At 67.0% G+C, this 228,628-nt stretch carries 214 protein-coding genes, 3 tRNA genes and 2 pseudogenes (1 of these 219 cut by a window edge); 85 read left to right on the forward strand and 134 right to left on the reverse strand.

Translation table 11 applies throughout. The features are described 5' to 3' along the window. Both ACYU8W_RS12980 and istB read left to right on the forward strand, forming a co-directional pair. On the forward strand, nt 1–573 hold a 573-nt coding region (locus ACYU8W_RS12980; RefSeq protein WP_499469678.1), incomplete at its 5' end, for a Mu transposase domain-containing protein. Then, nucleotides 570–1,382: an IS21-like element helper ATPase IstB gene (istB, locus tag ACYU8W_RS12985; protein ID WP_499469680.1), complete on the forward strand. Its 813-nt coding sequence runs from the start codon at nt 570–572 to the stop codon at nt 1,380–1,382. The genes ACYU8W_RS12980 and istB, both read left to right, overlap by 4 nt. Nucleotides 1,383–1,781: 399 nt before the next feature. On the opposite strand, the gene ACYU8W_RS12990 is transcribed toward istB, so the two are convergent. Next, nucleotides 1,782–2,162, reverse strand: coding sequence for a hypothetical protein (locus ACYU8W_RS12990; protein WP_499469682.1), 381 nt, complete (start codon nt 2,160–2,162; stop codon nt 1,782–1,784). A gap of 64 nt (nt 2,163–2,226) precedes the next feature. Between ACYU8W_RS12990 and ACYU8W_RS12995 the strand changes: the two genes are divergently transcribed. The 5 genes from ACYU8W_RS12995 (at nt 2,227) to ACYU8W_RS13015 (ending at nt 6,530) form a co-directional block, all read left to right on the forward strand. After that, nucleotides 2,227–2,982: an SIR2 family NAD-dependent protein deacylase gene (locus ACYU8W_RS12995; protein ID WP_499469684.1), complete on the forward strand. Its 756-nt coding sequence runs from the start codon at nt 2,227–2,229 to the stop codon at nt 2,980–2,982. Nucleotides 2,983–3,059: 77 nt separating this feature from the next. Further along, nucleotides 3,060–3,989: an ABC transporter ATP-binding protein gene (locus tag ACYU8W_RS13000; RefSeq protein ID WP_499469686.1), complete on the forward strand. Its 930-nt coding sequence runs from the start codon at nt 3,060–3,062 to the stop codon at nt 3,987–3,989. After that, a complete protein-coding gene (locus ACYU8W_RS13005) occupies nt 3,986–4,903 on the forward strand; it encodes an ABC transporter permease (RefSeq protein WP_499469688.1) in 918 nt (305 codons plus the stop codon). The genes ACYU8W_RS13000 and ACYU8W_RS13005 overlap by 4 nt, the downstream gene beginning before the upstream one ends. Continuing rightward, complete coding sequence (locus ACYU8W_RS13010) at nt 4,900–5,814, forward strand: ABC transporter ATP-binding protein (protein ID WP_499469690.1); 915 nt, start codon at nt 4,900–4,902, stop codon at nt 5,812–5,814. The genes ACYU8W_RS13005 and ACYU8W_RS13010 overlap by 4 nt, the downstream gene beginning before the upstream one ends. Continuing rightward, complete coding sequence (locus ACYU8W_RS13015) at nt 5,811–6,530, forward strand: ABC transporter permease (RefSeq protein ID WP_499469692.1); 720 nt, start codon at nt 5,811–5,813, stop codon at nt 6,528–6,530. The genes ACYU8W_RS13010 and ACYU8W_RS13015 overlap by 4 nt, the downstream gene beginning before the upstream one ends. Before the next feature lie 175 nt (nt 6,531–6,705). Here the strand turns inward: ACYU8W_RS13015 and ppsA are convergent, their stop codons facing one another. The 3 genes from ppsA to ACYU8W_RS13030 all read right to left on the reverse strand — a co-directional run bounded on the left by ppsA (nt 6,706) and on the right by ACYU8W_RS13030 (nt 11,412). Continuing rightward, nucleotides 6,706–9,081: a phosphoenolpyruvate synthase gene (gene ppsA, locus ACYU8W_RS13020; RefSeq protein WP_499469694.1), complete on the reverse strand. Its 2,376-nt coding sequence runs from the start codon at nt 9,079–9,081 to the stop codon at nt 6,706–6,708. A gap of 35 nt (nt 9,082–9,116) precedes the next feature. Continuing rightward, the gene (locus tag ACYU8W_RS13025) at nt 9,117–9,950 is read right to left on the reverse strand and encodes a pyruvate, water dikinase regulatory protein (protein ID WP_499469696.1); all 834 of its coding nucleotides are present in this window, start codon (nt 9,948–9,950) and stop codon (nt 9,117–9,119) included. 190 nt (nt 9,951–10,140) lie between these two features. Continuing rightward, nucleotides 10,141–11,412, reverse strand: coding sequence for an aspartate aminotransferase type Ic (locus ACYU8W_RS13030; protein WP_499469703.1), 1,272 nt, complete (start codon nt 11,410–11,412; stop codon nt 10,141–10,143). A 202-nt stretch (nt 11,413–11,614) separates the two neighbouring features. Here ACYU8W_RS13030 and ACYU8W_RS13035 point away from each other — a divergent pair, with 202 nt between their 5' ends. After that, on the forward strand, nt 11,615–12,463 hold the full coding sequence (locus ACYU8W_RS13035; RefSeq protein ID WP_499469705.1) for a hypothetical protein: 849 nt from the start codon (nt 11,615–11,617) through the stop codon (nt 12,461–12,463). 142 nt (nt 12,464–12,605) lie between these two features. Beyond that, nucleotides 12,606–13,496 carry an endonuclease domain-containing protein gene (locus ACYU8W_RS13040; protein WP_499469707.1) on the forward strand — a complete coding sequence of 297 codons (891 nt, stop codon included), beginning with the start codon at nt 12,606–12,608 and terminating at the stop codon, nt 13,494–13,496. A 160-nt stretch (nt 13,497–13,656) separates the two neighbouring features. On the opposite strand, the gene tuf is transcribed toward ACYU8W_RS13040, so the two are convergent. The 6 genes from tuf to ACYU8W_RS13070 form a co-directional block, all read right to left on the reverse strand. Next, a complete protein-coding gene (tuf, locus tag ACYU8W_RS13045; RefSeq protein ID WP_129626042.1) occupies nt 13,657–14,853 on the reverse strand; it encodes an elongation factor Tu in 1,197 nt (398 codons plus the stop codon). A gap of 105 nt (nt 14,854–14,958) precedes the next feature. Further along, nucleotides 14,959–17,073, reverse strand: a complete 2,115-nt coding sequence (fusA, locus tag ACYU8W_RS13050) for an elongation factor G (RefSeq protein WP_499469709.1) — start codon at nt 17,071–17,073, stop codon at nt 14,959–14,961. A gap of 132 nt (nt 17,074–17,205) precedes the next feature. Continuing rightward, nucleotides 17,206–17,676: a 30S ribosomal protein S7 gene (rpsG, locus tag ACYU8W_RS13055; protein ID WP_129626038.1), complete on the reverse strand. Its 471-nt coding sequence runs from the start codon at nt 17,674–17,676 to the stop codon at nt 17,206–17,208. Then, nucleotides 17,676–18,050, reverse strand: a complete 375-nt coding sequence (gene rpsL, locus ACYU8W_RS13060; RefSeq protein WP_129626036.1) for a 30S ribosomal protein S12 — start codon at nt 18,048–18,050, stop codon at nt 17,676–17,678. Before rpsL ends, rpsG begins: the two co-directional genes overlap by 1 nt. Before the next feature lie 336 nt (nt 18,051–18,386). Then, nucleotides 18,387–19,715: a hypothetical protein gene (locus ACYU8W_RS13065; protein ID WP_499469711.1), complete on the reverse strand. Its 1,329-nt coding sequence runs from the start codon at nt 19,713–19,715 to the stop codon at nt 18,387–18,389. 32 nt (nt 19,716–19,747) lie between these two features. Beyond that, the gene (locus ACYU8W_RS13070; protein WP_499469713.1) at nt 19,748–21,139 is read right to left on the reverse strand and encodes a hypothetical protein; all 1,392 of its coding nucleotides are present in this window, start codon (nt 21,137–21,139) and stop codon (nt 19,748–19,750) included. A gap of 240 nt (nt 21,140–21,379) precedes the next feature. On the opposite strand from ACYU8W_RS13070, the gene ACYU8W_RS13075 reads away from it, so the two are divergent. Further along, nucleotides 21,380–21,856: a GtrA family protein gene (locus tag ACYU8W_RS13075; RefSeq protein WP_499469715.1), complete on the forward strand. Its 477-nt coding sequence runs from the start codon at nt 21,380–21,382 to the stop codon at nt 21,854–21,856. 34 nt (nt 21,857–21,890) lie between these two features. On the opposite strand, the gene ACYU8W_RS13080 is transcribed toward ACYU8W_RS13075, so the two are convergent. Together ACYU8W_RS13080 and ACYU8W_RS13085 are read right to left on the reverse strand one after the other, a co-directional pair. After that, nucleotides 21,891–22,640 (reverse strand): glycosyltransferase family 2 protein, encoded by a 750-nt coding sequence (locus ACYU8W_RS13080; protein WP_499469717.1) that lies wholly within the window; start codon nt 22,638–22,640, stop codon nt 21,891–21,893. Nucleotides 22,641–22,666: 26 nt separating this feature from the next. Continuing rightward, entirely contained in the window at nt 22,667–23,341 is a 675-nt protein-coding gene (locus ACYU8W_RS13085; protein WP_499469719.1) for a class I SAM-dependent methyltransferase, read from the reverse strand. A gap of 177 nt (nt 23,342–23,518) precedes the next feature. On the opposite strand from ACYU8W_RS13085, the gene ACYU8W_RS13090 reads away from it, so the two are divergent. The 8 genes from ACYU8W_RS13090 to ACYU8W_RS13125 all read left to right on the forward strand — a co-directional run bounded on the left by ACYU8W_RS13090 (nt 23,519) and on the right by ACYU8W_RS13125 (nt 34,505). Beyond that, nucleotides 23,519–25,750, forward strand: a complete 2,232-nt coding sequence (locus tag ACYU8W_RS13090; protein WP_499469721.1) for a hypothetical protein — start codon at nt 23,519–23,521, stop codon at nt 25,748–25,750. 174 nt (nt 25,751–25,924) lie between these two features. Beyond that, nucleotides 25,925–27,334, forward strand: a complete 1,410-nt coding sequence (locus ACYU8W_RS13095) for a tyrosine-protein kinase domain-containing protein (RefSeq protein ID WP_499469723.1) — start codon at nt 25,925–25,927, stop codon at nt 27,332–27,334. 1 nt (nt 27,335) lies between these two features. Continuing rightward, on the forward strand, nt 27,336–29,198 hold the full coding sequence (locus ACYU8W_RS13100) for a polysaccharide biosynthesis protein (RefSeq protein WP_499469725.1): 1,863 nt from the start codon (nt 27,336–27,338) through the stop codon (nt 29,196–29,198). A 23-nt stretch (nt 29,199–29,221) separates the two neighbouring features. After that, entirely contained in the window at nt 29,222–30,451 is a 1,230-nt protein-coding gene (locus ACYU8W_RS13105; protein WP_499469727.1) for a DegT/DnrJ/EryC1/StrS family aminotransferase, read from the forward strand. Continuing rightward, nucleotides 30,451–31,533 (forward strand): ATP-grasp domain-containing protein, encoded by a 1,083-nt coding sequence (locus tag ACYU8W_RS13110; protein WP_499469729.1) that lies wholly within the window; start codon nt 30,451–30,453, stop codon nt 31,531–31,533. Before ACYU8W_RS13105 ends, ACYU8W_RS13110 begins: the two co-directional genes overlap by 1 nt. After that, nucleotides 31,533–32,393 (forward strand): NAD-dependent epimerase/dehydratase family protein, encoded by an 861-nt coding sequence (locus ACYU8W_RS13115; protein ID WP_499469731.1) that lies wholly within the window; start codon nt 31,533–31,535, stop codon nt 32,391–32,393. Before ACYU8W_RS13110 ends, ACYU8W_RS13115 begins: the two co-directional genes overlap by 1 nt. Then, nucleotides 32,390–32,983 (forward strand): sugar transferase, encoded by a 594-nt coding sequence (locus tag ACYU8W_RS13120; RefSeq protein WP_499469733.1) that lies wholly within the window; start codon nt 32,390–32,392, stop codon nt 32,981–32,983. Before ACYU8W_RS13115 ends, ACYU8W_RS13120 begins: the two co-directional genes overlap by 4 nt. After that, the gene (locus tag ACYU8W_RS13125) at nt 32,976–34,505 is read left to right on the forward strand and encodes an O-antigen polysaccharide polymerase Wzy family protein (RefSeq protein WP_499469734.1); all 1,530 of its coding nucleotides are present in this window, start codon (nt 32,976–32,978) and stop codon (nt 34,503–34,505) included. The genes ACYU8W_RS13120 and ACYU8W_RS13125 overlap by 8 nt, the downstream gene beginning before the upstream one ends. On the opposite strand, the gene ACYU8W_RS13130 is transcribed toward ACYU8W_RS13125, so the two are convergent. After that, complete coding sequence (locus ACYU8W_RS13130; RefSeq protein ID WP_499469736.1) at nt 34,495–35,766, reverse strand: glycosyltransferase; 1,272 nt, start codon at nt 35,764–35,766, stop codon at nt 34,495–34,497. The two genes, ACYU8W_RS13125 and ACYU8W_RS13130, sit on opposite strands and share 11 nt — an antisense overlap. A gap of 168 nt (nt 35,767–35,934) precedes the next feature. Between ACYU8W_RS13130 and ACYU8W_RS13135 the strand changes: the two genes are divergently transcribed. Together ACYU8W_RS13135 and ACYU8W_RS13140 are read left to right on the forward strand one after the other, a co-directional pair. Then, nucleotides 35,935–37,005 (forward strand): glycosyltransferase, encoded by a 1,071-nt coding sequence (locus ACYU8W_RS13135; RefSeq protein ID WP_499470393.1) that lies wholly within the window; start codon nt 35,935–35,937, stop codon nt 37,003–37,005. Further along, complete coding sequence (locus ACYU8W_RS13140; RefSeq protein WP_499469738.1) at nt 37,002–38,435, forward strand: lipopolysaccharide biosynthesis protein; 1,434 nt, start codon at nt 37,002–37,004, stop codon at nt 38,433–38,435. The genes ACYU8W_RS13135 and ACYU8W_RS13140 overlap by 4 nt, the downstream gene beginning before the upstream one ends. A gap of 160 nt (nt 38,436–38,595) precedes the next feature. Here the strand turns inward: ACYU8W_RS13140 and ACYU8W_RS13145 are convergent, their stop codons facing one another. Both ACYU8W_RS13145 and ACYU8W_RS13150 read right to left on the reverse strand, forming a co-directional pair. Then, on the reverse strand, nt 38,596–39,228 hold the full coding sequence (locus ACYU8W_RS13145; protein WP_499469740.1) for a TerD family protein: 633 nt from the start codon (nt 39,226–39,228) through the stop codon (nt 38,596–38,598). Nucleotides 39,229–40,019: 791 nt separating this feature from the next. Beyond that, nucleotides 40,020–40,361, reverse strand: a complete 342-nt coding sequence (locus ACYU8W_RS13150) for an excalibur calcium-binding domain-containing protein (RefSeq protein WP_499469742.1) — start codon at nt 40,359–40,361, stop codon at nt 40,020–40,022. Nucleotides 40,362–40,371: 10 nt separating this feature from the next. Here ACYU8W_RS13150 and ACYU8W_RS13155 point away from each other — a divergent pair, with 10 nt between their 5' ends. After that, nucleotides 40,372–40,689, forward strand: coding sequence for a hypothetical protein (locus tag ACYU8W_RS13155; protein ID WP_499469744.1), 318 nt, complete (start codon nt 40,372–40,374; stop codon nt 40,687–40,689). A gap of 193 nt (nt 40,690–40,882) precedes the next feature. Here ACYU8W_RS13155 and ACYU8W_RS13160 read toward each other — a convergent pair whose 3' ends face one another. Together ACYU8W_RS13160 and ACYU8W_RS13165 are read right to left on the reverse strand one after the other, a co-directional pair. Further along, nucleotides 40,883–41,203 (reverse strand): elongation factor 1-alpha C-terminal domain-related protein, encoded by a 321-nt coding sequence (locus tag ACYU8W_RS13160; RefSeq protein WP_499469745.1) that lies wholly within the window; start codon nt 41,201–41,203, stop codon nt 40,883–40,885. Next, nucleotides 41,200–41,328, reverse strand: a pseudogene (locus ACYU8W_RS13165) (sulfate adenylyltransferase subunit CysD); the annotation flags it as partial. The pseudogene ACYU8W_RS13165 and the gene ACYU8W_RS13160, both read right to left, overlap by 4 nt. A 216-nt stretch (nt 41,329–41,544) precedes the next feature. On the opposite strand from ACYU8W_RS13165, the gene ACYU8W_RS13170 reads away from it, so the two are divergent. From ACYU8W_RS13170 to ACYU8W_RS13185, 4 genes are all read left to right on the forward strand, one after another. Beyond that, entirely contained in the window at nt 41,545–42,570 is a 1,026-nt protein-coding gene (locus ACYU8W_RS13170) for a hypothetical protein (protein WP_499469747.1), read from the forward strand. Between the two features lie 462 nt (nt 42,571–43,032). Next, a complete protein-coding gene (locus tag ACYU8W_RS13175; protein ID WP_499469749.1) occupies nt 43,033–45,513 on the forward strand; it encodes a sensor histidine kinase in 2,481 nt (826 codons plus the stop codon). A 9-nt stretch (nt 45,514–45,522) separates the two neighbouring features. Beyond that, nucleotides 45,523–46,206: a helix-turn-helix transcriptional regulator gene (locus ACYU8W_RS13180; RefSeq protein ID WP_499469750.1), complete on the forward strand. Its 684-nt coding sequence runs from the start codon at nt 45,523–45,525 to the stop codon at nt 46,204–46,206. Nucleotides 46,207–46,295: 89 nt separating this feature from the next. Beyond that, on the forward strand, nt 46,296–47,105 hold the full coding sequence (locus ACYU8W_RS13185) for a M23 family metallopeptidase (RefSeq protein ID WP_499469752.1): 810 nt from the start codon (nt 46,296–46,298) through the stop codon (nt 47,103–47,105). Nucleotides 47,106–47,192: 87 nt separating this feature from the next. On the opposite strand, the gene ACYU8W_RS13190 is transcribed toward ACYU8W_RS13185, so the two are convergent. From ACYU8W_RS13190 to cysD, 3 genes are all read right to left on the reverse strand, one after another. Next, complete coding sequence (locus ACYU8W_RS13190) at nt 47,193–48,581, reverse strand: ATP-binding protein (RefSeq protein WP_499469754.1); 1,389 nt, start codon at nt 48,579–48,581, stop codon at nt 47,193–47,195. Nucleotides 48,582–48,713: 132 nt separating this feature from the next. Continuing rightward, the gene (locus ACYU8W_RS13195; RefSeq protein ID WP_499469756.1) at nt 48,714–49,952 is read right to left on the reverse strand and encodes a sulfate adenylyltransferase subunit 1; all 1,239 of its coding nucleotides are present in this window, start codon (nt 49,950–49,952) and stop codon (nt 48,714–48,716) included. Next, nucleotides 49,952–50,890, reverse strand: coding sequence for a sulfate adenylyltransferase subunit CysD (cysD, locus tag ACYU8W_RS13200; RefSeq protein ID WP_499469758.1), 939 nt, complete (start codon nt 50,888–50,890; stop codon nt 49,952–49,954). Before cysD ends, ACYU8W_RS13195 begins: the two co-directional genes overlap by 1 nt. Nucleotides 50,891–51,000: 110 nt before the next feature. Here cysD and cysC point away from each other — a divergent pair, with 110 nt between their 5' ends. Both cysC and ACYU8W_RS13210 read left to right on the forward strand, forming a co-directional pair. After that, a complete protein-coding gene (gene cysC, locus ACYU8W_RS13205; RefSeq protein ID WP_499469760.1) occupies nt 51,001–52,197 on the forward strand; it encodes an adenylyl-sulfate kinase in 1,197 nt (398 codons plus the stop codon). Beyond that, nucleotides 52,194–53,129 (forward strand): sulfite exporter TauE/SafE family protein, encoded by a 936-nt coding sequence (locus ACYU8W_RS13210; protein WP_499469762.1) that lies wholly within the window; start codon nt 52,194–52,196, stop codon nt 53,127–53,129. The genes cysC and ACYU8W_RS13210 overlap by 4 nt, the downstream gene beginning before the upstream one ends. A gap of 211 nt (nt 53,130–53,340) precedes the next feature. Here the strand turns inward: ACYU8W_RS13210 and ACYU8W_RS13215 are convergent, their stop codons facing one another. Then, a complete protein-coding gene (locus tag ACYU8W_RS13215; protein ID WP_499469763.1) occupies nt 53,341–53,922 on the reverse strand; it encodes an arsenate-mycothiol transferase ArsC in 582 nt (193 codons plus the stop codon). Nucleotides 53,923–54,092: 170 nt separating this feature from the next. On the opposite strand from ACYU8W_RS13215, the gene ACYU8W_RS13220 reads away from it, so the two are divergent. After that, nucleotides 54,093–54,989, forward strand: a complete 897-nt coding sequence (locus ACYU8W_RS13220) for a type IV toxin-antitoxin system AbiEi family antitoxin (RefSeq protein ID WP_499469765.1) — start codon at nt 54,093–54,095, stop codon at nt 54,987–54,989. Nucleotides 54,990–55,117: 128 nt separating this feature from the next. Here the strand turns inward: ACYU8W_RS13220 and ACYU8W_RS13225 are convergent, their stop codons facing one another. Both ACYU8W_RS13225 and rpoB read right to left on the reverse strand, forming a co-directional pair. Further along, the gene (locus ACYU8W_RS13225) at nt 55,118–59,026 is read right to left on the reverse strand and encodes a DNA-directed RNA polymerase subunit beta' (RefSeq protein ID WP_499469767.1); all 3,909 of its coding nucleotides are present in this window, start codon (nt 59,024–59,026) and stop codon (nt 55,118–55,120) included. Between the two features lie 87 nt (nt 59,027–59,113). Continuing rightward, nucleotides 59,114–62,599 (reverse strand): DNA-directed RNA polymerase subunit beta, encoded by a 3,486-nt coding sequence (rpoB, locus tag ACYU8W_RS13230; protein ID WP_141927647.1) that lies wholly within the window; start codon nt 62,597–62,599, stop codon nt 59,114–59,116. A gap of 524 nt (nt 62,600–63,123) precedes the next feature. Between rpoB and ACYU8W_RS13235 the strand changes: the two genes are divergently transcribed. Next, entirely contained in the window at nt 63,124–64,224 is a 1,101-nt protein-coding gene (locus ACYU8W_RS13235) for a peptidoglycan-binding domain-containing protein (RefSeq protein WP_499469769.1), read from the forward strand. Nucleotides 64,225–64,246: 22 nt separating this feature from the next. Further along, the gene (locus ACYU8W_RS13240; RefSeq protein WP_499469771.1) at nt 64,247–65,587 is read left to right on the forward strand and encodes a hypothetical protein; all 1,341 of its coding nucleotides are present in this window, start codon (nt 64,247–64,249) and stop codon (nt 65,585–65,587) included. Between the two features lie 119 nt (nt 65,588–65,706). Here the strand turns inward: ACYU8W_RS13240 and ACYU8W_RS13245 are convergent, their stop codons facing one another. Beyond that, nucleotides 65,707–69,219 carry an ATP-binding cassette domain-containing protein gene (locus ACYU8W_RS13245; protein WP_499469773.1) on the reverse strand — a complete coding sequence of 1,171 codons (3,513 nt, stop codon included), beginning with the start codon at nt 69,217–69,219 and terminating at the stop codon, nt 65,707–65,709. A 203-nt stretch (nt 69,220–69,422) separates the two neighbouring features. Here ACYU8W_RS13245 and ACYU8W_RS13250 point away from each other — a divergent pair, with 203 nt between their 5' ends. Next, the gene (locus ACYU8W_RS13250) at nt 69,423–70,319 is read left to right on the forward strand and encodes an endonuclease domain-containing protein (RefSeq protein ID WP_499469774.1); all 897 of its coding nucleotides are present in this window, start codon (nt 69,423–69,425) and stop codon (nt 70,317–70,319) included. 178 nt (nt 70,320–70,497) lie between these two features. On the opposite strand, the gene rplL is transcribed toward ACYU8W_RS13250, so the two are convergent. The 5 genes from rplL to ACYU8W_RS13275 form a co-directional block, all read right to left on the reverse strand. Further along, the gene (rplL, locus tag ACYU8W_RS13255; RefSeq protein ID WP_129625328.1) at nt 70,498–70,887 is read right to left on the reverse strand and encodes a 50S ribosomal protein L7/L12; all 390 of its coding nucleotides are present in this window, start codon (nt 70,885–70,887) and stop codon (nt 70,498–70,500) included. A 63-nt stretch (nt 70,888–70,950) separates the two neighbouring features. Beyond that, nucleotides 70,951–71,556, reverse strand: a complete 606-nt coding sequence (rplJ, locus tag ACYU8W_RS13260; protein WP_141927643.1) for a 50S ribosomal protein L10 — start codon at nt 71,554–71,556, stop codon at nt 70,951–70,953. Between the two features lie 302 nt (nt 71,557–71,858). Further along, the gene (locus ACYU8W_RS13265) at nt 71,859–72,764 is read right to left on the reverse strand and encodes an SCO4651 family lipoprotein (protein WP_499469777.1); all 906 of its coding nucleotides are present in this window, start codon (nt 72,762–72,764) and stop codon (nt 71,859–71,861) included. A gap of 132 nt (nt 72,765–72,896) precedes the next feature. Next, entirely contained in the window at nt 72,897–73,931 is a 1,035-nt protein-coding gene (locus tag ACYU8W_RS13270; protein ID WP_499469779.1) for a hypothetical protein, read from the reverse strand. Between the two features lie 104 nt (nt 73,932–74,035). Then, complete coding sequence (locus ACYU8W_RS13275; protein WP_499469781.1) at nt 74,036–74,812, reverse strand: hypothetical protein; 777 nt, start codon at nt 74,810–74,812, stop codon at nt 74,036–74,038. On the opposite strand from ACYU8W_RS13275, the gene ACYU8W_RS13280 reads away from it, so the two are divergent. Beyond that, nucleotides 74,802–74,954, forward strand: a complete 153-nt coding sequence (locus ACYU8W_RS13280) for a hypothetical protein (RefSeq protein ID WP_239702360.1) — start codon at nt 74,802–74,804, stop codon at nt 74,952–74,954. The two genes, ACYU8W_RS13275 and ACYU8W_RS13280, sit on opposite strands and share 11 nt — an antisense overlap. Nucleotides 74,955–75,075: 121 nt before the next feature. Here the strand turns inward: ACYU8W_RS13280 and ACYU8W_RS13285 are convergent, their stop codons facing one another. The 6 genes from ACYU8W_RS13285 to metG all read right to left on the reverse strand — a co-directional run bounded on the left by ACYU8W_RS13285 (nt 75,076) and on the right by metG (nt 82,512). Next, on the reverse strand, nt 75,076–76,887 hold the full coding sequence (locus ACYU8W_RS13285; RefSeq protein ID WP_239702361.1) for an ABC-F family ATP-binding cassette domain-containing protein: 1,812 nt from the start codon (nt 76,885–76,887) through the stop codon (nt 75,076–75,078). Between the two features lie 7 nt (nt 76,888–76,894). Next, complete coding sequence (locus ACYU8W_RS13290) at nt 76,895–77,821, reverse strand: 4-(cytidine 5'-diphospho)-2-C-methyl-D-erythritol kinase (protein ID WP_499469783.1); 927 nt, start codon at nt 77,819–77,821, stop codon at nt 76,895–76,897. Nucleotides 77,822–77,830: 9 nt separating this feature from the next. After that, nucleotides 77,831–78,709 (reverse strand): 16S rRNA (adenine(1518)-N(6)/adenine(1519)-N(6))-dimethyltransferase RsmA, encoded by an 879-nt coding sequence (gene rsmA / locus ACYU8W_RS13295; RefSeq protein ID WP_499469785.1) that lies wholly within the window; start codon nt 78,707–78,709, stop codon nt 77,831–77,833. An 81-nt stretch (nt 78,710–78,790) separates the two neighbouring features. Next, nucleotides 78,791–79,663, reverse strand: a complete 873-nt coding sequence (locus tag ACYU8W_RS13300; RefSeq protein WP_499469787.1) for a resuscitation-promoting factor — start codon at nt 79,661–79,663, stop codon at nt 78,791–78,793. Nucleotides 79,664–79,870: 207 nt separating this feature from the next. After that, nucleotides 79,871–80,725 (reverse strand): TatD family hydrolase, encoded by an 855-nt coding sequence (locus ACYU8W_RS13305; protein ID WP_499469789.1) that lies wholly within the window; start codon nt 80,723–80,725, stop codon nt 79,871–79,873. Continuing rightward, nucleotides 80,722–82,512 carry a methionine--tRNA ligase gene (metG, locus tag ACYU8W_RS13310; RefSeq protein ID WP_499469791.1) on the reverse strand — a complete coding sequence of 597 codons (1,791 nt, stop codon included), beginning with the start codon at nt 82,510–82,512 and terminating at the stop codon, nt 80,722–80,724. Before metG ends, ACYU8W_RS13305 begins: the two co-directional genes overlap by 4 nt. Before the next feature lie 136 nt (nt 82,513–82,648). Here metG and ACYU8W_RS13315 point away from each other — a divergent pair, with 136 nt between their 5' ends. Beyond that, on the forward strand, nt 82,649–83,248 hold the full coding sequence (locus ACYU8W_RS13315; protein ID WP_499469793.1) for a DUF4126 domain-containing protein: 600 nt from the start codon (nt 82,649–82,651) through the stop codon (nt 83,246–83,248). A gap of 49 nt (nt 83,249–83,297) precedes the next feature. Then, nucleotides 83,298–83,594 carry a hypothetical protein gene (locus tag ACYU8W_RS13320; RefSeq protein WP_499469795.1) on the forward strand — a complete coding sequence of 99 codons (297 nt, stop codon included), beginning with the start codon at nt 83,298–83,300 and terminating at the stop codon, nt 83,592–83,594. 110 nt (nt 83,595–83,704) lie between these two features. On the opposite strand, the gene rsmI is transcribed toward ACYU8W_RS13320, so the two are convergent. Next, nucleotides 83,705–84,535 carry a 16S rRNA (cytidine(1402)-2'-O)-methyltransferase gene (rsmI, locus tag ACYU8W_RS13325; protein ID WP_499469797.1) on the reverse strand — a complete coding sequence of 277 codons (831 nt, stop codon included), beginning with the start codon at nt 84,533–84,535 and terminating at the stop codon, nt 83,705–83,707. A 44-nt stretch (nt 84,536–84,579) separates the two neighbouring features. On the opposite strand from rsmI, the gene ACYU8W_RS13330 reads away from it, so the two are divergent. Next, nucleotides 84,580–86,214 carry a dolichyl-phosphate-mannose--protein mannosyltransferase gene (locus ACYU8W_RS13330; RefSeq protein WP_499469799.1) on the forward strand — a complete coding sequence of 545 codons (1,635 nt, stop codon included), beginning with the start codon at nt 84,580–84,582 and terminating at the stop codon, nt 86,212–86,214. 20 nt (nt 86,215–86,234) lie between these two features. On the opposite strand, the gene ACYU8W_RS13335 is transcribed toward ACYU8W_RS13330, so the two are convergent. The 10 genes from ACYU8W_RS13335 to galU all read right to left on the reverse strand — a co-directional run bounded on the left by ACYU8W_RS13335 (nt 86,235) and on the right by galU (nt 94,151). Continuing rightward, nucleotides 86,235–87,842 (reverse strand): PH domain-containing protein, encoded by a 1,608-nt coding sequence (locus ACYU8W_RS13335; RefSeq protein ID WP_499469801.1) that lies wholly within the window; start codon nt 87,840–87,842, stop codon nt 86,235–86,237. A gap of 1 nt (nt 87,843) precedes the next feature. Further along, the gene (locus ACYU8W_RS13340) at nt 87,844–88,353 is read right to left on the reverse strand and encodes a PH domain-containing protein (RefSeq protein ID WP_499469803.1); all 510 of its coding nucleotides are present in this window, start codon (nt 88,351–88,353) and stop codon (nt 87,844–87,846) included. A gap of 2 nt (nt 88,354–88,355) precedes the next feature. After that, on the reverse strand, nt 88,356–88,886 hold the full coding sequence (locus ACYU8W_RS13345) for an inorganic diphosphatase (RefSeq protein WP_129625313.1): 531 nt from the start codon (nt 88,884–88,886) through the stop codon (nt 88,356–88,358). A 253-nt stretch (nt 88,887–89,139) separates the two neighbouring features. Next, nucleotides 89,140–89,215 (reverse strand) — tRNA-Ala (locus tag ACYU8W_RS13350). 186 nt (nt 89,216–89,401) lie between these two features. Further along, nucleotides 89,402–90,355: a SepX/GlpR family protein gene (locus tag ACYU8W_RS13355; RefSeq protein WP_499469805.1), complete on the reverse strand. Its 954-nt coding sequence runs from the start codon at nt 90,353–90,355 to the stop codon at nt 89,402–89,404. A gap of 40 nt (nt 90,356–90,395) precedes the next feature. Next, the gene (locus ACYU8W_RS13360) at nt 90,396–91,034 is read right to left on the reverse strand and encodes a GNAT family N-acetyltransferase (protein ID WP_141927631.1); all 639 of its coding nucleotides are present in this window, start codon (nt 91,032–91,034) and stop codon (nt 90,396–90,398) included. After that, entirely contained in the window at nt 91,027–91,509 is a 483-nt protein-coding gene (locus tag ACYU8W_RS13365) for a MogA/MoaB family molybdenum cofactor biosynthesis protein (RefSeq protein ID WP_499469807.1), read from the reverse strand. The genes ACYU8W_RS13360 and ACYU8W_RS13365 overlap by 8 nt, the downstream gene beginning before the upstream one ends. A 4-nt stretch (nt 91,510–91,513) precedes the next feature. Continuing rightward, entirely contained in the window at nt 91,514–91,996 is a 483-nt protein-coding gene (gene moaC / locus ACYU8W_RS13370; protein WP_499469808.1) for a cyclic pyranopterin monophosphate synthase MoaC, read from the reverse strand. Then, nucleotides 91,993–93,207 carry a molybdopterin molybdotransferase MoeA gene (locus ACYU8W_RS13375; protein ID WP_499469809.1) on the reverse strand — a complete coding sequence of 405 codons (1,215 nt, stop codon included), beginning with the start codon at nt 93,205–93,207 and terminating at the stop codon, nt 91,993–91,995. The genes moaC and ACYU8W_RS13375 overlap by 4 nt, the downstream gene beginning before the upstream one ends. Beyond that, nucleotides 93,207–94,151: a UTP--glucose-1-phosphate uridylyltransferase GalU gene (galU, locus tag ACYU8W_RS13380; RefSeq protein WP_499469811.1), complete on the reverse strand. Its 945-nt coding sequence runs from the start codon at nt 94,149–94,151 to the stop codon at nt 93,207–93,209. The genes ACYU8W_RS13375 and galU overlap by 1 nt, the downstream gene beginning before the upstream one ends. A 90-nt stretch (nt 94,152–94,241) precedes the next feature. Here galU and ACYU8W_RS13385 point away from each other — a divergent pair, with 90 nt between their 5' ends. The 6 genes from ACYU8W_RS13385 to ACYU8W_RS13410 all read left to right on the forward strand — a co-directional run bounded on the left by ACYU8W_RS13385 (nt 94,242) and on the right by ACYU8W_RS13410 (nt 98,839). Next, nucleotides 94,242–94,820 carry a 5-formyltetrahydrofolate cyclo-ligase gene (locus tag ACYU8W_RS13385; RefSeq protein WP_499469813.1) on the forward strand — a complete coding sequence of 193 codons (579 nt, stop codon included), beginning with the start codon at nt 94,242–94,244 and terminating at the stop codon, nt 94,818–94,820. Nucleotides 94,821–94,841: 21 nt separating this feature from the next. Continuing rightward, the gene (locus tag ACYU8W_RS13390) at nt 94,842–96,425 is read left to right on the forward strand and encodes a potassium/proton antiporter (RefSeq protein ID WP_499469814.1); all 1,584 of its coding nucleotides are present in this window, start codon (nt 94,842–94,844) and stop codon (nt 96,423–96,425) included. A 16-nt stretch (nt 96,426–96,441) separates the two neighbouring features. After that, on the forward strand, nt 96,442–96,771 hold the full coding sequence (locus ACYU8W_RS13395) for an FmdB family zinc ribbon protein (RefSeq protein WP_239702376.1): 330 nt from the start codon (nt 96,442–96,444) through the stop codon (nt 96,769–96,771). Between the two features lie 95 nt (nt 96,772–96,866). Beyond that, nucleotides 96,867–97,715 carry an S-methyl-5'-thioadenosine phosphorylase gene (locus ACYU8W_RS13400; RefSeq protein WP_141927626.1) on the forward strand — a complete coding sequence of 283 codons (849 nt, stop codon included), beginning with the start codon at nt 96,867–96,869 and terminating at the stop codon, nt 97,713–97,715. After that, a complete protein-coding gene (locus ACYU8W_RS13405; RefSeq protein ID WP_499469816.1) occupies nt 97,712–98,359 on the forward strand; it encodes an SAF domain-containing protein in 648 nt (215 codons plus the stop codon). The genes ACYU8W_RS13400 and ACYU8W_RS13405 overlap by 4 nt, the downstream gene beginning before the upstream one ends. Nucleotides 98,360–98,482: 123 nt before the next feature. After that, nucleotides 98,483–98,839, forward strand: a complete 357-nt coding sequence (locus tag ACYU8W_RS13410) for an MscL family protein (RefSeq protein ID WP_239702378.1) — start codon at nt 98,483–98,485, stop codon at nt 98,837–98,839. Nucleotides 98,840–98,906: 67 nt separating this feature from the next. Here ACYU8W_RS13410 and ACYU8W_RS13415 read toward each other — a convergent pair whose 3' ends face one another. The 3 genes from ACYU8W_RS13415 to ACYU8W_RS13425 are packed head-to-tail and all read right to left on the reverse strand — an operon-like array spanning nt 98,907 to nt 104,430. Continuing rightward, nucleotides 98,907–99,077, reverse strand: coding sequence for a hypothetical protein (locus ACYU8W_RS13415; protein WP_239702379.1), 171 nt, complete (start codon nt 99,075–99,077; stop codon nt 98,907–98,909). After that, nucleotides 99,077–102,763: a hypothetical protein gene (locus tag ACYU8W_RS13420; protein ID WP_499469818.1), complete on the reverse strand. Its 3,687-nt coding sequence runs from the start codon at nt 102,761–102,763 to the stop codon at nt 99,077–99,079. Before ACYU8W_RS13420 ends, ACYU8W_RS13415 begins: the two co-directional genes overlap by 1 nt. Nucleotides 102,764–102,765: 2 nt before the next feature. Then, nucleotides 102,766–104,430 carry a substrate-binding domain-containing protein gene (locus ACYU8W_RS13425; RefSeq protein WP_499469820.1) on the reverse strand — a complete coding sequence of 555 codons (1,665 nt, stop codon included), beginning with the start codon at nt 104,428–104,430 and terminating at the stop codon, nt 102,766–102,768. A 134-nt stretch (nt 104,431–104,564) separates the two neighbouring features. On the opposite strand from ACYU8W_RS13425, the gene ACYU8W_RS13430 reads away from it, so the two are divergent. The 5 genes from ACYU8W_RS13430 to ACYU8W_RS13450 all read left to right on the forward strand — a co-directional run bounded on the left by ACYU8W_RS13430 (nt 104,565) and on the right by ACYU8W_RS13450 (nt 107,393). Beyond that, nucleotides 104,565–105,923, forward strand: coding sequence for an AI-2E family transporter (locus ACYU8W_RS13430; protein ID WP_499469822.1), 1,359 nt, complete (start codon nt 104,565–104,567; stop codon nt 105,921–105,923). A gap of 68 nt (nt 105,924–105,991) precedes the next feature. After that, nucleotides 105,992–106,067, forward strand: a tRNA-Arg gene (locus tag ACYU8W_RS13435). A 158-nt stretch (nt 106,068–106,225) separates the two neighbouring features. Continuing rightward, nucleotides 106,226–106,408, forward strand: coding sequence for a hypothetical protein (locus tag ACYU8W_RS13440; RefSeq protein WP_499469823.1), 183 nt, complete (start codon nt 106,226–106,228; stop codon nt 106,406–106,408). A gap of 234 nt (nt 106,409–106,642) precedes the next feature. After that, nucleotides 106,643–107,032, forward strand: coding sequence for a hypothetical protein (locus tag ACYU8W_RS13445; RefSeq protein WP_499469825.1), 390 nt, complete (start codon nt 106,643–106,645; stop codon nt 107,030–107,032). 28 nt (nt 107,033–107,060) lie between these two features. Beyond that, nucleotides 107,061–107,393 (forward strand): hypothetical protein, encoded by a 333-nt coding sequence (locus ACYU8W_RS13450; RefSeq protein ID WP_499469827.1) that lies wholly within the window; start codon nt 107,061–107,063, stop codon nt 107,391–107,393. Nucleotides 107,394–108,302: 909 nt separating this feature from the next. Here ACYU8W_RS13450 and ACYU8W_RS13455 read toward each other — a convergent pair. The 17 genes from ACYU8W_RS13455 to ACYU8W_RS13535 form a co-directional block, all read right to left on the reverse strand. After that, nucleotides 108,303–108,911, reverse strand: coding sequence for a hypothetical protein (locus ACYU8W_RS13455; protein WP_499469828.1), 609 nt, complete (start codon nt 108,909–108,911; stop codon nt 108,303–108,305). A 322-nt stretch (nt 108,912–109,233) separates the two neighbouring features. Next, nucleotides 109,234–109,908 carry a hypothetical protein gene (locus ACYU8W_RS13460; protein WP_499469830.1) on the reverse strand — a complete coding sequence of 225 codons (675 nt, stop codon included), beginning with the start codon at nt 109,906–109,908 and terminating at the stop codon, nt 109,234–109,236. A gap of 243 nt (nt 109,909–110,151) precedes the next feature. Beyond that, a complete protein-coding gene (locus tag ACYU8W_RS13465) occupies nt 110,152–111,048 on the reverse strand; it encodes a hypothetical protein (RefSeq protein ID WP_499469832.1) in 897 nt (298 codons plus the stop codon). Between the two features lie 11 nt (nt 111,049–111,059). After that, nucleotides 111,060–111,404 carry a hypothetical protein gene (locus ACYU8W_RS13470; RefSeq protein WP_499469834.1) on the reverse strand — a complete coding sequence of 115 codons (345 nt, stop codon included), beginning with the start codon at nt 111,402–111,404 and terminating at the stop codon, nt 111,060–111,062. A 132-nt stretch (nt 111,405–111,536) separates the two neighbouring features. Further along, nucleotides 111,537–111,758, reverse strand: a complete 222-nt coding sequence (locus tag ACYU8W_RS13475) for a hypothetical protein (RefSeq protein ID WP_499469836.1) — start codon at nt 111,756–111,758, stop codon at nt 111,537–111,539. Then, entirely contained in the window at nt 111,755–112,018 is a 264-nt protein-coding gene (locus ACYU8W_RS13480; protein ID WP_499469838.1) for a WhiB family transcriptional regulator, read from the reverse strand. Before ACYU8W_RS13480 ends, ACYU8W_RS13475 begins: the two co-directional genes overlap by 4 nt. Continuing rightward, the gene (locus tag ACYU8W_RS13485; RefSeq protein WP_499469840.1) at nt 112,015–112,167 is read right to left on the reverse strand and encodes a hypothetical protein; all 153 of its coding nucleotides are present in this window, start codon (nt 112,165–112,167) and stop codon (nt 112,015–112,017) included. Before ACYU8W_RS13485 ends, ACYU8W_RS13480 begins: the two co-directional genes overlap by 4 nt. Continuing rightward, nucleotides 112,164–112,439, reverse strand: coding sequence for a hypothetical protein (locus ACYU8W_RS13490; RefSeq protein WP_499469842.1), 276 nt, complete (start codon nt 112,437–112,439; stop codon nt 112,164–112,166). Before ACYU8W_RS13490 ends, ACYU8W_RS13485 begins: the two co-directional genes overlap by 4 nt. Nucleotides 112,440–112,747: 308 nt before the next feature. After that, nucleotides 112,748–113,824 (reverse strand): AAA family ATPase, encoded by a 1,077-nt coding sequence (locus tag ACYU8W_RS13495; RefSeq protein ID WP_499469844.1) that lies wholly within the window; start codon nt 113,822–113,824, stop codon nt 112,748–112,750. Beyond that, the gene (locus ACYU8W_RS13500) at nt 113,821–114,033 is read right to left on the reverse strand and encodes a hypothetical protein (protein ID WP_499469846.1); all 213 of its coding nucleotides are present in this window, start codon (nt 114,031–114,033) and stop codon (nt 113,821–113,823) included. The genes ACYU8W_RS13495 and ACYU8W_RS13500 overlap by 4 nt, the downstream gene beginning before the upstream one ends. Next, nucleotides 114,030–114,341, reverse strand: coding sequence for a hypothetical protein (locus tag ACYU8W_RS13505; protein ID WP_499469848.1), 312 nt, complete (start codon nt 114,339–114,341; stop codon nt 114,030–114,032). The genes ACYU8W_RS13500 and ACYU8W_RS13505 overlap by 4 nt, the downstream gene beginning before the upstream one ends. Further along, on the reverse strand, nt 114,334–114,666 hold the full coding sequence (locus ACYU8W_RS13510) for a hypothetical protein (RefSeq protein ID WP_499469850.1): 333 nt from the start codon (nt 114,664–114,666) through the stop codon (nt 114,334–114,336). Before ACYU8W_RS13510 ends, ACYU8W_RS13505 begins: the two co-directional genes overlap by 8 nt. Further along, entirely contained in the window at nt 114,663–114,875 is a 213-nt protein-coding gene (locus ACYU8W_RS13515; RefSeq protein WP_499469852.1) for a DUF6011 domain-containing protein, read from the reverse strand. The genes ACYU8W_RS13510 and ACYU8W_RS13515 overlap by 4 nt, the downstream gene beginning before the upstream one ends. Continuing rightward, nucleotides 114,872–115,219, reverse strand: a complete 348-nt coding sequence (locus ACYU8W_RS13520) for a hypothetical protein (RefSeq protein ID WP_499469854.1) — start codon at nt 115,217–115,219, stop codon at nt 114,872–114,874. The genes ACYU8W_RS13515 and ACYU8W_RS13520 overlap by 4 nt, the downstream gene beginning before the upstream one ends. After that, a complete protein-coding gene (locus ACYU8W_RS13525; RefSeq protein WP_499469855.1) occupies nt 115,216–115,425 on the reverse strand; it encodes an excisionase family DNA-binding protein in 210 nt (69 codons plus the stop codon). Before ACYU8W_RS13525 ends, ACYU8W_RS13520 begins: the two co-directional genes overlap by 4 nt. Before the next feature lie 114 nt (nt 115,426–115,539). Continuing rightward, nucleotides 115,540–116,082, reverse strand: coding sequence for a hypothetical protein (locus tag ACYU8W_RS13530; protein ID WP_499469857.1), 543 nt, complete (start codon nt 116,080–116,082; stop codon nt 115,540–115,542). Continuing rightward, the gene (locus tag ACYU8W_RS13535; RefSeq protein WP_499469859.1) at nt 116,079–117,212 is read right to left on the reverse strand and encodes a tyrosine-type recombinase/integrase; all 1,134 of its coding nucleotides are present in this window, start codon (nt 117,210–117,212) and stop codon (nt 116,079–116,081) included. Before ACYU8W_RS13535 ends, ACYU8W_RS13530 begins: the two co-directional genes overlap by 4 nt. Nucleotides 117,213–117,328: 116 nt before the next feature. Here ACYU8W_RS13535 and ACYU8W_RS13540 point away from each other — a divergent pair. Together ACYU8W_RS13540 and ACYU8W_RS13545 are read left to right on the forward strand one after the other, a co-directional pair. After that, nucleotides 117,329–117,395: transfer RNA gene (locus ACYU8W_RS13540), tRNA-OTHER, on the forward strand. Between the two features lie 121 nt (nt 117,396–117,516). Beyond that, nucleotides 117,517–118,719, forward strand: a complete 1,203-nt coding sequence (locus ACYU8W_RS13545) for an MFS transporter (protein ID WP_499469861.1) — start codon at nt 117,517–117,519, stop codon at nt 118,717–118,719. 243 nt (nt 118,720–118,962) lie between these two features. On the opposite strand, the gene ACYU8W_RS13550 is transcribed toward ACYU8W_RS13545, so the two are convergent. Continuing rightward, nucleotides 118,963–119,985 carry a GTP pyrophosphokinase gene (locus tag ACYU8W_RS13550; protein ID WP_129625299.1) on the reverse strand — a complete coding sequence of 341 codons (1,023 nt, stop codon included), beginning with the start codon at nt 119,983–119,985 and terminating at the stop codon, nt 118,963–118,965. A gap of 144 nt (nt 119,986–120,129) precedes the next feature. Between ACYU8W_RS13550 and ACYU8W_RS13555 the strand changes: the two genes are divergently transcribed. After that, nucleotides 120,130–121,308, forward strand: a complete 1,179-nt coding sequence (locus ACYU8W_RS13555; protein WP_499469863.1) for an MFS transporter — start codon at nt 120,130–120,132, stop codon at nt 121,306–121,308. Between the two features lie 6 nt (nt 121,309–121,314). On the opposite strand, the gene ACYU8W_RS13560 is transcribed toward ACYU8W_RS13555, so the two are convergent. The 4 genes from ACYU8W_RS13560 to ACYU8W_RS13575 all read right to left on the reverse strand — a co-directional run bounded on the left by ACYU8W_RS13560 (nt 121,315) and on the right by ACYU8W_RS13575 (nt 125,506). Next, nucleotides 121,315–122,757 carry a WS/DGAT/MGAT family O-acyltransferase gene (locus tag ACYU8W_RS13560; RefSeq protein WP_499469865.1) on the reverse strand — a complete coding sequence of 481 codons (1,443 nt, stop codon included), beginning with the start codon at nt 122,755–122,757 and terminating at the stop codon, nt 121,315–121,317. Continuing rightward, entirely contained in the window at nt 122,754–123,677 is a 924-nt protein-coding gene (locus tag ACYU8W_RS13565; RefSeq protein WP_499469867.1) for an alpha/beta fold hydrolase, read from the reverse strand. Before ACYU8W_RS13565 ends, ACYU8W_RS13560 begins: the two co-directional genes overlap by 4 nt. Continuing rightward, nucleotides 123,667–124,494: an esterase/lipase family protein gene (locus ACYU8W_RS13570; RefSeq protein ID WP_499469869.1), complete on the reverse strand. Its 828-nt coding sequence runs from the start codon at nt 124,492–124,494 to the stop codon at nt 123,667–123,669. Before ACYU8W_RS13570 ends, ACYU8W_RS13565 begins: the two co-directional genes overlap by 11 nt. A gap of 169 nt (nt 124,495–124,663) precedes the next feature. Further along, nucleotides 124,664–125,506 carry a serine hydrolase gene (locus tag ACYU8W_RS13575; protein WP_168990189.1) on the reverse strand — a complete coding sequence of 281 codons (843 nt, stop codon included), beginning with the start codon at nt 125,504–125,506 and terminating at the stop codon, nt 124,664–124,666. Between the two features lie 76 nt (nt 125,507–125,582). Between ACYU8W_RS13575 and ACYU8W_RS13580 the strand changes: the two genes are divergently transcribed. Next, on the forward strand, nt 125,583–126,011 hold the full coding sequence (locus ACYU8W_RS13580) for a pyridoxamine 5'-phosphate oxidase family protein (RefSeq protein ID WP_129625294.1): 429 nt from the start codon (nt 125,583–125,585) through the stop codon (nt 126,009–126,011). Nucleotides 126,012–126,066: 55 nt separating this feature from the next. Further along, the gene (locus ACYU8W_RS13585) at nt 126,067–127,425 is read left to right on the forward strand and encodes a hypothetical protein (RefSeq protein WP_499469872.1); all 1,359 of its coding nucleotides are present in this window, start codon (nt 126,067–126,069) and stop codon (nt 127,423–127,425) included. Nucleotides 127,426–127,495: 70 nt separating this feature from the next. On the opposite strand, the gene ACYU8W_RS13590 is transcribed toward ACYU8W_RS13585, so the two are convergent. The 3 genes from ACYU8W_RS13590 to pdxH form a co-directional block, all read right to left on the reverse strand. Further along, a complete protein-coding gene (locus ACYU8W_RS13590; RefSeq protein ID WP_499469874.1) occupies nt 127,496–129,406 on the reverse strand; it encodes a potassium transporter Kup in 1,911 nt (636 codons plus the stop codon). Nucleotides 129,407–129,478: 72 nt separating this feature from the next. After that, nucleotides 129,479–130,165: an iron-dependent transcriptional repressor DtxR gene (locus tag ACYU8W_RS13595; RefSeq protein ID WP_129625291.1), complete on the reverse strand. Its 687-nt coding sequence runs from the start codon at nt 130,163–130,165 to the stop codon at nt 129,479–129,481. A 551-nt stretch (nt 130,166–130,716) separates the two neighbouring features. After that, nucleotides 130,717–131,394 carry a pyridoxamine 5'-phosphate oxidase gene (gene pdxH, locus ACYU8W_RS13600; RefSeq protein WP_499469876.1) on the reverse strand — a complete coding sequence of 226 codons (678 nt, stop codon included), beginning with the start codon at nt 131,392–131,394 and terminating at the stop codon, nt 130,717–130,719. Between the two features lie 33 nt (nt 131,395–131,427). Here pdxH and serC point away from each other — a divergent pair, with 33 nt between their 5' ends. Further along, a complete protein-coding gene (gene serC / locus ACYU8W_RS13605) occupies nt 131,428–132,537 on the forward strand; it encodes a phosphoserine transaminase (RefSeq protein WP_499469878.1) in 1,110 nt (369 codons plus the stop codon). A gap of 57 nt (nt 132,538–132,594) precedes the next feature. Continuing rightward, complete coding sequence (locus ACYU8W_RS13610; RefSeq protein ID WP_499469880.1) at nt 132,595–135,222, forward strand: M1 family aminopeptidase; 2,628 nt, start codon at nt 132,595–132,597, stop codon at nt 135,220–135,222. 85 nt (nt 135,223–135,307) lie between these two features. Here the strand turns inward: ACYU8W_RS13610 and ACYU8W_RS13615 are convergent, their stop codons facing one another. Further along, complete coding sequence (locus ACYU8W_RS13615; protein ID WP_129625287.1) at nt 135,308–136,597, reverse strand: MFS transporter; 1,290 nt, start codon at nt 136,595–136,597, stop codon at nt 135,308–135,310. After that, nucleotides 136,594–136,992, reverse strand: a complete 399-nt coding sequence (locus ACYU8W_RS13620) for a MarR family winged helix-turn-helix transcriptional regulator (protein WP_205744699.1) — start codon at nt 136,990–136,992, stop codon at nt 136,594–136,596. Before ACYU8W_RS13620 ends, ACYU8W_RS13615 begins: the two co-directional genes overlap by 4 nt. Before the next feature lie 314 nt (nt 136,993–137,306). Here ACYU8W_RS13620 and ACYU8W_RS13625 point away from each other — a divergent pair, with 314 nt between their 5' ends. Next, a complete protein-coding gene (locus ACYU8W_RS13625) occupies nt 137,307–138,710 on the forward strand; it encodes a S1C family serine protease (RefSeq protein WP_499469883.1) in 1,404 nt (467 codons plus the stop codon). A 92-nt stretch (nt 138,711–138,802) separates the two neighbouring features. Beyond that, complete coding sequence (locus ACYU8W_RS13630) at nt 138,803–139,102, forward strand: WXG100 family type VII secretion target (protein WP_499469885.1); 300 nt, start codon at nt 138,803–138,805, stop codon at nt 139,100–139,102. Nucleotides 139,103–139,303: 201 nt separating this feature from the next. Here the strand turns inward: ACYU8W_RS13630 and groL are convergent, their stop codons facing one another. Together groL and ACYU8W_RS13640 are read right to left on the reverse strand one after the other, a co-directional pair. Continuing rightward, nucleotides 139,304–140,929 (reverse strand): chaperonin GroEL, encoded by a 1,626-nt coding sequence (groL, locus tag ACYU8W_RS13635; protein ID WP_499469887.1) that lies wholly within the window; start codon nt 140,927–140,929, stop codon nt 139,304–139,306. Nucleotides 140,930–141,165: 236 nt separating this feature from the next. Beyond that, nucleotides 141,166–141,693, reverse strand: a complete 528-nt coding sequence (locus ACYU8W_RS13640; RefSeq protein WP_499469889.1) for a YbaK/EbsC family protein — start codon at nt 141,691–141,693, stop codon at nt 141,166–141,168. 76 nt (nt 141,694–141,769) lie between these two features. Between ACYU8W_RS13640 and ACYU8W_RS13645 the strand changes: the two genes are divergently transcribed. After that, nucleotides 141,770–142,516 carry an SDR family oxidoreductase gene (locus ACYU8W_RS13645; RefSeq protein WP_499469891.1) on the forward strand — a complete coding sequence of 249 codons (747 nt, stop codon included), beginning with the start codon at nt 141,770–141,772 and terminating at the stop codon, nt 142,514–142,516. A gap of 95 nt (nt 142,517–142,611) precedes the next feature. Here the strand turns inward: ACYU8W_RS13645 and ACYU8W_RS13650 are convergent, their stop codons facing one another. Both ACYU8W_RS13650 and ACYU8W_RS13655 read right to left on the reverse strand, forming a co-directional pair. After that, nucleotides 142,612–142,902: a DUF3263 domain-containing protein gene (locus ACYU8W_RS13650; RefSeq protein WP_141927606.1), complete on the reverse strand. Its 291-nt coding sequence runs from the start codon at nt 142,900–142,902 to the stop codon at nt 142,612–142,614. A 146-nt stretch (nt 142,903–143,048) separates the two neighbouring features. After that, nucleotides 143,049–144,539 (reverse strand): hypothetical protein, encoded by a 1,491-nt coding sequence (locus tag ACYU8W_RS13655; RefSeq protein ID WP_239702399.1) that lies wholly within the window; start codon nt 144,537–144,539, stop codon nt 143,049–143,051. Nucleotides 144,540–144,668: 129 nt separating this feature from the next. Here ACYU8W_RS13655 and ACYU8W_RS13660 point away from each other — a divergent pair, with 129 nt between their 5' ends. Both ACYU8W_RS13660 and ACYU8W_RS13665 read left to right on the forward strand, forming a co-directional pair. Then, nucleotides 144,669–144,821 carry a CopG family transcriptional regulator gene (locus tag ACYU8W_RS13660; protein ID WP_499469893.1) on the forward strand — a complete coding sequence of 51 codons (153 nt, stop codon included), beginning with the start codon at nt 144,669–144,671 and terminating at the stop codon, nt 144,819–144,821. Beyond that, the gene (locus ACYU8W_RS13665; RefSeq protein WP_499469895.1) at nt 144,821–145,543 is read left to right on the forward strand and encodes a VOC family protein; all 723 of its coding nucleotides are present in this window, start codon (nt 144,821–144,823) and stop codon (nt 145,541–145,543) included. The genes ACYU8W_RS13660 and ACYU8W_RS13665 overlap by 1 nt, the downstream gene beginning before the upstream one ends. A gap of 30 nt (nt 145,544–145,573) precedes the next feature. Here ACYU8W_RS13665 and ACYU8W_RS13670 read toward each other — a convergent pair whose 3' ends face one another. The 12 genes from ACYU8W_RS13670 to ACYU8W_RS13725 all read right to left on the reverse strand — a co-directional run bounded on the left by ACYU8W_RS13670 (nt 145,574) and on the right by ACYU8W_RS13725 (nt 157,357). Then, complete coding sequence (locus ACYU8W_RS13670) at nt 145,574–146,914, reverse strand: pyridoxal phosphate-dependent decarboxylase family protein (protein WP_499469897.1); 1,341 nt, start codon at nt 146,912–146,914, stop codon at nt 145,574–145,576. A gap of 63 nt (nt 146,915–146,977) precedes the next feature. Next, entirely contained in the window at nt 146,978–148,426 is a 1,449-nt protein-coding gene (locus ACYU8W_RS13675) for an NADH-quinone oxidoreductase subunit N (RefSeq protein WP_141927604.1), read from the reverse strand. Then, on the reverse strand, nt 148,423–149,919 hold the full coding sequence (locus ACYU8W_RS13680) for a complex I subunit 4 family protein (RefSeq protein ID WP_499469899.1): 1,497 nt from the start codon (nt 149,917–149,919) through the stop codon (nt 148,423–148,425). The genes ACYU8W_RS13675 and ACYU8W_RS13680 overlap by 4 nt, the downstream gene beginning before the upstream one ends. Then, complete coding sequence (locus tag ACYU8W_RS13685) at nt 149,913–151,886, reverse strand: NADH-quinone oxidoreductase subunit 5 family protein (protein WP_499469901.1); 1,974 nt, start codon at nt 151,884–151,886, stop codon at nt 149,913–149,915. The genes ACYU8W_RS13680 and ACYU8W_RS13685 overlap by 7 nt, the downstream gene beginning before the upstream one ends. Before the next feature lie 89 nt (nt 151,887–151,975). After that, complete coding sequence (gene nuoK / locus ACYU8W_RS13690; protein WP_129625277.1) at nt 151,976–152,284, reverse strand: NADH-quinone oxidoreductase subunit NuoK; 309 nt, start codon at nt 152,282–152,284, stop codon at nt 151,976–151,978. Then, entirely contained in the window at nt 152,281–152,811 is a 531-nt protein-coding gene (locus tag ACYU8W_RS13695; protein WP_141927601.1) for an NADH-quinone oxidoreductase subunit J family protein, read from the reverse strand. The genes nuoK (ACYU8W_RS13690) and ACYU8W_RS13695 overlap by 4 nt, the downstream gene beginning before the upstream one ends. Continuing rightward, nucleotides 152,808–153,323, reverse strand: a complete 516-nt coding sequence (locus tag ACYU8W_RS13700; RefSeq protein ID WP_370447352.1) for a NuoI/complex I 23 kDa subunit family protein — start codon at nt 153,321–153,323, stop codon at nt 152,808–152,810. The genes ACYU8W_RS13695 and ACYU8W_RS13700 overlap by 4 nt, the downstream gene beginning before the upstream one ends. Continuing rightward, nucleotides 153,320–154,288 carry an NADH-quinone oxidoreductase subunit NuoH gene (gene nuoH / locus ACYU8W_RS13705; RefSeq protein WP_499469904.1) on the reverse strand — a complete coding sequence of 323 codons (969 nt, stop codon included), beginning with the start codon at nt 154,286–154,288 and terminating at the stop codon, nt 153,320–153,322. The genes ACYU8W_RS13700 and nuoH (ACYU8W_RS13705) overlap by 4 nt, the downstream gene beginning before the upstream one ends. After that, nucleotides 154,288–154,821, reverse strand: coding sequence for an NADH-quinone oxidoreductase subunit C (locus ACYU8W_RS13710; RefSeq protein ID WP_499469906.1), 534 nt, complete (start codon nt 154,819–154,821; stop codon nt 154,288–154,290). Before ACYU8W_RS13710 ends, nuoH (ACYU8W_RS13705) begins: the two co-directional genes overlap by 1 nt. Continuing rightward, complete coding sequence (locus ACYU8W_RS13715; protein WP_129625273.1) at nt 154,814–155,407, reverse strand: NADH-quinone oxidoreductase subunit B; 594 nt, start codon at nt 155,405–155,407, stop codon at nt 154,814–154,816. Before ACYU8W_RS13715 ends, ACYU8W_RS13710 begins: the two co-directional genes overlap by 8 nt. Further along, a complete protein-coding gene (locus ACYU8W_RS13720) occupies nt 155,397–155,780 on the reverse strand; it encodes an NADH-quinone oxidoreductase subunit A (RefSeq protein ID WP_239702404.1) in 384 nt (127 codons plus the stop codon). Before ACYU8W_RS13720 ends, ACYU8W_RS13715 begins: the two co-directional genes overlap by 11 nt. 134 nt (nt 155,781–155,914) lie before the next feature. Further along, entirely contained in the window at nt 155,915–157,357 is a 1,443-nt protein-coding gene (locus ACYU8W_RS13725; RefSeq protein ID WP_499469909.1) for an HNH endonuclease, read from the reverse strand. A 246-nt stretch (nt 157,358–157,603) separates the two neighbouring features. Between ACYU8W_RS13725 and ACYU8W_RS13730 the strand changes: the two genes are divergently transcribed. From ACYU8W_RS13730 to ACYU8W_RS13760, 7 genes are all read left to right on the forward strand, one after another. Further along, a complete protein-coding gene (locus tag ACYU8W_RS13730; protein ID WP_499469911.1) occupies nt 157,604–158,224 on the forward strand; it encodes an urease subunit gamma in 621 nt (206 codons plus the stop codon). Beyond that, complete coding sequence (locus ACYU8W_RS13735) at nt 158,221–159,930, forward strand: urease subunit alpha (RefSeq protein ID WP_499469913.1); 1,710 nt, start codon at nt 158,221–158,223, stop codon at nt 159,928–159,930. Before ACYU8W_RS13730 ends, ACYU8W_RS13735 begins: the two co-directional genes overlap by 4 nt. Then, nucleotides 159,930–160,565 (forward strand): urease accessory protein UreF, encoded by a 636-nt coding sequence (locus ACYU8W_RS13740; RefSeq protein ID WP_499469914.1) that lies wholly within the window; start codon nt 159,930–159,932, stop codon nt 160,563–160,565. The genes ACYU8W_RS13735 and ACYU8W_RS13740 overlap by 1 nt, the downstream gene beginning before the upstream one ends. After that, the gene (gene ureG / locus ACYU8W_RS13745; RefSeq protein ID WP_499469916.1) at nt 160,558–161,289 is read left to right on the forward strand and encodes an urease accessory protein UreG; all 732 of its coding nucleotides are present in this window, start codon (nt 160,558–160,560) and stop codon (nt 161,287–161,289) included. The genes ACYU8W_RS13740 and ureG overlap by 8 nt, the downstream gene beginning before the upstream one ends. Further along, nucleotides 161,273–161,962 (forward strand): urease accessory protein UreD, encoded by a 690-nt coding sequence (locus ACYU8W_RS13750; protein ID WP_499469918.1) that lies wholly within the window; start codon nt 161,273–161,275, stop codon nt 161,960–161,962. The genes ureG and ACYU8W_RS13750 overlap by 17 nt, the downstream gene beginning before the upstream one ends. Before the next feature lie 354 nt (nt 161,963–162,316). After that, the gene (locus tag ACYU8W_RS13755) at nt 162,317–164,185 is read left to right on the forward strand and encodes a 2-oxoacid:acceptor oxidoreductase subunit alpha (RefSeq protein ID WP_129625268.1); all 1,869 of its coding nucleotides are present in this window, start codon (nt 162,317–162,319) and stop codon (nt 164,183–164,185) included. Beyond that, on the forward strand, nt 164,182–165,261 hold the full coding sequence (locus ACYU8W_RS13760) for a 2-oxoacid:ferredoxin oxidoreductase subunit beta (RefSeq protein ID WP_499469920.1): 1,080 nt from the start codon (nt 164,182–164,184) through the stop codon (nt 165,259–165,261). Before ACYU8W_RS13755 ends, ACYU8W_RS13760 begins: the two co-directional genes overlap by 4 nt. Before the next feature lie 578 nt (nt 165,262–165,839). Here the strand turns inward: ACYU8W_RS13760 and ACYU8W_RS13765 are convergent. Continuing rightward, nucleotides 165,840–166,274: an enoyl-CoA hydratase-related protein gene (locus ACYU8W_RS13765; protein WP_499469922.1), complete on the reverse strand. Its 435-nt coding sequence runs from the start codon at nt 166,272–166,274 to the stop codon at nt 165,840–165,842. Nucleotides 166,275–166,334: 60 nt separating this feature from the next. Between ACYU8W_RS13765 and rarD the strand changes: the two genes are divergently transcribed. Next, nucleotides 166,335–167,285, forward strand: a complete 951-nt coding sequence (gene rarD / locus ACYU8W_RS13770) for an EamA family transporter RarD (RefSeq protein ID WP_499469924.1) — start codon at nt 166,335–166,337, stop codon at nt 167,283–167,285. 109 nt (nt 167,286–167,394) lie between these two features. Here the strand turns inward: rarD and ACYU8W_RS13775 are convergent, their stop codons facing one another. From ACYU8W_RS13775 to ACYU8W_RS13870, 20 genes are all read right to left on the reverse strand, one after another. After that, nucleotides 167,395–168,693 carry a D-arabinono-1,4-lactone oxidase gene (locus ACYU8W_RS13775; RefSeq protein ID WP_499469926.1) on the reverse strand — a complete coding sequence of 433 codons (1,299 nt, stop codon included), beginning with the start codon at nt 168,691–168,693 and terminating at the stop codon, nt 167,395–167,397. Beyond that, a complete protein-coding gene (locus ACYU8W_RS13780) occupies nt 168,686–169,831 on the reverse strand; it encodes an alanine racemase (protein ID WP_499469928.1) in 1,146 nt (381 codons plus the stop codon). Before ACYU8W_RS13780 ends, ACYU8W_RS13775 begins: the two co-directional genes overlap by 8 nt. Continuing rightward, nucleotides 169,828–170,439, reverse strand: coding sequence for a TetR/AcrR family transcriptional regulator (locus tag ACYU8W_RS13785; protein ID WP_499469930.1), 612 nt, complete (start codon nt 170,437–170,439; stop codon nt 169,828–169,830). The genes ACYU8W_RS13780 and ACYU8W_RS13785 overlap by 4 nt, the downstream gene beginning before the upstream one ends. A 152-nt stretch (nt 170,440–170,591) precedes the next feature. Continuing rightward, nucleotides 170,592–171,602 (reverse strand): polyprenyl synthetase family protein, encoded by a 1,011-nt coding sequence (locus tag ACYU8W_RS13790; RefSeq protein WP_129625262.1) that lies wholly within the window; start codon nt 171,600–171,602, stop codon nt 170,592–170,594. A 7-nt stretch (nt 171,603–171,609) separates the two neighbouring features. Beyond that, a complete protein-coding gene (gene nuoN, locus ACYU8W_RS13795; RefSeq protein ID WP_499469932.1) occupies nt 171,610–173,151 on the reverse strand; it encodes an NADH-quinone oxidoreductase subunit NuoN in 1,542 nt (513 codons plus the stop codon). After that, nucleotides 173,151–174,698 (reverse strand): NADH-quinone oxidoreductase subunit M, encoded by a 1,548-nt coding sequence (locus ACYU8W_RS13800; protein WP_499469934.1) that lies wholly within the window; start codon nt 174,696–174,698, stop codon nt 173,151–173,153. The genes nuoN and ACYU8W_RS13800 overlap by 1 nt, the downstream gene beginning before the upstream one ends. Further along, complete coding sequence (gene nuoL, locus ACYU8W_RS13805) at nt 174,698–176,554, reverse strand: NADH-quinone oxidoreductase subunit L (RefSeq protein ID WP_499470395.1); 1,857 nt, start codon at nt 176,552–176,554, stop codon at nt 174,698–174,700. Before nuoL ends, ACYU8W_RS13800 begins: the two co-directional genes overlap by 1 nt. A gap of 116 nt (nt 176,555–176,670) precedes the next feature. Continuing rightward, nucleotides 176,671–176,970: an NADH-quinone oxidoreductase subunit NuoK gene (gene nuoK / locus ACYU8W_RS13810; protein WP_499469936.1), complete on the reverse strand. Its 300-nt coding sequence runs from the start codon at nt 176,968–176,970 to the stop codon at nt 176,671–176,673. Continuing rightward, nucleotides 176,967–177,758 carry an NADH-quinone oxidoreductase subunit J gene (locus tag ACYU8W_RS13815; RefSeq protein WP_239702415.1) on the reverse strand — a complete coding sequence of 264 codons (792 nt, stop codon included), beginning with the start codon at nt 177,756–177,758 and terminating at the stop codon, nt 176,967–176,969. The genes nuoK (ACYU8W_RS13810) and ACYU8W_RS13815 overlap by 4 nt, the downstream gene beginning before the upstream one ends. After that, on the reverse strand, nt 177,755–178,435 hold the full coding sequence (nuoI, locus tag ACYU8W_RS13820; protein ID WP_499469938.1) for an NADH-quinone oxidoreductase subunit NuoI: 681 nt from the start codon (nt 178,433–178,435) through the stop codon (nt 177,755–177,757). The genes ACYU8W_RS13815 and nuoI overlap by 4 nt, the downstream gene beginning before the upstream one ends. Next, nucleotides 178,428–179,819 (reverse strand): NADH-quinone oxidoreductase subunit NuoH, encoded by a 1,392-nt coding sequence (nuoH, locus tag ACYU8W_RS13825; protein WP_499469940.1) that lies wholly within the window; start codon nt 179,817–179,819, stop codon nt 178,428–178,430. Before nuoH (ACYU8W_RS13825) ends, nuoI begins: the two co-directional genes overlap by 8 nt. Then, nucleotides 179,820–182,303: an NADH-quinone oxidoreductase subunit G gene (locus tag ACYU8W_RS13830; protein ID WP_499469942.1), complete on the reverse strand. Its 2,484-nt coding sequence runs from the start codon at nt 182,301–182,303 to the stop codon at nt 179,820–179,822. Then, nucleotides 182,300–183,616: an NADH-quinone oxidoreductase subunit NuoF gene (gene nuoF / locus ACYU8W_RS13835; protein ID WP_499469944.1), complete on the reverse strand. Its 1,317-nt coding sequence runs from the start codon at nt 183,614–183,616 to the stop codon at nt 182,300–182,302. Before nuoF ends, ACYU8W_RS13830 begins: the two co-directional genes overlap by 4 nt. Further along, entirely contained in the window at nt 183,616–184,446 is an 831-nt protein-coding gene (nuoE, locus tag ACYU8W_RS13840) for an NADH-quinone oxidoreductase subunit NuoE (protein WP_499469946.1), read from the reverse strand. Before nuoE ends, nuoF begins: the two co-directional genes overlap by 1 nt. Continuing rightward, nucleotides 184,446–185,798 (reverse strand): NADH-quinone oxidoreductase subunit D, encoded by a 1,353-nt coding sequence (locus ACYU8W_RS13845; protein WP_499469948.1) that lies wholly within the window; start codon nt 185,796–185,798, stop codon nt 184,446–184,448. The genes nuoE and ACYU8W_RS13845 overlap by 1 nt, the downstream gene beginning before the upstream one ends. Further along, a complete protein-coding gene (locus tag ACYU8W_RS13850) occupies nt 185,798–186,601 on the reverse strand; it encodes an NADH-quinone oxidoreductase subunit C (protein ID WP_499469950.1) in 804 nt (267 codons plus the stop codon). The genes ACYU8W_RS13845 and ACYU8W_RS13850 overlap by 1 nt, the downstream gene beginning before the upstream one ends. Continuing rightward, nucleotides 186,598–187,152 (reverse strand): NuoB/complex I 20 kDa subunit family protein, encoded by a 555-nt coding sequence (locus ACYU8W_RS13855; RefSeq protein WP_499469952.1) that lies wholly within the window; start codon nt 187,150–187,152, stop codon nt 186,598–186,600. Before ACYU8W_RS13855 ends, ACYU8W_RS13850 begins: the two co-directional genes overlap by 4 nt. A 10-nt stretch (nt 187,153–187,162) precedes the next feature. Next, nucleotides 187,163–187,528: an NADH-quinone oxidoreductase subunit A gene (locus ACYU8W_RS13860; protein WP_499470397.1), complete on the reverse strand. Its 366-nt coding sequence runs from the start codon at nt 187,526–187,528 to the stop codon at nt 187,163–187,165. A gap of 64 nt (nt 187,529–187,592) precedes the next feature. After that, nucleotides 187,593–188,870, reverse strand: a complete 1,278-nt coding sequence (locus tag ACYU8W_RS13865) for a geranylgeranyl reductase family protein (protein WP_499469954.1) — start codon at nt 188,868–188,870, stop codon at nt 187,593–187,595. A 421-nt stretch (nt 188,871–189,291) separates the two neighbouring features. After that, complete coding sequence (locus ACYU8W_RS13870) at nt 189,292–189,984, reverse strand: demethylmenaquinone methyltransferase (RefSeq protein WP_499469956.1); 693 nt, start codon at nt 189,982–189,984, stop codon at nt 189,292–189,294. 61 nt (nt 189,985–190,045) lie between these two features. On the opposite strand from ACYU8W_RS13870, the gene ACYU8W_RS13875 reads away from it, so the two are divergent. From ACYU8W_RS13875 to ACYU8W_RS13885, 3 genes are all read left to right on the forward strand, one after another. Further along, the gene (locus ACYU8W_RS13875) at nt 190,046–191,326 is read left to right on the forward strand and encodes an isochorismate synthase (protein ID WP_499469958.1); all 1,281 of its coding nucleotides are present in this window, start codon (nt 190,046–190,048) and stop codon (nt 191,324–191,326) included. Between the two features lie 779 nt (nt 191,327–192,105). Next, nucleotides 192,106–192,645, forward strand: a complete 540-nt coding sequence (locus ACYU8W_RS13880) for a toxin-antitoxin system HicB family antitoxin (protein ID WP_211345128.1) — start codon at nt 192,106–192,108, stop codon at nt 192,643–192,645. Nucleotides 192,646–192,647: 2 nt separating this feature from the next. Continuing rightward, the gene (locus tag ACYU8W_RS13885) at nt 192,648–193,496 is read left to right on the forward strand and encodes a DUF4097 family beta strand repeat-containing protein (RefSeq protein ID WP_499469960.1); all 849 of its coding nucleotides are present in this window, start codon (nt 192,648–192,650) and stop codon (nt 193,494–193,496) included. 69 nt (nt 193,497–193,565) lie between these two features. Here the strand turns inward: ACYU8W_RS13885 and ACYU8W_RS13890 are convergent, their stop codons facing one another. Continuing rightward, the gene (locus ACYU8W_RS13890) at nt 193,566–194,135 is read right to left on the reverse strand and encodes a dienelactone hydrolase family protein (protein ID WP_499469962.1); all 570 of its coding nucleotides are present in this window, start codon (nt 194,133–194,135) and stop codon (nt 193,566–193,568) included. Nucleotides 194,136–194,227: 92 nt separating this feature from the next. Between ACYU8W_RS13890 and ACYU8W_RS13895 the strand changes: the two genes are divergently transcribed. After that, nucleotides 194,228–194,473: a hypothetical protein gene (locus tag ACYU8W_RS13895; protein WP_499469964.1), complete on the forward strand. Its 246-nt coding sequence runs from the start codon at nt 194,228–194,230 to the stop codon at nt 194,471–194,473. 6 nt (nt 194,474–194,479) lie between these two features. On the opposite strand, the gene menD is transcribed toward ACYU8W_RS13895, so the two are convergent. Both menD and ACYU8W_RS13905 read right to left on the reverse strand, forming a co-directional pair. Then, nucleotides 194,480–196,213: a 2-succinyl-5-enolpyruvyl-6-hydroxy-3-cyclohexene-1-carboxylic-acid synthase gene (gene menD / locus ACYU8W_RS13900; protein ID WP_499469966.1), complete on the reverse strand. Its 1,734-nt coding sequence runs from the start codon at nt 196,211–196,213 to the stop codon at nt 194,480–194,482. A gap of 4 nt (nt 196,214–196,217) precedes the next feature. Beyond that, a complete protein-coding gene (locus ACYU8W_RS13905) occupies nt 196,218–197,129 on the reverse strand; it encodes an aldose 1-epimerase family protein (RefSeq protein ID WP_499469968.1) in 912 nt (303 codons plus the stop codon). A 56-nt stretch (nt 197,130–197,185) separates the two neighbouring features. On the opposite strand from ACYU8W_RS13905, the gene ACYU8W_RS13910 reads away from it, so the two are divergent. The 6 genes from ACYU8W_RS13910 (at nt 197,186) to ACYU8W_RS13935 (ending at nt 204,848) form a co-directional block, all read left to right on the forward strand. Next, nucleotides 197,186–199,105, forward strand: coding sequence for a helicase-associated domain-containing protein (locus tag ACYU8W_RS13910; RefSeq protein WP_499469970.1), 1,920 nt, complete (start codon nt 197,186–197,188; stop codon nt 199,103–199,105). 93 nt (nt 199,106–199,198) lie between these two features. After that, nucleotides 199,199–200,320 carry a DUF418 domain-containing protein gene (locus tag ACYU8W_RS13915; RefSeq protein ID WP_499469972.1) on the forward strand — a complete coding sequence of 374 codons (1,122 nt, stop codon included), beginning with the start codon at nt 199,199–199,201 and terminating at the stop codon, nt 200,318–200,320. Between the two features lie 190 nt (nt 200,321–200,510). Beyond that, nucleotides 200,511–201,980, forward strand: coding sequence for a gamma-glutamyltransferase (locus ACYU8W_RS13920; protein ID WP_499469974.1), 1,470 nt, complete (start codon nt 200,511–200,513; stop codon nt 201,978–201,980). Nucleotides 201,981–202,028: 48 nt separating this feature from the next. Further along, nucleotides 202,029–202,391: an ArsR/SmtB family transcription factor gene (locus ACYU8W_RS13925; protein ID WP_499469976.1), complete on the forward strand. Its 363-nt coding sequence runs from the start codon at nt 202,029–202,031 to the stop codon at nt 202,389–202,391. Nucleotides 202,392–202,429: 38 nt separating this feature from the next. Continuing rightward, the gene (locus ACYU8W_RS13930) at nt 202,430–203,431 is read left to right on the forward strand and encodes a cation diffusion facilitator family transporter (protein WP_499469978.1); all 1,002 of its coding nucleotides are present in this window, start codon (nt 202,430–202,432) and stop codon (nt 203,429–203,431) included. A gap of 562 nt (nt 203,432–203,993) precedes the next feature. Next, complete coding sequence (locus ACYU8W_RS13935; protein ID WP_499469980.1) at nt 203,994–204,848, forward strand: HNH endonuclease signature motif containing protein; 855 nt, start codon at nt 203,994–203,996, stop codon at nt 204,846–204,848. A 31-nt stretch (nt 204,849–204,879) separates the two neighbouring features. Here ACYU8W_RS13935 and ACYU8W_RS13940 read toward each other — a convergent pair whose 3' ends face one another. Then, on the reverse strand, nt 204,880–205,695 hold the full coding sequence (locus tag ACYU8W_RS13940) for a helix-turn-helix domain-containing protein (RefSeq protein ID WP_499469982.1): 816 nt from the start codon (nt 205,693–205,695) through the stop codon (nt 204,880–204,882). A gap of 74 nt (nt 205,696–205,769) precedes the next feature. Between ACYU8W_RS13940 and ACYU8W_RS13945 the strand changes: the two genes are divergently transcribed. Both ACYU8W_RS13945 and ACYU8W_RS13950 read left to right on the forward strand, forming a co-directional pair. Continuing rightward, nucleotides 205,770–206,309, forward strand: a complete 540-nt coding sequence (locus ACYU8W_RS13945) for a maleylpyruvate isomerase family mycothiol-dependent enzyme (protein ID WP_499469984.1) — start codon at nt 205,770–205,772, stop codon at nt 206,307–206,309. Between the two features lie 29 nt (nt 206,310–206,338). After that, nucleotides 206,339–206,890: an AAA family ATPase gene (locus ACYU8W_RS13950; RefSeq protein WP_499469986.1), complete on the forward strand. Its 552-nt coding sequence runs from the start codon at nt 206,339–206,341 to the stop codon at nt 206,888–206,890. On the opposite strand, the gene ACYU8W_RS13955 is transcribed toward ACYU8W_RS13950, so the two are convergent. The 3 genes from ACYU8W_RS13955 to ACYU8W_RS13965 form a co-directional block, all read right to left on the reverse strand. Next, nucleotides 206,887–207,228, reverse strand: coding sequence for a DUF2200 domain-containing protein (locus ACYU8W_RS13955; RefSeq protein ID WP_499469988.1), 342 nt, complete (start codon nt 207,226–207,228; stop codon nt 206,887–206,889). The two genes, ACYU8W_RS13950 and ACYU8W_RS13955, sit on opposite strands and share 4 nt — an antisense overlap. Then, a complete protein-coding gene (locus ACYU8W_RS13960) occupies nt 207,228–209,177 on the reverse strand; it encodes a M13 family metallopeptidase (protein WP_499469990.1) in 1,950 nt (649 codons plus the stop codon). Before ACYU8W_RS13960 ends, ACYU8W_RS13955 begins: the two co-directional genes overlap by 1 nt. Before the next feature lie 92 nt (nt 209,178–209,269). Next, nucleotides 209,270–210,202 carry a hydroxymethylglutaryl-CoA lyase gene (locus ACYU8W_RS13965; protein ID WP_499469992.1) on the reverse strand — a complete coding sequence of 311 codons (933 nt, stop codon included), beginning with the start codon at nt 210,200–210,202 and terminating at the stop codon, nt 209,270–209,272. Between the two features lie 78 nt (nt 210,203–210,280). On the opposite strand from ACYU8W_RS13965, the gene ACYU8W_RS13970 reads away from it, so the two are divergent. After that, entirely contained in the window at nt 210,281–211,933 is a 1,653-nt protein-coding gene (locus tag ACYU8W_RS13970) for a DNA repair helicase XPB (protein ID WP_499469994.1), read from the forward strand. Nucleotides 211,934–211,989: 56 nt separating this feature from the next. Here ACYU8W_RS13970 and ACYU8W_RS13975 read toward each other — a convergent pair whose 3' ends face one another. After that, nucleotides 211,990–213,468, reverse strand: coding sequence for an NCS2 family permease (locus ACYU8W_RS13975; protein WP_499469996.1), 1,479 nt, complete (start codon nt 213,466–213,468; stop codon nt 211,990–211,992). 53 nt (nt 213,469–213,521) lie between these two features. Here ACYU8W_RS13975 and ACYU8W_RS13980 point away from each other — a divergent pair, with 53 nt between their 5' ends. Then, entirely contained in the window at nt 213,522–213,761 is a 240-nt protein-coding gene (locus ACYU8W_RS13980) for a DUF2530 domain-containing protein (RefSeq protein WP_239702435.1), read from the forward strand. Between the two features lie 53 nt (nt 213,762–213,814). On the opposite strand, the gene ACYU8W_RS13985 is transcribed toward ACYU8W_RS13980, so the two are convergent. Together ACYU8W_RS13985 and ACYU8W_RS13990 are read right to left on the reverse strand one after the other, a co-directional pair. Next, nucleotides 213,815–214,462 (reverse strand): response regulator, encoded by a 648-nt coding sequence (locus tag ACYU8W_RS13985; RefSeq protein ID WP_499469998.1) that lies wholly within the window; start codon nt 214,460–214,462, stop codon nt 213,815–213,817. Then, a complete protein-coding gene (locus ACYU8W_RS13990) occupies nt 214,440–215,792 on the reverse strand; it encodes a sensor histidine kinase (protein ID WP_499470000.1) in 1,353 nt (450 codons plus the stop codon). Before ACYU8W_RS13990 ends, ACYU8W_RS13985 begins: the two co-directional genes overlap by 23 nt. Nucleotides 215,793–215,944: 152 nt before the next feature. Here ACYU8W_RS13990 and zwf point away from each other — a divergent pair. Continuing rightward, nucleotides 215,945–217,380: pseudogene (gene zwf / locus ACYU8W_RS13995) on the forward strand (glucose-6-phosphate dehydrogenase). A 75-nt stretch (nt 217,381–217,455) separates the two neighbouring features. Here the strand turns inward: zwf and ACYU8W_RS14000 are convergent. From ACYU8W_RS14000 to ACYU8W_RS14035, 8 genes are all read right to left on the reverse strand, one after another. Continuing rightward, nucleotides 217,456–218,253: a DUF3027 domain-containing protein gene (locus ACYU8W_RS14000; RefSeq protein WP_499470002.1), complete on the reverse strand. Its 798-nt coding sequence runs from the start codon at nt 218,251–218,253 to the stop codon at nt 217,456–217,458. Further along, on the reverse strand, nt 218,253–218,636 hold the full coding sequence (locus tag ACYU8W_RS14005; protein WP_129625228.1) for a cold-shock protein: 384 nt from the start codon (nt 218,634–218,636) through the stop codon (nt 218,253–218,255). The genes ACYU8W_RS14000 and ACYU8W_RS14005 overlap by 1 nt, the downstream gene beginning before the upstream one ends. A gap of 133 nt (nt 218,637–218,769) precedes the next feature. Next, entirely contained in the window at nt 218,770–219,414 is a 645-nt protein-coding gene (locus ACYU8W_RS14010; RefSeq protein WP_499470004.1) for a hypothetical protein, read from the reverse strand. A 111-nt stretch (nt 219,415–219,525) separates the two neighbouring features. After that, on the reverse strand, nt 219,526–219,690 hold the full coding sequence (locus ACYU8W_RS14015) for a hypothetical protein (protein ID WP_170221677.1): 165 nt from the start codon (nt 219,688–219,690) through the stop codon (nt 219,526–219,528). A gap of 100 nt (nt 219,691–219,790) precedes the next feature. Beyond that, complete coding sequence (locus ACYU8W_RS14020) at nt 219,791–220,915, reverse strand: ABC transporter permease (RefSeq protein WP_499470006.1); 1,125 nt, start codon at nt 220,913–220,915, stop codon at nt 219,791–219,793. 97 nt (nt 220,916–221,012) lie between these two features. Beyond that, entirely contained in the window at nt 221,013–221,915 is a 903-nt protein-coding gene (locus ACYU8W_RS14025; RefSeq protein WP_499470008.1) for an ABC transporter ATP-binding protein, read from the reverse strand. Nucleotides 221,916–222,197: 282 nt separating this feature from the next. Beyond that, entirely contained in the window at nt 222,198–223,151 is a 954-nt protein-coding gene (locus ACYU8W_RS14030) for a 1,4-dihydroxy-2-naphthoyl-CoA synthase (protein ID WP_499470010.1), read from the reverse strand. A gap of 5 nt (nt 223,152–223,156) precedes the next feature. Further along, nucleotides 223,157–223,279, reverse strand: a complete 123-nt coding sequence (locus tag ACYU8W_RS14035; protein ID WP_499470012.1) for a hypothetical protein — start codon at nt 223,277–223,279, stop codon at nt 223,157–223,159. Nucleotides 223,280–223,474: 195 nt separating this feature from the next. On the opposite strand from ACYU8W_RS14035, the gene ACYU8W_RS14040 reads away from it, so the two are divergent. Both ACYU8W_RS14040 and ACYU8W_RS14045 read left to right on the forward strand, forming a co-directional pair. Continuing rightward, nucleotides 223,475–224,464 carry an o-succinylbenzoate synthase gene (locus ACYU8W_RS14040; protein ID WP_499470014.1) on the forward strand — a complete coding sequence of 330 codons (990 nt, stop codon included), beginning with the start codon at nt 223,475–223,477 and terminating at the stop codon, nt 224,462–224,464. Next, entirely contained in the window at nt 224,464–224,655 is a 192-nt protein-coding gene (locus tag ACYU8W_RS14045; protein ID WP_499470016.1) for a hypothetical protein, read from the forward strand. The genes ACYU8W_RS14040 and ACYU8W_RS14045 overlap by 1 nt, the downstream gene beginning before the upstream one ends. 38 nt (nt 224,656–224,693) lie before the next feature. On the opposite strand, the gene ACYU8W_RS14050 is transcribed toward ACYU8W_RS14045, so the two are convergent. Together ACYU8W_RS14050 and ACYU8W_RS14055 are read right to left on the reverse strand one after the other, a co-directional pair. Next, on the reverse strand, nt 224,694–225,482 hold the full coding sequence (locus ACYU8W_RS14050; RefSeq protein WP_499470018.1) for an inositol monophosphatase family protein: 789 nt from the start codon (nt 225,480–225,482) through the stop codon (nt 224,694–224,696). A gap of 25 nt (nt 225,483–225,507) precedes the next feature. Beyond that, a complete protein-coding gene (locus ACYU8W_RS14055) occupies nt 225,508–226,251 on the reverse strand; it encodes an SDR family NAD(P)-dependent oxidoreductase (protein ID WP_499470020.1) in 744 nt (247 codons plus the stop codon). Between the two features lie 49 nt (nt 226,252–226,300). Here ACYU8W_RS14055 and menE point away from each other — a divergent pair, with 49 nt between their 5' ends. Beyond that, a complete protein-coding gene (menE, locus tag ACYU8W_RS14060; RefSeq protein WP_499470021.1) occupies nt 226,301–227,431 on the forward strand; it encodes an o-succinylbenzoate--CoA ligase in 1,131 nt (376 codons plus the stop codon). 32 nt (nt 227,432–227,463) lie between these two features. After that, complete coding sequence (locus ACYU8W_RS14065; protein WP_129625218.1) at nt 227,464–228,351, forward strand: 1,4-dihydroxy-2-naphthoate polyprenyltransferase; 888 nt, start codon at nt 227,464–227,466, stop codon at nt 228,349–228,351. An 80-nt stretch (nt 228,352–228,431) separates the two neighbouring features. On the opposite strand, the gene ACYU8W_RS14070 is transcribed toward ACYU8W_RS14065, so the two are convergent. Beyond that, nucleotides 228,432–228,628, reverse strand: partial view of a DUF4229 domain-containing protein gene (locus ACYU8W_RS14070; RefSeq protein ID WP_499470023.1) — the 3' portion only. It continues 67 nt past the right edge of the window; 197 of the gene's 264 nt are visible here — the last part of the coding sequence; the start codon falls outside the window, past its right edge; its stop codon occupies nt 228,432–228,434.

Below are 228,628 nucleotides of genomic sequence, written 5' to 3' on the forward strand. Positions count from 1 at the left end.
AAGGGCGTGGTTGAGCGCCGCAACGGGTACTACGAGACCTCGTTCATGCCCGGCCGGTCGTTTGCGTCACCGGGCGACTTCAACTCCCAGTTCACTGACTGGCTCGCGATCGCGAACAGTCGGGTAGTGCGCACGATCAAGGCGAAACCGATTGAACGGCTCGACACCGATAAGGCAGCGATGCTTCCGTTGCCGCCAGTGTCGCCGGCGGTCGGGTGGTTCAACCGGGTCCGGTTAGGACGCGACTACTACGTCCGCGTGGATAGCAGCGACTACTCCGTTGATCCGGCGGTGATCGGCCGGTTCGTGGAGGTGAGCGCTGACCTTGGCCGGGTCGAGGTTCGGTACGAAGGACGCCTCGTCGCCACCCACGAGCGGGTGTGGGCACGCGGCATGACCATCACCGACCCGGCGCATGTCGCGACCGCATCGGTGTTGCGTGAGCAGTTCCAACGTCCACGTCCGGTCATTGATCCGGATGCCGGGTTGGTGCGTGACTTGGCCGACTACGACCGCGCCTTCGGACTCGTCAACGGCCCGTCCGGTGTTGTCGTTGGGGAGGTGGCGGGATGACCAGCAGCACAGGCAAGAAGAGCAACGTGAGCGAGGCGCTCAAGCAGCTGAGCTACCTGGCATCAGCACTGAAGGCGCCACGGATCATCGAGTCCGCTGCCCGTCTTGGCGACCACGCTCGGGACGCGAACTGGAGCCATGAGGAGTACCTCGCCGCGGTGCTGGACCGTGAGGTCGCCGCCAGGAACGCATCCGGTGCGCAGTTACGCATCCGGGGCGCTGGGTTCCCGGCCCGGAAGACGATCGAGGAGTTCGACTGGGACGCCCAACCCGGCGTCCGCCAGCAGATCGCCGCCTTGGCCACGGGTGGATTCTTGACTGAGGGCCGCAACGTCGTCTTGCTGGGCCCGCCCGGCACCGGTAAGACCCACCTGGCTACCGGTTTAGGGATCGCTGCAGCGAACCACGGGTATCGGGTGCTGTTTGCGACCGCGACCGAGTGGGTCACCCGGCTCACCGAAGCCCACCGCGCCGGGAAACTCCCCAACGAGCTAGCGAGGTTGCGGCGCTACGGGCTGATCATCGTCGACGAGGTCGGCTACCTGCCCTTCGAGCAAGACGCCGCGAATCTCTTCTTTCAGCTGGTCAGCAGCCGCTACGAACACGCCTCGCTGATCCTGACGTCGAACCTGCCGTTCAGTGGTTGGGGAGGAGTGTTCGGGGACCAGGTCGTCGCGGCCGCGATGATCGACCGCGTCGTGCACCACGCCGAGGTCCTGAACCTCAAGGGCGCGTCGTACCGACTACGTAACCGCGGCATCGACACCCTGCCCAGCGTCCGTGAGACCACCGACCAGCAGCCCGGTTAAGCTGCCCACACACCGTTCACTTTTCGAGCGTCGGAACCGACCAGAATTCGAGCGCCGTCGACAGCAACGATGCGCACCGTAGGTACAGATGCGCAGGCTACGTACAGGTGCCCACGCTGCATCCGGATGCGCACGTTATAACGTGCGCATCCGGACGTAACCCGGGCCTTTGTACGTAACCTGCGCAAACTTCGAACTCCCCGTCCCAGGTAGGTGACGTGGGCAAGCAGAGCCGCCGCACCCCGGTCCGTCCAAAGCCCGCTTGAAAACTCCACACCCCGGAAAGCCCGCCGCCGGAAGGCGATACGACACCGCCTGAGAACCCAGCACCACCGGGCCACACTCACGACGCCCGAGCAACCGCCTCGCGGACGAGGGTCGCAACGCGCCCAGGGATCTTCAGATCGGACCACACAACGCGGACGACGATCCAGCCGAGCGCAGGTGATCTTCGCGCTTCTTCTCCTGGAACACCGAGTCACCGAGACGGCGTGACTTCCCCGCGACCGTCCTCGACAGGTGCACCACCGACAGATCACGATCGATCGTCGGCAATTCCCAGTGGACGAGCGCCGACACGTGGCTGATGACCGCTCGGCCGGCGTACTCCCGTTTGTACGCGATCGCGCGAAGACGGTGAGCGTCCTCGTCGTCCGCAGCGGCGCGGGTGGCAAACCACCCTCGCCGCAGACGTGTCCATTCACCGGTCGCGACGAGTCGGCGCACGTCCCGGGCGCCGAGTCCACGCGACTGCACCTCTTCCCACGACACGACGTCCATCGGCACATGGTGCGCCCAATCCGCCGATCCTGCTGAGAGCCCTGTGGACAACTACCGTGAACGCATGACGAACGTGCTGGACGAAGTACTAGAGGTGGCCCGGGACGCGCGGCGGGTGGTGGTGCTCACCGGTGCGGGGATCTCGGCCGAGAGCGGGCTTGCGACGTTTCGCGACCCCGAGGACGGGCTGTGGAACCGCTACGACCCGATGCAGTTGGCGAGCATCGAGGCCTGGGACGAGGACCCGGAGATGGTGTGGGCCTGGTACCTGTGGCGGTTCGAGCGGCACCATCAGGTGGAGCCGAACGCAGGACACCGGGCGCTGGCCGACTGGGAGAAGGGGGCCGACGTCCTGGTGGTGACACAGAACGTGGACGACCTGCACGAACGCGGCGGCAGCAGCGACGTCGTCCACCTGCACGGCAACCTGTCGGCGTTCCGGTGCAGCGACTGCGAGCGTCCGTACACCGATCGCGTGGACGTGCCGCACGAGCCGGTCGAACGGCTCACTCCCCCGAGTTGTCCGGCGTGCGGCGGGCTGGTGCGTCCGGGCGTCGTGTGGTTCGGCGAGATGCTCCCGCCGGACGCGTTCGACCGGGCGGTCGAGGAAGTACAAGGTGCCGATCTGGTGCTCACCGTCGGCACCTCCGGCATCGTAGCGCCGGCGTCGCTGCTCCCGAGGTTCGCCGGGGCTCGGGGCGTGCCGGTGATCGAGATCAACCCGAATCCGACCGAGCACAGCGACGAGGTGACCCACGTCTGGCGGGCACCGGCAGCGAGCGCCCTGCCCGCGCTGGTGCAAGCGATCCGGGCGACCTGAGCGCGCCGTCCGGACGCTGTCGGTGAACGGGCATACGCTGCGGACGAATCGTTCCGGCTGATGAGGGGGTGCCGACGGTGCAACCCGCGCAGGGGTTCGTCATCGAGACGGACCGACTGACCAAGCAGTACCCCGGCGTGCGCGCCCTCGACGACCTGAGTCTGCGGATCCCCGCCGGTGTGACCGGAGTCGTCGGGGTGAACGGTGCCGGTAAATCGACCCTCATCAAGGTGCTGCTCGGGCTGCTTCCGGCGACCAGCGGATCCGCACGCGTCCTCGGACTCGACCCCGCTACGCAGGGTGCAGAGATCCGGTCGCGCGTCGGTTACATGCCCGAACACGACTGTCTGCCAGGCGATGTCAGCGCGGCCGACTTCGTGATGCACATGGCGTTGATGTCCGGGCTGCCCCGTACGGCCGCCCGTGAGCGCACGTCCGAGGTGTTGCGCCACGTGGGGCTGGACGAGGAACGCCACCGCGCGATGGGCGGCTACTCCACCGGCATGAAGCAGCGGGCCAAGCTCGCGCAGGCGATCGTGCACGACCCGAGCCTGGTCTTCCTCGACGAGCCGACCAACGGACTCGACCCGCGCGCCCGCGACGACATGCTCGACCTCATCGCACGGGTGGGCAGCGACTTCGGCATCTCGGTCGCGGTGACCAGTCACCTGCTCGGTGAGCTCGAGCGCACTGCCGACCACATCGTGGTGATCGACGCCGGCTGCCTGCTGCGCGCGTCCGCCACGTCCGAGCTCACGCACACGACCGGCACGGTGTTGGTCGAGGTGCTGGGTCCGGCGGGCAGTGACCGCCGGTTCGGGCAGGCGCTCGTCGACCACGGCCTGCAGGCCTGGCCGGCCGGCGAACAGGTGCAGGTGCGCATCGATCGTCCGGAGGCACTGGACGTCGTCCGCGATGTCGCCGTCGACCTCGGGCTCGGACTCGTGCGGGTGCAGGAGATCCACCACACCCTCGAAGAGGTCTTCCAACAAGGGGCTGACGCATGAGCACGCCGAGTCGCCAGGGCGTCATTCACGACCTGGGATATCGCGGATTCCAGGGACGCCGCCTGGGCACGGGTGCGATCCTGCGCGAACTGTTCACGGTCTCGCTCGGGCATGCGTTCGGCGTCGGTCGCTCCGGCAAGTCCAAGGTGATGCCCTGGCTGATCGCCGGCCTCATGCTCATCCCGGCGGTCGTGCTGGCGGGCATCATCGTCCAGCTCGGACGGATGTCGCTGACCGACCAGGCCGAGCTGTTCGCGCCCCTGTCCAACTACTTCGGCTTCCCGTACTGGACGCAGCTGTTGATCACGGTGTTCGTGGCGACGCAGGCGCCGGTGCTGTTCGCGCGCGACCTGCGGTATCGGACGATCGTGCTGTACTTCGCGCGTCCGGTGTCGCGGACGATGTTCGTGCTGACGCGGTTGGCCGCACTGGCCACCGCGATCTTCCTGGTCGTGGCCGTGCCGATGACCATCTGGTACGGCGTCGCGATGACCTCCGAACTCGACCGCGGGGTGCACACCCGCAACTACCTCTCCGCATTGTTCGGGGCGCTCTTGCTCGCGCTGATCCTGGCCGCGATCGCCGGGTTGGTGTGCACGCTGACGACGCGCTCCGGGCTCGCCGTCGCCGCGATGATCATCGTGCTGATGGTGACCTCGGGCATCGTCACCAGCGCGCTGAGCATCACCTACCAGAGCGAGCATCCCGCACGCGGGCAGATCCCGGCGTCATTCAATCCCTTCACCGCGGTCGCCGAACTCGTCGCCGGGCTCTTCGACCAACCGACGCCCAACCCGACCATCCCGAGGCCGACCGGAGTGGGAGTGCCTGCGGCCGCTGCGGTCTGTGTGGTGTGGGTGGTCGCACCGACCTTGCTGTTGATCCAGCGGATGCGAAAGGCGGCATCGCTGTGAGCGACCTTGTGCTGCAATCGGTTTCGCGGTGGTACGGCAACGTTGTCGCGGTCAACGACGTCTCCATGGACATCCGTCCCGGCGTCACCGGACTGCTCGGCCCGAACGGTGCCGGCAAGTCGACGTTGCTGTCGATGATGGCCGGACTCCTTGCTCCGTCGGCCGGCAGCGTGACACTCGACGGACGTCCGGTGCGCGGCGACGTCGGCATGTATCGCCACATCGGACTCGTGCCGGTGCAGGAACCGATGTACGACTTCCTCACCGGCGAGCAGTTCGTGCGGCTGAACGCCGACCTGCACCGACTCCCCCAAGCAGAGGCCGCGACCAAGCACGCGGTGGGGTTGGTCGCTCTGGCCGACGCGGCCGATCGCAAGATCTCGACCTACAGCAAGGGCATGCGCCAACGCATCAAGGTGGCCGCGGCGCTGGTCCACGATCCCGCGGTGCTGCTGCTCGACGAACCGTTCAACGGCATGGATCCGATCCAGCGGCGCTCGATGATGAGTCTGCTGAATTCGTATGCGGCACAAGGGCGCACGATCGTCTTCTCCTCGCACATCCTGGAGGAGGTCGAGCAATTGGCGCGCCAGGTGGAGGTAGTGGTCTCCGGACGGCACGCGGCGTCCGGAGACTTCGCGGCCATCCGACGGTTGATGACCGATCGTCCGAACCAGTACCGAATCCGTAGCAGCGACAACCGATTACTTGCGACCTTGCTGATGCGCGAAGACACCGTGCGCGGCGTCCGGGTCAATGGCGAGAAGTACCTCGAGGTCGAAGCCGACGACTTCGGACGCTTCGCGACGGTGGTCGCGAAACTCGCCCGTGATGCCGAGGTCCGACTCTTCGAACTGATCCCGACCGACGAATCGCTGGAAAGCGTCTTCAGTTACCTGGTGGGCCGATGAACATTCCGATCCTGCGCCTGGCCGTCCGCTCGTTGTTCGGGCGGGCCCGCGCCATCCTGCTGTTCCTCATCCCGGCGTTGTTGTTGCTGCTCGCCACACTGATCCGGGTCGCCGACGGTGACACCCTGTCTCCCGGCGATGCTCCCCTGGTGCTCGTGCGGACGTTCGGCATCGGCATCGTCGTGCCCGTCGTCGCGCTCATGGCGACCACGACGTTGATCAACTCCGAGTTCGATGACGGTTCGATCATCTACCTGCTGACCAAACCGGTGTCGCGGCTGTCGATCATCGCGACGAAGGCGTTCGTGGTGCTGCTGTGCATTCTGGTGTTCGCGGCGGTGCCGATGATGATCGCCGCGTTGATCATGGTCGGCGTGCAGGACGACCTCTGGCTCGGTGCGCTGCTCGGCGGCGTGACCGCTTCCGTCGCGTATGCCGGGATCTTCACCACGCTCGCGACCTTGCTGAACCGCAGCCTCGTCGGATGCCTGGTGTACTGGCTGGTCTGGGAAGCGAGCCTGACCTCGCTGATCTCGCCGGCGGCCTGGCTCTCGGCTCGCGCCTGGGGCACCAGTGTCCTGCACTCCGTCGCCGACGTGGGCCAGAAGGTGCACCCGCCGGTGTGGTTCGGGCTGATCGCCGCCGTGTTGTGCCTGATCGGCGGTGTGCTCATCGCCGGCCGCAAGCTGTCACACACCACGATCTCCGACGTCTGAGGTGCTCAATACGCCGGACTCAGTGTGCGGGCGTGTGGTTGGGGACGCTCCGCATTACTCGAACACCGCGACCCAGCCGCTGGTTGAGCCCGACGGATGAGCTTGCGAATCCGTATGCGCCGAAACCAACGTGAGGACCACGAGCACCCGACCACGCCGGCTCCGGCGTCGGTTATCAGGCCTTGACGTGCTTGGCCAGACGCAACCAGGTCTCGACGACGGTGTCGGGGTTCAGCGACATCGACTCGATGCCCTGGTCGAGCAGCCACTCGGCGAGGTCGGGGTGGTCGGACGGACCCTGGCCGCAGATGCCGACGTACTTGCCCTGCTCACGGCAGGCCTTGATCGCCATCGACAGCATCGCCTTGACTGCGTCGTCGCGCTCGTCGAACGAACCCGCCACCAGCGAGGAGTCACGGTCGAGGCCGAGAGTCAGCTGGGTCATGTCGTTCGAGCCGATCGAGAACCCGTCGAAGTGCTCCAGGAACTGGTCTGCGATGACCGCGTTCGAGGGCACCTCGCACATCATCACGACCTGCAGGTCGTTCTCGCCGCGCCTCAGACCATGCTGGCCCAGCAGCTCGATGACGCCCTTCGCCTCGGCGATGGTACGCACGAACGGAATCATGATCTTCACGTTCGTCAGGCCCATGTCCTCGCGGACGAACCGCAGCGCCTCGCACTCCATCGCGAAGCAGTCGGCGAAGTCCTTCGACAGGTACCGCGACGCACCGCGGTAACCGATCATCGGGTTCTCCTCGTGCGGCTCGTACGCCTCACCACCGAGCAGGTTGGCGTACTCGTTCGACTTGAAGTCGGACATCCGGACGATGACCGGCTCGGGCGCGAACGCCGCCGCCAGCATCGACACACCTTCGGCAACACGCTTGACGAAGAACTCGCGCGGGCTGTCGTACGCCGCGATCTGCTCCTCGATGGCCGCCTTCAGCTCAGGGTCCTGTTGGTCGAGTTCGAGCAGCGCCTTGGGGTGGATGCCGATCTGGCGGTTGATGATGAACTCCAACCGCGCCAGGCCGATGCCCTTGTTCGGCAGGCGGGAGAACTCGAACGCCTGGTCGGGCGTGCCGACGTTCATCATGACCTTGACCGGCAGCTCCGGCATCTCGTCCAGAGCAGTCGTGGTGACCTCGAAGTCGACCATGCCCTCGTAGACGAAACCGGTGTCACCCTCGGCGCACGACACCGTGACCTCGGCGCCGTCCGCAAGGTTGCGGGTCGCGTCGCCGGTGCCGACGACGGCCGGGATGCCGAGCTCACGCGCGATGATCGCGGCGTGGCAGGTGCGTCCACCACGGTTGGTGACGATCGCGCTCGCCTTCTTCATGATCGGCTCCCAGTCGGGGTCGGTCATGTCGGCGACCAGCACCTCGCCGGCCTGGAACTGCGCCATATCGTCGATCGACTTCAGGCTGCGGACGGCGCCGGCACCGATCTTCTGACCGATCGCGCGGCCCTCGATCAGCACGTCGCCGCGCGACTTCATCGTGAATCGCTCCAGTTGCGAACCGGATTCGCGCGACTTCACCGTCTCCGGACGGGCCTGGACGACGTAGATCAGGCCGTCGAGTCCGTCCTTGACCCACTCGATGTCCATCGGGCGGCCGTAGTGCTCCTCGATCTTCACCGCGTGACGGGCGAGCTCCTCGACGTCCGCGTCGGTGATGCTGAAGCGAGCCTGGTCGGCCGGGTCGACATCGACGGTTTCGATCGTGCGACCGACCGACTTGTCGTCGGTGTAGACCATCTTGATCGCCTTGCCGCCGACGCCGCGCTTGAGGATCGCGGGCTTGCCCGCCGCAAGCGCCGGCTTGTAGACGTAGAACTCGTCGGGGTTCACGGCGCCCTGGACGACGGCCTCGCCCAGACCGTAGGACGACGTGATGAACACGGTGTCCTTGAAGCCGGACTCGGTGTCGATCGTGAACATGACACCGGACGAACCGATGTCGGAACGCACCATCTTCTGGATGCCGGCCGACAGCGCGACGACCGAGTGCTCGAAGCTGTTGTGGACGCGGTAGGCGATCGCGCGGTCGTTGTAGAGCGAGGCGAAGACCAGCTTGATCGCGTGCAGGATGTTGTCGATGCCGTGGATGTTGAGGAAGGTTTCCTGCTGCCCGGCGAAGGACGCGTCCGGAAGGTCCTCGGCCGTCGCGCTCGAACGCACCGCCCAGCTGACCTCGTCCCCGTGCTCGCCGGCGAGCTTCTCGTAGGCCTGACGGATCTCGGCCTCGAGGTCGGTCGGGAACGGCTGCTGCTCGACCGCGCTGCGGATCTCGTTGCCGACGCGGGCGAGTTCACGAACGTCGTCGACGTCCAGCGTCTTCAGCATCCCGTCGATGCGCTCGGCCAGACCCGACTCGATCAGGAAGCGGCGGTAGGCGTCCGCCGTCGTGGCGAAACCGCTCGGGACGCGCACGCCCGCCTTGGACAGGTGCTGCACCATCTCACCGAGGGAGGCGTTCTTGCCGCCGACCAACTCGACATCGTGCATGCCGAGGTTCTCGTACCACTCGATGTTGCTGCTCATTGCAGGTCCTTCCGGAAGGGCCGTGTAAACGGTTGTCAGTGAACGCGATTGAGTTTGAGGGTCTGCATGATCACGGCCGCCATCTCCTCGATCGACATCGTCGAGGAGTTGATGAACGGGATCTTGTGCGCGCGAAACATCGCTTCCGCACGACGCAGTTCGAACAGGCACTGGGCCTGGGAGGCGTACTTGCTGCCCGGACGTCGCTCGTTGCGCACCGCGGACAGGCGGGCCGCCGTCGAGATCAGCCCGAAGCACTTGTCGGCGTACGGCGCGATCGGACGCGGCAGCTTGGCTGACTCGAGGTCTTCGTCGACCAGCGGGTAGTTCGCCACGAAGACGCTGTGCTGGAGGGCGAGGTACATCGTGGTGGGCGTCTTGCCGCACCGCGACGGTGCCAACAGGATGACCTCGGCCTTCTCGATCGCGCGGAAGCTGGCGCCGTCGTCGTGCTCGATGGCGTACTCGACCGCTTTCATGCGCGAGTCGTACCGGGCCTGGTCGCGGACGGCATGTGCCGAGCCACCCTTGTGCGCGGCCTCGGCGTGCAGCACCTTCTCGACCTCGTCCAGCTGTGAGCCGAACAGGTCGATGAACGCGCACTGGGTGCGCATGAGTTCGGAGCGGATCTGCTCGTCGGCGACAGTGGAGAACACCAGCGGAGTGACGGTGTCGGTCTTGGCCGCGTCCAGCATCTGCACGACCTCGCCGGCCGCTTCGACCGAGGTGATGAACGGGATCTTCTGCCGCACGAACGTCACGTTGGGGAACTGCTGAAGAATCATGTTTCCGAGGGTCTCGGCGGAGATTCCGGTACCACCGGCCAGGAAGAACGCCGGCGTCGGCTCCACGTGGCCCTGGTCACTCACAGGACACACTGTCCCACACCCTTTGTGGTATTGCCTACCGGGTCGGATCGTCAGAATGTCCCGACATTTCGGACGCGCTGCGTTTGTGGTGGCGTCGGTTTCGGGCGGTTTCGTATCGCCGGAGTAGGCGACCGTCACCGGGTCTCGAACGCGGCGCTCGCCCATGCTCGTGCAGCGTGTTGGGGGTAGCTCAATTCTTGGAGAGGTACTCCCCCGCCGCGAGCAGGACGCAGGTGGCCACGCCGTCGATCGCGACCTCGACCTCTTCCAACGGGGGCATGGTCGGGGCCAGGCGGATGTTCTCGTCGTCGGGGTCGGTGCCGAGCGGGAAGCTGGAGCCGGCGGGGGTCAGGGCGATGCCCGCTTCTTTGGCCAGCTGCACCACACGGGACGCGGTGCCGGGCAGCACGTCGAGGCTGACGAAGTAGCCACCGATCGGCTTGGTCCACTCGGCGATGTCGTGCTCGGCGAGGCGTTCGGTGAGGATGCGATCGACCGCCTCGAACTTCGGCGCGATGATCTCGGCGTGCTTGCGCATGTGCGCGCGAACCCCGTCGGCGTCCTTGAAGAACTCCGCGTGCCGAAGGTGGTTCACCTTGTCGGGGCCGATCGAACTCATCCCCAGGTGCTTGAGGAACCAGCCGATGTTCTCGGTGGACGCGGCCAGGAACGCGACGCCCGCGCCGGCAAAGGTGATCTTGCTGGTCGAGGCGAACAGGATCGGACGGTTCGGGTTGCCGGACGACGCGGCGAGCGACAACACGTCGACCGACTTGGTCTCGACGTCCGTGAGGTGGTGCAGCGCATAGGCGTTGTCCCAGAAGATCTTGAAGTCAGGGGCGGCGGTCGGCATCGCGAGCAGCTTCGCGGCGACCTCCTGGCTGACGGTGTCGCCGGTCGGGTTGGCGTACGTCGGCACGACCCACATGCCCTTGATGGACGCATCGTCCTTGACCAGCGCGGCGATCTTGTCGGCGTCCGGGCCGTCGGCGTTCATCGGGACGGTGACCATCTCGATGCCGAAGGAGTTCAGCAGCGAGAAGTGGCGGTCGTAGCCGGGCACCGGGCAGATGAACTTGATCTCGTCCTCGCCGCTCCACGGGCGCTCGCTGTCGACGGCGCCGTGCAACAAGCAGTCGACCAGCACCTGCTGCATCAGCGTGAGGCTGGAATTACCTTGCGCCACAAGCTGATCCACGCTCACACCGAGCAGTTCGGCGAAGATCTCGCGGAGCTCTGTGAGGCCGTGCAGTCCGCCGTAGTTACGGGTGTCGGTGCCATCGGCGGCCACGTAGCCGGTCGGCAGCTTCAGCAGTTCGTTCGACAGATCGAGCTGCTGGGCGGACGGTTTGCCACGGGTGACGTCCAGCTTCAGACCGCGCGACTTCAGTTCGTCGTACGCGGACTTCTGCGCCGTCATGAAGGCGGCGAGTTCTTCGGCGGACAGGTCGACAAGGGCCACAGCAGCTCCCGGATTGAGGTAACCAGACGGTCGCCCATTCTTCCAGCCCGCCCGACCCTGCCGTGCACGGGCTCGCGCGGTGAGATGACGATCGACGGTGCCGATGTCCCGGTCGGCGCGATCGTCTTGGAACCCGCTGCCGGGTGCCGCCGTCGCAACCACGGTTCACACCAATACAGCTGATCCTTAAGGGGGATTCGTCATGCGCACCACAAAGCGCGTCGCACTGTCCGCAATCGCACTGACCACCGCACTCGGCCTGACCGCGTGCAACAGCAAAGACGCACCGACCGCCACCAGCACGGCGTCCTCGGCGTCCTCGACGCCCTCGACCCCCGAGTCGCAGAACTCGTCCGACTCTTCGAGCACGACGTCGGAGTCGGCGTCGGAGACCTCACAGGGTGGCTCCGAGCAGGCCGGCGAGGAGAAGCCGACGTCCGAGCGTGAGGACAAGAACGACAAGTCCGCACTGGACGCCAGCGTAAGCGCCATCCCGTCCGGTCCGCTGACCAAGGCCGAGATCGTCAAGCTGGGTGGCTACCGCACCGCCGGCGGCGACCGCGGCGACTTCTACTCCGTGCTGCACGTCGACTCCTCGGGCCGCGGCCTGGTCGACATCGAGTACGTGCTGCTGGACGCGTCCGGCAACGAGGTCGGCACCGTGAAGGACAGCATCTCGGTCAACAAGGGCACCAACGTCATCAAGGTGACCCGCGCGAGCGGCGAGTTGCCGGCGTCGGCCAAGAAGGTGCGTCTGAAGATCACCAAGAACGCCGAGAACAGCTACGCGACCGTCACCGAGGTGGACCCGAACATGAAGGTCGCCCAGGACCCGGCGACCAAGACCGCCATCGTCTCGGGCCGGTACAAGACCGACGGCAAGGGCGGCAACACCTCGATGACCGCCATCTGCTCCGACGACCAGGGCGTTGTCCAGGCAGCCACCTCGCCGACCAAGCAGTTGCGCACGGACGGTTGGAACGATTATGAGGTGAAGTTCCTGATGGCCGTCGACAACTTCAAGCCGACCAAGTGCTACGTCGGTAGCTGATCGGCAATCCAAGTCGCGACGGTCGCGCTTTACGCCTGAGTACGGACACGTACTACGGCGTAACGCACGACCGTCGCGCTTTGGTGGTGGACGGTGTGGAGAACTCCGAAGCGACCGTCATGTCCGTGCCAAGGTCTGCCGCATGCACCAGGTGTTCACCCGCAAGGAAGCATTGGCCGCCGGGATCGAGGGGCGGCAACTGCGCGGCCGCCGGTACCGGGCGTTGTCGCGTGGTCTGTACTGCCGCGCCGACGCCGCACCGTCCGAGACACAGATCGTGGCCGCGTTGCTCCGCAAACTGCCGGCCGCGGAGTTCGCCTGTCGGCAGACCGCAGCCGTTCTGCTCGGCGCCGTCGTGCCGCGAAGCAGTGTTGTTCATCTCGGTTCCGTCGAACGACGAAGTTCGAAACGGGACGACGTGCAACTGCACTGGTATCGCAAGCCACCGACGCTGACCGAGCGAGGCGGGATCGACGTCACCAACGGAACACAGACATTCGCCGACCTGTCCACCGAGCTGCCGTTCGTCGACCTGCTCGTCCTGGGTGACTCGCTCGTGCACGCCGGGGCGATGACGATCGAGCAACTCGCCGAAACCAGCTTCGACCATCGCCCGCGTGCGTCGTCCGCGCGGGCGGTGGCGAGCCTCGTCCGTGCCGGGGTCGAGTCGCCGTACGAAAGCAGGACGCGGCTGCTGCTCGTGAGTGCCGGACTTCCCGAGCCGCTCGTCAACCACCCGATCCGGGACGACACTGGCCACGTCCGTCGGCGCATCGACCTGGCGTACCCGGAGTTCAAGATCGCGATCGAGTACGACGGACGCCATCACATCGAGCGTGAAGGCCAGTGGCGCAGCGACATCCGGCGGCGTGAGGAACTCGAGGCCGACGGATGGATCTTCATCGTCCTCACCAGTCGCGACATCCATCGCCAGCCGGCGGACGCCGTGCGTCGAGTGGCCGATGCGCTGAACCGGCGCGGTCACCCGACGTCCGTGGGCCACGTCGGTTGGCGCCGGCACTTCGCGAGCTGAGCCCGCACCGACGAACGATGGTCGCGCCTTACGCCCGAGTACGGACGCGTACTGCGGCGTAACGAGCGACTGTCGCGCCTTCGTGTGCGGGCATGACGAAGCCCCTCAGCCGCGAACGGCTGAGGGGCTTCGGTTCAAGCTGTGCCCTTGCGGGCGAGGATCACTTGGTGATCTTGGTGACGCGGCCTGCACCGACGGTGCGGCCACCCTCACGGATCGCGAAGCGAAGACCCTCGTCCATGGCGATCGGAGCGATGAGCTCGACCGACATTTCGGTGTTGTCGCCCGGCATCACCATTTCGGTGCCCTCCGGCAACTTCACGACACCGGTCACGTCCGTGGTACGGAAGTAGAACTGGGGACGGTAGTTGTCGTAGAACGGCGTGTGACGGCCACCCTCGTCCTTGGACAGGATGTAGACCGAAGCCTCGAAGTTGGTGTGCGGGGTGGTCGTGCCCGGCTTGGCGATGACCTGGCCGCGCTCGACGTCCTCGCGCTTGATACCGCGCAGCAGGAGGGCGGCGTTGTCGCCGGCCTGGCCGCTGTCCAGCATCTTGTTGAACATCTCGATCGAGGTGACCGTGGTCTTGACCGCAGCACCCTCACGAAGGCCGACGATCTCGACCTCCTCGTTGACGTTCAGCACACCGCGCTCGATACGACCGGTGACAACGGTTCCACGGCCAGTGATCGTGAAGACGTCCTCGACGGGCATCAGGAACGGCTTGTCGGTGTCGCGCTCCGGCTCCGGGATCGCCTCGTCGACGGCGTCCATGAGCTCCAGAACGGTCTTGCCCCACTCCTCGTCGCCCTCGAGCGCCTTCAGAGCCGAGACCTTGACGACCGGCAGGTCGTCGCCCGGGAACTCGTAGGAGGACAGCAGTTCGCGGACCTCCATCTCGACGAGCTCGAGGATTTCCTCGTCGTCCACCATGTCGGCCTTGTTCAGGGCGACAACGATGTAGGGAACGCCGACCTGGCGAGCCAGGAGGACGTGCTCCTTGGTCTGCGGCATCGGGCCGTCGGTGGCGGCGACCACGAGGATCGCGCCGTCCATCTGGGCCGCACCGGTGATCATGTTCTTGACGTAGTCAGCGTGACCGGGGCAGTCGACGTGCGCGTAGTGACGCTTTTCGGTCTGGTACTCGATGTGCGCGATGGAGATCGTGATACCGCGCTGCTTCTCTTCGGGAGCCTTGTCGATCTCGTCGAACGCGAACGCCGGGTTGACGTCCGGGTACTTGTCGTGCAGCACCTTCGAGATGGCAGCCGTCAGCGTCGTCTTACCGTGGTCGATGTGACCGATGGTGCCGATGTTGACGTGCGGCTTGGTCCGCTCGAACTTGGCCTTAGCCACTGCGGGTCCTCCTAAGGACTTGATTGCTGACGCCGGGGCGGCGTCGGTGATTACTTGATTCTGGTGGAAACTAGCGGGTCAACCGATGAAGGGACAAATCCCTTATCACTCGCCCCGGACCTTCTTGATGATCTCTTCCGCGACGTTCCGGGGAACCTCGGCGTAGGAGTCGAACTGCATCGTGTAGTTGGCGCGACCCTGGGTCTTGCTTCGCAGGTCACCCACATACCCGAACATCTCGGACAGCGGCACGACGGCGCGAACGACCTTCGCACCACTGACGTCCTCCATGGCCTGGATCTGGCCACGGCGGCTGTTGAGGTCGCCGATGACGTCGCCCATGTAGTCCTCGGGCGTACGCACTTCGACGGCCATCATCGGCTCGAGCAAGCAGGGGTCCGCCTTGCGGGCGGCTTCCTTGAATGCCATCGAACCGGCGATCTTGAACGCCATCTCCGAGGAGTCGACGTCGTGGTAGGCACCGTCGACCAGGGTGGCCTTGACACCCACGACCGGGTAGCCGGCGAGGATGCCGAGCTGCATCGCGTCCTGGATGCCGTGGTCGACCGACGGGATGTACTCGCGCGGGACGCGGCCACCGGTGACGGCGTTGTCGAACTCGTACAGCTCACCCTCGGCGGTGTCGAGCGGCGCGATCGAGATCTGCACCTTCGCGAACTGACCCGAACCACCGGTCTGCTTCTTGTGCGTGTAGTCGAACTTCTCGACCGACCGGCGGATGGTCTCGCGGTAGGCGACCTGCGGCGCACCGACGTTGGCCTCGACCTTGAACTCCCGCTTCATGCGGTCGACCAGGATGTCGAGGTGGAGCTCACCCATACCGCCGATGACGGTCTGGCCGGTCTCCTCGTCGAGGTGGACGGAGAAGGTCGGGTCCTCCTGCGCGAGGCGCTGGATGGCGGTGCCGAGCTTCTCCTGGTCACCCTTGGTCTTGGGCTCGATGGCCACGTGGATGACCGGCTCCGGGAACGTCATCGACTCCAGAACGATCTGCTCGCTCGGGTCGGACAGCGTGTCACCGGTGGTGGTGTCCTTCAGACCGATGGCGGCGTAGATGTGACCCGCCACGGCCTCGTCGACCGGGTTCTCCTTGTTGGCGTGCATCTGGAACAGCTTGCCGACGCGCTCCTTCTTGCCCTTGGTCGTGTTGACCACGGCGGAGCCGGCGGCGATGCGTCCGGAGTACACACGGATGAAGGTGAGCGAACCGAAGAACGGGTGCGCGGCGACCTTGAACGCCAGGGCCGAGAACGGAGCGTCCTTGGACGGCTCGCGGGTGATCTGGGTCTCCTCGTCGCCCGGCTTGTGGCCGATCATCGGCGGCACGTCGAGCGGCGACGGCAGGTAGTCGACGACGGCGTCCAGCATCGGCTGCACACCGCGGTTCTTGAACGCCGAGCCACACAGGATCGGGTAGACCTCGGAGTTGACGGTCAGCTTACGGATGCCGGCCTTGAGCTCGTCGATGGTGAGTTCCTCGCCACCGAGGTATTTCTCCATCAGGTCGTCGTCGGCCTCGGCGACGCGCTCGACGATGCGGTTGCGGTACTCCTCCGCCTTCGCCTGCATGTCGGCCGGGATCTCCTGGACCTCGTACTTCGCGCCCATGGTGACGTCACCCTTGGCGTCGCCCGGCCACACGAGTGCACGCATGTAGAGCAGGTCGACGACACCGATGAAGTCGGACTCCGAACCGATCGGCAGCTGGAGCACGAGCGGCTCCGCGCCGAGGCGGTCGATGACCGTCTGCACGGTGAAGTAGAAGTCGGCACCCATCTTGTCCATCTTGTTGACGAAGCAGACGCGCGGGACGTCGTACTTGTCGGCCTGGCGCCAGACGGTCTCGGACTGGGGCTCGACGCCCTCCTTGCCGTCGAACACGGCAACGGCGCCGTCCAGGACGCGCAGCGAACGCTCCACCTCGACGGTGAAGTCGACGTGACCCGGGGTGTCGATGATGTTGATCTGGGTGCCCTCCCAGAAAGAGGTCACAGCAGCGGAGGTGATCGTGATGCCACGCTCCTTCTCCTGCTCCATCCAGTCGGTGGTCGACGCACCGTCGTGGGTCTCACCGATCTTGTGGTTGACGCCGGTGTAGAACAGGATCCGCTCGGTCGTCGTGGTCTTACCGGCGTCGATGTGCGCCATGATGCCGATGTTGCGGACCTTGTTCAGGTCGGTCAGCACGTCCTGTGCCACGGTGTCTGCCTCGTTCTCTCGGTATCCCGAGTTAGGAGATGAGTTCTGGGGTGCCGGGCGGACCCGGCGGGTGGTGCATCAGGTGCACCCCTGGTGCGTGAGGCGGATAGCTGCCCCACGCACCGACGGGGATTACCAGCGGTAGTGAGCGAACGCGCGGTTCGACTCGGCCATCTTGTGCGTGTCTTCACGACGCTTGACGGCGGCACCGAGACCGTTGGACGCGTCCAGGATCTCGTTCATGAGGCGCTCGGTCATCGTCTTCTCGCGACGCTGACGGCTGTAGCCGACCAACCAACGCATGGACAGCGTGGTGGCGCGGCCCGGCTTGACCTCGACCGGAACCTGGTAGGTGGCGCCACCGACGCGGCGGGACTTCACCTCGAGGCTCGGCTTGATGTTGTCGAGCGCACGCTTCAGCGTGACGACCGGGTCGGTGCCGGTCTTCTCACGGCAGCCCTCGAGCGCGCCGTAGACGATGCGCTCGGCGATGGACTTCTTGCCGTCCAGCAGGATCTTGTTGACCAGCTGGGTGACGACCGGCGAACCGTAGACCGGGTCGACGACGAGGGGGCGCTTCGGAGCAGGGCCCTTACGAGGCATTACTTCTTCTCCTTCTTCGCGCCGTAACGGGAACGAGCCTGGTTGCGGCCCTTCACGCCCTGCGTGTCGAGGGCGCCGCGGATGATCTTGTAGCGGACACCGGGAAGGTCCTTCACACGGCCGCCGCGCACGAGCACGATCGAGTGCTCCTGCAGGTTGTGGCCCACACCCGGGATGTACGCGGTGACCTCGATGCCGGAGGTCAGCTTCACACGAGCGACCTTGCGCAGCGCCGAGTTCGGCTTCTTCGGGGTGGTGGTGTAGACGCGGGTGCAAACACCGCGTCGCTGGGGGCTGCCCTTAAGTGCCGGCGTGGTGACCTTGGTGGTCTTGTCCTGCCGACCCTTACGGACGAGCTGGTTGATAGTAGGCAACCTGTTCTCCGTACTGATTCGTAGTCTTGTCTGCTCGATCGCGCCCATGACGGACGCCGGTCGAACTCCTTGGATTGACCGCCCGCCACAACCCGAGGTCGGGAGTGTCGAAGCGGCGCTCTCCCCCGCACTTTCGCACTGCAATGATGCGAGCAGGCGACTGCCCGGCGAGAGCGTGTGGTGGGCCTGATGAACCCGGCGCGACCTGGGGCCGATACCGAAGGCAGGGCAGAGCCCACGCACGAGCGTCAAGACTACCGGGCACACCGAATGCGTCCAAATCATGCAGAAGTGGCTGCCCCGGAGCTCCGGGGCAGCCACTTCGCGGCAGAACGATCAGCGCGTCGGGCGGGCTGCCGCTCGAGCGACGACCTGCTCGGCCGCCTTCTGCTTGGCCGCGAACGCGGGCATGTCGATGGTGAGGCCGAAGTACGCGGTGCGGTCGACGATGACGTCGGTGGCCGCGGCGGCGTTGTAGATCGCGAAGCCCGGGTCGGCGTCCTCGGTCTGCATGCCGTAGGAAAGCGTCATCCCGTTGGCCCGGTTGACGCCCTTGACCAGGTTGAGGCTGGACGTCGTCGGACGGTACGGGTCACCGCCCCACGCGGTGAGCCAGGTCGTACCGAGCGGCGCGGCACCGGTGATGGTGCCCTCGAAGCCGAGCGGGAAGATCCGGTCCAGCTGCGGTGCGGCCTGACGGATGGTTCGTCCGGCGGCCACCTTCACCTTGGGTGCGCCGACGCCGTACCGGGTGTCGATGATCCGCGAGGGTCCGGTGGGGATGCGCACCGAGAAGGGCCCATCGGTCGACGTGACGTACAGACCCTCGGTGTCGACGAGTGCATGCATCGTGGTGTTCGAGGTGTTCTTGACGGTGAACCCGTATTCTCCGGCGCTGTCCTTGCTCAGCGCGACGACCGTCGAGTTGGGCGAGACCTCTCCCTTGACGACGTTGACAGTGGAGGTCGCGGGAGCCGCCCCCACGCCGCTCCAGGTCGCCAGCCAACCGGACGCCGAGGACGACAGGGCGGTGACGTTCGTACGGACGGCGCGCGGCACCATCCCGTCGGTCGTGTCCCAATCGCCCAAGGACACCCGCACCGACTGTCCCGGACGCAGTGCGACCGTCTCGCGGGTGTCGACCATCCTCATGCCGTCCATCGGGACGAAAGACGCACCGGCGGCACCGGTTCCGGACGCGCTGCCGTAATAGCCGATGATGTCGACAGCCAGGTCGAGCGATCCGGTGACGTCCAGCTTGATCCGTCCGTCGGCGCCGACGTCGACGGTGGACGTCGTCGCCCCGGTCCAGTTCGCACCGAAGTTCAGGCTCGAGGTATTCGGCTTGGCCGTGCGCGACGCGTACGCCGTCACCCAGCCGGAGGTGGAGGTCTTGATCGCGGTCAGGTTGACGACGACGGCCGACACCCCGGTGGCGGGCACGCCCGAGCGACCCAGGACGGGGATCGAGACCGATGATCCGGTCACCAGCCGCGCCTTCGGCATGCCGCCGGTGCCATATCGCGAATCAGCGATGCGCCCGGGGGTGGCGTTGTAGTAGGTACCGGCGTTCTCGGCGCCGGCAGCCTGTGCAGGCGCGGCCGCCAAGGCGGTGCCGGTGAGCACGGCCGCGGTGCAGACGGAGACGACTGTGGAGAGCTTCATGTTGATCTCTTCTCGAGGGTTGCGTTGATTGCTCAGTTGAGGGTGTGGGGTTTGCCGGCGACCGGACCGAGCGACGGCGCTGCACCGCTACGAGCCGGTGACTGGGTCTTGACCTGCGCGATGGCCTCGTCGGTCAACTCGAAGCGTCCGGTGATGTCGAGGACGAGGTCGACCGAACCGCTCTGATTGAAGACCGACAGCCCCGGCGTGCACGTCGTCGCGCCGGACGGGCTCAGACAGCCGGGGAGGGAGACGAAGGAGTTCGAGCGGTTGTGTGCCGCCTTCGTGTTGAGCATGCTGGTCGTCGGCCTGGCCTCGCCGGCGCCGAAGAGGGTGAGGAAGGTCGCCCGGGTGGGGTTCGCGGCGGTGAGGACGCCCTCGAAGGAATGCGTTCGGTCGGAGTCGACCGTGCTCGGAACCGCGGCACTGACGGTCTGCTGCGCGCCGACCTTCGCCTGCGGGAAGCGCAACCCGGTGCGGGTGTCGCCGATGCGGGTCGGCCCGACCGGCACCCGCACGGTGCCGATGTTCCCCGGGTCGGTGACGAAGCTGCCGACCGCGTCCAGGATCAGGTGCGCGCTGGAGTTCGAGGTGTTCTCGAAGTGCACCGCGTATTGGCCGTAGCCGGGCCTGGCGGGGTCGGCACCGATACGGCGGACGGGGACGGTGACCAGATTGGCCGAGGTCTCCGCCTCGACGAAGTTCACCGACGAGGTCGACGGCGGCTCGCCCGCACCGCTCCACGCGGTGAACCAGCCCCTGTCGTATCCGCCGGTGGCGGTCATGTTGAACTGCATGGCGGTCAGGCGACGGCCACCGGATTCGTTGAGCGACAACGGGATTCCGATACCCTCACCCGGCGCGAGACGGGAGCCACCGACCTCGTAGCGGCTGTCGAACCAACGCTCGGGCTCGTTGACGGTGTAGAGCGATCCCGCGGCGACGGTCGAGGACGAAGCGGCGAACCAGCCGAGCACGTCGACGGCCAACTGCACCGATGCGCCTCCGGCGGCGAGTCGAATCGTCCCGTCCGCACCGACCGGGACCGTGGCCGTCGTCGCGCCGGTCCAGCCCTTCGGGTAGGTGAGAACGGAGGTCCACGGCTTCGTCGCGCCGCCCGCGTACGCGGTCACCCAACCGCCGGACGTCGGGTCGATCGCGGTGATGTTGACGACGACTGCCTGCACCCCGGAACCCGGGACCCCGCCGCGGCCGGCCACCGCCAGCGAAGCGGACGTGTCCTGCCGCACCCCGCCCATCGGCAGCGCCCAGCCGGTGCGACTGTCGGCGATGCGCGAGGGCGTCACCGCGTGGTACTTGCCGGTGGGGTCGGACGCGGTCGCCCCGGCGTCCGGGGTGGCGGCGAGGAAGGACGTGGCAGCGACGATCGAGACGACGACGGTGGCGAGTTTCTTGGTACGCATGGGGTTCGCTTTCCCTTGAGCGGTCGTCATCCCTGACCGTGACGAACCGCTGAGCATGGCGGACGCTAGTGGCAAAGGCAGGCCGGTGTACCCCGTTTCAGCACAATCGGCAGATCACGGTTCGGGCAGCCCGTTTCATTCGAGGACCCGTCGCCGCGTCGGGGAGTCGGCACGGCGATCCGGACGAGGCCGGTTGCTAGAGTTGCCGCGCCTATCCGCCCCCGAAGGAAGCTCGTGACCGTGACCCAGACCCCCGCCCAGCGTTCGCTCGGGGCACGTCTGCTCGGTCTGGTGCCGCAGTTGATGCGGTTCGGGGTGGTCGGCCTGCTCGGCCTGATCGTCGACGTCGGCGGGTTCAACCTGTTGCGCTTCGGTGGACCGGGCGGCGAGGGCGTGATGCACGAGTACGTGCTGCTCGCCAAACTGCTGTCGTCGTTCGCGGCGACGATCGTGGCGTGGGTCGGCAACCGCTACTGGACCTTCAGACAAACCCGCCGCGAGGAGAAGCACCACGAGTTCGCATGGTTCTGCGGCGTCGCGCTGGTCGGGATGGGTATCTCGCTCGGCTGCCTGTGGGTCTCGCACTACGTGCTCGGCTTCACCTCACCGATCGCCGACAACATCGCCGCCAACGGCATCGGCCTCGTACTCGCCACAGGGTTCCGATTCTGGGCCTACCGCCAGCACGTCTTCAACAACAAATCGCTGGTCGAGTAGGTGCCCAGCCGGCGATCGACACCACACGCCGGTCTCAGTGTGAGCGTGGCGTTCGATCCACCTGGCCGGCGCGAATCTTGTTGCGCTTCAACCGCATCTTCGCCGCGAGGCCCATCATCTCGAACCCGAGGTCGAGGGTCTTCTTGAAGTCGCCGGTCACCGAGGACTCCCCCACGCGCGGCAGGTAGTTGACCGGCACCTGCACGTACTTGTGCCCACTCATCACACCGATGAGCAGCATCTCCAGGCCGAACGCCGAACCGTCCAGCGTCGCGCGCTCGAGCACGTACTCCTTGTGCTTGCGGGTCATGACGCGGAAGGTGCAACCGACGTCCGAGAGGTAGGCGGAGTTGTAGCTGACCTCGATGCCCTTGGCGACGGCCCAGTTGCCCCAGCGCAGGAACCAGCCCATGTTCGAGCCGTCCCAGATGAAGTTCTGGACGGTACGCGAACCCACCACCAGGTCGCACTCGGGAAGGAACGCGAGCAGCTTGCGCAGGTCGTCCGGGTCGAACGTGCCGTCAGGCTCGCAGACGGCGACCAGGTCGGTGTCGGCCTCGCGCAGTCCGCGCTGGATCGCCGCGCCGTAACCCTGGGTCGTCTCGATGACCTCGCGAGCACCGGTGGTGGCGACCTCATCGGAGGTGCCCTCGGCGGCGTTGTTGTTGACGACGATGACCTCGTCGACCTCGGGAATCGCCTCGAACTTGCGGATGCACTCCGCGATGCTGTCCTTCTCGTTGTAGGTCGGGAGGACGACGGAGAGCGTCTGGCCGTTGAACACGTGTGAGTCCTTGTCGAATTCGGTTGTCAGTCAGCGGGATTCGCGACGACGAGCATCTGCCCGGCGAGCGGCTTGATCGGCGAGCGGAGGTAGAACGGCACCAGGAAGGTGAGGTTCGCGCCGGACGACTTCATCGTCAGCGGCATGAACTTGGCGTGCATCTCCTCGATGGCGTAGCCGCGGGAGACCAGGTAGTCCGACAGTGACTGGTCGGTGAAGATCGCGACGTGGGTGTAGTCGTCGAAGTACCGGCCCGGGTTAAGCCGGAAGTTCGGCTGCATGAGCATCAGGCGTCCACCGGGACGCAGCACGCGGCGGGCCTCGTCCAGCAAGCGGTTGGACTGGTCACGCTCGAGGTGTTCGACCAGGTTGGAGGCGAACACGACGTCGAAGGAGTTGTCCTCGAAGCGGCTCAGGTCGGTGCAGTCGCCGACGGCGGTCTCGACGTGCGCAGCAGCAGCACGCTCGACGACGGCGTCGATGTCCATGGCGACTACGCGGCGGGCCTTGATCTTGTTGGAGAAGTCGCACCAGCCGGCTCCGAGTTCGAGCACGTCGTGGTCGGGCTGCACCCAGGTGGCGAAGTGCTTGGCGAGGTGCACCCACACCTTCTCGCGGTTGGCGTCCTGAGCCAGGCGGGTCTCGAAGTAACCCTTTTCGTAGACGCCTTCGGGCGTCGAGGCGTCCTGCGCGTTGGTCACAGCAGAGGTCCTTGTCGGTCTGTGCTTACGCGCCGGCCTGCGCGAAATGCGATGCGACTCTAACAAGCACCTGCGGGGATGTAGCGCCGACAGACCGTACGATGGCCGCGTTCTTCGCGGGCCCACACTGCTTGCCCGCTCCAGCCCGTCGCACCCCATTGCCGGAGGCACCCTCACGTGACTGCCCGAACGCAGGCCACCCGCGCCGGAGCCGGCCTCGGCTCCCTGATCACCTACGCGACCTTGTTGCTCGCGCTGCTGGGTTGGGTGACCTGGGCGGTGATGGACCAGTTGCCGATCGGCAGCCTGGTGAAGGCGGCGGCCGCGACGGGCGTGTTCCAGGTGCTGCCGGGTGCGATGGTCTGGCGTGCGATCCGCCCGCGCAACGGCTGGCTGCTCGAGGACCTCGCGATGGGCTTCGCGATGGGCTTCGCGATCGCCGTGCCTGCTCAGACCATCGCCGGGCTGGTGCACTCGCGCATCCCGGCGTACGTCGTCCCGCTGCTGTTCGTGGCGGTTTTCGCCGCTGTCCCCGTGCTGCGTCGCCGGGTGCTGGAAGCGCGCTGGTCGCCGTTGCCGTGGTGGCTGGGACCGGCACTGGGGTTGATGACGCTCGCGGCCTACCCGCAGACCGAGTCGTACTTCAAGCAGAACCTGCTGTGGTCGGACAAGCCGTGGACGCCGTACATCGACACCTACCTCCACCAGGCGTTGGCCGCGCAGATCCTGACCCGTGGTCCGGTGAGCTGGCCGACGGTGGCCGGTGAGGACCTCGGCTATCAGTGGTTCGCGCACGCCTGGATGGCGCACGTGACGGCAACGTCCGGCGTCCCCCTCGATCACGTCCTGATGCGCTTCCTGCCCGCGATCATGCCGATCGTCGCCGTGGCGAGCATCGCCGTCCTGGGCCTGCGCCTCAGCGGAAGCCCGGGCGTCGGCGCGCTGTCGGCCGCGTTCTCGATGCTGGTCGGCAACGGTCAACCGTGGGGCCTGCTCGGCCTGCAACTGCCGATCACCCCCCTGTCGCCCACCCTCGGCCTCGGCATCCCGACCCTGGTCGCGATGGTGCTGGTGCTTGCCACCAGATGGCGCGGCGAAGCACTGCGGGGTGCCTTCTGGTTGATTCCCTGGCTGACCGTGATCGCGACCGGGACGAAGGGGTCGACCTCCCCTGTGGTGATCGCCGGTCTCGGCCTCGCCGCAGCCGCAATGCTGATCTGGAACCGGCCGATGTTCTGGCCGGTGGTTCGCGACGCCGTGGTCATCGGGGTCTCGCTCATCGTGACGATGGTCGTCGTCTTCCACGGGTCGGTGGCCGGTCTGAAGCTCGGTGTCACCAACTCTGCGAAGCAGACCAGCCTGTCGTCGGTGATCGGTGGTGTGGCTTCGCGCGAGCAGGTGCTGTTCGTCTCCGCCGCCGTCATCATCGCGGCTCTGACCCGTGCGGCGCTCGCCTTCGCGTTGCCGTTCCGCCGCGAGAGCCGAATGGACCCGGTCTCCTGGGTGCTCATCGGAGCCGCCATCGCCGGAGCCGCCGCTCTCGGCCTGTTCTCCCACCCCGGACGCAGCCAGGGATACTTCACACTGACCGCAATTCCGTTGGCTGCCACCGGTTCTGCCATCGGTGCCCGTCAGCTGTGGCTGGCGCTCGGACGCCGCCGCGCACTCTTGCTCGGAGCCTTGAGCGCGGTCGCAGCGTTCGTGTTCTTCAAGGGCATCCTGATGTGGACCGGACGCATCGTGCCGCGCAAGTACGACCAGTTCTGGCAGATCACCACCATCGCCGCGGTCGTCGTCCTCGTGGCCGCTGTGATCGGCGCGTTGGTGGTGCGGCGGCAGTGGTGGCGTGGCGCGCTGACGACGGTCGCGCTAGTCGGCCTATTCGCGGGCGCCGGTTCGTGGATCGATACCTATCGCAAGTCGGTACCGGTGCCGGACGAGCGGCCCGCCACTTTGACGTCGCAGAACGCGACGACGGTCGGCATGCTGCGTGCCGCGCGATACATCCGGGAGCACTCCGAGCCGACCGACCTGGTTATGACCAACCGTCACTGCAAGACGGTGCGCGAGCCGCGCGGTGGGTGCGACAGCCGCCGGTGGCTGGTCAGCGCTTTCAGCGAGCGGCAGATGCTCGTCGAAGGATGGACCGCCACGCCACGAGCCACGCAGATTGCTCCGAACGGCCGGGACTCGATCACCGTCGACTACTGGAAGCCGGAGATCCTCGAACTCAACGACACCTTCATCGCGGCGCCCACGGCGGACGCACAGCGCAGGTTGTGGGACCTCGGCGTCCGGTGGGTCTATGTCGAGACGACGCGTCCCCACGCGAATGATCTGAGCCCCTACGCGACTCTCGGCGTCCGGACGCCGACCGCGTCCGCGTGGAGGTTGAACCCGCCGAAGTAGGCGCCGGACGGCCTACACCCCCAGGGACTTGGCGGATAGTGACACTTTCTTAATCCGTTGATTAGGCAAGCAGTTGACCTGCCCGGTAGCCTCCAAGCGTTTTGTTCGGAAGCTCGAGTTGAGATGGGCCGGGCGGCGAACGCGCAAGGGGTACGCCGGACATCGAGAGGCATCGTGGATCTTCAAAGCTATCTTCGGGTTCTTCGCAAGAGGTGGCGCACGATCGTCACCACAGCACTGATCGTCGTGGGGCTCGCAGCTCTGATGACGGCGCTGACGCCGAAGACCTATCAGTCGAAGGTTCAGTTCTTCGTCTCGACCTCGGACGCTTCGGGCAACGCCCAACTCGCCCAGGGTAGTACGTTCTCCCAGGCGCGGGTGAAGTCGTACACCCAGTTGCTGAAGTCGCCGAAGGTGCTCGACGCTGCAGCGGAGAAGGCCGGCACCGCCGAGAACGGCTCCGGACTCGCGGGCAAGGTGACCTCGACGGTGCCGCCCGACACGGTGCTCATCGACGTTGCGGTGACCGACCGCAAGCCCGAGGACGCCTTCAAGACCGCGAAGGCGATCGGCGAGGTCTTCCCCGGCACCGTCGCCGATCTGGAGCGCGTCTCGGCCGACAAGCCGAGCCCGGTCAAGGTGACGCTGGTGCAGAGCCCGACGGTCAACGACGCGGCGGTGAACCCGAAGCCGATGCGTAACCTCGCTTTGGGCATCATCCTCGGTCTGCTGCTCGGCCTCGCGATCGCCGTCCTGCGCGAGCGGTTCGACAACCGTATCCGCTCCAAGGACGACGTCGAGGAGCTCACCGACATCTCCGTGATCGGCGGAATCCCGTTCGATGCCGATGCACCGAAGCACCCGTTGATCGTGCAGGCCGACCCGCACTCCTCCCGCTCGGAGGCGTTCCGTTCGTTGCGCACGAACCTCCAGTTCGTCAACGTCGCGAAGCACCCGCGGGTCATCGTGATGACGTCCTCCCTGGCCGGCGAGGGCAAGACCACCACGACCGCCAACCTCGCGCTCACCATGGCCGAGGCCGGCGCGAAGGTGGTGCTGATCGAGGGCGACCTTCGTCGTCCGCGTCTGCTTCGTTACCTGGGCATGGAAGGCGCGGTCGGCATCACCGACGTGTTGATCGACCGCGCAGAACTCAAGGACGTCGTGCAGCGCTTCGGCGAGCACGAGCTCGGCGTGGTCGGTGCCGGCCAAATTCCGCCGAACCCGAGTGAGCTGCTCGGCAGTGACGCCATGCGGAAGGTGCTCGACGATCTCAAGGACGTGTTCGACTACATCATCATCGACGCTCCCCCGCTGCTGCCGGTGACCGACGCCGCCATCCTCGGCGCCATCACCGACGGCACGCTGGTAGTGGCGGCCAGCGGTGACGTCACCACCGACCAGTTGCAGGCCGCCCTCGACTCGCTCGACCGGGTCAACGCCACCAAGCTCGGGATTGTGCTCAACAAGATCCCGCGCAAGAAGGGTGGGCGTTACTACGACTACCGCTACCAATACGCCCCCGAAGACCTGGGCACCTCGCGGAAGGACCGCCGACTCATCGGCGGCAAGGCGGACAACTGACGTGAACGGTTTCAAGGGGAACCGCAGCCGACGCGAATGGCTGGTGCAGCTCGGTTGGGCAGGAATCGACTCTGTCGTCGTCGTCTTGGCCGCCTATCTGGCGGCGTGGATCCGCTTCGACCTCAACTTCAAGGAGGCGAACGGCGGCCACGTCGCGAAGTTCGCCGCGCTCGCCGTCGTTGTCCATCTGATCGCCGGCTTCCTGGTCGGTCCCTATCGGGTGGGCCACAAGCGCGGCTCCTTCGAGGAGACCGCCGACGTCGCTCGTGGCGGCGTGTTGAGCATGGTGGTGCTGGCGCTGGTGATCTTGCCCTTCCACTGGCTCACGATCCCGCGCAGCCTGCCCTTCACCGCGCCCTTCTTCGCGGTCGCCGGTATGTTCGCGATCCGGTTCATCATCCGTTCGTACCGCTGGGGTCAGACCGCGGCGCCCGACGAGAGCGTGCCGGTGATCGTCTACGGCGCGGGCGACGGCGGCCGTCAGCTGATCCGCGCGCTGCAGACCGAACGCAACGCTGCGAAGCCCTTCGTGCCGGTGGCGGTGCTCGACGACGACCCCCGCAAGCGGCGGTTGAAGATCGACGGTGTGCGCATCCGAGGCAATGGTTCACGCCTCCAAGAGGTGGCGCAGCAGACCGGCGCGCAGAAGCTCGTGCTGGCGATCCCGTCGGCGTCCGCCGACACCGTCTCGTCGGTGCGTGATGCGGCTCGCCGCGCCAACCTCGACCTGCTGGTGATGCCGCGACTCGACAGCCTGCTCGGCGCGCCCAGCGCCGCCGATCTGCGCCGGCTCAACCTGGAAGACCTACTCGGCCGCGGTCGGGTGGAGCTCGACGCCGACGCGATCATGAAGGCGATCACGGGCAAACGGGTGCTGGTCACCGGCGCCGGTGGGTCGATCGGCTCGGAACTGTGTCGTCAGTTGATGAAGTTCTCCCCCGCCAAGCTGGTGTTGCTCGACCGTGATGAGTCGGCCCTGCATGCCACCCAGATGAGCATGACCGGTCGTGCGCTGCTCGACGACGGCACGCTGGCCCTCTGCGACATCCGCGACCCCGAAGCACTGCGCGAGGTGTTTGAACACGAGCGCCCCGAGGTGGTCTTCCACGCCGCGGCGCTGAAGCACCTCACGTTGCTGGAGCAATACCCGCTGGAGGGCTGGAAGTCGAACGTGCTCGGCACGCTCAACGTGCTGACCGCCGCCCGTGCCATCGGTGTAGAGACATTCGTCAACATTTCCACCGATAAGGCTGCCAACCCCTCCTGTGTGCTCGGTTACAGCAAGCGTCTCGCTGAGCGGCTCACCGCCGGCTTCGCATCGCTCGACAGCGGCACTTACGTGAGCGTGCGTTTCGGCAACGTTCTCGGTTCGCGCGGCTCGGTAATCACCGCGTTCACCGCTCAGATCGAGCGTGGTGGCCCGGTGACCGTGACTCACCCCGACGTCGAGCGTTACTTCATGCTCATCCCCGAGGCCTGCCAACTCGTGCTCCAGGCCGCGGCGATCGGCAAGGACGGCGAGGTGATGGTGCTTGAGATGGGCACCCCGATGAAGATCGTCGAGATGGCCAAGACCCTCATCGACCTGTCGGGCAAGAAGAACATCGAGATTATCTATACGGGTCTGCGCCCGGGCGAGAAGATGAGCGAAGAACTCTTCACCCCTGGGGAAGACATCCAGAAGTCGGAGCACGCGTTGGTCAATCACGTCGAGGTGCCATCGATCTGGCGAGAAGCAGTCGATCAGGCACGACCTGAGACTGGGAACGAGGCTTTCCTGTGGATGCTGCGCGAGAGCAACGGCCACACCGACCCGGCACTGCATCCTGAGTTCAACACCGAACCCCCCTCACACCTAGCCTGACTCGGCCGAAACGAAACGAAACCATGGCTCTGAAACCGATTCCGTTCTCACCGCCGGACATCCGCGAAGAGGACATTGCTTCAGTCGCTGACGTTCTTCGCTCCGGCTGGATCACGACGGGTCCCCGCACGCGTCAGTTCGAAGTCGGGCTTGCCGACGTCTCGGGAACGGCAGACGCCGTTGCATTGGCGTCCGCAACTGCGGGGATGGAAGCCGCACTCAGGGGGCTGGGCATCGGACCCGGCGATGAGGTCATTGTTCCGGCCTACACCTACACGGCCACGGCCAGCGTGGTGCACCACGTCGGTGCGCGCGCGGTCATTGTCGACACTCGCGGGCAGACTCCGCACCTACGCCCCGAAGACGTCGAGTCGGCGATCACACCACGGACAAAGGCCGTGATTCCGGTCGACCTGGCCGGCATCCCAGCCGACCACGCCGCGATCACGGAACTGGTTGCCGCACGCTCCGACGAGTTTTCCCCGAGCTCGCCGATGCAGGAGGCGCTCGGTCGTGTGGCGGTGGTTGCCGATGCCGCCCACTCGGTCGGAGCCGCAGGCGATTCCAGCCCGGTCGGCACGCTGGCCGACTTCACGTGCTATTCCTTCCACGCGGTCAAGAACCTCGCAACCGGCGAGGGAGGCGCGATCACATGGGCCGACGCGCAACGCCTGGGCTCCACCGACGCCGACCTCTACAGTTCGTTGCGCCGTGGCACGTTGCACGGTCAGACCAAGGACGCCCTGCAGAAGAGCAAGGGTGGTTCGTGGGACTACGACATCGTCGAACTCGGCCAGAAAGCGAACATGACCGACATCCAGTCGGCGCTCGGCGTTTCGCAGTTGGCCCGCTTGCCAGAGATGCTGGCGCGCCGCCGTGCGGTGCTTCACCGGTACGCCGAGTTGCTCGCCGACAGTCCCATCGAACTCATCGACCACTTCGCTGCTGGACAATCGTCAGCGCACCTCGCGATCGCGTTCCTCGAAGCCGCCGACGAGTCGCACCGCAACCAGATCATCAATGAGTTGTCCGACGCCGGCATTTCGACCAACGTCCACTACAAGCCGTTGAGTCTCCTCACCGCGTATCAGCAGCTTGGGTGGAAGCCGGAAGACACCCCACACGCAGTGGAGTTCTTCCGCCGCGCAATCACACTCCCCCTTCACACGCTGTTGACCGACGACGACGTCGATCGCGTCGGTCGCAGTGTTGCCGAGGCCGCGACCGCCCACGCTGCGAAGGTCGACGTCTGATGGCCAAGGTCCTCATCCTCGGCGCCGCCGCCGTGCAGGCTGACGCCGTTGTCTCTGCCAAGTCACATGGCCATGAAGTGCACGTCTGTGCCGCCGCGGCTGGTCCTGCGACACCTCTCGCTGACGCGAACGCGGACTTCTCGTTCACGGAATTGGACCATCTCGCCGAGTACGTCCGTGCGCACGGAATCGAGCTGGTCTACTCGGTTGGATCCGACATCGCCATGCCCGTCGTCGGCTGGGTCGGCGAAAACCTCGGACTGCCTTATTTCGTGGGCGAGCAGTTTGCACGAGTATGCAACAACAAGACGATGATGCGCAGCGCACTGGCCGAGCATCACTTCGTCGGTAACCCATGGTTCGCCCGGGTGTCCACCGGCGACCCACTCCCGGACGTCACCGGCTCGGTGATGGTCAAACCCGCGGACTCGCAGGGGCAGCGCGGCATCGCGCGCGTTGACGACGGCGACATCGCTCAGGCAGTCGCGACCGCACAGGCCGCGTCCCGCACCGAGACCGCGATCGTGGAGACATGGTTGGAAGGCCCGGAGATCTCGGTCAACGGGTACTTCGTCGATGGAAAACCAGTCTTCTCCGCGGTCAGCGACCGCCACGTATGGCCACAGCACGTCGGCTTGGTCAGCGGACACACGATGCCGCCCACAACTGTCGACGGAGCGCACGCGGCGGCAGCGTCGGAGATGGCGCTCTCCGCGGCGCGGGTCCTCGGCATCACCGAGGGCCCCGTCTACGCGCAGGTGAAGGCGACAACCGACGGCCCGAAGCTCGTCGAGATCAGCCCGAGGCTCGACGGCTGCCACATCTGGCAGCTGATCCGCGACACCTATGGTGTGGATCTGCTCGACAGGCTGTGGGACCACCTGCTCAACGACACAGCACCCACCCCCCTGAGCACCACGCCTCGCGGCACGTTCGGAATCGATTTCGTCTGTGCGGTGCCGGGCACCGCGGCCGCCTACGACCGCTCCGACATCATCCGCTACTTCGAGCCCGGCGATATCGTGCGTCCAGTCAACGGCCGGTTCGACAAGATCGGCTACCGGATCGGACCTCGCGACTGATGCGAGTAGTTGTCACTGGGGGTTCGGGTGCGGTCGGACGCCGCCTCGTCGGCGAACTCCGCGCGGGTGGCGACGACGTCGTCGTGCTCGGGCGCACCGCCGCCGCGTCCGAGGGCGTTGTCGCGACCACTTACAGCACCGCCGCCTTAGCCTCTCACCTTGCCGATGCCGATGCCGTTGTCCACCTTGCTTGGCGTCGCACACCAGCCGACTCGTTGGAAGCCTTCTACCCGAGCATCTCGGCCACCGAGAACCTCATCGCCGCGGCGGCAACGGCCGGGGTGCACCGCCTTGTCTTGGCAAGTTCCATCTCCGTCTACTCCGGCACCCCTCCGTGGCTCGAGAATGGCCGCCCTGTGCCGGCGACGTCATACGGCCACAGCAAGTTGATCGGCGAAGATCTCATGGAACGAGCTGCCCGCCGCGGATTGAGCACAGCGTCGCTTCGAATCGGCCATGTGTACACGGACGACGAGGACAACGACTACGCCGTGAACCGCTTCATTCGGATGGCAGAGGCGGGTCAACCCATCACGGTTACCGGTGACTCGCGCCGCACCCGCGACATGGTGTATGTCGCCGACGTGTGTCACGCGATCCGACAGACACTTTCCGTTGCAACGACCGGGCCAGTGAACATCGGGTCGGGTGCGCCCGTCAGCATGGGGACGATCGCCCGAGCTGCCATCGAAGCGTTCGGAGGTCACAGCACACTCGACGACCAAGAGTCGCCGGCCAGCGGCGACGGCAGCACCGCGATGGATCTCGATCACGCAGCCTCCACGCTCGGGTATGCGGCCGAGTACGACATCACCCACGGAATGCTCGACATCGCGAAGCGAAGGGGAACGAAGCGATGACCTTCTACCGCAACCACGGAAAGCGGATGCTCGACATCACCCTCGCTGTCGTGGGTCTGCCCGTGCTCGGCGTCGCGTCACTTGTGGCGGCACCCGCCGTGCGACGTGACGGCGGCCCCGCCATCTATCGCTCGACCCGTGTCGGCGCCGGGCTGCGCGAATTCACGATGTACAAGTTTCGCAGCATGACCGTGAACGCCGCCGACATCCGCAATGCGGACGGCTCGACCTTCAATTCGACCGACGATCCTCGGGTGACAAAGGTCGGCGCGATCCTCCGCAAGACTTCAGTCGACGAGCTTCCGCAGATCCTGAACGTCCTCAGAGGCGACATGAGCTTCGTGGGACCGCGCCCGAGCCCGACCGGCAACCGCGACCGTTATGACGAGCTGGCTCTGCGCCGCTTCGAGGTGCGCCCGGGCATCACCGGTCTCGACCAGGCGATCAACCGCAACTCAGCGAGCCTTGCTGAACGTTTTGCAAACGACGCCCGCTATGTCGACGAGTGCACGCTCCGGATGGACCTTTGGATCCTGGCACGAACCTTCGTTCGTGTGGGCTCGCAGAAGGGTCTGCACCGGAATGGCTAAGGTGCTCCTACCGCGGGCAGGCGCGATGCAAGGCCGCCGTGCTGCAGCAGAACCGAAATCAATTGCTGGTGTCGCAATTGCCCTTTTCGGCACATTTGCCACGTTAACCACCCTCATCTACGGCGTAAATCAATCGTCGGCGGAGATTTCTACGCTCGCCACCGCTGCCATGGCGGTTGTCGCAATCACCGTCTTCTGGATCGACCGACAACGCTCGTTCGCGCTCCTTGCTTTCACCCTCTGCTATAGCCTTTTTCTGCTCGGCCGCCAAACGCTTAATCTGTTTACTGGAACACCAGACGATGAGCGCGGCGTCTTAGGAACAGGCGCCCCAGGACCAAACGACCTCGCGCACACAAATGCAATTCTCTTTCTTGGACTGGCTGGGCTCCTCACGGGGTGGCTGGTTGCAGGGCGTACAAGAGAGGTTCGCAACCCAGTCGCGCGCCCCCTTGACCCGGCCATCCGCCGCGCGGCGGCCGTCTTGCTCGTTCTCACGTTGCCTGTTGAGCTGTACAACACCTGGTCCACTGCCAGTGCCATGGGCGATGTTGGATTCTTCGAAGGCCGACTTTCAGCCGCTGGCGCACCACTTTATATCCGAGCCCTGAGCGCCCTCTTCCATCTCTCATTCTTCTCCTATCTCGCAGCACGACCTAATCGGCGCGGCGCCATCCTGGCATGTGCCATATACCTCTTCGTTGGCGCTTTTAGTCTAATCACACTCGTGCGATCAGACTTCATCTTGAACACGACCGTCGTGATGATGTATGCCTATTACCGCCAGGTCAGCCTCGGTGAAAAATGGTTCACGCGTGGCGGCATAATCGGTGTGCTGGTCGGAAGCCCATTCGTGCTAGCACTGATGAACAACCTTGGCGCCGCACGAGGGCGCGTTGTCGGCTCGTCGGAAGGCTTCCTTTCGCCGATCTTCGACTTCATACGAGCCCAAGGCGTGACGATCCAAGTCCTGGTCTACAGCCAAGAGTACTCAGCATGGATGCCCAAGGATCGTTGGTATAGCTTTGGACCTTTCATCGAGTCGGCGCAACGAATCAGTGCCCTTGTAACGGGTGGGACGCCGCCAGCGCTACAAGGGCAGACGGCGGATCGAGCACTCAATGGCCACCAACTCTCCCACACGATCAGTTATCTCATCGCACCAGTCGACTACGTACGCGGCGTCGGCTACGGGTCGACTTACGTCGCCGAGCTACTCCTTGATTTCGGCATCGCCGGTGTCATTCTCGGATCGATAGTCTATGGATTACTCTTAGTTCGCGCGAGCAGTGCCCTCAACGGCCGCTTCATCCCGACAGTAATTACGCTCATGCTTCTCAAGGGGGCGTTGTTCGTTCCGCGCGCCAGCTTCGTGCAACCGCTCGTCGACCCCTTTGCGCTACCAAGCCTCATCGCAATACCAATCCTCGCAGCCACCGTTCTTTTGGTCGCCCATACCAGACTTGGGAACCCGTTGCGCCATCCCCGCAATTCGACCGAAGACACCAACCTCAGCGCCTGAGCCGCACCAATTCGTCTGCAAACTCTGCGTAGACCTGGTCAGCAGACCAACCCGACTGCCAGGACGCCCGAGCACCCTCGCTCAACTCCTGGAACCCTGAGTCGGACAGCTGTGCCAGCTCGCTCAATGCACGTGCGACCTCGTCAGCCCCGACCTCAACGGGCAGCAATACACCGTTCTGGCCATCCTCCACGATGTCTGCAGACCCGCCCGCCGCGGTCGCAAGGACTGGAACCGCATTTGCAAATGCCTCCATGATCGAAACGGGGACCCCCTCCGACTGAGAAACATTTACGAACACGGATACAGGGTGCGACGCGTAGTGGGCCAGCACCTCGGCGTTGGACACATGACCCCGCAGCGACCAAGCTCCCGACGGAAGCTTTTCACTTACTTCACCTCGAAGCTTCTCGAGTGCGTCCCCGTCACCGCCGAAATGCGTCCAATGGAACGGAACTGCGTTGGCCGCTAAAATTGCCAACGCATCCACGATGAGCGGTACGCGCTTGACTGACTTCAGCGAAGAACACGAGACAATCTCAAAGGGATCATTTGACCTAGAGTGCAATTCTGCCGGCCCAAGAACCCCTAATCGCCGCACATTCACCTTGTGTGCAGCATCCGGCACGTCGTGCAGGATGGCCGCCCGACCCTCTCGTGACACTGGGTAAACGCGATCAAGTCCGCCAACGAGTGCCGCCCTCTGTGGAAGGAACTTCAAGGGACTCGCAGAAACCACCACATCATATCGATGGGCGCGGGACACGACGGCCGTCGCTCGGGAGCCCAACTCCTGCTCTAGCAGAATTGCTGCAAAGGCAGTCACATAAAGCCAGTAGGAGTAGATTGCGACACTATCCGTGGGCCCCACAGCAGCAAGCACCCGTCGCCTAGCCCGATACCAGAAGGCAATGGACCTAGTGGTGAAGTAGGAGTCGTACGCGAGCCTGGCAGGATGGCGCTTTCCTACCCCGCGGAGCCAACCCGACCGTATCGCGCTCGGCAGGTAGCGAGCAGCGTCGCCGATGCGCGCCAAGGTACGGCTCGGCATGTCGACAGCCACAACCGTCACGCGTGCCGGAAGTGAGCGCGTCTGCTCCATCCAGGGCTCATACATCACTGGGACGATAATGACCCTGCGGAAGCGTTCCACAAGGTGCGGCAACTCTGTCTCGATGTACTCCTCCCCTCGGTGGAACGGGAAGTAGTTAGTGAACAACACCACGCATTGGGAATCTGGTGTCACGTCGAAAGCGCCCATCTTGTGGAGTTACGGTCAACTCATCGTACCCGTTGGGGCCACCACGAAACGCTGTGGGCTCCATCCGTCGCGCCTGTCAGTATGATGGACACGTTGCTCAATTGCTAAGTGCCCCGACCTGAAAGGACTGCGATGACGGCGCAGCGCCCTCGCATTTTGTTCGTGGGCATGACTCACAACCCCGGAGGGAAGGAGTCGTACATCCTCAGTGCGTTCGAGGCCATTAGGGACCACTACGACTGCTGGTTCCTTGCCGATCGGCCGCGACTGGCACACGAAGAAGCGCTTCTGGCCAAGGGGGCGACCATCGCCCGAGTGCGCCCTCGCGGCTCATCGCCGATGGGTTACTACCGCGACATTCGACAATTGTTTGTACGTGAGCAGTTTGATGTTGTTTGGTGCCACCAGAGCGTACTCAACACCCTCGCACCACTGTCGGCAGCAAAGCGCTCCAAGACTCCCACCAGAATAATTCATAGCCACTCGACACAGAATCTGGGAACCTGGGTGGCCGGCGTTCTTCATCCGATTCTCCGACACCGATTGCCGGCTGTAGCAAACACGTTTTTTGCATGCTCAAGTGCGGCCGGAAGGTGGCTCTTCGCAGAACATCCATTTGTAGTGATGCCCAATTCATTCGACACCGGGCGCTTTTCCTTCGACCCCAACATGAGGATCGGCGTTCGATCTAATTTGAATATCTCGGGATCAGCGTTCGCAATGATTCACGTTGCCCGCTTTGGTACCGAAAAGAACCATAGCCTAGCGGTGTCAGTGCTCGCGGAGATGGCTAAGTCCAGGCCCGATGCCGTTGCAATATTCGTGGGTGACGGGCCGTTGAGACCGGCCGTCGAGGAGCAAGCTCGCTGTCTTGGCCTCACGGAGAACGTACGCTTCCTCGGCCTTCGCGACGACGTCCCGGCTCTCCTCCAAGCTGCCGACGTCGCTATTCTCCCGTCAACGTTTGAGGGACTTCCGTACTCAATTCTCGAAGCACAGGCGGCCGGACTTCCGTGCGTCGTGTCGACCGGAGTACCAACGGAGGTTGATTTGACTGGGAACGTTGACTTCCTCACGCTAAACTCCCCGATTCGAGAGTGGGCGGAGACCATCCTTCAAGCACCGACAAAGGCGCCAAGGCTGGCCGGGGCGACTCCGCTTTCCAAGACGCCGTACGACAACCGACACAACAGCGCTGCCCTGCTTGAAGCCATTAACTCGCCAGACCTGCAGGCATGACATCCAAGTCACAACTGAGTCTCGCGAAAAATGCGTTCCACACCGTCGGAGGTACGGTGCTCGGCAGCGCACTCCTCGCTGCGCTGCTGCTTCTTATGCCGAAGTTCCTGGCAAAGGACGATTTCGGGTATTACCAGCTGTACTTATTCTATGCAACCTACCTCGGGTACCTGAGCTTCGGGATCGCGGACGGCCTCTTCCTGCGTTTCAGCGGCTCAACGCTCGCCAAGATCCCCCGGCGAACCGTCGCGACCCACCTCTGGGCCCTTGCCGGCGTGGCCGGCATCGTGCTCGGGCTGGGCGCACTGCTCGCATACTTATTCATCGATAGCCCTGGAACATCGGCGGTCATCGCACTCGCTTGCCTCTCCACCTGGTTCTATCTGCTGCGCTGCCTCCTCACCTTTGTGTATCAAGCGGCAAACGATGCTTCGCTCTATGCCCGTGCAACGGTCCTCGAGCGCACCGCGCATGTCGGGCTCGCGATCGGTGTGCTAGCCGCAGGCTACCGAGGGTTTGAACTGTTCCTCTGGACGGACGTCGTAGCTCGGCTCGCCGGACTCGCCTTTACTCTCTATGCGGGGTGGGAGTTCGCCTCCGCGAGACCCTCTGCATCACGAGCAACACGATCGGATCTCGCTGAGTCGATCCGTGGCGGACTGTTCATTAATTTGTCTGCCCTTGCAACGGTGTTGGTCACAGCGGTCGCGCGCTTCGCGGCCGAACGCGGCTTCGGTATTGAGACGTTCGCCGAAATGTCGCTCGCGTTTTCCCTACAGAACATTGTTCTCACCGTGATCGCACCACTGAGCTTGGTAATTCTTCCAAGTATCCGCCGTCAGCCAGCCGATCGTATCCCGTCCATCTATCTCGCTGGGATCTCTAGAGTTACACCCCTGTTGATGGCTGCGCTCGCAATGTATGTTCCGCTGCTCGTTGTCACTCACCTCTGGCTGCCAACATATCGACAACTTCCATTGTTCATCGGCGCACTGATGCCGATGATTGTGTTCGAAAGCCGCACGCGAGTGTTTGCGATCCCATTTCTTCAAGCTATCCGCCGCGAACGCACACTTGCGTTAGTCAACGCGTGCTGCTTGGCACTGTCGATCGGCCTTTCGTGGATCGCTGTTTCTGTCGTCGACTCGGCCTATGCCCTCGTCCTCTCGCTAACTGTTGTCATCATCGTTCGAGCGCTATGGCTCGAAACTCTCACACAGCGCAGACTCGGCGTTTCGCGCGGGTTCATCGGACTTGTTGAGTTGATCATCGTCGGCCTCTTCCTGGCAGCCTCCAGCGAAGACGCAGCGGTGTGGTGGTGGATTGTTCCAACGGTTGCCTGGCTCGGCTACCTCGCACACGAGCGCGACAGGCTGCGAACGCTTCTTGGGCAGGTCCGAGCACCGTCATCCCGTTTCGGAGATGGATGATCCGCCACCCGATGAACCTGGCTTCAGATCAGCGAGCTGACGGGGCGGCAAGAAGGGCATGAGCCCTGGTAGGAGGTGGAGCGCAAGCTCTGACACACGTCCCAACATGACGAGCGCCCCGGTCAATTCGACCGGGCGCTCTCGCTGAACTGGCGTCGACCTACTTACGCCCGGCCTGCCACTGCAGTCCCCATCCGTACTTGAGGTCCAGGTCGCGCTGGCTGCCCTGCACGTACTCGACCTGGCGCGTGACCATGACGCCTTGCGGCGTGTTCTGGATCAGCGCGATCGAGCAGATGCGCGCCGAGTTGTTGGGCGAGTCGAGCTTCACTTCGACCTGCGGACCCGACGTCGGGAAGAGCGTGACCACTCCGTCGACGGCGGCCCAGTTGGGGGCACCTTCGTAGATCATCGCGAAGATGAGGATGCGCCGAAACACGTCGGGCTGGGCCAGGTTGATGTGCATGTTCTCGCCGCCGGCGACGGCACCGGAGCGGTCGTCACCGTCCAGCTGGATGAACGGTGGGGCCTGCAGCGCACCGTAGCTGTTGCCGAGCGCCTGAATCACACCCTTCTGCCCGTTCGACAACTCATACAGGCAGCCGAGGTCGAGGTCGACCGCGCTGCTCGCCTGTGCCGCGGCGGCCAGCTTGCTGAAGAGTCCCTTCTTGGCCGGTGCCGCTGAACCCTGCGACCAGTTCAGGTTCACCCGCATCGCGCCCTGGCTCTCGCCGCGCTTGGCGAGGTTCACCGTCGGTGCGCTCTTCGACAAGGTGACCTTGCTCAGGTTCACCCCGCCACCGGTCGGTCCGTTCTGTGCAGACGGGCCGTTCGCTGACGGCTGGGGTCGTGTGAAGTCGATCGCCATGGGACGCCCTCTCGTGGTGACGAAGCCCAAGGCCGCGTCGGTTTCCTCCGTGTCGCGACCACGCTAACCCCGCGCCGACCCTGAAAGTCGATCGTGCGGCTCGACCTCACCGTGTGTCACGGGTCCGACCTCGTCACCCGTAGCCGCATCCCATGCGCCACGCTCGAGCACAGGCGCCGACTGCTGTCCAGATCGCTCTGGCCGACAACCGCCGGTTGCCCCTTCAGGAGGGTGGTACACAAAGCAGAAAAAGTGTCGTCACCCTATGACGTTGCGCGCGCGAGAGCGGGTCGGTCACAGCGATACAAAGAGCCATCAAGTGGGACGTCCATCTGCCCGCCTCGGCGTCCGCGGCGGCACCGTCGCTGGGCGGCCCGGTCGTGCTGGTGCCCGGGACTTGACCCCCACCGGTCAGTTACGAACGAGGTTGTCACGCCCCTGAGCCTCTCGAGGACTCCTCACGACGGCGATGCAGCTTCGGCACTGCCGGCCGCTCGACTGGCCCATGGTTCGCCCGCCATATAACAGGACGTGAGTCGCAGGCTCGGTGAGCCGCCGTGATTGCTGTGTCATTCCCCCGGTCCGGGGCGACTGAGCAACGCCGATCGACTCTGCCGGAACCGGCAGCGCAGTGGAGTCGCTGCTCGAGACCGCAGCATGCAGTGGTGCGACAGCGCGCCGTGCCGGTGGACGACTCCAGCTACTGCGGTCGATCCTCACCGTTCGCAGGCGACCCCGTCGCCATCGCGGTCGAGTTTGCCGGAGTAGCCCGGCTGCCCACGGTAGATCGGGGCAGCGCCGGCGGCCTTTACCGCAGAACAGTTCGCGTAGTAGGTCGACGACCCGCCACCAACCACGCCGAGCGGTGCGGACGGGGTGGGCTTCGGAGCCACGTACGTGGGTTCGGGCGCAACGTAGGCGTTCGTCGTCGTGGCAGCCACCGGCTCGCACGCCACTCCGTCACCGTCACGGTCCAACTCGAGCGAGTAGCCGGGATCGCCCTCGCGCAACGGCGCGGCACCTGCATCGCGGACCTGCTCGCAGCTCGTGTACCGCACGACTGCTGTGGTGGTCGTCCTGGTGGACGTCTGCACCGGCGTGGTCGTTGACGTCGCGACCGGTTCGCTGGTGGTGGTCTCAGTAGCAGTTGCCGGCCGGACGCTCGATTCGGACGGCGCCGCGGAACTGACCGTGGATGACGGAACCGAGGAGGTACTGCTGACCAACGCCTGCACCGCGGTTGCCGGACTTGAGGTTGTGCCGGCTGCCTGCGTCGGCTTGTCCTGGCCCTGCACGGCAGCACCGACGGAGCCCAACAGAAGCAGCGCGGGAATGATGACGCGCTTTCGCTTGTACCAGGGTTTCGAGCCGGGGGCGGGTGCCTGATTCTGTTGAACATAGGCGGGGTTAGAGCCCGCCAGCGGCGGGGTCTGCTTCTTCTTCATTACGTGCTCCGGGACTGGTCGGACAGGGACACCCGGGGCCTCTCGCCGTTATGGGACCGCGGTTGCGGATCGAGTGTCCTTGATCTCGTTCTGGTTCGCAGCCCGTTGCCGGAATTGGCAGGGATTGACCGGCGTTACCGACCGTTGACCAACCCGGCGCCGACCGTGGCGCCGCTGGCTTCGTTGATCAGGATGAACGAACCGGTGGAGCGATTGTCGGCGTAACTGTCGACGACGAACTGCTGCGACAACTTCAGACTGACCTCACCGATCTCGTTGAGCCGCAATCCATCCGGAGCTCCGAACGGTTCGAGGGTGTTGACGTCCAGCTGGTGGGCGAGGCCGCGGACGATCGCCCGGCCCGACCGGGTCGTGTGCTTGATCGCCAGCTTTTGCCCGACCCGAAGTGGCTGCTGGGTCATCCAGCAGACGGTCGCGGTGACGTCCTTGCTCACCGAGGGAAGTAGCCCTCTTTCTTGCGGTCTTCCATCGCAGCCTCGGGGTAGCGGTCGTCTCGCCGGGTGGCGCCACGCTCGGTGACGCGCGCGATCGCGACCTCCTCGATCACCTCGTCCAGCGTGGACTCGGTGCTTGCGGCGTGACGCATGCCTTCAACCTCGCAACGCGGGCGAATGAGGGGCTACGACGCGAGTCGCTCCTGCGTGGCCTACGACGCGGCCTACGCCTTTCAGGTCGGTGGGACAACGATCGCCAACGCAACCACATCTTCTGCCGGTCCGAGCCGCATGACTGAGACGCGTCTGCGTCCGAAGGGCGTAGATGTTCGAATGGCCGGATGCGCGCATCGCACACCCGCCGCCCGGTGACCCACGCGTCGGCGGGCACTGACGTCGCTTGGGTGGTGGTGTCGGCGATCGTCACGATCCTGGTGACCCGCGCCTACCTCGTAGCCACCGGCTTTCCCCAGGTCGGCGGCGAGATCTTCCACATCGCCTACGCCGTATGGGGCGGATTGCTGCTCATGATCGGTCTCGCGATCGCACTGGCCTTGTCGAACCGCTGGGCCGGCGCGCTCGCGGCCGTCCTCGGCGGCGCCGGCGCCGGACTGTTCGTCGACGAGATCGGCAAGTTCATCACCCAGGACAACGACTACTTCTTCCCGCTCGCCGCCCCGATCGCCTACGCCGTCCTTGCTGTCTTCGCTTACCTCGCCTACCGCGTCGGGCAACGCCGTCGGCGCAGTGCCCGCGCCCATCTGTACGCCGCACTCGAACTCATGCAGCCGGCGCTCGACGGCCCACTGAACCAGCACCAGATCGACCTCATCGACGAACCCCTTTGTCGTGCAAGTGAATTCGACACCGACACCCAAACCGAAGCGATCATCGACGGTTTGAACCATGCTCTCGACGAAGCCAAGCAACATGTCGTTGCCGCCGACACCACCTGGGCCGGTCGCCAACTCACCCGTCTGCAGTCGCTCGAGGAACGACTGCTGCCGGCCGACCGCGTCCGCCGCCTGACCCGGTTCGCGCTTGCCGTCCTCGGGACCGTCGGCGTCATCGGCGGCCCGGGCGTGTGCGCGCTCGCCCTGTGGCACCTGTTCGGTCCGCCGTCGCTACAGGGCAACAACAGCCTGCTCGGCGACGACTTCGGCCCAGTCACGTGGACGGCCGCCGCGGTCACCGCGGTGCTCGGATTCGCCGCGGGCGTCCTAGCCTGGCGCGCTGTGCGCAGGCTGGGCCCGGACGGCGACGAACACCGATCCGGCACCCGCTCCGGTGTCGGTTCGGTCATCCTGCTGCTCGGCGGCGTCAACCTCACCAGCGCCTACTTCAACCAGTTCCTCGTGCTCGTGTAGGCCACCGCACAGGCTGCCGTGCTGGCGGCACTGGTGCGCCTCGACCACCGAACCGGGTCACCGCCACACATCTCGGACCTTGGGGCTATAGCACGAATCCACCGTCGCCAAGATCCTGGATTTCCATCAGCATCGCCATCTGTTTCTGGACCTCGGCGCCATCGTCCACGTCACTGAGCCAGAGATCCGTTGCTTTACACAAGTCCTCGCAAATATGTCGACTTGCAACTGAAGTACCTCGTCGAACTGGTTGCAGTGGATCAATCCACCAACTGGCGGCTGTACGAAGTGAAAACGGTCGCGCGCCTGACGCCCGCGCTGGTGCAGAATCCCATCGGGAGAGGGTAGGGGACCTAAGGACATTCCGAGATGCACATGGAACCTCCCCCACCGCCTCGAACTTTGCCAAGTCCATACCGACTGCTGGTTGTGCGCCAGAACGTTCGTGCGCGGCAATGGACCGTGACTCAGGGGCCGATCACTCATCCAGGTTTCGTCGCCGGTCGAGCGCAGGTGACTGTCCGGGCCGCCGACGCTGAGAATCCCGTCCGCTTCGTCCGCTCGCACCTGCAGCTCGAGCTCGGACGCCTCTGGATCTGGCCGACGCAACTGTCGTCGTATCCACGCGTATCCATCTACGAGGCCACGACGCGATCGATACTCATCGCCTGCGCTGTGATCTGTCTGTCGCTGGCCGCAGCGTCCGGGCGACCGTCGTCCGTAGCTGTTGCGTTGGGCATCGTGCTGCTCGGTTCGTTGCTCGTGATGGCGCGTCGCGCGACCCGCGTGTTCGGGGCGGCCGGACTGTTGCTCGGCCTGTGCCTGGCTCCGCTCGCGGGTTTCGCCAACGCCTCACAACTCGTCGGACTCGCGTTCGCCCTGATCGCCTCGCAACTTCGCATCGTCCCGGCCCTGGTGGTACTGCCGACCTGGTTCGGGTGCTTCGTCGCGGCGTACCTGAGCTCGCCGTACGCCGCCGACACCGCCATGCTTATCGACCACGGCGTGCTGAGCCTGGGGTGCATCATGGCAATCGCCATCTGTCACCACCTGCTGGTGCACAGGATCGTCCGGCTGGATCGGGTGCGCTCGCAGGAGTTCGAACTCGAACTGTCCCAACGGTTGCGGGACGACGAGAAGCGGGCCGGTGAATCCGCGCGTCGGGTGCTGCACGACCAGGTGCTGTTCACGCTGATCCGTATCGCCGACTCCGGAGGCGTGGAGTCCGATGTCGTCCAGCGAACGCTCGGCGCGTTCGATCTGCCCGTTCGGGCGCGTGGTGATGTCGCGATCGATCTGTTGTCGCTCGTCGACTCGTGCGTGCCGTCGGGTGTGAGCGTCACGCCGTCACCCCGTGCTCGTCGTCCGGTGCCGGCTCACGTTGCTGATGCGTTGCGGCGCGCGCTGGGTGAAGCGCTGCGCAATGCAGCCAGGCATGGCGACGGACCGGCGCAGGTGGACCTCGCGTTGCGCGGCGACGACGTCGAGATTCGAGTGCGCAATCGGACTGCGTCGCCGGGCTCGCTGCGGCCGGGATGGGGTTGGCGCAATTGCGTTGAGCGCGAGATGAATTCAATTGGTGGTAGCGCTTCGCTGCGGCGCGATGGTGCGGACGTCGTCGTGACGTTGGCGTTGACGGCACCTTGGTTTCGGCGCGGTGGGAATCGCAAGCTCATCCCACCGGCTCAACCAGCGGGATCATCGCCTCAACCAGCGGGATCACCGGCTCAACCAGCGGGATCGCCGGCTCAACCACCGGAATCATCGCCTCAACCAGCGGAATCGCCGGATCGGCCAGCGGGATCGCCGGCTCAACCACCGGAATCATCGCCTCAACCAGCGGAATCGCCGGCTCGGCCAACGGGATCGCGGGCTCGACCAGCGGCATCGCCGGCCCAACCAGAGGCGGTTTGGGCGGCGTGGCCCGCGCTGATCGCGCATACCTTCATAGCGTGGCGGCACACGCCCGGTCCGCAGTTGGCGGCGCAGTCGGTGGTCGTCGCGGCTGTCTGGCTGGTGACGTGCTGGCTGACCCGCGCCGTGGCGTCCGGGCGTCTCACTCGGGTGAATGTGGCCGCGGTCGCAGCGGTGGCCGCGGCGTCCGCGTCCGCATCGCTCGCGATCGCCGGCCCGCAGTCGCTGCACACGTACGCGTCCTGGGGCCTGGGCATGGCCGGCGTCCCGTTGTGCGTGATCGCGTTCTTCGGGTCGGCGCGGCGCGTGCTGTTCCTGACCGTGTGCGGTCTCGCCCCCGCACTGGCCGTCGTCGGCACCCACCCGGAGATCACCTGGCTGTCCGCGGCCGGCGCCTTGATGACGGGCCTGTGCCCGTGGCTCACCTACGCCATCGGCCGCGGACTGCGCCAGGTGCAGACCAAGGCCGACCGGGACGAGGTCGCCGTGCGCGACCGCCTGTCCGTCGCAACCGCAGTGTGGTCCGAGGACCGGGTGAGCGACCTGTTGTCGTTCACCAAGCGCGCGGTCCGACCGTTCCTGCACCGCATCTCGACCGACGGACTCCAGGCTGCCGACCGGATCACCGCGGGCCGGCTCGCGGCTCAGGTGCGCGACGAACTCAACCTTCCCGGCGTGCTCGACGCCGCCCTGCGCGACCGCATCGCGACCGCCCGTGAGCTCGGCGCCGAGATCACCATCCACCCGGCCGTCGACCCCTGCCCCGACCGCTGCGCCGTGCTGCTGCGAGTGCTCGACCGACTGCTGGACGATGCAGCCAGCCCCGACCGGTTGGAGCTTCGTCTCGGCGGCGCCGGTGAACCCTGCACCGTTTCGCTGTTGGCGCCCGACGCCGAGCAACGGCTGCGCGCACTCGCCGCGCTGACCGGTTCGACTCCTGCCCGCCTGACCCGGGACGCATTCGCAACCACCCTCGTCCTCGGCCCCTCCCCCGATCACGGGATGGCCGCGTCCACCACGGTCGGGTAGGAAGAACGCATGTCGGCCCTCGCGCGTCCGCTGTCCGTCGTGGTCATCGACAACGATGAGAACGTCCACCGCTCCCTGCAGGCGCTGCCACTCAGCCACCCAGCGGTAGTTCGCATCGTTACTGTCGCCGCCTCCGTCGACGAACTGGACGACGGGCCACCCCCGCAACCCGACGTCGTCGTGTTGGACTTCTGGCTCGGCCGCGACTGCCGCAGCAGCGTGGACGACATCGGCCGGCTGGTGCAGTGGAACGCGCCGATCGTGCTCTACACCTCCGAGGAGCGCCCGTACCTGATCCAGAGCGCGGTCACCGCCGGGATCACCGCGCTCTGCCTGAAACACGACGGGCTGGACGCGCTCGTGCGCACGCTGGCGAGCATCCGCGACGGCGAACTGCGCCCTTCCCGTCAGCTGGCCGCCGCGCTCGCCGACCTGCCTCCGTTGCGTGCGCGCCTCACCCCTACCGAGGCGACAGTGCTGCGCGGCCTGGCGTACGGGCTGTCCGCGTCCGAGATCGCCACACGGTTGTGCGTCAGCGTCGACACCGTGCGCTGCCACACCAAACACATCCACGAGAAGTACCGCGCGGTGCTCGGCGACGGTCCGGTGAACCGGCAGCAGACGCTGCGGGCCGCACTCGAGGACGGTTACTGGGACGCGCGCGAGTGGGGCGAACCGTGGAATATCCCCTGAACTGGGGACGCGTCCGCCGACATGCGAGCGACAACCTGATCGGGCGATCGTCGATCGCGATCCGGGTTCGAATGAAAGGTCTCACCTTCATGAAATCGTCCACTCTGCGCACCACCGCCATCGCCACCGGACTCGCCGCCACGGCCACCGGGGCGTTCGTCACGGCAGACACCGCGAGCGCCGCCCCGCGCACCGCGACCGTGATGGCCGCCAGCACCCAGGGCCAGACCGGCCCGTCGCTCAACTTCGCCCGTAATCGCTCGTTCAGCAAGGGCAAGGTGCTCACGCTCGCCTGCTACGACCGCGGCCAGGCGGTCAGCGGTTACTACTCCTCGTCCGTCGCGGGCGGCACCTCCGACATCTGGTACCAGACCAGCGGGGACGGCGGCGTGTGGGTGCCCGACATCGACATCAGCACCGGCAGCAACGCCCCCGTCGTCGGACGCTGTGCGGCCAACCTGCCCTGGACCGAGGGCCGCGGCTACGTGGTCACCCAGACCCCGGGCGGTTCGTACAGCCACGCGAATGTCTACAACCAACATTCGATGGACATCGGGCTGCCCTCGGGGACGCCGTTGCGCGCGGCCGAGACCGGAGTCGTCGCCTTCTCCGGATGGAATCCCGGGGGCGGCGGGAACGTCGTGATGGTCAAGCGCCCCGGCACCAACAACTGCATCCAGGTCGCCCACCTGTCAACCCTTAGCGTCGGTGTCGGTGCGCGCGTGATTCGCGGACAGGTGATCGGCTACTCCGGGGCCACCGGCGGCGTGACCGGCGCCCACCTGCACCTCGGTGTCGTCAACTGCACAAGTTGGTACAGCCAGTACGTGCTGCCCACCCAGGAGCGCGGGACGTCTTATCCGCAGGGGGCGTTGCTGACGTCCTGGAACGCGCGGTAGGTCGGCGCTGGTCGAACGATGGGAGGTACGCGGCCAGGTGGCTGCGTCCCTCCCATTGACCCGGGCGTTCGATGGCGGCCACGTTGGTCACGCCAGGCGCCACGTGGCCCGCGGGTCTTTTCTCGACTGGCCATCCCATGTGAGAAGGCCTTCGGTTTCAAGCGCCGACAGGGCTCTGACGGCAGTTGGGCGAGAGATATCGGCCAGTTCCGCGATCTGGCCTGTGCCGAGTGGCTTACCCAACATCCGCATCTCGTCCAAAATTCTGCGGGAAGCACGTGGCAGCCGGGCGAGCACTTCGTCTGCAACAGCATCTGCGGCTGACAGCGTGACCTTGACGCTGGAGGATGACTGGCTGTAGATCGGCTGAGTAAGACCGCGGCGCCGCATCTCCTCGAACATGCGCTTGATTCCCTCGCCCAGTTCACGGGCAATCCCAAGGTCCGCACAAACGCGCGCGATCCGAGGGTTACGTGCGTACCTTGAGATACTCAGCGGCTTGTCCGGATCGACGAGTCCCGGGAATCGCCCTGGTGAACTAATTTCCATACGGTTCGGGAAAATCTCAACCCTGACGTGATCGCCCATCATGCTGTACGAACGATGGACGACTGCATTCACGAGTCCCTCCAGCCATGCATCCCGCGGTATGCGCGCTGTCGACTCGAAACGCCCGCTTCCGCCGAGTTGTTGCCACTTCGGAACAAGCCGTTCGATTTCAGTCGATGCCTCCATGATCTGGAAAGGGATCGATCCGTCAATGCGGACGTCGGTCTCGAGGGTCATGTCCGCGCCGGTGCCGCGCTCGTTCGCCCCGTATCGCAACACGCGTACGTGTGCACCGGGAAAGTCGCGCTGCGGGCGCTGGTCGAACAGCAGGCACGCGGCAGCAGTGATGCGCCCGCCCCGATCGACGAGGTCGCGGGCGGCCAGCATGCGCTCGACAGACGATGATCCGATGGACTCGGCATAGGACAAGAGTTGTTGCTCGTCCAGATCATCGACACTCAACCGCGTTGCGCTGGCGTCGTACGGGGCTCCGCCACGGTCGAAGGTCAACTCCTGTTGCTGTGCCGCGGTCAGCCGCCGCGACTCGTCACCAACTCGTAGATAGCAAGTGCCATTGGTGAGTGTGTGCACACGGTCACCCGGCTCCACCCTGATCACGAGAAGACGGTCATCGTTCACGATGCGGTGCTCCACACGGGCTCTGACTGGCGGCGTGGTGTGATCAAGCGCAGCCTGCCTGAGGTCGTTCTCTCGTGGTGCACTCACGCCGTCGACTTGGCCGTCGTGGATTCCGACGATCACCACACCGCCATCTGCATTCGCGAACGCCACCAGCGCTATCGCGAGATCCTTGGGCGCGATCCGGCCCGACTTGCGTTCGAACCACTGATCCTCTGGGAGCGCCACGGCCTGGTGGAGCATCACTTGGTCCGGAAGCGCCAGGGCGCGATCCACAGCAGACGACATGTAGTTACTCTAACATTTTTAGAGTACGTTCCACGCGTGATATCTAGCTCGCGAAATCGGGGAACCGACGTCCGAACTACTGTCACGTCTACTCGAACATTTCTTTCGAGTAGACGTGACAGTGGGCACGCGTCAGCCGATCAGGCCGGCACCGACGGTGGCCCCGGTGGCCTCGTCGATCAGGATGAACGACCCGGTGGAGCGGTTGTCGGCGTAGCTGTCTGTGACGAACTGCTGCGACAACTTCAGGCTGACCTCTCCGATCTCGTTGAGCCTCAATCCATCCGGCGCTCCGAGCGGTTCGAGGGTGTTGACGTCCAACTGGTGTGCGAGACCGCGGACGATCGCCCGTCCGGATCGGGTCGTGTGCTTGATCGCCAGCTTCTGCCCGACCCGCAGCGGTTGCTGGGTCATCCAGCAGACGGTTGCGGTGACGTCCCTGCTCACCGAGGGTGCGTGCTCGACGTGCGCGATCACATCGCCGCGAGAGACGTCGACGTCGTCGGCCAGGCGTAGCGTGACCGACAGCCGGTCAGGCGCCTCGGCCAGCGGCTTGTCGAACAGGTCGATCGCCTCGACGGTGCTGCGCTGCCCGCTCGGCAGAACCACCACCTCGTCGCCCACCCGGAAGGTGCCGCCGGTGACCCGGCCGGCATAACCGCGGTAGTCGTGGTGCTCATCCGACTTCGGACGGATCACGTACTGCACGGGAAGCCTTCCCGCAGAACGAGATTCGTGCAGCACCTCGACGGACTCGAGGTACTCCAGCAGCGCCGGACCCTCGTACCACGGCATGCTCTCCGACCGCTCGACGACGTTGTCGCCTTGCAACGCCGACACCGGAATCACCCGGATGCCCGGCACGTCGAGCTTGGCCGCGAAGGCCGTGAACTCCTCGTCGATCCGGTCGAACGTGGCCTGGTCGAAGTCGACGAGGTCCATCTTGTTGACGGCCAGCACGACATGCGGCACCCGCAGCAACGACAGCAGCACCGCATGCCGGCGCGACTGTTCGGTCAGCCCCTGGCGGGCGTCCACCAGCACGAGCCCGAGGTCGGCCGTCGACGCACCGGTCACCATGTTGCGCGTGTACTCCACGTGCCCCGGGGTGTCGGCGATGATGAACTTGCGCTTCGGCGTCGCGAAATAGCGGTACGCCACGTCGATCGTGATGCCCTGCTCACGTTCCGACCGCAGTCCGTCGGTGAGGAGCGCCAGATCGGTGTAGTCGTATCCCTTTGTTCGAGAAGTGTGTTCGACCGCTTCGAGTTGATCCTCGAAGATTGCCTTGGAGTCGAGCAGCAGGCGCCCGATGAGCGTCGACTTACCGTCGTCCACCGAACCGGCCGTCGCGAAACGAAGCAGATCCATCAGAAGTAGCCCTCTTTCTTGCGGTCTTCCATCGCAGCCTCGGAGAAGCGGTCGTCGCCCCGGGTGGCGCCACGCTCGGTGACGCGCGCGATCGCGACCTCCTCGATCACCTCGTCCAGCGTGGACGCCGCGCTCTCGACACACCCGGTCAGCGTCAGGTCGCCGACGGTGCGGAAGCGGACGGTGCGCTCGGCCGCCGTCTCGCCGTCACGGCACGGGTTGAACTCGGACTCGCTCAGCAGCATCCCGTCGCGCTCGAACACGCGGCGCTGATGGCTGAAGTAGATCGACGGGATCTCGATCTGCTCGCGGGCGATGTAGTGCCAGATGTCGAGTTCGGTCCAGTTGGACAGCGGGAAGATGCGCATGTGCTCGCCGGCGTGGATGCGTCCGTTGTAGAGCGACCAGAGTTCCGGACGCTGGTTCTTGGGGTCCCACTGGCCGAAGTCGTCACGGTGGGAGTAGATGCGTTCCTTCGCACGGGCCTTCTCCTCGTCGCGGCGTCCGCCACCGAAGGCCGCGGTGAAGCCGTTCTCCTCGATCGCGTTGAGCAGCGTGCCGATCTGCAGGCGGTTGCGACTGGTCTTGCCGTCGTCGACCACGACGCCGTCGGCGATCGCCTGCTCGACCGAGGCGACGATCAGCCGGACGCCGAGGCGGTCGACCCAATGGTCGCGGGTGGCCAGCACCTCGGGGAAGTCGTAACCGGTGTCGACCTGCATCACCGGGAACGGGATCTTCGCCGGGTAGAAAGCCTTCTGCGCCAAACGCAGCATGACGATCGAGTCCTTGCCACCGGAGAACAACAACACCGGCTTCTCGAACTCCGCGGCGACCTCTCGGATGATGTGGATCGACTCCGCCTCGAGCAGATCGAGCTCGGTCAGCCGGTTTGGCGAACCGGTGGCGGCGCGGGCGGCCTCGGCATCGACGGTCACGTCTCACTCCTCGGTAGTCAATTTCACGTCCAAAACTTCGCGTTATGTTATCGGTAACGTCAGTGGATGCATCCGCCGTCCACATCGCAGACCGACCGCGAGAGGACCCCGTGACCACTGCGTCCGTCATTCGGTTGAGCCCGGACCAGCTCGACGAACTCATGCTCGTCCGCGACGGCTTTTGTTCGGCCGCCGATCTCGCGTTGTCGATGCCGGACGGTGCGGTCTTCGTCGACCTCGAGGGTGCTGTGGTCGCAAGCGTGGTGGACGGTGGGCTCGAGTTCGCAGCGGAGGACGGGCGGCCGTTCGCGCAGTTGTACGGGATCTCGACGAGTGGTCTCGATCGCGGCGCTCGCCCAGCGGCTCGCACCTACTCGACCACCGTGGAAACCCCCACACGGTGGTCGAGTAGGGACGGAGCGTTAGCGGAGTCCCGCGATCGAGACCACGACACACCCACACGGTGGTCGAGTAGGGACGGAGCGTCAGCGGAGTCCCGCGATCGAGACCACGCGCATCGGGCGCTCTGGGTCGACCAGCCATCCGATAACGTCGCGGAACTCGCACCTCCGAACGCAATCCTGCTCGTGCCCACCTCGCCCAGCCACCTGCTCGGCCACCGCGCCGCCAGCGCCCTGCGCTCCGCACTCAAGGCCGCCGATCAGCGCGCCGACCTGCGCGTGCTCGCCGTGCCGGTGAACGCGTCCGACGACGCGCGGCGCCTCCTCGTCGAGCAGGCGTTGAGCGCCACCGCGGAACAGGTCAGCGAACTCGAACTCAGCTCTCACGCAGGTGTTTTCGTGCTCCTCACCGGCCTCTCCGGCTCGGGCAAGTCGACCATCGCCCGCGCACTTCGCGAAGAACTCATCATCCGCGGCCGGTCGGTCACGCTGCTCGACGGCGACCAAGTCCGCCGCGAACTCTCCGCGGGACTCGGCTTCTCCCCCGAGGACCGCGACACCAACGTCCGACGCATCGGCTGGGTCGGCGCCGAGATCGCAGCACACGGCGGAGCGGTTGTCGCGTGCCCGATCGCGCCGTACGACGCCACGCGCAAGGCGGTGCGCCAGATGGTCGAAAAGGCAGGCGCACGAATGGTGCTCGTGCACGTCGCCACTGCCCTGGCCGAATGCGAGCGCCGCGATCGAAAAGGCCTGTACGCCAAGGCTCGTGCCGGCGAGCTACCGGACTTCACCGGCATCAGCGCGCCGTACGAAGCACCCGAGGACGCCGACCTGGTGATCGACACGAGTGAGGTTGCCGTGGCGGACGCCGTCGCGCGCATCGTCACCGAACTGGATCGGTGACCGGTCCGGTGCTCACAGACCTGTTGGGTGGTCAGTTCCCCGAGCTGCTCACCGTGGCCTTCCTCGTCGGCATCGTCGTCGGCCTTACCGGCATGGGCGGCGGCGCGCTGATGACGCCCGCGCTGATCTTCCTCGGCGTGCCCCCGACCACCGCCGTTGCGAACGACCTCGTCGCTGCAGCGGTGAACAAGAGCATCGGCGCCGGTGTCCACTGGCGCACCGGATCGCCAGACTTGCGCCTGGTGAAGTTCCTCGTGATCGGTTCAGTACCAACGGCATTGATGGGCGGCTGGATCGTCGGACTCCTCGGCGAGGACGAAGCACAACAGTCCGCGCTCAAGCTGATCATCGGCATCACGCTGCTCATCGCGGCGATCAGTTACGGCACCCGCATCTACCTCGACATGACCGGCCACATCGGACGCCGCCTCGGCGCCGAGACCGTCATCCGTCCACTACCCACGATCGCGGTCGGCGCGTTCGGTGGGCTACTCGTCGGCATCACCAGCGTCGGCAGCGGTTCGCTGATCATGGTCGCGCTCGTCCTGCTCTACCCGACGCTGTCGGCCCGCAAGCTGGTCGGCACCGACCTCGTCCAGGCCGTCCCGCTGGTGCTGGCCGCGGCGATCAGTCACGTCATCTCTCAGGGCATCGACTGGAGCGTGCTGATCCCGTTGATCATCGGTGGGACGCCCGGCACCTACCTCGGCGCCAAGCTCGCCCGCCGGGTCGCGCCGTCCGTGCTGCGCGGCGGCATCGTCATCGTCCTCAGCCTCACCGGACTCACCATGTTGAAGGTGCCGCCGGTCGTCGTCGGGATCCTCGGGTGCGCGGCCGTCATTCTGTGTCCGCTCGTGTGGGCGTTGCTCAAGCAACGGCACGAACGACGAGCGAGGTCGGCGCTCGAGACCGAGCACAGCTACACGATCTGAGCCGTGCGGCCTGTGGTTGGCTCTTCGTCGCCGTCACCGTGGTTTCGGCGCCTGCGGATTCGTTCCTCATCCGCAGGGCTCAACCAGCGGCGGGGTGAGCCCTGCGCAGCGTCGGGGCGAAGGCTCAACCAGCGTCGGGATGAGGCCCTGCGCAGCGTTGGGACGAGGGCTCAACCAGCGGCGGGGTGTAGGCCTCGGCCGGCGCGGACGGTCAGCTTTCGAGGGTGAGGGCGCGGATGACCGGGGGCATCACGCGGTTGATGTGAGCCGCCATCTGGGCGAACACCTCGGGGTCGCGGCGGAAGGGGTCGACGATCACCGACTCCTGCTCCGAGATCGGGTGGATGTCGGTGCGGCGCTTGCCGACGTGGTCGACCAACCGGCCGACGAACGAGTCGTCCGCGGGACCGAAGAAGCCCCGTTCCGCCGGCGGCACCTGCTCGATCCCGTCGACCATGTGGCTGAAGTCGGCCAACGCGAACGTGTACTTCAGTGCCTTCGGCTGCAACGTCACGACGTCCGCGCGGTGGTCACGCGTTGCGGTCAGGATGAGGTCGGCGTCCGCTGCGATCTGAGGAGTCAGCTGCCGCGACCGGAAGCCGCCGTCGTCGATGCCCAGCTCCTGCAGGTGAGCAAGGCTCTGCGGCTCGATCGGGTGGTCGATCAAGGCCCGGGTGCCCGCGCTCTCGACGTCGTACCCGCGTCCGGCGAGATGGGTCGCCAGCACCCGCTCGATGTACGGCGACCGGCAGATGTTGCCGGTGCAGACGACCAGGATCCGCGCGTTGCTCACGCAGGAGAGACTAACCAGTCAAGCACCGTCCGTGCCCAGGGCACTCGAAGTGCACAAGGTGACTCCGTATTCGGAGTGCCGTCGTGCATATGGAGTGCCCTGGGGAAGATCGTCCGCATTATTCACACGGCCGTCTGCACGTTCGCTCACGATGCAGCACGCTCCATCCCATGAAACCGGAACGTCTGCTGTTCACCGGCCCGCGCACCTTGCGCGCCGAGGCGCTCGACCCGGACGCGTGGACGCAAGTGCGGCACGGGGCGTTCTACCCGGCATCCGAGTGGGAAGCGCTGGACGCCGGCGCGCGACACGCCCTGCTGGTACACGCCGGCGTCCCGAAGTGGGCGGAGGATCGGCTCGTCTCACACTGGTCTGCGGCAGCGCTGCACGGCCTGCCGACCATCGGCAGGTGGCCTTCCCGCATCGACCTCACCGTCGCCGGGCGCGGCCGCACCTCTCAACACGTCCAGCGCTTTCACCGGGTCAAGGAACTTCCGATCCCTGTGCAGATCAACGGTATTCGCGTGACCGCTCCGCTGCGGACCGTCATCGATCTGGCCCGGTGCACATCGCTGCGCAGTGCGCTCGCCACCGCGGACGCAGCGCTGCGGAAGATGATGTTCGCCATCGAGGCCCTACGGCAGGCAGTGAGCGAGCTTCCGACCGGCGTCCGAGGTAGGCAGGCTGCGCTGCTCGTCGCCGAGCTCGCCGATGAAAGGGCGGAGTCTCCGCTGGAGTCGATGAGCCGCGCGGTGATGTTCCAGGCCAGGCTCCCCCGTCCCGAGCTCCAGGTCACCGTCCGCGACGTCCGCGGGTTCATCGGACGCTGTGACTTCGGCTGGGACGGTCTGCTGGGCGAGTGCGACGGGAAGATGAAGTACGGCGCGGACCTGACCGACGATCCGTCCACGGCCGTCTGGCGCGAGAAGCAGCGCGAGGACCGGATCCGCCGGGTGACAGACCTGGCGCGGTGGGGCTGGGACGACGCGTACGCGGAGGGTCCGATGCTGCGGATCCTGGCCGACAAGGGCGTACGTCCGCGTCCGGGTCAGCAGTGGATCGCGTGAGGGCACTCGAAGTGCACGAGGGCACTCCGTATACGGAGTGCCCTGATGCATTTGGAGCGACCTCGGCGTCGAGGGACGCCGAAAGGCCCCGGCTCCACGAGGAACCGGGGCCTTACGAGCACCGTGGATCAGCTGTCGGAGAAGCCCAGGGCTTCGTCGTCGAGGCGGATGGCCTCGCCACTGCCCGGGCCGAAGACCGGGTAGTCGTACGGCTGGTAGTCCGGCAGCGCGTACAGCGCAGCCTTGGCCTCTTCGGTGGGCTCGACCGACAGGTTGCGGTAACGGGGCAGGCCCGTTCCGGCCGGGATGAGCTTACCGAGGATGACGTTCTCCTTCAGACCCAGCAGCGGGTCGCGACGACCGTGCATGGCGGCCTCGGTGAGCACGCGGGTGGTCTCCTGGAAGGACGCCGCCGACAGCCACGACTCGGTGGCCAGCGATGCCTTGGTGATACCCATGAGCTCGGGACGACCCGACGCCGGACGTCCGCCTTCGGCGACCGCCTTGCGCGAGGAGTCCTCGAAGCGACCACGCTCGGCCAACTCGCCCGGGAGCAGGTTGGTGTCGCCGGCCTCGATGATCGTCACGCGACGCAGCATCTGGCGCACGATGACCTCGATGTGCTTGTCGTGGATCGACACACCCTGCTGGCGGTACACACCCTGGACCTCGTCGACGAGGTGCTTCTGCACCTCGCGCGCGCCCTGGATACGCAGCACCTGCTTGGGGTCGATCGCACCCTTGACCAGCAGCGCGCCGACCTCGACGTGCTGACCGTCCTCGATGAGCAACTGGGCGCGCTTGCTGACCGGGTAGGTCTGCTCCTCGCCACCGTCGTCCGGGGTGAGCACGATCGTGCGGGACTTGTCGTCGTCCTTGATCTCGACGCGTCCGGCGGCCTCGGCGATCGGGGCGACACCCTTGGGGGTGCGCGCCTCGAACAGCTCGACCACACGGGGCAGACCCTGCGTGATGTCGTCCGCCGCAGCCGCACCACCGGTGTGGAAGGTACGCATCGTCAGCTGCGTACCCGGCTCACCGATGGACTGGGCGGCGATGATGCCGACAGCCTCACCGATGTCGACCAGCTTGCCGGTCGCCAGCGAACGTCCGTAGCACATGGCGCAGGTGCCGACACGGGACTCACAGGTGAGCACCGAGCGGACCTTGACCTCTTCGATGCCGGCCGCGATCAACTTGTCGAGGTTGACGTCTCCGAGGTCGGAGCCGGCCTTCGCCAGGACATCTCCGCCCACCTCGACGTCGACTGCGAGGTTGCGGGCGTAGACCGAGGACTCCACGTGGTCGTGCTCGACGAGCTCGCCGGACGCGTTGCGCTGGGCGATCGGCATGACCAGACCGCGGTCGGTGCCACAGTCGGACTCGCGGATGATGACATCCTGCGACACGTCGACCAAACGACGGGTCAGGTAACCCGAGTCGGCCGTACGAAGCGCGGTGTCGGCCAGACCCTTACGCGTACCGTGCGTGGAGATGAAGAACTCCAGCACCGACAAGCCCTCACGGAAGTTGGACTTGATCGGACGCGGGATGATGTCACCACGCGGGCTCACCATCAGGCCTCGCGCACCGGCGATCTGACGGATCTGGAACCAGTTACCACCCGCACCCGAGGCCACCATGCGGTAGATCGGGTTCTTCGGGTCGAAGTTGGCCTGCATCTCCTGCGCGACCTCATCGGCACCCTGGCGCCAGATGTCGGTCAGCTCGTCACGACGCTCCTGGTCGGTGATCAGACCACGGTCGTACTGACCCTGGATCTTCGCCGCACGCACGTCGTAGCCGGCCAGGATCTCCTTCTTGTTGCTCGGGGTCTGCACGTCACCGATGGCGACGGTGCAACCCGAGCGGGTCGCGAAGTAGAACCCGGCATCCTTGAGTGCGTCCAGCGACGCAGCGACCTGACCCTTGGGGTAACGCTCGGCGAGGTCGTTGATGACCGCACCGAGGCCCTTCTTGTCGATCGCACGGTTCAGGAAGGGGTAGTCCTCCGGAAGCGTCTCGTTGAAGAGCACACGGCCGAGGGTCGTGGCCAGCTTGTAGCCGGACGCGCGGCCCAGCTCGTCGACCTCGAAGCCCTCCGGCAGGTCGAAACCTTCCGGCGGCACCTGGTCGAACAGGCGGATGCTGACCAGCGAACCGAGCTTGATCTCGCCCAGGTCGTAGGCCATGCGGGCCTCGGCAGCGGTCGAGAACGTGCGCAGCTCACCGGCTTCCCCACCCTCGGCGGCGACTTCGTCGTCCTCGGACGTCAGGAAGTAGATGCCGGTGATCATGTCCTGGCTCGGCATGGTGACCGGGCGGCCGTCGGCCGGCTTCAGGACGTTGTTGCTCGACAGCATCAGGATGCGTGCCTCGGCCTGCGCCTCGGCGGACAGCGGCACGTGAACGGCCATCTGGTCACCGTCGAAGTCGGCGTTGAACGCGGTGCAGACCAGCGGGTGGATCTGGACGGCCTTGCCCTCGACCAGCTGCGGCTCGAAGGCCTGGATGCCCAGACGGTGCAGGGTGGGTGCACGGTTCAGCAGCACCGGGTGCTCGGTGATGACCTCTTCGAGGACGTCCCACACCTGCGAGCGCTGACGCTCCACCATGCGCTTGGCCGACTTGATGTTCTGCGCGAGGTCGAGGTCGACCAGACGCTTCATCACGAACGGCTTGAACAGCTCCAGCGCCATCTGCTTGGGCAGACCGCACTGGTGCAGCTTCAGCTGCGGACCGACCACGATGACCGAACGGCCGGAGTAGTCGACGCGCTTACCGAGCAGGTTCTGACGGAAGCGACCCTGCTTGCCCTTGAGCATGTCGGACAGCGACTTCAGCGGACGGTTGCCGGGGCCCGTGACCGGGCGACCGCGACGGCCGTTGTCGAAGAGGCTGTCGACGGCCTCCTGAAGCATGCGCTTCTCGTTGTTGACGATGATCTCCGGCGCACCGAGGTCGAGCAGACGCTTGAGTCGGTTGTTGCGGTTGATCACGCGGCGGTACAGGTCGTTGAGGTCGGAGGTCGCGAAACGGCCACCGTCCAACTGCACCATCGGACGCAGGTCCGGCGGGATGACCGGGACGGCGTCCAACACCATCGAGGCGGGGCTGTTGGTCGTCTGCTGGAAAGCGGTGACGACGCGCAGACGCTTCAGCGCACGGGTCTTGCGCTGACCCTTGCCGGTGGCGATGGTCTCGCGCAGCGACTCGGCCTCGGCCACGAGGTCGAAGGACTCCAGGCGCTTCTGCAGTGCAGCCGCACCCATGCCGCCCTCGAAGTACAGACCGAAACGGTCACGCATCTCGCGGTACAGCGTCTCGTCACCCTCGAGGTCCTGGACCTTGAGGTTCTTGAAACGGTCCCAGACCTGGTCGAGGCGCTCGATCTGCTGGTCCGCACGCTTGCGGATCTGCGTCATCTCACGCTCGGCGGACTCACGGGTCTTGCGACGGACGTCGGCCTTCGCGCCTTCCTTCTCCAGCTCCGCGAGGTCGCCCTCGAGCTTGGTGGCGCGGGTGTTGATGTCGCCGTCGCGGCGGTTCTCGATCTCCTTCTTCTCGACCTCGATCTGAGCCTCCAAGGACGGGAGGTCCTTGTGGCGCTGGTCGGTGTCGACGGAGGTGATCATGTAGGCCGCGAAGTAGATGACCTTCTCCAGGTCCTTCGGGGCGAGGTCGAGCAGGTAGCCCAAACGCGACGGAACACCCTTGAAGTACCAGATGTGCGTCACCGGGGCGGCGAGCTCGATGTGGCCCATGCGCTCACGACGCACGGCCGAACGGGTCACCTCGACGCCGCAGCGCTCACAGATGATGCCCTTGAAGCGGACCCTCTTGTACTTGCCGCAGTAGCACTCCCAGTCGCGAGTCGGGCCGAAGATCTTCTCGCAGAAGAGGCCGTCCTTCTCGGGCTTGAGGGTGCGGTAGTTGATGGTCTCGGGCTTCTTGACCTCGCCGTGGCTCCACTGGCGGATGTCTTCGGCCGTTGCCTGGCCGATACGAAGCTCGTCGAAGAAGTTGACGTCCAGCACTTGGTGCTTCCTTCTTTCGTTCTTTCTGGAAGTTTTGTCTCAGTGATCGCGGAGTGCGAGGGCGCGTGGTGCGCCCCCGCGTCCGGATCAGACTTCGTCGACCGAGCTCGGCTCGCGACGGGACAGGTCGATGCCGAGTTCCTCGGCGGCCCGGAAGACTTCCTGGTCCGCGTCCCGAAGGTCGATGGTCTGGCCGTCGCTGGACAGCACCTCGACGTTCAGGCAGAGGGACTGCATCTCCTTGATGAGCACCTTGAACGACTCCGGAATACCCGGTTCGGGGATGTTCTCGCCCTTGACGATCGCCTCGTAGACCTTCACGCGGCCGGTGACGTCGTCGGACTTGATGGTGAGCAGCTCCTGCAGTGCGTAGGCGGCGCCGTACGCCTCCAGGGCCCACACCTCCATCTCACCGAATCGCTGACCACCGAACTGCGCCTTACCACCGAGCGGCTGCTGGGTGATCATCGAGTACGGACCGGTCGAACGGGCGTGGATCTTGTCGTCGACCAGGTGGTGCAGCTTCAGGATGTACATGTACCCGACCGAGATCGGCTCCGGGAACGGCTCACCCGAGCGGCCGTCGAACAGACGCGCCTTGCCGCTGCTCTCGACCAACTGCTGACCGTCGCGGGTCTTGTTGGTCGACTCGAGCAGGCCGGTGATGGCGGCCTCGGACGCACCGTCGAACACAGGGGTCGCGACGCGCGAGCCGGCGGGCGCCTCGTGGGCGTCCTTCGGCAGCTGTGCGGCCCACTCCGGCTCGCCCTCGATGTTCCACCCGCGGCTGGCTGCCCAGCCCAGGTGCAACTCCAGGATCTGACCCAGGTTCATACGACGCGGCACACCGTGCGGGTTCAGGATGACGTCGACCGGCGTCCCGTCCTCGAGGAACGGCATGTCCTCGATCGGCAGGATGCGGGCGATGACACCCTTGTTTCCGTGGCGGCCGGCGAGCTTGTCACCGTCGGTGATCTTGCGCTTGTTGGCCACGTAGACACGCACCAGCTGGTTGACGCCCGGGGGAAGTTCGTCGCCCTCCTCGCGGTCGAACACCTTGACGCCGATGACCGTGCCGGTCTCGCCGTGCGGCACCTTCATCGAGGTGTCGCGGACCTCACGCGCCTTCTCACCGAAGATGGCGCGCAGCAGGCGCTCCTCCGGGGTCAGCTCGGTCTCACCCTTGGGCGTGACCTTGCCGACGAGCAGGTCGCCGTCGCGAACCTCGGCACCGATACGGATGATTCCGCGCTCGTCGAGGTCGGCCAGCACCTCCTCGGACACGTTCGGGATGTCGCGGGTGATCTCCTCCGGACCCAGCTTGGTGTCGCGGGCGTCGATCTCGTGCTCCTCGATGTGGATCGAGGAGAGAACGTCGTCCTGCACCAGGCGCTGACTCAGGATGATGGCGTCCTCGAAGTTGTAGCCCTCCCATGGCATGAATGCCACGAGCAGGTTCTTTCCGAGGGCCATCTCGCCACCGTCGGTCGACGGTCCGTCGGCCAGCACGCCGCCGACCTCGACGCGGTCACCGGTGTCGACCAGCACGCGCTGGTTGTAACAGGTGCCCGCGTTCGAGCGGTCGAACTTGGCGATGCGGTAGGTGGTGTAGGTCGCGTCGTCGTTGGCGACGGTGACCAGGTCGGCCGAGACCTCCTGCACCACACCGGCCTTCTCGGCGCGGACGACGTCGCCCGAGTCGAGGGCGGCGCGGTACTCCATGCCGGTACCGACCAGCGGAGCCTCGGCGCGCACCAGCGGCACGGCCTGACGCTGCATGGCGGCACCCATCAGGGCGCGCGATGCGTCGTCGTGCTCCAGGAACGGGATCAGCGCGGTGGACGCCGACACCATCTGGCGCGGGGAGACGTCCATGTAGTCCACGTCTTCACGCGGGACGTCGGTGGCCTCTCCGCCCTTGGCGCGCACCAGGACGCGGTCCTCGACGAAGTGGTTGTCGTCGGTCAGCGGCGCGTTGGCCTGCGCGATGACGAACTCGTCCTCCTCGTCAGCGGAGAGGTAGTGCACCTCGTCGCTGACCAGGCCGTTCTCGACCTTGCGGTAGGGCGTCTCGACGAAACCGAACGGGTTGATGCGTCCGAAGCTCGCGAGCGAACCGATCAGACCGATGTTCGGGCCTTCCGGCGTCTCGATCGGGCACATACGTCCGTAGTGCGAGGGGTGGACGTCACGGACCTCCATGCCGGCGCGGTCACGGGACAGACCGCCCGGGCCGAGCGCCGACAGACGACGCTTGTGCGTCAGGCCGGCGAGGGGGTTGTTCTGGTCCATGAACTGCGACAGCTGGCTGGTGCCGAAGAACTCCTTGATGGAGGCGACGACGGGCCGGATGTTGATCAGCGTCTGCGGCGTGATGGCTTCGACGTCCTGGGTGGTCATGCGCTCACGAACGACACGTTCCATACGGGACAGACCGGTGCGGACCTGGTTCTGGATCAGCTCACCCACGTTGCGCAGGCGACGGTTTCCGAAGTGGTCGATGTCGTCGGTCTCGACGCGGATCGACACGTCCTGCCCGTCACGACGACCCGGCAGCGTGGTCTGGCCGGCGTGCAGCGCGACCAGGTACTTGATCGTCGCGACGATGTCGTCGACGGCAAGGGTCGAGTCCGACAGCGGAGCCTCCAGGCCCAGCTTCTTGTTGACCTTGTACCGACCGACCTTGGCCATGTCGTAGCGCTTGCCGTTGAAGTACAGACCGTTCAGCAGGTTCTGCGCGGCTTCCTTGGTGGGCGGTTCGCCCGGACGCAGCTTGCGGTAGATGTCGATCAGCGCTTCGTCCTGGGTGGTGGTGTTGTCCTTCTCCAGGGTCTGGCGGATCGAGTCGTACTCGCCGAAGTGCTCGAGGATCTGCGCCTCGGAAAGGCCCAGGGCCTTCAGCAGCACGGTGACCGACTGCTTGCGCTTGCGGTCGACGCGAACGCCCACCATGTCGCGCTTGTCGATCTCGAACTCCAGCCACGCGCCGCGGCTGGGGATGATCTTCGCGGTGTAGATGTCCTTGTCGGACGTCTTGTCGATCGAACGCTCGAAGTAGACACCCGGGCTACGGACGAGCTGGGAGACGACGACGCGCTCGGTGCCGTTGATGACGAAGGTGCCGCGGTCGGTCATGAGCGGGAAGTCGCCCATGAACACGGTCTGGCTCTTGATCTCACCGGTGTTGTGGTTCATGAACTCGGCCGTGACGAACAACGGCGCCGAGTAGGTCATGTCGCGCTCTTTGCACTCCTCGATGGAGTACTTGACCTCTTCGAAGCGGTGATCGCGGAAGGAGAGGCTCATGGTCTCCGCGAAGTCCTCGATCGGGGAGATCTCCTCGAAGATCTCCTCCAGGCCGGAGCGCTCGTTCAGGTCGTCGCGCCCGGCAGCCTTCGCCTCGGCGACACGCTCCTGCCAGCGCTCGTTGCCGAGCAGCCAGTCGAAGCTCTCCGTCTGAGGAGCGAGCAGGTCGGGCATTTCCAGGGGTTCGCGAATTTTCGCGAACGAGAGACGGCCCGAAGCCGTCTTCGCCGAGGACAGAGATTGGGTCGCAGTACGCGAGGCAGCCAAGGAGGGTCCTTCCACAGGCCGGGACGGGCGGTTTGTGGCCACACTCGAGCGGCGAATCCATCCCTACCGGTGGGCAGGACAACCGCGGCTTCGCAAATCGGAGATCGTCCCGCCGTGGAGCGGAGATCGGCCGAATATTGTCGCCGGATCGAAAATGGGTTGCTGAAGAGGGCAGCGCAAAGGTCAACTATAGACACGCGATGCGGAAATGTCCAGCCGCGGGCACAAGACCCCCTACCCCGGGCGACATCAACTGCGAAAAGGGTGCACCGGGGTGGGTGCCGGGGTCAAGAGCTTTCGATGCGCGTGTCGCAGGTGGTCGCTTCTGGCGGTGTGCGGACCGCGGCTGGCCCTCGAGATCGCAACTGGCAGCGCCGGCGGCACCAGTTGCGACCCGAATGCCAGAAGCGGGCTCGACCATGACGACCGTTCGACTACCGTTGCGTTGCCCGGAGCACCGCGGGGTCCGCGCAGGCGGTAGGTGCGTCGTCACGTCCAAGGGGTCTCACGTCCAAGGGATTGTCATGACCGTTTCTCGTCGCTTCGTACTCGGTTCCGCCGGCGCCGGCATCCTGTTCGGCACCTCGGTGCAGGCTTCGTCGGCCGCCACGTTCGCCGCTGTCACCTCCACGTCTGATCCCAGGAACATCCGGGCGTTCAAGTTGCTGCTGAACGGGCTGGGTTGGCGCACCGCGGTGGACACCACGTACACACGCACCTTCTATGACTTCGTCCGCACGTTCCAGCGGCGAAACGGCTTGCCTGTCACCGGCCTCGGCGACGAAGCAACCATCCGTTTCCTCGCATCGCGACGCACGGTCGCGGCCGACACCACCTCCTGGCACGCCGGCGCCCTCAAGGTGCTGTTGCACAAGCACGGGTACGTCTTCTCCACCGGCGCGGACGCGACGCCCTACCTGACCGGATCGTCGCTCGCGTTCGCGCAGACGATGCTCGATCTCGGCAACTTCCGCGTCTCGGCCGGGTACGGCCACACACAGTCCAACCCTGATGCCGTCATCTGGACCAGACTCTTCGGCGCCCCGAGAATCGGGGGGCTCTACCCGGTGAGTCAATTTTCCTCGTCGGTGAAAGGCACAAACTGCGGGCCCGCGAGCGCGGTCGCGATTCTGGCGTCCCGTGGAAAACTTCCGCGCAAGTGGGCTTACACGACTGCCGGTGCCGGCGCCGCGATCGATGATTTCCGGCGCTCCTGCGCTCTGGACGCCGTGGCCGGGGTCACCGACCGAAACACGATCGGCACCGAATACTGGGAACTGCTCAGAGGCTTCGCCACCTACGGCCTCACCGGGCGCCAAGGCGGGATCGCCGACACCATCTCCCTCGGCCGGGCCGGACGCGCGACGATATGCGGCGGGAACATCAGGCAGCTGCCATGGTGGAGAACGACCTTCTCCGGCGACGCATCGCACTGGATAGCTGTGCTCGGCACCGCATCGAACGGCGATTTCGTCGTCATCGACCCCTACCTGTCCGGCACCAACGCCTACGCGCGACGCATCACCGAGGCCGGTCTTCGGCTGTACGCATCCACGAACCCCGGATACCGGGTGGGGCACCCCCGTGTGCAGCCGCCGGACCGCAACAGCGTCGTCATCAACTGATCGACACCACGTCAGGATTGCCATGAAGCTCAGCCCCGTTCGGTTCTGCTCCGCCGTCGCCTGCACCGCTGCCCTCGCCCTGTCGGGTGGCGTTGCCGCCCCTGCCGCTCTGGCGGCTGCCACACCGGGTGAGTACGTCCCCCTGCCCTCCCCGACCCGTGTGTTCGACACCCGTTCCCCGACGTTGGCGGCCGGTGAGGCGCGACCGATGCGGACCGACGAATCGCGCACCGTCGACGTCGTCTCCCGCCTTCGAACCGCGTCCGGCGCCACCGTGGCGCCCGACCAGGTGTCGGCCGTGATGGTCACGACGACCGTCGCCAACACCTCGGCTGCCGGTTACGTCACGACGCAGCAGAAGAACACCGGTCGGTCTCCTGCGGTGTCGACCGTGAACTTCCCCGCCGGCAACCATCAACTGGCGAACACGACGATCGTGCCGGTTGCAGCCGACGGAACGCTCGACGTCACAGAGGGTGCCGGGTCGAGCAACGTGATCCTGGACGTCGTCGGCTGGTTCACCAGCGGCGCCACATTGCCGGCCGATGTGGTCACCTCCCAGGTCGACATCACCGACCCGGCACGGTTCTACGACTCCCGTTTCAACGGTGACGGGCCGCTCGGTGGCGACAGGACACGAGCGATTCGCTTCGAGACGCCGTTCTCGGATGCCGACATCAACACCGCCCTCGTGCAGCTGACCGCAGCCTCGCCCACCGGCAACGGCTACCTGCAGGCCTGGGACGGCCGGACGACCACGCCGCCGCCCACATCCGTGCTGAACTTCCGTCGCGGCGAGAACATCGCATCGTTCGTCGCCGTGCCGGTACGCAAGGTCGCCGACGGCGTTTTCGAGTTCACCGTCCGCGCCACCGGTGGCCCGACCCACATCGTCATCGATTCGGTCGGGGACGCGGGACGATTCAACGCCGCCACCTACCGTCCGATCACGCCGTGGCGATTCCTCGACACCCGCAGAACCAGCGCGTTGAAGGCACGGTCGACGCTTTCGATCGCCGTGCCGTCAGCGGCGAACGCGGGCACCGCGAACACCTGGGCGATGGTCGGCAACGCGACGATGATCGCCGGATCGTCCTCGGGGCACTCGTTGTTCTGGAGCGGGGGGATTCCGCGGCCGATCGCTTCGACCACCAACACCATGGCCGGGCAGAACCGTGCCTCCGGCGCTGCCGTCGTCCTCGGGTACGACCCGACCACCGCGCAGAACAACCTGCTGGGTGTCCACAACGGGTCGGGCGCCGCGGCCCATGTGCTGTTCGACATCTCCGGCCGCTTCGAGGCCTCCCCCGCTGCGGGTGCCGCCATGGCGAAGCGTTCGTGGAGGTATGTCGGTTCGCGCTAGCGGTCCCGACGACGACTGGCCATCCGGACCGCAACTGGACACGCGGATCGCAACTGGCAGCGCCGGCGGCACCAGTTGCGATCTGGAGGTCAAGAAGCGGGCTGGATCGCCAGTTGTGGTCAGCCGGCCAGGTGGCCCCAGTCGTCCGCGAGGTCGCGCCACCGACCGTCGGCGGCGACGCGCCCGTCGACCAGGACCACGACGCGGTCGGCCTGGGCCAACGCGGCCCGCTTCGAAGTCGCTCCGACGACGGTCGCCGAACGATCACGCAGCGCCTTCCACAACTCGATCTCGGTGCTGGCGTCGAGCGCGCTGGAGACGTCGTCGGCCAGCAGCAGTTCGGCGTCCGCGGCGAGCGCCCGGGCCAGCGCGAGGCGCTGAACCTGCCCACCGGACAGGCGAACTCCGCGGTGCCCGACCAATGCGGTCGGTCCACCGGCGGTCTCGACGTCAGGAGTCAGACGGGCGTCGGCGACCGGCTGATCGAACGCCCGGGTGAATCCGAGCTGGACGTTGTCGGCGAAGGTGCCCGACAGGACGCGCGGCACCTGCGCGACGTACGCCACCTGCCCCGGACGCATGAACACCTCGGCGTCGTCGATCTCCTCGCCGTTCCAGGTGAGCGAGCCGTCGTAGTCGATCAGGCCGGCGAGCGCACGCAGCAGACTCGACTTGCCCGAACCGACCTGGCCGAGCAGCAGCACCAGTTCGCCGCGTCGGATGTCGAGCTGCACATCCTCGACGCCGACCGTGCCGTCCTCGTGAATCGCGGTGACGCCGTGAACCCCCAGCTCCTGCAACGCAGTTCGCGGAGCAACCGGAGCCTGCGGTGCCTCACCTGTGAGCAGGTCGACGCCGTCGGGAAGGCGCATCAGGTCCTGGCCGCCGGCCATCCGACTGGTGGCGGTCTGCCATGAACGCGTGCCCGGCGCCTCGGTGACCACGGCACCGGCGACGCGTCCGAACCAGTCGAAACCGTTGACCGCGTTGACCACGAGCAACGCCGTCGCCAGACCCCAGACGTCCCAGAGCACTGCGGCCCACGCGACGACGGCACCGGTCTGCACCATCACCATCGGGACGCCGTCCAGGAAGGACTGCACTCGGTGTTCGCGGACGGCGGCATCCACCCGTCCGGCGTCGACCTTGCGCAGGTGGCGGTGCAGTTCGGGGGTGCGGCCGGCGAGTTTGACCGTGCGCGCCGACTCCAGCGTCGATACCAGCGCACGGCCGAAACGGGCTCGGGCGGCGGACGCCTGGGTCGCCGAGCGTCCGGCGATCGGGCGTCCCACTGCCGACGCGAGCGCGGCCGAGAGCATCACGGCGCCGAGGACGAGTCCGGCCAACGGGGTACTTGCGGCAACCGCGGTGAACAGCGCGATCGCCAAGCCGTTGCAGAAGTCGACCCAGCGGTCGGCGTAGCGCGCGTAGCGGTCGGCGTCCATCGCACGGGCCACGACCTCGCCGGCGGGGTCCTTGTGCAGTCGGCGCTGCGCGGTCTGGCCGACGAGCACGCTCATCCGCACGCGCAGCAGCACCTCGACCCACCAGCGGGGGTACCGCGAGATCGCCTCGGCGAGCATGATCGGCCCGATCATCACGCTGGCGACCACTGCGACCAACCACGGCCAGGACAGCGAACCGTCCTGCAGCCGCTCGATCGTCTGGCCCCAGGTGTATCCGGTGACCGCGCCGACCGCGCCGGTCAGGGAGAAGATCAGGAAGAGTCCGACCGAGAGCATGCCCCAGCGCGGACGCACCCATAGTGCCGACCAGATGCCCTTCGCCAGGCTCGGGCCGTTGCCGGTGTCGGGACGCACCGGCGGGTCGGTGCGACGGCGCTGACCGCCCACCGTGGTCACTTCGTCGACGATCTCAGGCTCTGCCCCACCGTCCCCGAGGTCGGCCGCCTGGAGCAGGTCGCGGAAGCGTCCCTCGGACGACGCCAAATCGCTGCGACTGCCGAACTGCGCCACCCGTCCACGGTCGAGGACCGCCACGAGGTCGGCGCGCTCGATCGTCGAAAGGCGGTGTGCGACAAGGATTCCGGTACGTCCGTGCAACAGGCGATCGGACGCGGCGACGACCCGGGACTCGGTGAGCGGGTCCATGCGAGCGGTGGCCTCGTCGAGCACGACGACGTGCACGTCGCGGATCAGCAGTCGTGCGAACGCAACCAGCTGTTCCTCACCGGCCGAGAGCAGCGTGCCGCCCGGACCGAGGAGCGTGTCGAGTCCGTCGTCCAGACCGGCGACCCAGTCGGTGAGGCCGAGTTCGTCGACGACGGCCTCGACTTGGGTGCGCGGGTTGTCGGCGAAGAGCGTGATGTTCTCGGCCAGGGTGCCGGCGATGATCTCGGTGCGTTGGGTGACGACGCCGACCTGGCGGCGCAATGCGTGCAGGTCGAGGTCGAGCACGTCGATTCCCCCGATGAGCACCGAGCCACGCTCCGGTTCGACGGCACGGGAGACCAGAGACGCGAGCGTCGACTTGCCCGATCCGGTGCGTCCGACCAGCGCGAGCGTCTGGCCGGCGGGAACGTGGATGTCGATGCCCTCGAGCGCGAACTCGCCCTCGGTGTAGGAGAAGTGCAGGTCGCGGAAGTCGAGGTCGGGGGTCTGGTCGCCGAGGTGCAGACCGCCGGTCGGTTCGGGTGCGACGGCGAGCATCTGACGCAGACGGATCACGGCACCCATGCCCGCCTGCAGGTCGGGCAGTTGCTGAGCAACGTTGCCGATGACGCCCACGAAAGTGCTGGTGATCAGGAACAGCGTCACGATCTGCGCGACCGACAAAGATCCGCGGTCGGCGAGCAAGACACCGGTGACCGCGATGATCGCCAGCAAACCGTGCAACAGCAGGACGGCGCGCAGCGTGATGCGACGTTCGAGCACGATGACGTTGTAGAAGAGTTCGTGGACCCTGGACGACAGCTGCGCGAGCCGGCGGATCGCGAACGACTGGCCGAGGCTGGTGCGCAGGTCGTCGCGTCCGGCGATGCCCTCCTCGAGGGCGGCGGCGTGGTCGGTCCAGGCGGCTTCCTCGACCACCTTGCGCTCGGCGATCTGGCCCATCAGCGGACGCATCACCAGCAGCGTCAGCCCGGCGAAGACCGGGAACAGCAGCCAAGCCGGCCACCAGGTGAAACCGGCCACCAGCCACATCGGGATGAGCGAGAGCACCGCGCGCAGCACCATCCAGACCTGCATCCGGACGAGTGAGCCGACCTCGTGGGTGTCGTCGTCGACGCGGTCGAGCACCTCGCCCACCGCCTGCTCGGACAGTGCCTCCAGCGGTTGGTGGAGGGCTGCGTCCAGCAGGTCGTCACGCAGTTTGCCCTCGGCGCGGTCGACGACGGTCGCCCACAGGATGCGTCCGGCGGTGTCGAGAACCGCCCCGCCGATGACGCATGCAGCAAGCCACCAGACCAGGGATGCGGTCGGGCTTTGCGCCAATCGTCCGGCGACGACCGTGCCGGCGGTCGCTCCCAGCGCGGCGATCGTGAGCGCAATGATTGCCACCACGGTCAGCGGGTGCTTCAGGCGACGCCAATTCACCTGTCGCTCCGGTGATTTCATCGTCTCAGCAGCGGCAGACTCTTGGACCTTCGTCGGCGTCAGGGTTGTCGTCATGGCGTGGTTCAGGCTATGCCCGACCACTGTCAAGGAGCGAATCATTTTCGGCCCCGTCCCGCCGACGGCCATAAGTCGCGAACGGCGCGAACACAGATCGCGAACCGTACGAGTCGCGAATCTTGCACGCGGTGTTCGCGAGCCATGTACATGCGTGTGGAGAGCCGGCACGTAGGCGTGAATCCTGTGCCACCCTCCCGGCCATGAGCGAACCATTCCTGTCGTACGCCGAAGCGACGAGGGCCGGCATCTCCCGCCGACGGCTGCAGTCCGCAGAGTTCACTCGCTTGATGCGTGATTGCTACGTGCCGGCGGACGTCCCGCTGAATCACGAACTTCTGGTCCGCGCTGCTCTGCGCACCATTCCGGGCGCGAACTTCGCGTGCCACAACAGCGCGGCTCTGCTGTGGCGCGGCATCGTCCCGAGCACGTCGCTGGCACACATCGGTGGGGTGGACGCCCGACGTTCGATCCGCGACCAGGTCAGCTTTCACCAGTACAAGCACGCACCCGATATCGGACGTGTGCGCGGCATCCCCGTCACGAGTCCGGCCCAGACCTTCTTCGACATGGCAGCGAAGCTGGAGTTCCTCGATCTCCTCATCCTCGGTGACTCGCTCATCCACAAGACCCGACTCACAGCTGACGGCCTACGCAGCGCGGCACGAGACAGCCCCGGACGCGGCGGACGCTTGGCACGCGAGGTCGCCGCGGCGTGCCGAGACCGCGTGGAATCACCCGGCGAAACGCGGACTCGACTCCTGCTAAGCGGCGCGAACTTTCCGGAGCCGGCGGTCAACCACCCGATCAACGATGCGGAGGGCAACGAGGTCCGTCGCATCGATCTGGCCTACCCGAACTGGAAGATCGCGATCGAATACGACGGTCGACATCACATCGAACGTCAGACGCAATGGACGGCGGACATCGGACGTCGAGAGGAACTCGAAGCCGACGACTGGCGGTTCATCGTGGTCACGAGCAGCGACATCTACCCCCATCCTGAAGGGTTGCTCCAGCGCGTGGCCGACATGATCGCGCAGAGGTCGGGCGTTCGTCCGGTCATCGAGAGCGGTTGGCGCCGTTACTTCGTCCGCTGAAGCCGCGGAACGAGCAATGCCCAGAGCTCACGTGCATCGCGTACACCGCTCGCGACTACTGCCCTCCGCGAGCAGCGCCCGCAACGGACGCGACTCATGCACCGCTGTCCAACGACAAAGCGGGCCGGACCTTTCGGTCCGACCCGCTTCGCGAGAGTTGCTGCCTAGGCAGCGAGGCTCACTTGAGCTCGACGGTGGCGCCGGCGCCCTCGAGCTGCTCCTTGGCCTTGTCGGCCGCAGCCTTGTCGACCTTCTCCAGGACGGGCTTGGGAGCACCGTCGACGAGGTCCTTGGCTTCCTTCAGACCGAGGGAGGTCAGCGCGCGGACCTCCTTGATGACGCCGATCTTCTTGTCGCCGGCAGCGACCAGAACGACGTCGAACTCCGACTGCTCCTCAGCAGCGCCGGCGTCGCCGCCGCCTGCTGCCGGGGCAGCGCCAGCAACCGCGACCGGGGCCGCAGCGGTGACGTTGAAGGTGTCCTCGAACTGCTTCACGAACTCCGAGAGCTCGATGAGGGTCATTTCCTTGAAGGCCTCAAGGAGCTCGTCAGTGCTGAGCTTCGCCATGATGGCTTCCTTTCGTTAATGCCGTGAGTGGCTGTGTGTGAAAAGTGCGAACCGAGCGGGTGCTCAGTTCTCGTCGCCACCCTCGGCGACGTCGGTGGTGCCGGCCTCGTCTGCAGCAGCCGGTGCCTCGTCGGCAGCCGGGGACGCGGGGCCCTCGGTCTCGACCTTGGCACGCAGCGCGTCCACCACACGGGCGGTCTGCGACAGCGGGGCAGCAAAGAGGTACACAGCCTGGCTGAGCGACGCGTTCATCGCGCCGGCCAGCTTGGCCAGAAGCACCTCGCGGGACTCCAAGCTCGCGAGCTTGGTGATCTCCTCGGCCGAGAGCGGCTTGCCGTCAAGCACGCCACCCTTGATCACGAGGAGCGGGTTCGCCTTGGCGAAGTCGCGCAACTTCTTGGCCGCCTCGACCGGGTCACCGGTGACGAAAGCGATTGCGGAAGGACCGACGAGCTGACCGTCGAAGGCGGTGACACCGGCTTCGCTGGCAGCACGCTCGGTGAGCGTGTTCTTCACCACGGCGTAGGTCGCGTGCTCGCGGAGATCAGTACGCAGCTGGGTCAGCTGCGCCACGGTCAGACCGCGGTACTCCGTCAACACGGCCGCACCCGACTCACGGAACTTGTCCGTAAGTTCGGCAATGGCGGCGTTCTTGTCGGACTTCGCCATGCGGACCTCCTTCGATCGTGGTTGCCGATCGCCGTGGCCACAACGAAAAGAGCCCCGGCGCAGATGCGCTCAGGGCTCGCAGGAACGTACGGCATCCGTACGTTCGTGGAATTACCTTGTGCTCACCTACGCTGGTCGCCCGTTTCGGCGGGACCTTCGGACGCTTTCCCTTGCGGGATCGCACCGACCGGCGGTCATTGGTGACTCAATGCTACGGGCGAATGTCGCATCCGACCAAATCGCCCGGAGCATGGAGAGAAGCCAGTGGAGGCGGACGGGCGCGAACCCGTCCGCGTCCGGTGTCAGGCCTGACCCTGGCCGGACAGCGCGTCCGCGCTGACCGTGGCGGCTGCCGGCGGCACCTCGATCTTCACGGATTCGCCCCAGGCGGAGTAGGTCGTCGTGGAGACGAACACGACGTCGGACGTCTTCGCCGACAGTCCGAGACCACTCAGGCCGGTCGAGTCGGTCTTCACCTTCACCGGGCGGTTCTTGGCGTCGAGCCAGACATCGATGTCGACCGTCCTTCCCTTCAGCTTTGCCTTGTCCGCCGTGCGGTCGACCGGGCCGCCCTGATCGGTCTCGGAGTCCTCGTCCACCTCGTCCTCGTAGAACCGATCAGCCGGTGCCTGAGCCTTGTAGTGCTTGCCTTCGGCCTCGTCGCCGACGAAGGTGACCTTGCCCGCAGCCAGGACGTTGATGTCCTCGTCGCCGTCGACGTCGCGCCGCATTCCGTCCAGGAAGTTTTTCACCTCGGGGTTCGTGCTCGTCTTGTCGAACTTGATCCACTTGCCCGGCAGCTCCGGCGACTGGATGTAGGCGTTCCCGTCGATGTAGCGAAGGCCGCCCTCGCCGGACATCTCGGCCATCAGGTCGACGCGATCACCTGCACCACGCACCATCGCGCCGGTGGTCGTGCCCGAATCGGCCGTGCTCACCTCGCTGATCCGATACGACTTCTCTGCTTTGAGTGCCTTGTCGGACGTGTCGGCCCACGCCTTCGCGTCAACGGTGGCCCCGGGGGTCGGTCCGGTCGGGGTCGGCTTGCTGCTGGTCGACGAGGACGAGGCGGACGCCGTCTTCGAAGACGTGGGCGAGGACGTGGTGGAGGACGTGGTCGAGGACGCGCCGTCGTCGCTGCCGCCGCACGCGGTCAGAGTGGCGGTCAGGCCGGCCGCGAGAAGCGCCGATCCGAAGATGTTTCGCATGTAAGTTCCCTTGTGTCGCAGCGGCCGACGAGAGATCGACCGTCGAGCAATCGTACGGGCGACCCATGGTGCGACGAGCCTGTGTTGACGAAACGCAGGTGGACGCGCCGGCTGCGGTGAGCGGTTGAGCGATCAGGCCGGGGAGGACGCGCTGCTGGACGCGGTCTCTTCGCCGGTGCCACCCGGGCCGAACATGCCCGCGTCGCCCATGCTCTTCATCGCCTCGTCGAAGGACATCGTTTGCGCGACCGGCGGAGCGACCACCCGCACCGGGACGTTCCATTCGGAATAGCGAACGGTCATCTTCGCCGGCCCCATCGCGTCCTTGGGCAGTTCGCCATCGGCCATCGCGCCCTGGAACGACGACAGGTCGGCGACGACCACGGCCGGCCGCTCGGAGGCGTCCAGCCAGTAGTCGTAGCTGACCGTCTTTCCGGCGAGCTTGGTGCGTGCCTGCTTCATCTCCTTGGCCATCGACGAGGACGCGGAGGCACCTGCGCCGGAGACGACGGTGTCGAACATCTTCTGCATGGCATCGAGCATCGCGGTCGCCGGCACTGCCACCCGGTAGTGAGCGCCGTCCTTCTCGTCACCGACGAAGGTCACCGCGGCCTTGGCCATGGCGTCGCGCTGCAGATCCCCTTGCGCCATCGAGGTCATCGACGACAGCGCCATGCTCATCATCTTGCCCATCGGGGACTCGGTGTTCTTGTCGACAACGACCCAGGACTTGCCGTTCTGGCGCTCCTGCGGCGGGATCGGGAAATAGAGCGAGCCGTCGACGATCCGCATGGAACCGCTCTCGCCGTCGCTCATCTCGAGGTCGGTGCGGTTCGGGCCGGGCTTGGCCACGACCATCTTGATCGTCTCCTCGCCGGGCACCGACAGCGCCAGCTTCACCGACTTCGCCGCATCGACCGCACCCCACACCGTGTCGGTGAACGCGACCGCGTCGACCTTCCCGCCCACGGCCGGCTTGCTGAAGGACGACGCCCGAGTCGAGCTCGACGAAGTGCTGCTCGCCCCGGCCGACGACGTCGACGTCGACGACACCGCACTCGTGCCCATCACCGATGAGGTCGCGGGCTGTTCGGTCGGCCGCTGGCCGCAGCCCGCGAGCGACACGACGGTGATGGCGGCGACTGCGGCGGCAGCGATGGTGCGCATGACTCTCCCCTTGCTGACGATGCGACGGGCGACGACCGTGCCTGATCAGATTACGACGGCACACTCCATTCGGATGCCGTTGTCACGCAACCGTGACCCGAACCTCAGGAGGACGAGCTGGATGTGCGGGCAGACGCCGTCGGGGACAGCTTCTCCACCTCGGCGAAGGTCTTCCACGACGAGGGCGCCTCGATACTCAACTCGTCGCCGTACCCGGTGTACTTCGCGTAGTCGCGACCCGACTTCGAGCCGCCCCCCTTCGTCGGCTCGAGGTACACCAACGGCCGGTTCTGCGGGTCGAGGAAGACCTCGAGCGTGTACTGCGTGGCGCCATCCTTCGCCTTCGCCTTGTCGAACGACTTCTTGATCTCCGGCACCGCGAGCAGGTCGCAACCGTGCGCCTTCATCGAGGCGACCTGCTTGTCCATCAGTGCAGCACCGGTGGCGGTGACCGCATAGTGGGTGGCCTGGACGCCGCCGATGGTGGTCTGCCCCTTGACCACGGCCTCGCCCGCACTGAGCATGTCGGCGGCCACGCGCGGGTCGAGCTCTGCGATCTGCGAGGTGTACGTGGCGACGAACTGTTGCTCCAGCGGGCTCGGTGTCTGGGACTGCTTCACCCAGTTCTTCGACCGGCGGTCGTACCCGTAGACCACACCGTCGACCGCGATGACGTCCCGCTTGCTCGAACCGCCGTCGGTGAAGGCGGCCGTCATCGGGTCGTCCAGCTTCAGCTGCACCGTGTCGGTGAGGCTGTTCGAGCTCGGGGACGAACTTTGCGCAGAACCGAGGTTGCCGGAGTAGTACTTCACCGTCTTGGCGTCCGTGAGCGCCGCGTGGATCTGCTGCGCCAGGGTCGCTCCCGGGACCTTGCTGCCCACCGCCGGTGCCGCAGAGGACGATTCGCTGCTGCTCGTGCTCGACGTAGACGTCGGTGCCACACCCGAACTCGTGCTCGTGCTCGATGAGGTGCTCGCGCTGCCCGTGCCGGACGTCGGAGCCGGATTGACCTTGTTGTCCTGACATCCCGTGAGCGCCAACGCACTCGCCAATGTGACCGTGACTGCGATCTTTCGCATGGCTCCCCCTCCGGGCGCTCGACCCCCTGCCGAGCACTCCCCCAAAGGTAACCCTTCGGGACGCGTCAGTCGTCGAGTCGTTCAGCCGCTTCGAGCCATTCCATCTCGAGTTGATCGCGTTCGGCGTGTACCTCCCGCAACTGCGCGTCGAGTTCGGCCGCCTTGACGTGATCGGTCGCGGCCTCGAGCAACTGCTGGTGCAACCGCTGCTCGCGCTCGGCGCTGCGGGCCAGTGACTTCTCGAGACGGGCGACGGTCTTGCGAAGTTCGCGGACCTCTCCGGCCGACAAACCGGCGGACGCCGCGGCAGCGGCCGACGCTGACGTGGGCGCCGTGGAAGTCTCCGATCGCGTTGCGGCAGAACGAAGTTCGAGGAACTGCTCCACGCCGCCGGGTAGTTCACGGATGCGTCCGTCGCCCAACAGCGCGACCTGACGGTTGCACATGCGCTCCAGCAGGTACCGGTCGTGGGAGACGACGAGCAGGGTGCCGGCCCAGCCGTCCAGCACGTCCTCCATCGAGGTGAGCGTCTCGATGTCGAGGTCGTTGGTGGGCTCGTCGAGCATCAGCACATTGGGTTCGGTCATCAGCAACCGCAGGAACTGCAGCCGGCGACGCTCTCCACCGGAGAGATCGGAAACCCGGGTCTGCTGACGAGAGCCGCTGAACCCCAAGCGTTTGGCCAGGGACGACGCACTCGTCTCCTTGCCCTCGAGCATGATGTACGACTTCACCTCGGTGATCGCGTCGATCACCTTCAGCCCCATCACCTCGTCCAGTTCGCGCAGTTCCTGGGTCAGGAAGGCCAATTGGACGGTGCGGCCCTCCTTGCGCTTGCCGGCCGACAGCGGGTGCAGGCCGGCGATCGCGCGCAGCAGCGTCGACTTGCCGGCGCCGTTCACTCCGACGATGCCGGTGCGCTCGCCGGGAGCCAGCCGCCAGGTCTGCTTGGTGATCAGTTCGCGATCACCCACGCTGACCGACGCGTCCAGCAGGTCGATGACGTCCTTGCCGAGACGGGTCGTCGCGAAACGCACCAGTTCGACCTCGTTGCGTGGGTCGGGCTCGCTTTTGATGAGTTCGTTGGCAGCGTCGATGCGGAACTTCGGCTTCGAGGTACGGGCGGGCGCTCCCCTTCGCAGCCAGGCGAGTTCCTTGCGCAGAAGGTTCTGTCGACGGTCCTCGGTGGCCGCAGCCACCCGTGACCGCTCGGCCTTCGCCAGCACGTACGCGGCGTATCCGCCTTCGTACTGCTCGACCCGTCCGTCGACGACCTCCCAGGTGAGGGTGGCGACGGCGTCCAGGAACCACCGGTCGTGGGTGATGGTCACGAGCGCGTTGCCCGCCGTGGCCCGCCGGGTGGACAGGTAGGTCGCCAGCCACTGCACGCCCTCGACGTCCAGGTGGTTGGTCGGCTCGTCGAGCAGCAGCACGTCGGGGTCGTCGATCAGCAAGCGCGCCAACGAAACTCGACGCCGCTCACCACCCGACAAGGGTCCGACGCGTGCGTCGTGACCGCCGACCGCCGACAAGGAGACCCCGCCGAGCAGGCCGTCGAGGATCTCCCGGACTCGGGCCTGACCGGCCCATTCGTGTTCGGCGAGATCACCGAGCACCGCCTCGGCGACGGTGGACTCGGGCGACAGGCCGTCCTGCTGGGTGAGCACCCCGACGGTGAGACCTGCGGTGCGAGTCAGGCGACCCGAATCGATCGGTTGCTTGCCGGCGAGCACCGACAGCAGCGTGGTCTTGCCACCACCGTTACGGCCCACGATGCCGATCCGGTCACCGGTGCCTACACCGAGAGAAACTTCGTCGAGCAACTGCTGGGTGCCGAGCGCAAGCGAAATCCGCTCGGCAGCAATGAGATTCGCCATCGATCCTTCAGACAGTTCGGATATTCGAAACGACCCGCGCACCCGGGTGCGGGCCACCGGCCGACACCACGTCGTCCGCGACCCCGCTGGCCGTGAGCCCCACCATCAGGTCGAGAGCAGCCGCACGGTCGGCACACAGGAAAGCCACGGTCGGGCCGGAGCCGGACACAATCGCACCGAGCGCGCCTTCCGCCACACCGGTGTCGATCGTCTTCTGCAGTTTCGGCATGAGGGAGATCGCCGCCTCCTGCAGATCGTTGGACAGGGCGCCCGCGAGCTCGCGGGGGTCGCCGCTGCGCAGCGCCGCGATCATCTCCTCCGGAGCCTGCGGGAGCGGCACCTTGCGTCCCTTGTTGAGTCGGTCGAACTCCGCGTACACCGCGGGCGTCGACAGCCCGTCGTCCTGCAGGGCGAAGACCCATTCGTAGCGACCGGTGGTCAGCACCGGAGCCAACTGGTCACCGCGGCCGGTGCCGAGCGCGGTGCCGCCGGCGAGGATGAACGGCACGTCGGCGCCGATGTCGGTGGCCAGCTCGTGGTGGTCGAGTTTGGTGAGCTGCAGGTCGAACAACTGGTCGATCGCGATGATCGCAGCGGCCGCGTCGGCGGATCCGCCGGCCATTCCACCGGCGACCGGGATCGACTTGTCGATCGTCATCGAGACCGGACCGGCCTCGAAGCACTCGTCGGCGAGCCGCTGCGCCACGCGCATCGCGAGGTTCGAAGCGCCGGTTGGTACGCGGTCGGCGTACGGGCCGGTGACCGTGCACTCCCAGCGCTTGGACGGACGCACCGTCACGGTGTCGGTCAGATCGACGGCGTGGAACACCGTCGCGAGGGGGTGGTAGCCGTCGCCCTGCACCGGGCCCACGCCGAGGCACAGGTTCACCTTCGCGGGTGCGCGAACCGTCACCCCTGGTTGTTTGGCGGCCATGTCTGCACCCTATGCGTTCGACGGGGCGGCGCGAGCCGCCGCGAGCGCAGCGAAGTCATGCACCGACAGGCGCTCCCCGCGCAGGGTCGGGTCGATGCCGGCCCGGACGAGTGCCTCTTCGGCTGCGGCAGGCGATCCGGCCCATCCGGCGAGCGCCGCACGCAGGGTCTTTCGGCGTTGCGCGAACGCGGCGTCGACGCACGCGAACACCTGCGCCGCCGGCACATCGGTGCGCGGCGGCTCCCGGCGAACCATCGAGACCAGACCGGAGTCGACGTTCGGCGCGGGCCAGAAGACATTGCGCCCGACCTTGTCGGCTAGGCGGACGTCGGCGTACCAGGCGGCCTTCACGCTCGGCACTCCGTACACCTTGCTGCCGGGCCCGGCCGCGAGCCGCTCGGCGACCTCGAGTTGCACCATCACCAGCACCTTCTCGATGCTCGGGAAGCGCTGCAGCATCGACAGCACCACCGGCACCGAGACGTTGTAGGGCAGGTTCGCGACGAGCGCGGTGGGCTGGGGGTCGGGCAGTTCGGCGACCGTCAAGGCGTCCTGCTGGACGACGCGCAATCGGTCGAGCACGGCGGGCGCCATCGTCTCGACGGTTTTGGGCAGTTGTTCGGCCAGGCGCCGGTCGATCTCGACGGCGACGACCTGACGCACCTGCGGCAGCAGCGCCAGGGTCAGCGAACCGAGTCCGGGACCCACCTCCACCACGACGTCGTCGGCGCCGACACCGGCCAGCCGGACGATCTTGCGGACCGTGCCCTTGTCGATGACGAAGTTCTGTCCCCACTGCTTGGTGGGGCGGATGTCGAGCCCGGCCGCGAGTTCACGGATCTCGGCAGGCCCGAGCAGGGCCTCGTCGGCGGCAGGCTGGTCAGTCACTCCGCGAGCCTAACGACAACAGGAAAGTGGACGCTGTTGCGCCCACTTTCCTGTACTACCGCTGTAGTGACGGTGCCTCTATCAGCCGGCAGCGTGTGCGCAGCCCCACGGCTGCAGCCCAGCCTGGGCGTACAGCTTGTTGGCGATGGTGATCTGCTGGGCGCGGGAGGCGAGGTCGGCGCGCGGCGCGAAGGCGGTGCCGCCCATCGCGGCCCAGGTGCCCTGCGCGAACTGCAGACCGCCGTAGTAACCGTTGCCGGTGTTGATCGACCAGTTGCCGCCGGACTCGCACTGGGCGATCCGGTCCCACATGCCCGCGTTGCTGGTGTTGCCACCGGTGGCCTTCGGCGTGGCCGGAGCCTGGGCGGTGCGCGAGGGAGCCGCAGCCGCGACCTTGGTACCGACGGCAACGACCTTGTTCACGGGCTGCTGCACGGTCTCACGCTTGGTGACCACGACGTTGGTGATGCGGCCCTGCAGGAGGGTCTGGGTCAGCGTGACCTTCTGGGTGCCGGCGACGCCGCGCTCCACGACCTTCGTGGTGCCCTTGGCGAGTGAGGAGTCCTTGCGGCTCACGACATCGAACGCCAGAACGCGGTGCTCCACCACGGTCTTGAGGACCGGACGCGCGGCCGAACGGGCGGCGCGGGTGCTCTGCGATGCACGGGCCGGGGCGGCAGCCGATGCGGTCGCGGACGGCTTGGCAACAGCCTTCGAGGTGGTCGCCTTGGCGGCGGTCGAACTCGAGGTGGTCGAGCTCGAGGTGGTCGAGCTGGAGGTGGCGGACGAGGACGAGCTGGTGCTCGACGCAGCGCTGGACGTCGAGGACGTCGGCACCGGGGCATTCGCAGCGGTGTCGCCGGAACCACCACAGGCGGTGAGGCTGAGTGCGGCCACGACGCAGGTGGCGGCAGCGACGGTCGTCGAGCGGGTGGGCGTGCGGAAGTTCAACATGTCTCCAATGACGTACGGTTCCCCGGCGACGGACGCTCGCGATCGGTGTCGGCTTCGACGAGCCGTACGTTCTCGCACTGGTCCCCGGAAATGTCCGGGGATTCGGCCACACGTGACCGGGCGTCCGAGGTGTGTCACCACGGGGCTAACCCATCAACCGTGACTCATGGACCGACAAAAGGTCAAATTTTGGTAACGAGGTGTGCGTCACCACGGTCCGTAGACGGCCTCACTGTTGTCCGAGACCGCCTGGCAGAGCGCGGGCACGGAGACATTGAGCACGTCCGCCATCAGACGGACCGTGATCGGCGTCAGATAGGGCGAGTTCGGGGCTCCGCGGTGAGGTGCCGGAGTGAGATACGGGGCGTCGGTCTCGACCAGCACCTGCTCCAGCGGGGTCACCGCGAGCGCGTTGCGCAACGGTCGCGCGTTCTTGAAGGTGACCGTGCCCGAGTAGCTGAGGAAGTACCCGCGGTCGACACACTCACGGGCCATCGCGACATCGCCGGAGAAGCAGTGCAGCACCACCTTCTGCGGCGCGCCCTCCTCGGCCAGGATCCGCAGCACGTCGTCGTGGGAGTCGCGATCGTGGATCTGTAGCGCCTTACCGGTGCGCTTCGCCAGGTCGATATGCCATCGGAACGAATCCTGTTGCGCCGCAACGCCGTCCGGACCCGTACGGAAGTAGTCGAGGCCTGTCTCCCCGATCGCTCGGACGCGCGGGTGCGCGGCCAGCCGTTCGATCTCGTCCCACGCCTGGCGTAGGTCGCCGCGCGCCTCGTGCTTGGGCGCCTCGTTCGGGTGGATCGCGATGCCGCCCAACAACTCCGGATGCCGGTCGATGACCTCGACCGTCCAGCGGGCCCCGTCCAGATCGCAACCGACCTGCACCATGCGGTTGACCCCGACCCGCTTGGCCGCGGCGATCGCGTCCGCGACGTCGACGGGGCCCTGACCCTCCCGGCTGATGTCGAGATGGGTGTGGTTGTCGACGATCGGCAGGGGCAAGGGATCCGGCGCCGCCGGCGGCGTCGAATGTGAGGAACCCTGCGTGCCGCTCATGCTTGCGGCTGCCCCAGCCGCGCGTTCTCCTCTTCGACCACGGACGGGTCGAGCTTGGTGAAGATCGGCGTCGGCTTCGCGATCGGCGTGCCGACGGTCACCGGGCGCGACTCCCAGCGCGGGGTCGAGGTGTACTCGCCGGTGATGATCGGGTAGCCGCGCGACTCGTCGTCCAGGTCGCGCACCTGCTCCAGGCGGGGCATCGGCATGAACTCGGTGATGCCGAACACCTCGGCGACCTTGTTGGAGGAGTGCGGCAGGAACGGCGCCATCATCGTGTTGAGATCGAGCACCGCCTGCGCGAGCGTGTGCAGGACGGTGGCCAGGCGTTCGCGCTGGTCGTCGCCCTTGAGCTTGAACGGCTCGGTGTCGGACACGTACTTGTTGGCCTCGCGCACCAGGCGCATCACTTCGGCGATGGCCGGCTTCTGGCGCTGCTCGGCCAGCATGTCGCCGACCGTCGCGAAGCCACCGGTGATCTGCGCCAGCAGCGCTTCGTCGATCGGCTCGAGCGAACCCGGTGCGGGCACCTCACCGAAGTTCTTGGCGATCATCGCGGCGGTGCGGTTGACCAGGTTGCCCCACCCGGCGACGAGTTCGGAGTTGTTGCGCTGCACGAACTCCTCCCAGGTGAAGGTGGAGTCCTGCTGCTCCGGGCCGGCGGCGCAGATGAAGTAGCGCAGCGCGTCCGGGCCGTAGCGGGCCACCATGTCCTGGACGTAGATCACGTTGCCGCGGCTGGTCGAGAACTGGCCGGCGCCGAGGTTGAGGAAGCCGGACGCGACCACCTCGGTCGGCAACTGCAGGTCGCCGTAGCCGCCGGGCTCTCCGCCCTTGTCCCCCTTGCCCATGTAGGCCAGCAGTTCGGCCGGCCAGATCTGGGCGTGGAAGGTGATGTTGTCCTTGCCCTGGAAGTAGTAGGACTTCATCTCGGCGTTGTTCCACCACTCGCGCCACTTCTGCGGCTCGCCCAGGCGCCGCGCCCATTCGATGGACGCCGACAGGTAGCCGATGACCGCGTCGAACCAGACGTACAGCCGCTTGTCGTCCCAGCCCTCGACCGGGATCGGAATGCCCCAGTCGATGTCGCGGGTCATCGCGCGCGGGTGCATGTCCTTGGCGATGTTCTTGGCGAAATTGATGACGCCCGGACGCCAGGTGCCGGCGGAGTCGACCTCGTCCAGCCACTGCTGCAACGCGTCCGCCAAGGCCGGCAGGTCGAGGAAGAAATGCTTGGAGTCGGCGAACTTCGGCGGCTGCCCGTCGACCTTGCTGATCGGGTCGATCAGGTCGATCGGGTCGAGTTGGTTGCCACAGTTGTCGCACTGGTCGCCGCGCGCTTCGGGGTATTTGCAGATCGGGCAGGTGCCCTCGATGTACCGGTCGGGCAGGGTGCGTCCGTTGACCGAACTGACCGCCGTCTGCGTGGTCTGCTCGATCATGTATCCGTTGTCGTGGATGCCGCGGAAGAGTTCCTGCACGACCGCGTAGTGGTTGCGTGTGGTCGTGCGCGTGAACAGGTCGTAGGACAACCCGAGGTCGGTGAGGTCCTGGGCGATGACCGCGTTGTACTTGTCGACGATCTCCTGGACGCCGACGCCCTCCTTGTCGGCCAGCACCAGGATCGGCGTGCCGTGCTCGTCGGTGCCGCTGACCATCAGGACGTCGTGGCCGGCCATCCGCATGTACCGGCTGAACACATCGGAGGGCACCCCGAAACCGGCGACGTGGCCGATGTGGCGGGGACCGTTGGTGTACGGCCAGGCAACTGCGGACAAAACCTTCATGGTCAGCCATCCTAGGAGTGCGATCGGTGTGCTCCGCGCGGGCTTTCCCGGAATGCGAAGGTGCGCCGCTACGTTTGTTGCATCGGTTGCTCGACCGCCGCCAGGATGGTCGCCGAAGTTTCCAGGAGGATGCGGAATGTTCGCAGCCTTGACCGGTGCCGGCCTGTCCGCCGCAGCCGGGTTGAACGCCTACGTCCCGTTCTTGCTCGTCGCGATCGTGGCGCGGTTCAGCGACGTGATCACGTTGCCGGCGAGTTTCGAGTGGATCGAGTCGCCGTGGGCGATCGGTGGCGCCACGCTGCTGCTGCTGACCGAGGTGGTGCTCGACAAGATCCCGGCGGTCGACAGTCTCAACGACATCGTCGGCACCGCCGTGCGGCCGACCATCGGTGGTGTGGTCGCGGCGGCCACCTCGTCGGCGGGCACGCTGGACAACTCGACGTTCATGACCGAGAACCCCTGGATCTCCGCGATCGGCGGTGGCCTCATCGCGGCCGTCGTGCACGCCGGCAAGGCGAGTGCCCGCCCGTTGATCAACACCGCGTCCGTCGGTCTGGGCGCCCCGATCGTGTCGACCGCCGAAGACGTCAGTTCCATCGGTCTGTCGTTGATCGCGATCTTCATCCCGGTGCTCGTCGTCGTCGCGCTCGCCGTCCTGGCGTGGGTGATGTGGCGCCTGATCCGTCGGGTGCGGCGGTACGGACGGCGGCGGCGCGACGCCGAAGCACTTGCCTAGCCGGCCGGCCCCGTCCGGGCGTCCGTCGGTTCGACTGCCGCTCGGTCTGATGGCGGCCGGGCTCGTGCTGGTGCTGCTGGCCGGTTACTCGTGGTGGCAGCAGTCCCGGCAACCGACCCTGCGGTCGATGACCGAGGGCACCGTCACCTCGCGCGTGGCCGACGGGGACAACCTCGCTCTCGAGGTCAGGTTCCGGGCCGGTGCATCGACGCACACGGTCGCGGGACGTGTGGACAAGGACGCGTTCGAGTGGCAGGGCTCCAAGGTGTGGGTCTGTTACGTCACCGACGACCCGGACGAGGCCACGATTCGACTGCCCTACGACCCGCTCTGCAACGTCAAGTAGCCGGAAAACGCTGGTCGAGTAGGTACGGGGCCCCGAAGGACGAGTGCCGCGATCGAGACCCCCAAACGCTGGTCGACCAGCGAGAGAGCACTTACTCGACCACCGTGGGTTCAGCGGGCGGCGAGGGCCGCGTCGTAGAGGGCCTTCTTGGACAACCCGGTCTCCTGGGCGATGGCGGCGGCGGCGTCCTTGAGGCGGTCGCCCTCGGCGACGAGTTCGAGCACCTGCGGGACGGCGTCCTCGACCGTCGTCCGGACGGCCGGGGCGCCTTCGACGACGACCGTGATCTCGCCGCGGGCGTGCTCGACCGCCCACTGCGCGAGATCGGCCAGGCCGCCGCGCTTGATCTCCTCGTAGGTCTTGGTGAGTTCGCGACAGACCGCCGCCCGCCGGTCGGCGCCCAGACCGTCGGCGAGCGCCTCCAACATGTCGGCCAACCGGTGGGGCGCTTCGAAGAAGACCATCGTTCGGCGTTCGGCAGCGAGGTCGGAGATCTGTCGCGACCGCTCCCCCGCTTTGCGGGACAGGAACCCCTCGAAGCAGAACCGGTCGACCGGCAGACCTGAGACCGCGAGCGCCATCAGGACGGCGGACGGCCCGGGGACGCAGGTGATCCGCAGGTCGCGCGTGACCGCGTCCGCCACGACGCGGTAACCCGGGTCGGACACCGACGGCATGCCGGCGTCCGTCACCACCACCACGCGTCCGCCGCGGGCAACGGCGTCGACGAGCTCGGTGGAACGGGACGCCTCGTTGTGTTCGTGGTAGCTGATGATCTTCGCCGACGTGGTGATTTCGAGCGCGTCCATCAGCCGACGCAGCCGCCGGGTGTCCTCCGCGGCGACGATGTCGGCCTCCCGCAATTCCTGGGCGAGCCGGGGCGCGGCGTCCCTCGGGTCGCCGATCGGAGTCGCAGCCAGCACCAGCACACCTTCAGCCATGAGTCGCAGCGTAGTTTCCCTCGCCCGGGTATTACGCTCGCCGGGTGTCTTCCCTGACCGCCGAGCGCGAGGCGCTGCGACGACGATTGCTCGGTCGACCCCGCACGGCGCAGGAGAAGCTGTGGGCCTGGCTCGGACCGGCCATTGTCACCGTGATCGGTGGAGTCCTTCGCTTCTGGGAACTCGGACGCCCGCATCAACTGGTCTTCGACGAGACGTACTACGTCAAGCAGGGCTGGTCGATGATGCAGTACGGCTACGAGATGAAGCCGACCCAAGCGGTGCAGGACGGCAAGGCCGCCGACTCGTTGTTCACGATGGGCAACTGGCAGCAGGGTGTCTACGGCACCGAGGCCGACTTCATCGTCCACCCACCACTTGGGAAATGGCTGATCGGCGCCGGCGAGTGGATCTTCGGCATCGACAACAGCATCGGCTGGCGCTTCGCGGTCGCCCTGATGGGCACGCTCGCGATCTACCTGACCGGACGCGCCGCCTGGCACCTGTTCCGTTCTCCGTTGCTGGCGATCATCGCCTCTCTACTCATGGCCTTCGAGGGCCAGGAGTTCGTGATGTCGCGCACCGGGATCCTCGACATCATCGTGATGTTCTGGGCGCTGGCCGCGTTCGTCGCGCTGCTGGCCGATCGTGAACGTACCCGCGGGATCCTCGCCGACAAGGTCGCTCGAATGAAGATCGAGGGCACCTGGACCGAGGACAAGGCCGCGTGGTCGGGGCCGTTCCTCGGGCTGCGTCCGTGGCGCTGGGTCGCGGGCCTGTGCATCGGACTCGACCTGGCCACGAAATGGTCGGGTGGCTTCTTCCTGGTCTTCTTCGGTCTGATGACCGTGTGGTGGGATCTCGGCGCGCGACGCGCGGTCGGCAGCCGCCACTGGATCAGCGGCACGATCTTCAAGGACGCGTTCCCGGCGATGGTCTTCATGATCCCGGTGGCACTCGCGACCTACCTCGCGACCTGGTGGGGCTGGTTCGCGTCGAAGGACGCGTGGGGCCGCAACTGGGCCGCGAACAACCCGGCCGACAAGGACTCCGGACTGTCTGCGGACAGCTCGCTGTTCAGCTGGATGCCTGACTCGATGCGCTCGCTGTGGCACTACCACCAGGAGATGTACACCTCGGCCGCGAGCATCGTCAGCCCGCACAACTGGGAGTCGAACCCCTGGTCGTGGATGATCCAGTCGCGCCCGACGCTCTTCTTCGCCGAGTGGCCGAACCGCGGCGCCGAGGGCTGCGAGGTGGCCAAGTGCGCGAAGGTGATCAACCCGATCGGCACGCCGCTGATCTGGTGGTTGGGCACGATCGCGCTCGTGGTGTTGATCTTCCACTGGGTGCTCAAGCGTGACTGGCGCGCACCGGCGATCCTGGCCGGAATCGCGGCCGCTTGGCTGCCCTGGTTCTCCTATCAGGAGCGGACGATCTTCACGTTCTACTCGGTGGCGTTCGCGCCGTACGTCGTGCTCGCCGTCGTGTTCGTGCTCGGGCTGTTGCTCGGGGCGCCGGACGCGTCCGCGCAGCGCCGTAAGCGGGGCATGATCGCGGTCGGCGCAATCGTCGTCGCCTGCGTGGCGATGTTCGTCTTCTTCTGGCCGATCTACACCGCGCAGGTCATCCCGCACAGCCACTGGCAGGCGCGCATGTGGCTGCCCAGCTGGTCCTGATCCGGTAGTTGCCCCGCCGGTCAGCGGCGCATCGCCCGGTTCACGACGAAGGCGGTGAGTTCATCGGCGCTGTGGTCCGCCAGGTCGGTGACCCGATAGCCCTGACGTCCGGCACCGAGCGCGACCTCCACGGAGGCCAGTCCGGCCCGACGCTGGAACAAGCTGCGCCGGACGGTGACCGCTGCGGTGGCGTCGAGGTCTAGTGCCGCGGTGCTCATCGCGAGCGAGCCGCTGCGGGTCACCAGGTGGTCGTCGACGACGGCGTGGCCGAGCCAGTGTGCGCGGGACCGTCCGAGCAGCATCGAGGCGAGCACGAGCAACACAGCCAGCACGATCGCGGGCACGATGCGGTCGAGGAAGTGACCGCCGACGACCAGACCCACGGCCAGCACCGAGGCCGGGACGATCGAGCGGATGTAACGACGTCGGGTCGCGGCGCTGCCGTGCCGGCGAAGCGGGCCGCCCAGGATGTCACCGCGCAGGACGGTGTTGCCGGTCTGCACGATGCGTTCGTAGGGCGACGACGGCGCGAGCACCGCCCGCTGACCCGCGTCGGCGTCCAGGGAGAAGCCGGTGACGATGGCCGTCAGCCGCGCACCACCGAAGCGGCGCAACAGGATCGGACGCTGCACCTCGACGCCGCGCAACCGCTGAGTCTCCAACGAGGTGGAGCGGGTGGTGAACAAACCACGCTGCAGGTGCAGGGTGCGGCCGTGCACATCGCGACCGAGCGTGAAACCGAAGTTGCTGATCGCAGCGCCCACGACGGCCAGCAGTGAAACGACGGCGAGGAAGAGCAGTCCAGCAACGGCGATGATCGCGAACACACCGAGGTTCTCGGCGCGGGTCCATGCGTCGTTGACGGCGGAATCGTCCGAGGGCCACAAGTTCAGCTGGTCGACCGTCTGGAACAGGACGCCCAGCACCGCACCGGCGGTCGCGAAGCCGGCGAGTCCGAGCGGCGCGTACAGCAGCCACTTGGGTTCGAAGCGGTAGAGCACCTCATCGGCTTCATCCTTCGAAACCCATTGCGGGACAGCACCTTCGGCGTTCTCGTCGGTGTCGCTGTCCGCGCCTTCGTGCTCGAGTGAGTTCGGCGCCGGCGCCTGGCGGCGTTGCAGCAGGTCGGCGCGCAGACGGGCTGCCTCGGACGCAGGAAGGCCGTCGAGCTTGACCGGCTTGTCCCCCGCGCCGGTGCCGATCTCGACCGTCGCCAACCCGACCAGCCGGTGCAGCAGCGGCGCGGTGACGTCGACCGTCCGGACCTTGTCGGTGGCGGCCGCCAGGGTGGACCTCTCGAACAGTCCGGTGCGCAACTGAATGTGCTCGGGCGTGAAGCGGTAGGTGGTGGTGAACCAGCGCAGCACACCGAACAACACGACCAGTACGGCGCCCGCGACCGGCCACAACCAGCCGGTGCCGCCGCCGAGGTTGCGTCCGGCGAACAGTGCACCGACCAGCAGCGGGATGGCCCGGCCGATCTCGCGGAACGGGTGGATCAGCAGCATCCGCGGGTCGAGGCGGCTCCATTCGCCGGCATCGTTCTGCGGCGGCGTAGGTGGCAGGCTCTGGTGGTCCTGTCGCGCCGTATCGTCCAGACCGGCATCGGGCTGCTGATCGTCGCTCATCTCAGGTGCCGTCCCCACCGTCCGCCGCAGCGATGCGGGTGAGGTCGGCTGCGATCCGGTCGGCCTCGGCGCGGTCGAGGCCGACGATCCGCAGTGCCCCCTTGGCGGACGCCGTCGTGACCGTCACGGTGGACAGTTTGAACAGCTGGGCCAGCGGCCCGCGTTCGGTGTCGACGGTCTGGATGCGCGGGATCGGGGCGATCCGGCGCTCCTGGTTCAGCCAGCCGTGCTGGGTGTAGACGGCCTGGTCGGTGACCTCGTACCGGTGCACCCGGTAACGCCATTGCGGCTGAACGATCATGCTGACGATCGCCTCGACGATCGCCAGGACGAGCAGTGTGGTGTCCCACGGACTCGGGATCCAGTCCTTGGTCCAGACCCAGATGAGAATGCCGACCACGACGACCGAGGAGATCGCCTCCGAGCACAGCCACATCCATTTCGCGCGCGGCGAAACGCGGTGAGCGGGCTCCCGCCCGAGCAGTGCGGCCGCCCCCTCGACCTGTGACACGACTACTTGGTGTTCCAGCGCTCGATGCACTCGTGGATGACCTCGATGGCCTCCGCAGCATCACCCCAGTGGTCGACCTTCGTCGAACCGGGCTTCTTCAGCGCCTTGTAGTTGTTGAAGTGGAACTCGATCTGCTTGATCAGCTGCGGGTTCACGTCGTCGAGGCTGGTGATGCCGTCGCCGGTGTTGCGGTCATCGGACGGGACCACGACGACCTTGTCGTCGACCTCACCGTCGTCGATGAACTTCATGATGCCGACGACACGGCCCTCCATGACCAGCCCGGTCGGCAGCGGTTCCTCGGTCAGCACCAGCACGTCGAGTTCGTCGCCGTCCTCGTCCAGTGTCTGCGGTATGAATCCGTAGCTGGTGGGTTTGGTGAACACCTGCGGCTCGACGCGGTCGAGCTTCATCACCTTGTTCTCGCGGTCCCATTCGATCTTCAGGGTGCTGCCCTTGCCGATCTCGATGACGACGTTGATGAGGCCACCGTCGACGTCTCCCGGGCCGAATGCCTCATTGAAGTCCACCACTGTTCGATCTGCTCCTGGAATCGCGCGGAATCGTGCCCAATTGTGCGTTGGGAGCCTATCAACCGGCTGATCCGGCGTTTCGACTTGCCATCCTGATCGCGACTGGCGGTCCGGGTGACATCTGGCAGCGCCGGCCGCACCAGTTGAGATCTGGATGTCCGGACGAGGTCTGGTCCGCCAGATGACGGTCTCCCCTGTGCCGGAGAAAGCGAGAGGGAGCTCAGACACTGTGTGCCTGAGCTCCCTGTCAATGTGGTGGAGCTAAGGGGATTCGAACCCCTGACCTTCTCATTGCGAACGAGACGCGCTACCAACTGCGCCATAGCCCCAGAGCGAGGAAACGATAACACCAGCCGCCGCGGGCTCACCAATCGGAGCGGGGCTCGCTCGTAGGCTTCAGCGCATGCACTTCGCACCCGAGCCGGCACACAGCGCGACGGTCGCGCGTTACGCCGGAGTACCGCTTCGTACCGGGGCGTAAGGCGCGACCGTCGCGCTTTGCGGTGCTGTGGAGATCAGCCGGCGCGGTAGACCGCGGGCAGTTCCTCGAGTTCCTCGTCCAGGGCCAGGCCGTCGAACGGAAGGTCCTCGACCGGGGTGTCGGCAACAGTGGCGGCCGGTGCGACCTGAGTCTGCGGCGCCCGCTCCTTCATCGCGTACGTCGGACGCGGGACGGAGGTGGGCTGCCAGCCCTCGGCGTCGAAGATCTGCTCGGCAACCGCGGTTTGCACAACAGGCGCTTCCTGCGGCTGCTCCTCGAACCCGAACGGCGCCGGGCTCGGGGTGGTCTCGATGACGATGCGCGATTCCTCGACTGCGACGGGCTCGTTCATCGTGTCGGCCGTCGGCTCGGCCGGTGCCGCAAACGACTCGGTGCGGACAGTACGACGCGGCGCGCGGGTGGGGCGGGCCTGCTCGCGAGCCCGACGCTCGGCGATCGCGGTGTTGCGCAGCCACAGCACGACACCGGCGGTGATCATCACTCCGGCGAGCGGAGCCAACCAGGAGACGACTCCGAAGGGAGCGAGCACGAGCATCAGTGCGGTGAACCCGAGCGCGGTCAGCAGCGAGATGCCGCGAACCTGACGTCCGTCGAGACCGCGCACCTTGGCGAGTGCCTGCTTGCCACCGGTGGTGATGCCCTCGAACCGGTCACGCCGCGAATCGTGCTGCGGCACATGCTTTTCGTCGTTCATCTTGTCTCCCACGGTGGGTTGTCCGGCGCGCAAGGAGGTGCGGGCTGCCTTGACGCTGACCTGCGGTGCCTGCTCGGCGGCGGAACGCCGGCGCACCATCGGTGCGATCCCCTGCGGCAGCGGGTCGCGCTTGGCGAGCACCCGCATCGCTTCGGAGAACCGGTCGACCGAACGAGCGGTCGCCATCGCTTCCCGTCGGCGGATCCAATGCTGCAGCAGATAGGCAGCCCAGATCGCGACGACGAGGAGGATGAGCAAGCTTGTGGTCGGCACGAACCCGACGGTAGTTGTGCGAACCGCAGCAGCAGCGGACCTACTCGGTGTGTCGCGGAAGTGACTGCCGTGAAAGCCGATTGAGACGGTCGACGACGCTCTCGCCGTCCAAATCCTCGGTCGTCAGCGCGAAGGTGCGGTGGTCGCGCCACTTCCCGTCGATGTGCAGGTACCGCTCTCGCAGACCCTCGTCCCGCAGGCCCAGCTTCTGGACCACGCGCAGGCTGCGTGGGTTGTCCGGACGGATGTTGACCTCGACCCGGTGCAACCCTTCGCGCTCGAAACCGTGGTCCATCGTCATCGCCAGCGCGAACGGCATGATCCCCTGTCCGGCAAGGGATTCGGCAATCCAGTAACCGGCGGAGCCGGACAGCAGCGCACCTCGGGAGATGCCGAACAGGTGCACCTGACCGGCCATCGCACCGTCGACCTCGAGTACGAACGGGAGCAGGCGCCCGGCCTTCGCCTCGCGATCCTGCTGGCGCACCATCTGCGCGAACGACATCCCCGTGGGCAGCGGCACCGGCGGAGAGGAGTCCCAGGGACGGTTCCAGTCGGAATTGTCACGCCGCAACTGCAGGTATTCGTTGCGATCAGCCCGAGTTCGCAACGGTCGCAGCTTGATTCGCCGACCGAGGTGTACTGCTTCGACCGCAACCGGCCACGGGCGGTCACTCACGCCGATGGTCTCCGCCGGCGATCTGATCGAGGGCGTGTTCGACCACCGGATGCAATACGTCGATCGCGTCGCGCACTCCCCCGGTCGAACCGGGCAGGTTGACCACCAGCGTCCGTCCGGCGACGCCGGCGAGACCTCTCGACAAGATCGCGCCGGCCACTCCGTTGGCAACACCGGCTGCTCGCAGCGCCTCGGGAATGCCCGGCACCTGCCGGTCGAGCAACGGCGAGGTCTGTTCGGGGGTGCTGTCGGTGGGGCTGAGTCCGGTGCCACCGGTGGTCAGAACCAGGTCGGCGCCCGAAGAAATAGCGGCGCGGAGGGCTTCACCCACCGCCGGACCGTCAGCAACGACCACGGGTTCGTCCACGTGAAAACCCCACTGCCGCAACGCTTGCGCCGCAATCGGACCGGACCGGTCGTCGTAGACACCGGCCGCAGCGCGGGTCGAGGCCGTGATGACCACCGCCGTTCGCACGGCGTTACGCCTCGGTCCAGTCACCCGAGCGCCCACCGGACTTGGCGGTGACCCGGACGTCGGTGATCCGCGCATGCTTGTCGACCGCCTTGACCATGTCGACCAGCGCGAGCGCCGCGACGGTGACGCAGGTGAGCGCCTCCATCTCGATGCCGGTGCGGTCGGCAGTGCGGACGGTCGCCTCGATCTCGACCCGGTCGTCCTCGACTCGCAAGTCGACTGCGACCGCGTGGATCGCCACCGGGTGGGCGAGCGGGACGAGCTCGGGGGTCCGTTTGGCGGCCTGGATGCCGGCGATGCGGGCGACCGCGAGCGCGTCCCCCTTCGGCACGTTGTCCGAGCGCAGCGCGTCGATGACGGCGTCCGACAGTAACACCGACCCGCGCGCTTTCGCCTCGCGAGCAGTGATCTGCTTGGCGCTGACGTCGACCATGTGCGCCGAACCGTCCGATCGCACATGGGTCAGACCAGAACCTTTGTCGGTCATGCGAATTCCCCTTCCAGCGAGACGACGCGCACCTCGTCGCCTGCGGTGACTTCGTCCACGGAGGCGTCGATCCAGGCGAGTGCATCGGCGTGGGCGAGACCACCCATCAGGTGTGATCCCGGGCCGCCGCTGGGTGCGACGCCGAGTCCGTGGTCGTTCTGCGACAGGCGAACCCGCGCGATCTGCGCCCGGCCGGGCGAGGTACGCCATCCCTTGGTGACCCGTGCGGACAGCCAGGCGATGTCGGTTGTCCTCCCGGCCATGGTGCGCAGCGCGGGCGCGACGAACATCACGAACGACACCAGGGACGACACCGGGTTACCGGGCAACGCGAACAGCGGCATCCGGTCACCGATGATTCCGAAACCCTGCGGCTTGCCGGGTTGCATCGCGACCTTGCTGAACGTGATCTCGCTGCCGCCCTCGAACGCCGCCTTGAGCGGCTCGAACGCTCCCGCGCTCACCCCGCCCGTGGTGATGATCGCGTCTGCGCCGGCGTCGGACGCCTGCTCCACGGCGGCCAGGACGGCCTCGGCGGTGTCGCCACTGCGTCCGATGTGTACGACCTCGAAGCCGGCCTGACGCGCAAGTGCGGCAAGCATGGGCGCGTTGGTGTCGATGATCTGCCCGTAAGCCAGTTCGTCTCCGACAGAACGCAATTCATCGCCGGTGCTGATGACCGCCACCTTCGGGCGCGGAACGACCCGCACCGTCGCCGAGCCGGCTGCGACCAGGACCGGCACGTGCCTGGCCGCGATCCGGGTGCCGGCAGCGAGCACCTCGTCACCCGCAGACACGTCCTCACCGGCCCGCCGGATCGACACACCCGGCTCGGCCGCCCGCTCGAAACGAACCTCGTCCGTACCGCCGTCGGTCAACTCGACCTGGACGACGGTGTCGGCGCCGTCCGGCACCGGCGCGCCCGTCATGATCTGCCACGCCGTACCCGGCTCGAGGCGGTTGCGGCGGGTGTCACCGGCCGGTACGACGCCGGCGACCGGCAGCACGGTGCCCGCGTCGGGGACGTCCTGCGCGCGCACGGCGTAACCGTCCATCGCGGAGTTGTCGAAGCCCGGAAGCGAGGCTCGGGCGATCACCGGTTCGGCGAGCACCAGACCGAGACAGTCGGTCACCGCCGCGTCGACCGCCGGCAGGGCCGCGACGGCCCCGGTGAGGCGTGCGGAGTAGTCGGACGGCGCAAGCAGTTCCATCAGTGCTTCAACTGCTGGCCCTCGGCCGCTCCCGAGCCCTCGTCGGTCTTGACCCACTCGCCGAGCCACGAACGGAAATCGTCGCCGATCTCGCGGTGGCGAACCGCCAGCCGGACGACCGCCTTCAGGTAGTCCAGACGGTCTCCGGTGTCATAGCGGTTGCCGCGGAAGACGACGCCGAGCACACCGCCGCCGTCGTTCCTGCTCTGGGCCTCGGCGAGCAGTGCGTCGGTCAACTGGATCTCACCGCCGCGTCCGGGCGCGGTCTGCTCCAGCACCGCGAAGATCGAGGGGTCGAGCACGTACCGCCCGATGACCGCGAGATTCGACGGGGCGTCCTCGGCTTTGGGCTTCTCCACCATCGAGGTGACCCGCACGACGTCTGTCTCTCCGTCGATCGACTCGACGGCGGCGCAGCCGTACATGTGGATCTGGTCGGCCGGCACCTCCATCAACGCCACGACGGAGCCACCATGACGACCGCGCGCGGCGATCATGTCCTCGAGCAGGTGCTCGGTCTCGTCGATCAGGTCGTCACCGAGCAGGACGGCGAACGGTGCGTCACCGACGTGCGCCTTTGCCTGCAGCACCGCGTGGCCGAGCCCGAGCGGTTCGCCCTGACGGACGAAATGGACATTGCCCAGATCGGCCGACTTGCGCACCCGGCGCAGCTTCTCGTCGTCCAGCTTGCGCTCCAGCGCCGCCTCGAGTTCCCAGTGGCGGTCGAAGTGGTCCTCGAGCGAGGCCTTGTTGCGCCCGGTGATCATCAGGACGTCGTCGATGCCGGCGCGTGCGGCTTCCTCGACCACGTACTGGATGGCCGGCTTGTCGACGACCGGCAGCATCTCCTTCGGGATCGCCTTGCTGGCGGGCAGGAACCGGGTGCCGAGACCGGCGGCCGGGATGACGGCCTTCAGGACCGGGTCGTTGCGGGACGCACTCATGGGCGCAAGGCTAATGGAGCAGCGCCGCGCGGCGGGTCAGGCGCCCGAGGCGTCCGTGCACACGACGCTCGCCGGGTTCAGACTGGACCCATGAGCGTGCTCATTCTGCCCGAGGACAAGCCCGCCGCGCGGGCACAGGTGCGCGCCGCCCGCCGTGCGCGTCGCGCCGACCCGGCGACAGACCGGGCCGCCCTCGCTGCGGCCTACCGGGACGGCCTGCTGCAGCACCTCGCCGGGTTCGAACCCGGCACCATCACTGCGTACGAGTCGTGGGCCACCGAACCGCCCACCGAGGTCCTCATCTCCGCGTTGCAGGACGCGGGTTGGCGGGTGATCGTGCCGGACACGCTCGCCGACCTGCGCCTGTCCTGGCACGACGTCACGCGACCGGACGTCGACCTCGGCATCGGCGGGGTCGAAGCGGCCGACGTCGCGCTCATCCCCGGCCTGGCGATCGACCTGGACGGCTACCGCCTGGGCCAGGGCGGCGGTTGTTACGACCGCACCCTCGGACTGCTGCGCCCCGGAGTACCGGTGATCGCGATGATCTTCCCGGATGAACTCGTCGCATCCGTCCCGAGAGAAACACATGACGCCCGGGCCGACGGCGTCCTGACGTCCGAGGGTGTTCGCATGCGCGACAGGGGTACTGGAAGAATCGCCCCGTAGCCGACGGCGGGAGGGGGCGAAGTGCACCTTTCGGGCTTCGCCACGCTGGCGGCCGTGCCGAAGTCGGGCGCGTACGACCTCGACGACCTGGCCCGCTCACTGCTCATCGGCAGCGCCGTCCTGCTGATCGCGGTCGCCGCGGTGCGGCTGGCCAACCGGTCCGGGCTGCCCACGCTGCTGCTGTATCTCGCGATGGGGCTCATGCTCGGCAGCTCCGGCTTCGGCCTGGAGTTCTCCGACCCGCTGATGACCGAGGTACTCGGCTACGCCGCCCTCGTGCTGATCCTCGCCGAAGGTGGGCTGACCACCGAGTGGAGCAGCATCAGACGCAGCGTCTTACCAGCCATGCTGTTGTCCACGATCGGTGTGTTGATCTCTGTCGGTGTGGTCGGCGTCGCCGTGCACTTCCTTCTCGGACTGCGTTGGGAGACAGCGCTGTTGCTCGGCGCGATCGTGTCCTCCACGGACGCTGCCGCGGTGTTCTCGGTGTTGCGCAAGGTGCCGCTGCCCGACCGACTGAAGGGCCTGTTGGAGGCCGAGTCCGGCTTCAACGACGCCCCCGTCGTGCTGCTCGTCTCCGCCTTGGCCACTGTCGGCGCTGATGATCGAGCCAACCCGAACTGGGGACTGGTCGGCTTCGCGGCAATCGCGGAACTGGCCATCGGCTCGGCCATCGGTCTCGCGCTCGGGTTCGTGCTCGGCAAACTGATGAAGCGCTCGGCCCCCGGGTCGTCCGGCTTGTTCTCCATCGGCGTCGTCGCGGCGTGCGTGCTCGCATTCGCACTCGCCGACGTCATCCACGCGAGCGGTTTCATCGCCGTCTACCTGTGCGCACTCGTGCTCGGCAATCAGGGACTGCCGCACCGGCAAGCGGTCCGCGGCTTCGCGCAGGCGCTCGGCTGGCTCGCGCAGATCGGGCTGTTCGTGCTGCTCGGGCTGCTGGCCGACCCGCGCCGCCTGGACGAACAGATCTGGCCTTCGATCGTCGTCGGTCTCGTGCTGTTGCTCGTGGCCCGGCCGCTGTCGGTGTTCGGGTCGATGCCGGGGTTCGGAATCTCGTTGCGGGAGAAGCTCTTCCTGTCCTGGGCAGGTCTGCGCGGAGCCGTCCCGGTCGTGCTCGCGACGGTGCCGCTGACGCTCGGCAGCCGCGGCACGGAGTGGATCTTCGACCTGGTGTTCATGCTCGTCGTGATCTTCACGATCGTGCAGGCGCCGACCTTGCCCTGGGTCGCCCGCAAGCTCGGCATCGTCGACGAATCGCACGTCGTCGACGTCGAACTCGAGGCCACTCCCCTGGACGAACTGAACGCCGAGGTGGTGCAGGTGCGCATCGGTGAGCACTCGCTGCTGCACGGGGTCGAGGTGCACGAGCTGCGTCTGCCCAAGGGCGCGAACGTGACGCTGGTCAAGCGTGGTGACGATTCGTTCGTGCCGAGCAGGCGTTCGGTGCTGCACCGTGGCGACCAGTTGCTGGTCGTCACGCCGAGCACGTCTCGGACGTCCGTCGTCAAGCGGATCCGCGCGGTGAGTGATCGCGGACGTCTGGCCGGATGGCGTCGGGACGAGGCAGATCGGACGGTGGCGCAGGACGTCCGGCGTCGCTGACCTAGAATTCTGCGACGTGCCCACCTATTCGTACGGCTGCAAGAACTGCGGTCATCAGTTCGACATCGTCCAGTCCTTCAGTGACAACGCCCTGACCGACTGCCCGGAGTGCGGTGGTCAGCTGCGCAAGGTGTTCAACTCGGTCGGAGTCGTCTTCAAGGGATCCGGTTTCTACCGCACCGACAGCCGAAGCAACTCCTCGTCCTCCTCGTCGTCGACGACTCCTGCGGCGAAGGACAAGAAGGGCGACACCTCCTCGTCTTCGTCCTCGTCCTCGTCCTCGGACACCGGTTCCAGCACGCCGGCCCCGAGCGCCCCGAGCACTCCTGCGCCGAAGTCCGACTGACCCGATTCTCCACAGCCCCGCTGCGGGTCGTCTGCGATCCACAGTCTGACCTCGCGGACCCGCTGGGCGTGGGCGCCGCCCGTTAACCTCGCGGCATGACTTCCCAGAGCACCGCCGGCGCCGAGTCCGCACCCACAGCCGAGATCGGTGTCATCGGCGGATCCGGGTTCTACACCTTCCTGGACGACGCCCGCCGGGTCGCGGTCGACACCCCGTTCGGTCCGCCGAGTGACGACGTCGTCATCGGCTCGGTCGGCGGACGGTCGGTGGCCTTCCTGGCACGGCACGGTCAGGGGCACCGTTTCCCGCCGCACCGGGTCAACTATCGCGCCAACCTGTGGGCCCTGCGCTGCGTCGGCGTGCGCCAGGTCCTCGCCCCGTGCGCCGTCGGTGCATTGAAACCAGAGTTCGGCCCCGGCACCGTCGTGGTGCCCGATCAGGTCGTCGACCGCACCTGGGGTCGCGAACACACCGTGTACGACGAACCGGGGGCCGTCGTACACGTCGGGTTCGCCGATCCGTACTGCCCCACCGGGCGAGCCTCGGTGCTGGACGCCGCACGCGACGACGCCGACCTACCATCGGTCGACGGCGGCACGTTGGTGGTGATCAACGGGCCGCGCTTCTCCAGCCGCGCCGAGTCGCAATGGCACCAAGCAGCCGGGTGGTCGGTCGTCGGCATGACCGGGATGCCCGAAGCGTCGATCGCCCGCGAACTCGCGATGTGTTTCACCAGCGTCTGCCTGGTCACCGACGCCGACGCGGGGGTGGAGGGCCAGCCGGGTGTCACCCACGAAGAAGTACTGGCGGTGTTCGCGACGAAGGTTGAGCACTTGAAAGATCTGGTGCGACGCACCATCGCGCAGCTTCCGCCCGTCGACGACTCGAACTGTGAATGCAGGAATGCGCTCGACGGAATCACTCTTCCTTTCGAGTTGCCGTGAGTCGGTTCGGATCGGCACGCACCGGCAGCCGCGCACAGAGGTGGCGCCGGACCCGCCTGCGACGCACCGGTGCGTTGGTGCTCGCGGTGCTGGCGCTGTGGACGACGTGGGCGGCGTTGCGGCCGAGCGCGGCTGCGACCGTCGCGGTCACCGTCGCGGCACGTCCCATCGCCGCCGGGACGACGCTCGGCTCAGCCGACCTGAAGATCGTGCAGTGGCCCGCCGGCGTCGTCGTCCCCGGTCTGCTGCGGCCTGCCCAGGCGGCCGGACAGGTGACCACGGGCGCTCTCGCTGCGGGCGAACCGGTCACGGCGACCCGACTGGCCCACAGCGCCTGGAAGGCGCTGCGTCCGGGCGAACAGGCCTTCACGATCCCGCTCGCCGACCCACAGTTGGCGGCATTGCTCAGAGCCGGCGACCGTGTCGATCTCTACGACCCGGCCACCCGACGACTGGTGGTGAGCTCGGCGCGAGTGGTGATGTCCACCACCCCAAAGGTCGGGCCTCACGACGTGACTGCACCCGGAGAGCCCACGCTGGTCATCGCGGTGGAGCAGCGGAATTCCGCGCAACTGGCGGGCGCATTGGCCTCTGCGACGACCCTCGGGACGGGCTTGATCGCGGCCGCATCGTCACGGGCCTGACACAACAAACGTCGCCATGTGGGCGTTTCGGATTTTTCCACTCCGGGTTGCTCCGCTACTGTGGCGGCGCTTCCTGCAGAAAGCACCGAAGCACAAAGACCCCGAAAAGAGAAGGAAACAGCCGTGAGTGGCTTCAAGAAATTCCTGTTGCAGGGCAACGTCGTCGAACTCGCTGTTGCGGTTGTCATCGCCACCGTTTTCGCCAAGGTTGTCGACGCCTTCGTCAAGATCATCATGGACCTCATCGGCAAGGCCGGCGGGACCCCCGACTTCTCCAACTACAAGCCGGGCGGCGTGAGCGTGGGTAACTTCCTCACCGCGCTGATCGGCTTCCTGATCGTCGCCGCCGTCGTCTACTTCGGCGTCGTCAAGCCGTACGAGGCTTTCAAGGCCCGCTTCATGAAGCAGAAGGAAGAGGACGACGTGACCGAACTCAGCGTCCTCACCGAGATTCGCGACGCCCTGCGCATGGGCCGCTGATCACCCAGCACCACAACAGGAACGGGCGCCCCGATCGGGGCGCCCGTTCTTGTTCTTCGTTGCCTCACTACTCCCAGTGCGGCGGACGCTGCTCGTTGAGCCAGGTCTCGTGGGCCCGGTCGCGCGGCGTCAGATCCTCCTTGGCCGGTTCGTCCGCACGCGGCTCCGGGCCGGATTCGCCGCCGGTCGCCGGTCGCACCACCCGACGGTGCTTGCGTCGCCGCGGCTGCTCGGTCACTACGCCCCGTCCTGCGTGCGTGTGGCGACCTCAGCCAACCGAGCAATCTGCTGGGCGGGGTCACTGAAGACCTCACCCAGCGCCAGTCGCTCGTACCGCCAGCCGCGAGCGCGCAACTGCGCCGGACGCACGAGATCGCGATCGCGTACGTTGCCGAGTTCGGCTAAGGCGACGGCGTCGGTGTCGACCACCAAGGGCTCACCCTCGACGATCACCAGGTCGACCGCCGGGCGAGACGTGCCCGCCCCCGGCCGAACGGTCAGACCCTCGCCGCGCAACCGGCGCGCGAGGTCGCCGATGCACGGGTGTGCCGGTTCGTCGACGGGTTTACTCAGGGGCCGATCCAGCACACTGCCGGTCGAGGCGGTGCGCCGACGGCGAGACTGTTTGCTCTTGCCCGCCGACCCCGGCGGGCCGGCGGTCCGTTCGGCCCCGCCACCGGTGGCCGCGTGAACGAGCAGGTCGCGGTACATCTGGGCACCGCGGCTGTGCAGTCCGGCCACGGCGACGTCGTCCGCCCGGAACGCGCTGACGACGACGAGTTGTTCGCGGGCCCGCGTGGTGGCGACCAGCAGGGCACGCTCGCCCCCGTCGTCCAACACACGCGCCACCGCGCCGACAAGTCCGCCGTCCTCGTCCACCCGGCACCCGGTGCTGAGCACGACGACGTCACGGGTGAAGCCCTGGGCGCGTTCGGCGGTGCGCACGATGAACGCTTCGGCGGAGTTCTCCTCCAACAGCGCCCGTACCCCGGGATCGGTGACTGCGCGTCGCGCCAACTGGGCGTTCAGTCGCTCGGCGTGCTCGTCGGTCAGTGCCACCACCATCAATGACCCGCGTCCAGGACGTGCAGCGTGACTGCTCACGACGTCGACGACGCGGTCGAGCTCGTCCTGACCCGCCGCGGTGATGTCCAGCCTGATGACCCGGCCGTCGGTCGGAGCGGGGAAGGTGCGCACCTTCGCGCCGTACGCCTGGATGTTCGCGAAGTCGAACAGCCGCCCGTCGCGCGATCGGTAGTGCGTGCCCAGTTCGATCGCCGGTACGAGCCCGGTGAGTTCGTCCAGGATCGAGGGGGTCGGTCGTGCACCGGCCGGGGTGCGCGCCGCGTCGACCGCGAACCGACTCGGTCGCAGCTGACGCCGGTCACCGAACAGGACGGTCTGCGCACCGCGCCGAACCGCCGGCACCGCCTCCGCGGTGCTCATCCGGGACGCCTCGTCGATCGCGACGACGTCGAACCAGACGCCCGCCGGGACGTGGGCGGGTACGAGCAGGGGACTCATCGCCCAGCACGGCATGAGCGCCATCATCAGCTCGGGTGCAGCCGGCAACAGGTCCCGCAGGCTGGCCCCGCGGGCCAGACCCTGTTGGACGTCCCGCACCTGCTCAGGCAGGTTGCGTACGACGAATCGCAGACGTTCGTCCAGCTTGGCGCGCACGAAGCCGGCGCGTTCCGCGCGGCGCTCCTGCTCATCGGCCGCGTACTGGTGCAGCAGATCGCGGATCTGCTGACCGCCGGCATCAGTACCCTCGGCAGGATCGTGAAGATGAGCGAAAAGCGAAGTCCACCAAACGAATTCGAGTTCGGGCACAACCTCGTCGGGGCTGACCTGCCGGTGCGCGAGTTCGTCGACGAGGTCGCCGAGTCCCTGCGCACGCAAGGCATCGATGTCGGCGGTTACCTCGGGGATGACGCCGAGTCGTTCGATCGAGTGCGACAACCGTCCCAGGCGAGCCTGCAGCGAGTCGAACGACTGGTCGAGCAGGTCCCCGCCGTCGGCGGTGGTGGACAGTCGCTGCCCGAGCCACTCGAGTTCGCTGCGCATCTTCTCGTGGGCGGCGACCACGTCGGCCAGACCCTTCGGTGCGGCCGGCCGGGAACCCTTGCCCGCGATCCGGCGCCACGTGACCCGCTGCCGCAACGCCTGCACCAGCACACCGTGCAGATCGGGACGCGGTCCCGGACGCAGCAACTCCTGCGCCTGCGCGACCAACCGGCGCCGTTCCATGACCCCGACCGTCGAGTCGTGTTCGCGCCGGTAGTGGCGGTCGCCGGTAGCTGCGGCCAGGTCGCCGAGCGGCGCCTCGAACACCTCGGGGCGGAAGACTTCGAGCGTGTCGGTCACGTGCTGGAGCAGCTCGAGGCACTCCTCCTCCTCGCGCATGTCGGCGGGTGAGGGCAGGCCGACCTGGTCGAAGAGATCTTCGACCAGCGCACGGTGCGCGCCGAGTCGCTCGTTCGCCAACTCGGTGACGCTGTCGCGCGTCCGCTGCGCTTGCTGCGGACCGGCGATGGCGGCGCCGTACCAAGGGTCGTTCTCACCGCTGGTCGGCCACGCGCCCTTGCGCGCGACGGCCAGCAGGCGGCGTCCGGCTTCGTCGCGCTGCGCGGGTGACAGCGCCAGCAGGTCGCCGCCGGCCAGCCGGACATGTGAGCGCGGTGATGGACGCCGATCGCCCAGCGCGGTGATCGCCTCGAGGGTCTGCGCCAGCGAGACCTGCCACGGCGAGTGCAGCCGGTGCATCCGCTGGTGGTGCTCCTGCAACTTCTGCGCGAAGACCGACGGGTTCCGTTGCACCGCAGGGGGTTGCACGGACGAGGCGATCGCTTCCTGAATACGCCGGTTGAACAGTTCCTCGAACTCAGGGCCCGGACGCCCGTCGCTCATGTGTGCGACAAGGTCGCCGAGCCCGACCTCGGTCAGCCGACTGTTCACCGCTTCGATGGCGGCGCGCTTGTGACTGACCAGCAACATCGGCCGGCCCTGCGCCGCGAGCGCAGCGACGAGGTTGGCGATGGTCTGGGTCTTGCCGGTACCGGGCGCCCCGTCGACCGTCAGGTGGGCGCCGGCGAGCACAGCGCTGAGCACGGCTTCCTGCGAGGCGTCCGATGCCAGCACGCCGTGGGCTTCGGACAGCCCGGTGGGGTCGGGCTCCGGCGGCACTGCGCGGATCGCGTCCAGCGCGTCCGGGTCACCGCTGAGCGCATCCAGCACCGGGTGACCGGGAGCGTGCTCGTCCATCAGGTCACCGACGAGGTCGGCCTTGCTGAGGTTGAAGGTGCTGATGATCTGGCGACGCTGGATCTCGAAGCCGGGCACCGCGGTGCACGCTCGGCGTAGTTCGTCGAACACCTGTCGCGGGTCCGACGGTGAACTGGCGCGGGCGAGCGCGGTCAACGCGTCCTCGTCGACCTCGATGCCGTAGGCCTGCCGTAGGTACGCAACCAGCGCCGGGTTGACGATCGCGGGACTCGTGACCTGGATGAGCAGGTCGTCCGGGTGCCCGGCGACCCGTTGCAGGCGCACCCGGCGCAGCAGCACCGGGGCGAGCGGAGGCGTGCCGCTGCCCCGCACCTTCCACCCGGCCAGGCCGATACCCATCCAGCAGGAATCGATGCCGCGGTCCTCCTGCAGTTCCACGACCTTGGCCTCGATCATCCGCAGCCGGCGCGAGGCCTCGGCGTAGGCGTAGGACTCCCGCACCACCTGCGACAGACGGGCGCTGCCGGAGGAGAACAGGCGAGCCACCCCGGCCGGGTGCGCGGTGGTGAGTTCGAGCATGCCGCGTCCGCGGTCGTCGAACCACAACAAGGTGTTGGGTCCGCCGATACCGGTGAGCTCCTCGCGCCAGCCGGCGATGTCGTGCGCGGAACGGTCGTCCGTTGCGGTGGTGTCGGTCATCGTCAGCTTCGGTGCAGGAATGCGTCGACGAACACGGTTGAGATCTCCGAGGGGTCCTTGGTCACGTAGGACAACCCGTCGGTTGCCCTCGCGATCTGCTTGAGCGCGGCCGGATCGGTGTCCCGGCCCATCGAGATGGCGACCAGCTTGATCGGCTTGTCGGGTTTGTAGGCGCCGCCGAGGTTCTTCAGCAGCTGCTGGAGACTGAGCCCGCCACCCGGGTCGTCGTTCTTGCCATCGGTCATCACGACGATCGAGTTGACGTAGCCGTCTCGGTAGCTCTTGGTCGCCGCCTGGTACGCCGCCCAGATCGAGTCGTACAGACCGGTGTCCCCGTTCTTCTCGACCAAGGCGGGTAGCTGTCCGAGCTTGTCGACCATCTTCTGCTTGTGCGCGTTGCCGGCCGGGGTGTTACCGATCTCGGCGACCTCGGGAACGATCGCCAGATAGTCCTTGCCCTTGCCGTCGAGGTCGGTGCTGAACGCCCAGGCACCGATCTGAGTCGTGCCCGGGAGCGCGTTCAGTGCGAGTTTCGCGGTGCTGGCGAGCAGGTCGATCCGGCTCTGCTTCGGCCCCACCTCGGCGATCATCGAGCCCGACACATCGACCAGGACGAGCATGCGTGCGTCGCGTGCGAGGTCACCCCACGACTTGACGGCGCTGACGTTCTCGGCGCTCTTGGGCGCCGCCACCAGCTTGATGTCGGAGGGAAGTGCCGAACTGTCCGGCGCCTGTCCCCCGGGCACCCGGAAGCCCGCCTTGTTCAGCGCCGACTTCGCCTGCGCGCTGCGCAGAGAGGCGAGCAACGCATCGATCGCGTTCTGCGGTGCGGAGGTTGCCTTGACCGGACGCACGAACGGGAAGTCGAGCTGCGGGACGCCTTCCTGCGGAATCAGCGGCCGCAGCTTCTTGTCCGGGTGGGTCCGGTCGAACTCGAGCAACTGTTGTTCCGACAGCGGGTATGCGCGTGCGGCGTCCGACCCCTGCACAGCGCGGCCGGCCAGCGACTCCGGCGAGAGGGTCGAACGGCTGAGTCGAACGATCGAGCGCAGCAGGTCGGTGCGTTCCTGACGGGTGCCCGATCCGCGGTTCGCGACGGTCATCGCGGCGAGCGCGGTCGAGGAGACACCGGTGTCCTGAACGGTGACCGGGAGATTGCCGGCGCTGAGGAGCTGCGCCCAAGTCGGGGTCTTGTCCAAACCGGGCACGGAGGACTGTGCCTGCGGCACGCCGACGACCACGGGACTGCCGGCGATCGAACCGGAGTTTCCGACCCAGCCCGCACCGAGCTTCGCCGTGGCGTCGTCCACCCACATCGAGGAATCGGGGATCCACACGTCCGGGATGCCCTGGCCGCCCGCCTTCACGGCCCGGTTGACGCTTTCACCCGATGCGCGGCTGACGACGTAGTCCGCGCACAGCGTGGGGTTGGACTCCAACGCATCCACCTGCTCGAAGACGACTGGGTACAACTCCGGGGTCACCGACACGGACACCTTCGCCGGCTCGGCGCAGGACGCGACCTCGTCCGACGAGCCGACCATCGCCGAGACCGCGCCACCGGTGCCGAGGGTGAGCGCGAGCAGTCCGGCGCCCGCGGCGATGCGCTTGTGTCGCGCAGGGCCGGCGGACGACGGCGCAGCTGTGGATACCGAGGAGTCACTCATCGTTCCGGTAGGTTACCTGCCCGTTCCCGCGCTAGTTCCCCGTTGCGCCGATCGAGGTGGTTCAGTGGGGACAGCGTCCGGCGCCGGTCCTCATCCTCGGGGCCGGCTCGGACTTCGCCGCTTGAAGGAGAACAATGCTGAAACGCTTGGGCTTGTCCCGCCTGGGTACAAAGCTCGCGGGCCCCAAACAGAAGCCCACGCGTCCGGACGAGGACTCCGGCGACGGCACCGCCAAGGTACGGCCCCGCATCCTGGGCGAGCGGGTGGCTGCCGGGTCGAAGGTCGCGAAGGCGCGCACGACCAACGAGGGCGTCGACCGGGCCATGGTCATCGGACGAGGCATGCGTTGGACCGCCGGCTGGGCTCTGAGAACGCTGCTGATCCTGGCCGCCCTGTGGGCCGTGCTGAAGATCGTGGGCATCTTCTGGTCGGCCTTGCTGCCGGTGTGCCTGGCGCTCGTCATCGCCACCGTGTTGTGGCCGCCGACCCGCTGGCTGCGTTCGCGCGGCTTCTCCCCCGCGGCCGCCGCCGTCACCAGTCTGCTCGGCGCAATCGCAGTGTTTGCGGCGATCATCGCGCTGATGACGCCGATGGTGAGTTCGCAGGTGCCCGAACTGACCAGCAAGTCGATCGACGGGGTCAACAAGATCCAGGACTGGCTCGAAGGCCCACCGTTCAACGTGCAGCCCGAGCAGATCGACAACGCGGTCAAGGCCATCACCGACAAGCTGCAGACATCCGGCGACAAGATCGCCAGCGGTGTCTTCACCGGCGTCACGACCGCCGGACACATCCTGGTCAACCTCATCGTGGCCCTGATCCTGTGCTTCCTGATGATCAAGGACGGACCGCACTTCCTGCCGTGGCTGCGCTCGATCGCAGGACGCGGCGCCGGCGCCCACTTCACCGAGATGCTCACCCGCGTGTGGCAGACCCTGTCGGGGTTCATCCGGACGCAGGCCCTGGTCTCTGCGGTGGACGCGTTCTTCATCGGCCTCGGTCTGGTGGTGCTCGGCGTCCCGCTCGCGCTGCCCTTGGCGCTGCTGACCTTCTTCGGTGGGTTCGTCCCGATCGTCGGTGCGTTCGTCGCCGGGACGCTCGCGGTGCTGGTGGCGCTGGTGACCAAGAGCGTCACGACCGCGTTGCTGGTGCTGCTGATCGTCCTGCTGGTGCAGCAACTCGAGGGCCACATCCTGCAGCCCTTGCTGCAGAGCCGTTCGATGGAGTTGCACCCTGCGCTGGTGCTGCTGTCGATCGCGCTGGGTGGCCAGTTGTTCGGCATCGTCGGCGCCTTCTTCGCCGTGCCTCTCGCCGCAACGGTCGCGGTGACACTGCGCTATCTGGGTGAACAGATCGACCTGCGAACAGGTGACCTGTCTCCGGACGAACTCGAGCCACTCACACCCGAAGGGCGGTACGCGGCCGAGCAAGCTGCCAAGGACACTCATCCGCCCGCCAAGGACGACCTGGCGGACAAGCTGGACGAAGTGTGAGTCGCCCGGTGAGTTCGGAGGTTCGACCACCTGCGAACTAGACTGCTCCGGCCGGGTATCCGGCCCCCGCCCTCGTAGCTCAGGGGATAGAGCACCGCTCTCCTAAAGCGGGTGTCGCAGGTTCGAATCCTGCCGGGGGCACCAACGTTTAGGCCCGTCATTCCGCGGAAAATTCAGGGAATGGCGGGCCGTTTTCGTGCACTCATGCAACATCGGTGCAACAGGGTCCGCGATTCCGAAGAAAGTGACCCCGCGACGGGTGCAACCGTCCGGGGTCTGACGACAGAACTGGAGGTTCTGACGTGGGATCGATCGTATCCGCATGGGTGCACTTCTGCACCCACCTACAGGGCGCGGCGCTGCTTGCCGTCTTAGGCTCGCTCATCTGCTGCGCGCTGCGCATCCACTTCTTGACCCATCGGACGCGGCCCGAGGTCGAGCAGCAGCCCGCCGCTGCGCCCGAGGTTGGCGGGTGGGCAGCATGATCGCCTGCCAGCAGTGCGGCGCGACGGTGCCGACGATCGAGGCAGCGCGGGCAGCCCGTTGGGAGCCTGTCCGAGGCTGGGCACGGCCACTCGGGCAGCCAGTGACCGCCTCCGAGCCATTCGCGTGCCCGTCGTGCATCCTCGCCACGATTGACGCGGCTCTAGAGGCGCTGCGGTCGGTTCGGTCGGCAGCATGACCGCCGTCACCTTCCGCGCCCGGCTCCGGTGGTCGGCGTGACCTGGCAGGAGAAGCGCAACGGCTGGATCGGCGTCGAGGCGCAGGCGGTCCTCGTCGCGGACTTGCTCGGCCTGCTGGTGGGCGGCGTTGAGGCTGAGGTTGTCGTCACGGACCGAGGTCAGGAGGTCGGGGGCGTAGTCGGCAATGACGCCGCACACGCGGAACATCTCGGCTTCGCCTCGCGAGTTCGCAGAATTCTGCGAACCCTGCGCCCATCGCCCGTTGACGTACCCGAGCGCTCCGACGCCGTAGCGGTCCAACTCGCTTGGTATGAGGGCGAACTCGCCCTGCACGTCCGAACCGATGAATGGGCCGTGCTCACCAAGCGCACAGCACTCGACGTTGCTGCCTCCGTCATCCGGCTCGCCAGTCAGATGCCCGACTAAACACCAACCCAACCGAAAGGAACCAGCCATGCCCGCACGACGCATCACGCCGATTGAGCTCCGGATCACCGAAGGGTCGAACGATCTCTACTTCTCCGAGAACTCCGACCTTGACGACCTCATGGCGACCACGCGCCCGACGTGGCCCCGGCTGCCAGTGAACGCCGCAGGCGGTTACGTCCTCATCGCCCTGGACTGCGACGGTGCCTTCGATCAGATCGTTGTCGCACCGCCCGCCGGGTCGGATCACTCGCACACCGTCGAAATGATGCTCAGCGCCCGCGACGCAGCGCATGAGGTATATCGCGCTCTCGACTACATCGGGTCAGGCAACGAGGTGCCCTCGCTCTACGACAACTGAGAACGATTCTCGCGGCGTCCTCCCTCACGGTCCTAGCCGCCAATCAACTCAGCGACCGCCTCGACAAAAGTCCTACAGCCGCGCGTGCGGGGAACGCGGTAGCACGTAGTCAGTAGTCCGGCCGGATGCCCTACGTGTCCAGCACAGCCTGCTCTCATCTCGGGAGCGGGCTAGGAGTGTTGGCCCCTTCCGAGTGGGGTGGCTGGATCGGGGGTAACCCTGGTGGGGGATGCCAGAACTCTGCCCACCGCCAGGTGGTCCGCGCCTGCGAAGTGAATGCCGATGACGACACCCGCGCCCAATCCCTGCAGGTCGGGAAGCCTGCCGCCCCCGTCCGCCGAGAAGTCGCCCGACCTAGTCGATAGGAACGACTACGTCCCGACTGCCGCCCCCGTCCGCCGAGAAGTCGCCCAATCGTCAAATGACGATTCGCCGCTGACGATCACCCTGCCGCCCCCGTAGTCGAGCGTGCGGCAATTCCGCACAGGTGGAAAGTTGTTTCCACCTCGGCTGCCGCCCCCGTAGTCGAGGTGAGGATCGATCCTGGTTCGGGCTCCGCCGGAGACCGAACCAAAGCAGGGAACACGCACCGCAGACCTCGGCATCACCTGCAATGGGCTGCGCGTCCTTGACGTCGGTCTTCTGCGTCTCGAACAGCAGTAGTCGGACCTCACAGCACCGTCACTGTTCCGCGCCGCTCGCCGGGTGCCGATCGTCTCGGGCGCTGCACCTTGGATTCCACTCCCCACAGCGCCAGCGATGCCGCGATGAGAGTTGAGGAACCGGGTGCTTTGCGGTCCCACCCGAAACCGTCACCAGCAGCCATCGGTCGTTGCTTGGCACCGAGCACGGCGCGGGTGAGTTCGACCTGCCCACGAGGAGCCGAACAACACTGAGCGGCCCGCTCGCTCACCCCCTACGGCGAGTGAGCGGCGGCGGTGGCTCGCGGTGGACTGCGGACGTGCTCGCTGGTCGAGGCTCGACGTTGGCCCATCGCTGCCACCGCCGTCCGCGGTCGTCGACGAACTCGATGTCGAGGGTGGGCCTCGCTGTGTCGTCGGCTTGCCATGCAATGACTTGACCGCCGTCGTTGAGGAAATCCACGCCGACCCAGAGTGCTCGGCCAGGCGGCAGCACCAACTCACCGTTATCGGCGGCCCGGTCGTGCTGCGGGTCAAGATCGTAGGCATTGGCCGTGCCCTCTTGTGACACCCACATGCCCGCGAATCGCCACGCCGTGACCTGGTGATGCGTGAAGTAGGGGCTGACGACTCGGACGGCTCGCACGGGCCGGTCGCTCTCATTGCGTACGCGGAAATTCGCCCCACCCGCAGACCCGCGAAACGGACCCAGAACGACGATGAGTCGGGCCTGCGACTTGGCTTCGTCGTCGTGCTCGGCACGCAGCAGCGCAGTCTGCTCGCGGACGTGCCGCAACTGCCAGAACGTCACACCGAACGCAGCCGTCGTGCCGGTCGCCGCAAGCCAGGTAGGAACGTCACCCCAGTTGATACTCATGCGGCGGAATCTAGTAGGCGGCTGAGTGACTCCGGGTCGGGCTCATCCCTTCGCAAGCGGCAGGCGACGTTTTGTGCAGAACTGCGCACTTCGTTGATCCTCACCTCGACTACGGAGGCGGCAGGCTTCCCGACCTGCCGGGATTGGGAGCGGGTGTCGTGATCGGCATTCAGGTTGCGGGGGTGAGCACTCCGGCCCTTCCCATGCGGTCCGGTCGTCGGAGTGTCCGAGATGCCACGCGCGGCCGTGCAGGTCGATGGCGCAGCGCCAGCAGCGGACGGTGAGGCACGCGCCGATCGCCGGGCAGTCCAGACACACCCGCTTAGGCACGGTGTTGACGGGCGGCGGTGTCGAGCGCGGCGCGGTACTTGTGCCAGTCGATGTGCCCGCCAGCATCAGTCAGGCGTCGCGCGGCGCACCAGTCTTGTTGTGCTTCGTGGTGCCGGTCGCGAGCCGCGCAGTAGTCGGTGGCGTGATACCCGCGTCGACCCTTGGGTGCTTTGCCGTCTGGCCACCAGAGCGGATGCCACATCGACCGCAGCGCCTCTAGGGGCACGCCGTTGTCGGTCTCGGGAGGGTCCAGCGCGATTACCGCTGAGCCGGCGGCTCGGGCTGCTCGGCGGGCGCTCATTCCACGATCCGCCAACCGAGTTGCCCGAGTGCCCCTCGGGGTGAGTCCGAGGGCTTCGGCGGCGTGGCGACATTCCTGCGCCTGCCACGCCGACGCCGCGCCGGCCAGCAGCGCCGACTCGTACACGACCAACAGCGCGACAGTGCCGCGCACGGTGTCATCCCACTGGGTCGCCTGCGGTGATTCCCACAGCTCGACCCATCGGGCTTGGTCGGCCTTGGTCCAGTCGCGGCCGGCCGGCATCGGTGGCACGGGCAGGTCACACCCTGCGGCGGGTAGTTCGATCAGTGCGACTCGGGCACCACTGCTCACCGGGCGGCGGTGCTCCCGGCTGCGGGGCTTGCCCACGTTCCTCGGGGTCGGCATGGGGGTCTCCTTGGGTCGATGTTTTCCGGGGGTGCTGGATGGTGTTGTTGAGGTCGAGCGGGTCGCGCACCACCGAGACGCCTCCCCAGCGGGCGGTCTGTGTGCGACCCACCAAGGGGGGCCTGGGGCGGGTGTTCGGTCTCGGTGCTGGTGCTGGTGCTGGTGTTCGTGGCTGTCCACAGGTGCCGGGCGCGTCCTTCGCGCCAACGTCCAACGCGCCCGGCCGTCTGTGGTCGTGGGTCGTTACAGCGACCCGGTGTTGAGGCGGTTCTGCCAGGCGTCCTCGGCCTGCTCGATGCTCGGCACCCACACGTCATCGCGGGCAGCGACTGCGATCAGACGATCGACGCTCGGCATGTCGAACTCAGGTCCGGGATCGCCGGGCGTGATGTGCGAGAACTCGTACAGTCCGGTCTCGAACACCCCGCGCCACGCGTTCACGCCCTGGTCCACGCTGAGTCCGGTCGTGCCTGCCGGGTCGAGGTGCGAGGCGACCATGAGGTCACGCTGAAGCATCCGCAGTCGGTTGTACCGGCGCGCGACCGCAGGTAGGGAGGTCACAGCATCGCGCTGTGCCTTGGTCGCCTGAGCAACCGCGGCAGCGTGGTGAATGTCGAGACCGTCGAGCGTGCGGATCAATGCACGCGCCTCGGTCAGTGCCGCCTCGACTTCGGTGCGCACCGCGGTCAGCGCCTCGGGCAACGCGGCCATGATCGCAACCGGCGCACTGTCCTTGACCGTGCGGTGCAACGCATTGAGCGCGGTCGACTGTGCCTGCCCGGCCTGGTCTTCGAGCCACGCGTTCAGTGCCTGAGCGCGGAACTCCTCGGCCGTGGGCAGGGTCTCGCCGGCCAGCGCGGCATCGGTGATCTTGCGGGTCAGTGCTGCCATCCCGCGCTTGCCTTCGAGGGTGGCACCGAACACCGCGTTCCGCAGACCCTGCACCGCGGCGTCGGCTGCCAAGGCGTTCCGCAATCGGTTCGGTAGCGTAGGCAGTTCGCCGTGCGCCACGGCAGCCCGGACGCCGATCGCACTGGCTGCCTGACTGCCGATGATCGGTGCCGCACCGGGATCGATCATCGGGTCGGCATAGACGTGGCTGGTTGCGTTGAACGTGCTGGTTCGTGTGTCTGTGGTCATGGTCGTGGTCCTTACTTCTGGATGGTGGGTTGATCGACGCGCAGCCCGTTGGCTGAGCGCATTCGTGCCAGTGACGCCGCAACGGCGCCGGACAGTTGTGGTGCGACCGCAGCCGCGTGGGACGGTGCTGACCCTGGGGTCATCCGCGCCAGCGACTCGGCGACGGCCTGCTCGTTCACCGCGCGACCGGCGGGTGCAGCCTCGCGGCGCTGCTTGGTCGCGGCGACCTCAGCCGCGATGCGCTGCGCCAGGTCGGCCGGGATCGGGTACGCGCGGCCTCGCGCCAAGTTCTCTAGCTCGTCCTGGTCCCGCTTGGACCGGGCGAGGACGTGCTGCGGAAGGTTGTTGTCGCTCATGTCAGTACCTCTCGTCTGGTGGGTTGAGGGCTCTGTCGCTCGAACCTCAGTTGCGCCAGCGCGAACGCGCTGCGCCCCTGCCGCCGTCGACGTGCCCTTGCTCGGTGGGTCGGCCACTGCGCCGCCCGTGTCTCACGCATCGGTTGCGCTCCTTCTGGGTTGGTACTTCTCGGGAGGCGGCACGGTCGCCGCCAGGTCGGCCAGGTGCTCACACCCGGCCGGGGTTCTGTGCCGGCCGTGGATCTCGCACGACCACCGCACGCCGTTGGTGTTGCGCCCGACCTGCACGGTCACGCCGTCGACCACAGCGACCGCGTGACGCTCGTTCCATCGGGTCACCTGGACCGTGTTCATCCGGTCACCCCCGTCCGGCGCGAGGCACGCTCGCCGTAGTCGCGGGCCGCCCACACACCGAAGCAAGCTTTGAGTTCGTCGGCGGCAGCGGCGCACTCGGCCAGGACCGGGCAACCCGCACACCAGCGGGCGGCCTGCGCCCTGTCCTCGGCGTCCTCCGACAGCCACAGTTCGTGCGCGCCGGGTTCACCGCAGCGTGGGAGCGTCCCGGCGTCAGTGAGCCGCGCTAGCGCGCACGTCAGCGCCTCGGCTGCAGTCACGGTCGCGCCTCCCGGTCGAGGTCGAACCGGGTGAGCATCGCTAGCGCGGCACGGTGCTGCCGGGTGCGTTCGATCACGCGGCCGACGATGTATGCGTCAGCGGTGACCACCAGCAGCGTGCCGATGTGCAGGGCATCCAGGGCGTTCACTTGTCCGCCTCGGTGATCGCGTGGTGCATCTCGCCGATGAGGTCGCTGGGGTCGGTCAGCACGTAACCGCCTCGGTCGTGTCGCCCGTGCGTCTCGCACTCGCTTGGGCAGTGGCCGGCGCGGTGTCCGAGGTAGGACCGCACAACCTCGGGGTTCGGGTCGGTTCCGCCTCCGTGGCTGTGGACGTGGCTGCAGTGCGGGCAGACCAGCCGCAGAGTCCATCGGCCGCCGGTGTAGACGGCGACAGAAAGCGGTGCTTCGGGGTTCTTCACTTCGCTCTCCTTCGGGGTTGTGCGCTTGGTGAGGTCAGCCCGGCGGCGCTGGGCCTTGATGAGCCGGTGGTCGACGCGCTCCGCCCAACAGGTCGAACAGACCGCCGGTCGGTTGTCGGTGGATGTTCTGCACGACTGGCAAACAGGGGGCACGCTCTCGGTGGGTTCGATGGGTGAGTTGTGACCCAAATGCCCGTGACCCGTGCCCGTGCCTATAGAGAGGGGCACGGGGGCACGGTCACTTTCGGGCGTTTTTGCCCGTGCCGGGGGCACGGTCGGGGCACGGTCGGGGCACGGGGGCACGCTGGTCATTCCTGACCCCCGTTCTCGCCGGGGTACGGCTTCACCAAACGGTGAGGCGTCGGGCTCACGTAGCCGTCTGCGATGAGATGTGACAGCGCCGTGCGGATGGTCTCGGTCTTGCCCTTCACGACGTCGCACAACACCCGCTGAGCGAGTCCCTGGGGGTGTTCGGCGAGGGTGTCGGCGACGCGCTGCATCATCACTGTCGGTCGGTGTGAGTCGTGAGAATCGTTCTCAGGTGCTCGCACTTCGCCGACGATGCACGCCGGGTCGGGGTCGGTCGCATCAATCACCAGATCGGCGAACCAGTGCAGCCCACCGGCGGACGGCTTCGCGTGCTGCCGTAGGTCGCCGGGTCGGTCTTTGGCGATCAGGATCGTCGAGCGACCGACCAGGCCGCGGCCGATCTTCGCCCGGTTCTCCAGCACGTACGCGGCACCGTCAAGCGCGTTCAGTTTGTGTACTGCACCAATCGCGTACCGTCCTCGGCCCTCAGCCGACTTGGTGACGTGATCGAGCGAGACCACCGCGGCGCCGTAGGAGGTCAGCGGGCGAACCAGCATCCGGCCGAACGTTGCCGCGTCCTTGTTGTTCAGCGGGTCGAGGCCGTGCAGCGTCATCCCCTCGGTGATGCCGTCGAGGATCACCAGCGACGGACTGACCGACGACATAAAACGGGTAATGTCGACCTGGGCCAGCGGGTCACTGATCGGGGTTTCCGGCCGGAAGTAGTGGAATCCCTTGGCGATCTCCTCGGGGGGCACTCCGAGCGTCAGCAGACGCCAGACAACCGGCCCTTCGGCGTCCTCGAAATCGACGTAGCCGACATGGTTGCCCGCGGCGATCTCGTCGGCGGCGGCGATGAGCGCGAGCCACGTCTTGCCGCCCTCCGACTCAGATGCGATCGTGTGGGCCTTGCCGGGGTAGAACAGGCCGCGGCCGTCCGATCGCCGGCCTACGGTGGCTTTCGGTGCCTCCCACCGGCCGGCGAGCACTTCGGCGAGGTCAACCGGCTGCCAGGAGCGTTGAACCGGGCGGCCGTCCTCGTCGAACTGGTCGACGTCGACACTGTGCAGACTCATCGCGGATCACCTTCGATCAGGCGCACGTCGTAACCCTCGTGCTGCAACATGGACAGCAGGTCCGACACCCGCTCTCGTCGGACCGCACGGGCCCGCACGACGCGATCGTTCGTGGACGGCACGCCGTACCGCTTGAACACCTCGGAGACGTGCCCTCGAACGAACACGTAACGGGTGCTCGAACCGTCGTAGACGCTTGCGTGCTTCACGCGGCACCACCCCGCAGGGAGTCATGCACGGCGCGGCGCTGCGTCTCACGCGCTTGCTCCAACCGCTCGGCAACCTCGGCCCACGGGTCACGGATCGTGTCGACACCGAGCCGGTCGAACAGCTCGTGACGGTCACCACCAGCGGCGGAATGCACCACAGCACGGGCGGCCTCGAACTCGTCGTGCGAAGCAGCATCAGCTCGGTGCAGGCCCTCACGAAGACCACGTTCGTAACCAGCCTCATTCGCCGCCAGGACGAACGCCAACGTGAACATCGGCTCATCTGCGAATCGAGTCGGCTCAGACATTGCGGTCACCACCGATCACCGGCTGCAGGAAGTCACAGCAATGGGTGCACAGATCGAACGTCACCCGTGCCGGCATCCCGTCCACGATCGCGTTCCAACACCATTCGCGCCGGGACGGCCACTCAGCCTCGGCACGGCACAACCAACAGCGCGTCGAGCACTGACACCCGTACTCGTCTCGGCAGACCTCACGGCCCTCACACCCGGCGACCGCCAGGATCACGCCAGGTCGGATGCGGTCGGCGTCGATCGCCGCACGCAACACCATGTCGGCCTCGAACTCAGCCAGGGTCAGGACCGCGCTCGGATCCAGCAGTGTGCTCATCGGCTTTCACCGCCCAACTCGGCGACGAAACAGACCGGGCCGATGCCACGCTCCACGGACTTCTCAGCCCGCAGCGGGTGGCGACACGCACGGCACCTGGTGGTTGGCTCGTCGGCGTAATCTGGCTCTAGAATGAAATCGGATTCGCCGCCATGAATCTTCTGAGACGCCGCCTTCGCCGGGCGGCGTTTCCCTTTGTCGAGACTCACTCGCGACCACCCCGCAGCACCCGACGCACGGCGCTCTCGCCGGTCGGGTCGGAGTAGCAGAGTCGGTAGTACACCGAATCGAACTCGTGCTGGGTCGCACCCGTCAGCGCAACCGCGTTCGCCAGGTACGCACCGAACGAAACACCCTTGGTCGCAACGATGTTCACGTAGTCACGGCACAGCCGGGTCACCTTCGCCGGCGACAACCGGACACCCGTACGTTCGAGCATCCCGTGCGTCTCGCGGATCAAGGTCTCCACCGTGGGCACGGTCTGGCCCTGGTCTCGGTCCTCGTGCTTCGACCGGATGGTGCGGGCGGCCGGCTCGGCCGCGTAGGTGGTCACGCTGCACCGCCACGGGCAGTCGGGATCGGCTTCAGCAGCGCGTCGAGTTCGTCGAGGTCGACGCGCAGCAGCCGCGGGCCCATCCGGTAGCCGGTCAGGTCACCCGAAGCGATCCGACGCCGGATGGTTTTGGTTGAGACGCAGGCGTATTCGGCAGCGTCGGGGATCGTCGCGAGTTGTCTACGCGGGGTACGAGAAAGGGCCACAGTGGAAACGTCCTCTCAGAACGATTCCCACAGCGGCCCATGTCTGAGGGTGGTGCGGCGCTTCTCGCCGGGCAATAAATTCGGTTGTGGACTTAACAATACATCACGCGTCGTCTATTGCCCGTCCACGACTCGCGCGCCCAAGTGGGGACTTCGGCATTTCGCCATGGCCGCCTCCGATTCGGTCAACTGAACCGCCCACCGGGTGAGGCAGCGCCGACACGAAACAATGTCAACGTGCGGGTAGCCGTTCGGCTCGCGGTGCAACGGGAATGCGAGCGGGCGGTTCGCGGCCTCAGTTCGCCGAAATGCGCTCGGCAGCTTCTCGGGCACTAGGTAGGCCCACCGTTCACCACCGGGCACGACATAGACCGTGACCAGCAGTTCCGACGCCGGACAATCGCACGCCAGTCGCTGCAGGACTCGCCACTTCTGCGACTTCGCCAGCTCTTTGATTCGAGGGGCCTCCAAAGCTGCCTTCGAATGTGCGTCCTTCAGTCGGGCGGCCGGCGTCGGCCTCGCGTCAACCGGTGGCAGTAACGGCACCAGCAGCTCGTAGGTGTCGACCTCATCCCCGACGGCAAACGGGTCGTTCGCATTCGGTCCCCGGCGGGCAACGATGAACCCCGGGGTGCCGCTTGGCTCGATGTTGCTCACTTCTTCTCCTTCTCGGCGTCGGTGCCCTCGGCCAGCCGCGACAGCGCCCCGGCGATCGCGGCGTCTCGGCCCTGGGCTGCGTGCTGGTATCTCATGGCGGCTGCCGGTGTCGAGTGCCCCAACCGCTGCATCAACTCGGGAACGGTCGCCCCGGCGATCGCGGCCAACGTGGCTCCGGTATGCCGTAGGTCGTGCCAGCGTGCACCGGGCACCCCGGCTGCCTCGGCTGCCGGTTTCCAGTGCAGGTTCAGCGTCGACCGCTGTAGCCACGTCTCAGTGTTCGAGGGCGAGGGAAACAGCAGCGCATCCGGCTCGGTGCCGGCGAACTCGTCTAGGTGCTTTCGGACGGCAGGCACGATGTGTGGGGGCACCACGACGTCGCGTAGGCCGTCCATCGTTTTCGGCGGCCCGACCAGCCACTCCCCCGTCATGCGCGAGACAGCGCGGCGCACCTTCACCACGACCGCTTGCCCGTCTTCGGACACGTCGAGATCGAACCGGCGTAGCTCGAGCGCTTCGCCGATGCGCAGTCCACACCACGCGGTGAGCAGCAGCAGCGCCCGTAGCCGATCAGGCATCGCAGCAGCGGCGGCGTCAACCTGGGCGGGGGTCAGCGGGGTCACCTTGTGCTGTCGGCGGGTGCGGCCGGCGTTGCGAATGTTGACCGGGTTGCGCACGATCAGTTCATCGTCGGTGGCCGTCTGCATGATCGTGCGCAGCAGCGAATACGCGCCCGACTTGGCACGCGGGCCGGTGTCGAGGTTGTCGTGCCAATCGCGGGCACGCGCCGGCGTGATCGCGGTCAGGGGCAACTCACCGAGGGACGGCAGGACGTGCCGGTCGAGGTAGCTGCGATACAGCGTGCGAGTTCGAGGCCGTAGTTCGCGGTGCTCTAGCCATCGGTCGGCGTACTCGTGCAACGTGGGCACGGTGGCGGCGTTGCGGCCCTTCGGCGGGGTCCAGCGGCCCGTTTCCAGCAGTGCCCGCTCGGACATCAGCCACGCCTCGGCATCGGCCTTGGCGGTGAAGGTGAACGGGGCCGGGTGGCGCAACGTGTCGGGGCCGATGTAGGACGCCTGCCACCGCTTCGAGGGCAGCTTGCGCAGCGCCCCGAACGATCGTCTCGCCATGTTCCGACACTCCTAACGAAGTTGCATGATGTGCTCGTGCAACAACTAGGGTATCTTGTGTCCAGACGTGACCCGAGGAAGCAACACTGAGGGGAGCGACTTCCGCAGAATTTCAGGCCCATCGTTGGCACTCCGAGGCAGTCAGGTTGTGAACTGTCGCAGGTTCGAATCCTGCCGGGGGCACTTCACGTGACGGATGACCTCATGCTCGACAGCTACTTCGGCTGATCCTTGAGACCGGACGACGACGGAGGGAACGGGCGATGGGCCGTGTGTTGTTGGGACGCGTCCGCGCCCAAGCATCATGAACCGCCTGGACCAGCGCAGGGCGTTCTGGTCCGCGGCGTCCGTCCTGGGCCTGTCGCTCTGGTCGTCGGGAGCGCCGAGCGTCCTCTATCCGCTCTACGCGGTGAAGTGGGATCTACCGCCGGTCGTGGTCACGACCGTGTTCGCGACCTATCAACTCGCGCTGATCGTGGTGCTCCCCTTGTTCGGGAATCTGTCCGACCTGTTCGGACGGCGCCGCATCATGCTCGCGGGCATCGCGCTCATGGCAGCCTCCGCGATCGTGTTCGCATTCGCACCCAACGTCGCCTTCCTCTATGTCGGACGCGTGCTGCAGGGCGCCGGGGCGGGCCTGGCAATGGGCGCCGCGACCGCGTCCCTGATCGAGAACAACACCAGCCGCAACCCTCGCTCCGCGAGCACGGTCGCCACCGTCGCGACGGCAACCGGTCTCACTTTTGCCCTGCTGCTCAGCGGCTTGTTCGCCGAATACCTCCCTCGCCCGCTGCTGTGGAGTTACATCATCCTGCTCGTCCTTGCCTTGACGGCGGGTGCGGCGGTGTGGGCCACCCCGAACGACCGACCACTGATGACGAAGCGGTGGCGACCGCAGGTACCGTTCGTCCCCGCCGGATTCCGGACCGGGTTCGTCATCTCGACGCTCTCGGTGAGCCTCGCTTACTGCGTCGGTGCGATCTTCCTGTCCCTGGGCGCCCACATGATCGACCAGTTCACCCACACCGAGAACACCGCTCTCGTCGGGAGCCTGCTGGCCGCGTCATCCGCGTGCATCGGGATCACTGGCCTTTTCCTCCCGCGGTTCCATGCCCGCGCTCTCATTTGGGCCGGCACCGCGCTCACTCTCGTGAGCCTCGCACTCATGGCGGCGGCCAGCGCTTTCGGATCGCTTCCGTTGTTCCTCGGCTGGTGCGTCGTCGGCGGGATCGCCTACGCGCTGGCGTTCACCGGCGGGCTCGGACTCATCAACGACCTGGCTCCTACGCATCACCGGGGTGCCACCCTGTCGTTCCTCTATCTGGTCGCCTACACGCTGCAGGCCGCCACCGCGATCGGCGTCGGCGCGGTCGCCACTGTCGTCTCGCTCAGCACCGCGGTGGGAGCGGCGGCGATCGTCCTCGCCGTGCTGTGCGGGGCGGTCGCGGTCTTGCTGCTCACGAGTAGACGTACCGCTACGCCGCGCACAGATCTCGCAGCGTCGTGACGCTACAAGTGCTCGCGTCGCTTTGATTCAGTTCGCTCGAGAACATCACCGAGTGGTGACAGGATGTCGCCGTGGTTTCGGCACCTGCGCCCTCCTACCTCGGGCGCAGGGCTCAACCAGCGAACGCTGCTAGGCCCCCGAAGCCTGCGGCCGGCGGTGGTGACCTTCCGCCGTAGGGCTCAACCAGCCGAAGTCGGCGGAAGCCTTCGGCGTTCAGAAGCCGCGGATGAGTGCGTAGGTGAGTCAGCCGGCGGACTTCATCTTCGCCAGCCGGGTCTTCAGCCGGTCGACGCGGTGGGAGTTGTCGTGCAGATCGATGTACCGCTCACCGAACGCGAACAGCAGGACGTCATCCAACCGGCGGACGGCGCCCGGCGGGTTGCGATAACCCATCCGCCGGTCCACGTCCGCGACGTCGATACTGCGGATCGCATCGGCGAGCTCGGTCAGCGAGGTGATCCCGAGCTCGAGGACGAGCCCCGACATCCAGGCGTAGTGCTCCGGACGCGACCAGCTGGCGTCCGCGTACTGACCGGCAAGGAACGCCGCCAACTCGCGCGGGTCGATGCGCGGGTCGACCTCGGGGTCGCCGGAGGAGGGCGCGTGCACCGGCCGTTGCAGGCGTTCGCGGATCGCCGAGAACTCGAGGTCGGCGAGCTCGAGCAGACCCGCCGCAAGACTGAAGCGACGATCGAAGTCGGAGCGGTACTCATCCGGAACCGTCCCCTTGTAACGGATGTCGTGCTCGAACTCGGCCCATGCGTGCTGCAGCACGGTACGGATCTGCACCTGTACGTGCCGGTCTCCGATCTTCGGGTGGGCCTTGCGGTCCTCGGCCGAGAGCTGGATCTGCAGGTGCCGGCTCGCGTAACCCCAGCGCCCCTCGCTCGCGGTCTCGCTGCCCATGTCCCGGTCGTCCAGCACGACTGCCTCGGTGGCCAGCAGTTGAGCGACCGCCGCGACGTCCGAACGCACGTAGGTGATGACCCGCAGACCGATCACGTCGCCGATGTCGGACATCGGGTCGGGATAGACCGGCGTACCGTCCCGCAACCGGCCGGCCTTGTCGGCGAACGACTCGACGCTCTTGGCTCGGCCGGTGACGGTCAGGTAGTTGAGGCCGGCGTCGTCCAGGATGCCGACGACGAGATCGACCGCTTCTTCAGCGGCGACGCGCAACTTCGGGTGCAGGGAGGCGTACTGCTGGGTAGCACGACGAACGACTTCCTGGTGCGGGAGCGGACGCGAACCACGGGACGACGGCATGGGTGCAGCATGTCAGGCCGGCGACCCGGACGGCGAGCACCGGTCCACAAGCCCGCCGATCGGTCGGTGCGGTGGGAGGGGCGCACGACGGATGTCCGCACCTGCAGTGACGCTCGCCGGATTCGTGCCTGCCAGGCTGTGCCGGTGAAGCCATGGATGCGCGTCGCGTTCGCGCTGTTCGTCGTCGGGTGGGGGGCCAACGAGTTCTCCCCGCTGCTGCTGGTCTACCGCGCGGAGAACGGACTCAACCCCACCTTCGTCAACGCGATGTTCGCGGCATACGTTCTCGGCCTGGTCCCGGCCCTGCTGGGTTCGGCCGCACTGGCTGGACGCTTCGGCCACCGTGCGGTGCTCCGGCCGGTCATGGTGTTCAGTGCTCTTGCCTCGGCTGTGCTGGCGATCGGTGAATCGAACTCCGTCCTGCTGTTCATCGGACGTGTGCTGTACGGCATGGCAACCGGTGCCGCCATGGCGCCGGGCTCGACCTGGGTCAAGGAACTGTCCAGCGATGCACCTGCAGGGACGGGCGCCCGTCGGGCCGCGATGTCGTTGTCGGGCGGGTTCTGCCTCGGCCCCGTGGCGGCCGGGGTGCTCGCCGAATGGGTTGCCGGCCCCAAGGTCGTCCCGTACCTCGTCCACATCGCCCTGACGGCTGTTGCCGCGGCGGTCGTGTGGAACGCTCCGATGCGCTCCCAGCATGCCCCCGACCATCTCGTCGCGATCGGCGAACCGGACGTCCCGGCGACTCGCCCGTCGCACGCGGCCCTGTCGACGCATTTCTGGGGACGCATCGCGCCGATGGCGCCGTGGGTGTTCGCCTGCCCGTCGCTGGGCATCGTCACCATCCCCGCCCTCGTCGGTCAGCACATCAGCGGCTGGTCGATCGCCTTCAGCGGCGCGATGTCGGGTGTGACGCTCGGCATCGGCGTGCTGGTGCAGCAGCCCGCCCGTGACCTGGAGGCGCAGCGTCCGGGCGTGGTCAGCCTGCTCGGCATGGTGGCCGTGCTGGTCGGAATCCCGATGGTGGCTCTCGTTGCGTGGCAACCGAATCCGCTGCTAGCAGTTGCTGCCGGAGCGGTGCTGGGGTGCGGATACGGACTCAACCTCGTCGGCGGGCTCACCCGCGTCGAGCACGCCGCCGACGCGACTCACCTGGCGATGACCAACGCGGTCTTCTACTGCCTCACCTATCTCGGCTTCTTCCTGCCGATGATCATCGCCGCGCTCGCCTCACGCTGGCAGACCCAACAGGTCATGGCCGGGCTGTGGATCGCAGCCGTGGCGAGCGCAGCGGTCGCCTTGGCCGCACGACGAGCAGCCTGAGACCGGTCAGTCAGTCTGTGAGGCGGGCCGTTCGACCTCCTGCACCAACAGGGCCAGTTCCTCGACCGCCCACTCGCAGATCTGCTGCGGGTCAGGCACCAGTTCTGGATCGGTGGTGATGCCCACATGCAGCACATCGCGGTAGCCCAGCAGGGTGATGTTGAGCCCGATCCCGTCGGCCAACACCGACAGCGGGTACATCGCCTGCAGTTCAGCGCCCGCGACGTATGCCTGCCGGCTGCCACCGGGCACGTTGGAGATGATGAGGTTGAACGGCCTGATGGTGCGGAAGATGCCGGTCTCCCACATCGCGCGAGCAGCACGGCCGAAGATCACCGGCGGCGCGAACTGCATCGCCGAGGTCAGCACCGTCGGTGGGACCGCTCCACCCTTCTTGCGTGCCGATTTCGTGAACTTCGAACTGCGCCGCAGGCGGTCCTTCGGGTCCTCGAGGTGAGTGGGCAGCGTGGCCAGCATCGCGGTGACGAAGTTGCCCTGCTCGGACCGATCCGCCGAGCGGACCGCCACCGGAACCATCGCCACGAGCGGCGTCCCGGTGACTCCCCCGTCCTGCAGCAACCATCGCCGGACGGCGCCCGCCATCACCGCCATCACCACGTCGTTCACAGACGTGCCGAACGCGTTCTTGACCGTCTTGATGTCGTCCAACGGCAGGTCGATCACGCCGAGCCGCCGACGGCGCGAAATACGTCCGTTGAAGGTGGTGACCGGTGGTCGGACCGGCAGGGAGTCGGTGACGATCTCCGGATCGGCGTCCTTTTGCCGCAACGGATTACGCGGCTTGAGTGCGCTGAGCGAGAGCATCGCCGGGGTCCACTTCGCCAGGCCGGTCACGACCGTCCATGCATCGCCCGGACGCTGCAACATCCCGATCGCCGAGCGGGCCAGCAGACCCACCGAGGACGGCGCCGGCTCCGGAACGAACTCGAACGGTTTCCCGGTCAGCTGTAGTGGCTCCAGGTCGACGAGCGCACTGAGCACCTCCATGCCGGACACCCCGTCGATCACCACGTGGTGCGTTTTGGTAATCAACGCGACGCGCCCGTCGGCGAGTCCGGTCACCAGGTACAACTCCCACAGTGGACGGCTGGTGTCGAGCGGTCGCTCGTGGATGCGCGCCGCCAACTCCATGAGTTGCTCGACCGTGCCCGGACGCGGCAGCGCACTCTCTCGCACGTGGTAACTCAGGTCGAAGTGGTCGTCGTCAACCCAGTAGGACCGGTCGAGGCCGAACGGCACCTCGGCCAGGCGCTTGCGGAAGAAGATGACCCGGTCGAGGCGCTCGGCGACGAACTGGGTGATGTGTGCCAGGTCGAACTCATCGTCGAGACCGGACGGATCCAGCAACATGATGCTGCTGATGTTGCCCGTCATGGTGGAGTTCTCGAGCCCGAGGAACGCCGCGTCGAGGGCGGAGAGTTGCTTCATGCGGCGCGTCGGATATGCGAATCCGCCCATCCGACAATGGTTTTCGCGGTGCGGTCAGGGTGCTCGATCATAGGCACGTGACCGGTGCCGTCCCACTCCTCGTACATCCAGCGAGGGTTGGCCCACTTGGCCCACCGCGCCGCCTCGACCGGCACCAACCGGTCCTGCACGCCGTGGATCAGCAGGACGGGCACCCTGATCGCCCGGTAACGGCCGAGCACGGCACCGTGCGAGACGGTTTCCTGGAACATCGACCGGGCGGCGATACCGAGTGCCTTCATCGCGTCCGGGAACCGGCGGCGAGCCTTGGCCATGTCGACATGCACGTCGAACATGTCGTTGTCCCGCGAGCCGTAGTCGGCGAAACAGATCCGCATCACATTGTCGACCTCCGCCTCCGGCGTGATCGGACGCTTACGTGCGCGGCTGTACATACCGACGGCGGCCGGAGTGAAAAGCGTTCGCAGAGAGGAGATCTGGCGTCCGGGATGACGGCGCGGGGCGGGCATCGCCGGGTTGAGCAGCACCACGCCGCGCACCAGGTCGGGGTGCGCGGACGCGACCATCGCGCAGATGAGCCCACCCATGGAGTTGCCGGCGACGAGGGCGGGCTCACCGACGACAGTCTCGATGAACTGCCGCACCAATTTGGCGTTGCTGCGCACGGTCGGCGAGCGATCCGCGGCACGGGTCAGGCCGAATCCGCCGAGATCCGGCGCGTAGACGTGGTACCCCGCGTCGCGCAGCAGAGGTCCGATCAGCATGTAGTTCAACGAATGTCCGCCGAGTCCGTGGACCAGCACGAACGGCGTGCCGTCGCCACCGAAGTCGAGGTAGTGAACCTCACCGTCGAGATCGACCGTGCGGTACTCGGCTCCACGCTCGGCCAGCGGGGCGGTGAACGGGCTCTCAGGCGACATCGGCATCTCCGTGTGGGTTGTCGGACTCGGGGAAGAAGCAACGCAGGGCACCCGGCGGCACGAACGGACGCCAGTCGTCCTCCGGTTGGGCGAGACGGTCGGCGATCGCGTAGAACATGTGCGGATCGAAGCCGATCGACAGATGACTCGAGCGCACGCGGACGCTCTCGGAGTGGTCGGTCGCAGGCTCGAGGCAGTGCTGCCACGCCACGATGCCGTCCTCCTTGGAATAGAACGACGTGGAGGGCACCGACAGCGGGTACGCACTTCGACCGGTCGCAGTGGGTTGCTCGGCATCCTGTGCGTGCAGATGAGCGAACCGGGTGAACATGGATTCGGCGCGGGATTGGCGCGGGTGCTGCAGCCGGTAGGGCGAAGCGAGCGTGATGACCTGACGGATGCACTCGGGGTGCTGGTGAGCCAGTTCGCGAGCGTAGATACCGCCCAGGCTCCACCCGATCACCGAGACCTTCGCGCGGTTGCGGCGAGCGATGCGCTGGATCGCGACCGGAAGCTCGGCGCGAACGGCGGCCGTGGGACCGACATTACGGCCCAGGTGCCAGCCGTACGGGCGCCAGCCGCGCAACCGCAGGAAGTTGCGCAAGGCGAGTGTGGACAGGTCGTTCGCACCCAACCCGGGCAGGACGAGGACCGGGTGGCCGTCTCCGGAGGCCGTGGTGGCAAGCAGCGGAACCGCCGACGCCATCAGGTGCACACCGAGGGCGACGCGCGGAACCTCGGTGGCGAGCCAGAACGCGCCCGGCGGTCGGGCGACCCGATCGGCCACCGACGCCTCGAACTTCTCGAGGGACCCCATGACTGCTCACCTCTTCACACTCGGGACGATGCAACACGTCCCGAGATCCATTGTGCTCCTTCGGATCCCGGGACGTGTGCCAACCACTTCAGTCGGTCACAGCATCGATCCGACAGAACCACAGTTCGGTGCAAAGGTGCGAGCACGAGTGCATCGGAACTACGGGCGATCAGGTCAGCGGCGTGGCCAGTTCGCGGAAGACGATCGAGCTGACCCCGTTGAGCGTGTCGCGCCCGTAGTAGAAGCCGTTCGGCGAGCGCGACAACATCGCCATCTGATAGTCGCGGCCGTACCCCTTGATCCGGCCGACCGAGTTGAGCCGGTAGCCCCCCGTCCGCGGCCCCCAGCCGTTCTTGACCTCGGCGTTCACCATGGAGGCGAAGGAGGGGTTGACCACGCCCCAGATCTGACTGGAGGTCACGTTCGACATCCAGGAGCGGACGTAGGTGCGCTCGGCAGGGGTGAGCACCGGCGTCCCGTTGACCAGGTAGGTCTCCAGCTTCAGGAAGTCCCACGGCACGGTCGTCGAATAGCCCCACCAGGTGGAACTGCCGGCAGCGCCGCCACCCCGGATCGTCGTGTACGTCAGACCGAGGAGCCGGGTCACCCGCTGGACGTTCGAGACTCCCACCTGCGCCAGCAAGGTGTCGGTCGCGGCATTGTCGCTCGAGCCCATCATCCGTCCGACGAGGGTGCGCTGGGAGGAGGTCAACGGACGCCCCTGCTCGCGGGACACCCGTAGAACCGTGCACAGGATGAGGATCTTGACCGTGCTGAGCGTCTCGTTGGAGAACGAGTTGTAGGTGTAGTGCACCCCGGTCCGGTTGTCCCACAACGAGATTCCGACCGTCCCTCCGCGAGCGCGTACATAGGAACCGATCGTCGAGTCCAAGCGCGTCTTCGTGACAGCGCTCGCGGGCGGCGCGATCGCCAAGCTCAGCGTGGGGGCCGCGGCCACACCCATCGCCCCGAGGAGAACTCGACGACGCCCGACCTGCGTTTGCTTCAGCACGTCGGAAACGTACCCCGTGCCATCGCCCGCGACCAGTACTACCATGAGTAGTACTCAGCGAGAGAGGCGAACCACGATGACCGACGACACGTTCCGACCGACCGAACTCAGCGATCTCGAGTGCTACGACTTCCTGCGCAGCCAGGAACTCGGGCGCCTGGCCTACCACCTGCTCGGTGAAGTGCACATCGTCCCCGTCAACTACGCGGTCGACGACGACAACCGGTTGATCTTCCGCACCGCGGAGGGAAGCAAGCTGTTCGGCATCACGATGAACGACGACGTCGCGTTCGAGGTCGACCAACTTCTGGGGGACGAAGCCATCAGCGTGATCGTGCGCGGGCGCGCACACCTCTTGGAGGCAGACTCCGCATACGTCGCAGAACGGGTCCGCCTGCGTCCCTGGATCAACACCCCGAAGTTCAATGTCGTCGCGATCGACCCGAACGAGGTGACCGGACGGCGGTTGCACATGCACCGGCCGTGGCGCAGCATGCGCGGCTGAGGGGTTCGGGCTGGGTACTCTGACGGCGAAACTCCCCCGCCCGGAAGGCATCCCGATGAAGCGCGCCGTCGCCGCGACCACCACCCTGCTCGCGTCCGGCCTCGGCGCCGTCCACGCCGGCCCCGCTTCGGCTTCCGTTGCGCTGCCGACCGCCGTGACGCGCACTGCTGCAGGCAACTACCTGCCGGCCGCCCCGACTCGGCTCGTCGACACGCGCATCGGACAGGGTGCTCCGATCGGTTCGGTCGACACGGGCGAATCGGTGACCGTTCGTGCAGCGGGCGTCGCGGGTATTCCCGCGACCGGAGTCCGCGCGATCGTCGTCAACCTGACTGCTGTGAAGGCGCATTCGAGAGGGTGGTTCACCGCCTTCCCGTCCGGCACCTCGCTGCCTGCGACGTCGACACTCAACTTCCGCGCCGGGTGGACCGGGTCCGTCACCGCGACCGTGCCCGTAGGTGCTGACGGCACGATCATCGTGCGTGCCGGCGCAGGCGGCGCCGATCTGCTGGTCGATGTCGTGGGCTGGTACGCCGGGACGGGCTCCACGCAGACCGGTGGGACGCTGCTGAGCCCGCAGGATCCCTACCGTCTCGACGACACCCGCTACAACAAGGGAGCGTTGAGCTCCGGCAGTACCCGCGTGGAGGAGTTCGGCTTCTACGACAGCGCGGGGTCGCGACTCAAGGCGGTCGTCGCCAACATCACGGCGGTCGCCGGGTCGACCTCCAGCGGATATCTGACGACGTGGAGCGGCACGGGTACCCGCCCGGCGACGTCCACCCTGCAGTACGCCCGCAACGAAGTCTCGCCCAACACCACGAACGTGCCGGTCACCTACCGAGGCGTCGACGCACTGGGCAACTCCCGCTACTCCTTCGGCATCACCGCGATCGGCGCGGGGTCCGTCGATGTCGTCGTCGACATCGCCGGCTTCTACACGACCGCTGCGGACGGCGTGGGCTCCGTCTTCGTGCCGGTGACGCCCACGCGGCTGGCCGACTCCCGGTTCGGCCTCGGCACGACCAAGGCTGCGCGCGGCACCAACAGCACAACGAACCTGCTGGTCCCCGGCCACCTGGTGAACACTCGTACCCAGGCCTTCGTCGGCAACCTCACCGGCACGAGAGCCACCACCGGCACGCACCTGACGATGTGGTCCGGCACGGCACCCACGGACAGCAGCACCACGAACGTCGCGCCGAACCGCGAGCGCGCCAACGGGGCTGTGGTCGTGACACCGCGCAACGACGACAACACCCGGCTGCGTTACTCGGTGTACAACCGGTACGCCTCCTGCGACTTCATCGTCGACATGACCGGTCGCTTCGACACCTCACCCGACCAGCCGGCCGGTGCGTTCAGCAGCAAGCGGATCGTGAGCCACAAGTCCTACCCGATGCCCGCGCGCTGATCCGGGCAGCGCAGAGCCGTCTCGGGCGGCTCAGTGCGGCTCAGTGCGGCTCAGTGCGGCTCAGTGCGGCTCAGAGCGCGACGTTCGCGCCCATGATCACCGTGCGCTCCTCGGGTAGCCGGAAGTACTGCACCGGAGTGGCCGCATTGTGTGCGAGGCCGATGACGACACGCTTGCGCCACTTGGGCATCGAACTGTCCTGCGACATCTGCACGCTGATCCGGGACAGGAAGTAGTAGACCTCGTCGGCGTCGAAGTCGACACCCATGTCGCGAGCGGTCTCCAACGCGGCCGGCACGTCCTGGTCGTCCATGAAGCCGAAGCGCACCGTGAGGTGGGTGATGTGGTCGAACGGGTCGCCGAGGTCGTCGATCGTCACCCGTTCGTCGAGGGGCACGTGCGGGATGTTGGCCGAGACGGTCGTGACGATGAGGACGTTCTCGTGGATCACGTGATTGAAGCTCGCGTTCTCACGCAGCGCCAACGGTGCGGTCTCCTTGCTGGGGTGCATGAAGACTGCGGTGCCGGGCACCCGCATCAATGGATCGGCGTGCAGGTCGTCCAGGAACGGCAGCAGCGGGCCCTCAAGCTTGGCGCGCCGTTCGGTGATGATGGTCTGCCCTCGGCGCCACGTGAACATCACGGTCGCCACACAGGCTGCGACGAGCAGCGGCAGCCAGCCACCGTGCGTCACCTTGGTGAGGTTCGCAGAGACGAAGATGATCTCCAGCGGGGCGAAAAGTATGAGCACCAAGGCGATTCGCCACGTCGGCCACTTCCACCGAGCGCGAGCCAGCACGAGGAACATCAGGGTCGTGATGATGAACATGCTCGTCACCGCGACGCCGTAGGCGGCAGCGAGGCGCTCGGACGACCGGAACATCAGCATGAGCACGATCACGCCACCGAACAACATCCAGTTGATGGCGGGGACGTAGATCTGACCGCCCTCGTGCTCGGACGTCTGCCGCACGGTCAGGCGCGGCAGGTAACCGAGGCGCTCGGCCTGACGTGACATCGAATAGGCACCGGAGATGACCGCCTGGGATGCGATCACGGTTGCCAGGGTCGCGAGCGCGACCAGCGGCAGGGTGGCCCAGGTCGGCGCGAGATGGAAGAACGGGCTGTCGATCTTCGTCGGGTCCTCGATGATCATGGCGGCCTGACCGAGGTAGTTGATCAGCAGGCACGGCATCACCATGAAGAACCACGCGCGCGACAAGGGCGGGCGCCCGAAATGCCCCATGTCGGCGTAGAGCGATTCCGCTCCGGTCACGGCCAGCACGACGGCGCCCATCGCGACAAACGCGACGAAGGGTTCGCCGACCAGGAAGTCGAGCGCGTACGTCGGGGACAGACCCTTCAGGACGCTCGGCTGGGCGGCGATGTGCGGGATCCCGAGCAGGGCGAGCGTGAGGAACCAGATGACCATCACCGGGCCGAACGCGCGTCCGATCTTCTCCGATCCGAAACGCTGGACGGCGAAGAGAAAGACGATGATCACCAACGCCAGCGGAAGGATCCAGTCGTGGACCTCCGGTGCCGCGACCTCCAGGCCCTCGACCGAGGACAGCACCGAGATCGCCGGCGTGATGATGCTGTCGCCGTAGAAGAGCGCCGCCCCGATCACGCCCAGGACGACGATCGTCCGGAATCTCCTGCCGCCCGGCTTCACGCTGCGCCGGGTCAGGTGCGAGAGCGCCATGATGCCGCCCTCACCGTCGTTGTCGGCGCGCAGGATGAACACGATGTATTTCACGCTGACGATGCCGGTGATCGACCAGAAGATCAGCGAGATGATGCCCAGGACGTGCGGGATCGTTGCCTTCACGTCGCCGTGGTCGATGTTGAACACCGTTTGCATCGCATACAGCGGGCTGGTGCCGATGTCGCCGAAGGCGACACCGAGGGCCGAGACAACGAGACCGAAGCCGGCCTTCTTACCGGCGGCGCCGGAGTGAGGTGCAGTCACTCGGACCATTGTGCAGGCCTACGAACCTGGGCGCAGGTCAGCATCACCTTCGTGATCCGAGCCACGGGTCGCGGCCGTTCGTCAGGCGTCGACGAAAACGTGACTGGCCACGTCGAGCGGCAGCGAGATCGGCTCCGCGCCGACCGCCTGCACCAGGACGCGGTCGCCGTCGCGGCGTGAACTGACGCGAGCGCCCGGAACGACTCCCCCGCTGGTCAACACGGCGAGGGTGTCGTGGTCGGCCTGTGCCGGTTCGCCGATGCGACGCACGACGTGGTCGGCCTCGGTGTCGGTGACGGCCGAGGTGAGCGGCACGACGCCGTCGCGGAACTTCGTCGAGGTGGCCGTCTGCCCGAGCTCCTCCAGCCCCGGGATCGGGTTGCCGAACGGCGACAGCTCCTTCTCCTGAAGCAGCTCCAAAATCTTCAGTTCGACGCGGTCGCTCATCACGTGCTCCCACCGGCACGCCTCGTCGTGGACGTACTCGAGTTCCATCCCGAGGACGTCGACCAAAAGTCGCTCGGCGATGCGGTGCTTGCGCATGACGCGGGTCGCGAGCAGCCGCCCCTGCGGCGTGAGTTCGAGGTGCCGGTCACCGGCGAGCGTGAGCAGACCGTCCCGCTCCATGCGGGCGACCGTCTGGGAGACGGTGGGGCCGGAGTGCGCGAGACGCTCGGCGATACGGGCCCGCAGCGGCACGATGCCTTCTTCCTCGAGGTCGAAGATCGTGCGCAGGTACATCTCGGTGGTATCGATCAGGTCACTCACGGTGCCCAGCCTGCCACCTACCACCGACGCAAGGGCAGTTGGTCCCGAAACTGACCGGGCGCCATGGCCTGACCGGACCGCTCGGTGAAAGGTTTCGTCATCTTTATTTGAAACCGACCCCAGATGGGGTAGAAATGTCGTCGGACGAAGAACTACCCCTTGGTTCTTCTGTCTTGGATGTCCCTCGTTGGACATCGCGGCCGGTGCGCACCCCTTGGCGTGCCGGCCGCTTCCATGCTGCTCATCGGTTTCGGGACGATGGATGGCTGATCGTCACCCGGGCATGGAACAGCCCATGGGTTCCGGCCTGATGGCCGGTGCGTGCTGGACGATGCACGCTCCCACGGGCTGCGGCGGCGGCGATGGATTCGCTCCCGCACGTCCACGGTCTGCCACTACGGCGGACCGAAGGTTGCGCTAGCGCGCAACCACCTCACGCGTCCGATAAGAAATCATGAGTCGGACCACCTCCTTTCTCGTGTACCTGCGAGCGTAGGTCGGTGATCGCCCTCGATCAACGGGTTTTTTTCCTGCCGGCCTTCGGGGCCGGTTCAGGGCTGGCGACGCTCGACGCGCCAGCAGTCGTCCGCGAGATCGCCGTCACCCTCGCGCAGGTAGACCAATCGGTCGTGCAGCCGCGAGGAGCGTCCGGCCCAGAACTCCACAGCGTGACAGTCGATGAGGTACCCGCCCCAGTTGTCGGGCAGCGGGACGTCGTCGGCGTGACCGGTGTCGGGGAACTTGAGTTCGAGTTCGCGGACGCGATCCTCCAGCACCGTGCGGTCATGGATCGGCTGGGACTGCGCCGACGCCCACGCACCGATCCGACTGCCCCATGGACGGGACTCGAAGTACGTGCGGACGGTGTCGCGGTCGAGCAGTCGTGCGGTGCCCTCGAAGCGGATGGCACGGAACATAGGTGCCCACGTCACCGTGCCGGCGATCTTCGGATTCTCCTGCAGGGCAACGGCTTTGCGCGAGTCGAGATTGGTGTAGAAGCCGGGCCCGGCAGGCTCGAGGTAGCGCATCAGCACGGTGCGGACGCTCGGCCCGCCGTCAGCGTCAACGGTGGCGATCGAGATCTGGTCGGGCTCGCGAAGGTCGGGTTCCTGCTGGCTTCGGGCGCGGGCCTGCTCGACCCAGCCGCGGACCAACTCCCACGGCGCAGCGGGAATCTGTTGTTCGTCGAGGCCTTCGCCGGCGTAGTCCCATCGGGCGATCGGTTCCATGGCCCAAAGCTACGCGCTGCCAGACTGTGCAGCGTGACCGATGTGGTGAAGATCCCCAGCGAACTCCTGCCCAGCGACGGGCGCTTCGGCAGCGGGCCCAGCAAGGTACGCCCTGAGCAGCTCGATTCACTTGCCGCACAGGCACGCTCGGTGATGGGCACCAGCCACCGCCAGGCGCCGGTGCTGGAGCTCGTGGCCCGCGTCCAGGAACGTCTCGCCTCGCTCTACGACCTCCCCGACGGGTACGAGGTCGTGCTCGGGCTGGGTGGCTCGACCACCTTCTGGGACGTCGCCGCCTGCAGCCTGGTGCGCGAGCGGTCGCAGCACGCGGTGTTCGGTGAGTTCAGCTCGAAGTTCGCGACCGTCACCACGAAGGCTCCGTTCCTCGCCGACCCCGATGTGCGTTCGGTGGAGCCCGGCGGCGTGGCCGACCTGTCCCCGGTCGACGGCGTCGACCTGTACGCGACCGCGCACAACGAGACGTCGACCGGCGCGATGATCGAGGTCGAGCGGGTGGACGCCGACGCAATCACCGTCGTCGACGGCACCTCGGCCGCGGGCGGCCTCGAACTCGACGCATCCGCCTGCGATGCCTACTACTTCGCTCCGCAGAAGTCCTTCGCCTCGGACGGTGGACTCTGGCTCGCGCTGATGTCGCCGGCTGCTCTCGAACGCGCCGCCGAGATCACCGCGCGGGGCGACCGGTGGATCCCCGACTCCCTCAACCTGCAACTCGCGATCGAGAACTCGCGCAAACACCAGACGCTCAACACTCCGGCCCTGGCGACGTTGATCATGCTCGACGAGCAGTTGGCCTGGATGCTCGAGCACGGTGGGCTCGCGGGATGTGCGAGCCGCACTTTCGACAGCAGTTCGCGTTTGTACTCCTGGGCGGACGCGTCCTCGTACGCGTCGCCGTTCATCACCGATCCGAAGCACCGTTCCCAGGTCGTCGGCACGATCGACTTCGACGAGTCCGTCGACGCGCCGGCACTCGCGAAGACGTTGCGCGGCAACGGGATCGTCGACACCGAGCCGTACCGAAAGCTCGGCCGCAACCAGTTGCGCATCGGCATGTACCCCGCCGTCGAACCCGACGACGTCACCGCGCTGACCAGGTGCATCGACTTCGTGCTGGGCTGAGTCGTTCACTCGGCCTGATGGCGCAGCCGGCGCCGCAACATGTTTGACTCGGGTTCCGTGACCAGCGATCTGAATCTCACCCGCCAAGAATGTGACGCACGGGGCGACCAGCTGAAGGTGCGAACCTACCGCGTCGAACTCGACCTCTCCGAGGCTGCGACGGACGCGGAGACCTACCGCTCGCGTTCGACGGTGGTGTTCGACTCCACCGGCACCTCAACCTGGATCGACCTGGTCACCGACGTCATTGATTCGGTCACGGTCAACGGTCGTCAGGTGTACCTGGAGGACTACGACGGCGCGCGAATCCTCCTGCGCGACTTGGAGATCGGCGAGAACACAGTCGTCGTCGACGCCCTCTGCAAGTACAGTCGCACCGGTGAGGGGCTGCACCGGTTCACCGATCCCGAGGACGGCAACACCTACCTCTACACCCACTGCGAGCCGACCGATGCGCGCCGCATGTTCGCCTGCTTCGAGCAGCCCGACCTCAAGGGCGAGTTCACCTTCGTGGTGACCGCGCCGTCGCAGTGGCTGGTGCGTTCGAACCAGCCGGAGGTGTCGTCCGAGCCCGCGGGCGAGTGCACGACCCACACGTTCGCGCCGACTCCGCCGCTGTCGAGCTACATCGTGGCCCTCATCGCGGGGCCGTACGCCGTGGTCCAGGACACCTGGAGCGTCGAGCGCGCCGACGGCAGTTCGCAGACGATCGAACTCACCGCGATGTGCCGGCGGGGAATGCTGGAGCACCTGGAGTCCGACGAGATCTTCTACACCACCAAGGCGGGGCTCGACTTCTACGACCGCGCGTACGGATTCCCTTACCCCTGGGGCGGTTCTTCTCACGGGGCCCCCGCGAAGTATCGGAGCGAGGGACGAGCGGAGAACTTCGTGGGGTGTAAGTACGACCAAGTGTTCGTGCCGGAGTACAACATCGGTGCGATGGAGAACCCCGGCCTGGTGACCTTCACCGAGGACTATCTCTTCCGTGGCGGCGCCACCACCATGCAGCGCACCTCCCGTGCCGAAGTGATCCTGCACGAAATGGCGCACATGTGGTTCGGCGACCTGGTCACCCCGAAGTGGTGGGACGACCTGTGGCTGAAGGAATCGTTCGCCGACCTGATGGGCTACCAGGTCACTCAGGAGGCGACCCGGTTCGACCAGGCGTGGTTACAGTTCGCCAGCGGACGCAAGCTCTGGGCGTACACCTACGACCAGTTGCCCAGCACCCACCCGGTCATCGCCCGGATCGACGATCTCGAGGCCGCGGCCCAGAACTTCGACGGCATCACCTACTCCAAGGGCGCAGCCGTCCTGCGCCAACTGCAGGCGATCATCGGACCGGAGTCCTTCTTCGCCGGCGCACGTGACTACTTCGCCGCGCACGCATTCGGTTCGGCGACCTTCAACGATCTGCTGACCGCCCTGCAACCGCACACCGAGCACGACCTGTGGCGCTGGGCGGACGCCTGGCTGCGCACCACGTCCCCGTCCGAACTCACCGCCGACACGTCGCGCGGTCACGGCGGCGCCGTGACCGAACTCGTCGTCCGGCAACGGTGCACCGACCGGATCACCGGCGACGAGGTCGTCCGACCGCACCAACTGCAGGTCGCCGGATACGCGCTGGGCGAGGCCGGGCTGGAGCGCACCTTCCTCGCCCCGGTCACGTTGACGGGCGAATCGGTGGAGGTGCCCGAAGCCGTCGGCAACCGAGCCGACCTGGTACTGGTCAACGCCGGCGACCTGACCTACGGCATCGGCCGCCTCGACGAGCAGTCGCAGCACGTTGCGAGCACGCACCTGTCGTCCATCACCGACGATCTCGACCGCGGCGCCGTCTGGACCGCGTTGTGGAACCTCACTCGTGACGCCCGCATCCCCGCGTCCCGCTTCGTCGACACCTTCTGCACGCAGGCACCCGCCGAGTCCAACGCGATGATCCTGCGCATCGTCGCCGGTCAGGTGCAGACCGCGGTCGGCCACTTCCTGCCGGCCGGCACCCGGGCGGCAGCGTGGGACGCGTTGGGCGGTGTGGCACGCGTGGCCCTCGCCGGCGCCGAACCCGAGTCGGATCTGCAGCGCACCTGGGCCGATCTGCTCGCGGAATTCGCGTCGCAGACCGACACGCTCGCCGGCGATGCGGCCGCGCTCGCCGACGGGAAGGTGCCGGACGGTCTGACGCTGACCGACGAACTGCGCTGGAAACTCGCCGCGTCGCTCGTCCGGCAGGGCGCCTGGGACGAGGCCGAGGTGCAGCAATTGCTCGAGCAGGACAACACGCTCATCGGTCGCACCAGTTCGCTGACCGCCCTGGCCGCTGCGCCGCAGGCCCAGGACGAGACCTGGCGACGCCTGGTCGAGGACGAACTCACGAACGACGCGCAGCGAGCGCTGCTCACCGGTTGGGGAATCAGTGATCCGGGGACGAAGTACGCGCAGCCGTACGTCGAGTTGCTCGACTCCGTGTGGGGAGACCGTGTGCAGTCGATGGCGCAGCGCTTGGTGATCGGCCTGTTCCCGGACGTGGACGCGGACGACGAGGGTCGCGCCGCACTGGGAGCGATCAGGAGTTGGTACGACGACAACCCGGGTTCACCCGCGGCGCTGCGCCGCATCGTCCTGGAGCAGATCGACCACGCCGAGCGCGCGCTGCGGGCTCAGCAGGTGACGCAGGACTGACGTCAGCCGGTGAGCGCGGCGATGCCCGCGACGATCAGCATCCCGAGCAGGACGCCGACCACCAGCAGCCGGCGGCTGTGCGGGGTCATCGCACCTGCTCGGGGTGGATCCCGGCGGCGGCCTGACGGGCCGAGACCACGTTCAGGTGCCAGGGGTGGCGCTCGAGAGTGACGGTGAGCCGGTCGGTGCGCATGACGTAGAGGATGGCAGCAACGGCGGCAAGGCCGACCGCCAGGCTGCCGACCAGGATGGTCCAGCGCGGTCCCCAGGCGTCCCCGATCCAGCCGATCATCGGTGCGCCCAGCGGTGTACCGCCGAGGAAGATCGCCATGTAGAGCGCCATCACACGTCCGCGCATCTGCGGTGAGACGGACAGCTGCACAGCGGCATTGGCGGTGGTGACGACTGTCAGCGCGCACAGGCCGGTCGGGATGAGCATCAGCCCGAAGAACCAGAACGTGGGTGCCAGACCGGCCGCCGCGGAGAAGACGGTGAAACCGATCAACGCGGTGAACAGCACCCGCAACCGCGGCTTCGGACGTCTCGCCGACATGAGCGCCGCGGCCAACGACCCGATCGCCATGACCGAACTGAGCAGTCCGTACTCGCTCGCGCCGCGACCGAAGATCGACGTCGACATCAGCGCGATGGTGATCTGGAAGTTCATGCCGAAGGTGCCGAGCATGAAGACCACGAACAGCAGCAGCTTGATGTCGCTGCGTTGCCTGACGTAGGCGAGGCCCTCGCGCACTCCCCCGCGCCCCTTGCCGCGCGGTGGCCGGGTGAGTTCGGCGCCGTGCATCATCGCGAGCGCCCCCAGGACGGCAATGAAGCTGAAGGCATTGATCACCAGAGTGAATCCGGTGCCGACCGCGGCGATCAGCAGACCGGCGATCGCGGGACCGACGAGACGGGCCCCGTTGAACGAGGCACTGTTGAGTCCGACGGCATTGGAGAGTTTGTCCGGCGGGACCATCTCGGAGACGAACGCCTGACGCGTGGGGTTGTCCAGCGCGGTCGCGACTCCCTGCAGGCCGGCCAACACGTAGACGTGCCACAACTGGGCGACATCGGTGAGCACGAGCACCGCGAGCAGCGCGGCAGTGATCGCCAGGGAGGTCTGCGACAGCGCCAACAGCTTGCGCTTGTCGAACCGGTCGGCGAACGAACCGGCCAGCGGCGCGAGCAACACGACGGGTGCGAACTGCAGGCCGGTGACGATGCCGAGCGCGGTGGAGTCGTGATCGGTGAGTTCGGTGAGGACGAGCCAGTCCTGTGCGACGCGTCCCATCCAGGTGCCGACATTGGAGACGATCGCACCGAGGGCGTAGACGCGGTAGTTGTAGATCGAGAGCGATGCGAAGGTGGGGCTCATCGAGCGACCACCCGCGCGAGGATCGCAGTAGCCTGCGCCAGCAGTTCGCACTCGTCGTCGCTGAGCTGGGCGATGCGTTCGTTCATCCAGACGTCGCGCGACCGCTTGGTCTGCAGCACCGACTCACGCCCGGCATCGGTGATGTGCACCCACGTACGGCGCTTGTCGCCGCCATCGGCGACACGGACCACGTATCCGCCCTCGACAAGACCGTCGACCGTGCGGGTCATCGAGGGTCGGCTCACGCATTCGGCTTCAGCCAGACCGCCGATCGGCAGCGGGGCGTCCATCAGTTTGCAGAGCACCGAGAACTGATGCGGCGCAACGCTTTCGACGTTCTCGAAGCGGGTGCGTCGACTGATCTTCATGCAGGTCATGCGCAGTTCGTCGGACATCGCCCGACGTTCGTCCGGGGTCATTCGGTGGGTTTCGCCTCCAGGCAAGGTAGTTAGCTCAGTTCAATAGTTTAGCTAATGATTCGCCGCACGTCGATCCCGTGGCCATAGCGTGGCGACAGTGCAATGTGGCCTGCCGGAATCGGCGTGGCCGGCAGGACGTTCAACCCTCGACACGCCTGACAGACTCGGGCCCCGGGCCAGGCAGGACGCACAGACTTCACACAGGCTCGGGCCAGCAACTGCTCAAGAGCAGCCGGTTGACTGCACGAAGACGAACAACCGAACGAGCACCGAACGAGCAAGGAGCGACCATGTCGCACGACGAGCACCCGTCCGACGCAGGACGCAACGCACCCCGACCCGCGCAGCAGGACGACGACATCACCGGCCCGCTGCCTCACGTGGACCGGCAGGATGTCCGCCCTCCCGCCGGTGACACCCGTTCCTTCCAGATGCCGGGTCAGCACCGTCCGTACGGCAACTCCCCGCACCAGCAGCCCGCACCCCAGGCGTCCGGCACCTTCGGCTCCCCCTGGGCAAACCCCGCCGGCGGTCCCGGCATGCCCGCGTACGGGCACCAGCAGGCATCGACCGCGACCGCACCGCGCCGCCGCCGTGGCGCTCCGTGGCTCGCGGTCCCGATCGCGGCCGTGCTGGCTGCCGGCCTGGCCAGTGGAACGACCTACGCGTTGACCGACGACGACGTCGCCGGCACGTCCAGCACCACGACGAAGGTCGTGCAGGCCAACCCCGCCGACTACAAGGACGCGAGCGGAGTGAACTGGTCGTCAACCGCCACCAAGGTCACCGACAGCGTCGTGTCGATCACGGTCGAGGGCGGCGGTAGCGGCGGTGAGGGCTCGGGGGTCGTGCTCGACACGAAGGGCCACATCGTCACCAACAACCACGTCGTGTCCGCAGGCGGCGGCAGCGATCCCAAGATCACCGTCACCTTCACCGACAACCTGACCTACGAGGCGAAGGTCGTCGGCAAGGACCCGAGCACCGACCTCGCCGTCATCAAGCTGAGCAAGCCGCCGTCGAACCTCAAGCCCATCTCTCTCGGTGACGACGCGACGCTCGCCGTCGGCCAGCCGGTCATGGCGATCGGCAACCCGCTCGGGCTGTCCAGCACGGTCACGACCGGAATCGTCAGCGCGCTCAACCGGCCCGTCACCGCAGGCGGCAGCGACGGTGAGAGCGAGAGCACCACCAACGCGATCCAGACCAGTGCCGCGATCAACCCGGGCAATTCCGGTGGCGCACTGGTGAATGCGAGCGGTCAGCTGATCGGCATCAACTCCTCGATCGCGACGCTCGGCAGTTCCTCGGCCGGTTCGCAGTCGGGCAACATCGGCATCGGCTTCGCGATCCCGGTCTCCGTCGTCGACTCCATCACCCAGCAGCTGATCAGCAAGGGCTCGGTCCAGCATGCCCAACTCGGTGTGAAGGCCAGTACCGGTTCGGTAAAGGTCGGCGACGCCACCGAGAGTGCCGCGAAGATCGCCGAGGTGGTGTCCGGCTCCGCCGCGGACAAGGCGGGGATCAAGGTCGGCGACGCGATCATCGCCGCCGACGGACGTCCGATCGTCTCCTCGAACGCGCTCGTGGGCTACGTCCGCGCCAAGACCGTGGGTGACAAGGTCGAGCTGACGATCGTCCGCGACGGCGACCGCAAGAAGGTCACGGTCGCGCTCGGCAAGGCGTCGAACTGATCCGTTGGGGATAACTCGAATACGTTCGGGCGATTCGACGTACCGTCCTGCGCATCGTCCACCGGTCGGGTGGACCGAGCAGGAGGAATCCCATGCACCCCAGCAAGTACGCGGTCGACAGCGACCTCGTGGCGCAGCACGGATTGGACGTCGGCACGATCGCCGGGCAGATCCAGACGGCGATGAACCTGATGGACCGCAAGCTGACGGCCCTTCAGGGCACGTGGACGGGTTCGGCGGCCACGCAGTACGCCGTGCTGCACGGCGAGTGGCAGCGCGCACAGATCAAGATGAAGGACTCGCTCGCCGACATCGGACGCACGCTCGGCACGGCCAGCAGGGCGTACTCCGCGACCGAGTCCGACGTGAAGGCTGCGTTCATGCCGCGCTGAAACCGCCGGCGTCCGCTTCGTCGGAGGCTGCCGTGCCCGGGAACGGCACGCCTGCGCCACACGCACGTGCCATCCGAAGCGTTTCCGGCGTCCCAGGTCGCGTCCGGCAGTGCCGGCGGCACCAGAAATCGATGTGTAACAGAAGGGGCGCAACCACGTTCGTGGCTGCGCCCCTTCTTTCGTGCGTCGGTCAGACGTGGGTCAGAAGCCCATTCCGCCCATGTCGTCGCCACCCGGCATCGCCGGGGCAGCCTTCTCGGGCTTGTCGGCGATGACGGCCTCGGTGGTGAGGAACAGGGCCGCGATCGAGGCTGCGTTCTGCAGCGCCGAACGGGTCACCTTGGCCGGGTCGATGATGCCGGCCTTCACCATGTCGACGTACTCGCCGGTGGCCGCGTTGAGGCCCTCACCCGGGGTGAGGTTGCGGACCTTCTCGACCACGACGCCCGGCTCGAGGCCGGCGTTGAGGGCGATCTGCTTCAGCGGAGCCTCGGCCGCGACGCGAACGATGTTCGCACCGGTGGCCTCGTCACCCTCGAGCGACAGCGAACCGAAAGCGTCCTTGGACGCCTGGATCAGCGCCACGCCACCACCGGCGACGATGCCCTCCTCGACGGCAGCCTTCGCGTTGCGGACGGCGTCCTCGATGCGGTGCTTGCGCTCCTTGAGCTCGACCTCGGTCGCGGCACCCGCCTTGATGACGGCGACGCCACCGGCGAGCTTGGCCAGGCGTTCCTGCAACTTCTCGCGGTCGTAGTCGGAGTCGCTGTTCTCGATCTCGGCGCGGATCTGCTTGACGCGACCGGCGATCTGGTCGGCGTCGCCGGCACCCTCGACGATGGTCGTCTCGTCCTTGGTGACGACGACCTTACGAGCGCGGCCGAGCAGGTCGAGTTCGGCGGTCTCGAGCTTGAGGCCGACCTCCTCTGAGATGACCTGACCACCGGTGAGGATGGCGATGTCACCGAGCATGGCCTTGCGACGGTCACCGAAGCCCGGAGCCTTGACGGCAACGGACTTGAAGGTGCCGCGGATCTTGTTGACCACCAGGGTCGACAGTGCTTCGCCGTCGACGTCCTCGGCGATGATCATCAGCGGCTTGCCGGACTGCATGACCTTCTCCAGCAGCGGCAGCAGGTCCTTGATCGAGGAGATCTTGGAGTTGACGACCAGGATGTACGGGTCGTCGAGCACCGTCTCCATGCGCTCGGTGTCGGTCACGAAGTAACCGGAGATGTAGCCCTTGTCGAAGCGCATACCCTCGGTGAGCTCCAGCTCCAGACCGAAGGTGTTGCTCTCCTCGACGGTGATGACGCCTTCCTTGCCGACCTTGTCCATGGCCTCGGCGATGAGCTCACCGATCTGGGGGTCCGCGGCGGAGATGGACGCGGTGGCAGCGATCTGCTCCTTGGTCTCGATCTCCTTGGCGTGCGACAGCAGCTGCTCGGACACAGCCGCGACAGCCGCTTCGATGCCGCGCTTGAGCGCCATCGGGTTCGCGCCGGCGGCGACGTTGCGCAGACCCTCGCGCACCATGGCCTGGGCCAGCACGGTGGCGGTGGTGGTGCCGTCACCCGCGACGTCGTCGGTCTTCTTGGCGACCTCCTTGACCAGCTCGGCGCCGATCTTCTCGTAGGGGTCCTCGAGCTCGATCTCCTTGGCGATGGACACACCGTCGTTGGTGATCGTGGGGGCGCCCCACTTCTTCTCCAGGACGACGTTGCGGCCCTTGGGGCCGAGGGTGACACGGACGGCGTCGGCGAGGGTGTTCATACCCCGCTCGAGTCCGCGACGGGCCTCCTCGTCGAAGGCAATTGTCTTGGCCATGTGGTGGTTCCTCCCACACATTGCGTATCGAGTTGGCGGCACGACGCCCGCGACGGACGAGCCGCACCGGCTGCGGACCTACGTCGTCCGCGCGATGTGACCCTCGCCGTACTGCCACTTGTTCTGTCACTCTCATGCCGAGAGTGCTAACGCCATTATTGGCACTCGCGCGGGGCGAGTGCAAACGGGACGCCGGGGAATTTTCGGCGGGCTCCCGGACACGCGAACCGGACGGCTCAACCGGCGATCGTCAGGTCGAGAACCTCGGCGTTCGGCAGGGCGGCCAAGGCTTCGCCGGTGATCAACAGCTTCGACGTGCGCACTCCCCCGCCGATCACGAACTCCCCGCCCTCGGCGACCGCCCGGTCGATGAGGATCGGCCAGTCCACCGGCAGACCGACCGGCGTGATCCCGCCGGATTTCATGCCGGTGGCCGCTTCGGTGTGCTCCTGGTCGGCGAAGGTGATCTTGCGAGCGTCCAGGTGCTTGCGGACGGTCTTGTTCACGTCGGCGCGGTCGGTGCCCCGAACGATGACGGCGGCGTACGTGGTGTTCTCACCCCGGCGCGCTTGCACGACAACACAGTTCGCGGCCGCTTCGAGGGTCACGTCGTACGCCTGGCAGAACGCGGCGGTGTCGGAGAGCGAGTCGTCGACCGGCGCGACCAGCAGACCGGGCGCGTTCGCGTCCGCGACCGTCGGCGCCACGAGGCCGGCGTGCTCCTCCAGGGGCTGCCAGTCGAGGTTTCCTCTAGCGCTGGACATGGACCACTCCTTCGTCGGACGTACGGGTTGCGACAAGATGACAACACAACCACCGAAACGAACAGAAGAGGTCTCCATGAACCGTCTCGAGGGCAAGACCGCGATCGTCACCGGAGCCAGCCGAGGCATCGGCCTGGCCATAGCCGAGCGCCTGGTCGACGAAGGCGCGAACGTCATCATCACCGCACGTGGCGAGGACACCCTCAAGGAAGCCGTCGCCGGACTCGGTGAGCGCGCGTCCTACGTCGCCGGCAAGGCGGACGACGCCGCGCACCGCGAGGAGGTCGTGCGCACCGCGATCGACAAGCACGGCAGCATCGACGTGCTGATCAACAACACCGGCATCAACCCGGTCTTCGGCAAGCTGCTCGACGTCGAGCCAGAGGTGTCGCGCAAGATCCTCGAGGTCAACGTCCTGTCCGCACTGGAGTGGGTCAAGCTGGTGCACAAGGCGTGGATGCAGGAGCACGGCGGCTCGATCGTCAATGTCGCGTCCGTCGCCGGCCTGCGACCCGCCCCGGGCATTGCGATGTACGGCGTCAGCAAGGCCGCCGTCATCCACCTCACCGAGGAACTCGCGATCGAGCTCGGCCCGGACATCCGGGTCAACGCCGTCGCACCGGCCGTCGTGAAGACGAAGTTCGCCGAGGCGCTCTACTCCGGACGCGAGGAGCAGGTGGCCAAGCCCTACCCGCTCAAGCGCCTTGGCGAGCCCGAGGACATCGGCAGCGTGGTTGCTTTCCTCGCCTCGGACGACTCCGGCTGGATGACCGGCCAGACCCTCACCGTCGACGGTGGCGTGCTGCTCAACGGCGGCGTCTGACTTCGACCCCACCCGAGAATCGGCGTGAGTTTCTGCCCTTCGCCACGTCCGGCGAAGGGCAGAAACTCACGCCGATTTGTGTGGGCTGGGCAGGCTCAAGGTGTGTCGAAACCGAACCGGCGCGCGTTGCGCTGCTTCATCCGGCTGGAACGCAGTCGGCGCAGGCGCTTGACCAACAGCGGGTCGGCCTTCATCGCCTCCGGGTTGTCGAGCAATGCGTTGAGCGCCTGGTAGTACGCGGTCGAGCCCATGCCGAGGCGGTCGCGGATCGCGTCCTCCTTGGAGCCCTGGGCGCGGAACCAGTCTCGCTCGAGCTCGAGGATCCGCCGGTCACGGTCGGTCAGCTCTGCACCCTGGGGTGCACTCGTCTGCTCCGCCGCGCTCATCGGTGACCTTTCCTCGTGGACGTCTGGTGCTCGGCTCGCCCGCTGGGGCAAGCCGAGCCGTCGCCGATTCTAGGAGCCTAATGACACCGTTGTCATTTGTGGCGGTGAGCCTGTGACGGATGTGACGAATGAGTCGAAAATGGGCCTCAGCGGGCCCCTCCGATGCCGAGTACAGCCGCGATTCCGAGGGCGGACCGCGGGTCGTACGGCGAACGCCACAGCCCGCCATGGGCCGCGCCGGCCGCCTCGGCGGCCCACACGTCGCCCTTGGCCGCGTAGCCACCGGTGCGCAGATCGTGGACGAGCATCGCCGCCATGAGGGTGTTGGCGGTGGACGGATCGAACACCTCGACGCCGAACCGGTGGGCGCCTGCGTACGCGGCAGCCAGGGCCCGGTTCTTGGTGACGCTCTTGGTGCGGGTGGGCGGCGCGATGTTCATCGAGACCAGCTGCCCGTCGGCCGCGGCGGCCGTCGCGCGCCAGCGGTGAATTCGCTTGGCCAGCAAGTAGTTCGGCCCCTGCTGCGGCACGATCGTGTCGCTGATCGCGGGGCCGTCGACGATCGGCGGGTACTGCCGCTGCAGCAATCGGCCTCCTGACAGCGCACGCAGCGGACGACGCACCGACTTCAGGAACGCCGAGTCGAGTCCTGAATTGGCTTGCGACACAGCATCGTCCGGCGCGACGAAGACGTCGGTGGGTGTGGCCAGGTAGGCGAGCGCGACGTCCGGACGTTGCGAAAGGTGCACGGCAAGGGCGTCCGTGGCGGCCGAGAGACGAAGGTTCACCCCACCGTCGGCGTACACGTAGTTGCCGAGCACCATCGGGCCTTCGACGCCCATCAGGTAGTCGCCGATGCGGCCGGTGTCGTGCAGCAGGTCGGCACCGGCATGCTGACTCGGGTCGGACGCATCCACCCCGGCCGGACCGACCGGTGCGGTGAGCGATCCCGCACCCGACCTGGCCAGGTCGAACAGCGGCGACCAGATGCCCGGGCGGGCAAGGTCGATTGCGACGACATGTCCTCCCCAGCGAAGCAGCGACCGCAACGGACCCATCTCGGCACCGGCGCCCAACACGACGAACGTGCGGTCACGGACGTCCAGCCACTCCGGATGGTCGAGCACCTGACCCACCGCGTCCCGCACCCCCGGTTCGATGACGCCGGATTCGACCCAGTCGTCCAACCGGCGACGCAGGTTGGCCCCCGAGAGCCGATCTCCCTTGTAGGGCAGGGTGAATTCGCGCTCCGGATCGCCGTCGCCGCGCACCGTCACCGACTCCAGGGCAGGCTGCGGACTGGGAGTCGCAAAGGCCTCGGCCACGCGCCGGTCGTGCCCGCCTGTCACAGGAAGCCAGCACATCCGCTCGTGCACCGCCGACAGTCCGTCGCGGGCGATCGCCATCGCCGCCTGGTGGTCGCGCGCGCCCACCTCGACCAGGCGCCGGAAGTGTCGGGGATAGCCGCGGCGCCACCCGGTGTCGCGACGGACAGCGAGAGCTCCCGGCTCGTCCACGGAGGCGAGCGCGTCGGAGACGACCCCTCGACCGAAGGCCGACGAACTGCGCTCCTCCTGCCCCTGCGCCATCTTGGCGGTGTTGCTGACCGGGAAGACGACGCCTGTGCTGGTGTTCATGAGGGCGACTCAATCACGGACTCGCCAGTAGCCCAGCGGTTTCGTTCTTCGACACCAACCGCGTCACCTGCGAATGAAGATGCGGCTCAGGCCCTGCTTGCTCGTTTTCTATATTGCTAGCATTCAAGCATGGATGAAGAAGAAAGCAAGAAGGTGCAGTTCAACGTGTACCTACCCAAGGGACTGGTCACCGAGACCAAGCACCGCGCCATCGACGAGGGCACCAGCCTGTCCGCGCTCGTCGAACGAGCCCTGACCGCCTACCTGAAGGAGTCGAAGTGATGATCACCACTCAAGCCATTCGTTTCACGAACGACGTTCCTGCCATGCGCCGGTTCTGCGAGACGCTCGGACTGGTCGCCACCGTGACCTCCGACGACAGTTGGGCGGTCATGCGGTCGGGGTCCGGAGATGTCCTGTTGCACGGGGTGAACTCCGCAGAGTCGGACGCGGTCGCCGGGCAGACCGATCTGACCTTCGAGGTCGACGATCTGGACGCCCTCGCCAAGGCCTTCGGGGACATGCCCATCGACGAGACCTACGGCCGCTCACTGCGGATCACCGACCCGGACGGCGAGCAGTTGTGGATCAACGAGAAGCAGACCGACTTCTACGGCTACACCGAGCACGAGGCCGCGCCGAGCGGTGACCTGTCGGTCTGTCCCGTCGTGTTCACCGATCCGTCCGGCCCGTGGTCGACCTTCCTGGAACGCCTCGGTCTGAGCTGCGGGGACAACGCTGTGGGCACGCCGTACCGGCAGTTCGCCGCCGACCGTGGGTTCGTCGGGTTGCATGTCGCGCGTCCCGGTGAGTTCGAGAAGTACCTCGCCGGCGTCAGTGGTTCGCGCGCCTCGCTCACCCTCACCACGACCGGCGAACCCGAAGCCCTGGCGAAGACCTTGCGCGAGGCCGGTCACGACGTTCGGGTCGACACCTCGTTCGGCACGGTGCTCGAGATCACCGACCCCGACGGCCAACTGGTGCAGGTACACGCCGCCCGGTAGCAACACAATCCGCGCAGATTCGCGGGGCCGTCAGGCCATGGTGTCGAGGATCGCGGTGATGTCGTCCTCACTGGTGAGGGGGTTGACGATCGCGAACCGGGCGAGGGTCTCGCCCTCGTGCGAGGTCGGCACCACGAACGCCTCCTCGCGCTCCAGCAGGTCGTCCGACCAGCGCTGGTAGTCGGCGGCCGACCAGCCGAGGCGGCGGAACACCACGACGGTGAGCGAACCCTCGCGCACGAGTTCGACGTACGGCCGCTTCTTGATCTCCTCGTTGGCGAACCGCGCCACCTCGAGAGTGCGTTCGATGGCCTCGGTGTAGGCGTCCGTGCCGTTGACCACGAGCGAGAACCAGAAAGGCAGGCCGCGAGCGCGACGAGTGAGGCCGATGGAGAAGTCGGAGGGGTTCCAATCGGTCGAGCCGGTGAGCACGTCCAGGTAGGAGGCGTGTTGGGTGTGCGTGGCTCGTCCGAGCATGGGTTCGCGGTAGATCAGCGCACAGCAGTCGAACGGCGCGAAGAACCACTTGTGCGGGTCGACGATGAAGGAGTTGCAGCGTTCGATGCCGTCGTACTTCTCCCGGACGCTCGGCGCCGCCAACCCGGCGCCGCCGTAGGCACCGTCGACGTGCAGCCAGATGCCGTACTGATCGCACACGTCCGCGACGGAGTCGATGTCGTCGATGATGCCGAAGTTCGTCGTGCCAGCCGTGGCGACGACGGCGAAGAAGGTGTCAGGACCGTTCTCCTCCAACACTTCTCGCAGCGTTTCGCCGGTCAGCTGCCAGTCGTCGACCGGCACCTTGACCAGTTCGGCGTCCACCACCTTGCACGCGGTCTCGATCGAGGAGTGTGAGCCGAAGGTGGCTGCAACGCGGTACGGACGCTTGTCGGTGAGCGCGCGGGCGGTGTCTCGCGCCGCGACGAGGGCGGAGAGGTTGCCGATCGTGCCGCCCTGGACGAACTGACCGCCGGCGGTCGGGGGCAGGCCCACGAGATCGGCGATCCAGCGCAGCGCTTGGTTCTCGGCGTACACCGCACCCGAGCCCTCGAGCCACGAACCGGCGTAGAGCGCGGACGCACCGACGACGAGGTCGAACATGGCTGCCTCGCGCGTCGGCGCCGAAGGAATGAACGACAGATAGCGTGGGTGGTCAATCGACAGGCACTTCGGCGCGAGCTGCTCGGTGAACAGTTCCAGCGCCGGCAGTCCGCCCATGCCCTCGCGGGTGATCGTCTGGCCCACGAGCTCCTGAAGCTCCTGCGGGGTCGCGACCCCGTCCAGCGGAACCGGGTTCAGCTTGAGTCGGTTGTCGGCGTACGCCGCGATGGCGTCGCTCAATTGCTGGGTCTTCTCGTCGAACCGGTGCACGAGCGAGCAGTCTAGGTGCGCGCGCTCGGAACGCCGAACGACCGCGGGATTGCAGGCGTCCGTTCAGTCGACCAGCCAGAACAACAGCTGGGGCGCGAGGTTCACGACGACCAGCGCGGGCACCCCGGCAACGAGCAGGATCAGGTGCAGCGGGTGGGCACGCAGACCACGGTCGACGGTGTCACCGCCGGAGCTGAAGATCTGCCACACCCATCGCAGGTACACCGCGACGCCGATCATCGCGTTGATCGCGGCGAGTACCAGCAGGAGCCACTGCCGCTCGTCCGCGACGGGGTGCAGCACCGCGACCTTCGCCAGCACTCCGCCGATCGCGGGAGGCAGACCGGCGAGAGTCAACAGACCGAGCGAGAGCAGGACGCCGGTCCACGGCTGTCGTCGTCCGAGTCCGCGCAGAGCATCGAACGCGGTGACTGCAGAGCGTCCCTGCTGGTGGGCGACCGCGGTGAGCGCGATGAAGATGCCGAGCGTGGCGACGGCGTAGATGACGACGTACGCGGCCGCGGCGTGCACCGCACGGCTGGACGAGGTGGCCAGCGGCAGCACGATCCAGCCGGCCTGGGAGACCGAGGACCACGCCAGGAAGCGCAGCGTGTCGTTCTCACGCAGCGCCATGACGTTGCCGAGCGTCATCGACAGCACCGCGATGACCGCCAGCGCGACCATGGCCGCTCCCCCGACCGCGGCGATCGGGCGGGCGACCACCAGCAACGCCCCCAGTGCAGCGATCTTGGACACCGTCGCAAGCAGCGCGGTCATCGGGACGGACGCACCCGCGTACCCCTCGGGAGTCCACGCGTGAAAGGGCACGAGCGACAGCTTGAACCCGACACCGGCGACGATCAGCATCAGCGCGACGGCGAGCATCGGGCGGGTGTCAGGGTTGTCGATCGCGACCTGCACGGTGTCGGCGTCGAAGGTGGCCGAACCGGTGGCGGCGAACCACATCGCCACACCCATCGCCGTCACCGCGAAGGAGACCAGCGACGTCGTCAGCAGGTTGAGCGCGCCGTCCACCGCCGTGCGGCGGGCGCGGACGGCGACCAGCGCGATGGTGGGGACGGTCGCGAGTTCGAGCATCACCAGCCACGCGGGGAGGTCGCGGGCGGCGACGACGCCCGTGGCGCCCGCGGTCACGGACAGCAGGGCCGACACCTGAATCACACTGTGCGACTTCGCGATCCGGATCGGCGCCGCGAGCAACGTGACGACGAGTGCCGAGAGCAGCGCGGCTGCCTGCAGACCCGCCGAGACGTTGTCGACGACGTAGAAGCAGTTGCCCTCCGGTTGACACAACGAGGTGGCCGGATCGTCGAACACCCGCGTCAGCGAAGGGACGGTGCTCGCGGTGGCCGCGGCCAGGGCGAGGGCCGCCACGACGAAGTGGACGGTGCGTCGGCGGGGCACGACTGCGTCGATCACCAGGACGAGGACGGCTGTGACCGCCGGGATGATCACCGGGAGCAGCGGCAGCCAGTACACGTGGATGTTCATCGGATTGCTCCCGACTGATCGACGGCAGGGGCCATCAGATCGAGCAGCCCGGTCGGCCAGACGCCCAGCACCGCGATGGCGATGATCAGCGTCGCGATGACCGTCCACTCCAACGCGGACGCATCACGCCAGGGCGCGGGCTCGGGCACCACGCGTTCGCTGCGGTCGGATGAGCCGCCCCAGACGGTGCGCGCGACGCGCAGTGCGTACGCGGCGCCGAGCACGGCACCGATCGCGGCCACGGCGGCCAGCACCTTGAACAGCGTCCGATCGGATGCCGGTTGCCAAGCGGCGAGGAGGGTGAGCAACTCGGACCAGAAGCCGGCCAGCGGCGGCAGACCGAGGGAGGCGGCGAGGCCGAAAAGCAGAGCGAAACCCAGGCGGGGGCTGACGTCGCGGACGGCCTCCCGAGGCACGTCCAGGCGGTCGTCGTGCCAGCGCTGCTTGAGCCCACCGACCACTGCGAACAGCAGCGCCGAGATGAGTCCGTGGCTGATGTTGCCGAAGAGAGCCGCCTTGAGACCGAGTTCGGTGCCGGTCGCGAGCGCCAGCATCACGACGCCCATGTGGGCCACCGAGGAGTAAGCGATCAGGCGTTTGAGTGACGGTTCGACCAGGCAGACCAGACCGGCCCAGATGATGCCGATGACCGCCAGCACGCCGACGAGGGGTGCGAGCGTCTGCCAGCCTTCGCGCAAGGGTGCGACGAGCAACCGGATGACGCCGTAGGTGCCGAGCTTCAGCAGGACGGCCGCCAGCAGCATCGAGCCGCCGGTGGGTGCGGCGGTGTGTGCGGCGGGCAGCCAGGAATGCAGCGGCCACAGCGGCACCTTGACTGCGAACCCGGCCAGCAGCATCGCGGCGATGGCGGTCTGCTGGGGTGCGTTGAGGGAGACGCCCCGGGCGAGTTCGGTGAGGTCGGCGGTGCCGGAGGCGAAGACGAGCGCCAGGATTCCGGCGAGCATCAGCGTCGAGCCGAGCACCGTGTAGAGCACGAACATGAGCGCCGCGCGGCGGGTGCTCTCGCGGTCCCGCTGGTCGCCGAAGACCGCAATCAACACCCACATCGGCACGAGGACCATCTCGAAGGCGATGAAGAACAGGATCGCGTCGCGGGCCAGGAAGCCGAGCAGGGCGCCGCCGACCACGATCAGCAGACAGCCGAAATACGTTGCGTCCGAACCAGATCGGTCATCAATCCGGCGGTGCAGCATCGCGAGCAGACCGATCGCGGCGGTGAGGACGATCAGCGGAATGCTGATGCCGTCGACACCGAGGTGGAAGCGCAGGCCGAGCGAGGGCACCCATTGCCGGTCGAAATCCGGTCGCTGGATCGACACCACGACGGCGAGGGCGGTGGTCGCAGCCGCGGCGAGCGCCGCGATCGCGAAGGCAGAGGTCTCGCCGACGGCGCGTGGCCAGCGTCCGCCGCCCACGAGCGCGAATCCGGTGACGAGTGGCACCAGCACGAGAGCCAGCAGGATGATCACCACAGCGTCACCCCCAGCACTCCGGCCAGCACGACGCCGCAGGCGAGGGCGACCAGACCGACCGACGGGGCGCCGGTGTGCACGCGTCCGCTGCGGGTGGCGAGGGTGAGCGCACCGGTGCCCAGGGCGCGAACCCCGCGCTCCAGCATCGCGTCCGCGCGGGCGACCACGCCGGCGAGCATCTCGACCGGCCGGGCGACCAGCGCGAGGTAGAGCCGGTCGACGTCGGCGCCGCGGGAGGCGAACGTACGCAGGTACAACGGCAGGCGGGACGCGGCGTCCCCGAAGGTGGTGCGTACCGACAGCGCCCGCACCAGCAACCCGGCGGCGGCGATCGCGAGCAGCCCTGCGGCCACGATCAGCCACTGCGGGTGCATGTAGTCGATGTCGAGCCAGGGGCTCAGGATGAGCGCGCCGCCGCCGATGCTGATCAACGCCAGCAGGCCCAGACCCATCCGGGTCGGCCACGGCGGACGCGGCAGGACGACTTCCGGTTCGGGCTCAGGCTCGGGCTCGCGGCGCAGCGGGCGACCGAACTCGTCCACCGGTTCACCCTCGACCAGCAGGTCCATCAGGCCGACTTCCTGCACCGAGTGCGAGTCGTCGAGCACGTCCATGACGAAGTGGCGCTGCAGCACCGTCTGGTGGGTCAGGACCAGCCAGGCGCGCATCGCGTACGCGGCGGTGAGCGGGATGACCAGCACGAGCGCTACGGCGGCCACGTAGGAGGACTGCCGTCCGTCGGCAACGCCCTTGAAGACCTCGTCGACGATGAGGTCCTTGGACACGAAGCCGAACAGCGGCGGGATGCCGACGAGCGCCAGCAGGCCGCTGCCGACGAGCCAACGGGTCTTGTGGTGAGTGGTGACTGCGCCGGACATGCGCTCGACGATCGTGCCGCCGACCAGCACCGCGAGCCAGCCGACCATCAGGAAGAGCAACGCCTTGAAGCCGGCGTGCGCGAGCAGGTGCAGCACGACGACGTCCGGCCTGACCGCGTCCGGAAGACCGGCGAGGCCGGTGAGCATGAGCCCCATCTGCGAGACGGTCGACCAGGCGAGCAGCTTCTTCAGGTCGTGCTGCAAGAAGGCCAGCAGCGCACCGACGACGGTCGTGATCCCGGCGAGGATCGCGAGTGCGAGCGTGGCCCTCGGGGCGACCAGGAAGAGCGGGTGCAGGACGCTGACCAGGTAGGTGCCGGCCGCGACCATCGTGGCCGCGTGGATGAGGGCGGACGCGGGCGTCGGGCCTTCCATCGCGTCGGCCAGCCAGTCCTGGAAGGGAACCAGCGCGGACTTCCCGGCGACGCCGCACAAGATGCACAGCAACGCCACCGTGAGCGAGCGCTGCGGGTGGGCGCTCCAGAACTCGATGATGCCCGGGATGGAGGTCGTCTTCGCCCAACTCGCGAGCGCGACGAGCCCGATGTAGAACGGCGCATCGGCCAGACGAGTCACCAGGAACGCCTTGTAGGACGCGCGACGGGCCTTCGCCCGCTCGGATTCGTGGCCGATGAGGACGTAGGAGCACCAGCCCATCAGCTCCCAGCCGATGAGGGTCAGCACCACGTCACCGCTGAGCACAACCAATTGCATGGCGGCGGTGAAGAGCGCGACGGTCGCAGCGAACGAGCGGTACCGCGGGTCGTTGTAGAGGTACCAACGCCCGAACATCTGCACGACCAGCGACACCAGCGCCACCGCGCAGGCCATGAGAATGCCGAGTCGGGTGACGTGCAGTTGGAGCGGCAGCGTGAGTTCGGCTGAACTGATCGGGACGCCGACGGTCGGCACGCTCGACCGCAGCCCACCGCGCATCGACTGCCAGACCAGCCAGGCCGGCGCGAGCAGACCGAGGAAACCGGTGATCCGGACGATCCACGCGGCGACCGCGTTCGGGCTGCGGAACAGCAGCACCAACAAGGCGCCGAGGGTGGGCAGCAGGATCGCCAGGTGACTGGGTTGGAGCATCAGGTCGAGCGCACCCGTGGTGGTGTCGAGTAAGGGGTCCTCGCGAAGTATCGGAGCGATGGACGAGTGGAGAACTTCGTGGGGTGTCTTCACTCGTCGTCACCTCGAGCAGCGGTGACATCGATGTTGCCGCGTGCGCGGTAGGCGAGCACGACGAGCCCGAGCGCCACGGCGATCTCGGCGGCGGCGATCGTGATGAGGAAGACGGTGAGCGTCTGACCGGCCAGGACGGTGTCGGAGAACTTCACCCCGGCGGTGATCAGCAGAAGACCCGCGGCACCGAGCATGAGCTCGACCCCGATCAGCACCAGCACGGCGTTGCGCCGGGCGAGCACGCCGTACAGACCGACGCCGAAGAGTGCCGCCGACAGCGCGAGCGGCAACCACAGGTGGATCACGCGTCCACCTCGTCGTCGTCGTACACCTCGTCGAGTTGCATGCGGGACAGCATGATTGCGGTGACCAGCGCGATCAGCAGCAACAACGACAAGAGTTCGAACGGCCACGACCAGGTGGCGAAGATCTGGGTGGCCAGTTGCTCGGTGGTGTTCGGTCGCAGGCTGACCTTGCCGGTGCCGAACCCGGTGATCAGCGCGGCACCGATGAGGGTCGCGGTGGCGGCACTGAGCACGAGCGCAGCGGCGCGTTGGACGCGTGGGGTGTCGTGCGCCTTCGAGCGACCGATGGGTGCGCGGGTCAGCATGAGTGCGAACAGGATCAGCACGACGACCGCGCCGACGTAGACCACCAACTGCACCAGTGCGACGAACTCGGCACCGAGCACGAGGTAGCAACCGGCGAGGGTGCCGAGGCTGACCACGAGCCACAAGGCCGAGTGCAGGATGTGCTTGGTCGTCACGGCGAGGACCGCACTGGCCAGGCAGAGCACTCCGACGATGGTGAAGAAGACGTCGTGTGTGGTCACGAATCCGCCTCTGGTCCATCGGTCTTCGTCAGGTCGGCACCGGGGTCGATCGCTGCCGGTGGCGGGACGGTGGCCATCCACTCCCCCAGCCGGTCCTTCTCGTGCAGCAGGTCGCGGATGTCGGTCTCGGCGTACTCGAACTCCGGGCTCCAGAACAGCGCGTCGAACGGGCACACCTCGATGCAGATGCCGCAGTACATGCACAGGCTGAAGTCGATAGCGAACCGGTCGAGCACGTTCTGTTGACGCGCGCGACCTCCCTCGGTGGCCGGCGGGATCGTCTCCTTGTGCGAGTCGATGTAGATGCACCAGTCGGGGCATTCGCGGGCGCAGAGCATGCACGAGGTGCAATTGTCGGCCTGCAGCGCGATCACTCCGCGCGAGCGGGGCGGCAGGGCCGGCTTCTCGTCCGGATAGTGCTGGGTGTCGGCCGGGCGCATGGCGGTCTTGGCGGTGGTGGCCATCCCGGAGATGAGTCCAGGGATGAAACCGGACTTCTTCTTCTCGGTCACAGTTTGTCTCCGATCAGAACGACACCGACCGCGGTGATCGCGACCTGGAACAGGGCGAGCGGCACGAGGCCGAGCCAGGCGAACCGCTGCAGCTGGTCCTCCCGCAGGCGCGGCCACGAGACACGGATCCAGATGATCAACACCGCGATCACGAAACCCTTGAGCAGCGTCCAGACCCAGGCGAGGACGCCGTCGAACGGTCCGGTCCAGCCGCCGAGGTAGAGCACCGCGAACAGCAGCGACATCACGACGATGCCGGCGTACTCGGCGAGCAGGAAGAGGGCGAACCGCAACCCGGTGTACTCGGTGTACGGACCGAGCACGAGTTCGGAGTCGGCGACCGGCATGTCGAACGGGGGACGCTGCAGCTCGGCCGTGGCGGCGATGAGGAAGACGATCGCTCCGGGCAGCTGCCACAGCAGCCACCAGGGGGTCCACGCGTGGGCGATCTCCACCAGGGACAGCGAGCCGGCGGCCATCGCGAAGGAGGCGCAGGCGAGCAGGAGCGGCAACTCGTAGGAGACCAGTTGGGCGGCCGAGCGCAGCCCGCCGAGCAGGGAGTACTTGTTGCCGGACGCCCACCCGGCCATCAGCGTCCCGACCGTGCCGATCGCGCTGACCGCGAGCACCACGAGCAGGGATGCCGGAACGTTGGCGGCGATCGTGCCGGGCCCGAGCGGAATCACCGCGAGCGCCATCATGTAGCTGACCAGCCCGAGCGCAGGCGCGGTTCGGAACACTCCACGATCGGCGGCGTACGGGGTGATGTCCTCCTTCTGGACGAACTTCACCCCGTCGGCGACCAGTTGGGCCCAGCCGTGAAAACCACCGGCGTACATCGGACCGACCCGGCCCTGCATGTGGCCCATCGTCTTGTGCTCGGTCTGACCGATGACCAGCGGCAGTACGAGGAACGCCGCCAGCACGGCGGCGCTGCGCAGAATCACCTCGATCGCGACGTCCATCAGCGGGGTCCCCAGCTCTCGTCCGGGACGCCGGGCGGTTGCAGCTTGCGACGCGGCGCGCGACCGGCTTTCGCGGCGTGGGCGGTCGCGCCCTCGCCGGGCTCCTTCGCGCCGGGCCACTGCTTGGAAACACGGCTGGCCAGCACGAACGACTTACGCAGCGGGGTGCCCTCGAAACCTTCCGGCAGCAGCAGCGGACGCATCCCGCGTCCGGAGGCGTCGGTGAAGCCGGTGAAGTCGATACCGAACATCTCGTGGGTCTCGCGCTCGTGCCAGGCCGCACCCGGCCATACCCAGGTCAGGCTCGGCAGCGACGTGCCGTCGGGGACGCGGGTGTGCAGGAAGGCTTCACGCAGGGCGCCGGGGGTGATGTCGTACACGTGCAGCACGACGTCGAAGCCCGGCTCCTCGACGTCGTCGAGGTGGTCGACCGCGGTGAGGAAGTCGAAGAAGTCGAAGCCTTCGGCCCAGAGCTTGCCGGCTTGCTCCACCCATGTCGAGCGTTCGCAGATGGTGGTCAATTCGTCAGTCATCCGCGCCGCCCGTCGGCGGTTTGACGACCGGGCGCTGCAGCGCGCTCGCCGCGGTGCGGTTGTCGGCGTACCGGGCAGCCTTGGCACGCAACGCTTTCGTGCTCACCCGCTCACTCGCGATCTTCTCCTGCAACACCAGGATTCCCTGCAGGAGGGCTTCCGGGCGCGGCGGGCACCCGGGTACGTAGACGTCGACCGGGATCAGCTGGTCGACACCCTTGGTGACGCAGTACGAATCCCAGTACGGGCCACCGGAGTTGGAGCATGCACCGAACGAGATGACGTACTTGGGTTCCGGCATCTGGTCGTACAGCCGGCGGATCGCGGGCGCCATCTTGTCGGTGACGGTGCCGCTGACCACCATGAGGTCGGCCTGCCTCGGTCCGGGTGCGAACGGGATGACACCGAACCGGATGAAGTCGTGCCGTGACATGGACGCAGCGATGAATTCGATGGCGCAGCAGGCCAATCCGAAGTTGAAGACCCAGAGCGAGTAGCGGCGTCCCCAGTTCAAGACGATGCGCATCGGCTTGGGCGCGGCCGACTGCATGGGTCCGACCGTGGGCATGGGCAGGTCAGTCGACATCGTTCACCCAACTGAGCACGCCGCGGCGGGCCGCGTGCGCGAGCCCGACCAGCAGGACGCTGATGAAGATGCCCATCTCGACCAGACTGGTCATTCCCAGGCGGCTGTCGCGCAGCACGAGAGCCCAAGGGAACAGATAGACGGTGTCGATCGCGAACACCAGGTAGAGGAAGGCGTACGCCAAGTAGCGGACCTTGGTCTGCGCCCAGCCCGTGCCGACCGGGTCGACGCCCGATTCATAGGTCGCCAGTTTCGCAGGGTTCGGATCGACCGGCGCAAGCAGACGGCGCGCGATCATCGCGGCCACGAACAGCAGGATTCCGGCGACACCGACCCCACCGAGCACGAGGTAGCCACTGAGTCCGGAACGCACCCGAGCAGACTAACCAAGTTGCCCGAAGTCCCCATGAACCGCCACGGATGACGGACAATCCCGCACCGGCGCGTTGCCTTGGATCACGCTCGAGACCACCCGAACGCTGCTCGTGGTGACGCCGCCGAGCCTGATCACGCTGCCGAGGCGTTCTTGTGGTGGTGCCAGGTGACGGCGTTGTCGGTGACGGTGGCGGTGAGGTGGTCGCGGTGGACGATGCGGTGGTGGGTGGTGCACAGCAGGGCGGAGTTGTTGAGGGAGGTTTCGCCGCCTGCCCACCAGGCCACGACGTGGTGGACTTCGCACATGACGGGTGGTCGGGTGCATCCGTCGTAGGTGCAGTGTTTGTCGCGTTGGATCACGGTTCTTCGGAGTTCTTTGTCGACCAACCGGACCTTGCGTCCGACATTCAACGGTTGAGACTTGGAGCCGAGGACCATCGGGATGATCTCCGCATCGCAGGCGAGTTGTCGGATCGTGTCGGGGGTGACACCTACCCCGGTGTCGGTGACCCCGAGTCCGGCGAGGGCTTTGGCGAGCACCTCGTAGTCGATGGTCACGACCAGCCGGGCCGAACCGAACGTCTTGATGCTGCCGTCACCGTCGATCCCTTGGGCGCCCATGGCGATCAGCGTGAGTAGCGCGTCCGCGCGTCGTTTACCCGGGGACCGGGTGTCCGGTGCACCCGTCTTCGCAGCACCCTCGTTGTGGCGGTGGTTCGGCTCGTCACAGCAATCGGTGACCGGCGCCGGGGCGGACAACGCACCGATGGCGTGCTTCACGATTTCTGCGTGGTCGGGTGACAGGTCCGCGATCAACCGGACCATGCCCTCGGGCAGGTTCATCCAGGTCAACGATTCGTGTGGCCGGACGGCGTCTTCCGTGTCGTCCAGGACTTCATCACCGAACGTCGCGATGATTCGTTTGGTCAGTTCGTGGACTGCTTTGGCGCCGGAGCCGGGTTCCAGGCCGAGGAACCAGCCGAACACTTCACCCCGGTCCGCACCCGGTAGGACCGCTTTGATCTTGTCGATGTTGTCCAACGCGGTCTTGGCGATGGTGGTGTTCACGCTTGCGGTGCACACCGCGTCCGCCAGCACCTTATTCAGCGGGGACCGGCACGCATCGGCGAGTTTGCCGATCCGGGCCGCATGCGCCGGCTCGATCCCCGACCGCAACGCGGTCGAGTCGACCGCTTCCCCGGCGACGCCGGCCGGGTCACTGGTGGGTTCGCTGCTCGCCGAGGCCACGGGCACCAGAGGGCCTGCCACCGACAGGGTCTGCGCGCCCAACAACCCGTGCACGGGTTCACCGGTCGACAAGCGTTGCACCCACTGGGACGCGTCCGCGGCGGTGGACCGGTCGATCACACCCCGCCCGATCGCGTCCGTCGTCAATGCGACCAGGGAGGCCTCGGCCTGCTGCATCATCACCACCAACGACTGCGCGGTCGCTGTGAGTTCGACATCGGTCAGGTTCGACGACACCTTCCCAAGGCGCCACACCGACGCCAACGCGTCGGTCGCGGTGGCAGCGCACTTGGCTGCCTCACCGGGGTATGAGGTGGTCTCGAACATGTCTTCATCGTACAGGTGTTCGAACTCGCACGGAAGGCTTTTCACACCCCAATTTCGCTCGCCTACAACGAAATTCGCTACCCGCTGGTATCCACAGCCCCCGTCCGAGCACGCAGTTATCCACAGCGCGACTCCTGCCGTTGACAAAGGTGCCTGACCACGCACGCCACCTCTCGGCCGAGTCTTTCCACCGCCGGAACGACCACGAAACATCCCCGACACATCCGCTTGTCAGAGTCACCGGTCATGCACCTGATGCCCTCCGACACCGAGAAGCTGCTGCTGGCCGTGGCCGGCATGGTGGCCCGCGACCGGCTCGCGCGCGGGGTGAAGCTCAACCACCCCGAGTCCGTAGCACTGCTGTCGACCTGGGTGATCGAACACGCTCGTGACGGAGCGTCGGTGACGCAATTGATGGAGGAAGGGCGCGAGGTGCTCACGGCCGACCAGGTGATGAACGGCGTCGCCGAGATGATTCACGACGTCCAGGTCGAGGCGACTTTCCCGGACGGACGCAAGCTGGTCACCTTGCACCACCCCGTGCAAGGCGGGTCGGGCGAAGCGCCCGGCGCAACCAGACCGGCGCAGACCGAGCGAGAAATCAATCCGCGTCCGGCCGACGAGCGCATCTCGCTCACCCTCTCGAACACCGGTGACCGTCCGATCCAAGTCGGCTCGCACTTCCACCTGCCCGACACCAATCCGGCACTCGAGTTCGATCGCGCTGCGGCGCAGGGGTTCCGGCTCGATGTGCCGAGCGGCACGTCCGTCCGATTCGAACCGGGCGTTTCCCGCGAGGTGAGCGCCGTCAGCCTGCGCGGCGAACGCGTGGTGGCCGGCCTGCAGGTGAAGCAGAACGCGCGATGACGAGCATCAGCGCCCGCAAGTACGTCGACCTCTACGGACCGACCACCGGCGATCAGGTGCGTCTCGGCGACACCGACCTGTGGATCGAGATCGAACGCGACCTCACCGCCGAACGACCCGACGGCTCGATCAGCTACGGCGACGAAGCGGTCTTCGGGGGTGGCAAGTCGATCCGGGAATCGATGGCGCAGGGGTCGACCACCAGCGCCGACGGCGCGCCCGACACCGTCATCACCGGCGTCACCGTGCTCGACCACGCCGGCATCGTCCGCGCGGACGTCGGCATCAAGGACGGACGGATCGTCGCTCTCGGACGGGCCGGCAACCCGGACGTGACGGACGGCGTCCACCCGGCGCTGCGCATCGGCCCGTCGACCGACATCATCAGCGGCGAACACAAGATCCTGACCGCCGGCGGCATCGACCTGCACGTGCACTTCCTGTCGACCAGCCAGGTGCACGAGGCCCTCGCCGCGGGACTCACCACGCTGGGCGGCGGCGGCACCGGGCCGTCGGAGGGTTCCAAGGCCACCACGGTCACACCCGGACCCTGGCACCTGCGCAATGTGCTGCAGGGCCTGGACCACCTGCCCATCAACGTGCTGCTCATGGGTAAGGGAAATACCGTGAGCCACAACGGTTTACGCGAACAGGCCGAGGCCGGAGCTGCTGCCTACAAGGTGCACGAGGACTGGGGTTCGACCCCCGCCGCGATCGACGCCGCCCTGCGAGCAGCCGACGAGTTCGGTCTGCAGGTCGCACTCCACAGCGACTCGTTGAACGAAGCCGGGTACGTCGACTCGACGCTGCGCGCGATCGGCGGACGCACCATCCACGCCTTCCACACCGAGGGCGCCGGCGGCGGTCACGCGCCCGACATCATGTCGATCGCCTCACACCCGAATGTCCTTCCGGGATCGACGAATCCGACGCTTCCGCACACCGTCAACACCGTCGCCGAGCACCTCGACATGCTGATGGTCTGCCATCACCTCAACCCGTCCGTACCGGAGGACCTGGCGTTCGCCGAGTCGCGGATCCGGGCCACGACGATCGCCGCCGAGGACCTGCTGCACGACCTCGGCGCCCTGTCGATGACCTCCTCGGACGCCCAGGCGATGGGACGCATCGGCGAGGTGATCACCCGCACCTGGCAGGTCGCGCACGTGATGAAGCACCGCGTCGGATCCCTCGGCGGCGCGGCAGACAATCTGCGAGCGCGCAGGTACGTGGCGAAGTACACGATCAACCCGGCGATCGCGCACGGCATCGACCACCTTGTCGGCTCGGTCGAGGCCGGCAAGCTCGCCGACCTCGTGCTGTGGGACCCGGCTTTCTTCGGCATCCGCCCTGCTGTGGTCGTCAAGAGCGGCGCCATCGTGCGCGCCGCACTCGGCGATCCGAACGCGTCCATCCCGACCCCGCAACCTGTTCTCATGCGGCCCGCACTGACCGCCGAGGCCGCCCACGGCATCACGTTCGTGGGCCCCCTGGCCACGGACATCGGTCATCGCTACGGGCTTCGCCACGAGATCCAGCCCGTACGCAACACCCGCGAGGTGACCAAGGCCGACATGGTGCTCAACGACGCCTGTCCACGCATCGACATCGATCCGGAGACCTTCACGATCGCGATCGACGGTGCGGTTGTGAAGCCGTCACCGGCTACCGAACTCCCACTCGCACAGCGTTATTCACTCTTCTGATGTCCAGTCACGCACTGCTGCTCGCCGATGCGCGTCTGCCCACCGGCGGCCATACCCAATCCGGCGCCCTCGAGCCGGCCCTTCTGGCAGGAATGCCCGAGGCCGAGATCGAACAATTCCTCGTCACTCGCCTGCGCACCAGCATTCGGGTGGACGCGGCGACGGCGGTGGTGACCCGCGCCGACCCTGAACGTGTCGAGGACGTCATCAGCGCCTGGAACGCACGCACGCCCAGCCACGTGGTGCGCGAGGCGTCCTGCCAGGCTGCCCGCGGCTACCTTCGGCTCGGCGTACGCGGCGGGCTGGACGCTCGCTGGAATCGCCGCACGGACGTCCCTCGTCCGGTCGCCGTCGGTCTGCTCGCCGCACATTGGAGACTGGACGCCGAGGAGACCGCCCGCGTCGTGTGCCATGACGAGGTGCAGGCGGTTGCGTCCGCCGCCCTGAAACTCGCGCCACTCGACCCGATCGACACCGTCGGCTGGTCGCTCGGCGTTGCCGACGAGATCGACGAAGTGGTCGACGCGGTACGCGAACTGACCTCGCCCGACCACATCCCGGCTGCAACCGCCCCGCTGTTGGAGCTGTGGCAGCACGCCCATCCCACTCACACCAGGAGACTCTTCCGTGCCTGAAATCATGCTCGAAAACCCCACTCGCGCAATGCGACTCGGCGTTGCCGGACCGGTCGGCACCGGCAAGTCGTCACTCATCGGACTGCTCTGCCGCGAACTCGGCACCCAGCTCGACCTCGGTGTGATCACCAACGACATCTACACCGACGAGGACGCCCGGATGCTCCGAAGCGCAGGAGTCCTGGACGCCGACCGGATCCGTGCCGTGGAGACCGGGGCGTGCCCGCACACCGCGATCCGGGACGACATCACGGCCAATGCGACCGCCGTCGAGGATCTCGAATCCGATTACCCCGGAATGGAACTCGTGTTGATCGAGTCAGGCGGCGACAACCTCACCGCAACCTTCAGCCCGGCCCTCGTCGATGCGCAGATCTTCGTGCTCGACGTCGCGGGAGGCGGCGACGTCGTCCGCAAGGGCGGCCCTGGCATCGCCCGTGCCGACCTGTTGATCGTCAACAAGACCGATCTCGCGCCGTTCGTCGGCGTCGATGCGCAACTGATGCGGCACGAGGGCGAGGTAGCCCGCGACGGCCGACCGGTGATCGCCCTGTCGCGCAACGATCCGGCGTCCGTGCAGTCCCTCACCGACTGGGTACTCACCACCCTCGCCGCCTACCGGGCGGGCGACCACCAGGCGATCGACCCGGGTCCGATGGCTCCGCATTCGCACGCCGACGGCACCACCCACGAACACGCGGGCGCCGGTGCCCACAGTCACTGAACCGCGCACCACCCGCATCGAGGTACACCCCGCAGGAGACACCGTCCGGACGAGGTTGCGCACCGGTGTCCTGTCGCCGCGCATCACCCACCAGCAAGGTCACCGGCTGAGCGTCACCCTGGTCGCGACCGAGGCCCTACTTCTCGGCGGTGACCACGTCGTGCTCGAGGTCGTGGTGGGTGAGGGTGTACGACTCGACCTCACAGACGTCGCCGCCACCGTGGCGTACGACGGCCAGGGACACAGCGCTCGTTGGACGACGCGCCTCACCGTCGCATCCGGCGCGAGCCTGCACTGGTGGGGCGAGCCGCTCGTGGTGTGCGACGGTGCAATCGTGCACCGCTCATTGCATGCAGCCGTGGCCGAAGGAGGCGAACTACTCATGCGCGACGCCGTCCGTCTGGGCAGGCACGGTGAGCACGGCGGCGAACTGCACTGCGAGACCCTCATCGAGCACGCCGCCCGGCCTGCCGTTGTGGAACACCTCGTTCTCGACGATTCCCATCGCGACCTGCCCGGGTATCTGGGCGAGCACCGCACGATCGACACGGTCACGATCGTCGGCCGACGCCCATCCCCGGCGACCGACATCTTCGAACTCGCTTCCCCCGGAGCGATCCATCGCACATACGAATCGCCTCGGCAACGAGGCATTTTCGCGCGCTGGCAGTGACCAGTCGACGTCCGGCGCCTTGGTGTCGGCACTCGGACTGCCGGCCACCAGATCGCCGAGATCACCAGCGAGACGATCACCGCCGATCGCACACCCGAGATCGTGCTGTCGAGTTCACGGGACGAGAGCGCGAGCGGCTGCCTGCCCGCGTCCTGGACGTACGTGTCCCACCAACCCACACGTTGACCCTGTGCGCGCACTCACCCTCGACGTATGTATAACGTGACGTTAAGAATTCCATAACGCGGACGGATTCCGGTGTTTCTCGGACACAGGCGTACCGTTGTGGGAGTTAGCACGTCCTAACTCGCGAACCAATCTCCGCGAACGCGAACCTCGAAGAAGACGGGTCCAGTGAGCAGCAAGCAGTCCCAAGCACTCGACCGTGTGGTCATTCGTTTCGCCGGCGACTCCGGCGACGGCATGCAGTTGACCGGTGACCGATTCACCGCCGAGACGGCCTCGCTCGGCAACGACCTGTCGACGTTGCCCAACTTCCCCGCCGAGATCCGCGCGCCCCAGGGCACGCTGCCGGGTGTCTCCAGCTTCCAGCTGCACTTCGCCGACCACGACGTGCTCACCCCGGGTGACGCACCCGACGTGCTCGTGGCGATGAATCCCGCTGCACTCAAAGCGAATCTGGGTGATCTGCCACGCGGCGCGACGGTCATCGTCAACACCGACGAGTTCACCAAGCGCAACCTGGCCAAGGTCGGTTACACCACCAGCCCGTTGGACGATGAATCCCTCGCCTCGTGGCAGGTGCACCCTGTCCCGCTGACCTCGATCACCGTCGAGGCGCTGCAGGAGTTCGAGAGCCTGAGCCGCAAGGACAAGGAACGCGCGAAGAACATGTTCGCGCTCGGCCTGCTGTCGTGGATGTACTCGCGTCCGCTGGAGGGCACCGAGAAGTTCCTGTCCACCAAGTTCGCCAAGTTGCCCGACATCCTCGCCGCCAACATCAAGGCACTGCACGCCGGTCACGCGTACGGCGAGACGACCGAGGCGTTCGGAGTCCAGTACGAGATCGCGCCGGCCCCGATGCCGCAGGGCACCTACCGCAACATCACCGGAAACGTAGCTCTCGCCTACGGGTTGGTGGCTGCGTCGCACCGTGCGGGCATCCCGCTGACACTCGGCAGCTACCCGATCACGCCGGCGTCCGATCTGCTGCACACTCTGTCGGGGCTCAAGCGCTTCAACGTCATGACGCTGCAGGCCGAGGACGAGATCGCCGCTGTCGGTGCCGCACTCGGCGCGTCGTTCGGTGGGTCGCTCGGTGTCACCACGACCAGCGGACCCGGCCTCGCGCTCAAGGCCGAGACCATCGGCCTCGCGGTCTCCCTCGAACTGCCCCTGGTGATCGTCGACGTGCAGCGCGGTGGCCCGTCCACCGGCCTGCCGACCAAGACCGAACAATCAGACCTGCTGCAGGCGATGTTCGGCCGCAACGGCGAGTCCCCCGTGGCCGTCATCGCGCCGTGCACCCCGATCGACTGCTTCGACGCCGCGCTGGACGCCGTTCGCATGGCCACGAAGTACCGCACCCCGGTCATCGTGCTGTCCGACGGTTACCTGGCGAATGGTTCCGAGCCGTGGCTGGTGCCATCCGTGGACGAACTGCCCGATCTGACAGTCGAATTCACCACCGAGCCCAACGACGTGGACGCCGACGGCAAACCGGTCTTCCACGGCTACAAGCGCGATCCGGAGACGCTCGCTCGGCCGTGGGCCGTGCCCGGCACGCCCGGTCTCGAGCACCGCGTCGGCGGTATCGAGAAGGCCGACATCACCGGCAACATCAGCTACGACCCGGCCAACCACGACCACATGGTGCGCACCCGCGCCGCCAAGATCGCCGGCATCGAGGTGCCCGACATCGAGGTCGACGACCCGAGCGGCAAGGCCAAGGTGTTGGTGCTCGGCTGGGGTTCGACCTACGGACCGATCCAGGCCGCGGCACGGCTGGTGCGTGCCGGCGGCGCCGAACTGGCCACCGCACACGTCCGCCACCTCAACCCGTTCCCGGCGAACCTCGAAGCCGTGCTCAAGGCATACGACCGGGTGATCGTGCCGGAGATGAACCTCGGCCAGCTCGCGATGCTGCTGCGCAGCAAGTACCTCGTCGACATCAAGTCGCACACCGCCGTCCGCGGATTGCCTTTCACCGCAACCGAACTCGCCACCGTCATCACCGAACACCTCGAGGAGGTCTCGCAGTGAGCATCGACCTGGGCATGCCCGCCACCATCGGCGGCGGCACCGCCGGCGTCCCGACCACCGACGCGAAGCAGACCAAGAAGGACTTCACCTCCGATCAGGAAGTGCGCTGGTGCCCTGGCTGCGGCGATTACGCGATCCTCGCCGCCGTCCAGGGCTTCCTTCCCGAACTCGGCCTCAAGCGCGAGAACATCGTGTTCGTCTCCGGCATCGGTTGCTCCAGCCGTTTCCCGTACTACCTCGACACCTACGGCATGCACTCGATCCACGGCCGCGCCCCGGCCATCGCGACCGGGCTCGCCACCTCGCGCGGTGACCTGTCGGTGTGGGTCGTGACCGGTGACGGCGACGCGCTGTCGATCGGTGGCAACCACCTGATCCATGCGCTGCGCCGCAACGTGAACATGACGATCCTGTTGTTCAACAACAAGATCTACGGCCTCACCAAGGGTCAGTACTCCCCCACCTCGGACGTCGGTGCCGTGACGAAGTCGTCGCCCGCCGGTTCGGTGGACCGGCCGTTCAACCCGGTCTCGCTGGCGCTCGGAGCCGAGGGCACGTTCGTCGCCCGCACCATGGACTCCGACCGCAAGCACCTCACCGAGACGCTGAAAGCGGCTGCGGCACACCGCGGTACGTCGCTGGTGGAGATCTACCAAAACTGCCCGATCTTCAACGACGGCGCCTTCGAACTGCTGAAGGACCGTGACGAGGCGACCGCGCGCCTGCTGCACCTCGTGGCCGGCGAACCCGTCCGTGCCGGCACCGGCGACGACGTCCGCGTGGTCGTCAGCGCCGAGAACGGTTCTCTCGCCGTCGTTCCCGAGGCGGACGCCGATCCGAATCGCATCGTCCACCACGACCCCACCGACCTCGGTCTCGCGTTCGCGCTGTCCCGCCTGGACGACCCGTCGTTCGCACATGTACCGATGGGCATCTTCCGCCAGGTCGAGGTGCCGACGTACGACGACGGTGTACGCGCCCAGATCGACCAGGCAACCGGCGGCGAACAGGTGGCCGACGCCGACCTGCAGCAACTGCTGTCCGGTGCCGACACCTGGGACGTCAACGCCCGCTGAACCTCTTCTGCTGATTCCGTATCACCTTCCGGCGGCCGGCTTTTTGAGGTGTCGGGTTTTCAGGCGGCTACGAAGGAGACGGGATGGCCGGTTTTCGGTGCTCGTTGCGTCCTCGGGTGGTTTGCCCGTAGGCGGTTTCGTATCGCCTTCCGGCGGCCGGCTTTTCGAGGTGTCCGGTTTTCAAGCGGCTTGAGGGAGGCGGGATGGTGCGTTTTCGGCATTCGCGCGTCCTCAGGTCGTCAACGATGCGCACCTTATGTACAGGTGCGCAGGTTGCGTACACATGCCCGCGCTGCGTCCGGATGCGCACGTTATAACGTGCGCATCCGGACGCAGCCTGGGCGCTTGTACGTTTCCTGCGCAGACTTTCCGGACGTGCGCCCGTCAGGTAGTGAGGTGGGACAGCAAGGCCGCGGCCCCTCCCGTCCAAAGCCTGCTTGAAAGCTGGACACCTCGAAAGGCCCCCGCCGGAAGGCGATACGGAACCGCCTGAAACAGCACCGTCACGCAGCCCGAACCACTCGTTGCCGGGGTTCTCGTTCGAACTCACCGGGTTTCGGCGCACGGTCACCAACGCTTCAGCGGCCCTCGAACCTCGGCGTTTCGCGCGCGAGTGACGCCTCGATACCCGCCGCCGCGTCGGCGGTCTGCATGAGTCGCGCGGTCGCCACCCGGAAATCCGCTGCGCAGGCCAGCCCGAGTCCACCGCCGACCGCGGCACCTTGCACCGCCGCCACCACCGGAATCTCGAGCGCGAAGATTCGTTTGCCCGCTTCGTACAACGCCGAGATCGCGCCGTACGGGTCGGCCCGGATCTGTCCGGCGGCGAAGTCGGCGCCGGCGCAGAAGTGCTTGCCCGCCGACGCCAGCACGATGGCCCGTACACCCGCGTCCTGAGCGTGCTTCCCCGCGTCTGCGATCGAGTCGAGTAATTCGCGATCGAAATGGTTGGCCGGCGGACGGTTCCACTCGATCAACGCGACGTGGTCGTCGATGGTGAGGTTCACGCTCATGACACCCATCCTTCCGGTCGCGGATCAGCGGCTGAAGCCGGTTCAATGAGCAGCCGATCGATGCCCTACCGTTCACTGGTGCGGCGCGAACGGGACGAGGTCAGCAAGGGCACGGTCTACGGGTTCGCGGCTTACCTGCTCTGGGGCGCGTTTCCGCTCTACTTTCACCAGCTGCTGCCGGCGGGCGCCTGGGAGATCCTGGTCCATCGCATCCTATGGACGCTCGTCGTCTGCGCGATCGGCGTCGTGGTGTTGCGGCGAACCGCGTTCATCCGCAAGCTGATTCGCGACAAGCGGCGAATGGCACTGGTGACGATCGCCAGCCTGCTCATCGCGACCAACTGGCTGGTCTACGTCTACGCGGTCAACACCGGACGCACCAGCCAAGCGTCCCTCGGCTACTTCCTCAACCCGTTGGTGACGATCGCACTCGGCGTGGTCGTGCTGCGCGAGAAGCTGCGCCCGTTGCAGTGGATCGCCGTCGCGATCGGCGCGGTGGCCTGCCTGTACCTCACCGTCGAGGGCGGCACGTTCCCGTGGATCTCACTGGTGCTCGCGTGCAGCTTCGCCTCCTACGGTCTGGCGAAGAAGCGCATCGGCGGATCACTGTCGGCGTTCGAGAGCCTGGCGGCCGAGACGGCCATCCTGTCCCCGATCGCGCTGGTCGCACTCTTCCTGCTCGCCGCACGCGGCGACACCACGTTCGGCTCCGAGGGCGCCGGTCACACGCTGTGGCTCGCGTCGTCCGGCATCGCGACCGCCATCCCGTTGCTGCTGTTCGCTGCCGCCGCGTCACGCGTCCCGCTGGTCACCATCGGGCTGCTGCAGTTCGTCACGCCGGTGCTGCAACTGCTCTGTGCGGTGCTGTTCCTCGGCGAACACCTGTCAACCGCACGCTGGATCGGCTTCGCGATCGTCTGGCTGGCCCTCGCCGTCCTCAGCGCCGACTCGCTCGCCAGCGCCGGCCGCTCCCGATGGTCGGCGAGGTCGGCGCGAAACGCAGCCGTCTGAGAGACCTGCACGTCCGAAGCGGTTCGATGTTCCAGTCGCTTCGTTCGCTGCAGGGGTTTCGGCGATACGCCTTCGTCGCTCAGGCGTACGGCTCAACCAGCAGAGATGATCAGGCGCCGAGGACGCGGTCGAGGTAGGGGTTGGTGAACACCCGCTGCGGGTCGAGTCGGTCACGCACGGCCACGAAGTCGTCGAACTTCGGGTACACCTTGCGCAGATCGTCGGCGCCGAGCTCGTGCATCTTGCCCCAGTGCGGGCGCGCCTCGTAGTCGCGAAGGATGTCCCAGAACGCCGCGAAGTACTCCTCGTGCGGACGCGTGCGGAACTGGTGCACGGCGATGTACGCCGACTCGCGGTCGTAGGAGGTCGACAGCCAGACGTCGTCCGGCCCCGTGAAGCGCACTTCGACCGGGAAGCAGGTGGCCGACGGGTGCGCGCGGTGCCTCTCGTCCAGCCGCTGCAACACCTCGACGGCGTCGGCTCGGGGCACGGAGAACTCGGTCTCGCGGAAGACCACGTCGCGCTCGGTCGGGTACACGATGTGCGACCAGTCGGTGTAGGTCTTGGCCGAGAGTGCGCGAGCGGAAACCTGGTTGATCAACGACGTCGCCCGCGGAACACGTCCGGCGAAACGGTTGACCGCCTCGAACACCTTGTTCGACAGCAGATCGTTCTCCAGTCGGTCCTTCCACGCGGGCATCGGTGCACGCCTGGACTCCTCGCGGTGGCGCGAATTCGTCTTTGTCAGAACGCGATCGGTGTCGGGAAACCAAAAGAACTCGAAGTGGTCGTGGGCGGCGATGCGCTCGTCGACCTCTGCCAGAACCGTCCGGAAGGACGCCGGCTCCTCCTGCGCGGTCAGCAGGTAGCGGGGCTCGCACTGGTACTCGATCGCGGTGATCACACCGAGCGAGCCGAGGGTCAGCGCGACGGCCGGCAGGAGCTGCGAATTCTCGCAGTCGCAGACGCGCAGCAACGTGCCGTCGGCGAGCACCAACTCCACGCCGCGCACCATGCCGGAGAACCCGGTGAAACCGACACCGGTGCCGTGCGTACCCGTCGAGGTCGCGCCCGAGAGCGTCTGCCGGTCGTAGTCGCCCTGGTTCGGCAGACCGAGGCCTGCTTCGTGCAGCGCGACCACGGCGTCCTTGAGGCGTGTGCCCGCACGCACCCACGCCCGTCCGGTGGAAGCGTCCGCGCTGATGAGCCCACTGATGCGCTCCATCCGCAACTGAATGTCGACCGGTTGGCCGATCGCGGTGAAGGAGTGGCTCGCGCCGATCGGCTTGACCTTGCGACCGGAGGCGAGCGCCTCCGCGCAGATCTGCTGGATGTGCTCGACGTCGCGGACCTCGACGATCTCGACGTCGGCCGTGGCGGTACCGCTCCAGTTGCTCCACTCAGCCAAAGTTCTTCCCTTCGCCGCGATAGGTCGGGACGCGACCTGTCACCTGCCCGTCGCTGATCAGCACGATCTCGTCGAAACGCTCACACATCTCACCGGCCTTCGCGTGCCGGAACCACACCAGATCACCGAGTTCGAGATCGCGGGCAGCCTTGCCGCGCAACGGACTCTGCACCTCGCCGGCGCCCTCCTGCAGGAAGTAGGACAGTCCGGACGGGTGGGTCGGGGTGGGCAGGCGCGAGCGGTCGGCCGCACCGGAGGCGAGGTAGCCGCCACTGAAGGTGACGACGACGTCGGCGCGCGGCTTGCGCGTCACCGGCGAGACGAACCATGCCGCGGGTTCCACCTGTAGGTCGTCGAAGCCGTCGAAACTTGCGGGCGAGAAAAGGCCTGAGCCTGCTGCGAGTTCGGTGATCGCCGGGTCGAGATGGGTGGTGTGCAGGCTGCCGGTGCCGCCGCCGTTCACGAACTCCAGGGACGCGTGCTCCTCGACCGCTGATCGGATCGCGCCGCGGTCACGGGTGAGCTGATCGAGCGACAGCTTCTTCACGATCCGCATGCCGGCCTTGTTGTCGGGCACTCCGGCGACCTGCGCCTCGTAGAACATCATTCCGACCAGCGCGAGACCGGGAGTTGCGGCCGCGTGCGCTGCGAGGCGGCCCGCCTCGTCCGCGGTGTGCACGCTGGATCGGTGCGCACCGATCGACAGCGCCACCAGCCGCAGCGAGCAGTCGACGTCGATCGAAACCCGCAGCGGCACGTCCTGAGCGAACCGGGCCAGCCAGTCGATGTGCTCGGGCAGATCGACCATGAACGTGATCGCTGCGGCCAGCGTGGGGTCGGCTGCAACGGTCCGCACCGATTCCTCGTCCACGGTCGGGTACGCGACCACGACATCGTCGATTCCGTTGCGTACCAACCAGATCGCCTCGGCCACTGAGTAGCCCAGCACTCCCTGGTAGCCCTTGAAGGACAGCGCGCGTTCGATCAGCGATCGCACCCGGATCGACTTGGATGCGACCCGGATCGGCATTCCACCGGAACGGCGGAGCATGCCCGCGGCGTTGGCGTCGAAACGATCCAGATCGACGACAGCGGTCGGGACACCGGCCTTCGTCAGCGCTCTCCAGGGCTCGGTCAATCGGACCCCGCGAGCAAGGTGTCGATCGTCATTCCGAAGATGACGGCGTAGCCGTCGAGCACCTCGAGGGCCGCCTCGTCGTCGCCGTCGGCGATCCAAGCAAGGGCGACACCGTCGGTGACGGCAATGATCATGCGGGCCAGCGTCTGGCTCGGCAGCGGCAACTGCGGCACGGAGTCCAGCAGGCGCTGCTCGATGAACCGGGCGACGGTCGCGAAGGAACGCTGGAACATCATCTTCGCCAGCTCGGGGCCAGGCTCCTCCTGGCGCACCAGGTGGGTTGCGAGCTCGTAGATCAGCCGCTGGCGGTCACGGTTGCCGCCGGCCTCGACCCAGTACGCCCGGAAGGCCGCGCGGATGATCTCGGTGTAGTCGTCGGGCGCGATTGCGCTGAGGTCGACCTCGAGAGTCGGCTGCGCGATCGACTCGACCACGGCCTCCAGCAGAGCGCGCTTGGATCCGAAGCAGTAGTGGACCGTGCCCAGGGAGACCCCTGCTTCGGCGGCGATGCGGCGGACCGTCGCCGCTTCCAGGCCTTCGTTGAGCGAGACCCGAATGGCCGCCTCGACCAGTTCGGTACGACGAATGGCCGCGGGAGTGCGTGACATGGGGTTCTCCTTCTCCCGGTCTTGAACGGCCGTTCAAGACAATACCCGGTGATTCCTGGATATTTCAGCACTCTTGATCTTGACGGGTGTCAACCGGCTCCGAACCGGCGCGTAGCACTATCCGCTCGACCACCGGGCCGAGTCCGCTCGGCTCAGGCAGAGCGTTCGGCAACTCCCTCGGGCAGCGCCCGCAGCGTCTGCACTGCATCGCTGTCCCCCAGCCCGTCCAAGAGCGCCCGAGCCGATGCCGCCACGGCGACGGTGTGCTCACGCGCCTGTTGCAGCGCCGGGTGGGCACGCAGCAACGCCAGCGCCTCGGCGTGCTCCGCGGGATCGGTGAGCGGCCGGGATACCAACTCCTTGAGCCGATCATCGGCAGGGTCGGTCGACGCCAACGCGTACAGCACCGGCAACGTGCGCACGCCCTCGCGCAGGTCGGTGCCCGCGGGTTTACCCGAGACGTCCGAACTCACGTCGAGCACGTCGTCGGCCAGTTGGAAGACCATGCCGACCAGTTCGCCGTACTTGGTGAGCGTCTCGACGACGTCGTCCGCAGCGCCGCTGAACATCGCACCGTAGCGAGCCGCGGTCGCGATCAACGAGCCCGTCTTGTCGGCGAGCACGTCGAGGTAGTGCGCCATCGGATCGGCATCGGCCGGGGCCTGACGGTCGTCCTCGATCTGACCGGTGCACAGCCGGACGAACGTTTCGGCCTGAATGCGGACCGCATCCGGTCCGAGCCCGGCCATGATCGCCGACGCCTTGCCGAACAGCAGGTCGCCGATCAAGATCGCGGTCGAGTTGTCGTACTCGGCGTTCGCGCTGGGGACACCGCGACGCAGGTCGGCCTCATCCATCACGTCGTCGTGGTACAGCGAGGCGAGGTGGGTTAGTTCGACACCCACCGCCGCGTCGACCACCTGCTCATTGCGTCCGTCACCGAGTTCGCAGGCCAGCAGCGTCAGCAACGGGCGGAACCGCTTGCCGCCCGCCTCGACCAGGTGCTTGGAAGCCCCGGCGATGAACGGGTCGTCATGCTGGACGACCTCCCGCAGCCGCGCGTCGACCTGTGTGAGTCCCTCGGCGAGCCGGGTCGCGAGCTCTTCGCTCGCGCCCGGCACACCGATGGTGGACGTGTCGGTAGGGCTCGTGGACATGCTCATGACCGGATCAGCGCAGGAACTGCGAGGCGTGGCCCGCGATGTCCAGCAACGGTCCCGGCAGCACACCGAGCGCCAGCGTGATCGCCGTACCGGCGGCCACCGCGACGGCGGTCAGCGGCGACGGCATCGCCACCTGGACACCCTCGGCCGGCTCGGAGAAGAACATCAGCACGATGACGCGGACGTAGACGAACGCGGTGATCGCGGAGACGATCACGGCCACGACGACCAACCACACCGAGCCGTGCTTGACGGCCGGCGCGAACAACGCGAACTTGCTGGTGAAGCCCGACGTCAGCGGGATACCCGCGAACGAGAGCATCAGGAAACCGAACACACCGGCCAGGATCGGGCTGCGACGGCCGAGGCCCGCCCACTCCGACAGGTGCGTCGCCTCGACGCCCGATTTACGCACCAGCGCCACGACCGCGAAGGCGGTGATGGTCGCAGCGCCGTAGGTTGCGACGTAGAACTGCACACCGGCGACCGAATCCTTGTCGAGCGCGGTCAGCGCGAGCAGCAGGAAGCCTGCGTGCGAGATCGAGCTGTAGGCCAACAGACGCTTCATGTCGGTCTGGGTGATCGACAGCACCGCACCGACGACCATCGTCAGCAGCGCGACGATCACCATGACCGGCTGCCAGGTCCACCGCATCGAGTCGAACGCGACATAGAAGACGCGCAGCAACGCACCGAAGGCGGCGGCCTTCGTACACGCGGCCATGAAGCCCGAGACAGGGGTCGGGGCACCCTGGTAGACGTCCGGCGTCCAGGAGTGGAACGGCACCGCACCGACCTTGAACAGCAGGCCCACCGCGATCAGGATGATGCCGAGGACGAGGACGGAGTCCTGGCCGCTCTGGGTGCCGACGGCGTTGGAGATCGACGCCAGGTCGAGCGTGCCCGCGAAGCCGTAGATCATCGCCGAACCGAACAGGAAGAACGCCGAGGAGAAGGCTCCCAGCAGGAAGTACTTCAGGGCGGCCTCCTGCGACAGCAGGCGACGGCGACGAGCCAGACCGGTGATGATGTACAGCGGCAGCGAGAGCACCTCGAGCGCGACGAACATCGTCAGCAGGTTGTTGGTCGAGGGGAACATCATCATTCCGGCGACCGCGAACAGCGTCAGCGGGAAGACCTCGGTGGTGGTGGCGCCCAGGCGCTCGGCCTGAGCCTCCTGCGGCGAACCGGGCACCGATGCGCCGGACTGGGTGAACGCGTCCGCACCGTCGGAGGTGAAGCGCTCGGCCATGACCAGGACGGCCAGGAACGACAGCACCAGGATCGTGCCCTGCATCATCAGCGCCGGGCCGTCGATCACCAGGGCGCGACCGGCGGTCACACCCTGGTGATCACGCGCGACGGTCACCAGCAGGACGAACGCGGCCACCAGGCCGATGAGGGTCACGGCGAGCTGCGCCGCGTACCTGGCCTTGCGGGGCGCGAACGCCTCGATCAGCACACCCACCATCGCCGCACCGAAGATCACGAACATCGGCAGCAGCGCCGAGTACTCGATCTGCGCCTGCGTGAAGGTATTGGGATCCATTACTTGGCGCTCCCGTCAACGGCCGCACCGGTCTTCGGAGCGGGGTCGGTCACCCCGACGTGCTGCAGCGTCTGCGTCACGGCGGGCTTCAACATGTCAAGGGCCGGCTTGGGGTACACACCCAGACCGATCAGGAAGGCGATCAGGACTGCGGCGACGACCTTCTCGCGGACGTCGAGGTCGCGCACGGCGGCGAACCGCTCCCCCTCCGGCTTCGGACCGGTCATCAGGTGCTTGTACATCAGCAGGATGTAGATCGCGGCCAGGATGACGCCCACCGCGGCGATCGACGCAGCCAGCCAGTACTTGCCGAAGGTGCCCACCATGACCAGGAACTCCGAGACGAAGGAGTTCAGACCCGGCAACGCCAGACCGGACAGACCGGCGATCAGGAATACACCGGCGAGTACCGGGGTGACCCGCTGCCAACCGCCGTAGTCGGGGATGTTCTGGCTGCGACCGCGCACCACGAGGAAGCCGGCGAACAGGAACAACGCACCGGTGGTGAAACCGTGGTTGATCATGTAGAGGTTCGCGCCGACGTGCGAGGTGCTGGTCATCGCGAAGATGCCGAGCACGATGAAGCCGAAGTGGCTCACCGAGGTGTAGGCGATCAGGCGCATCATGTCGGTCTGGCCGATCGCCACGATCGCCGCGTAGATGATCGAGAAGACCGCCAGCGTGATGACCACGGGCGTCGCCCACTTGGACGCGTCCGGGAACAGCTGCAGGCAGAACCGGATCATTCCGTAGGTGCCGACCTTGTCGAGCACACCGACGAGCAGGACGGCGACGGCCGGCTTGGACTCGGCGGCGGCGTCCGGCAACCAGGTGTGCACCGGCGCCATCGGGGCCTTCACCGCGAACGCGATGAAGAAGCCGACGAACAACCACTTCTGGGTATCGAGCGGGATGTCGATCCCGGTCAGCCGGCTGACCAGGAAGCCGTGTTCCCCGCCGGGACCGGCCTGGAACAGGCCGATGACCGCGACGAGCATGACGAGTCCACTGGCGAGGGAGAAGATCAGGAATTTCACTGCGGCGTACTGGCGGCGCGGGCCGCCGAACTGGCCGATCAGGAAGTAGACCGGGATCAGCATCGCCTCGAAGAAGACGTAGAACAGGAAGACGTCCGTGGCGGCGAAGACACCGACCATGAAGGTGGCCAGCACGAGAAGCAGCGCGTAGTACGCCTTCTGCCGGCCGGGGGTGTCGTCCTCGACATCGCGCCAGGCGGCCAGGATCGCGATCGGCACCAGCACCAGGCTCATCAGGATGAGCGCGAGCGCAATGCCGTCGACACCGAGCGCGTAGGAGACACCGAACTGCTTGATCCAGGTGTGCGTCTCCGTCAGCTGGAACTGCTGACCGCTGCCGCCGGTCTTGAACTGGGTCGCCGCGGCGATGCCCAGACCGAGGGTGATCAGCGAGAACACCAGCGCGACCAGGCGCGCCGAGGCCGCGGCTGCCTTCGGCAGGCAGCCGATGACGATGGCGCCGACCAACGGCACGACGCCGATCGTCGTCAACCAGGGGAAGTTGGACATCAGTTGATCACCCACAGCAGACCGAGGATCGCGACGATGCCCACGAGCATCGTTGTCGCGTAGGAGCGGACAAAACCGTTCTGCAGCTTCGCCAGGCGCGAGGAGCTGCCGCCGATCATCGCGGCCGTGCCGCCGACGGCGCCGTCGAAGCCCTTGTTGTCGGCGAAGACCAGCGAGCGGGTCAGGTGCAGGCCGGGACGAGCGAACGCGGCCTCGTTGAGGTCGTCCTGGAACAGGTCGCGACGCGCGGCACGCGTGGCGAACGAACCGACCGGCGGCGTCACGGGGACGTCGTCGCGCCAGTAGCGCATCCACGCCAGGGCCACACCCACGGCGACGAACAGGATCGTCAGCGCCATGATCACCGGGATCGCGATGACCGGGTGCTCACCCTCAGGGTGGGCGCCGACCACCGGCTCCAGCCAGTGCGGGAAGTCCAGCAGCGTGAGGGCCAGACCGAGGAAGGCCGAACCGACCGCGAGGATCATCATCGGCACCGTCATCGACAGCGGCGACTCGTGCGGGTGGACGTCGTCGGTCCAGCGGCGCTTGCCGTGGAAGGTCATGAAGAACAGACGCGACATGTAGAACGCGGTGATACCCGCGCACAGCAGCGTCGCCCCACCGAAGACCCACGGACGCCAGCCCTCACCGATGAACGCGGCCTCGATGATCTTGTCCTTGGACCAGAAACCGGACAGACCCGGCACACCGATGATCGCCAGCCAGCCGAGGCCGAAGGTGATCCAGGTGATCTTCATGACCGAGGACAGCCCGCCGAAGCGGCGCATGTCGACCTGATCGTTCATTCCGTGCATGACCGAACCGGCACCGAGGAACATGCCCGCCTTGAAGAAGCCGTGCGTGACCAGGTGGAAGATCGCGAACGCGTACCCGACCGGGCCGAGACCGGCGGCCAGGATCATGTAACCGATCTGCGACATCGTCGAGGCGGCCAGCGCCTTCTTGATGTCGTCCTTGGCACATCCCACGATCGCACCGAACATCAACGTGATCGCACCCACGATGCAGACCGCGAGACGGGCATCCGGGGTGGCGTCGTAGATGACATTGCTGCGGACGATGAGGTACACACCCGCGGTCACCATGGTGGCCGCGTGGATCAGCGCCGAGACCGGCGTCGGGCCGGCCATCGCATCGCCCAGCCAGGCCTGCAGCGGGAACTGCGCCGACTTACCGCAGGCAGCGACCAGCAGGAAGATTCCCATCGCGGTGAGCGCGCCCTTGCCGGCTCCGGCGACCTGCTCGTTGACTCCGGCGAAGTCGACGCGGCCGAAGGTGGCGAACATCGTGAACATCGCCAGCAGCAGACCGAAGTCACCGACACGGTTCATGATGAACGCCTTGTTGGCGGCGGTCGCGTACGCCGGGTTCCAGTTCCAGAAACCGATCAGCAGGTAGGAGGCCAGACCCACGCCTTCCCAGCCGAGGAACAGACCGACGTAGGAGTCGGCGAGCACCAGCGTCAGCATCGCGGCGATGAAGAGGTTCAGGTAGGCGAAGAACCGGCGCTTGTCCGGGTCGTGCTCCATGTAACCCAGGGAGTACACGTGGATCAGCGAGCCGACGAAGGTGATCAGCATGACGAAGGTCATCGACAGCTGGTCCATCAGCAGGCCGAAGTCGACGTTCAGCGCGCCGGCGTCGATCCACGAGAACAGCTTCAGGTGAGCTGCGCGGTCGTGGCTGTCCTTGCCGAGCATGCCGAGCAGGACCGCGAGGCCGACGCCGAAGGAGGCCCAGGACAGCACGGTCGCCAGCAGCGGACCGATCTTGTCCAGCTTGCGTCCGCCGAGCAGCAGCACGGCAGCACCCAGCAGCGGCAACGCGATCATCAGCCAGCCCAGGGACGCGATGCCATCGGCGGCGTGTGCGGTCTGCGCCTCGCCGGACGCCAGGACGGCGCCCTGGACAGAGGTCGTGAGGAAGTTCAACTCAAGTCACCGTTCCCTTAGAACTTCAGCAAGTTCGCGTCGTCGACGGAGGCCGAGCGGCGCGCCCGGAAGATCGCCATGATGATCGCCAGGCCGACCACGACCTCGGCGGCCGCGACCACCATCACGAACAGTGCGATGGCCTGCCCGTCGACCGTGCCGTGCATGCGCGCGAAGGTGACGAACGCCAGGTTCGCCGCGTTGAGCATCAGCTCGACGCCCATGAAGACGATGATCGCGTTGCGCCGCAGCAGCACCGTCGCCGCGCCGATCGCGAACAGGATCACCGACAGGTAGATGTAGACCATGGGGCTCATCGGTCCGTACCTCCGTCGTAACGAGTCATGTCGCCGGTCTCGCCCTCAAGCTCCTTGCTCGCGGCGACCAGCTCACCGGTGGAGGCCACCTGGCCACGGGCCTTGAGGACGCGCGACACCGACTTCTCGGCGATCGATCCGTCGGGCAGCAGTGCCGGGGTGTCGACCGCGTTGTGGCGGGCGTAGACACCCGGCACCGGCAGACCCGCGACGTCCTTGCCGCTCTTGATGCGAGCTCGCGACCAGTCGGCCTGGGTCGGCTTGGCGGTCAGGCGCTCACGGTGCGCGAGCACCATCGAGCCGAGGGCGGCGGTGATCAGCAGCGCCGAGGTGACCTCGAAGGTCCACACGTACTGGCCGAAGATCAGGTTGGCCATACTGCTGACGTTGCCCTGCTCGTTGACCTTGTCCAGGCCGGTGAACGGACCGAAGTTCGCCTTGGCGACCGCGGCGACGCCGAGTGCGGCCAGCGCGAGGCCCAGCAGCAGACCGGCGACCCGCTGACCCTTGATCGTCTCGACCAGGGAGTCGGAACTGTCGACACCGACCAGCATGACGACGAACAGGAACAGCATCATCACGGCGCCGGAGTACACGAAGATCTGGATGACACCCAGGAACTCGGCGTTCTGAGCGATGTAGAAGACACCCATCCCGACCATCGTCAGGGCCATCCCCATCGCGGCGTGCACCGCCTTGCGGGCGAACAACAGAGCGAGCGCACCGAAGACGGTCAGCGGTGCGAGGAAGAAGAAGAGCGTCGACTCGGCTCCACCGAGGTTGCTCACGGGCGTCCCTCCCCTGCGTAGCGGCCGGCCTCGTGGTGCTCGACCGGGGTTTCGTGGGGCTCGTCGACGACGGTGTCGCCGCCGCGCTGCTCGACCCACTCGCGCTGCTCGTCCGTGGCGCCCTGCACCTTGCCCTGGTAGTAGTCGCGCTCCTCCATGCCCTCGACCATCGGGTGCGGCGCGGGCAGCATGCCCGACAGCACCGGAGCCAGCAGCTGCTCCTTGGTGAAGATGAGGTCGGCGCGGTTGTTGTCGGCCAGTTCGTACTCGTTGGTCATCGTCAGCGCGCGCGTCGGGCAGGCCTCGATGCACAGGCCGCAGAAGATACAGCGCAGGTAGTTGATCTGGTAAACGCGGCCGTACCGTTCGCCGGGGCTGAAGCGCTCACCTTCGGCGTCATTGTTGTTCGCGCCTTCCACGAAGATCGCGTCGGCCGGGCAGGCCCACGCGCACAGCTCGCAGCCGACGCACTTCTCCAGCCCGTCCGGGTGACGGTTGAGCTGGTGACGCCCGTGGAAGCGCAGCTGGGTCGGCCGCTTCTCCTCCGGGTACTCCTGCGTCTCGATCTTGCGGAACATGGTTGCGAAGGTGACGCCGAAGCCCGCGATGGGCGCGAACAGGTCGGAGAGGAATCCGCCCTTCTCGCCGTCGTCGTCAGGCTTTTTCTGGTCAGCCACGGGACTCCTCCTGGAGGGTGGTGTCGGTGCTGTGGGCGCTCGACCGGACGCTCGAGGAGGTCAGGCTGGGCGCGGGTTCGACCAGGCGCTGGCCCGGCAGAGGCGGTACGGGGTGACCGCCGGCGAACGGATCGATCTCGTCCGGCACGTGCCGGACCTCGGTCTCCTTGCGTGCCTGCTTGGCATCCCAAGCCCATGCGGCACCGAGGACGGCGAGCGCGATCAGGCTGGTGACCAACAGCGTTGCCCGCGGGATGTCGAAGCCGGCGAAGGAGATCCGGTTGTCACCGAGGAAGCCGAGCTGGGAGGCGCGGATGAACGCGACCGCGACGACCCAGAGCAGGGTGACCGGGATGAGCACCTTCCAGCCGAGCCTCATGAACTGGTCGTACCGGACACGCGGCAACGAACCACGCAGCCAGACGAAGAAGAACATGAACGTCCACAGTTTCAGGCTGAACCACAACAGGCCCCACCAGCCGCCGTTGAGCATGCCGTCACCGATCATCGCGATGAACGGGGGCGCCTGCCAGCCGCCGAGGAACAGCGTGGTCGCCAACGCGGAGACGGTGAACATGTTGACGTACTCACCCAGGAAGAACATCGCGAACTTCAGTGAGGAGTACTCGGTGTGGAAACCACCGGTGAGCTCGCCCTCACCCTCGGCGAGGTCGAACGGCAGACGGTTGGTCTCACCGACCATGGTGATCAGGTAGACGAAGAAGGAGAAGAACGCCGGGATGATGTACCACAGGCTCTTCTGCGCGTAGACGATCTGACTGGTCGACATCGAGCCGGCGTACAGGAACACCGCGACCAGCGCGAGGCCCATCGCGATCTCGTAGGAGATGACCTGGGCCGAGGAACGCAGGCCACCCAGCAGCGGGTAGGTCGAACCGGAGGACCAACCGGCGAGCAGGATGCCGTACACACCCACACCCGCCACCGCGAGCACGAGCAGCACCGCCACCGGAGTGTCGGTCAGCTGCAGCGGGGTGCGGTGACCGAACATCCACACCTCGTTCGACAGCGGGATGATCGCGAACGCGACGAACGCCATCGCACCGGCGATCATCGGAGCCAGCATGAACATCAGCTTGTCGGCGTTCTTGGGGGTGACGTCTTCCTTCAGCGCCAGTTTCACACCGTCGGCCAGCGTCTGCAGCAAACCGAAGGGGCCGGCACGGTTCGGGCCCGGACGCTGCTGCATCCGGCCGATGACGCGACGCTCGAACCAGATGACGATCAGCGTGTTCACCAGCAGGAACACGAACAGCAGGACTGCCTTGACCAGCGACAGCCACCAAGGGGTGTCGCTGAAGTCGGCCACCGGGTTGTCGGTGGCGGCCGGGAGGGCCGTCAGGAGGTGAGCCACGGAGTTCACTCAGGCACCTGCCTTGCGCAGTGCGACGGCCGCACCGGCGTCGACGTCAAGCGTCGAACGCACCGTGCTTTCGTCGGAGTTGGTCGGCACCCAGACCACGTGGTCGGGCATGGCGGTGATCAACACCGGGAGGGTGATGGCACCGGACTTGGTGGAGACCTGCACCAGATCGCCGTCGACCACGCCCGCGCCGGACGCGGTGGCCTGCGACATGCGAGCCACCGCCGGACGGCGGGTGCCGGCCAGGAACGGTTCGCCGTCCTGGAGCACTCCGTTGTCGAGCAGCTGCGCCCAGGTGGCCAGGATCGCCTCGCCGACCAGCGGACGCGGGGCGCCGCCGGCCTTGGCACGCGGACGCACCGCACGGGTGCCGGTCCACGGACCGAGTTCGTCCATCTCCGCGCGGATCTGGTCGATCGTGCGGGTGCCGAGGAACTCGCCCATCTCGGCGGCGAGCAGGTCGAGCACGCGGTAGTCGCTCATCGACTGGGTGTCGATCGCACGCTGGAACGGGCGGACGCGGCCTTCCCAGTTGACATAGGCGCCGGACTTCTCCTGCTGCGGGGCGACCGGCAGGATCACGTCGGCGTACTGCGCGACCTCGCTGTCGCGAATCTCCAAGGAGACCACGAACGCGTTGGTCAGACCCTGGCGAACGGTTCCCTGACCGGTGAGGTCGCGCGGCTCGACGCCGGCCACGACGAGCGCGGACAGGTCGCCGGACGCGGCAGCGGCCAGCATCGAGCCGGTGTCACGGCCCGGCGTCGAGGGCAGGTCGCCCTCACCCCAGACGGTCGCGACCTGATCGCGGGCAGCGGCGTCGGTGACATCGCGGCCACCGGGCAGCAGGGTCGGGAACGCACCGACTTCGAGCGCACCGCGCTCCCCCGCCCGACGCGGGACCCAGGCCAGGCGGCCCTTCTTGGACGCGGCGAATGCGGCGGCCGCGGACAGCGCACCCGGCGAAGCGGCCATGCGCTCACCCACGAGCACGATCACGTCACCCTCGATCGGGTTCGACTTGGCCAGTTCGGTGTTGAGGTCGCCCAGGGCGTCCAGCACCTCCGCCTCGGTGCCCGGAGCGGTCGGCACCAACGTGCCACCCATCTTCTCCAGACCGCGGCTGGCGTAGGAGGCCAGCGAGAGCACGTTGACGTTGTTCTTGCGGAAGCCCTTGCGCAGGCGCAGGAACACGATCGGCGACTCGTCCTCGGGCTCGAAGCCCACGAGCACGACGTTCTTCGCGTTCTCCAGGTCGGCGTGCGTGACCGCGCCACCGGCGGGACCGGTCGCGACCACGGCGTGTGCCAGGAACTCGGCCTCCTCGGCCGAGTGCGGGCGGGCGCGGAAGTCGACGTCGTTGGTGTTGAGCACCAGACGGGCGAACTTGCCGTACGCGTACGCGTCCTCGGCCGACAGGCGGCCACCCGTCAGCACACCGACGCCCTGGGCGGCACGGGCCCTGGCGAGACCGTCCGCGGCGGCGGCGATGGCCTCGGGCCAGCCGGCGACGCGCAGTTCACCATTCTCGTCGCGCACCATCGGCGTCTCGAGGCGGTTCTTGGTGGCGTACTGGAAGGCCCAGCGACCCTTGTCGCAGTTCCATTCCTCGTTGACCAGGACGTCGTCCATCGCCATGCGGCGCAGCACCACACCGCGGCGCTGGTCGGTACGCAGCGAGCAACCGCTGGCGCAGTGCTCACACACGCTCGGCGTCGAGACCAGGTCGAACGGACGCGAGCGGAAGCGGTACATCGCGCTGGTCAGTGCACCCACCGGGCAGATCTGCACGGTGTTGCCGGAGAAGTAGCTCTCGAAGGGCTGCTCCTCGTAGATGCCGACCTGCTGCAGCGCACCACGCTCGATCAGGGCGATGAACGGGTCACCGGCGACCTGGTCGGAGAAGCGGGTGCAGCGGGCGCACAGCACGCAACGCTCACGGTCGAGCAGCACCTGGCTGGAGATGTTGATCGGCTTGGGGTAGGTGCGCTTGATGTCCTCGAAGCGCGACCGGGCGCGGCCGTTGCTCATCGCCTGGTTCTGCAGGGGGCACTCGCCGCCCTTGTCACACACCGGGCAGTCGAGCGGGTGGTTGATCAGCAGCAGCTCCATGACGCCCTGCTGTGCCTTGTCGGCGACCGGGCTGGTCTGCTGCGTCTTGACCTCCATGCCGTCGCTGACCTCGAGGGTGCAGGACGCCTGCGGCTTCGGCATCGGCTTCAGCGAGCCGTCGGGACCCTTGGTCGAGACGTCGACCAGGCACTGGCGGCAGGCGCCGACCGGGTCGAGCAGCGGGTGGTCGCAGAAGCGCGGGATCTGGATGCCGAGCTTCTCCGCGGCGCGGATGACCAGGGTGCCCTTGGGCACGCTGACGTCCACGCCGTCGATGGTCAGGGTGATCTCGTCGGCCGCGATCGGGGGCGCAGCGTTGCCGCCCTTGTCGACGGCGTTGCCGCCGGCCGAGGGAGAGGTGACGGTCGTCATGCGGACACGGTCTCCTTCGTGTTGAACAGCACCGAGCGCTCGTGCGGGAACATCTCCCACCACGGCGTGTGCATACCGGCCTCGAACTCGTCGCGGAAGTACTTCACCGCGGAGGTGACCGGGCTGGTGGCTCCGTCGCCCAGAGCACAGAAGCTCCGGCCGAGGATGTTGTCGCAGATGTCGAGGAGCTTCTCGATGTCGTCCTGGGTGCCACGACCGTTCTCGAGGCGGGTCATGATCTGCTTCAGCCAGAACGTGCCCTCGCGGCACGGGGTGCACTTGCCGCAGGACTCGTGCGCGTAGAAGTCGATCCAGCGGCTGACTGCGCGGACGACCGAGACGGTCTCGTCGAAGATCTGCAGGGCGCGGGTACCGAGCATCGAACCCTCGGCGGCCACCGACTCGAAGTCGAGCGGGACGTCCCAGTGCTTGTCGGTGAAGATCGGCGTGGACGAGCCACCCGGCGTCCAGAACTTCAGCTTGTGACCGCCCCGGATACCGCCGGCCATGTCGACGAGTTCGCGCAGGGTGATGCCCATCGGCGCCTCGTACTGACCCGGACGCGTGACGTGACCCGACAGCGAGAAGATGCCGAAACCGGTCGACTTCTCGGTGCCCATTGCCTTGAACCAGTCACTGCCGTGCAACAGGATCGGCGGCACGGACGCGATCGACTCGACGTTGTTGACGACGGTCGGACGCGCGTACAGACCGGCGACGGCCGGGAACGGCGGCTTCAGGCGCGGCTGGCCACGACGGCCCTCGAGCGAGTCGAGCAGCGCGGTCTCCTCACCACAGATGTAGGCACCGGCGCCGGCGTGCACGGTGACATCGAGATCGAACCCGGAGCCGTGGATGTTCTTGCCGAGGTGCCCGGCGGCGTACGCCTCCTCCACCGCGCGCAGCAGGCGCCGGTAGACGTGGACGACCTCACCGCGCAGGTAGATGAACGCGTGGTTGCAACCGATCGCGAACGACGTGATCGCCACACCCTCGATGAGGAAGTGCGGCGCGGCCATCATCAACGGGATGTCCTTGCAGGTGCCCGGCTCGGACTCGTCGGCGTTGACCACGAGGTAGCGGGGGCCGCCGTCCGGCTTGGGCAGGAAGCCCCACTTCATACCGGTCGGGAAACCGGCGCCGCCGCGTCCGCGCAGGCCGGAGTCCTTCGTCATGTTGACGAGTTCTTCCTGGCTCATGCCGAACGCCTTCTTCAGCGCCTGGTAGCCCTCGTTGTCCTCGTAGGTCGCCAGGGTCCAGGACTGCGGTGCGTCCCAGAACTTGGTCAGGATCGGGGTCAGCGTCGTGGCCATCAGTTGTCACCCTTCGCGGACTCTGCGGTGCCATGACCTTCGGCGCCCGAGTGGGCCTCCCCCGGCTGCGGCTGGCGACCGCCGGCCTCGGCAGTGGCCTGGTCGTCGGAATCGACGTCCTGCGCGCTGCCCGGTGCGGTCCAGTTGTGCTGCTTGGCAACCTTAAGACCCTCCAGGGACGCGGGGCCCGCGCCGACACCCTCGTCCGCAAGGCCGTCGGAGAACCCGGCGAGCGTACGCGAGACCTGCTTGAAGGTGCAGACCTTGTTCGGGCCACGGCTCGGACGCACGTCCTTGCCGGCCCGCAGGTCGTCGGCGACCTGCTTGGTGACCTCGGGGGTCATGTAGTCGAAGAACTCCCAGTTGGCCATGACCACCGGGGCGTAGTCGCACGCGGCATTGCACTCGACGCGTTCGAGGGTGATCCTGCCGTCGGGCGTCGTCTCGTCGTGGCCGATGCCGAGGTGCTCGGACAGTTCGTCGAAGATCTGGTCGCCGCCCATGATCGCGCACAGCGTGTTGGTGCAGACGCCGATCGTGTAGTCGCCGTTGGGGTGGCGCTTGTACTGGGTGTAGAACGTGGCCACACCCGACACCTCGGCGTCGGTGAGGTCGAGCTTCTCGGCGCAGAAGGTGACGCCGCGGCCGGTGATGTAACCGTCGACCGACTGGATCAGGTGCAGCATCGGCAGCAGCGCGGACCGCTTCTGCGGGTAGCGGGCCACGATCGCGTCGGCGTCGGCGTGCAATTGAGCCAGCTGCTCGTCGGTGTACGGCTCGGCGCTGGCGTGCAGTGGGGTCTTCTCGTGGAGCGGGCTCTCGGCGCTCATCAGCGGTCGACGCCTCCCATCACAGGGTCGATCGAGGCAACGGCGACGATGACGTCGGCGACGGCGCCGCCCTCACTCATCGCGGCCGCGGCCTGCAGGTTGTTGAACGACGGGTCACGGAAGTGCACCCGGTGCGGACGCGTGCCGCCGGTGGAGACGACGTGGCAGCCGAGTTCGCCCTTGGGCGATTCGATCGCGACGTATGCCTGTCCTGCCGGCACCCGGAATCCTTCGGTGACCAGCTTGAAGTGGTGGATCAGCGACTCCATGGACTCGCCCATGATCTCGCGGATGTGGTCGAGGCTGTTGCCCTGACCGTCGCTGCCGACGGCCAGCTGCGCCGGCCAGGCGATCTTCTTGTCGGCGACCATGACCGGGCCCGGGTTGTTCTCCAAGCGCTCGATGGCCTGCTCGACGATGCGGATCGACTGGTACATCTCATCGATGCGCACCCGCAGTCGTCCGTAGGCGTCGCAGGTGTCGCGCACGGCGACCTCGAAGTCGTAGGTCTCGTAACCGCAGTACGGCTCGGTCTTGCGCAGGTCGTGCGGCAGACCCGCCGAGCGCAGGATCGGGCCGGTAATGCCGAGGGCCGTGCAGCCGGTGAGGTCGAGGTAGCCGACGTCGACCATGCGGCCCTTGAGGATCGGGTTCTCGTTCAGCAGCGCCTCGAGTTCGCCGATGCCCCTGCTCAGCTTCGGCAGCATCTCGCGCACTGCGTCGATGGTGCCGACCGGGAGATCCTGAGCCACACCGCCGGGACGGATGTAAGCGTGGTTCATGCGCAGACCACTAACCATCTCGAAGATCCGCAGGATGCGCTCTCGCTCACGGAAGCCGATGGTCATGACGGTGGTCGCGCCGAGCTCCATCCCGCCGGTCGCCAGGGCAACCAGGTGGGAGGTGATCCGGTTGAACTCCATCATCATCACGCGGATGGTGTTGGCACGCTCCGGGATTTGGTCGGTGATGCCGAGCACCTTCTCGACCGCGAGGCAGTAGGCCGCCTCGTTGAACAGCGGCATCACGTAGTCCATACGCGTGCAGAACGTGACGCCCTGCACCCAGGTGCGGAACTCCATGTTCTTCTCGATGCCGGTGTGCAAGTAGCCGATTCCGGCGCGAGCCTCGGTGACGGTCTCGCCGTCGAGTTCGAGGATCAGGCGAAGGACGCCGTGCGTCGAGGGGTGCTGCGGACCCATGTTGACGACGATCCGCTCCTCGTTGAGGGCGGACGCCTCCTCCGCGACGGAGTCCCAGTCGCCGCCGGTCGCGTTGATGACCGGGGTGTCGTCGTCGACGTCGTTGTTTGAGGCGCCGAAGGGGTCGCGTTCGTTCGTGGCGGTCGACATCAGTTGTAGCTCCTGCGCTCGTCGGCCGGCGGAATGGTGGCGCCCTTGTACTCCACCGGGATTCCGCCGAGCGGGTAGTCCTTGCGCTGCGGGTGGCCGGGCCAGTCGTCCGGCATCAGGATGCGGGTCAGTGCGGGGTGACCGTCGAAGATCAGTCCGAACATGTCCCAGGTCTCGCGCTCGTGCCAGTCGGCACCGGGCCACACCGAGGTGATACTCGGGATGTGCGGGTTGCTCTCGGGGGCCGTCACCTCGAGGCGGATTCGCTTGCTGCCGTTGGTGATCGACAGCAGGTGGTAGACCGCGTGCAACTCCGCGCCTGCCTCCTGCGGGTAGTGCACGCCGGAAACACCGGCGCACATCTCGAAGCGCAGCGAGGGCTCGTCGCGAAGCGTCTGCGCCACGATCGGCAGGTGCTCACGGTTCACGAAGAGGGTCAGTTCCCCGCGGTCGACCACAACTCGCTGGATCGCGTCGGCGAACGAGGCTCCCCCGCGTTTGTCGACCGCTGCAGCCAGATCGTCGGCGAACTTGTCGAACCAGCCGCCGTACGGACGCTGCGCCTCGCCGGGGAAGAGCACCTTGCGCTCAAGACCGCCGTAGCCGGTGGTGTCGTTGCCCATCGACGAACCGAACATGCCCTGGCGCTTCGCGACGACGACGGGACCGCCGCCCTCGCGGGTGTCGAGTACGCGGCCGTCCTCCTGGGCGATCTCGGTCTCGGGCTTCTGCTCGGTGGGCGCCGGGACGACCGGACCGTTCACCGGATCCTGGGGGACGTCCTTCTTCTCGTTGTCGTTCACGCGAGAAGGCCCTTCATCTGGTGGGTGGGGGTGGCTTCCATGGCGGCGCGCTCGGCGGCACGGGCGGCCTCGACGCGGTTGACGCCGAGCGGGCTCGACTGCACCTGCTTGTGCAGTTCGAGGATCGCGTTCAGCAGCATCTCCGGACGCGGCGGGCAGCCGGGCAGATAGATGTCGACCGGGACGATGTGGTCGACACCCTGCACGATCGCGTAGTTGTTGAACATGCCGCCGGAGCTGGCGCACACGCCCATCGAGATGACCCACTTCGGCTCAGGCATCTGGTCGTAGACCTGGCGCACGACGGGAGCCATCTTCTGGCTGACGCGGCCGGCGACAATCATCAGGTCGGCCTGGCGCGGGGTGGCTGAGAAGCGCTCCATACCGAAGCGGGCGATGTCGTAGTCGGGCGTGCCGACGGCCATCATCTCGATCGCGCAGCAAGCCAGACCGAAGGTGGCGGGCCACATCGAACTCTTGCGCATGTAGCCGGCGACGTTCTCGACGGTCGACAGCAGGAAGCCTGCGGGGAGCTTCTCTTCAATACCCATGTTTCGGACCTCAGTCCCAGTCGAGGCCGCCGCGGCGCCACACGTATGCGTAGGCCACGAAGACGGTCAGGATGAACAGCACCATTTCGACCAGGGCGAACAGGCCCATGCGGTCGAAGGAGACAGCGAACGGGTAGAGGAACACCGATTCGATGTCGAAGATAATGAAGAGCATCGCGGTCAGGTAGTACTTGATCGGGACGCGTCCGCCGCCGTCGGCGTGCGGGGTGGGCTGGATGCCGCACTCGTACGCGTCCGCCTTGGCGCGGTTGTATCGCTTCGGGCCGGCGAGTGCACCGGCGACGACCGAGAACACCGCGAAGAACAGACCGATGGCCGCGAAGAACAACAGCGGTGCATACGAGTAGTTCGTCATCCCTTGCATCGGGCCGACTCCTTCCAGGCGCTCATGATCGAGCGACGCTCCATGGTATTCACGCTCATGCTGCCGGGGTCACCCGTGTCAGGGCTGCCAGCAGCCGGTCGTCGGCGTTGCGGCCGTGGGTGTCACCGAGGTTTGCCATCAACTTCACCGCGAACCGCATCGTCGTCGCGCGGGGTACCGCGTACTTCACGGCCCAGCGCTCGAGGTGCGGGTTGCCGATCATCTTGGCGAACCAACGACCCATTGTGTAGTACCCGCCCAGCGCGCCGCTCACGGCGTCCGGGTAGGAAGCCAGGACCTGCTCGCGACCGGCGGCATCGCAGCGCGCGAAGGCCTGGACGACAACCTGCGCAGCGAGGCGGCCGGACTCCAGCGCGGCAGCGATGCCCTCGCCGGTGAACGGGTTGGTGCAGGCTCCTGCGTCGCCGACGAGCAGCAGCCCGTCTGCGTACAACGGCCCGCGGGTCAGACCCGCCGGAAGGCGCGTGCCCTCGATCTCGCCCTGCATCGTGGAGTCGTCGAAGGTCCACTCGGACGGCATCGTCGCCACCCAGCGCTTCAGGGCGTTCGCGGCGTCGGCCGGCGCAATGTCCTCGCGAACGGTGAGTCCGACGGTGCTCGTGCCGTCGCCCAGGCCATGGATCCAGCCGCGGCCACGCATCGGCTCACCGCCGTCCGGCGTCGGGAGTTCGACCCAGGATTCCAGGTGGTCGTCGTTGCTGCGCGGACTGGCGTACGTGGCGCAGACCGCGTACATCTCGGGTTGCTCCGACTCGTGACCGGCTACTTGCGCCAGGACCGACCCGGCACCGTCGGCCGCAATGACCAGCGGCGTGTCGAAGCCGACCTTCGCGCCCTCGTCGTCGATGCGCCGAGCCTCGACGCCGACGATCCTGCCGTTCGAGTCCTTGATCGGCCCGGTGACCTCGACCCCGTGCAGCACGCGGGCGCCCTTGGCCGCGGCGTGCTCGGCGAGGGCTTGGTCGAGTTCGCGCCGGCTGCGCACGAAACCGTACGGCGGGAAGGCGGCCTCGTCCGGCCAGGCGACCTGCAGTCGCATGCCGCCACCGATGATCCGCACACCCTTGGTGCGCACCCATCCGTCGGTGGGGACGCCGAGGGTGATCAGTTCGCGAACCGCGCGCGGAGACAGAGCCTCGCCACGGTTGTTGCCGCGGTCGGTGTCGTGGGGGAAAGTGGCCTTCTCCAGCACCAGCACGTCGAGTCCGGCCTGGGCCAGGTGCGCTGCGGTCGCCGAACCTGCGGGGCCTGCGCCGACGACGATGACGTCAGCGGTTCCCTCCGCCGCATGATGCGGGGCAGCCTGGCTCACAGTGGTGTTCCTCGGTGCTTCTGGGTCTGCTTGTGAAGACGTTCACTAACCCGTGCACTCTACGTCGCAGCCCTCGAATTTCCCTACTAAGGCGACCCTAAACACCGCCGGTCGAGCTACATCCGCAAACGCCACCGGTCGAGCTACATCCGCAACCGCCGCCGGTCGAGCTACATCCGCAACCACCGCTGGTCGAGCCGCACCCTGCGAACGCCGCTGGTAGAGCCGCACCCAAAACGCCGCTGGTAGAGCCGCACCCAAAACGCCGATGGTAGAGCCGCACCCAAAAACGCCGCTGGTAGAGCCGCACCCAAAACGCCGCTGGTAGAGCCGCACGCCTGACGAAGGAAGGCGTGCGCGCCGAAACCAAGGCGCAGACGGGACGAGAACCCGGCCACTCGTGCTCCGGACCGCGAAGAACTCAGGCCTTGGTGCCCCGGTGCAGCGCGACGATCCCGCCGGTGAGGTTCTTCCACTCCACGTCGCTCCAGCCGGCCTGCTGCAACTGCGCGCCCATCCCGGCCTGGTCGGGCCAGGCCTGGATCGACTCGGCCAGGTACACGTACGACTCGGCGTTCGAGCCGACCGGCTTGGCGATGCGCGGCAGCGCACCCATCAAGTACTCGGAGTACACCTTGCGGAAAACCGGGTTCGTCGGCGTCGAGAACTCACAGATGAGGACGCGTCCGCCGGGCTTGGTGACGCGGTGGAACTCCGCGAGCGCCTTCACCGAGTTCTCGACATTGCGCAGACCGAAGCTCATCGTGACCGCGTCGAACGTGTTGTCCGGGAACGGCAGGTTCATCGCGTCCGCCGCGGTGAAGGCCATGTCGGCGCGACGCTTCTTGCCGACGCGCAGCATGCCGAGCGAGAAGTCGGCGGGCACGACCTGTGCACCGACCGCCTCGAACGGCTCGCTCGACGTGCCGGTACCGGCAGCGATGTCGAGGATGAGTTCGCCACGTTTGGGTGCGACGGCGTCCACCACCTGCTTGCGCCAGCGGCGGTCCTGCCCCATCGACATGACGTCGTTGGTGATGTCGTAGCGGGCTGCCACGTCATCGAACATCCGGGCGACGTCGGAGGGGCGCTTGTCGAGGCTGGCGCGATTCATGTGCCCATCTTGACGCACGCGGTGACCGTATTACTCGTCGGTCGGCGTACGCTCCTTGCTCGTGACCTTCCCGCTCGCCGACGCCACCCCGCCGACCCTGGTGGCCCGGACGACGCAGATCCCCGACCCGATCGACCTGTCGCTGCTGGTGCCCGACGACGTCGCACCGCAGGACATCGTCTGCTGGTTGCGGGGCGGCGAAGGACTCATCGGCTGGGGCCGGGCCGCCTCGATCACCACCAGCGGTGCCGACCGGTTCGACGCCGCCACACAGTGGTGGCAGGACATCGCCGCGAGCGCCGTGGTCCGCACCGATCTCGACCTCCCGGGCACGGGACCCATCGCATTCGGCACCTTCGCGTTCAGTCGCCGCTCGGGTCAGACCAGCACGCTGGTCGTGCCCGAGGTGGTCGTCGGACGACGGGAGGGCCGCTGCTGGATCACCCAGATCGCGACGGCCGATCGCTTGCCCGGTACCCCCGCCCTGGTGGAGCGCCACGAGCCGCGCACGACCGGCGAGACGACCTTCGAATCAGGGTCCCTGAGCCGCGACGAGTGGGCGGACGCGGTCGCCGAGTCCGTGCAGCGCATCCAGCACGGCGACCTGGACAAGGTGGTCATGGCGCGCGACGTCGTGGCTCGCAGCGCAACCCCGATCGACCCTCGCCGGCTGCTGCACCGCCTGTCGCAGACCTACTCCAACACGTGGACCTTCGCCGTCGACGGCATGCTCGGGGCAACCCCGGAGATGCTGCTGCGCCGCGAAAAGGGCCTGGTCACCTCGCGTGTTCTCGCCGGCACCATCCGCCGCAGCGGCGACGACGAGCACGACCTCGGCCTGGCCGCCGGTTTGGCCCGGTCCTCCAAGGACCTCGAAGAACACGAGTACGCCGTGCGCTCGGTCGCCGAGGCGCTGCGTCCGCACTGCAAGTCGATGAACGTGCCCGAGTCCCCGTTCGTGCTGCACCTGCCCAACGTGATGCACCTGGCCACCGACGTCACCGGCGTGCTGCGCAACGGCACGCCGTCACTGGCGCTCGCTGCCGCGCTGCACCCGTCCGCGGCGGTGTGCGGCACGCCGACCGGCATGGCAGCCGAGGTCATCCACGAACTCGAGCGGATGGACCGCGGACGCTACGCCGGCCCGGTCGGTTGGCTCGACGCCGATGGTGACGGCGAGTGGGGCATCGCCCTGCGCAGCGGCATGCTCGACCCCGAAGACCCCTGTCGAATAAGGCTTTTCGCCGGCTGCGGCATTGTCGCCGGAAGCATCCCCGAGGCCGAACTGGCCGAGTCGGACGCCAAGCTGCTGCCGATGCGCAGCGCCCTCGCCGACGACTGACCACCGCTGGTCGAGCCCGCGCCGCTGGTCGAGCCCTGCGGATGACGAAGGTTTGTACTGAGCCGTCGCGAGGCACGAGCGACGTGTCGAAGTGAATCCGCAGGCGCCGAAACCACGGTGACCGCGAACGCCAACCCGATCACGACCCCGACGCTGGTCGAGCCCTTACCGCCGGTTGAGCCCTGCGGATGACGAAGGAATCCGCAGGCGCCGAAACCACGTGACCGCGAACGCCAACCCGGCCACACCCCGACGCTGGTCGAGCCCTTACCGCTGGTTGAGCCCTGCGGATGACGAAGGAATCCGCAGGCGCCGAAACCACGTGACCGCGAACGCCAACCCGATCACAACCCCGACGCTGGTCGAGCCCTTACCGCCGGTTGAGCCCTGCGGATGACGAAGGAATCCGCAGGCGCCGAAACCACGGTGACCGCGAACGCCAACCCGATCACAACCCCGACGCTGGTCGAGCAAGCCCAGCGTTCTCGGAGGTTCTCCGACCGTGCCAGGTCGGTGACAGACCGGGCGCGCAGCTTGGTCTCAACGAGACCACGAGGAGCGTCATGCAGACCACGACAACCATGATCCCTGTGATTCAGCACTGGGGCACTGCCCTCCCGGCGCCCACCGACATCTTCTCGGTGCGGCCTCATGACCCTCATGCACCTCGACTGCCGACCTCGTGATGACCCGCGTCCAGCAGATCGTCGGCGGCTCGGATTCTTCTGCCGCACCCGAACCCTTGACGCTGACGCCATGTTGACGTCATAGTGATGTCTATGGACATCACTCCGTACATCGAAGGAATGCGGCAGGACCTGCTCGCTGCCGCCCGTGCCGCCGGGGAGGACGGCGAGAAGTTCGTCGCCGAACGCCTCTCGTACGCCATCGACGCATCCGCGCGACTGGCCATCATGGAGGCGGTCAGCGCCGCTGCCGCCGAGATCACGGCCAAGATGCCGTCGGGTTCGGTCGATGTGAAACTGGTCGGTCGCGACCTCGACTTCGCGATCAACGCGCCGCTGCCGAGTCCGCCCACTCCCCCGTCGCCCCCTCACCTGGACAAGGACGCCGAACCCGAGGACGAAGGCGGCCTGGCCCGCGTCACGGTACGCCTGCCCGAGGCGGTCAAGGCCAAGGCCGAGGCTCGCGCCGAGGCTGCCAACCAGTCGCTGAACACGTGGATCGTCAACGCAATTCGCGTTTCCACGATCAAGGACGGGTTCCAGATGGACCCCAGCGAACTGATCAACCACTTCCTCGGTCAGGACCCGTTCACCGGACGAAAGGGCAGCCGACACATGAAGGGTTGGAACTGATCATGCGACACGAACAGTTCGAGGCCCGCGAACCTGTCGAGCTGTACGTGGAGATCCAGGGCGGCTCGGTCCACCTGGACGCCACGAGATCCACCGACGTCTCGGTCGAGATCGAAGGCACTCACGCGGACGAGGTGCTGGTCGAGCAGCGCGGTCGCTCGCTGCGCGTGGTCACCCCGCGGCCGCGGGGCCTGGGCGGCGGACGCGAATGGGCCGTCGACCTGCGCATCCGCGTTCCGGGCGACAGTGACGTCATTGTGCAGTCAGGTAGCGCGCCGGTGACCCAGCAGGGTGAGCTGCGCTCGATGCAGTGCAAGGCCGGATCAGGCCACGTGGTGCTCGACCGGGTCGGACGCGAGACCCTCGTCGACACCGGTTCGGGCCGGATCACGGTGGCTCATCTGCAGGGCGACGCCCGACTGCGCACCGGGTCCGGTGGCGTCCGAGCCGGACGCCTCGACGGTGAGGCGATCATCGCCACCGGCTCCGGCGACGTCAGCATCAACGACTTGCTCGGCGAACTCTCGTTCAAGGCCGGCTCCGGAAGCCTGTCGATCGAGCGGGCTCGGGGCAAGGTGCGGGGACGCACCGGCAGTGGCGACGTGTCCGTAGGTCGCCTCCAGCACGGCGAGATCGATGCCAAGACCGGCAGTGGTTCGGTCAGCGTGCACGTCCCCGAAGGCACTCCGGTCTGGACGGACGTGGTCTCCGGACGTCCGGTGGAGTCGACGCTGCCTTCCGCCGGCGAACCGGCCCCCGGCCAAGACTTCGTCAAGCTCAGCGCTCGCACCGGCAGCGGCACCGTCCGCCTTGCACCGAGCGAGAGTTCGGATCACCAGGAGCACGTCTGAACAACCCGAAAGTCCGCAGAATCGGCGAGTTGGTCTACTGGTTCTGCGGACTTTTCGTTGCCGGAGCGCTCAGTCAAGCCCGGCAAGGAAGGCCTTGGCCCGCTCCATGAGCAAGGCCGCCGCCTGCGGGTCGTAGGCGTCGAGAGAGCTGTCGGCGAACAGGTGTTGATCGCCCGGGTAGACGAACAGCTCTGCATTGGACTCAGATTCGGTGAGCTCACGTGCTGCGGGCAGGTCCTCGTCGAAGTACTCATCGCCTTCCTTGCCGTGGATCTGCACGGGCAGCCCGGGCGGCCATGCTCCGAACTCGCTGACCGGCAGGCAGGAGTACATGAACAGGGCGCCGCGTGCGCCGGATCGGGTCTGGGCCAGCTGCTGGGCGATCGCCACACCGAACGAGAAGCCCGCATACACGAGATCGGTTCCGTACTCCTGGGCAGCAGCGACGCCTCGCTCGCCCAACTGCTCGAACCCCACCTCCTTCGCATAGGCGAAGCCGTGCTCGACGCTGGGGAATGTCCGCCCCTCGAACAGGTCGGGTGAGTGCACCGTGTGCCCGGCCTCGCGTAGCTCGTCGGCAAAGGCACGGACGCCGTCGGTCAGGCCCTGGATGTGGTGGTAGAGCAGCACGTCGGTCATGAGCAACAGCTTTCTCGAGGCAATGATCCACATTTTTGGAACGTTCGACGATGCTAGTCTGACCGGCCGAACCCGCCGCCGATCGCGGCGCAATGCCGCTGGACTTCAACGACTTCGAGGTCGCCGCGCAGGAATCCGGCCCCGCCTACGAACGCGGCAAGCTGTGGGGCTTCATCCGGCACGCCCGCCTTTCGCAGGACCAGGCGTCGCAGTGCTGGCACCGGATGGCTGAACTCGTCGAGGAGTTCGACCGGATGCCGCGCTCGGGTGACACGGTGTACGGATTCGCCATCGGCGTGTATCCGACGAATCACCCGTCTCTGCCATCGGCCGACTGAGCGCGATCAGTCCAGTTCGGCCAGCGCGTGTCGGGCGACCTCCGCAAGACGTTCGTGCAGAGGACGCTCGGCGGAACGCTCGATGCGTACCTCCAGCACCCGAACCCCCTTGCCGGGGTTGGCGATTCGATCGACGAGCGTGTCGCGGTCGGTGACGAGCTCGTACTGCGTGCTGCGCGCCTGACACACCAGCTCGAGGTTGGCGCCGGTCGGCGTTCCGAAGATGCGCTCGAAGGAATCGGTCAAGTGGTTCTGGCCCGGCTCCAAGGTGCTGAAGATGCCACCGCCGTCGTCGTTAAGCACGACGATTGTCAAGTCCGGCTTGTCGTTGTCCGGGCCGATCAGCAACGCGTTGCCGTCGTGCAGGAACGTGAGATCGCCCATCAGTGCGTACGTCGGTCGTTCCGGACGCGAGAGCGCGACACCCGCGGCGGTCGACACCATGCCGTCGATGCCTGCCAAACCGCGATTGGCTACCGAAACCACCTCTCGCGCAATGCGATTGGGGTTTCGCGCAAGATCGAGGTCTCGGACGATGTTGGACGGGCCGACCACGATCGCAGAGCCGTCGGGCAGGTTGTGCACCACCGTCCGGGCGACGGCCATGCCGGAAGGCCAGCTGCCCTCGATGAGCGGTGTCGCGGCCTCGGACAGCGCAGTGCTGGCACGACGCCACCGGGCGCTCCACGCGCGGTCCGCGCAACTGGCGACCGCCGTCCGGCTGCGCTCGATGTCCTCCCACGCGTGCACGCGGCGCGTGTGGTGACTCGAGCCCGCCCACGAGGTGCCGGCGGTGACGACCTCGACCGAGACGTCCGGATGGCGCAGCAGCTTGCCCACCTCCCGATCGAGGGTGGTGCGTCCGGCCACAAGGACGCGTTCTGGCCGGTTGCGCTCCAGCCATTCGGTGGCACGCAGGATCAGCGCCCCGTGCGGGGTGACCCGTCCACGGTGGTACTGACCGAACGGTTCGGCGATGACCGGCCAGCCCGCCGCGTCCGCGAGCTCGGCGACCTCGGCGGCCATCGACGGCTCGGGCAGGTCACCCAGCACGACCAGCGTGCGCGGCACGGGGGCGATGCCGGGCCCGGCAGCCACAGCGCGGTGGCTGTCGACCTGGCGGATGTTGAGCCAGGACTCACCGCGCGGCAGACCGCTGAGGTCCTCCGGCCAGTCCTCACTGTCGACGTCCGGCACCAGTGGGGCGCGCAGCGGAATGTTCAGGTGCACCGGGCCGGCGTCGCCCGCGGGTACGCCGGTCGCTTCGGCGAGGGCACGTCCGACGATCGAACGCCACCAATCCTGTTGACCTGCACGCCTTTCGGGTACGCCGAACTCGTAGAACCAGCGGGTGGAGTTGCCGAAGATCTTCACCTGGTCGGTGGTCTGGTTGGCACCGACAGCGCGCATCTCCGGCGGCCGGTCGGCCGAGAGGACGAGCATCGGCACCTGGGCATGGTGCGCCTCGAGGACGGCCGGGTGCAGGTTGGCCACCGCGGTGCCGCTGGTGGTGATGAGCGGCACCGGGATCCGACGGATCTTCGCCATGCCGAGGGCGAGAAACCCCGCCGACCGTTCGTCGATGCGCACGTGCAGCCGAAGTCGTCCGGCCTTCTCGGCCTCGAGCGCGGCGTACGCCAGCGGCGCCGATCGGGAGCCGGGAGCCAGGACGATGTCACGCACGCCGTGCCGGACGAGCTCGTCGATCAGCACGGTCGCGAAGGCCATGGAGGGGTTCACGGCGTCATTCTCCCGTAACGCCCCACGACGCCGACCAGGTCTGTCCGGGTTGCAGCTCGATAAGGCCCTCGCCGGTGTTGAAAGCGTTGGCCGGACAGGTCATCGGCTCGACCGCGACGCCGGTGCGCCGGGCGTTGCCACCGGGCAGCGAGTCACCGGTGAAGGCTTGCGCGTAGCCGAACGCGTCCGCATCGGCCCAGAGCGTCGTCGCGTGTTCGTCGGTCCGCACCGTGATGCGCCAGTGACCGTCCTCCGCGCGCAGACCGGTGTACGCGTGGTCCAGCAGCGTATCGGCGATCGACCGCGCGGTCGAGAAGTCGAGCTCGGCCGGCACCGGCAAGGTGCCCTTAGGGATGAGGCGGTCGTCCACGTCGATGACGGTGCCGGCAGGCAGTTCGAGGATCAGCTGGTCGACCGTGTCCTCCCCGGCCGTGAGGTAGGGGTGTGCGCCGTAACCGAAGGGCACCGCTGCACGGCCGGCGTTCGTTGCAGCAGGCGTGACGGTGAGGCCGTTCTCGCCGATCGAGTACGTGACGGTCAGCTCGAGGATCCCGTCCCAACCCTGTTGCGGCAGCAGCGAACAACCAACGACCACTCGATCGTCACTCTGCTCCACCAGGTGCCAGGTCGCCCAACGAGTGAGTCCGTGGGAGGCGTTCGATCGTGCCGGTTCGGACAGCGCCAACTGCTGATCCTTGCCCGCGTAGGTGTACTTGCCGTCGCGAATACGGTTGGGCCACGGCATCAGGTGCTGACCCCGTCCGGCATCGGCCTTTGCGTCGACCGGGTAGCCGTGCAGCAGTGGCCTTCCACCCGAGCGGTATTCGCGGATTCCTCCACCCGCCTGGACGACGACGAGTTCCTGGTCGTGGGCCTTCAGGGTCCACTGCTGCCCGCTGGGTGCGCGATCACTCATGACGCCCAATCAAGCACATCGCGCCGTCGTACGCACGGGATGACTAACGTGGTCTGGTGCCCACCCACCGCAGCCTCGCCGACGACGTCCGGTCCCGGACACCGCAAGAACTGCGCGATCTTGTCGTGGCCCGGCCCGATCTGCTTCACCCCGGCACGTCCGACCTGGCCGGGCTGGCGGCACGAGCCGCGACCCGCAGCAGTGTGCAACGTGCCGTGGACGCCCTGCCCGCTGACGCCTTGCGCGTCCTGGACGCCCTGGTTGCTTCGTCGGGTAAGCTTGCGGGCGCAGCGGCCCGCCTGGCTGTCGAGGTCGATGCCATCACCGACTTCGCGGACGACCTGTGGACCCGGGCACTGGTGTGGCGCAACGGTGACCGGTTGACCGCAACCCGCGAGGTCGCCCAGCTCCTCGCCGAAGTCGATCTGGACCAGGCCCCGTTCCACCACCCCGTGGTCGGGACACCCGGGGGCGGCCAGAAGGCCGCCGACGCGCACGCCGGACATGCGGCGCTCGACCTGGTGTGGCAGGTCGAAGCGCTCGCCGAACACTGGGAAGCGGCACCGCCACGAGTGATGAGCAAGGGCGGGGTGTCCGTCCGCGACCACAAGGGTCTCGCCGGGCATCTCGACACGACGATCGAACACAGCGCATTCATCGCCGAACTCGCCCACGCTGCAGGGCTGCTCGCACCCGACGCAGAGATCGATCCGACCTGGTTGCCCACCCCCGCCTACGACGACTGGCTACAGGAACCGCCCGCCTCGCGTTGGGTCGCGCTCGCTCGGGCGTGGTGGACAATGCTGCGCGCGCCGTCCCTCGTCGCGTCCAGAGACCCGGGCGGGTCGGTCGTCAATCTGCTCGGGGATGCTTCCGTGTGGCCGATGATGCGCCAGCGCAGACACGACGTGCTGTCGGTGCTCCTCGACCTGTCCGCTGAGGTCGCGGTGTCGGTGGACGACGTCGATGTCCTGTTGCGCTGGCACCGCCCCCTGCGCCTGCCGCCCGGGGTACCGACTCGCGCGGATGTCGTTGTGCAAGAGGCGGAATGGTTGGGACTGGTCGCCGACGGACGACTGAGTTCGGTCGGACGAGCCATGGCCGCCGACCGGCTGGACGACTCCGTGGCCGCGCCGCTGTTGCCCGCCCTGATCGATCACATTCTCGTGCAGGCTGATCTGACGGCGATCGCGCCCGGCCCGCTGACGGACGATCTGCGACGCCTCATGCACACCGTGGCCGACGTCGAATCTCGCGGTGGGGCAACTGTTTTCCGGATCACCGACCGCTCGATGAACCGAGCGCTCGATGCAGGGCATTCGGCTGCCGGCCTGCGCGAACAGTTGCGCTGCGCGAGTCTCACCCCGTTGCCGCAGTCGCTTGAGTACCTGATCGACGACGCCGCACGACGGCACGGCGTGACTCGCGTTGGGGCTGCATCGTCGTACGTGCGTAGTGACGACGAGTCGTTGCTGAACGCCCTCGTGGCCGACTCGGCCGCAGAACCGTTGCAACTGCTGCGAATTGCCCCGACCGTCCTGGTCTCGCGGCTGCCGGCTGCTCGACTTCTCAGTCTCCTGCGCGAGATCGGCTACTCCACCCTCGCCGAGGACGCGTCCGGCGCCGTGACCGTCATCGGCAGTGAACCGGCCCGGGCGCCGTCGCCCCGTCCGTCCGCGTCTGTCACTCGCACCACGGTCGAGGAGTCCGCAGCGGAGCAGTTCGTCGAGAAGCTGCTGCAGGCGTCCGGGACCGAAGCCCCCGCCACCGGCGACCCGGCAGTGACCGTCGACGTGCTGTTGGACGCTGCGGCCACCGGCGTGCCCGTCCGGGTCGGCTATGTCGACACATCGGGGAACATACGACGGATCACCATGCGCCCGCGCTCGGTCGACGCAGGGCGGGTGACCGGCACCGTCGGCGAGAACGTGCGGACGATCAGCGTGCACCGCATCACCGCAGTCAACCCTGCCTGAGGGATCGACACCAGCACGCACCCACGGCCGGCGACGCGTCTCGAACAACGAACGACAACTTCATACATGCGCGGATGACGTAGCATTTATCGAATGAAGCGATCTCCGGAGCCGGCGCGCACGACCGACGATCACGGCGGCGCCATAGCTCAACGCGCGAGCGCACCTGACGGTTCCGGTCGCCTGTCCGGGCTGGACGCAGCTCGCGGCTTCGCATTGATCGGCATGGTCATCGTCAACACTGGACCGGTCGACGCCGGCGGCATCATCGGCCGCCTGTACATGGCGCCCTACGGCCGCGCTTCGATCCTTTTCGTCGTGCTGGCGGGCATCAGCATGGTTCTGTTCTTCAACTCCCGCCGGAAGGACGCCCGCCGGTGGCCAACGCTCTTCTGGCGGGCCGGACTCTTCCTGGTCGGCGGGCTGGCCCTTCAGCTTCTGACCGACGATGTCGGAGTGATCCTGCCCATGTACGGCGCCCTGTTCGTACTGGCCCTTCTCCTGCAGTTCGCTTCCACCCGGACGCTGCTGGCGACGGCTGTCGGTCTGGCGATCGTCGGACCGATCATCATCGTCGCGCACGTGGTGACCGCGGGCGGGCGGCACATGACGGCCCCGGCGGCGCTCACGGATGGCGTGAGCGTCATCGCACACAGTTTGCTGCTGAGTGGCCCGTACCCGCTGCTGAGCTGGACGGTGCCCTTCGTCGTCGGAATGTGGGTGGCGCGCCACAACATCCGTGACCGGCGGGTGACCGGACAGATGCTGCTGTGGGGCGGCGCAGCGGCGATCACCGGCCTCACCATTGCGACCGCAGCCCGATTCGTCGGGGGTCAGACGCTCGACGACGGCTGGGGACGATTGCTCACCGGAGCCGCGCACGGCCAGATGCCGCTGTGGTTGCTCAGCAGCATCGGCGGAGCGATCTTCGTCATCGGATTCTCGCTGCGGTATTGGGGCCTCATCCGGCCACTCGGCACGACGCTTGCAGCCCTGGGTCGGCTCGCTCTTACGTTGTACGTCGCCCACATCCTCGTCATAGCTGTCACCGGCCGGGCGACGCAGTTGTATCCCGGTATTCGGCTCGCGGCGGCCCTGGTCGTCGGACTCACCGTTCTCGCCCTGCTCTGGCCGCGGTCATGGGGGCTCGGGCCGATGGAGCGGCTCATCCGTGGCAAGTGGCTGCGTTCCATATCGACGGCAAAGGTTTCCTGAAATGAACTCCTCCGACCGATCAACGCCGGGCAGCACCAGCCGTCGCTCGGTTCTGAGCATGCTCGCGGCGGGTGCCACAGGGCTGGCGCTCACCGCCTGCGACCGCGATCCGGAGCAGAAGGCGGGGTCCGACACCTCGGGCGCCCCGAAGCCCGGCGCCCCCTCGTCTCCTACCCTGAAGAATTTCGGCGTGAGTTCTGGGCATCCGAAGGCAACCGAGGCCGGCATGTCGATCCTGCGCCGCCGCGGGAACGCGATCGACGCCGCCATCGCAACCGCCTTCGCGGACGCCGTGATGCAGCCGGCGTCGTCCGGTATCGGCGGCGGAGGCGTGACCATCGTCGTCCGCGGTGACGAGCGCAAGAACCACGACTACCGCGAGGTGGTCGCCAACAACGGGAAGATTCCCGCCTCCGGCGCGGGCACACCGGGCTTCGTGGCCGGAATGAGCTATCTCCACGACACCTACGGCTCGATGAAATGGGCCGCTCTGTTGGAACCGGCGATCGGACTCGCGGACGACGGAGCCGAGGTCTCGCGTTACCTTGCGGACACCCTGGCCCGCCCGCTCGGCAACCGGGTCACCCGCACACTGCGCCACTTCCGGCGGGACGACGGAACTCCCCTTCGCGAGGGCGATGTGCTGATCCAGAAGGACCTCGCCGACGCCATGCGCCTACTCGCGGACGGAGGGTCCGACGCGTTCTACCGCGGGCCGCTCACGGACTCCCTCATCAAGGTCCCTGGAATCGACGACGAGTCGTTGGTCAGCTACCAAATCCAACACTCGACGCCGGCCGGCGGCCGGCTCGGCAAGTACGAGTTCCTCTCGGGAGCTCCGGCATTGCCGGGCGCTGCGATCGTTCAGCTGACACAGATCGCGCAAGCGCTCGGCATCGCCGAGGTCGCCCCGAATTCGGCGGAATTCATCGACATCCAGTCTCGGGCCTGGCAGGTGGCCGACCGATCGGTGCAACGTTGGTTCGGCGACCCCGACTTCGTCGACGTCCCGGTCGACGCCTTGACCGACCCCGAGAACAACACAGCAATCGCGAAGGCTTTGCCGCGCAAGCCCCTCGCTCGCACCAGCGGCAGCTACAGCGGAGCCCCCAACACCACCCACATCAGCGTGGTCGACCGTGACGGCATGGCGGTGTCCATGACGAACACGATCACCAACTACTGGGGATCGGGCCAGTACGTCCGCGGCTTCTTCATGAACGACCAACTCAAACGATTCCGGGACATCGGCACCGGATCGGCCAATCGTCCTGAGCCGGGTCGGCGATCGGTGACCTGGAGTTCTCCGTCCATGGTGTTGGACGGCGAGGGACGACCGGTGCTGCCCATCGGGGCACCGGGCGGCCGACAGATCCCGAACACCACTGCTTCTGTGGTGATGCGTTGGGCCCTTCTGGGACAAACGCTCGAACAGGCTGTCCCGGCGCCACGATTCATTCTCGACAACGGTCTGCTGAAGCTGGAGTCCGGCGCATTGCAACAGGATCTGAACCGCATGGGATATCGGACGCGTGTCGTACCGGCTGCTGACCGCGCCAACTGGGGCTCGGTGCAGGCGCTGGCGATCGATTGGTCGTCAGGCACGGTCAGCGGCGTCGCGGACACGCGCCGGTCGGCCGGCTACGCGATCGGCTCCTGATTCCGCCGCCTGAAAAACAGACCTTGCCACGAACCCTAGGATGGCCGGATGCCGAGTCCGTCGAAGTCATCCGTGGGTGAAGCGCCCGGCCACCCTCCGATCCCGAGCGAGGACCAGGTGGACGCCGCCGTCCGCTCGCTGGCTCTGTTGGCCGAACCGACGCGACTTCGCATGCTGTGGACGCTCAAGGATGGACCGAGGGACGTCACGACATTGGCCGAGGCGGCCTCGGTGCGGGCCGCCACTGCGAGCCAACATCTTGCCAAACTGCGCCTCGGCCAGCTGGTGACCACGACGAAGGACGGCCGGCACGTGATGTACCAACTCAGCGGTGGTCACGTGCACTCCCTGCTGATTGAGGCCATGGCCCATGCCGATCACCAGGTGACCGGCGAGCCATTGCACGACTAAGACTCGCACATCTTCATATCTTCATACATAATGAGCCAATGTTGCATTCGGCTCATGCGCACAAGCACACCCACCTGAAACGACCGCGGTTGTCCGCGCTGCGCCACGGACTGTCCCACCTCTTCGGTGGTCACTCCCACGATGTCGCCGACCAGATCGACGATGCACTCGAGGCCGACGCCGCCGGACGCCGCGCACTCTGGATCAGTCTCGGGTTGCTCGCGCTCACCGCGGCGTTCCAGGGCGTGGTCGTGGTGTTCACCGGCTCGGTGGCACTGCTCGGCGACACACTGCACAACGTCGGCGACGCGCTCACCGCCATCCCGATCCTGGTGGCCTTCTCGCTCGCCCGGCGCCCGGCCACCAGAAGGTTCACCTACGGCCTCGCACGGGCGGAGGACCTCGCCGGACTCTTCGTCGTCGTGATGATCGCTCTGTCCGGTCTGCTCACCGTATGGGAAGCCGTTCGCCGACTCATCGAGCCCCGCGCCGTCGACAACCTCGGCGTGCTCGCACTCGCCGGGTTCATCGGCTTCCTCGGTAACGAGGTGGTGGCGCAGTACCGCATCCGAGTCGGCCGGCGCATCGGCTCAGCCGCATTGGTCGCTGACGGACTGCACGCCCGCACGGACGGCTTCACCAGCCTCGCCGTCGTGTTGAGCGCGGCCGGTCTCGCGCTCGGGTGGACGTGGGCGGACGCCGTCATCGGAATCCTGATCGCAGTCGCGATCTTCGGGGTTCTCCGGTCGGCCTTCTCCCAGGTGGCGACGCGACTGTTGGACGGCGTCGACCCTGAGCTCACCGAGACCGCCGAAGACGTGCTCGATCGCACTGTCGGGCTTGACGCGGTCGATCGACTGCAACTGCGCTGGCTCGGTCACGCCTTGTACGTCGAGGTGGACCTGGTCGGATCCGACATCGCGACGGCGGACCTCTCGGCACAACTCGAGCGAGCCCTCCCCCGCGTCGGCTCGGTACGGATCCGATGGGTCACCGAGATCCGCTCTGCCGGCGCCACCTCGTGGCGGCCGACCCGTTGAGTCAGACCGGCGGGACCGAGGCGTTCAACGTCCGCCCGTTGGTTGAAGCGCCTATAGATCGTCAAGCGGTACTGAGCCATTCGCGGTAGCGGTTGACGACCTCGGGAGTAACGAATTTCCGCGTTCTGTGCAGCTGATGGTCATGGGGCTGAGGCCGAGGGCGTGGGCTTGCGGGTGTTGGAGGAAGCCATCACGGGCACCACGCAACTGGAGTCACTTGCACAAACTGTTCAGGCCGTCGCGATGGCTCGTTACGCGGCGATCGATGAAGAACTGGTCGACTCCGACACCGGTGTCACCGCGAAGGTCGCGCACGCCCTCGGTCACCAAGCGTCGTTCGCGGACACCGAGCTGGCGGCTGCGTGTCAGATGGCTCCCCGCACCGCATCGAGCAAGATGAGCAACTCCATCGACGCGTGCACCAAGACCCCGGGTTTGCTGGCTGCCGCGGTGGAAGAGTCGCTCCCGTTCTGGAAGGTGTCGCTGGTTGCGTCGGAACTGGTGAACGCCTCACCCGAGACATCCCACCGGGGTCTGGGTTCGACCCTCCGACATCGCCGGGATGGCCGAACTGTGCGCCGTCGGTCCCGCCGACCAGATCGCCCGCATCTACGGCGCCGTCGACCAGTTGGCTGATCAACGCTCGAAGAACCCTCCCACCGGTGAAGGCGAGAGGGCGGAACCGAAGCCGACGCTCGGACAACTCCGCCTCGGGGCGCTGCACGACCTCGTCACCGCCGGCGCCGACGTGACCTACCAGGTCGTCATCCAGGTCCCTGTCGTTCGTGAAGAGCAACAGGCTGCAACCGCGGCCCGACGAGCCACCGACGACCCCGCCCGTGAAGAAGATGCCTCCCCGGATGATGGTCCACCATCACCGGGGCAGTCCGCGTCCTCCCCGCGCGGCCCGGATACCGCTGATGAACCCACCGACACTTCCGGTGCTGAATCCGGCTCAACAGCACGCGAATCGGACCACTGCTACACAACGGGGTGGGCTCGCATTGCCGGGATCGGGTTCATCCCATCCCGAGTCCTCGACGCGTTGATCGACCAGTTCGGCTGCCGCCTGACCAGAGCACTGGTCGACGCCGACACCGGTGCCACCTGTGAAACCTCGACGACCGCCTACGAGCCGACACCCAGGATCAGGGAGTACGTGCAACAACGCGACCAGACCTGCCGGTTCCCCATGTGCACCCGCGCCGCGATCCGCTGCGGCATCGACCACGTCGTCGAATGGCCGGACGGGCCGACCGCCGGGCACAACCTCGCCGCCCTCTGCCGGCACCATCACGACGCGAAGACGAAGAAGCACTGGGACTACGAGATGAGCGACGACGGAGTCTGCACCTGGACCTCACGCACCGGCCGCACCTACATCACCTACCCAGACTCCGTTCACGACGCTTCCTGAACTCAGCCCCGTGTGGCCGGTACGTTCACGGTCACCGGGTTTCGGCGCATGCATTCATCCGAGCGAACTCGCCAGGCGTCATTCCGGTCGCCGTCTTGAAGTCGCGCGAGAAGTGCGCCTGGTCGGCATAACCGAGCACGGCGGCGACGTCCGCCAACGACCCCGAACTCTCACGCAGGCGATCGGCCGCCTCGTGCAACCGGCGACGATGGATCAACCAGAGCGGCGTCAACCCCAGCCGCCGGTTGCACAAACGCTGCAGCGAGCGCTCGTTCAAGTCGAAGCGGCGACACAGTTCCACGACGCTCGTGATCGACAGGTCCGTCTCCGCGGCCTCGGTCAGGTCGTTGATCAGCAAAGACTCCTCGTCGAGGGGCAGCAGTGGCTCGAGCCGCTCCTGCACCAGCGTTCGTCCCTCCGCATGGGCGCCGATATCGTCCGGGTCAGCAGCCATCAGTTCGCGCAGCTTCACCGTGAGTCCCGGGAACACCTCATCCAACTGGATGGACTGATCGGTGATCGTGCTGACCGGGCGGCCGAGTAGCAGCGACCCTGCGGCCGGAGTGAACATCGCACCGAACCCCCACGATCGGCCCTCCAGCACCGTCCTCGACAGACCACGCGTCGGGCCGCCGAAGCGCGAGTACGCTGGCGTCGTGATGAGCAGACAGACGGGGTACTGCAGCACCTTCTGCACCGACTGCTCCGGCACGTCCCACACCGGAATCCAGTAGCGACGCAGCAGACCGCGCAAATGCTCAGGCGCCCCGTAGCGATGAATCGTGAACGAGCGGTCGGACGGGTCGCGCAGGTGAGCGCGCTCGATGTCGTCCGCGGCTCTGGCCATGTGTCGGAAATTATCAAGACCGGCCCGCGCACGCTGCCCTAACGTCACGGTCAAGACCGACGAAGGAGAAGGTCATGACACAGATCCAGCAGACCTGGACCCAGCACGAAGAACCGTTCAGCAAGGTCGTCGCCTCGATCACCGACTGGGACGCCGCGAGCCCGTGCGAGGGGTGGAGCGCCCGCGACGTGTTGCACCACGTCATGGAGACCGAGCGTGACTTCCTCGGAAAGCAGGGCCACGAACTTCCCGCAGCGGCAACGGCTGAGGATCCCGCCGCTGCGTGGCACGAGCACAACCAGACGGTGACCGACCTGCTCGGCGATCAGTCAGTCGCGGACAAGCAGTTCGACGGCTACTTCGGACCGACCACCGTCGGCGAGACCCTGGCCCGTTTCTACGGCTTCGACCTGCTCGTGCACCGCTGGGACCTCGCCCGATCGCAGGGCGCCGACGAGCAGTTCACGGACGCCGAACTCGACGAGATCGACTCTGCTGTGGACGGATTCGGTGATCATGCGTACGTTCCCGGAATCTTCGCCGACCCGGTGAAGGTGCCCGAGGACGCAGACCGCACCACCAAGGTGCTCGCCCGCACCGGCCGGAAGGTCTGATCCCACGGCGGTGGTGAACACTGACCCGCATGGCTTCGTTGTTCTACCTCGTGGGTCCGCCCGCTGTCGGAAAACTCACGGTCGCCCGGTGCCTCGAGCAGCGCACCGGCGCGATCGTCGTCGACAACCACCTGATCAACGACCCGGTCTTCGTGCCGATGGGCGTGCACCGCGGCGAAGGCATCGAAACGACGAACGAGCTACGCGGACGCGTCCTCGACATCGTGCACGAAGCGATCAGGCTCGCACCGACGCGGTTCAGCCACGTCCTGACTCACTGGCTGCCCGACAAGCCCAAGAACGCCGAACTGGTCGAACGCGTCCGCGCGTCGGCCGCAGCCAGGCAGGCGCGGTTCGTTCCCGTGTGGCTCACCGCTGATGTCGAAACCCTCGCGGGGCGGGTCACCGAGCCGGATCGATCGCAGCGCGCCAAGCTGGTCGATGCGGAGATCCTGCGACAGCTGGCAGCCGTGCCGAACCTTCCACCACCGCCGGACGCCTTGGTGATCGACTCGACGTCCCTCACCGCTGACGAGGTCGCCGATCGAATCGTCCAGCACGTCGAGCGGCGCGATCGCTAGGACCTGAGCACCTTCTCCATCGGCCGGCCCTTCGCCAACTCGTCGACCAACTTGTCGAGGTAGCGGATGTCGCGCATCAGCGGGTCCTCGACCTCCTGGACCTTCACTCCGCACACCGAGCCGGTGATCTGCGAGACGTTCGGGTTGACCGACGCCGCAGCGAAGAACTCCTCGAAGGTCGTCTCGTCGACGAGGTGCTTGTCGAGAGCCGCCGCGTCGAAGCCGGTGAGCCACTCGATCACCTCACGCAGCTCGGCCTCGGTACGGCCCTTCTTCTCGACCTTCGTCACGTAGTGCGGATACACCGACGCGACGCTGGTGGTGAAGATGCGCGACATCAGAAGATCCGCACCTGGTCCTGCGGCGCGAGGTACATGCCGTCGCCCGGCTGCACGTCGAACGCCTCATGGAACTCGCGCAGGTTCCGTGCGATGTTCGCGCGGCAGTTGGCCGGCGCGTGCGGGTCGATCGCGATCAGACGCTTCGCCTCGTCCGGACGCGCCTTGCCGCACCACACCTGGCTCCACCCGAGGAAGAAACGCTGGTTACCGGTGAATCCGTCCAGTTCCGGAGCCGGATTCTCCTCCTGCGCAATGGAATACGCCTTGAAGCCAATCGTCAGACCACCGAGGTCGCCGATGTTCTCGCCGACGGTCAGTCCACCGTTGACCTTGATGTCGGGGGCATCGGCCGGTGACTCCTGGTCGAACTGGTCGATGAGCTTCTTGGCACGCTCCTCGAAACGCTCGCGGTCTTCCGGGGTCCACCAGTCGGTGAGCGAACCGTCGCCGTCGAAGCGCGAACCCTGGTCATCGAAGCCGTGCCCGATCTCGTGACCGATCACAGCACCGATGCCGCCGTAGTTGACCGCGTCGTCCGCGTCGACGTCGAAGAACGGCGGCTGCAGGATCGCGGCCGGGAAGACGATCTCGTTCATCATCGGGTGGTAGTACGCGTTGACCGTCTGCGGGGTCATCAACCATTCGGTGCGATCGATCGGCTGACCGATGCGGCCGAGCTGTCGGTTGAGTTCGAACTCGGCCGATCGAGCAAGGTTTCCGAGCAGGTCGTCCGCGTCGATCTCGAGCGCGCGGTAGTCACGCCACTTGTCCGGGTAACCGATCTTCGGGGTGAACTGCGCCAGCTTTCCGAGCGCGCGTTCACGAGTCGCGGGCGACATCCATTCGAGGCTCTCGAAGTCGCGGCGGTACGCCTCGATGAGGTTCGCGACGAGTTCCTGCATGCGCTCCTTGGCGCGCGGCGGGAAATGCTCGTCGACGTACAACTGCCCGACGACCTCACCGATGCACGACTCGACGACCGCGACGCCGCGCTTCCACCGCTGCTTCAACTTCGGGGTGCCGCTGAGCACCCTGCCGTTGAACGCGAAGCTCTCGTCGACGATGTCCTGATGGAGGTACGGCGCCTGGTTGCTGATGACCATCCACGACAGCCACGCCTTCCAGTCGTCCAGGTCGTGGTCGACCAATGCGGTGGACAGACCGGACAGGTACGACGGTTCTGCGACGACCACGTCCGCGAATGCTCCGGACGGCGCCCCGATCGCGGAAACCCAAGCATCCCAATCGAACTCGGGGGCCAGATCCTTCAGTTCGGCAAGCGAGTACTTGTTGTAGGTCTTCAGAGCGTCGCGGGTCGAGACGACGTCCCAGTGATGAGTCGCGAGGCGGGTCTCCAGCGCGAACACACGGCGCGCGAAATCGGCAGGATCGGCAACGCGCGCCAACTCGACCATCCGCTCGAGATGCCCCTGGTACTTCTCGCGCACCTCGGCGTACTTGTCCTCGCGGTAGTACGACTCGTCCGGCAGGCCGAGACCGCTCTGCGTGAGGTAGGCGATGTACCTGTCCGGGTCCTTGGCGTCGGCGGTGACGTAGAAGGCGATCGCGCTCCACACTCCGCGACGGGTGAGTTCGCCCATGAGCCCGGCCAGCTGGCTCGTCGACTGCAAACCGCGGATCTGCTCCAGCCGCGGCTGGATCGGGTCGGCACCGGCGGCCTCGATCGACTCGGTGTCCATGAACGAGGTGAACAGGTCGCCGACCTTGCGCTCCCCCGTGCCAGGCGCGGCGTCGGAGGCGGCGGCCCGCTCGATGATCACTCGGACAGCTGCCTCGGACGCCTCGCGCAGCGCGTCGAAGGCGCCGTATCGCGCACGGTCGTCGGGAATCTCGGTGCTGCGGACCCAGTAATTGTTGACGAACCCGAACAGGTCGTCCTGCACGCGGGTTTCGGAATCGAAGGTCGAAGTCAGGCCAGAACGCATACGTCGACCCTAACCCCGCCGAGTGGCCGGGCTATGGACGAGTGGCCGGGATATCGCCCGGCCACCCGTTCATAGCCCGGCCACTCGGTGGGTCAGGCAGTGCCGAGGGCGCGGACGACGCGGGACGGCGACGGGCGGCCGAGTTGGTCGGCCATCCAGACACTGGTGGCGACGAGTTTGTCGAGGTCGACCCCGGTCTCGATGCCGAGTCCGCGACACATCCACACGAGGTCCTCGGTGGCCAGGTTGCCGGTCGCCGACTTCGCGTAGGGGCACCCACCCAATCCGCCGGTGGACGCATCCACCACCCGAACCCCGCGCTGCAGCGCGACGAGCGTGTTCGACAGTGCCTGCCCGTAGGTGTCGTGGAAATGGACGCCGATCCGGTCGATCCCGATTCCGCCGTCTCCCAACGCATCCAGTAGTCGAGCAACATGACCCGGGGTACCGACGCCGATGGTGTCGCCGATGCTGAGTTGATCGCACCCGAGCTCCATCAGGCGCGCGCAGACGTCGACGACCTGCTCGATCGGCACCGGTCCTTCCCACGGGTCGCCGAAGCACATCGAGACGTACCCGCGCACCCACAGGTCGTCGTCCTTGGCCCGCTTCACCACGGGGGCGAACATGTCGAGTGACTCCTCGACGGAGCGGTTAAGGTTCTTTCCAGCGAAGGTCTCCGTGGCTGAACCGAACACCGCGATCGACTTCACCCCGGCCGCGAGCGCGTTGTCGAGACCCCGCTCGTTCGGCACCAGTACCGGCCGGGTCGGACGGCGCGCCTCCTGCCCAAGCGAGTCCACCAGTTCGGTCGCGTCGGCCAACTGCGGGATCCAGGACGGCGGCACGAAGCTGGTCGTCTCGATCGTGTCGAGGCCGGCGTCGATCATCCGGCGGATGAACTCGGCCTTCACCGCGGTGGGCACGACACTCTTCTCGTTCTGCAGTCCGTCGCGGGCACCGACCTCGTAGATCGTGATGCTGTCGGGCAATCCGTCGGCTGGTTCGACCATCGGCAGGCTCATGTGAGCATCGTCTCACCCACCGTCCGCGCCCTGAACCCGCCGGGAATCGGCGGGCTTCCCGCCTGGTTAGCCTGAAACGTGCCCACCGACGTCCCCGGACCCCTCATCGTCCAGAGCGACAAGACCGTCCTGCTCGAGGTCGACCACCCGCTCGCCCGCGAAGCACGTGCGGCGATCGCGCCGTTCGCCGAGTTGGAACGTGCGCCCGAGCACATCCACACCTACCGGGTGACGCCGCTCGGCCTGTGGAACGCGCGCGCCGCCGGACACGACGCCGAACAGGTGGTGGACGCGCTCGTCCGGTACAGCCGCTACCCGGTGCCGAACGCGCTGCTCATCGACCTCGCCGAGACGATGGATCGCTACGGACGTCTGACCCTGCGCAAGCAGGACATCGCCGGCGAACAGAAGCTCGTGCTGGTGACGACCGACCGGGCAGTGCTCACGGAAGTGTTGCGCAACAAGAAGATTCAGCCACTCGTCGGCGACCGGATCGACGACGACAGCGTTCTGGTGCACCCGTCCGAACGAGGCGCGATCAAGCAACAACTCATCAAGCTCGGCTGGCCCGCCGAGGACGAAGCCGGCTACGTCAACGGCGAGGCGCACCCGATCGAACTGGCCGAAGACGGCTGGAGTCTGCGCGATTACCAGCAGCACGCGGTGGACGGTTTCTGGCACGGCGGCTCCGGCGTCGTCGTGCTCCCCTGCGGTGCCGGCAAGACCCTCGTCGGCGCGGGTGCCATGGCGAAATCGCGCACCACCACGTTGATCCTGGTGACCAACACGGTGAGCGCTCGGCAATGGAAGGACGAACTGCTGCGCCGCACCTCCCTCACCGAGGACGAGATCGGCGAGTACAGCGGGGCCCGCAAGGAGATCCGGCCGGTCACCATTGCGACCTACCAGGTGCTGACCTTGAAGCGGAAGGGCGTGCACCCGCACCTGGAACTGCTGGACGCCCGCGACTGGGGGCTCATCGTCTACGACGAGGTGCACCTGTTGCCCGCGCCGATCTTCCGGATGACCGCCGACCTGCAGGCCCGTCGCCGCCTCGGTCTCACCGCGACGTTGGTACGCGAGGACGGGCGTGAAGAGGACGTCTTCAGCCTCATCGGCCCCAAGCGTTTCGATGCGCCGTGGAAGGAGATCGAGGCGCAGGGCTACATCGCGCCCGCCGACTGCGTCGAGGTGCGGGTCAGTCTGTCCGAGAGCGAGCGCCTGGCGTACGCGTCCAGCGATGCGGACGAGCGCTACCGGTTCGCGTCCTGTGCACCGGTGAAGGACAAGGTCGTCCAGCAGCTCGTCGACAAGCACCGCGGTGAACCGACCCTGGTCATCGGCCAGTACCTCGACCAACTGGAGTCGCTCGCCGGACGCCTGGACGCCGACCTGATCACCGGCGAGACGTCGGTTTCGGTGCGGCAGAAGCTGTTCCAGCAGTTCCGCGACGGTGAGATCTCGTTGCTGGTGGTCAGCAAGGTGGCAAACTTCTCGATCGACCTGCCGGAGGCGTCCGTCGCGATCCAGGTCAGCGGCACCTTCGGTTCACGCCAGGAGGAAGCCCAACGCCTCGGACGCGTGCTGCGCCCGAAGACCGACGGACGCACCGCGCATTTCTACACGGTCGTCACCCGCGACACCGTGGACGCCGACTTCGCCGCCCACCGGCAGCGCTTCCTGGCCGAACAGGGCTACGCCTACCGGATCACCGACGCCGAGGACCTGTGAACGTCATGAGGGACGAGGCGTGGTTGCCCCGTCCCTCATGACACTCGGTCGCGCGGTCAGTTGACCCCGAAGATCTGACGGATCGGGTCGATCGCGAAGTACAGGAAGAAACAGAACGAGATGATCCACAGGATCACCGGGATCTCACGCCACTTGCCCTTGATGATCTTGATCAGCAGGTAGGCGAGCGTGCCCGCACCGATACCGACGGTGATCGAGTAGGTCAGCGGCATGAGCGCGATGGTCAGGAACGCCGGCAGCGCGATGTCGATGTCGCGCCAGTTGATCTCGCCGACCTCCTGCATCATCAGGAAGCCCACGAAGACCAGTGCCGGGGCGGCCGCCTCGTGCGGGATCACCTCGACCAACGGGGCGAGGAAGGTCGCGAACAGGAACAGGACGCCGGTGACGACGGACGCCAGGCCGGTGCGGGCACCGTCGCCGACGCCGGACGCCGATTCGATGTAGCCGGTGTTCGAGCTGACTCCGCCCAGACCGCCGGCGGCAGCGGCCACGGAGTCGACGACCAGGATCTTCTGGGTGTCGTGCGGGGCGCCGTCCTCGTCCAGCAGGTCACCCTTCGCCCCGATGGCGGTCATCGTGCCCATGGTGTCGAAGAAGTCGGCGAGGATCAGCGAGAAGATGATCAGCGCGGCCGCGATGACACCGATCTTGGCGAAGCCGCCGAACATGTCGACCTGACCGACGAGCGAGAAGTCCGGTGTCGAGACGACCTGGTCCGGAACGGCCGGGACGTTCAGCGACCAGGTGCGGTCGTTGGTCGGCTTGCCGTCGACGAAGCGGGGGCCGATCTTGGCGATCGACTCGATGATGATCGCCAGGACGGTGGCCGAGACGATCGCGATCAACAGCGCGCCGGTCACCTTGCGGACGTACAGCGCGAGCAGCAGCAGGAACCCGACGATGAACACGACGATCGGCCAACCCTGCAGGCGCCCGTCGATGCCGAGCTGAACGGGCGTACCGGCGCCGGCGCGCGAGAAGCCCGCGTCGAACAGGCCGATGAAAGCGATGAACAGTCCGATACCGACCGAGATCGCGGTCTTCATCTGTCCCGGCAGGGCTCGGAACGCCGCGACCCGGAAGCCGGAGACGACCAGCAGAAGGATGAGGATGCCTTCCCAGACGACCAACCCCATCGCTGCTTTCCAGGTCATATCGGGAAGCGCCGCGACACCGAACGCGACGAACGCGTTGAGCCCGAGGCCTGCGGCGATCGACATCGGGAAGTTCGCGACCACGCCCATCAGGATCGACATGACTCCGGCGACCAGGGCGGTACACGCGGCGACCATCGCCAGGTTCGGAGCCGAGCCGCCACCGAGGAACTGGCCGGTTCCGTCCTTGACCGTGCCGATGATCAACGGGTTCAGCGCGATGATGTACGCCATCGTGAAGAAGGTGACGAATCCTCCCCGCACCTCCCGGGCGAGCGTCGAACCTCTTTCGGAGATCTTGAAGTAGCGGTCGAAGCCGCTGACCGGGGCGGGTTTCACGGGGGTATTGGTCGACATGTCCGCGAGACTAGGCCCGGGCGCCGGTCCGCGTCACCGGTACGCTGCTAATCGTGACCCACGACGCATCCGACGAGCCGATCGCGGTCGAACCGATGCGGGTCGACATGAACAAGGTGACCCTCGGCGGAGTGGCCGTCTGGACCGTCGCCCTGATCGTCATTCTCGTGGTGCCGAGTCTGCGCTCCGGCGAGCGCAGCTGGTGGCCCTGGACGCCGGTGTTCGGCATCGCACTCGGCCTGATCGGCTACTTCTACGTGCGCCGCGGACGCGGCAACGCGTCCGCCGCCTGATCCGTCCCTCGCTTTCGTGGGGTCACGTTTCAGGCGGTTTCGTTGACCGAAGGTCAGTCGGACCCCCGCAGGTAAGCCAACACAGCGAGCACCCGTCGGTGCCCGGCCGAGTCGTCCGGCGACAGACCGAGCTTGGCAAAGATCCGCTGGGTGTGTTTCTCCACCGCTCCCCCGGTGACGAACAACCGCCCCGCGATCGAACCGTTCGAGAGCCCCTGCGCCATCAGTTCGAGCACCTCTCGTTCACGCGGGGTCAGCGACTGGACGGGGTCCTTCGCCCGCACCATGAGCTGCGAGACGACGTCCGGGTCGAGGACGGTGCCGCCTGCGGCGACCTGGTCGATCGCGGCGAGGAACTCGTCGATGTCGCCGATGCGGTCCTTGAGCAGGTATCCGACGCCGGCCGCTCCGGACGCCAGCAACTGATTGGCGTACGCCTGCACGACGTACTGCGACAGGACGACGATTCGGGCGTCCGGCCACGCCTGTCGGATCTCGACCGCAGCACGCAGACCGTCGTCCGAACCTGTGGGCGGCATCCGGACGTCGGTGATCACCAGATCGGGACGCTCCCGCAACGCCGCCTCGACGAGGGTCGGTGCGTCGCCGACGCCGGCCACGACCTGGTGACCGGCATCGGTGAGGATCAGCTGGACGCCCTCACGCAGCAGCGTCGAGTCATCGGCGAGCACGATCCGCATCAGTACACCTTCGTCCGTGGGGAATGAGAGCCAGCAGTGTGGTCGGGCCACCCGTGGGTGAGTCCACCGACAGCCTGCCGTCCACCGAACGCAACCGCTCGGCCAGCCCCCGTAGGCCGCTGCCCTTGGCCAGGTCGGCGCCGCCGACACCGTCGTCCGTCACGGCGACGACGAGTTCATGGTCGTCGACGGTCAGTTCGACGTAGGCGTTGCGAGCGCCGCTGTGCTTGGCGACATTCGTGAGTGCCTCGCTGATCACGTAATAGGCGGCCTGTTCCACGTGCGACGGCAGGACGCCGCGCTCCTCGGGAAGGTTCGTGGTCAGTGAGACCGGAACGGTGGGACGAGCGGCTGCCTGGCGCACCGCGGCGACGAGTCCGAGCTCGGTGAGGGTGGGTGGAGCGATACCGCGGGACAGCGCTCGCAGTTCCTCCAGCGTGTCCTGCGTGCTGACGATTGCAGCCCGGATCGATTCTGCCGCAGGTGAATCCGAGCCCAACTGTCGTTCGATGCGGGCGAGGTCGACCTTCAGACGGACCAACCGCTGCTGCGGTCCGTCGTGGATGTCACGCTCGAGACGAGCCAGCTGATCGGTCTCGGCCGACCGCCCGGCGTCGCGGCTGGAGCGCAACTGTTCGATGACCTGCTGCTGCGACCGGCTGGACAAGATGGCGCGGGAGGCGAGGCTCTGCAGATGCGCCAGACCGACCGTCACGTAGGGCGCGATCATCAGCAGCAGGATCCCGAAGACGACTTCGACCACCGCCTGAGCTCCGTAGGAGGTGAACCCGAAGATCAACCCCGCGAGCGACCCGCTGCCGTCCTCCGGCAACGCCCAGCCCCACGCCGGCCAGAACACGAGGCCGATGACGCTGCCCCACAGGGTGATCAGGATGATCCAGGTGATCGTCGAGATCACCCAGCCGACCGCGGACCACACCGCGTCCAGCCAACGCTGCGGGTCGCGCACCAGCGTCCACGCCTTGGCGACCATCGAATCGTCCTGGCGCAGTGGGTAGTACGCACCGTGGGCGTCGTCCACCCCCTGGAAGCGGCGCAGCAGGCGCCGCTCCGTCTGTGCCGCCCAGGACGCGACGAGCAGCGCCACCGGGACGGCGACCGGCGCCAGGACGACGCTGCTGACCATTCCGAAGAACATGCACGCGAGCGCGAACGCCAGCAGCGCGACCGGCCAGGACAGGAACAGGTACGCCGCGTCACCGGGAAGACGGCGCAGCACGTCGCGAGGGGTCGGAATCCGCTGACGAGTCTGGTGCGTCGTCGACATGAGTGTCTTCTCGGCCGAGGTCGGTAACTGTGTCGTCATCATGTCATCGACGTTATGGACCGCCGAGCGGCGGCGACATCCCGTGCTCTGGCCAACGCTGTGTCGGGGCAGCCCGACACCTCCAAGAACGCAGCGACGCATTTCACCTGCTGCGGGCTCGCGACAGCCGCGCCGGGAGGGGCAGACTGGGCGGCATGTCGGAACGGCCCACAACCATCGTCCTGTTCGGAGCCACCGGAGACCTCGCCCGTCGCAAGCTGCTGCCCGGCCTGCTGCACCTGTGGGGCAGCGGACTGCTCAACGATGTGCGCGTCGTCGGCACCTCGCTCGATGACCACACGCGGGAGAGTTTCGTCGAGTTCGCGCAGCGGGCGATCGCCGAGTTCTCCTCCCGCAAGGAGGCGCAGAGGGACTTCCAGGAGTTTGCGAAGAGGCTCTACTTCGTGCGCAGCGATGCCGGCCCGGAAGCGTTGAAAGCCGTTGTCGCAGAAGCGGAACAGGGGTACGACGGCGACTCGCGCCCGCGTCGACTGCACTACCTGAGCGTCCCGCCGAAGGCTGCGCTCTCGGTGATCCAGACGCTCGCCGCCGCCGATCTCGTGGCGTACAGCCGCGTGGTGATGGAGAAGCCGTTCGGCACCGACCTCGCGACGGCGGTGGAGTTGAACAAGAAGCTGCACGAGGTGTTCGCCGAGGAACAGATCTTCCGCATCGACCACTTCCTGGGCAAGGAGGCGGCGCTGAACATCCTGGCCTTCCGGTTCGCCAACGGGTTGTTCGAGCCGATCTGGCACCGCAACCACATCGACCACATTCAGATCGATGTGCCCGAGACCCTCGGCCTGGAAACCCGCGCGGCGTTCTACGAGGCGACCGGCGCGTACCGCGACATGGTCGTCACCCACCTGTTCCAGGTGCTCGCCTTCACCGCGATGGAGCCGCCGACGTCACTGGAACCGCAGGCCATCACCGAGGAGAAGAACAAGGTCTTCCGGTCGATGATGCCGATCCAGCCCGAGAACGTCGTGCGCGGTCAGTTCCAGGGGTACCGCGATCTGGACGGGGTGGCCCCCGAATCGGAGACCGAGACCTTCATCGCGCTCAAGTGCTACATCGACAACTGGCGCTGGCCGGCGTCCCGTTCTACCTGCGCACCGGCAAGCGCCTGGCGCAGGGCCAGCGCATCATCTCGATCGCGTTCAAGGAGCCGCCGAAGTCGATGTTCCCGGCGGGCTCCGGAGTGAGCCAGCACGGCCCCGACCACCTGACCTTCGACCTGGCCGACCAATCGCGAATGTCGTTGTCGTTCTATGGAAAACGACCCGGTACCGGCTTCCGTCTGGACAAGCACTCGATGCAGTTCGCGATGCAGGAGTCGACCGGCTCGGCGGCAGCACTGGAGGCCTACGAGCGTCTGATCTACGACGCGGTGCGCGGCGACCACACGCTGTTCACGACGTCCGAGGGCATCGAACGTCTCTGGGAGGTCAGCCAGCCGTTGCTGGACAACCCGCCCCCTGTGCGCCCCTACGGGCAGGGCAGTTGGGGTCCGAACCAGATCCACCAACTGGTCGCACCCACTGCGTGGCGCCTGCCGTTCGAGCGGGAGTGGCGCGAGCCGACCGCCTGACTCGAGACGGATCAGCAACGAGCAAGGGCGACCTGGAATCCCAGGTCGCCCTTCTCAGGTGAATCTGCTTGCTGCTCAGCCGTGTTCGACATCGACGGCGAAGTCGTCGAGCACGGGCGGCTCGATCTTCTCCGGTGTCGGGGCCTCTTCGTGGATCTCGCTGTGGGCACCGCACCCGTGGTCGAGGGAGACGACGGTGCCGTCGCTCGGCGACCATTCGTTGGTGCAGACACCGAAGGAGCGACGCAGCGCGCCGGCCATCGGCAGGAAGTAACCGCATCCGCTGCAGTTGCCCTTGGCCTGTGCCGCGACCGCGGCGCGCGGGCCGTGCTCGCCGTCGTACCAGCGGGTGGCAGCAGCCTCGCGTCCTTCACGCGACAGCACGCGCGGACGTCCGAGGCCGAGTTCGAAGAACGCCATGTGGTCGACGTCCTCGTCGCCCGTCGCCTCGAAGCCGGGCTCAAGGTTGGGGTCGTCGGCGATGTAGGGCATGACATCACCCGGGCCGACATCACCGGGGGCCAGGCGTTCGGCGTAGGGCAGCCACTCGGGCGCCAGCACCGCGTCGTCGCCGGGCAGCAGGTTGGTCTCGCAGACGGTCGCGACCTTCGCCCGCGGCGCACGAGCGACCGCGATCGCCCAGCGCCACCCGCGGTAGCCCTTGTTGGTGCAGGTGAAGTAATGCATCGCCAGACGCTCGCCGAGCATGACCGGGCCCTCGTGATCGCCGACGGTGTTCGGGGTCGCGATCGAGACGGCTGCTTCACGGGCGAGGTCGACGGCGTCGAACAGCACCTTGTCCGGCTTCGGCGCGGCGCTCTTGCGCGCCGTGCGGCGCGGGGCCGCTGTCCTGGTCGTGGTGTCGGCCGGCATCAGACGTCCAGGTTGTCCGCGACGGCGCGCAGCACCGAGGCGACCTTCGCCGAGTGGGAGCTGTCGGGGTAGCGGCCCTTGCGCAGACCGTTGCCGACACCGTCCAGCAGCTTGATGAGGTCCTCGACGATGATCGCCATGTCGTCGGCCGGCTTGCGGTGACGGGCGGCCAGCGACGGCGCCGGGTCGAGCAGGGTGACAGTCATCGCCTGCGCACCACGTCGCCCTTCGACGATGGAGTACTCCAGGCGGGTGCCGCTCTTCAGGGTGGTCGTGCCGGCGGGCAGGGCACTGGAGGGCAGGAATACATCCTTGCCGTCGTCGCCGGAGACGAATCCGAACCCCTTGTCCGCGTCGAAGAACTTCACTTTGCCGCTGGGCACGTCACACCTGCTTGCTGATCAGTCTTGGAAAATGCGTCGCCTGCGGGCGCGCAGGGCCGACGGCCAAAGGTTAACGCGTCCGGCGCCTTTCCTCCGAACCCGATTCACCGTCGCCGGACGGACGAACGGCGGGTCACCAGCGCGGCTGGTTGTTCCACTGGCCCATCTGCTGCTGCATGCGGAACTGCGAGCGCTCCTTGCCGGAGTTGACCAGCTTGACGATGCCGATGATCAGCATGATGAGGCCGAGGATCCCGATGATGGTGGCGCCGATGAGGCCGCCGCCGATCCCCCAGGCAGCCTTCGTGGCGGCTTCACTGGCCTGGTCGCCGTCCGGCACGATGGCCGAGGCGCTGCCGCAGTCGACGGCGTGATCGCCCGCCTCCTGGGCGGTGAAGCTACCGGCCGAGCCGTAGCGGCCGCCGTCGCGCGTCCAGCTGGTGTTGCCGGTCGCGCTCGACACCGGCACGTCGGCACCGGACGGCGAGGTGACCTTGCACGCGGGCACGGAGTCGCCGAGGGTGGAGTCGGTCTCGATGCCGGAGTCGGACGACGACGCACCGACGTAGGCGTAGATGTCGCGGGTCTGTCCGACCGACATGGCGACGCTCCCACCGCTGGTGACCATCGGGGCCGACTGCACCAGGTCGACGGCACCCTTCACCCCGAACACAGTGCCGACGACGAACGCCGCCGGAGCGAGCACCAGCATCATCACGGCGCCCACGATGGTGAGGGCAAGACCTCGGCGCTTGGGTTCTCCGGCGTAGTTAGACATGACTTCCTCCCTGGTCGCATCGGGGCAACTCTGTGCCCTGCGGTCGGACGCGACAGTGGCGAATCCGTTCCGCGAAACCAGCCTAAGCTGCGCGCTCCCCGACGCCGGGACCTACTCGGTGGGAGTGCGGCGCCTGCGACGTTCGGCCGCCGGGCGTTCGGGCCGGTAGGCATGTTGGCGGTGCTCGGCGCGCCGATCCATCAGGGCACGTACACCGATCGCTGCGAGTCCGAGGACGCACAGCGCGAGAATGACGTAGAGGATCGTGTTTCCCACGCGTTCGAGGTTACGCAGCACGGGTGCACAACGGTCCACAACGAAGCGTCCGACCGGTGTGGGGCGGGCCACGCCGACCGGATGCTTCGACGCCGATGTCTCAGTCCTCCCAGCGGAAGATCTTCGCTGCGATGAGCGTGAAGGCGGCGGCGAAGGCGAGCAGGATCGCCATCGGCATCAGCGCGGCGGTCGGTCCCTCGCCACGCACCATAACGTCCAACATTCCTTCGGTGAGGTGACCCATCGGCAGGAAGTTCGCAACGGTCTTGAGCCATGCCGGCGCGAAGTCGAGCGGAATGAACGCTCCGCCGAGGAAGGACATCGGCAGGACGATGAGGTTTGCGAGGCCGGACGCCGCCTCCTCGCTCTTGGAGACCGAACCGGCGATCAGTCCGATCGCCATGAACACAAGCATTCCGCACAGCGCGAGCGGCAGCGCCATGTACCAGGAACCGGTCAGCTTCAGGCCGAACACCGCCATGGCGACCGCGATGAAGAGCACGAACTGCAGCACCGCGATGACCATCGAGACCACGACACGGGAGGCCACGAGGTCCCAGGTGTTCGTCGGGGTCAGCCGCATCCGGCGCAGCAGCTTGGTCTTGCGCCAGTTGACCAGGGTCATGGCGCCGCCGAACGTGCCACCCATCGCGAGCGCGAACCCGAGCAGGCCGGGGGTGAGGTACTGGATCGGTTTGAGTGAGGCGTCCTCGACCGGCTGAGCCTGCAGCGACACCGCTGGTTTCACGCCGGCGATCGCAAGGTTCGACCGGTCGACGAACGAACTCACCGTGCCCTGGACGGTGGCGGCCCGCACCTGGTCGGCGCTGGAGTAGTGCAGCACCAGACCGCCACCGTTCTGTTCGAGGACGGCGTCGGTGTCGCCCTTCTTCAGCTTGGCCAGAGCGGCATCACGATCGGAAGTCTTGGTGACATCGAACAGTTCGTCCCACTGCTTCTTGGCGTCGGCCGGCATACGGTCGACGAACTGCACCGAACCGACCTGCGTCATCTCGGTCTTGGGGGCGTCACCGGACGAACCGTTCAGCACCCCGAACAGCAGCAGGAAGGCCAGCGGGAACGCCAGCATCCAGAACAGGATCTGCTTGTCGCGGATGAACGCCTTCCACTGCGCCCGAGCCAGCGTGGCGAAACCCTTGGGCTTGCCCAGCTGGGTGCGGCCGGTCTGTTCGGGAGCCAGAGTCTCCTCGGTGGTGTGACTCATGAGCAGCACTCCCTTTCTCCGGTCACTCCACCATCGGTGCCGGGGCCCCCGCGAAGTATCGGAGCGAGGTACGAGCGGAGAACTTCGTGGGGTGAGTTCACGCGCGGTACTCCCGTCCGGTGAGTTCGAGGAAGACGTCCTCGAGGCTGGCTCCGCTGACCCCGACGCCGCCGAGTGCCTTGCGTTCGGCGAGCGCGGTGAGCACGGGCGCCGGATCGTCGGTGATCATCGTGAGGGATTCACCGGTGTCTTCGACCGAGCGGACACCACCGATCGCGGCCGCATCCGGAACGGACATGAGGTCGCGGTCGATGGTGATCTTGTGCGGTGCGTTGATGTGCGCGATGAGAGCGCGTGGGCTGTCGACGGTGAGGATGCGTCCGTGGTCCATGATCGCGACCTGGTCGCACAGCGACTGCGCCTCGTCCATGTAGTGCGTGGTGAGGACGACGGTGCGGCCCTCGGCGTTGATGCCGCGCAGGGCGTCCCAGAGGTTGCGGCGTGCTTGTGGGTCGAGCGCTGCGGTCGGTTCGTCGAGGAAGACGACCTGCGGGTCGTGCACCAGAGCGCAGGCGATGGACAGCCGCTGGGACTGGCCACCCGACAGGTCCTCGGTGAGCGTGCCCGCCTTCTGCGTCAGACCGAACTGCTCGAGCAGAGCGTCGCAGCGCGACTCGGGTGCACCGTACAGATCGGCGAACGCCCGGATCTGTTCTCTTGCAGTCAGTTTCGGGAAGAAAGCGGCCGACTGGAACTGGACGCCGATCTTGGTGAGGATCTCGGTGTTGCGCGGCCACACCTCCACCCCGGCGATGCGCGCCGTCCCGGCGTCCGGCTTGCGGATGCCCTCGATGATCTCCAGCAGTGTGGTCTTCCCGGCACCGTTCGGGCCGAGAATGCCGAAGAAGGATCCTTCCTCGACGGTCAGGTCGACGTTGTCGACGGCTTGATGATCTCCGTACCTCTTGGACAGGCCCGTGGCCCCGATGATCTCCCCCATGTCAACACCCTAGGAAAACTGTGCGGCACAGGGTCGGACGGGGGCGCTACCGGCGCGTCAGATCCGCAGCCAACAGCATGATGCTCGCTCCGGCGGACAGTCCGGCGCGCACGTGGTTCGCCCGGGTCCATTGGGTGAGGTAGGCGTGCCAGATCGGGATCGTCTGTGGGGCGGCGGCGGGAAGTGCGGCCAGTTGGCCATGCGAGCCCGTACAGCCTCAGCGCCGCATTGAAGAAGCAGTACGGCGTAGGCCCGCAGCACTATCGGGAAGCGCGGGCCTGATCAGAAGTACCACGGGAAGGGTGACCAGTCCGGGTCCCGCTTCTCCAGGAACTGGTCGCGCCCCTCGACCGCTTCGTCGGTCATGTACGCCAACCGGGTCGCCTCACCGGCGAACACCTGCTGGCCCATCAGACCGTCATCGGTGAGGTTGAACGCGAACTTCAACATCCGTTGTGCCTGAGGCGATTTGCCCATGATCTCGCGTGCCGCCTGGAGTGCTTCGTCCTCGAGTTCGGCGTGGTCGGCGACGATGTTGACCGCGCCCATGCGGTGCATGTCCTGCGCGTTGTAGGGCCGGCCGAGGAAGAAGATCTCGCGGGCGAACTTCTGGCCGACCATCTTGGCCAGGTACGCCGAGCCGTAGCCGGCGTCGAAGGAGCCGACGTCGGCGTCCGTCTGCTTGAAGCGGGCGTGCTCGCGGGAGGCGATCGTCAGGTCGCAGACGACGTGCAGCGAGTGACCACCGCCGGCCGCCCAGCCGCCGACGACCGCGATGACGATCTTGGGCATGGTGCGGATCAGGCGCTGCACCTCGAGGATGTGCAGACGTCCGCCCTCGGCCTTGACGCGGCGTTCGTCGACGGTGTCTGCGGTCTCGCCGTCCGCGTACTGGTAGCCCGAACGACCGCGGATGCGCTGGTCACCGCCGGAACAGAACGACCACTTGCCGGCGGCACCGGATCCCTGCGGGCCGGGCCCGTTGCCGGTCAGCAGGACGACGCCGACGTCCGCGGTGCGGCGTGCGTGGTCGAGAGCCCGGTACAGCTCATCGACGGTGTGCGGCCGGAACGCGTTCAGCACCTCCGGACGGTCGAACGCGATGCGCACGCAACCGAGGTCCTTCGCGCGGTGGTAGGTGATGTCGGTGAAGTCGAACCCGTCGACCGGCTCCCACAGTTCGGGACGGAAGGGGTTGGCGCTGGTCTGCTCACTCACCCGACCGACCCTAGTCATTCCGGTCACCGACGGCGGCTGTGCCTCACGTACAGGCCGGCGCCGGCGAACAGGATGTTGCCGGCCACGACTGCGGACAGCGACAGAGGGGTGATTCCCGCCGCGCGGATCCACCCAGCGAGGATCACCAGCCAGAGGATCGATACTCCGGCCGGGGTTCCGGCGGGGGCGAACCACCATCGGGCAGGCCCGTGATCGCCACGAAACCGGCAGCCATCATCGCGATCCCGCAGATCGCCAGTGCACGAACCGTGCGGACGTACCGATGACTGTGCGGCTGCCTCCCCTGTTCACGCATGCCGCGATGTTGTCATGATGATGAGGTGAACCTTCCGGGCCCGGACAACCTCATCGCGGCGCTGCACGTCGTGTCACTCCCGCTCAACACACGGTTCCGCGGGGTCGACCACCGTGAGGTCGCACTGTTCGACGGACCTTCCGGGTGGGGCGAGTTCGGTCCGTTTTTGGAGTACGCGCCCGAGGAATCATCCAGGTGGCTGGCTGCGGCGATCGAGACGGGCTGGCACGGATTCCCTGAGGCGGTACGCGATTCGGTACCGGTCAACGCGACCGTTCCCGCCGTCGCCGACCACGAGGTGGAGTACGTGCTGGCGCGGTACGACGGGTGCCGCACCGCGAAGGTCAAGGTCGCCGAACGCGGTCAGTCACTGACCGACGACCTGGCCCGCGTCGCTGCGACCCGCGTGGTGATGGGTCCGGACGCCCGCATCCGGGTCGATGCCAACGGCGGCTGGACGGTGGACGACGCCCTGGACGCGATCGCCCAGCTCGCCCCGTACGGCCTGGAGTACGTGGAGCAGCCCTGCACCCGGGTCGAGGACCTCGCCGCTCTGCGAGTGGCATTGGCCCGCAACGGGATCGACGTCCTGGTCGCAGCGGACGAGTCGATCCGCAAGGCCGAGGATCCGTTCCGGGTCAAGGAACTGGACGCTGCCGACGTCGCGGTCGTGAAGGTCGCCCCGCTCGGCGGCGTCCGGAACGCCCTCCGGATCGCCGAACAGATCGACCTGCCCGTCGTCGTGTCGTCGGCGCTCGAGAGCAGTGTCGGCATGTCGGCGGGAGTCGCATTCGCAGCCGCGCTTCCGGACCTGCCGTTCGCGTGCGGTCTGGGAACGATCGAACTGTTCGACGCAGACGTGGTCACCGATTCCGTCGTGCCGCACGATGGTTCGCTGTCCGTCCGAACAGTCACTCCGGAGCCGGAACTGCTCGACCGGTGGGCGGCGTCTCCCGACCGCATCCAGTGGTGGAAGCGACGCGTCCACGACGCCTACGCTCATCTACCCCGCTGATGGCTCGCTCACGCAAGGCGAAGGTCGCCGACGTCCACGAGATTGCCGCCGGCATGCCGCACACGACCTGCACCGACGCCCGCGTCTACCAGGTGGGCGGAAAGTCGTTCGTCTTCTTCCGCACCGAACGTCCGGACGCCGTCGACCCCGAGACCGGCGAACCCTACGACGAGCAACTCGAAAGTCCGTAAGAAGGGCGCGTTGACCCGCGCGTTCTGCGGACTTTCGGTCAGGCGGTCGCGGCCGAGTGCCTGGCGAGTTCGGAGCGCACCCGGTCGAAGGTGGTGCGATCGCCGGCCGCGAGGAGCGGGGTCTGCAAAGAGGTCGGGTCGTAGGGCGAACCGTCCGCATAACCGACGGTTCCTCCGGTCTCGGCCAGCAGCAGCGAGCCGGGCGCGTGGTCCCAGGGCATCGAGCCGCCGTACAGCAGGAAGTCGGCATCACCGGCCGCCAGATGCGGGTAGTCGACTCCGCAGCAGACCCACGACAGCTTCAGCGGCGGCAGGTCACCGATCTGCTCGTTCAGCAGCGAGTGTCGGGACGTGTGTCCGGATAGCGTCTCCTGGTTGCGTTCCACCGATTCCAGTCGAGTGCCGTTGCGGAAGGCTCCCGCCCCGCGCTCGGCGACGTACGCCGTCTGGTATTCCGGCTGCCAGATGATCCCGCGCAGCACTTCGGGTCCACGCATCTCGGCGACCATCAACGCGTGATCGGGAGAACCGTTGACGAAGTTCTTCGTGCCGTCGATCGGGTCGACCGTGAACCAGTGATCTGCGTCCGGGGTGCGTTTGAGGATCGACGGGTCGGCAGCGACGGCTTCCTCGCCGACGATCAACGCGTCCGGGTAGGCGTCCGTGAGGCGGGCGGCGATCGCCAGTTCCGACTCGCGGTCGGCGACGGTCACCAGGTCGCCCGGGTTCTTCTCCATCACCTCGTGCGCGGCGAGGGATCTGAATCGAGGGGTGACGATCTCGGCGGCGACTTCCTGCAACAGGCCCAGCAACTGGTCGTTGTCCACGCGGCCATTGTGCCGGTCGGCAGGATCAGCCGGTGCGGTGGACCTTGTGCGCAGCCGCCTGCGCCCGCGGGCGGACGACGAGTTGGTCGATGTTCACGTGCTCGGGCAGGGACGCGACCCATGCGACGGTGTCGGCGATGTCGTCCTGCGACAGCGGTGCCTCGACCCCGTCGTAGACCGCTTCGGCCTTCGTCGCGTCGCCGTGGAAACGGACCAGCGAGAACTCGTCCGACTTGACCATGCCCGGATCGATCTCGCAGACCCGCACCGGCTGGTCGACCAGCTCCAGGCGCAGCGCCATCATCAGCGAGCGGACGGCGGCCTTCACACCGCAGTAACCGGCGCCGCCCTCGTACGCGACCAGCCCGGCCACCGAGCCGATGGTGATGATCGCGCCGTGCGCGCTCTTCAGAGCCGGCAACAGGGCCTGGATGGACGCAGCCACGCCGATCACGTTGGTGTCGTACATCGCCCGCCACTCCTCTAGCTTGGCGTCGGCGACATGCTCGGTACCGATCGCTCCGCCGGCGTTGGCGACGAGGACGTCGAGCCGGTTGCCGACCTCGTCGACCAATCGCTCGATGTCCTCGGGCTCGGTCACGTCACAGGTGACGGCTCGGCCGCCGATCTGCGCCGCGAGTTCCTCGATGCGCTCGGTGCGGCGCGCCGCGCAGATCACCTCGAACCCGTCCGCCGCGAGCCGTCGGGCCGTCGCCCGTCCGATGCCGCTGCTCGCTCCGGTCACCACTGCCACTCGCTTGTCAACCATGGGCACAGGCTAGGGATGAGCGGCGGGACGCGGGTCGTAGGGTCGGACCGTGACCCGCCTCCTCCCGTTCGTCGTCGATCCACGCGACTTGCGCAACTACCGGCGAGCGCTGCACGAGGCGTTGAACGGCGGGGACGCGATCGCGCCACTGACGGACGCCGGTGCACCGGAGGAGACCGACGTACCGGCCGGGGTCGCCCTTGTGGTCTCGACCAGCGGCTCCACCGGACGACCCAAGCGAGCGATGCTCACCGCCGACAACCTGCGCGCCAGTGCGACCGCGACACACGACCGGCTGGGCGGCCCTGGCCAATGGCTGCTGCCGATGCCGCCGCAACACATCGCCGGTACCCAGGTGCTGATCCGCTCGATCGTGGCCGGCACCGAACCTGTCGGTCTCGGAAGGTTCGGTAACGACGAATTCGTCCGCGCCACAGCCGAACTGACCGGCGAGCGCCGATACACCTCGCTCGTGCCGACCCAACTGGTCCGGCTGCTGGACAGCGACGCCCTGACCGCACTGCGCTCCTACGACGCGATCCTGCTCGGCGGCGCGGCGAGCGCACCGGCGCTGCTGCAACGAGCCGCTGATGCCGGCGTCCGCGTGCACACGACGTACGGGATGAGTGAGACCGCCGGCGGGTGTGTGTACGACGGAGTCCCGCTCGAGGGCACCACTGTCGAACTGAACGACGACCGAATCACCTTGCGCGGCAACACCGTTGCCCTCGGCTACTTGGGTGAACCCGAACTCACGACCGAGGTCTTCGACGCCGAGGGTGGTTTCCGCACCGGGGACCTCGGCCGGTTCGTCGACGGCCGCCTGCGGGTGCTCGGACGCGCCGACGACCTCATCAACACCGGCGGTATGAAGGTCGCACCGCGCCTCGTCGAGGACGCGTTGTCCCACCTTCCACAGGTCCGCGAAAGCGTCGTGCTCGGCACCGACCACCCCGAATGGGGGCAGGTTGTCAGCGCGGCCGTGGTCGCCCGTTCGCCGATCACGCTCGCCGGTATCCGTGAAACCCTCGCCGCGGACCTGCCGCCGTACGCCCTCCCCCGACGCCTGCTCGTGCTCGACGAACTCCCCCTGCGCGGCCCCGGCAAGCCCGACCGCCTGGCGCTGCGGACCTCCGATCAGTGGCAAGATTGGATGACCCCTGCCGTCGCCGAACCCTGATTCGGCCTGCCCTCCTGGAGCACGCACCGCCCATGGCAACCCTGAACCAGTGGATCGCCGGCGCCCGCCCGCGCACCCTGCCCGCCGCCGTCGCGCCCGTCGCCGTCGGCACCGGTGCGTCCTACCTGCTGCCACGCGGCGCGAACCTCGGGTACGCGCTGCTCGCGCTGCTCGTCGCGGCCTTGCTGCAGATCGGGGTCAACTACGCCAACGACTACTCCGACGGCATCCGCGGCACCGATGAGGACCGCGTCGGCCCCGTCCGCCTGGTCGGGCAACGGCTCGCCACCCCGTCCAACGTGAAGCTGGCCGCGTTCATCGCCTTCTTCTGGGCGGCGTTCTGCGGGTTCGCGCTGATCACCCTGTCGAGCACCTGGTGGCTGTTGCTCGGCGGTGTCGCGTCGATCTGGGCGGCGTGGAAGTACACCGGCGGAGACAAGCCCTACGGCTACATGGGTCTGGGCGAACTGTTCGTCTTCATCTTCTTCGGGCTCGTCGCGACGCTCGGCACGACCTACACGCAGGCCAAAGAACTCAACCTCGCCTCCATCGCCGGGGCGATCGGAGTAGGTGCGCTCGCCGTCGCGATCCTGCTGGTCAACAACCTGCGCGACATCCCCGGCGACACCGTCTCGGGCAAGCGCACGCTCGCCGTCCGCATCGGTGACAAGGCCACCCGGACGCTGTTCGTGGCGATGTACGCCGTCGCCGCCGTCGTCGTGGTACTCATCGCGATCGGCCACCCGTACGCGGCGCTCGGGTTCGTGGGTCTGCTGCCGGCGATCCTGCCGGTTCGCACGGTGCTGTCGGGCAAGAAGGGGCGCGACCTCGTCCCCGCGCTCGCCGGTGCCGGACTGACCAGCCTCACCTACGGCCTCGCGCTCGGTCTCGGTCTCTACCTCGCATTTCGCCTCGGCTGACGCACTGCGAATGTCATGAAGGGTGAGGCGCTGACGCCTCACCCTTCATGACGTTCGCGCCACATTCGCGCCCGAGACACTCAGCGGTCGGTGTACTCCTGCGATTCCTCGTCCTGTTCGTCCTCGGCCGTACGGTGGTCGTCGGTGCGCTCGCGGCGCTCGGTGACCTTCTCCTCGAGTTTCTGGGCGACCTGCTCGCGCGGGCCGGCCAACACGAACACCGAGATGATCGCGGAGACCACCGCCGACAGCAGAAGCAGCTGCCAGCCGCGCAACT

The sequence above is a fragment of the Yimella radicis genome (assembly GCF_054778255.1).

Excerpts from the sequence above, each read along its gene's own strand:
- istB (WP_499469680.1), top strand. The coding sequence starts at position 570 with ATGACCAGCAGCACAGGCAAGAAGAGCAACGTGAGCGAGGCGCTCAAG.
- ACYU8W_RS12990 (WP_499469682.1), bottom strand. The coding sequence starts at position 2,162 with ATGGACGTCGTGTCGTGGGAAGAGGTGCAGTCGCGTGGACTCGGCGCC.
- ACYU8W_RS12995 (WP_499469684.1), top strand. The coding sequence starts at position 2,227 with ATGACGAACGTGCTGGACGAAGTACTAGAGGTGGCCCGGGACGCGCGG.
- ACYU8W_RS13005 (WP_499469688.1), top strand. The coding sequence starts at position 3,986 with ATGAGCACGCCGAGTCGCCAGGGCGTCATTCACGACCTGGGATATCGC.
- ACYU8W_RS13015 (WP_499469692.1), top strand. The coding sequence starts at position 5,811 with ATGAACATTCCGATCCTGCGCCTGGCCGTCCGCTCGTTGTTCGGGCGG.
- ppsA (WP_499469694.1), bottom strand. The coding sequence starts at position 9,081 with ATGAGCAGCAACATCGAGTGGTACGAGAACCTCGGCATGCACGATGTC.
- ACYU8W_RS13035 (WP_499469705.1), top strand. The coding sequence starts at position 11,615 with ATGCGCACCACAAAGCGCGTCGCACTGTCCGCAATCGCACTGACCACC.
- ACYU8W_RS13040 (WP_499469707.1), top strand. The coding sequence starts at position 12,606 with ATGCACCAGGTGTTCACCCGCAAGGAAGCATTGGCCGCCGGGATCGAG.
- rpsG (WP_129626038.1), bottom strand. The coding sequence starts at position 17,676 with ATGCCTCGTAAGGGCCCTGCTCCGAAGCGCCCCCTCGTCGTCGACCCG.
- ACYU8W_RS13065 (WP_499469711.1), bottom strand. The coding sequence starts at position 19,715 with ATGAAGCTCTCCACAGTCGTCTCCGTCTGCACCGCGGCCGTGCTCACC.
- ACYU8W_RS13070 (WP_499469713.1), bottom strand. The coding sequence starts at position 21,139 with ATGCGTACCAAGAAACTCGCCACCGTCGTCGTCTCGATCGTCGCTGCC.
- ACYU8W_RS13105 (WP_499469727.1), top strand. The coding sequence starts at position 29,222 with ATGGCTCTGAAACCGATTCCGTTCTCACCGCCGGACATCCGCGAAGAG.
- ACYU8W_RS13110 (WP_499469729.1), top strand. The coding sequence starts at position 30,451 with ATGGCCAAGGTCCTCATCCTCGGCGCCGCCGCCGTGCAGGCTGACGCC.
- ACYU8W_RS13115 (WP_499469731.1), top strand. The coding sequence starts at position 31,533 with ATGCGAGTAGTTGTCACTGGGGGTTCGGGTGCGGTCGGACGCCGCCTC.
- ACYU8W_RS13120 (WP_499469733.1), top strand. The coding sequence starts at position 32,390 with ATGACCTTCTACCGCAACCACGGAAAGCGGATGCTCGACATCACCCTC.
- ACYU8W_RS13125 (WP_499469734.1), top strand. The coding sequence starts at position 32,976 with ATGGCTAAGGTGCTCCTACCGCGGGCAGGCGCGATGCAAGGCCGCCGT.
- ACYU8W_RS13130 (WP_499469736.1), bottom strand. The coding sequence starts at position 35,766 with ATGGGCGCTTTCGACGTGACACCAGATTCCCAATGCGTGGTGTTGTTC.
- ACYU8W_RS13135 (WP_499470393.1), top strand. The coding sequence starts at position 35,935 with ATGACTCACAACCCCGGAGGGAAGGAGTCGTACATCCTCAGTGCGTTC.
- ACYU8W_RS13140 (WP_499469738.1), top strand. The coding sequence starts at position 37,002 with ATGACATCCAAGTCACAACTGAGTCTCGCGAAAAATGCGTTCCACACC.
- ACYU8W_RS13170 (WP_499469747.1), top strand. The coding sequence starts at position 41,545 with ATGCGCGCATCGCACACCCGCCGCCCGGTGACCCACGCGTCGGCGGGC.
- ACYU8W_RS13180 (WP_499469750.1), top strand. The coding sequence starts at position 45,523 with ATGTCGGCCCTCGCGCGTCCGCTGTCCGTCGTGGTCATCGACAACGAT.
- ACYU8W_RS13185 (WP_499469752.1), top strand. The coding sequence starts at position 46,296 with ATGAAATCGTCCACTCTGCGCACCACCGCCATCGCCACCGGACTCGCC.
- ACYU8W_RS13190 (WP_499469754.1), bottom strand. The coding sequence starts at position 48,581 with ATGTCGTCTGCTGTGGATCGCGCCCTGGCGCTTCCGGACCAAGTGATG.
- ACYU8W_RS13195 (WP_499469756.1), bottom strand. The coding sequence starts at position 49,952 with ATGGATCTGCTTCGTTTCGCGACGGCCGGTTCGGTGGACGACGGTAAG.
- ACYU8W_RS13220 (WP_499469765.1), top strand. The coding sequence starts at position 54,093 with ATGAAACCGGAACGTCTGCTGTTCACCGGCCCGCGCACCTTGCGCGCC.
- ACYU8W_RS13235 (WP_499469769.1), top strand. The coding sequence starts at position 63,124 with ATGACCGTTTCTCGTCGCTTCGTACTCGGTTCCGCCGGCGCCGGCATC.
- ACYU8W_RS13240 (WP_499469771.1), top strand. The coding sequence starts at position 64,247 with ATGAAGCTCAGCCCCGTTCGGTTCTGCTCCGCCGTCGCCTGCACCGCT.
- ACYU8W_RS13245 (WP_499469773.1), bottom strand. The coding sequence starts at position 69,219 with ATGACGACAACCCTGACGCCGACGAAGGTCCAAGAGTCTGCCGCTGCT.
- ACYU8W_RS13250 (WP_499469774.1), top strand. The coding sequence starts at position 69,423 with ATGAGCGAACCATTCCTGTCGTACGCCGAAGCGACGAGGGCCGGCATC.
- rplL (WP_129625328.1), bottom strand. The coding sequence starts at position 70,887 with ATGGCGAAGCTCAGCACTGACGAGCTCCTTGAGGCCTTCAAGGAAATG.
- rplJ (WP_141927643.1), bottom strand. The coding sequence starts at position 71,556 with ATGGCGAAGTCCGACAAGAACGCCGCCATTGCCGAACTTACGGACAAG.
- ACYU8W_RS13265 (WP_499469777.1), bottom strand. The coding sequence starts at position 72,764 with ATGCGAAACATCTTCGGATCGGCGCTTCTCGCGGCCGGCCTGACCGCC.
- ACYU8W_RS13270 (WP_499469779.1), bottom strand. The coding sequence starts at position 73,931 with ATGCGCACCATCGCTGCCGCCGCAGTCGCCGCCATCACCGTCGTGTCG.
- ACYU8W_RS13285 (WP_239702361.1), bottom strand. The coding sequence starts at position 76,887 with ATGGCGAATCTCATTGCTGCCGAGCGGATTTCGCTTGCGCTCGGCACC.
- ACYU8W_RS13290 (WP_499469783.1), bottom strand. The coding sequence starts at position 77,821 with ATGGCCGCCAAACAACCAGGGGTGACGGTTCGCGCACCCGCGAAGGTG.
- ACYU8W_RS13300 (WP_499469787.1), bottom strand. The coding sequence starts at position 79,663 with ATGTTGAACTTCCGCACGCCCACCCGCTCGACGACCGTCGCTGCCGCC.
- ACYU8W_RS13305 (WP_499469789.1), bottom strand. The coding sequence starts at position 80,725 with ATGAGCGGCACGCAGGGTTCCTCACATTCGACGCCGCCGGCGGCGCCG.
- metG (WP_499469791.1), bottom strand. The coding sequence starts at position 82,512 with ATGAAGGTTTTGTCCGCAGTTGCCTGGCCGTACACCAACGGTCCCCGC.
- ACYU8W_RS13315 (WP_499469793.1), top strand. The coding sequence starts at position 82,649 with ATGTTCGCAGCCTTGACCGGTGCCGGCCTGTCCGCCGCAGCCGGGTTG.
- ACYU8W_RS13320 (WP_499469795.1), top strand. The coding sequence starts at position 83,298 with ATGGCGGCCGGGCTCGTGCTGGTGCTGCTGGCCGGTTACTCGTGGTGG.
- rsmI (WP_499469797.1), bottom strand. The coding sequence starts at position 84,535 with ATGGCTGAAGGTGTGCTGGTGCTGGCTGCGACTCCGATCGGCGACCCG.
- ACYU8W_RS13335 (WP_499469801.1), bottom strand. The coding sequence starts at position 87,842 with ATGAGCGACGATCAGCAGCCCGATGCCGGTCTGGACGATACGGCGCGA.
- moaC (WP_499469808.1), bottom strand. The coding sequence starts at position 91,996 with ATGACCGACAAAGGTTCTGGTCTGACCCATGTGCGATCGGACGGTTCG.
- ACYU8W_RS13375 (WP_499469809.1), bottom strand. The coding sequence starts at position 93,207 with ATGGAACTGCTTGCGCCGTCCGACTACTCCGCACGCCTCACCGGGGCC.
- galU (WP_499469811.1), bottom strand. The coding sequence starts at position 94,151 with ATGAGTGCGTCCCGCAACGACCCGGTCCTGAAGGCCGTCATCCCGGCC.
- ACYU8W_RS13385 (WP_499469813.1), top strand. The coding sequence starts at position 94,242 with ATGAGCGTGCTCATTCTGCCCGAGGACAAGCCCGCCGCGCGGGCACAG.
- ACYU8W_RS13400 (WP_141927626.1), top strand. The coding sequence starts at position 96,867 with ATGACTTCCCAGAGCACCGCCGGCGCCGAGTCCGCACCCACAGCCGAG.
- ACYU8W_RS13420 (WP_499469818.1), bottom strand. The coding sequence starts at position 102,763 with ATGACCGACACCACCGCAACGGACGACCGTTCCGCGCACGACATCGCC.
- ACYU8W_RS13425 (WP_499469820.1), bottom strand. The coding sequence starts at position 104,430 with ATGAGTGACTCCTCGGTATCCACAGCTGCGCCGTCGTCCGCCGGCCCT.
- ACYU8W_RS13430 (WP_499469822.1), top strand. The coding sequence starts at position 104,565 with ATGCTGAAACGCTTGGGCTTGTCCCGCCTGGGTACAAAGCTCGCGGGC.
- ACYU8W_RS13450 (WP_499469827.1), top strand. The coding sequence starts at position 107,061 with ATGCCCGCACGACGCATCACGCCGATTGAGCTCCGGATCACCGAAGGG.
- ACYU8W_RS13455 (WP_499469828.1), bottom strand. The coding sequence starts at position 108,911 with ATGAGTATCAACTGGGGTGACGTTCCTACCTGGCTTGCGGCGACCGGC.
- ACYU8W_RS13460 (WP_499469830.1), bottom strand. The coding sequence starts at position 109,908 with ATGCCGACCCCGAGGAACGTGGGCAAGCCCCGCAGCCGGGAGCACCGC.
- ACYU8W_RS13465 (WP_499469832.1), bottom strand. The coding sequence starts at position 111,048 with ATGACCACAGACACACGAACCAGCACGTTCAACGCAACCAGCCACGTC.
- ACYU8W_RS13470 (WP_499469834.1), bottom strand. The coding sequence starts at position 111,404 with ATGAGCGACAACAACCTTCCGCAGCACGTCCTCGCCCGGTCCAAGCGG.
- ACYU8W_RS13475 (WP_499469836.1), bottom strand. The coding sequence starts at position 111,758 with ATGAACACGGTCCAGGTGACCCGATGGAACGAGCGTCACGCGGTCGCT.
- ACYU8W_RS13495 (WP_499469844.1), bottom strand. The coding sequence starts at position 113,824 with ATGAGTCTGCACAGTGTCGACGTCGACCAGTTCGACGAGGACGGCCGC.
- ACYU8W_RS13505 (WP_499469848.1), bottom strand. The coding sequence starts at position 114,341 with ATGTCTGAGCCGACTCGATTCGCAGATGAGCCGATGTTCACGTTGGCG.
- ACYU8W_RS13510 (WP_499469850.1), bottom strand. The coding sequence starts at position 114,666 with ATGAGCACACTGCTGGATCCGAGCGCGGTCCTGACCCTGGCTGAGTTC.
- ACYU8W_RS13535 (WP_499469859.1), bottom strand. The coding sequence starts at position 117,212 with ATGGCGAGACGATCGTTCGGGGCGCTGCGCAAGCTGCCCTCGAAGCGG.
- ACYU8W_RS13545 (WP_499469861.1), top strand. The coding sequence starts at position 117,517 with ATGAACCGCCTGGACCAGCGCAGGGCGTTCTGGTCCGCGGCGTCCGTC.
- ACYU8W_RS13550 (WP_129625299.1), bottom strand. The coding sequence starts at position 119,985 with ATGCCGTCGTCCCGTGGTTCGCGTCCGCTCCCGCACCAGGAAGTCGTT.
- ACYU8W_RS13560 (WP_499469865.1), bottom strand. The coding sequence starts at position 122,757 with ATGAAGCAACTCTCCGCCCTCGACGCGGCGTTCCTCGGGCTCGAGAAC.
- ACYU8W_RS13565 (WP_499469867.1), bottom strand. The coding sequence starts at position 123,677 with ATGTCGCCTGAGAGCCCGTTCACCGCCCCGCTGGCCGAGCGTGGAGCC.
- ACYU8W_RS13570 (WP_499469869.1), bottom strand. The coding sequence starts at position 124,494 with ATGGGGTCCCTCGAGAAGTTCGAGGCGTCGGTGGCCGATCGGGTCGCC.
- ACYU8W_RS13580 (WP_129625294.1), top strand. The coding sequence starts at position 125,583 with ATGACCGACGACACGTTCCGACCGACCGAACTCAGCGATCTCGAGTGC.
- ACYU8W_RS13585 (WP_499469872.1), top strand. The coding sequence starts at position 126,067 with ATGAAGCGCGCCGTCGCCGCGACCACCACCCTGCTCGCGTCCGGCCTC.
- ACYU8W_RS13590 (WP_499469874.1), bottom strand. The coding sequence starts at position 129,406 with ATGGTCCGAGTGACTGCACCTCACTCCGGCGCCGCCGGTAAGAAGGCC.
- pdxH (WP_499469876.1), bottom strand. The coding sequence starts at position 131,394 with ATGGAACCGATCGCCCGATGGGACTACGCCGGCGAAGGCCTCGACGAA.
- ACYU8W_RS13615 (WP_129625287.1), bottom strand. The coding sequence starts at position 136,597 with ATGAGCCCCACCTTCGCATCGCTCTCGATCTACAACTACCGCGTCTAC.
- ACYU8W_RS13620 (WP_205744699.1), bottom strand. The coding sequence starts at position 136,992 with ATGTCCGACGAACTGCGCATGACCTGCATGAAGATCAGTCGACGCACC.
- ACYU8W_RS13625 (WP_499469883.1), top strand. The coding sequence starts at position 137,307 with ATGTCGCACGACGAGCACCCGTCCGACGCAGGACGCAACGCACCCCGA.
- ACYU8W_RS13630 (WP_499469885.1), top strand. The coding sequence starts at position 138,803 with ATGCACCCCAGCAAGTACGCGGTCGACAGCGACCTCGTGGCGCAGCAC.
- groL (WP_499469887.1), bottom strand. The coding sequence starts at position 140,929 with ATGGCCAAGACAATTGCCTTCGACGAGGAGGCCCGTCGCGGACTCGAG.
- ACYU8W_RS13640 (WP_499469889.1), bottom strand. The coding sequence starts at position 141,693 with ATGTCCAGCGCTAGAGGAAACCTCGACTGGCAGCCCCTGGAGGAGCAC.
- ACYU8W_RS13645 (WP_499469891.1), top strand. The coding sequence starts at position 141,770 with ATGAACCGTCTCGAGGGCAAGACCGCGATCGTCACCGGAGCCAGCCGA.
- ACYU8W_RS13650 (WP_141927606.1), bottom strand. The coding sequence starts at position 142,902 with ATGAGCGCGGCGGAGCAGACGAGTGCACCCCAGGGTGCAGAGCTGACC.
- ACYU8W_RS13655 (WP_239702399.1), bottom strand. The coding sequence starts at position 144,539 with ATGAACACCAGCACAGGCGTCGTCTTCCCGGTCAGCAACACCGCCAAG.
- ACYU8W_RS13660 (WP_499469893.1), top strand. The coding sequence starts at position 144,669 with ATGGATGAAGAAGAAAGCAAGAAGGTGCAGTTCAACGTGTACCTACCC.
- ACYU8W_RS13665 (WP_499469895.1), top strand. The coding sequence starts at position 144,821 with ATGATCACCACTCAAGCCATTCGTTTCACGAACGACGTTCCTGCCATG.
- ACYU8W_RS13675 (WP_141927604.1), bottom strand. The coding sequence starts at position 148,426 with ATGAACATCCACGTGTACTGGCTGCCGCTGCTCCCGGTGATCATCCCG.
- ACYU8W_RS13685 (WP_499469901.1), bottom strand. The coding sequence starts at position 151,886 with ATGCTCCAACCCAGTCACCTGGCGATCCTGCTGCCCACCCTCGGCGCC.
- nuoH (WP_499469904.1), bottom strand. The coding sequence starts at position 154,288 with ATGGACGTCGCGATCGAGGTGATTCTGCGCAGCGCCGCCGTGCTGGCG.
- ACYU8W_RS13710 (WP_499469906.1), bottom strand. The coding sequence starts at position 154,821 with ATGACTGACGAATTGACCACCATCTGCGAACGCTCGACATGGGTGGAG.
- ACYU8W_RS13715 (WP_129625273.1), bottom strand. The coding sequence starts at position 155,407 with ATGTCGACTGACCTGCCCATGCCCACGGTCGGACCCATGCAGTCGGCC.
- ACYU8W_RS13725 (WP_499469909.1), bottom strand. The coding sequence starts at position 157,357 with ATGTTCGAGACCACCTCATACCCCGGTGAGGCAGCCAAGTGCGCTGCC.
- ACYU8W_RS13730 (WP_499469911.1), top strand. The coding sequence starts at position 157,604 with ATGCACCTGATGCCCTCCGACACCGAGAAGCTGCTGCTGGCCGTGGCC.
- ACYU8W_RS13735 (WP_499469913.1), top strand. The coding sequence starts at position 158,221 with ATGACGAGCATCAGCGCCCGCAAGTACGTCGACCTCTACGGACCGACC.
- ACYU8W_RS13740 (WP_499469914.1), top strand. The coding sequence starts at position 159,930 with ATGTCCAGTCACGCACTGCTGCTCGCCGATGCGCGTCTGCCCACCGGC.
- ACYU8W_RS13765 (WP_499469922.1), bottom strand. The coding sequence starts at position 166,274 with ATGAGCGTGAACCTCACCATCGACGACCACGTCGCGTTGATCGAGTGG.
- rarD (WP_499469924.1), top strand. The coding sequence starts at position 166,335 with ATGCCCTACCGTTCACTGGTGCGGCGCGAACGGGACGAGGTCAGCAAG.
- ACYU8W_RS13785 (WP_499469930.1), bottom strand. The coding sequence starts at position 170,439 with ATGTCACGCACTCCCGCGGCCATTCGTCGTACCGAACTGGTCGAGGCG.
- ACYU8W_RS13790 (WP_129625262.1), bottom strand. The coding sequence starts at position 171,602 with ATGAGCATGTCCACGAGCCCTACCGACACGTCCACCATCGGTGTGCCG.
- nuoN (WP_499469932.1), bottom strand. The coding sequence starts at position 173,151 with ATGGATCCCAATACCTTCACGCAGGCGCAGATCGAGTACTCGGCGCTG.
- ACYU8W_RS13800 (WP_499469934.1), bottom strand. The coding sequence starts at position 174,698 with ATGTCCAACTTCCCCTGGTTGACGACGATCGGCGTCGTGCCGTTGGTC.
- nuoL (WP_499470395.1), bottom strand. The coding sequence starts at position 176,554 with ATGATCGCGTTGCCGCTGCTGGGTGCTGCCGTGCTGCTGCTCGGCGGA.
- nuoK (WP_499469936.1), bottom strand. The coding sequence starts at position 176,970 with ATGAGCCCCATGGTCTACATCTACCTGTCGGTGATCCTGTTCGCGATC.
- ACYU8W_RS13830 (WP_499469942.1), bottom strand. The coding sequence starts at position 182,303 with ATGACGACCGTCACCTCTCCCTCGGCCGGCGGCAACGCCGTCGACAAG.
- nuoF (WP_499469944.1), bottom strand. The coding sequence starts at position 183,616 with ATGGCCACGACGCTGACCCCGATCCTGACCAAGTTCTGGGACGCACCG.
- nuoE (WP_499469946.1), bottom strand. The coding sequence starts at position 184,446 with ATGAGCGCCGAGAGCCCGCTCCACGAGAAGACCCCACTGCACGCCAGC.
- ACYU8W_RS13845 (WP_499469948.1), bottom strand. The coding sequence starts at position 185,798 with ATGTCGACCGCCACGAACGAACGCGACCCCTTCGGCGCCTCAAACAAC.
- ACYU8W_RS13855 (WP_499469952.1), bottom strand. The coding sequence starts at position 187,152 with ATGGGTATTGAAGAGAAGCTCCCCGCAGGCTTCCTGCTGTCGACCGTC.
- ACYU8W_RS13860 (WP_499470397.1), bottom strand. The coding sequence starts at position 187,528 with ATGACGAACTACTCGTATGCACCGCTGTTGTTCTTCGCGGCCATCGGT.
- ACYU8W_RS13870 (WP_499469956.1), bottom strand. The coding sequence starts at position 189,984 with ATGAATCGCGCCAGCCTCGACAAGCGCCCCTCCGACGTCGCCCGGATG.
- ACYU8W_RS13880 (WP_211345128.1), top strand. The coding sequence starts at position 192,106 with ATGGACATCACTCCGTACATCGAAGGAATGCGGCAGGACCTGCTCGCT.
- ACYU8W_RS13885 (WP_499469960.1), top strand. The coding sequence starts at position 192,648 with ATGCGACACGAACAGTTCGAGGCCCGCGAACCTGTCGAGCTGTACGTG.
- ACYU8W_RS13890 (WP_499469962.1), bottom strand. The coding sequence starts at position 194,135 with ATGACCGACGTGCTGCTCTACCACCACATCCAGGGCCTGACCGACGGC.
- ACYU8W_RS13895 (WP_499469964.1), top strand. The coding sequence starts at position 194,228 with ATGCCGCTGGACTTCAACGACTTCGAGGTCGCCGCGCAGGAATCCGGC.
- ACYU8W_RS13905 (WP_499469968.1), bottom strand. The coding sequence starts at position 197,129 with ATGAGTGATCGCGCACCCAGCGGGCAGCAGTGGACCCTGAAGGCCCAC.
- ACYU8W_RS13915 (WP_499469972.1), top strand. The coding sequence starts at position 199,199 with ATGAAGCGATCTCCGGAGCCGGCGCGCACGACCGACGATCACGGCGGC.
- ACYU8W_RS13925 (WP_499469976.1), top strand. The coding sequence starts at position 202,029 with ATGCCGAGTCCGTCGAAGTCATCCGTGGGTGAAGCGCCCGGCCACCCT.
- ACYU8W_RS13930 (WP_499469978.1), top strand. The coding sequence starts at position 202,430 with ATGTTGCATTCGGCTCATGCGCACAAGCACACCCACCTGAAACGACCG.
- ACYU8W_RS13935 (WP_499469980.1), top strand. The coding sequence starts at position 203,994 with ATGGCCGAACTGTGCGCCGTCGGTCCCGCCGACCAGATCGCCCGCATC.
- ACYU8W_RS13940 (WP_499469982.1), bottom strand. The coding sequence starts at position 205,695 with ATGGCCAGAGCCGCGGACGACATCGAGCGCGCTCACCTGCGCGACCCG.
- ACYU8W_RS13945 (WP_499469984.1), top strand. The coding sequence starts at position 205,770 with ATGACACAGATCCAGCAGACCTGGACCCAGCACGAAGAACCGTTCAGC.
- ACYU8W_RS13950 (WP_499469986.1), top strand. The coding sequence starts at position 206,339 with ATGGCTTCGTTGTTCTACCTCGTGGGTCCGCCCGCTGTCGGAAAACTC.
- ACYU8W_RS13955 (WP_499469988.1), bottom strand. The coding sequence starts at position 207,228 with ATGTCGCGCATCTTCACCACCAGCGTCGCGTCGGTGTATCCGCACTAC.
- ACYU8W_RS13960 (WP_499469990.1), bottom strand. The coding sequence starts at position 209,177 with ATGCGTTCTGGCCTGACTTCGACCTTCGATTCCGAAACCCGCGTGCAG.
- ACYU8W_RS13965 (WP_499469992.1), bottom strand. The coding sequence starts at position 210,202 with ATGAGCCTGCCGATGGTCGAACCAGCCGACGGATTGCCCGACAGCATC.
- ACYU8W_RS13975 (WP_499469996.1), bottom strand. The coding sequence starts at position 213,468 with ATGTCGACCAATACCCCCGTGAAACCCGCCCCGGTCAGCGGCTTCGAC.
- ACYU8W_RS13985 (WP_499469998.1), bottom strand. The coding sequence starts at position 214,462 with ATGCGGATCGTGCTCGCCGATGACTCGACGCTGCTGCGTGAGGGCGTC.
- ACYU8W_RS13990 (WP_499470000.1), bottom strand. The coding sequence starts at position 215,792 with ATGATGACGACACAGTTACCGACCTCGGCCGAGAAGACACTCATGTCG.
- ACYU8W_RS14000 (WP_499470002.1), bottom strand. The coding sequence starts at position 218,253 with ATGCCGGCCGACACCACGACCAGGACAGCGGCCCCGCGCCGCACGGCG.
- ACYU8W_RS14010 (WP_499470004.1), bottom strand. The coding sequence starts at position 219,414 with ATGTCTAACTACGCCGGAGAACCCAAGCGCCGAGGTCTTGCCCTCACC.
- ACYU8W_RS14020 (WP_499470006.1), bottom strand. The coding sequence starts at position 220,915 with ATGAGTCACACCACCGAGGAGACTCTGGCTCCCGAACAGACCGGCCGC.
- ACYU8W_RS14025 (WP_499470008.1), bottom strand. The coding sequence starts at position 221,915 with ATGGGGGAGATCATCGGGGCCACGGGCCTGTCCAAGAGGTACGGAGAT.
- ACYU8W_RS14030 (WP_499470010.1), bottom strand. The coding sequence starts at position 223,151 with ATGACTAGGGTCGGTCGGGTGAGTGAGCAGACCAGCGCCAACCCCTTC.
- ACYU8W_RS14045 (WP_499470016.1), top strand. The coding sequence starts at position 224,464 with ATGGCTCGCTCACGCAAGGCGAAGGTCGCCGACGTCCACGAGATTGCC.
- ACYU8W_RS14055 (WP_499470020.1), bottom strand. The coding sequence starts at position 226,251 with ATGGTTGACAAGCGAGTGGCAGTGGTGACCGGAGCGAGCAGCGGCATC.
- ACYU8W_RS14065 (WP_129625218.1), top strand. The coding sequence starts at position 227,464 with ATGGCAACCCTGAACCAGTGGATCGCCGGCGCCCGCCCGCGCACCCTG.